This window comes from Mycolicibacterium sichuanense, from assembly GCF_033741125.1.
Taxonomy (GTDB): Bacteria; Actinomycetota; Actinomycetes; order Mycobacteriales; family Mycobacteriaceae; genus Mycobacterium.
In genome coordinates, this window is record NZ_JAWQPU010000001.1 from 287,437 (window position 1) to 515,835 (window position 228,399).

The 228,399-nt window shown below is 68.8% G+C and carries 230 protein-coding genes and 2 pseudogenes (2 of these 232 cut by a window edge); 156 read left to right on the forward strand and 76 right to left on the reverse strand.

The features are described from left to right. From SBI80_RS01355 to SBI80_RS01410, 12 genes are all read left to right on the forward strand, one after another. On the forward strand, positions 1–524 hold the 3' portion of the coding sequence (locus tag SBI80_RS01355) for a helix-turn-helix transcriptional regulator (protein ID WP_318972574.1). The gene continues 430 nt to the left of window position 1, outside the view; the window shows 524 of its 954 coding nt (coding positions 431–954); its start codon lies off the left edge, out of view; the stop codon is at positions 522–524. Positions 525–621: 97 nt separating this feature from the next. Continuing rightward, a complete protein-coding gene (locus SBI80_RS01360) occupies positions 622–4,752 on the forward strand; it encodes a glycoside hydrolase family 38 N-terminal domain-containing protein (protein WP_318972576.1) in 4,131 nt (1,376 codons plus the stop codon). Beyond that, positions 4,749–5,360 (forward strand): DUF7158 domain-containing protein, encoded by a 612-nt coding sequence (locus SBI80_RS01365; RefSeq protein WP_318972578.1) that lies wholly within the window; start codon positions 4,749–4,751, stop codon positions 5,358–5,360. Before SBI80_RS01360 ends, SBI80_RS01365 begins: the two co-directional genes overlap by 4 nt. Further along, entirely contained in the window at positions 5,360–6,268 is a 909-nt protein-coding gene (locus tag SBI80_RS01370) for an ROK family protein (protein WP_318972580.1), read from the forward strand. Before SBI80_RS01365 ends, SBI80_RS01370 begins: the two co-directional genes overlap by 1 nt. Before the next feature lie 247 nt (positions 6,269–6,515). Continuing rightward, entirely contained in the window at positions 6,516–7,055 is a 540-nt protein-coding gene (rplJ, locus tag SBI80_RS01375) for a 50S ribosomal protein L10 (protein WP_318972581.1), read from the forward strand. 47 nt (positions 7,056–7,102) lie between these two features. Then, a complete protein-coding gene (rplL, locus tag SBI80_RS01380) occupies positions 7,103–7,489 on the forward strand; it encodes a 50S ribosomal protein L7/L12 (protein WP_318972583.1) in 387 nt (128 codons plus the stop codon). Positions 7,490–7,681: 192 nt separating this feature from the next. Then, entirely contained in the window at positions 7,682–8,770 is a 1,089-nt protein-coding gene (locus tag SBI80_RS01385) for an ABC transporter ATP-binding protein (protein ID WP_318972585.1), read from the forward strand. Between the two features lie 77 nt (positions 8,771–8,847). Next, positions 8,848–9,516 carry a class I SAM-dependent methyltransferase gene (locus tag SBI80_RS01390; protein ID WP_318972587.1) on the forward strand — a complete coding sequence of 223 codons (669 nt, stop codon included), beginning with the start codon at positions 8,848–8,850 and terminating at the stop codon, positions 9,514–9,516. 67 nt (positions 9,517–9,583) lie between these two features. Then, entirely contained in the window at positions 9,584–11,734 is a 2,151-nt protein-coding gene (locus SBI80_RS01395) for a lipocalin family protein (protein WP_318972589.1), read from the forward strand. A gap of 366 nt (positions 11,735–12,100) precedes the next feature. Continuing rightward, complete coding sequence (rpoB, locus tag SBI80_RS01400; protein ID WP_318972591.1) at positions 12,101–15,622, forward strand: DNA-directed RNA polymerase subunit beta; 3,522 nt, start codon at positions 12,101–12,103, stop codon at positions 15,620–15,622. A 72-nt stretch (positions 15,623–15,694) separates the two neighbouring features. Beyond that, a complete protein-coding gene (locus SBI80_RS01405) occupies positions 15,695–19,645 on the forward strand; it encodes a DNA-directed RNA polymerase subunit beta' (protein WP_318972592.1) in 3,951 nt (1,316 codons plus the stop codon). 216 nt (positions 19,646–19,861) lie between these two features. Continuing rightward, positions 19,862–20,665: a type IV toxin-antitoxin system AbiEi family antitoxin gene (locus SBI80_RS01410; RefSeq protein WP_318973633.1), complete on the forward strand. Its 804-nt coding sequence runs from the start codon at positions 19,862–19,864 to the stop codon at positions 20,663–20,665. A gap of 83 nt (positions 20,666–20,748) precedes the next feature. Here SBI80_RS01410 and SBI80_RS01415 read toward each other — a convergent pair whose 3' ends face one another. After that, positions 20,749–21,591 carry a class II fructose-bisphosphate aldolase gene (locus SBI80_RS01415; protein ID WP_318972594.1) on the reverse strand — a complete coding sequence of 281 codons (843 nt, stop codon included), beginning with the start codon at positions 21,589–21,591 and terminating at the stop codon, positions 20,749–20,751. 84 nt (positions 21,592–21,675) lie between these two features. Between SBI80_RS01415 and SBI80_RS01420 the strand changes: the two genes are divergently transcribed. From SBI80_RS01420 to SBI80_RS01435, 4 genes are read left to right on the forward strand one after another with little or no spacing between them, the layout of a single operon-like run. After that, a complete protein-coding gene (locus tag SBI80_RS01420) occupies positions 21,676–22,929 on the forward strand; it encodes an FGGY family carbohydrate kinase (RefSeq protein WP_318972596.1) in 1,254 nt (417 codons plus the stop codon). After that, positions 22,926–23,708, forward strand: coding sequence for a DeoR/GlpR family DNA-binding transcription regulator (locus SBI80_RS01425; RefSeq protein ID WP_318972598.1), 783 nt, complete (start codon positions 22,926–22,928; stop codon positions 23,706–23,708). Before SBI80_RS01420 ends, SBI80_RS01425 begins: the two co-directional genes overlap by 4 nt. Continuing rightward, positions 23,705–24,649: a 1-phosphofructokinase family hexose kinase gene (locus tag SBI80_RS01430; RefSeq protein ID WP_318972600.1), complete on the forward strand. Its 945-nt coding sequence runs from the start codon at positions 23,705–23,707 to the stop codon at positions 24,647–24,649. The genes SBI80_RS01425 and SBI80_RS01430 overlap by 4 nt, the downstream gene beginning before the upstream one ends. Positions 24,650–24,678: 29 nt before the next feature. After that, positions 24,679–25,428 carry a deoxyribonuclease IV gene (locus SBI80_RS01435; RefSeq protein WP_318972602.1) on the forward strand — a complete coding sequence of 250 codons (750 nt, stop codon included), beginning with the start codon at positions 24,679–24,681 and terminating at the stop codon, positions 25,426–25,428. 22 nt (positions 25,429–25,450) lie between these two features. Here SBI80_RS01435 and SBI80_RS01440 read toward each other — a convergent pair whose 3' ends face one another. Continuing rightward, complete coding sequence (locus tag SBI80_RS01440) at positions 25,451–25,792, reverse strand: cupin domain-containing protein (protein ID WP_318972604.1); 342 nt, start codon at positions 25,790–25,792, stop codon at positions 25,451–25,453. A gap of 74 nt (positions 25,793–25,866) precedes the next feature. Here SBI80_RS01440 and SBI80_RS01445 point away from each other — a divergent pair, with 74 nt between their 5' ends. Genes SBI80_RS01445 through SBI80_RS01460 form a run of 4 tightly spaced genes read left to right on the forward strand, consistent with a single transcriptional unit; the run spans position 25,867 to position 30,003 of the window. After that, on the forward strand, positions 25,867–27,522 hold the full coding sequence (locus SBI80_RS01445; RefSeq protein ID WP_318972606.1) for an acyl-CoA dehydrogenase family protein: 1,656 nt from the start codon (positions 25,867–25,869) through the stop codon (positions 27,520–27,522). Further along, positions 27,519–28,457 (forward strand): crotonase/enoyl-CoA hydratase family protein, encoded by a 939-nt coding sequence (locus SBI80_RS01450; protein WP_318972608.1) that lies wholly within the window; start codon positions 27,519–27,521, stop codon positions 28,455–28,457. The genes SBI80_RS01445 and SBI80_RS01450 overlap by 4 nt, the downstream gene beginning before the upstream one ends. A 2-nt stretch (positions 28,458–28,459) precedes the next feature. After that, positions 28,460–29,194 (forward strand): PaaX family transcriptional regulator C-terminal domain-containing protein, encoded by a 735-nt coding sequence (locus tag SBI80_RS01455; protein WP_318972611.1) that lies wholly within the window; start codon positions 28,460–28,462, stop codon positions 29,192–29,194. Further along, positions 29,191–30,003 carry a crotonase/enoyl-CoA hydratase family protein gene (locus SBI80_RS01460; protein WP_318972614.1) on the forward strand — a complete coding sequence of 271 codons (813 nt, stop codon included), beginning with the start codon at positions 29,191–29,193 and terminating at the stop codon, positions 30,001–30,003. Before SBI80_RS01455 ends, SBI80_RS01460 begins: the two co-directional genes overlap by 4 nt. 3 nt (positions 30,004–30,006) lie before the next feature. On the opposite strand, the gene SBI80_RS01465 is transcribed toward SBI80_RS01460, so the two are convergent. After that, on the reverse strand, positions 30,007–30,405 hold the full coding sequence (locus SBI80_RS01465) for a DUF3060 domain-containing protein (RefSeq protein ID WP_318972616.1): 399 nt from the start codon (positions 30,403–30,405) through the stop codon (positions 30,007–30,009). Positions 30,406–30,407: 2 nt separating this feature from the next. After that, entirely contained in the window at positions 30,408–30,770 is a 363-nt protein-coding gene (locus SBI80_RS01470; RefSeq protein ID WP_413232649.1) for a DUF3060 domain-containing protein, read from the reverse strand. A gap of 215 nt (positions 30,771–30,985) precedes the next feature. On the opposite strand from SBI80_RS01470, the gene SBI80_RS01475 reads away from it, so the two are divergent. The 8 genes from SBI80_RS01475 (at position 30,986) to SBI80_RS01510 (ending at position 39,038) form a co-directional block, all read left to right on the forward strand. Next, positions 30,986–31,594 carry a TetR/AcrR family transcriptional regulator gene (locus tag SBI80_RS01475; RefSeq protein WP_318972620.1) on the forward strand — a complete coding sequence of 203 codons (609 nt, stop codon included), beginning with the start codon at positions 30,986–30,988 and terminating at the stop codon, positions 31,592–31,594. Positions 31,595–31,896: 302 nt separating this feature from the next. After that, the gene (gene rpsL, locus SBI80_RS01480; protein ID WP_163733607.1) at positions 31,897–32,271 is read left to right on the forward strand and encodes a 30S ribosomal protein S12; all 375 of its coding nucleotides are present in this window, start codon (positions 31,897–31,899) and stop codon (positions 32,269–32,271) included. Beyond that, positions 32,271–32,741, forward strand: coding sequence for a 30S ribosomal protein S7 (gene rpsG, locus SBI80_RS01485; protein ID WP_056557334.1), 471 nt, complete (start codon positions 32,271–32,273; stop codon positions 32,739–32,741). Before rpsL ends, rpsG begins: the two co-directional genes overlap by 1 nt. A 129-nt stretch (positions 32,742–32,870) precedes the next feature. Continuing rightward, positions 32,871–34,922, forward strand: coding sequence for an elongation factor G (gene fusA, locus SBI80_RS01490; protein ID WP_318973634.1), 2,052 nt, complete (start codon positions 32,871–32,873; stop codon positions 34,920–34,922). Positions 34,923–35,013: 91 nt separating this feature from the next. Beyond that, positions 35,014–36,204, forward strand: a complete 1,191-nt coding sequence (tuf, locus tag SBI80_RS01495; protein WP_318972631.1) for an elongation factor Tu — start codon at positions 35,014–35,016, stop codon at positions 36,202–36,204. Between the two features lie 209 nt (positions 36,205–36,413). After that, positions 36,414–37,178 carry a PP2C family protein-serine/threonine phosphatase gene (locus tag SBI80_RS01500; protein WP_318972633.1) on the forward strand — a complete coding sequence of 255 codons (765 nt, stop codon included), beginning with the start codon at positions 36,414–36,416 and terminating at the stop codon, positions 37,176–37,178. Between the two features lie 71 nt (positions 37,179–37,249). After that, positions 37,250–38,098: an SHOCT domain-containing protein gene (locus SBI80_RS01505; protein ID WP_318972635.1), complete on the forward strand. Its 849-nt coding sequence runs from the start codon at positions 37,250–37,252 to the stop codon at positions 38,096–38,098. Between the two features lie 94 nt (positions 38,099–38,192). After that, positions 38,193–39,038 carry a mycofactocin-coupled SDR family oxidoreductase gene (locus tag SBI80_RS01510; protein ID WP_318972637.1) on the forward strand — a complete coding sequence of 282 codons (846 nt, stop codon included), beginning with the start codon at positions 38,193–38,195 and terminating at the stop codon, positions 39,036–39,038. Here SBI80_RS01510 and SBI80_RS01515 read toward each other — a convergent pair. The 3 genes from SBI80_RS01515 to ddaH are packed head-to-tail and all read right to left on the reverse strand — an operon-like array spanning position 39,035 to position 41,344. Then, on the reverse strand, positions 39,035–39,235 hold the full coding sequence (locus tag SBI80_RS01515; RefSeq protein ID WP_413232650.1) for a universal stress protein: 201 nt from the start codon (positions 39,233–39,235) through the stop codon (positions 39,035–39,037). The two genes, SBI80_RS01510 and SBI80_RS01515, sit on opposite strands and share 4 nt — an antisense overlap. Then, entirely contained in the window at positions 39,222–40,478 is a 1,257-nt protein-coding gene (gene rocD, locus SBI80_RS01520) for an ornithine--oxo-acid transaminase (RefSeq protein ID WP_318973635.1), read from the reverse strand. The genes SBI80_RS01515 and rocD overlap by 14 nt, the downstream gene beginning before the upstream one ends. A gap of 17 nt (positions 40,479–40,495) precedes the next feature. Next, positions 40,496–41,344 (reverse strand): dimethylargininase, encoded by an 849-nt coding sequence (gene ddaH / locus SBI80_RS01525; RefSeq protein ID WP_318972639.1) that lies wholly within the window; start codon positions 41,342–41,344, stop codon positions 40,496–40,498. A 124-nt stretch (positions 41,345–41,468) separates the two neighbouring features. On the opposite strand from ddaH, the gene SBI80_RS01530 reads away from it, so the two are divergent. Both SBI80_RS01530 and SBI80_RS01535 read left to right on the forward strand, forming a co-directional pair. Further along, positions 41,469–41,915: an Rv2324 family transcriptional regulator gene (locus tag SBI80_RS01530; protein ID WP_318972641.1), complete on the forward strand. Its 447-nt coding sequence runs from the start codon at positions 41,469–41,471 to the stop codon at positions 41,913–41,915. Positions 41,916–41,960: 45 nt separating this feature from the next. Then, on the forward strand, positions 41,961–43,136 hold the full coding sequence (locus tag SBI80_RS01535) for an NAD(P)/FAD-dependent oxidoreductase (RefSeq protein ID WP_318972643.1): 1,176 nt from the start codon (positions 41,961–41,963) through the stop codon (positions 43,134–43,136). Between the two features lie 114 nt (positions 43,137–43,250). Here SBI80_RS01535 and mftR read toward each other — a convergent pair whose 3' ends face one another. Further along, the gene (gene mftR / locus SBI80_RS01540) at positions 43,251–43,856 is read right to left on the reverse strand and encodes a mycofactocin system transcriptional regulator MftR (RefSeq protein ID WP_318972644.1); all 606 of its coding nucleotides are present in this window, start codon (positions 43,854–43,856) and stop codon (positions 43,251–43,253) included. A gap of 91 nt (positions 43,857–43,947) precedes the next feature. Here mftR and mftA point away from each other — a divergent pair, with 91 nt between their 5' ends. The 7 genes from mftA to mftG all read left to right on the forward strand — a co-directional run bounded on the left by mftA (position 43,948) and on the right by mftG (position 50,468). Then, positions 43,948–44,043, forward strand: a complete 96-nt coding sequence (gene mftA, locus SBI80_RS01545; RefSeq protein WP_318972646.1) for a mycofactocin precursor MftA — start codon at positions 43,948–43,950, stop codon at positions 44,041–44,043. Next, positions 44,028–44,348 (forward strand): mycofactocin biosynthesis chaperone MftB, encoded by a 321-nt coding sequence (gene mftB / locus SBI80_RS01550; RefSeq protein WP_413232609.1) that lies wholly within the window; start codon positions 44,028–44,030, stop codon positions 44,346–44,348. Before mftA ends, mftB begins: the two co-directional genes overlap by 16 nt. Further along, positions 44,345–45,559: a mycofactocin radical SAM maturase gene (gene mftC / locus SBI80_RS01555; RefSeq protein ID WP_318972649.1), complete on the forward strand. Its 1,215-nt coding sequence runs from the start codon at positions 44,345–44,347 to the stop codon at positions 45,557–45,559. Before mftB ends, mftC begins: the two co-directional genes overlap by 4 nt. A 3-nt stretch (positions 45,560–45,562) precedes the next feature. Beyond that, complete coding sequence (mftD, locus tag SBI80_RS01560; RefSeq protein WP_318972651.1) at positions 45,563–46,765, forward strand: pre-mycofactocin synthase MftD; 1,203 nt, start codon at positions 45,563–45,565, stop codon at positions 46,763–46,765. A 126-nt stretch (positions 46,766–46,891) separates the two neighbouring features. Next, positions 46,892–47,623 carry a mycofactocin biosynthesis peptidyl-dipeptidase MftE gene (gene mftE, locus SBI80_RS01565; protein WP_318972653.1) on the forward strand — a complete coding sequence of 244 codons (732 nt, stop codon included), beginning with the start codon at positions 46,892–46,894 and terminating at the stop codon, positions 47,621–47,623. Continuing rightward, complete coding sequence (gene mftF / locus SBI80_RS01570; protein WP_318972655.1) at positions 47,620–49,032, forward strand: mycofactocin biosynthesis glycosyltransferase MftF; 1,413 nt, start codon at positions 47,620–47,622, stop codon at positions 49,030–49,032. Before mftE ends, mftF begins: the two co-directional genes overlap by 4 nt. Positions 49,033–49,040: 8 nt before the next feature. Next, a complete protein-coding gene (gene mftG / locus SBI80_RS01575) occupies positions 49,041–50,468 on the forward strand; it encodes a mycofactocin dehydrogenase MftG (RefSeq protein WP_318972657.1) in 1,428 nt (475 codons plus the stop codon). Here mftG and SBI80_RS01580 read toward each other — a convergent pair. Next, a complete protein-coding gene (locus SBI80_RS01580) occupies positions 50,443–51,108 on the reverse strand; it encodes an aspartate/glutamate racemase family protein (RefSeq protein WP_318972659.1) in 666 nt (221 codons plus the stop codon). The genes mftG and SBI80_RS01580 overlap by 26 nt on opposite strands. 20 nt (positions 51,109–51,128) lie before the next feature. Continuing rightward, positions 51,129–52,736: an MFS transporter gene (locus SBI80_RS01585; RefSeq protein ID WP_318972660.1), complete on the reverse strand. Its 1,608-nt coding sequence runs from the start codon at positions 52,734–52,736 to the stop codon at positions 51,129–51,131. A 96-nt stretch (positions 52,737–52,832) separates the two neighbouring features. Between SBI80_RS01585 and SBI80_RS01590 the strand changes: the two genes are divergently transcribed. Beyond that, positions 52,833–53,456: a TetR/AcrR family transcriptional regulator gene (locus SBI80_RS01590; protein ID WP_318972661.1), complete on the forward strand. Its 624-nt coding sequence runs from the start codon at positions 52,833–52,835 to the stop codon at positions 53,454–53,456. Here the strand turns inward: SBI80_RS01590 and SBI80_RS01595 are convergent. After that, positions 53,453–54,718 (reverse strand): cytochrome P450, encoded by a 1,266-nt coding sequence (locus SBI80_RS01595; RefSeq protein WP_318972662.1) that lies wholly within the window; start codon positions 54,716–54,718, stop codon positions 53,453–53,455. The genes SBI80_RS01590 and SBI80_RS01595 overlap by 4 nt on opposite strands. A gap of 276 nt (positions 54,719–54,994) precedes the next feature. Between SBI80_RS01595 and SBI80_RS01600 the strand changes: the two genes are divergently transcribed. Further along, on the forward strand, positions 54,995–56,530 hold the full coding sequence (locus SBI80_RS01600; RefSeq protein WP_318973636.1) for a carboxylesterase/lipase family protein: 1,536 nt from the start codon (positions 54,995–54,997) through the stop codon (positions 56,528–56,530). 12 nt (positions 56,531–56,542) lie between these two features. On the opposite strand, the gene SBI80_RS01605 is transcribed toward SBI80_RS01600, so the two are convergent. The 9 genes from SBI80_RS01605 to SBI80_RS01645 all read right to left on the reverse strand — a co-directional run bounded on the left by SBI80_RS01605 (position 56,543) and on the right by SBI80_RS01645 (position 65,668). After that, positions 56,543–56,737 carry a hypothetical protein gene (locus tag SBI80_RS01605; protein WP_318972663.1) on the reverse strand — a complete coding sequence of 65 codons (195 nt, stop codon included), beginning with the start codon at positions 56,735–56,737 and terminating at the stop codon, positions 56,543–56,545. Further along, complete coding sequence (locus SBI80_RS01610) at positions 56,734–58,947, reverse strand: hypothetical protein (RefSeq protein ID WP_318972664.1); 2,214 nt, start codon at positions 58,945–58,947, stop codon at positions 56,734–56,736. The genes SBI80_RS01605 and SBI80_RS01610 overlap by 4 nt, the downstream gene beginning before the upstream one ends. A 169-nt stretch (positions 58,948–59,116) precedes the next feature. Continuing rightward, positions 59,117–60,469, reverse strand: coding sequence for a xylan 1,4-beta-xylosidase (locus SBI80_RS01615; RefSeq protein WP_318972665.1), 1,353 nt, complete (start codon positions 60,467–60,469; stop codon positions 59,117–59,119). An 8-nt stretch (positions 60,470–60,477) separates the two neighbouring features. Then, entirely contained in the window at positions 60,478–61,284 is an 807-nt protein-coding gene (locus tag SBI80_RS01620) for a glycoside hydrolase family 16 protein (protein ID WP_318972667.1), read from the reverse strand. A 16-nt stretch (positions 61,285–61,300) separates the two neighbouring features. Next, positions 61,301–62,221, reverse strand: coding sequence for an SAM-dependent methyltransferase (locus tag SBI80_RS01625; protein WP_318972669.1), 921 nt, complete (start codon positions 62,219–62,221; stop codon positions 61,301–61,303). Next, the gene (locus SBI80_RS01630) at positions 62,221–62,430 is read right to left on the reverse strand and encodes a hypothetical protein (RefSeq protein ID WP_318972670.1); all 210 of its coding nucleotides are present in this window, start codon (positions 62,428–62,430) and stop codon (positions 62,221–62,223) included. The genes SBI80_RS01625 and SBI80_RS01630 overlap by 1 nt, the downstream gene beginning before the upstream one ends. Further along, positions 62,427–63,737 (reverse strand): lipopolysaccharide biosynthesis protein, encoded by a 1,311-nt coding sequence (locus SBI80_RS01635; RefSeq protein ID WP_318972671.1) that lies wholly within the window; start codon positions 63,735–63,737, stop codon positions 62,427–62,429. The genes SBI80_RS01630 and SBI80_RS01635 overlap by 4 nt, the downstream gene beginning before the upstream one ends. Further along, positions 63,734–64,867, reverse strand: coding sequence for a glycosyltransferase (locus SBI80_RS01640; protein WP_318972672.1), 1,134 nt, complete (start codon positions 64,865–64,867; stop codon positions 63,734–63,736). Before SBI80_RS01640 ends, SBI80_RS01635 begins: the two co-directional genes overlap by 4 nt. A gap of 327 nt (positions 64,868–65,194) precedes the next feature. Continuing rightward, complete coding sequence (locus tag SBI80_RS01645) at positions 65,195–65,668, reverse strand: hotdog fold domain-containing protein (protein WP_318972674.1); 474 nt, start codon at positions 65,666–65,668, stop codon at positions 65,195–65,197. A 368-nt stretch (positions 65,669–66,036) separates the two neighbouring features. On the opposite strand from SBI80_RS01645, the gene rpsJ reads away from it, so the two are divergent. The 25 genes from rpsJ to rplO all read left to right on the forward strand — a co-directional run bounded on the left by rpsJ (position 66,037) and on the right by rplO (position 83,146). Then, positions 66,037–66,342 (forward strand): 30S ribosomal protein S10, encoded by a 306-nt coding sequence (rpsJ, locus tag SBI80_RS01650; RefSeq protein WP_003925843.1) that lies wholly within the window; start codon positions 66,037–66,039, stop codon positions 66,340–66,342. Positions 66,343–66,368: 26 nt separating this feature from the next. Next, a complete protein-coding gene (rplC, locus tag SBI80_RS01655; RefSeq protein WP_318972681.1) occupies positions 66,369–67,022 on the forward strand; it encodes a 50S ribosomal protein L3 in 654 nt (217 codons plus the stop codon). Continuing rightward, the gene (rplD, locus tag SBI80_RS01660; RefSeq protein ID WP_318972683.1) at positions 67,022–67,678 is read left to right on the forward strand and encodes a 50S ribosomal protein L4; all 657 of its coding nucleotides are present in this window, start codon (positions 67,022–67,024) and stop codon (positions 67,676–67,678) included. Before rplC ends, rplD begins: the two co-directional genes overlap by 1 nt. Next, complete coding sequence (gene rplW / locus SBI80_RS01665) at positions 67,679–67,981, forward strand: 50S ribosomal protein L23 (RefSeq protein ID WP_318972684.1); 303 nt, start codon at positions 67,679–67,681, stop codon at positions 67,979–67,981. Between the two features lie 29 nt (positions 67,982–68,010). Beyond that, the gene (gene rplB / locus SBI80_RS01670; RefSeq protein WP_318972686.1) at positions 68,011–68,847 is read left to right on the forward strand and encodes a 50S ribosomal protein L2; all 837 of its coding nucleotides are present in this window, start codon (positions 68,011–68,013) and stop codon (positions 68,845–68,847) included. A 12-nt stretch (positions 68,848–68,859) separates the two neighbouring features. Then, positions 68,860–69,141 (forward strand): 30S ribosomal protein S19, encoded by a 282-nt coding sequence (gene rpsS, locus SBI80_RS01675; protein ID WP_057167020.1) that lies wholly within the window; start codon positions 68,860–68,862, stop codon positions 69,139–69,141. Beyond that, a complete protein-coding gene (rplV, locus tag SBI80_RS01680; protein WP_318972692.1) occupies positions 69,141–69,671 on the forward strand; it encodes a 50S ribosomal protein L22 in 531 nt (176 codons plus the stop codon). Before rpsS ends, rplV begins: the two co-directional genes overlap by 1 nt. Beyond that, positions 69,671–70,558, forward strand: coding sequence for a 30S ribosomal protein S3 (rpsC, locus tag SBI80_RS01685; protein WP_318972694.1), 888 nt, complete (start codon positions 69,671–69,673; stop codon positions 70,556–70,558). Before rplV ends, rpsC begins: the two co-directional genes overlap by 1 nt. A gap of 2 nt (positions 70,559–70,560) precedes the next feature. After that, positions 70,561–70,977, forward strand: coding sequence for a 50S ribosomal protein L16 (gene rplP / locus SBI80_RS01690; protein ID WP_318972696.1), 417 nt, complete (start codon positions 70,561–70,563; stop codon positions 70,975–70,977). Beyond that, positions 70,977–71,210: a 50S ribosomal protein L29 gene (gene rpmC, locus SBI80_RS01695; protein ID WP_140690890.1), complete on the forward strand. Its 234-nt coding sequence runs from the start codon at positions 70,977–70,979 to the stop codon at positions 71,208–71,210. Before rplP ends, rpmC begins: the two co-directional genes overlap by 1 nt. Next, complete coding sequence (gene rpsQ / locus SBI80_RS01700) at positions 71,210–71,518, forward strand: 30S ribosomal protein S17 (protein ID WP_318972699.1); 309 nt, start codon at positions 71,210–71,212, stop codon at positions 71,516–71,518. Before rpmC ends, rpsQ begins: the two co-directional genes overlap by 1 nt. Before the next feature lie 464 nt (positions 71,519–71,982). Continuing rightward, positions 71,983–73,242: a sensor domain-containing phosphodiesterase gene (locus SBI80_RS01705; RefSeq protein WP_318972700.1), complete on the forward strand. Its 1,260-nt coding sequence runs from the start codon at positions 71,983–71,985 to the stop codon at positions 73,240–73,242. Between the two features lie 91 nt (positions 73,243–73,333). Then, positions 73,334–75,115 carry a diguanylate cyclase domain-containing protein gene (locus tag SBI80_RS01710; RefSeq protein WP_318972701.1) on the forward strand — a complete coding sequence of 594 codons (1,782 nt, stop codon included), beginning with the start codon at positions 73,334–73,336 and terminating at the stop codon, positions 75,113–75,115. Positions 75,116–75,295: 180 nt separating this feature from the next. After that, positions 75,296–77,644 (forward strand): arylsulfatase, encoded by a 2,349-nt coding sequence (locus SBI80_RS01715; protein ID WP_318972702.1) that lies wholly within the window; start codon positions 75,296–75,298, stop codon positions 77,642–77,644. Positions 77,645–77,663: 19 nt separating this feature from the next. Then, a complete protein-coding gene (locus tag SBI80_RS01720) occupies positions 77,664–78,677 on the forward strand; it encodes a formylglycine-generating enzyme family protein (protein WP_318972704.1) in 1,014 nt (337 codons plus the stop codon). Between the two features lie 209 nt (positions 78,678–78,886). Then, a complete protein-coding gene (gene rplN, locus SBI80_RS01725) occupies positions 78,887–79,255 on the forward strand; it encodes a 50S ribosomal protein L14 (RefSeq protein WP_137148880.1) in 369 nt (122 codons plus the stop codon). Then, positions 79,256–79,573 (forward strand): 50S ribosomal protein L24, encoded by a 318-nt coding sequence (rplX, locus tag SBI80_RS01730; protein WP_318972705.1) that lies wholly within the window; start codon positions 79,256–79,258, stop codon positions 79,571–79,573. It begins immediately after the preceding gene. Positions 79,574–79,575: 2 nt separating this feature from the next. Then, positions 79,576–80,145, forward strand: a complete 570-nt coding sequence (rplE, locus tag SBI80_RS01735; protein WP_318972707.1) for a 50S ribosomal protein L5 — start codon at positions 79,576–79,578, stop codon at positions 80,143–80,145. A 4-nt stretch (positions 80,146–80,149) separates the two neighbouring features. After that, positions 80,150–80,335 (forward strand): type Z 30S ribosomal protein S14, encoded by a 186-nt coding sequence (locus SBI80_RS01740; protein WP_056557202.1) that lies wholly within the window; start codon positions 80,150–80,152, stop codon positions 80,333–80,335. Between the two features lie 91 nt (positions 80,336–80,426). Beyond that, on the forward strand, positions 80,427–80,825 hold the full coding sequence (gene rpsH / locus SBI80_RS01745; RefSeq protein ID WP_318972710.1) for a 30S ribosomal protein S8: 399 nt from the start codon (positions 80,427–80,429) through the stop codon (positions 80,823–80,825). A gap of 12 nt (positions 80,826–80,837) precedes the next feature. After that, positions 80,838–81,377, forward strand: a complete 540-nt coding sequence (rplF, locus tag SBI80_RS01750) for a 50S ribosomal protein L6 (protein WP_318972712.1) — start codon at positions 80,838–80,840, stop codon at positions 81,375–81,377. Positions 81,378–81,380: 3 nt separating this feature from the next. Then, positions 81,381–81,791, forward strand: a complete 411-nt coding sequence (gene rplR, locus SBI80_RS01755) for a 50S ribosomal protein L18 (protein ID WP_318972714.1) — start codon at positions 81,381–81,383, stop codon at positions 81,789–81,791. A 37-nt stretch (positions 81,792–81,828) separates the two neighbouring features. After that, positions 81,829–82,524, forward strand: coding sequence for a 30S ribosomal protein S5 (gene rpsE / locus SBI80_RS01760; protein ID WP_318972716.1), 696 nt, complete (start codon positions 81,829–81,831; stop codon positions 82,522–82,524). Between the two features lie 2 nt (positions 82,525–82,526). Beyond that, complete coding sequence (rpmD, locus tag SBI80_RS01765) at positions 82,527–82,706, forward strand: 50S ribosomal protein L30 (protein WP_318972717.1); 180 nt, start codon at positions 82,527–82,529, stop codon at positions 82,704–82,706. Next, positions 82,706–83,146, forward strand: a complete 441-nt coding sequence (rplO, locus tag SBI80_RS01770) for a 50S ribosomal protein L15 (RefSeq protein WP_318972718.1) — start codon at positions 82,706–82,708, stop codon at positions 83,144–83,146. The genes rpmD and rplO overlap by 1 nt, the downstream gene beginning before the upstream one ends. A gap of 56 nt (positions 83,147–83,202) precedes the next feature. Here the strand turns inward: rplO and SBI80_RS01775 are convergent, their stop codons facing one another. Both SBI80_RS01775 and SBI80_RS01780 read right to left on the reverse strand, forming a co-directional pair. Next, positions 83,203–83,643, reverse strand: coding sequence for a MarR family winged helix-turn-helix transcriptional regulator (locus tag SBI80_RS01775; RefSeq protein WP_318972719.1), 441 nt, complete (start codon positions 83,641–83,643; stop codon positions 83,203–83,205). Next, positions 83,640–84,356 carry an SDR family NAD(P)-dependent oxidoreductase gene (locus tag SBI80_RS01780; RefSeq protein ID WP_318972720.1) on the reverse strand — a complete coding sequence of 239 codons (717 nt, stop codon included), beginning with the start codon at positions 84,354–84,356 and terminating at the stop codon, positions 83,640–83,642. Before SBI80_RS01780 ends, SBI80_RS01775 begins: the two co-directional genes overlap by 4 nt. A 66-nt stretch (positions 84,357–84,422) precedes the next feature. On the opposite strand from SBI80_RS01780, the gene sppA reads away from it, so the two are divergent. Continuing rightward, the gene (gene sppA / locus SBI80_RS01785) at positions 84,423–86,222 is read left to right on the forward strand and encodes a signal peptide peptidase SppA (RefSeq protein WP_318972721.1); all 1,800 of its coding nucleotides are present in this window, start codon (positions 84,423–84,425) and stop codon (positions 86,220–86,222) included. Positions 86,223–86,228: 6 nt separating this feature from the next. Here the strand turns inward: sppA and SBI80_RS01790 are convergent, their stop codons facing one another. The 4 genes from SBI80_RS01790 to SBI80_RS01805 are packed head-to-tail and all read right to left on the reverse strand — an operon-like array spanning position 86,229 to position 89,933. Next, positions 86,229–87,131 (reverse strand): SAM-dependent methyltransferase, encoded by a 903-nt coding sequence (locus SBI80_RS01790; protein ID WP_318972722.1) that lies wholly within the window; start codon positions 87,129–87,131, stop codon positions 86,229–86,231. Between the two features lies 1 nt (position 87,132). Then, positions 87,133–88,056 carry a class I SAM-dependent methyltransferase gene (locus tag SBI80_RS01795; RefSeq protein ID WP_318972723.1) on the reverse strand — a complete coding sequence of 308 codons (924 nt, stop codon included), beginning with the start codon at positions 88,054–88,056 and terminating at the stop codon, positions 87,133–87,135. A gap of 9 nt (positions 88,057–88,065) precedes the next feature. Next, positions 88,066–88,983: a class I SAM-dependent methyltransferase gene (locus SBI80_RS01800; protein WP_318972724.1), complete on the reverse strand. Its 918-nt coding sequence runs from the start codon at positions 88,981–88,983 to the stop codon at positions 88,066–88,068. Next, positions 88,980–89,933: an SAM-dependent methyltransferase gene (locus SBI80_RS01805; protein WP_318972725.1), complete on the reverse strand. Its 954-nt coding sequence runs from the start codon at positions 89,931–89,933 to the stop codon at positions 88,980–88,982. The genes SBI80_RS01800 and SBI80_RS01805 overlap by 4 nt, the downstream gene beginning before the upstream one ends. 276 nt (positions 89,934–90,209) lie before the next feature. On the opposite strand from SBI80_RS01805, the gene secY reads away from it, so the two are divergent. From secY to SBI80_RS01835, 6 genes are all read left to right on the forward strand, one after another. Beyond that, positions 90,210–91,535: a preprotein translocase subunit SecY gene (secY, locus tag SBI80_RS01810; RefSeq protein ID WP_318972726.1), complete on the forward strand. Its 1,326-nt coding sequence runs from the start codon at positions 90,210–90,212 to the stop codon at positions 91,533–91,535. Positions 91,536–91,550: 15 nt separating this feature from the next. Then, complete coding sequence (locus SBI80_RS01815) at positions 91,551–92,096, forward strand: adenylate kinase (RefSeq protein ID WP_318972727.1); 546 nt, start codon at positions 91,551–91,553, stop codon at positions 92,094–92,096. Further along, positions 92,093–92,890: a type I methionyl aminopeptidase gene (map, locus tag SBI80_RS01820; protein WP_318972728.1), complete on the forward strand. Its 798-nt coding sequence runs from the start codon at positions 92,093–92,095 to the stop codon at positions 92,888–92,890. Before SBI80_RS01815 ends, map begins: the two co-directional genes overlap by 4 nt. 81 nt (positions 92,891–92,971) lie before the next feature. Next, a complete protein-coding gene (locus SBI80_RS01825; protein ID WP_318972729.1) occupies positions 92,972–93,487 on the forward strand; it encodes a sigma-70 family RNA polymerase sigma factor in 516 nt (171 codons plus the stop codon). Then, a complete protein-coding gene (locus SBI80_RS01830; protein WP_318972730.1) occupies positions 93,484–94,224 on the forward strand; it encodes an anti-sigma factor family protein in 741 nt (246 codons plus the stop codon). The genes SBI80_RS01825 and SBI80_RS01830 overlap by 4 nt, the downstream gene beginning before the upstream one ends. A gap of 50 nt (positions 94,225–94,274) precedes the next feature. Continuing rightward, on the forward strand, positions 94,275–94,781 hold the full coding sequence (locus tag SBI80_RS01835; protein ID WP_318972731.1) for a MarR family winged helix-turn-helix transcriptional regulator: 507 nt from the start codon (positions 94,275–94,277) through the stop codon (positions 94,779–94,781). On the opposite strand, the gene SBI80_RS01840 is transcribed toward SBI80_RS01835, so the two are convergent. From SBI80_RS01840 to SBI80_RS01850, 3 genes are all read right to left on the reverse strand, one after another. Continuing rightward, on the reverse strand, positions 94,778–95,569 hold the full coding sequence (locus SBI80_RS01840) for a CorA family divalent cation transporter (RefSeq protein ID WP_318972732.1): 792 nt from the start codon (positions 95,567–95,569) through the stop codon (positions 94,778–94,780). The genes SBI80_RS01835 and SBI80_RS01840 overlap by 4 nt on opposite strands. Before the next feature lie 243 nt (positions 95,570–95,812). Then, on the reverse strand, positions 95,813–97,036 hold the full coding sequence (locus SBI80_RS01845; RefSeq protein ID WP_318972733.1) for a GAF domain-containing sensor histidine kinase: 1,224 nt from the start codon (positions 97,034–97,036) through the stop codon (positions 95,813–95,815). Then, the gene (locus SBI80_RS01850; RefSeq protein WP_318972734.1) at positions 97,033–97,701 is read right to left on the reverse strand and encodes a response regulator; all 669 of its coding nucleotides are present in this window, start codon (positions 97,699–97,701) and stop codon (positions 97,033–97,035) included. The genes SBI80_RS01845 and SBI80_RS01850 overlap by 4 nt, the downstream gene beginning before the upstream one ends. A 104-nt stretch (positions 97,702–97,805) precedes the next feature. On the opposite strand from SBI80_RS01850, the gene SBI80_RS01855 reads away from it, so the two are divergent. After that, the gene (locus tag SBI80_RS01855; protein ID WP_318972735.1) at positions 97,806–98,585 is read left to right on the forward strand and encodes an HAD family hydrolase; all 780 of its coding nucleotides are present in this window, start codon (positions 97,806–97,808) and stop codon (positions 98,583–98,585) included. On the opposite strand, the gene mmsB is transcribed toward SBI80_RS01855, so the two are convergent. From mmsB to SBI80_RS01870, 3 genes are read right to left on the reverse strand one after another with little or no spacing between them, the layout of a single operon-like run. Then, entirely contained in the window at positions 98,571–99,446 is an 876-nt protein-coding gene (gene mmsB / locus SBI80_RS01860) for a 3-hydroxyisobutyrate dehydrogenase (RefSeq protein WP_318973637.1), read from the reverse strand. The two genes, SBI80_RS01855 and mmsB, sit on opposite strands and share 15 nt — an antisense overlap. Positions 99,447–99,470: 24 nt before the next feature. Next, the gene (locus SBI80_RS01865) at positions 99,471–100,691 is read right to left on the reverse strand and encodes an acyl-CoA dehydrogenase family protein (RefSeq protein ID WP_318972736.1); all 1,221 of its coding nucleotides are present in this window, start codon (positions 100,689–100,691) and stop codon (positions 99,471–99,473) included. Positions 100,692–100,703: 12 nt separating this feature from the next. Then, positions 100,704–102,224 (reverse strand): CoA-acylating methylmalonate-semialdehyde dehydrogenase, encoded by a 1,521-nt coding sequence (locus SBI80_RS01870; protein WP_318972737.1) that lies wholly within the window; start codon positions 102,222–102,224, stop codon positions 100,704–100,706. 228 nt (positions 102,225–102,452) lie between these two features. Here SBI80_RS01870 and SBI80_RS01875 point away from each other — a divergent pair, with 228 nt between their 5' ends. The 5 genes from SBI80_RS01875 to SBI80_RS01895 all read left to right on the forward strand — a co-directional run bounded on the left by SBI80_RS01875 (position 102,453) and on the right by SBI80_RS01895 (position 105,547). After that, positions 102,453–102,992: an RNA polymerase sigma factor gene (locus SBI80_RS01875; protein WP_413232610.1), complete on the forward strand. Its 540-nt coding sequence runs from the start codon at positions 102,453–102,455 to the stop codon at positions 102,990–102,992. Beyond that, positions 102,989–103,702, forward strand: a complete 714-nt coding sequence (locus SBI80_RS01880) for a QcrA and Rieske domain-containing protein (protein ID WP_318972738.1) — start codon at positions 102,989–102,991, stop codon at positions 103,700–103,702. Before SBI80_RS01875 ends, SBI80_RS01880 begins: the two co-directional genes overlap by 4 nt. A gap of 221 nt (positions 103,703–103,923) precedes the next feature. Next, positions 103,924–104,259 carry a cupredoxin domain-containing protein gene (locus SBI80_RS01885; RefSeq protein ID WP_318973639.1) on the forward strand — a complete coding sequence of 112 codons (336 nt, stop codon included), beginning with the start codon at positions 103,924–103,926 and terminating at the stop codon, positions 104,257–104,259. Continuing rightward, positions 104,256–105,185 (forward strand): metallophosphoesterase family protein, encoded by a 930-nt coding sequence (locus SBI80_RS01890; protein ID WP_318972739.1) that lies wholly within the window; start codon positions 104,256–104,258, stop codon positions 105,183–105,185. Before SBI80_RS01885 ends, SBI80_RS01890 begins: the two co-directional genes overlap by 4 nt. Then, the gene (locus SBI80_RS01895) at positions 105,182–105,547 is read left to right on the forward strand and encodes a hypothetical protein (RefSeq protein WP_318972740.1); all 366 of its coding nucleotides are present in this window, start codon (positions 105,182–105,184) and stop codon (positions 105,545–105,547) included. The genes SBI80_RS01890 and SBI80_RS01895 overlap by 4 nt, the downstream gene beginning before the upstream one ends. Here the strand turns inward: SBI80_RS01895 and rfbC are convergent. From rfbC to SBI80_RS01930, 7 genes are all read right to left on the reverse strand, one after another. Further along, the gene (gene rfbC, locus SBI80_RS01900) at positions 105,522–106,142 is read right to left on the reverse strand and encodes a dTDP-4-dehydrorhamnose 3,5-epimerase (RefSeq protein WP_318972741.1); all 621 of its coding nucleotides are present in this window, start codon (positions 106,140–106,142) and stop codon (positions 105,522–105,524) included. The two genes, SBI80_RS01895 and rfbC, sit on opposite strands and share 26 nt — an antisense overlap. Further along, positions 106,139–107,134 (reverse strand): dTDP-glucose 4,6-dehydratase, encoded by a 996-nt coding sequence (gene rfbB / locus SBI80_RS01905; RefSeq protein WP_318972742.1) that lies wholly within the window; start codon positions 107,132–107,134, stop codon positions 106,139–106,141. The genes rfbC and rfbB overlap by 4 nt, the downstream gene beginning before the upstream one ends. A 27-nt stretch (positions 107,135–107,161) precedes the next feature. Continuing rightward, a complete protein-coding gene (locus tag SBI80_RS01910) occupies positions 107,162–108,019 on the reverse strand; it encodes an LLM class F420-dependent oxidoreductase (RefSeq protein ID WP_318972743.1) in 858 nt (285 codons plus the stop codon). A 29-nt stretch (positions 108,020–108,048) separates the two neighbouring features. Continuing rightward, the gene (locus SBI80_RS01915; RefSeq protein WP_318972744.1) at positions 108,049–108,906 is read right to left on the reverse strand and encodes an LLM class F420-dependent oxidoreductase; all 858 of its coding nucleotides are present in this window, start codon (positions 108,904–108,906) and stop codon (positions 108,049–108,051) included. Positions 108,907–108,975: 69 nt separating this feature from the next. After that, positions 108,976–110,445 (reverse strand): ATP-binding protein, encoded by a 1,470-nt coding sequence (locus SBI80_RS01920; protein WP_318972745.1) that lies wholly within the window; start codon positions 110,443–110,445, stop codon positions 108,976–108,978. A 24-nt stretch (positions 110,446–110,469) separates the two neighbouring features. Next, positions 110,470–112,167 (reverse strand): FAD-dependent oxidoreductase, encoded by a 1,698-nt coding sequence (locus SBI80_RS01925; RefSeq protein WP_318972746.1) that lies wholly within the window; start codon positions 112,165–112,167, stop codon positions 110,470–110,472. 150 nt (positions 112,168–112,317) lie between these two features. Beyond that, entirely contained in the window at positions 112,318–112,458 is a 141-nt protein-coding gene (locus SBI80_RS01930; protein WP_413232611.1) for a hypothetical protein, read from the reverse strand. A 55-nt stretch (positions 112,459–112,513) separates the two neighbouring features. Between SBI80_RS01930 and acsA the strand changes: the two genes are divergently transcribed. The 13 genes from acsA to truA all read left to right on the forward strand — a co-directional run bounded on the left by acsA (position 112,514) and on the right by truA (position 122,636). Next, the gene (acsA, locus tag SBI80_RS01935) at positions 112,514–114,358 is read left to right on the forward strand and encodes an acetate--CoA ligase (protein ID WP_413232612.1); all 1,845 of its coding nucleotides are present in this window, start codon (positions 112,514–112,516) and stop codon (positions 114,356–114,358) included. Further along, positions 114,358–115,335, forward strand: a complete 978-nt coding sequence (gene pdhA, locus SBI80_RS01940) for a pyruvate dehydrogenase (acetyl-transferring) E1 component subunit alpha (RefSeq protein WP_318972748.1) — start codon at positions 114,358–114,360, stop codon at positions 115,333–115,335. Before acsA ends, pdhA begins: the two co-directional genes overlap by 1 nt. Next, positions 115,332–116,312 (forward strand): alpha-ketoacid dehydrogenase subunit beta, encoded by a 981-nt coding sequence (locus SBI80_RS01945; RefSeq protein ID WP_318972749.1) that lies wholly within the window; start codon positions 115,332–115,334, stop codon positions 116,310–116,312. The genes pdhA and SBI80_RS01945 overlap by 4 nt, the downstream gene beginning before the upstream one ends. Continuing rightward, positions 116,309–117,547 carry a dihydrolipoamide acetyltransferase family protein gene (locus SBI80_RS01950; RefSeq protein WP_318972750.1) on the forward strand — a complete coding sequence of 413 codons (1,239 nt, stop codon included), beginning with the start codon at positions 116,309–116,311 and terminating at the stop codon, positions 117,545–117,547. The genes SBI80_RS01945 and SBI80_RS01950 overlap by 4 nt, the downstream gene beginning before the upstream one ends. Before the next feature lie 7 nt (positions 117,548–117,554). After that, on the forward strand, positions 117,555–117,806 hold the full coding sequence (locus SBI80_RS01955; protein ID WP_318972751.1) for an acyl carrier protein: 252 nt from the start codon (positions 117,555–117,557) through the stop codon (positions 117,804–117,806). Positions 117,807–118,006: 200 nt separating this feature from the next. Beyond that, on the forward strand, positions 118,007–118,228 hold the full coding sequence (gene infA / locus SBI80_RS01960) for a translation initiation factor IF-1 (protein WP_003418601.1): 222 nt from the start codon (positions 118,007–118,009) through the stop codon (positions 118,226–118,228). 34 nt (positions 118,229–118,262) lie between these two features. Next, entirely contained in the window at positions 118,263–118,376 is a 114-nt protein-coding gene (gene rpmJ, locus SBI80_RS01965) for a 50S ribosomal protein L36 (protein ID WP_079925868.1), read from the forward strand. 150 nt (positions 118,377–118,526) lie between these two features. Then, positions 118,527–118,907, forward strand: coding sequence for a 30S ribosomal protein S13 (rpsM, locus tag SBI80_RS01970; RefSeq protein WP_318972752.1), 381 nt, complete (start codon positions 118,527–118,529; stop codon positions 118,905–118,907). A 6-nt stretch (positions 118,908–118,913) separates the two neighbouring features. Then, a complete protein-coding gene (gene rpsK, locus SBI80_RS01975) occupies positions 118,914–119,330 on the forward strand; it encodes a 30S ribosomal protein S11 (protein WP_318972753.1) in 417 nt (138 codons plus the stop codon). Between the two features lie 15 nt (positions 119,331–119,345). Beyond that, positions 119,346–119,951, forward strand: a complete 606-nt coding sequence (rpsD, locus tag SBI80_RS01980) for a 30S ribosomal protein S4 (RefSeq protein ID WP_318972754.1) — start codon at positions 119,346–119,348, stop codon at positions 119,949–119,951. A gap of 75 nt (positions 119,952–120,026) precedes the next feature. After that, positions 120,027–121,079, forward strand: coding sequence for a DNA-directed RNA polymerase subunit alpha (locus SBI80_RS01985; RefSeq protein ID WP_163733824.1), 1,053 nt, complete (start codon positions 120,027–120,029; stop codon positions 121,077–121,079). A 73-nt stretch (positions 121,080–121,152) separates the two neighbouring features. After that, the gene (gene rplQ, locus SBI80_RS01990; RefSeq protein WP_318972755.1) at positions 121,153–121,743 is read left to right on the forward strand and encodes a 50S ribosomal protein L17; all 591 of its coding nucleotides are present in this window, start codon (positions 121,153–121,155) and stop codon (positions 121,741–121,743) included. 17 nt (positions 121,744–121,760) lie between these two features. Next, positions 121,761–122,636 (forward strand): tRNA pseudouridine(38-40) synthase TruA, encoded by an 876-nt coding sequence (gene truA, locus SBI80_RS01995; RefSeq protein ID WP_318972756.1) that lies wholly within the window; start codon positions 121,761–121,763, stop codon positions 122,634–122,636. Here truA and SBI80_RS02000 read toward each other — a convergent pair. Genes SBI80_RS02000 through SBI80_RS02020 form a run of 5 tightly spaced genes read right to left on the reverse strand, consistent with a single transcriptional unit; the run spans position 122,633 to position 126,362 of the window. Next, positions 122,633–123,316, reverse strand: a complete 684-nt coding sequence (locus tag SBI80_RS02000) for a cutinase family protein (RefSeq protein ID WP_413232613.1) — start codon at positions 123,314–123,316, stop codon at positions 122,633–122,635. The two genes, truA and SBI80_RS02000, sit on opposite strands and share 4 nt — an antisense overlap. 22 nt (positions 123,317–123,338) lie before the next feature. Beyond that, positions 123,339–123,968 (reverse strand): cutinase family protein, encoded by a 630-nt coding sequence (locus SBI80_RS02005; protein ID WP_318972757.1) that lies wholly within the window; start codon positions 123,966–123,968, stop codon positions 123,339–123,341. Positions 123,969–123,999: 31 nt separating this feature from the next. Next, positions 124,000–124,665, reverse strand: a complete 666-nt coding sequence (locus tag SBI80_RS02010; protein WP_318972758.1) for a cutinase family protein — start codon at positions 124,663–124,665, stop codon at positions 124,000–124,002. Between the two features lie 24 nt (positions 124,666–124,689). After that, entirely contained in the window at positions 124,690–125,367 is a 678-nt protein-coding gene (locus tag SBI80_RS02015; RefSeq protein WP_318972759.1) for a cutinase family protein, read from the reverse strand. A 5-nt stretch (positions 125,368–125,372) separates the two neighbouring features. Beyond that, entirely contained in the window at positions 125,373–126,362 is a 990-nt protein-coding gene (locus tag SBI80_RS02020) for an EamA family transporter (RefSeq protein ID WP_318973641.1), read from the reverse strand. 126 nt (positions 126,363–126,488) lie between these two features. Between SBI80_RS02020 and SBI80_RS02025 the strand changes: the two genes are divergently transcribed. Next, positions 126,489–127,046: a CGNR zinc finger domain-containing protein gene (locus SBI80_RS02025; RefSeq protein WP_318972760.1), complete on the forward strand. Its 558-nt coding sequence runs from the start codon at positions 126,489–126,491 to the stop codon at positions 127,044–127,046. 51 nt (positions 127,047–127,097) lie between these two features. Further along, the gene (eccB, locus tag SBI80_RS02030; protein WP_318972761.1) at positions 127,098–128,474 is read left to right on the forward strand and encodes a type VII secretion protein EccB; all 1,377 of its coding nucleotides are present in this window, start codon (positions 127,098–127,100) and stop codon (positions 128,472–128,474) included. On the opposite strand, the gene mycP is transcribed toward eccB, so the two are convergent. Then, on the reverse strand, positions 128,439–129,788 hold the full coding sequence (gene mycP / locus SBI80_RS02035) for a type VII secretion-associated serine protease mycosin (RefSeq protein WP_318972762.1): 1,350 nt from the start codon (positions 129,786–129,788) through the stop codon (positions 128,439–128,441). The two genes, eccB and mycP, sit on opposite strands and share 36 nt — an antisense overlap. Then, entirely contained in the window at positions 129,785–131,161 is a 1,377-nt protein-coding gene (gene eccD, locus SBI80_RS02040) for a type VII secretion integral membrane protein EccD (protein WP_318972763.1), read from the reverse strand. The genes mycP and eccD overlap by 4 nt, the downstream gene beginning before the upstream one ends. On the opposite strand from eccD, the gene eccCa reads away from it, so the two are divergent. From eccCa to SBI80_RS02085, 9 genes are all read left to right on the forward strand, one after another. Next, positions 131,114–134,689: a type VII secretion protein EccCa gene (gene eccCa / locus SBI80_RS02045; RefSeq protein ID WP_413232614.1), complete on the forward strand. Its 3,576-nt coding sequence runs from the start codon at positions 131,114–131,116 to the stop codon at positions 134,687–134,689. The two genes, eccD and eccCa, sit on opposite strands and share 48 nt — an antisense overlap. Next, positions 134,686–135,813: a type VII secretion-associated protein gene (locus tag SBI80_RS02050; RefSeq protein ID WP_318972765.1), complete on the forward strand. Its 1,128-nt coding sequence runs from the start codon at positions 134,686–134,688 to the stop codon at positions 135,811–135,813. The genes eccCa and SBI80_RS02050 overlap by 4 nt, the downstream gene beginning before the upstream one ends. Positions 135,814–135,880: 67 nt before the next feature. Continuing rightward, positions 135,881–136,198 carry a WXG100 family type VII secretion target gene (locus SBI80_RS02055; protein ID WP_318972766.1) on the forward strand — a complete coding sequence of 106 codons (318 nt, stop codon included), beginning with the start codon at positions 135,881–135,883 and terminating at the stop codon, positions 136,196–136,198. Between the two features lie 64 nt (positions 136,199–136,262). Continuing rightward, positions 136,263–136,559 (forward strand): WXG100 family type VII secretion target, encoded by a 297-nt coding sequence (locus SBI80_RS02060; RefSeq protein WP_318972767.1) that lies wholly within the window; start codon positions 136,263–136,265, stop codon positions 136,557–136,559. Between the two features lie 314 nt (positions 136,560–136,873). Next, positions 136,874–137,317, forward strand: a complete 444-nt coding sequence (gene rplM / locus SBI80_RS02065) for a 50S ribosomal protein L13 (RefSeq protein WP_318972768.1) — start codon at positions 136,874–136,876, stop codon at positions 137,315–137,317. Positions 137,318–137,445: 128 nt separating this feature from the next. Next, a complete protein-coding gene (rpsI, locus tag SBI80_RS02070) occupies positions 137,446–137,838 on the forward strand; it encodes a 30S ribosomal protein S9 (protein WP_489685598.1) in 393 nt (130 codons plus the stop codon). Between the two features lie 90 nt (positions 137,839–137,928). After that, the gene (glmM, locus tag SBI80_RS02075) at positions 137,929–139,263 is read left to right on the forward strand and encodes a phosphoglucosamine mutase (RefSeq protein WP_318972769.1); all 1,335 of its coding nucleotides are present in this window, start codon (positions 137,929–137,931) and stop codon (positions 139,261–139,263) included. A 125-nt stretch (positions 139,264–139,388) separates the two neighbouring features. Further along, positions 139,389–139,694 carry a DUF7162 family protein gene (locus SBI80_RS02080; RefSeq protein ID WP_318972770.1) on the forward strand — a complete coding sequence of 102 codons (306 nt, stop codon included), beginning with the start codon at positions 139,389–139,391 and terminating at the stop codon, positions 139,692–139,694. 2 nt (positions 139,695–139,696) lie between these two features. Further along, complete coding sequence (locus SBI80_RS02085) at positions 139,697–141,142, forward strand: hypothetical protein (RefSeq protein WP_318972771.1); 1,446 nt, start codon at positions 139,697–139,699, stop codon at positions 141,140–141,142. A 3-nt stretch (positions 141,143–141,145) separates the two neighbouring features. Here the strand turns inward: SBI80_RS02085 and SBI80_RS02090 are convergent, their stop codons facing one another. After that, the gene (locus SBI80_RS02090) at positions 141,146–142,021 is read right to left on the reverse strand and encodes a LysR family transcriptional regulator (RefSeq protein ID WP_318972772.1); all 876 of its coding nucleotides are present in this window, start codon (positions 142,019–142,021) and stop codon (positions 141,146–141,148) included. A 70-nt stretch (positions 142,022–142,091) separates the two neighbouring features. On the opposite strand from SBI80_RS02090, the gene SBI80_RS02095 reads away from it, so the two are divergent. Then, a complete protein-coding gene (locus tag SBI80_RS02095; protein WP_318972773.1) occupies positions 142,092–142,808 on the forward strand; it encodes an SDR family oxidoreductase in 717 nt (238 codons plus the stop codon). Here the strand turns inward: SBI80_RS02095 and SBI80_RS02100 are convergent. Then, positions 142,805–143,845 (reverse strand): LLM class F420-dependent oxidoreductase, encoded by a 1,041-nt coding sequence (locus SBI80_RS02100; RefSeq protein WP_318972774.1) that lies wholly within the window; start codon positions 143,843–143,845, stop codon positions 142,805–142,807. The genes SBI80_RS02095 and SBI80_RS02100 overlap by 4 nt on opposite strands. A 128-nt stretch (positions 143,846–143,973) precedes the next feature. On the opposite strand from SBI80_RS02100, the gene SBI80_RS02105 reads away from it, so the two are divergent. Beyond that, entirely contained in the window at positions 143,974–145,161 is a 1,188-nt protein-coding gene (locus tag SBI80_RS02105) for an MFS transporter (RefSeq protein WP_318972775.1), read from the forward strand. Here the strand turns inward: SBI80_RS02105 and SBI80_RS02110 are convergent. Further along, on the reverse strand, positions 145,151–145,993 hold the full coding sequence (locus SBI80_RS02110; RefSeq protein WP_318972776.1) for a dienelactone hydrolase family protein: 843 nt from the start codon (positions 145,991–145,993) through the stop codon (positions 145,151–145,153). The two genes, SBI80_RS02105 and SBI80_RS02110, sit on opposite strands and share 11 nt — an antisense overlap. Before the next feature lie 56 nt (positions 145,994–146,049). On the opposite strand from SBI80_RS02110, the gene glmS reads away from it, so the two are divergent. Beyond that, the gene (gene glmS / locus SBI80_RS02115; RefSeq protein ID WP_318972777.1) at positions 146,050–147,915 is read left to right on the forward strand and encodes a glutamine--fructose-6-phosphate transaminase (isomerizing); all 1,866 of its coding nucleotides are present in this window, start codon (positions 146,050–146,052) and stop codon (positions 147,913–147,915) included. Positions 147,916–147,933: 18 nt separating this feature from the next. Next, positions 147,934–148,680: an SDR family NAD(P)-dependent oxidoreductase gene (locus SBI80_RS02120; RefSeq protein ID WP_318972778.1), complete on the forward strand. Its 747-nt coding sequence runs from the start codon at positions 147,934–147,936 to the stop codon at positions 148,678–148,680. Positions 148,681–148,682: 2 nt separating this feature from the next. On the opposite strand, the gene SBI80_RS02125 is transcribed toward SBI80_RS02120, so the two are convergent. Continuing rightward, positions 148,683–149,549 carry an alpha/beta fold hydrolase gene (locus tag SBI80_RS02125; RefSeq protein WP_318972779.1) on the reverse strand — a complete coding sequence of 289 codons (867 nt, stop codon included), beginning with the start codon at positions 149,547–149,549 and terminating at the stop codon, positions 148,683–148,685. Positions 149,550–149,632: 83 nt separating this feature from the next. Here SBI80_RS02125 and SBI80_RS02130 point away from each other — a divergent pair, with 83 nt between their 5' ends. Further along, positions 149,633–150,124: a CGNR zinc finger domain-containing protein gene (locus SBI80_RS02130; RefSeq protein WP_318972780.1), complete on the forward strand. Its 492-nt coding sequence runs from the start codon at positions 149,633–149,635 to the stop codon at positions 150,122–150,124. Between the two features lie 21 nt (positions 150,125–150,145). Then, a pseudogene (locus SBI80_RS02135) lies at positions 150,146–150,382 on the forward strand (SIP domain-containing protein); the annotation flags it as partial. 435 nt (positions 150,383–150,817) lie between these two features. On the opposite strand, the gene SBI80_RS02140 reads toward SBI80_RS02135, so the two are convergent. After that, a complete protein-coding gene (locus SBI80_RS02140; protein WP_318972781.1) occupies positions 150,818–151,384 on the reverse strand; it encodes a hypothetical protein in 567 nt (188 codons plus the stop codon). 64 nt (positions 151,385–151,448) lie between these two features. Between SBI80_RS02140 and SBI80_RS02145 the strand changes: the two genes are divergently transcribed. The 12 genes from SBI80_RS02145 (at position 151,449) to groL (ending at position 163,466) form a co-directional block, all read left to right on the forward strand. Beyond that, positions 151,449–152,714 (forward strand): Ig-like domain-containing protein, encoded by a 1,266-nt coding sequence (locus SBI80_RS02145; RefSeq protein ID WP_318972782.1) that lies wholly within the window; start codon positions 151,449–151,451, stop codon positions 152,712–152,714. A gap of 235 nt (positions 152,715–152,949) precedes the next feature. Continuing rightward, complete coding sequence (locus SBI80_RS02150; RefSeq protein ID WP_318972783.1) at positions 152,950–154,392, forward strand: NAD(P)H-hydrate dehydratase; 1,443 nt, start codon at positions 152,950–152,952, stop codon at positions 154,390–154,392. A gap of 12 nt (positions 154,393–154,404) precedes the next feature. Next, the gene (gene gad, locus SBI80_RS02155) at positions 154,405–155,799 is read left to right on the forward strand and encodes a glutamate decarboxylase (RefSeq protein ID WP_318972784.1); all 1,395 of its coding nucleotides are present in this window, start codon (positions 154,405–154,407) and stop codon (positions 155,797–155,799) included. 48 nt (positions 155,800–155,847) lie between these two features. Continuing rightward, a complete protein-coding gene (alr, locus tag SBI80_RS02160) occupies positions 155,848–157,017 on the forward strand; it encodes an alanine racemase (RefSeq protein ID WP_413232615.1) in 1,170 nt (389 codons plus the stop codon). A 38-nt stretch (positions 157,018–157,055) separates the two neighbouring features. Beyond that, positions 157,056–158,135, forward strand: a complete 1,080-nt coding sequence (locus SBI80_RS02165) for an alpha/beta fold hydrolase (RefSeq protein WP_318973644.1) — start codon at positions 157,056–157,058, stop codon at positions 158,133–158,135. Continuing rightward, entirely contained in the window at positions 158,128–158,619 is a 492-nt protein-coding gene (gene tsaE, locus SBI80_RS02170) for a tRNA (adenosine(37)-N6)-threonylcarbamoyltransferase complex ATPase subunit type 1 TsaE (RefSeq protein ID WP_318972785.1), read from the forward strand. Before SBI80_RS02165 ends, tsaE begins: the two co-directional genes overlap by 8 nt. Further along, positions 158,616–159,242 (forward strand): tRNA (adenosine(37)-N6)-threonylcarbamoyltransferase complex dimerization subunit type 1 TsaB, encoded by a 627-nt coding sequence (gene tsaB / locus SBI80_RS02175; RefSeq protein ID WP_318972786.1) that lies wholly within the window; start codon positions 158,616–158,618, stop codon positions 159,240–159,242. Before tsaE ends, tsaB begins: the two co-directional genes overlap by 4 nt. Then, positions 159,239–159,703 carry a ribosomal protein S18-alanine N-acetyltransferase gene (rimI, locus tag SBI80_RS02180; RefSeq protein WP_318972787.1) on the forward strand — a complete coding sequence of 155 codons (465 nt, stop codon included), beginning with the start codon at positions 159,239–159,241 and terminating at the stop codon, positions 159,701–159,703. Before tsaB ends, rimI begins: the two co-directional genes overlap by 4 nt. After that, the gene (tsaD, locus tag SBI80_RS02185) at positions 159,700–160,722 is read left to right on the forward strand and encodes a tRNA (adenosine(37)-N6)-threonylcarbamoyltransferase complex transferase subunit TsaD (RefSeq protein WP_318972788.1); all 1,023 of its coding nucleotides are present in this window, start codon (positions 159,700–159,702) and stop codon (positions 160,720–160,722) included. Before rimI ends, tsaD begins: the two co-directional genes overlap by 4 nt. Then, positions 160,719–161,183 (forward strand): nuclear transport factor 2 family protein, encoded by a 465-nt coding sequence (locus SBI80_RS02190; protein ID WP_318972789.1) that lies wholly within the window; start codon positions 160,719–160,721, stop codon positions 161,181–161,183. Before tsaD ends, SBI80_RS02190 begins: the two co-directional genes overlap by 4 nt. A 257-nt stretch (positions 161,184–161,440) precedes the next feature. Continuing rightward, on the forward strand, positions 161,441–161,743 hold the full coding sequence (gene groES / locus SBI80_RS02195) for a co-chaperone GroES (RefSeq protein WP_029116754.1): 303 nt from the start codon (positions 161,441–161,443) through the stop codon (positions 161,741–161,743). Between the two features lie 94 nt (positions 161,744–161,837). Next, the gene (gene groL, locus SBI80_RS02200) at positions 161,838–163,466 is read left to right on the forward strand and encodes a chaperonin GroEL (protein WP_318972790.1); all 1,629 of its coding nucleotides are present in this window, start codon (positions 161,838–161,840) and stop codon (positions 163,464–163,466) included. A gap of 59 nt (positions 163,467–163,525) precedes the next feature. Here the strand turns inward: groL and SBI80_RS02205 are convergent, their stop codons facing one another. Both SBI80_RS02205 and SBI80_RS02210 read right to left on the reverse strand, forming a co-directional pair. Next, positions 163,526–163,699, reverse strand: a complete 174-nt coding sequence (locus SBI80_RS02205; protein ID WP_318972791.1) for a hypothetical protein — start codon at positions 163,697–163,699, stop codon at positions 163,526–163,528. 171 nt (positions 163,700–163,870) lie between these two features. Beyond that, positions 163,871–164,047, reverse strand: a complete 177-nt coding sequence (locus SBI80_RS02210) for a hypothetical protein (protein WP_318972792.1) — start codon at positions 164,045–164,047, stop codon at positions 163,871–163,873. Between the two features lie 292 nt (positions 164,048–164,339). On the opposite strand from SBI80_RS02210, the gene SBI80_RS02215 reads away from it, so the two are divergent. Then, positions 164,340–165,791: a threonine/serine exporter family protein gene (locus tag SBI80_RS02215; protein WP_318972793.1), complete on the forward strand. Its 1,452-nt coding sequence runs from the start codon at positions 164,340–164,342 to the stop codon at positions 165,789–165,791. A 128-nt stretch (positions 165,792–165,919) separates the two neighbouring features. Here SBI80_RS02215 and SBI80_RS02220 read toward each other — a convergent pair whose 3' ends face one another. Further along, complete coding sequence (locus tag SBI80_RS02220; RefSeq protein WP_163734011.1) at positions 165,920–166,210, reverse strand: WhiB family transcriptional regulator; 291 nt, start codon at positions 166,208–166,210, stop codon at positions 165,920–165,922. 439 nt (positions 166,211–166,649) lie between these two features. Here SBI80_RS02220 and SBI80_RS02225 point away from each other — a divergent pair, with 439 nt between their 5' ends. The 3 genes from SBI80_RS02225 (at position 166,650) to SBI80_RS02235 (ending at position 169,255) form a co-directional block, all read left to right on the forward strand. Next, complete coding sequence (locus tag SBI80_RS02225; protein ID WP_318972794.1) at positions 166,650–167,429, forward strand: hypothetical protein; 780 nt, start codon at positions 166,650–166,652, stop codon at positions 167,427–167,429. Between the two features lie 88 nt (positions 167,430–167,517). After that, positions 167,518–168,096 (forward strand): sigma-70 family RNA polymerase sigma factor, encoded by a 579-nt coding sequence (locus SBI80_RS02230; protein WP_318972795.1) that lies wholly within the window; start codon positions 167,518–167,520, stop codon positions 168,094–168,096. Then, positions 168,089–169,255, forward strand: a complete 1,167-nt coding sequence (locus SBI80_RS02235; protein WP_318973645.1) for an anti-sigma-D factor RsdA — start codon at positions 168,089–168,091, stop codon at positions 169,253–169,255. Before SBI80_RS02230 ends, SBI80_RS02235 begins: the two co-directional genes overlap by 8 nt. Positions 169,256–169,391: 136 nt before the next feature. Here SBI80_RS02235 and SBI80_RS02240 read toward each other — a convergent pair whose 3' ends face one another. Next, complete coding sequence (locus SBI80_RS02240; protein WP_293236199.1) at positions 169,392–169,796, reverse strand: DUF5319 domain-containing protein; 405 nt, start codon at positions 169,794–169,796, stop codon at positions 169,392–169,394. A 177-nt stretch (positions 169,797–169,973) separates the two neighbouring features. Here SBI80_RS02240 and guaB point away from each other — a divergent pair, with 177 nt between their 5' ends. The 4 genes from guaB to guaA all read left to right on the forward strand — a co-directional run bounded on the left by guaB (position 169,974) and on the right by guaA (position 176,264). Then, positions 169,974–171,515: an IMP dehydrogenase gene (guaB, locus tag SBI80_RS02245; protein ID WP_318972796.1), complete on the forward strand. Its 1,542-nt coding sequence runs from the start codon at positions 169,974–169,976 to the stop codon at positions 171,513–171,515. A gap of 120 nt (positions 171,516–171,635) precedes the next feature. Then, a complete protein-coding gene (locus SBI80_RS02250; RefSeq protein WP_318972797.1) occupies positions 171,636–172,784 on the forward strand; it encodes a GuaB3 family IMP dehydrogenase-related protein in 1,149 nt (382 codons plus the stop codon). Positions 172,785–172,881: 97 nt separating this feature from the next. After that, entirely contained in the window at positions 172,882–174,615 is a 1,734-nt protein-coding gene (locus tag SBI80_RS02255) for a GMC oxidoreductase (protein ID WP_318972798.1), read from the forward strand. 56 nt (positions 174,616–174,671) lie between these two features. Beyond that, positions 174,672–176,264: a glutamine-hydrolyzing GMP synthase gene (gene guaA / locus SBI80_RS02260; protein ID WP_318972799.1), complete on the forward strand. Its 1,593-nt coding sequence runs from the start codon at positions 174,672–174,674 to the stop codon at positions 176,262–176,264. 55 nt (positions 176,265–176,319) lie between these two features. Here guaA and SBI80_RS02265 read toward each other — a convergent pair whose 3' ends face one another. The 9 genes from SBI80_RS02265 to SBI80_RS02305 form a co-directional block, all read right to left on the reverse strand. Beyond that, positions 176,320–177,255: a MerR family transcriptional regulator gene (locus tag SBI80_RS02265; RefSeq protein ID WP_318972800.1), complete on the reverse strand. Its 936-nt coding sequence runs from the start codon at positions 177,253–177,255 to the stop codon at positions 176,320–176,322. Between the two features lies 1 nt (position 177,256). Beyond that, positions 177,257–178,792, reverse strand: a complete 1,536-nt coding sequence (locus SBI80_RS02270; protein ID WP_318972801.1) for a flavin-containing monooxygenase — start codon at positions 178,790–178,792, stop codon at positions 177,257–177,259. Position 178,793: 1 nt separating this feature from the next. Next, a complete protein-coding gene (locus SBI80_RS02275; RefSeq protein WP_318972802.1) occupies positions 178,794–179,714 on the reverse strand; it encodes a ferritin-like domain-containing protein in 921 nt (306 codons plus the stop codon). A gap of 10 nt (positions 179,715–179,724) precedes the next feature. Then, the gene (locus SBI80_RS02280) at positions 179,725–180,570 is read right to left on the reverse strand and encodes an SDR family NAD(P)-dependent oxidoreductase (RefSeq protein WP_318972803.1); all 846 of its coding nucleotides are present in this window, start codon (positions 180,568–180,570) and stop codon (positions 179,725–179,727) included. Continuing rightward, on the reverse strand, positions 180,567–181,532 hold the full coding sequence (locus SBI80_RS02285; RefSeq protein WP_318973646.1) for an alpha/beta hydrolase: 966 nt from the start codon (positions 181,530–181,532) through the stop codon (positions 180,567–180,569). The genes SBI80_RS02280 and SBI80_RS02285 overlap by 4 nt, the downstream gene beginning before the upstream one ends. Positions 181,533–181,633: 101 nt before the next feature. Beyond that, complete coding sequence (locus SBI80_RS02290) at positions 181,634–182,353, reverse strand: hypothetical protein (RefSeq protein WP_318972804.1); 720 nt, start codon at positions 182,351–182,353, stop codon at positions 181,634–181,636. After that, positions 182,350–183,579 (reverse strand): zinc ribbon domain-containing protein, encoded by a 1,230-nt coding sequence (locus tag SBI80_RS02295; protein WP_318972805.1) that lies wholly within the window; start codon positions 183,577–183,579, stop codon positions 182,350–182,352. Before SBI80_RS02295 ends, SBI80_RS02290 begins: the two co-directional genes overlap by 4 nt. Beyond that, a complete protein-coding gene (locus tag SBI80_RS02300; RefSeq protein WP_318973647.1) occupies positions 183,576–185,135 on the reverse strand; it encodes a S53 family peptidase in 1,560 nt (519 codons plus the stop codon). The genes SBI80_RS02295 and SBI80_RS02300 overlap by 4 nt, the downstream gene beginning before the upstream one ends. Positions 185,136–185,262: 127 nt before the next feature. Next, the gene (locus SBI80_RS02305; RefSeq protein WP_318972806.1) at positions 185,263–185,529 is read right to left on the reverse strand and encodes a hypothetical protein; all 267 of its coding nucleotides are present in this window, start codon (positions 185,527–185,529) and stop codon (positions 185,263–185,265) included. Positions 185,530–185,852: 323 nt separating this feature from the next. On the opposite strand from SBI80_RS02305, the gene SBI80_RS02310 reads away from it, so the two are divergent. The 4 genes from SBI80_RS02310 to SBI80_RS02325 are packed head-to-tail and all read left to right on the forward strand — an operon-like array spanning position 185,853 to position 189,044. Then, positions 185,853–186,548, forward strand: coding sequence for a DnaE2-dependent mutagenesis accessory factor ImuA' (locus SBI80_RS02310; RefSeq protein ID WP_318972807.1), 696 nt, complete (start codon positions 185,853–185,855; stop codon positions 186,546–186,548). Positions 186,549–186,579: 31 nt separating this feature from the next. After that, positions 186,580–188,139 carry a DNA polymerase Y family protein gene (locus SBI80_RS02315; protein WP_318973648.1) on the forward strand — a complete coding sequence of 520 codons (1,560 nt, stop codon included), beginning with the start codon at positions 186,580–186,582 and terminating at the stop codon, positions 188,137–188,139. Between the two features lie 39 nt (positions 188,140–188,178). Further along, positions 188,179–188,625: a MarR family winged helix-turn-helix transcriptional regulator gene (locus SBI80_RS02320; RefSeq protein WP_318972808.1), complete on the forward strand. Its 447-nt coding sequence runs from the start codon at positions 188,179–188,181 to the stop codon at positions 188,623–188,625. Next, on the forward strand, positions 188,622–189,044 hold the full coding sequence (locus SBI80_RS02325) for an organic hydroperoxide resistance protein (RefSeq protein WP_318972809.1): 423 nt from the start codon (positions 188,622–188,624) through the stop codon (positions 189,042–189,044). The genes SBI80_RS02320 and SBI80_RS02325 overlap by 4 nt, the downstream gene beginning before the upstream one ends. Positions 189,045–189,050: 6 nt before the next feature. Here the strand turns inward: SBI80_RS02325 and SBI80_RS02330 are convergent, their stop codons facing one another. Then, positions 189,051–190,133, reverse strand: a complete 1,083-nt coding sequence (locus SBI80_RS02330) for a nucleoside hydrolase (protein WP_318972810.1) — start codon at positions 190,131–190,133, stop codon at positions 189,051–189,053. A gap of 23 nt (positions 190,134–190,156) precedes the next feature. Further along, on the reverse strand, positions 190,157–192,175 hold the full coding sequence (locus SBI80_RS02335; protein WP_318972811.1) for an SDR family oxidoreductase: 2,019 nt from the start codon (positions 192,173–192,175) through the stop codon (positions 190,157–190,159). A 119-nt stretch (positions 192,176–192,294) separates the two neighbouring features. On the opposite strand from SBI80_RS02335, the gene SBI80_RS02340 reads away from it, so the two are divergent. Continuing rightward, entirely contained in the window at positions 192,295–193,164 is an 870-nt protein-coding gene (locus tag SBI80_RS02340; protein WP_318972812.1) for a MaoC family dehydratase, read from the forward strand. A 3-nt stretch (positions 193,165–193,167) separates the two neighbouring features. Here SBI80_RS02340 and SBI80_RS02345 read toward each other — a convergent pair whose 3' ends face one another. Beyond that, positions 193,168–193,932 (reverse strand): SDR family NAD(P)-dependent oxidoreductase, encoded by a 765-nt coding sequence (locus SBI80_RS02345; RefSeq protein ID WP_318972813.1) that lies wholly within the window; start codon positions 193,930–193,932, stop codon positions 193,168–193,170. 10 nt (positions 193,933–193,942) lie between these two features. Here SBI80_RS02345 and SBI80_RS02350 point away from each other — a divergent pair, with 10 nt between their 5' ends. Then, a complete protein-coding gene (locus SBI80_RS02350) occupies positions 193,943–194,404 on the forward strand; it encodes a nuclear transport factor 2 family protein (protein WP_318972814.1) in 462 nt (153 codons plus the stop codon). Here SBI80_RS02350 and SBI80_RS02355 read toward each other — a convergent pair. Next, positions 194,401–195,084, reverse strand: coding sequence for a DUF899 domain-containing protein (locus SBI80_RS02355; RefSeq protein WP_318972815.1), 684 nt, complete (start codon positions 195,082–195,084; stop codon positions 194,401–194,403). The genes SBI80_RS02350 and SBI80_RS02355 overlap by 4 nt on opposite strands. A 107-nt stretch (positions 195,085–195,191) precedes the next feature. Between SBI80_RS02355 and SBI80_RS02360 the strand changes: the two genes are divergently transcribed. Both SBI80_RS02360 and SBI80_RS02365 read left to right on the forward strand, forming a co-directional pair. Beyond that, the gene (locus tag SBI80_RS02360; RefSeq protein WP_318972816.1) at positions 195,192–198,488 is read left to right on the forward strand and encodes an error-prone DNA polymerase; all 3,297 of its coding nucleotides are present in this window, start codon (positions 195,192–195,194) and stop codon (positions 198,486–198,488) included. 132 nt (positions 198,489–198,620) lie between these two features. Next, positions 198,621–198,836: a hypothetical protein gene (locus SBI80_RS02365; protein WP_318972817.1), complete on the forward strand. Its 216-nt coding sequence runs from the start codon at positions 198,621–198,623 to the stop codon at positions 198,834–198,836. Positions 198,837–198,921: 85 nt separating this feature from the next. On the opposite strand, the gene SBI80_RS02370 is transcribed toward SBI80_RS02365, so the two are convergent. Next, positions 198,922–199,335 (reverse strand): TIGR03667 family PPOX class F420-dependent oxidoreductase, encoded by a 414-nt coding sequence (locus SBI80_RS02370; RefSeq protein ID WP_318972818.1) that lies wholly within the window; start codon positions 199,333–199,335, stop codon positions 198,922–198,924. Positions 199,336–199,358: 23 nt separating this feature from the next. Here SBI80_RS02370 and SBI80_RS02375 point away from each other — a divergent pair, with 23 nt between their 5' ends. Continuing rightward, the gene (locus SBI80_RS02375; RefSeq protein ID WP_318972819.1) at positions 199,359–200,009 is read left to right on the forward strand and encodes a nitroreductase family protein; all 651 of its coding nucleotides are present in this window, start codon (positions 199,359–199,361) and stop codon (positions 200,007–200,009) included. Position 200,010: 1 nt separating this feature from the next. On the opposite strand, the gene SBI80_RS02380 is transcribed toward SBI80_RS02375, so the two are convergent. Further along, a complete protein-coding gene (locus SBI80_RS02380; protein ID WP_318972820.1) occupies positions 200,011–200,475 on the reverse strand; it encodes a tRNA (cytidine(34)-2'-O)-methyltransferase in 465 nt (154 codons plus the stop codon). A 254-nt stretch (positions 200,476–200,729) separates the two neighbouring features. Here SBI80_RS02380 and SBI80_RS02385 point away from each other — a divergent pair, with 254 nt between their 5' ends. The 5 genes from SBI80_RS02385 to SBI80_RS02405 are packed head-to-tail and all read left to right on the forward strand — an operon-like array spanning position 200,730 to position 205,476. Beyond that, positions 200,730–203,516 carry a HAMP domain-containing sensor histidine kinase gene (locus SBI80_RS02385; protein ID WP_318972821.1) on the forward strand — a complete coding sequence of 929 codons (2,787 nt, stop codon included), beginning with the start codon at positions 200,730–200,732 and terminating at the stop codon, positions 203,514–203,516. Positions 203,517–203,523: 7 nt separating this feature from the next. Further along, positions 203,524–203,931, forward strand: coding sequence for a roadblock/LC7 domain-containing protein (locus tag SBI80_RS02390; RefSeq protein ID WP_318972822.1), 408 nt, complete (start codon positions 203,524–203,526; stop codon positions 203,929–203,931). A gap of 6 nt (positions 203,932–203,937) precedes the next feature. Then, the gene (locus tag SBI80_RS02395; protein ID WP_318972823.1) at positions 203,938–204,327 is read left to right on the forward strand and encodes a DUF742 domain-containing protein; all 390 of its coding nucleotides are present in this window, start codon (positions 203,938–203,940) and stop codon (positions 204,325–204,327) included. Then, entirely contained in the window at positions 204,308–204,910 is a 603-nt protein-coding gene (locus tag SBI80_RS02400; RefSeq protein ID WP_318972824.1) for a GTP-binding protein, read from the forward strand. Before SBI80_RS02395 ends, SBI80_RS02400 begins: the two co-directional genes overlap by 20 nt. Before the next feature lie 2 nt (positions 204,911–204,912). Next, complete coding sequence (locus SBI80_RS02405; RefSeq protein ID WP_318972825.1) at positions 204,913–205,476, forward strand: pentapeptide repeat-containing protein; 564 nt, start codon at positions 204,913–204,915, stop codon at positions 205,474–205,476. A 36-nt stretch (positions 205,477–205,512) separates the two neighbouring features. Here SBI80_RS02405 and SBI80_RS02410 read toward each other — a convergent pair whose 3' ends face one another. Beyond that, a complete protein-coding gene (locus tag SBI80_RS02410; RefSeq protein ID WP_318972826.1) occupies positions 205,513–208,140 on the reverse strand; it encodes an FHA domain-containing protein in 2,628 nt (875 codons plus the stop codon). A 251-nt stretch (positions 208,141–208,391) separates the two neighbouring features. Between SBI80_RS02410 and SBI80_RS02415 the strand changes: the two genes are divergently transcribed. Together SBI80_RS02415 and SBI80_RS02420 are read left to right on the forward strand one after the other, a co-directional pair. Then, on the forward strand, positions 208,392–208,898 hold the full coding sequence (locus SBI80_RS02415) for a hypothetical protein (RefSeq protein ID WP_318972827.1): 507 nt from the start codon (positions 208,392–208,394) through the stop codon (positions 208,896–208,898). Between the two features lie 99 nt (positions 208,899–208,997). Then, positions 208,998–209,570, forward strand: coding sequence for a hypothetical protein (locus SBI80_RS02420; RefSeq protein ID WP_318972828.1), 573 nt, complete (start codon positions 208,998–209,000; stop codon positions 209,568–209,570). Here SBI80_RS02420 and SBI80_RS02425 read toward each other — a convergent pair. After that, positions 209,561–210,787, reverse strand: coding sequence for an NADH:flavin oxidoreductase (locus SBI80_RS02425; protein ID WP_318972829.1), 1,227 nt, complete (start codon positions 210,785–210,787; stop codon positions 209,561–209,563). The genes SBI80_RS02420 and SBI80_RS02425 overlap by 10 nt on opposite strands. Before the next feature lie 124 nt (positions 210,788–210,911). Between SBI80_RS02425 and SBI80_RS02430 the strand changes: the two genes are divergently transcribed. Both SBI80_RS02430 and SBI80_RS02435 read left to right on the forward strand, forming a co-directional pair. After that, the gene (locus SBI80_RS02430) at positions 210,912–211,766 is read left to right on the forward strand and encodes a bifunctional methylenetetrahydrofolate dehydrogenase/methenyltetrahydrofolate cyclohydrolase (RefSeq protein WP_318972830.1); all 855 of its coding nucleotides are present in this window, start codon (positions 210,912–210,914) and stop codon (positions 211,764–211,766) included. Then, positions 211,763–212,056, forward strand: a complete 294-nt coding sequence (locus SBI80_RS02435) for a DUF3017 domain-containing protein (protein WP_318972831.1) — start codon at positions 211,763–211,765, stop codon at positions 212,054–212,056. The genes SBI80_RS02430 and SBI80_RS02435 overlap by 4 nt, the downstream gene beginning before the upstream one ends. Here SBI80_RS02435 and SBI80_RS02440 read toward each other — a convergent pair. Further along, positions 212,053–213,504: an aromatic amino acid lyase gene (locus tag SBI80_RS02440; protein ID WP_318972832.1), complete on the reverse strand. Its 1,452-nt coding sequence runs from the start codon at positions 213,502–213,504 to the stop codon at positions 212,053–212,055. The genes SBI80_RS02435 and SBI80_RS02440 overlap by 4 nt on opposite strands. A 160-nt stretch (positions 213,505–213,664) precedes the next feature. On the opposite strand from SBI80_RS02440, the gene SBI80_RS02445 reads away from it, so the two are divergent. From SBI80_RS02445 to SBI80_RS02495, 11 genes and pseudogenes are all read left to right on the forward strand, one after another. Continuing rightward, positions 213,665–214,345 (forward strand): IclR family transcriptional regulator, encoded by a 681-nt coding sequence (locus SBI80_RS02445; RefSeq protein WP_318972833.1) that lies wholly within the window; start codon positions 213,665–213,667, stop codon positions 214,343–214,345. After that, a complete protein-coding gene (locus SBI80_RS02450) occupies positions 214,342–215,457 on the forward strand; it encodes an ABC transporter ATP-binding protein (RefSeq protein WP_318972834.1) in 1,116 nt (371 codons plus the stop codon). The genes SBI80_RS02445 and SBI80_RS02450 overlap by 4 nt, the downstream gene beginning before the upstream one ends. Next, positions 215,454–216,098: an ABC transporter permease gene (locus SBI80_RS02455; protein ID WP_318972835.1), complete on the forward strand. Its 645-nt coding sequence runs from the start codon at positions 215,454–215,456 to the stop codon at positions 216,096–216,098. Before SBI80_RS02450 ends, SBI80_RS02455 begins: the two co-directional genes overlap by 4 nt. A 2-nt stretch (positions 216,099–216,100) precedes the next feature. Next, the gene (locus tag SBI80_RS02460) at positions 216,101–216,820 is read left to right on the forward strand and encodes an ABC transporter permease (protein WP_413232652.1); all 720 of its coding nucleotides are present in this window, start codon (positions 216,101–216,103) and stop codon (positions 216,818–216,820) included. A gap of 35 nt (positions 216,821–216,855) precedes the next feature. Further along, on the forward strand, positions 216,856–217,779 hold the full coding sequence (locus tag SBI80_RS02465; RefSeq protein ID WP_318972837.1) for an ABC transporter substrate-binding protein: 924 nt from the start codon (positions 216,856–216,858) through the stop codon (positions 217,777–217,779). Between the two features lie 27 nt (positions 217,780–217,806). Continuing rightward, positions 217,807–219,492: pseudogene (gene hutU, locus SBI80_RS02470) on the forward strand (urocanate hydratase). Then, positions 219,489–220,727, forward strand: a complete 1,239-nt coding sequence (locus SBI80_RS02475) for an allantoate amidohydrolase (RefSeq protein ID WP_318972838.1) — start codon at positions 219,489–219,491, stop codon at positions 220,725–220,727. Before hutU ends, SBI80_RS02475 begins: the two are co-directional and overlap by 4 nt. Then, positions 220,724–222,076 (forward strand): formimidoylglutamate deiminase, encoded by a 1,353-nt coding sequence (locus SBI80_RS02480; RefSeq protein WP_318972839.1) that lies wholly within the window; start codon positions 220,724–220,726, stop codon positions 222,074–222,076. Before SBI80_RS02475 ends, SBI80_RS02480 begins: the two co-directional genes overlap by 4 nt. Then, positions 222,073–223,254, forward strand: coding sequence for an imidazolonepropionase (hutI, locus tag SBI80_RS02485; protein WP_318972840.1), 1,182 nt, complete (start codon positions 222,073–222,075; stop codon positions 223,252–223,254). The genes SBI80_RS02480 and hutI overlap by 4 nt, the downstream gene beginning before the upstream one ends. A gap of 57 nt (positions 223,255–223,311) precedes the next feature. After that, complete coding sequence (locus SBI80_RS02490) at positions 223,312–223,947, forward strand: TetR/AcrR family transcriptional regulator (RefSeq protein ID WP_318972841.1); 636 nt, start codon at positions 223,312–223,314, stop codon at positions 223,945–223,947. Continuing rightward, the gene (locus SBI80_RS02495; RefSeq protein WP_318972842.1) at positions 223,940–225,448 is read left to right on the forward strand and encodes an FAD-dependent monooxygenase; all 1,509 of its coding nucleotides are present in this window, start codon (positions 223,940–223,942) and stop codon (positions 225,446–225,448) included. The genes SBI80_RS02490 and SBI80_RS02495 overlap by 8 nt, the downstream gene beginning before the upstream one ends. A 20-nt stretch (positions 225,449–225,468) precedes the next feature. On the opposite strand, the gene SBI80_RS02500 is transcribed toward SBI80_RS02495, so the two are convergent. The 3 genes in view from SBI80_RS02500 to SBI80_RS02510 are tightly spaced (at most 17 nt apart) and all read right to left on the reverse strand, a layout consistent with a single transcriptional unit that may run on beyond the window. Beyond that, positions 225,469–226,206 carry a class I SAM-dependent methyltransferase gene (locus tag SBI80_RS02500; protein ID WP_318972843.1) on the reverse strand — a complete coding sequence of 246 codons (738 nt, stop codon included), beginning with the start codon at positions 226,204–226,206 and terminating at the stop codon, positions 225,469–225,471. Next, on the reverse strand, positions 226,203–227,324 hold the full coding sequence (gene metX / locus SBI80_RS02505; protein ID WP_318973649.1) for a homoserine O-acetyltransferase MetX: 1,122 nt from the start codon (positions 227,322–227,324) through the stop codon (positions 226,203–226,205). The genes SBI80_RS02500 and metX overlap by 4 nt, the downstream gene beginning before the upstream one ends. A 17-nt stretch (positions 227,325–227,341) precedes the next feature. Next, a protein-coding gene (locus SBI80_RS02510; protein WP_318972844.1) for a bifunctional o-acetylhomoserine/o-acetylserine sulfhydrylase crosses the window boundary here: on the reverse strand, positions 227,342–228,399 show its 3' portion. The gene runs 277 nt beyond the window's last position; 1,058 of the gene's 1,335 nt are visible here — the last part of the coding sequence; its start codon lies off the right edge, out of view; the stop codon is at positions 227,342–227,344.

The following is a 228,399-nucleotide window of genomic DNA, read 5'->3' on the forward strand; positions in this document are numbered from 1 at the left end:
TGATGACGCTGGCGCGGGCCAGCCGCGACCACGAACACGTCGGGGCCAGATACGTCGACCGTGCCGGCAACGTCACCGAGCGGCGGCTGGAGCCCTACCAGCTGGTGACGACGGGGCGGCGCTGGTATCTGTTCTGCTACGACCGCGACCGCGACGACTGGCGCAGTCTGCGGCTGGACCGGATGACCGACGTGACGGCTCGCGGCACCACCTTCACCCCGCGCCAGGCGCCGGACGCCGCCAGCTACGTGCGCCGCGCCATCACCGCCTCGCCGTACCGCTACGTGGCCCGCGTTCGCTACCAGGCATCGAAGGAGGTTGTGGCGCACTCGTTCTCCGATGCCTCCGCCGAGATCGAGGCCGATGGACCGCAGGCGTGCATCGTCACCGCGGGCGCCGACGAAGCCGAATGGATGGTGCCCTGGCTGGCACTGCCCGGGGTGGAGTTCGAAGTGCTCGAGCCGCCCGAGGTGATCGCCGCGGTCCGCGTAGTCGCCGAGCGCCTACGCCGCGCGGCCCGTTGAAACCGTCCGCCGAATGTGGAGTCGCGTCACGCGATTGCGCCGTCGGGCGTGGCGGAAGTACGCACTCGGCGCGAGGGTGAAGCCGTAGGGTGGCGGGATGCACGTCACCTCGGTGGAGTCGACGGAGTTGTTCACCGGCCCGGTCGACCAGCCACTGCAGGTGGTGCGGGTGTCCTACCGGTTCTGTTCGCATCCCACGCCGGTGCACGTCGAGGGACCGGGGTTGCACACGGTTGGCGAGGTCATCGCGGCGCCCCGCGGCCGCACCGTCGAGGTCGCCGTGCGGGTGGTCGACCCGGTGGTCGGCGAGCGACGCCGCGCCGAGCTGGTCGCCGGCCGCAGCGTGACCGAGTTCGAGTTCACCGTCGCCGAACCCGGCTGGACGATGCACATGGTGAGCCACTTCCACTACGACCCGGTCTGGTGGAACACCCAGGCGGCCTACACCAGCGTCTGGACCGAGGATCCGCCAGGCCGATGCCGGCAAACCAATGGCTTCGAACTGGTCAACGCCCACCTCGAAATGGCAAGACGTGAACCGGAATACAAGTTCGTCCTGGCCGAGGTCGACTACCTCAAGCCGTACTGGGACACCAACCCCGAGGACCGCGAGGATCTGCGCCGGCTGATCGCGCAGGGGCGCGTCGAGGTGATGGGTGGCACCTACAACGAGCCCAACACCAACCTCACCAGCCCGGAGACGGCGATCCGGAACTTCGTGCATGGCATGGGATTTCAACGCGACGTGATGGGTGCCGATCCCGCGACCGCGTGGCAGCTGGACGTGTTCGGACACGATCCGCAATTCCCGGGGATGGCCGCCGACGCGGGCCTGACGTCGAGCTCGTGGGCTCGGGGGCCATTTCACCAGTGGGGGCCGATGGCCGGGGACGGCGACCCCGAACGCATGCAGTTCGCCAGCGAGTTCGAGTGGATGGCCCCGTCGGGACGCGGACTGCTCACCCACTACATGCCCGCGCACTACGCAGCCGGCTGGTGGATGGACTCCTCGGCGTCACTGGAGGACGCCGAACACGCGACCTACGAACTGTTCTCGAAACTGCGCACGGTCGCGCTGACCCGCAACGTGCTGCTGCCCGTCGGAACCGATTACACGCCACCGAACAAGTGGGTGACCGAGATCCACCGCGACTGGAACGCCCGCTATACCTGGCCGCGGTTCGTCTGCGCGCTGCCCAGCGAGTTCTTCGCCGCCGTTCGCGCCGAACTCGACGAGCGGGGGACGGCGCCGTCACCGCAGACCCGCGACATGAACCCGATCTATACGGGCAAGGACGTCTCCTACATCGACACCAAGCAGGCCAACCGCGCGGCCGAGAACGCCGTGCTGGCGGCCGAGCGCTTCGCGGTGTTCGCCGGACTGCTCGCCGGTGCGACGTACCCGGAGGCCGCCCTGGCCAAGGCGTGGGTGCAACTGGCCTACGGCGCCCACCATGACGCCATCACCGGTTCGGAATCCGACCAGGTGTACCTGGACCTGGTCACCAGCTGGCGCGACGCCTGGCAGCTCGGACGCGAGGCGCGCGACACCGCATTGCGGCTGCTCTCGACAGCGGTCGACGCCTCGGCCGTGGTGTGGAACCCATTGGTGCACAGCCGAACCGACATCGTCACGATGCACTTCGCCGAACCGTTCCGCGGCGGCGTCGTCGACGCCGACGGCCAGCCCGTCCCGGTGCTCGCCGAGCACGATGGCCACTCGATCAGCTGGCTCGCTCGCGACGTCCCGTCCCTGGGCTGGCGGTCATACCGGTTCGTCGACGCCAAGGACGCCTCGGGTTGGCAACCGCTACCCGGGGACGGCATTGCCAACGAGTTCTACCGGCTGCGGGTCGACGGAGGCCGCGGGGGAGGCGTGTCCTCGTTGATCGTCGACGGCCGCGAGCTGATCACCGACGGGCGCGTCGGCAACGAGCTGGCCGTCTACGACGAGTACTCCGCGCATCCGAAGGCCGGCGAGGGGCCCTGGCATCTGCTGCCGAAGGGGCCGGTGACCACGTCGTCGAGCGCCAGGGCGACCTCGATGCAGCGGTACCGCAGTACGCTTGGCGAGCGCGTCGTCGTCACCGGTCGCATCCGAAATCTGTTGTCCTACACTCAAACCCTAACGCTCTGGTACGGCGTCGACCGACTCGACTGCCGCACTACCATCGACGAATTCACCGGTGCGGACCGGATGCTGCGGTTGCGCTGGCCCTGCGACGTTCCCGGCGCCATGCCCGTCAGCGAGGTGGGCGACGCGGTGATCGGACGGGGTTTCGGCCTGACCCACGACCGAGGTTCGGCCAAGGCCGTCGATACGGCCAAGTTCCCGTCCACCCTGGACAACCCGGCCTACGGCTGGTTCGGGCTGTCCTCGGCGGCGCGCGTGCGGTTCGGGAGAGGCCGCGGGGGCGTCCGGGCGATCTCGGTGGCCGAGGTGGTGTCCCCGGGTGGCGACACCGACCCGGTGGTGCGCGACCTGATGGTGGCGCTCGCGCGCGCTGGTGTCACCGCCACCTGCTCCCGTGCGGAATCCGCCCGGTACGGCGACCTCGTCGTCGACTCGAATCTGCCCGACGTGCGGATCGCCGTCGGCGGCCCCGACGTCAACACCTTCAGTGCCGCGGTGCTCGGTGCATCGACCAACGGCGCTGAGCGGACCTGGATTCCGGCCAGCCGGCCGCTCAAGGACGTCTGGGTGCCTGGTGCCGACCTGCGCGACGTGCACGCCCTCCCGGTGCTGGTGCTCGATGGCCCCTCACTGCAGGACGTGGTCATGGCGCTGGCCGAGGACCTCGCCGACGCCGAGATCGTCGTCGACCAGGAGTCGCCGGAGGATCTCGAGGAGTTCGACGCCCGCACCGTCGCGGTGTTCAACCGTGGCGTCCCAAGCTTCGCGGTCGACGGTGACGGGACCCTGCACACGTCGCTGATGCGATCCTGCACCGGTTGGCCATCCGGCACGTGGATCGACCCGCCGCGGCGGACCGCCCCCGACGGTTCGAACTTTCAGCTGCAGCACTGGACGCACGCCTTCGACTACGCGGTCGCGGTCGGCGGGGGAGACTGGCGCGATGCCGAAATGCCATCGCGCAGTGTGGAATTCAACCAGCCGCTGCAGGCGGTGCCCGCCGAACACGGTCCGACCGCCGGTGGTTTGCCCCCGTGGGGTTCGCTGCTCGAGGTGGAACCCGCCCGCGCCATCGCACTCGGTGCGCTCAAGAACCGGGGCAACCCGATCGCGCGGGGCAGCGGCGCCGTCGACGACGGCATCACGCTGCGTCTGGTCGAGACCCTCGGTCGCGCAACCGATGTCGTCATCCGCTCGGGGTTGCGCACCGTGACCGCACCCCAGCGACTCGATCTGCTCGAACGCCCCTTGCCCAACCGCGACGGTGGCCTGAGCCTGCACGGCTACGAGATCGCCACGTTCGGCGTCGAGCTCAACCTGCCGCGGGTGCTCGACGCCGAGGGCACCACCCTGGCACCGGACGCCGAACCCGCCCAACCGCTCTACGCCAGGTACTGGCTGCACAACCGCGGCCCCGCCCCGCTCGGCGGATTGCCCGCCGTCGCTCATCTGCACCCCCACCAGCTGGCCGTCGACCCCGCCGAACCCGTGCAACTGCAGCTCACCGCCGTCAGTGACGTCACCGACGTGGCGCTGCACGGCAAGGTGCGGTTGCTCTGCCCGCCGGGATGGTCGGTCGCGCTGGACGAGCTGCCCTTCGTGCTGCCGCCGGGGGACTTCCTCGAATCGGTGATCGACCTGACCATGCCCCCCGGCACCGCGCCGGGCCTGTACCCGCTGCGTGCCGAACTGGCCGTCACCGGGGCCGCGATCCCCGCGGCGTGGCGCCAGACGGTGGAGGACGTCTGCGTCATCTCGGTCGGCGCGACCGACGACCGGGTGCTGCGCCTGGTCGCCGACCCGGAGCCGGTACGGGTGGCGGCCGGTGGGCGCGCGACGATCGCGGTCACCGTCGCCACCGACGCGTGGGCCGACCTGGCCGTCGAAGCCCACCTGATCAGCCCGTGGGGGACGTGGGAGTGGTTGGGGCCCAACATCATCGGTGCCGAGATACCGGCGCGGGGAGCGGTCGAGCTGGTCTTCGACGTGACCCCGCCGGCCTGGGTCGAACCAGGCGCGTGGTGGGCACTGGTCCGCGTCGGCTGCGCCGGGGAGCTGGTGTACTCACCAGCGGTCGAGGTGGTGGTGTCGTGACGAACGTGGTGGCCACCGTAGGCAACACCGTGGTGTCGGTCGACGAGGTCGACGCGAGTGAGCAGCGGCTGCGCTCGACGCGGCTGGCCAGTGCCCTACCGCGCGCCGGCACCAGCGAGGGTCGGCAGCTGCGCCGCTGGCTCACCCAGGTCCTCGTCACGGCGCGGGTGGTGCACGCCGAGGCGACCACCCTCGGAGTGAGCGCGGAGAGTGCGCCGACCGAGGCCGAGCTGCTGCCCGACGTGGCCGCACGGCTGGAGATCGGCAGCGTCGCGGCCTCGACCCTGGAGGATGCGGTGGCGCGGGCGCTGTTCGTCCACGTCACGTCCGGCGTCACCGTCGACGAGCGGCAGATCGCCGACTATCACCTCCGCAATCCCCGGCGCTTCGCCCGTCGCGGTGCCGACGGCGCCGGTTGGCGCGAGCGACCCGTCGCACCCGTGCTCGACGACGTCCGCGACGCCATCGCCGAGCACCTCCTGGCGACGGCCCGGCGACGCGAATTCCGGCGCTGGCTCGACGCCCGTCGTGCCGAACTGGTGCACCTGGCGCCCGGCTACGAACACCCCGGCGATCCCCGCCAGCCCGACAACACCCATAAGCACTGATGGAAGCGACCCTGACCCTCGCGCTCGACGTCGGTGGCACCAAGATCGCCGCCGGCCTCGTCGACGTCGACGGCACCCTGCGCCATCACGCGCAACTGCCCACCCCCGAGTCGGACGCGGAGGCCATCTGGTCGGTCGCACAACACCTGCTCACCGAAGCGCTGGCCGTCGCCGAGGGGGAGGTGCGCGGCGTCGGCGTCGGCTCCGCGGGGCCCGTCGACCTTGGCGACGGCACGGTCAGCCCGATCAACGTCCCCGCCTGGGACCGCTTCCCGATCGTGGAGCGGGTGGCGACGGCCACCGGCCTGCCGGTGCGGCTGGGCGGTGACGGATTGTGCATGGCGATGGGCGAGCAGTGGTGCGGCGCCGGCCGCGGCGCCCAGTTCATGCTCGGCATGGTGGTCTCGACGGGCATCGGCGGCGGCCTGGTCCTCGACGGAGCGCCATACGACGGACGCACCGGCAACGCCGGCCACGTCGGGCACGTCGTCGTCGAACCCGACGGGGCGCTCTGCACCTGCGGGGGTCACGGCTGTGCCGAGACCGTCGCCTCGGGCCCGCACCTGGCGCGCTGGGCCCGCGAGAACGGCTGGGACGCACCACCGGAGGCCGACGCACGGGAACTCGCCGCCGCCGCGACCGCGGGCGATCCGCTGGCGCGGCGGGCCTTCCACCGCGGTGCCAAGGCCCTCGCGATGATGATCGCCTCGGTCGCCGCGGTGTGCGACCTGGACCTGGTGGTGATCGGCGGCGGCGTGGCCAAGTCCGGTGCCCTGCTGTTCGACCCGCTGAGACGGGAGCTGACGCACTACGCCGGCCTGGACTTCCTGCACGGCCTGCGGGTGCTGCCCGCCGAACTGGGCGGCGACGCCGGGCTGGTGGGCGCGGCCGCGCTGTTCAACGCTTAGGTGGCGCGGACGAGCGTTTTGGCTGATCGGGCACCGGTCGGCTACTCTTGTGCAGTTCCACCGAAGACCGTCGGTCACCGAGCAATCGGTTGAAGGTCCCGGATAGCCCGGGCGGCCCACGCAGGAGGACCAGGTATTCGTGTTCGTTCACGCCCCGGGCCGCTCTTGCGCCGGGGCGTTCGTCGTTTCTGGCCCCTCGCGACGCTCGTCGGTGACAACACCCGACATCATTCACGAGGAGGCATGCATGGCCAAGGCTGACAAGGCCACCGCGGTCGCCGACATCGCCGAACGGTTCAAGGAGGCGACGGCCACCGTCGTCACCGAGTACCGCGGACTATCGGTAGCCAACCTTGCCGATCTGCGCAAGTCGCTCGGCGAGTTCGCCAGCTACACGGTCGCCAAGAACACGCTGGTCAAGCGGGCAGCGTCCGAGGCCGGCGTCGAGGGTCTCGACGAGCTGTTCGCCGGACCCACGGCGATCGCATTCATCAACGGTGAGCCCGTCGACGCCGCCAAGGCGATCAAGACCTTTGCCAAGGATCACAAGGCACTGGTCATCAAGGGCGGCTACATGGACGGTCGCGCGCTGACCGTCTCCGAAGTCGAGCGCATCGCGGACCTGGAGTCGCGCGAGGTGCTGCTGGCCAAGCTGGCCGGCGCCATGAAGGGCAAGACGAGTCAGGCTGCTGCGCTGTTCGCAGCTCCCGCGTCTCAGATCGCCCGGCTGGCCGCAGCTCTGCAGGACAAGAAGGCGGCAGAGGGTTCCACCGAACCCGCCGCCTGACCAGAACCACCCCACCCACACGTAAGTAACAAGGAAGGACCAACACCATGGCCAAGCTCAGCACCGACGAATTGCTCGACGCCTTCAAGGAAATGACCCTGCTGGAGCTCTCGGAGTTCGTGAAGCAGTTCGAGGAGACCTTCGACGTCACCGCGGCCGCCCCGGTCGCCGTTGCCGCCGCGGGCGCCGCTCCGGCCGCCGCCGACGCTGCTGAAGAGCAGTCCGAGTTCGACGTCATCCTCGAGGGTGCCGGCGAGAAGAAGATCGGCGTCATCAAGGTCGTCCGCGAGATCGTCTCCGGCCTGGGCCTCAAGGAGGCCAAGGACCTCGTCGACAGCGCCCCCAAGCCGCTGCTCGAGAAGGTCAACAAGGAGGCCGCCGACGACGCCAAGGCCAAGCTCGAGGCCGCAGGCGCGACGGTCACCGTCAAGTAATTCGTCTGACAGACAGCGGGGTCCGGCCGGTTGCGGTCGGGCCCCGCTTCTTTCGTTGGGGATGCTGGCAAAGTCTGGACGGTCCAAACCGCGAGGTGCATGACGTGTTGCCAGAATTGCTCGTAGGCTACAGTGACTCAAGCCACAGGCGGGTGTCTGACGGCAAAGATCGGTTTGGCGGAAGGATCGCGCGTGGGTATCGGTATCCAGGTTGAGGGACTGACCAAGTCCTTCGGGCCCCAGCGAATCTGGGAGGACGTGACCTTCGATCTGCCCGCGGGTGAGGTCAGCGTGCTGCTGGGGCCGTCGGGTACTGGTAAGTCGGTGTTCTTGAAGTCGTTGATCGGTCTGCTGCGCCCCGAGCGCGGCAAGATCATCGTCGATGGCACCAACATCATCGAGTGCTCGGCCAAGGAGCTCTACGAGATCCGCACCCTGTTCGGGGTGATGTTCCAGGACGGCGCCCTGTTCGGCTCGATGTCGCTGTATGACAACACGGCGTTCCCCCTTCGTGAGCACACGAAGAAGAAGGAATCCGAGATCCGTCAGATCGTGATGGAGAAGCTGGACCTGGTCGGTCTGACCGGGGATGAGACGAAGTTCCCCGGGGAGATCTCCGGTGGTATGCGCAAGCGTGCCGGGCTGGCCCGCTCGCTGGTGCTGGACCCGCAGATCATCCTGTGCGACGAGCCGGACTCGGGTCTGGATCCGGTGCGTACGGCGTACCTGAGCCAGTTGCTGATCGACATCAACGCCCAGATCGACTGCACCATCCTGATCGTCACGCACAACATCAACATCGCCCGCACGGTGCCCGACAACATGGGCATGTTGTTCCGCAAGCACTTGGTGATGTTCGGTCCGCGTGAGGTGTTGTTGACCTCTGATGAGCCGGTGGTCAAGCAGTTCCTCAACGGTCGCCGGATCGGGCCGATCGGGATGTCGGAGGAGAAGGACGAGTCGACGATGGCCGAGGAGCAGGCCATGATCGATGCAGGGCACCACGATGGTGGGACCGAGGAGATCGAGGGGGTGCCGCCGCAGGTGAATGCGACTCCGGGGATGCCCGAGCGCAAGGCGGTCGCGCGTCGGCAGGCGCGGGTGCGCGAGATCATGCATACCTTGCCCCCGGCCGCGCAGGAGGCCATCCGCGCCGACCTCGACGGCACCAACCAGCATCCCGGTTACAACCCGGACAACGACGCCACCGCCCGGCACCGCAATTCGGTCGCCGCGGAGGAAGAAGCGCCCACCGCGTCCATCCCCGTCGCCAAGGAGTGACGCCCGCCGGTCCCGACCGGAGAGTCCGCGCGCTGCTGAATCGTCCTGCCTCCGAGGTGGACGGCTACCTCGACGTCATGGGTGCAGCGCAGGTTCCGCAGACCACCGGCCAACGGATGATGGGCTCCACGCTGCTGCCGCAGATCTACGAGCGAGTGTGGCGACCCGTCCTGTTCCGCGGATTCACCGCCCGCAACACCGCGCAGGAGGATCGCCGGAGGCTGCAGTTGCTCGACATCGCACCCGGTGACGTCGTCCTCGACGTCGCCTGCGGCCCCGGAAACACCACGCGCTCATTGCTCGGCGAACTGGGGCCCGACGGTTTGGCGGTCGGAGTGGACAGTTCGGCGACGATGCTGGCGCAGGCGGTCCGCGAGAGCACGCCTGGCAGCCCAGTCGGCTACGTCCGTGCCGACGCCGCCGATCTGCCCTTCGCCGATCGCACCTTCGACGCGGTGAGTTGCTACGGGGCGCTGTATCTCATGGACGATCCGTTCGGTGCGCTGCGCGAGATGACCCGCCTGCTCAAGCCAGGGGGACGCGTCGCCGTGCTGACGACGTGCGCCCGCGGACCCGCGCCGGTGCGTCGGCTCGGCGCCGCGATGTCCCGGAAGGCGCCGCTGCGGATCTTCGACGTCGACGAGATCACCGACGTCCTGCGCGACGCCGGGCTGGTGGACGTGACGCGCTACGTCTCGGCGGCCTCGCAGACGGTCGCCGGCCGACGGCCTTCCGACGAGAAGTGATGTCGCAATTCTGACGTTGGTGACAATTGGGTTCCGAACCGCCGGTCGTCGTGGTTAAGGTCCGTCGGTGGAGTCCAGAAGGGCACTGCGGTGGCTGTGGATCGCGGCCGCCGGAGCAGGAATCGCGCTCGGCGCCGGAAGCGGCGTCGCCGTCGCCGAGTCGGGTGCCTCCGACGCGGGGCCGGGACCGTCGGCGAGTGAATCGTCGCAGACTGCCCAGCCCGCCACCGGAGGCTCGGACGTCGCGAAATCCGCGAACGACGTTGGCAAGCACCAGGATTCGGACGGTGGCTCCGGGGACGCCGGTAAGCCGACGGGCACCGTGAGTGCCGCCACCGTGACTGTCCGCCATGACGACACGCAGACCGCGGCCTCCGTCGAACAACCGAAGGCCGCGGTCGACCAGACGAAGCCGCCGGTCGAACAGACGAAGCCGGCGGCGGAACAGACGACGGCGGCGGTCGAACAGACGAAGCCGGTGGCGTCCGCCAAGCAACCCGACGTCGCACCCGAACCGGTGGCCGCGAAGGAGGTCGAGACGCCGGTCGCGATCACGCCTGCGCCGTCGACGTCGCACGCCGAGGCGGCCCCAGCCAGCGAGGCGCAACCGCAGGGCGCAGCCGCCGTGCAATCGCAGCCCGAGCCCATCGCGGCCGCGGAGGTCTCCCAGGTCACCCCGGCCAGCACCCTGGCCGCGCCCGTCGCGCGCGCCCGGCCCACCCCCGGCCCGATCGCCACCGTGGTGATCAGCCTCCTGAACGTCTTCGGCCTGATGCCGACCCTTCCGCCGGACCCGGTGCACGTCGTCGGCGTCCCGGCCCAGTCCACCCCAGGCACGTCGTCGATCGCCGGCGTGACCGGTGTCGTGACGGGAAGTTCGAGCCTGGCGATCCCGGTCGCCGGCTCGACCTATACCGGGGCGGCCGACTGGTACTTCCCGACCCAGGCCGACGGCACCGTGCAAGCCCAGGGCGTGATGCTGCTGCAGCACGGGTTCCTCGGTTCCAACTTCTGGTACTCGGGTTTGGCCCAGGACTTGGCGCAGCGGACCAACAGCATCGTGGTGGTGCCGAACATCCCGTCGTTCGGCTTCTTCACCTGCAGCGGTTGCACTCTCAGCGCCGTACCCATGCAGCAGGGCGTGGCGGCGTTGTTCGTCGATCCGAGCCGGACGGCGCTCAACGCCAGCGCCGCGGCGGCGGGCTACCAGGGCGTGCTGCCGGAGAACGTCGTCCTGACCGGGCACTCGGCGGGCGGGGGACTGGCCGCGGCGGCGGGCGGCTTCTACGCCGACGCCGTGACACCGGCGACCAATGCCCTCAAGGGCGTCGTCATGTACGACGGCGTCTCCTCCAACGGCACCTTCGCGGGCGCCGTCGCGAGCCTGGATCGGCTGAACGTCCCGCTGTATCAGATCGCCGCGCCCCCGCAGGCGTGGAACGCCAACGGCCAGACCACCAACGACCTGGTGGCGCTGCATCCGAATCAGTTCGTCGGCGACGTGCTGGCCAACGGCTCGCACGTCGACTCCCTGATCGGCGGCAATCCGACCATCGACTTCTTCAGCCAGCTGTTCATCAAGCCCTCCCCGCCGGGCAACACCCAGGCCGTCTACACGCTGGCCAATGGCTGGATCAACGACATGTACGCCGGGCTCGGGCCGACGAACGGCGGGTACGGGACGTACGGCGCGCCCGACCAGTACGTCGTTCTTGGGCAGGCTGCGGCCGTCGTCCTCGGACCGCCGCCCGTCGTCGACCTCCAGCGCTACCTCGGCACCTGGTACGAGGTGGGCAGCGTGCGGCAGTTCTTCTCGATCGGGCTGGTCAACACCACGGCCGTCTACAGCCTCGATCCGGATGGTTCGATCCGGGTCGAGAACTCTGGCAACTACTTCTTCGACAACGGACCGCTGTCGACGATCGTCGGCACCGCGCTACCGGTCGATTCCACCAACGACAAGCTGAACGTGACGTTCTTCGGGCCACCGTCGGCAGCTCCGCCCGGCAATTACTGGATCGTCGACCTGGCCCCCGATTACAGCTGGGCCATCGTCAGCGACCCCAGCGGTCTCACGGGGTTCCTGCTGAGCCGCACCCGCACCGTCTCGAGCGGGCTTTCCCAGGAGCTGCTGAATCGGGCTTCGGTGAAGGGGGTCAAACGGTGGATCATCCCGACCCGCCAACCCGCGGCGGCTCGGGATGCCGTCTCGGTCTAGTTCCTACCGGCGAGTTTTCCTCTCCAAACCGCGTGTGAACTCTTGACGGAAACGCGAAACCGGGCAATTCTGTTGGTCAGCAATGTACGCACGGGTTGAAGGATCTAGCCGCCAGCCAGCGCCTGGGCTGCCTTACCATGCGGTTGTTGAGGAATGCGCCGTTCTGCGCTAGTGTTGGACGTTGCGCTGGCTGCATCCTGCCCACCCTCACCCGCCTCTTGACACCGTGGTCCTAGCCTGAGCTCTGCTCAGCGAGCTAGTCGTGTGCCATGACCGGGAAGCTCGGGCCTGAGAACGCCAGCCGAACCTAACGCAGATAACGCGGCAAAGGATCCGGTTCAGGCCGGTCTCCGATCGTCGCATCCGGTGCTGGAAGGATGCATCTTGGCAGTCTCTCGCCAGAGCAAGTCAGTAGAAAACCCCAACAACTCCGTTCCTGGAGCACCTAACAGAGTCTCGTTCGCCAAGCTTCGTGAGCCCCTCGAGGTTCCCGGCCTGCTCGACGTGCAGACCGATTCCTTCGAATGGCTGATCGGCTCCGACAGCTGGCGCGAGAAGGCACTCGAGCGCGGCGAGGTCAACCCCGTCGGCGGCCTCGAGGAGGTGCTCACTGAGTTGTCGCCGATCGAGGACTTCGCCGGCACGCTGTCGCTGAGCTTCTCCGATCCGCGCTTCGACGAGGTCAAGGCACCCGTCGACGACTGCAAGGAGAAGGATCAGACCTACGCGGCGCCGCTGTTCGTCACCGCGGAGTTCATCAACAACACCACCGGCGAGATCAAGAGCCAGACCGTCTTCATGGGTGACTTCCCCATGATGACCGAGAAGGGCACCTTCATCATCAACGGCACCGAGCGTGTCGTGGTGTCCCAGCTGGTCCGCTCGCCCGGCGTCTACTTCGACAAGAGCAAGGACAAGGCCACCGAGAACGACCTGACCAGCGTCAAGGTCATCCCCGGTCGCGGCGCCTGGCTCGAGTTCGACGTCGACAAGCGCGCCACCGTCGGCGTGCGCATCGACCGCAAGCGTCGCCAGCCCGTCACCGTGCTGCTGAAGGCGCTGGGCTGGACCAGCGAGCAGATCACCGAGCGCTTCGGCTTCTCCGAGATCATGATGTCCACCCTCGAGAAGGACAGCACCGCCGGTCCCGACGAGGCACTGCTCGACATCTACCGGAAGCTGCGCCCGGGCGAGCCGCCCACCAAGGAATCCGCGCAGACCCTGCTGGAGAACCTGTTCTTCAAGGAGAAGCGCTACGACCTGGCCCGCGTGGGCCGCTACAAGGTCAACAAGAAGCTGGGCCTCAACGCCGGCCAGCCGATCACCAGCTCGACGCTGACCGAAGAGGACATCGTCGCCACCATCGAGTACCTGGTGCGCCTGCACGAGGGCCAGACCACGATGACCGCTCCCGGCGGCGTCGAGGTACCGGTCGAGGTGGACGACATCGATCACTTCGGCAACCGTCGTCTGCGTACCGTCGGCGAGCTGATCCAGAATCAGATCCGCGTCGGCCTGTCGCGCATGGAGCGCGTCGTGCGTGAGCGCATGACCACCCAGGACGTCGAGGCGATCACGCCGCAGACCCTGATCAACATCCGTCCCGTCGTGGCGGCGATCAAGGAGTTCTTCGGAACGTCGCAGCTGTCGCAGTTCATGGACCAGAACAACCCGCTGTCGGGCCTGACCCACAAGCGCCGCCTGTCGGCGCTGGGCCCCGGTGGTCTGTCCCGTGAGCGCGCCGGCCTCGAGGTCCGCGACGTGCACTCCAGCCACTACGGCCGGATGTGCCCGATCGAGACCCCGGAAGGCCCGAACATCGGCCTGATCGGTTCGCTGTCGGTGTACGCGCGGGTCAACCCGTTCGGCTTCATCGAGACCCCGTACCGCAAGGTCGTCGACGGCGTCGTGACCGACGAGATCCACCACCTCACCGCCGACGAGGAGGACCGCCACGTGGTGGCGCAGGCCAACTCGCCGATCGACGACGAAGGCCGGTTCACCGAGTCGCGCGTCCTGGTCCGCCGTAAGGGCGGCGAGGTCGAGTACGTCTCGTCCACCGAGGTCGACTACATGGACGTCTCGCCGCGCCAGATGGTGTCGGTCGCGACGGCGATGATCCCGTTCCTCGAGCACGACGACGCCAACCGCGCCCTGATGGGTGCCAACATGCAGCGCCAGGCGGTTCCGCTGGTGCGCAGCGAGGCCCCGCTCGTCGGTACCGGCATGGAACTGCGTGCCGCGATCGACGCCGGCGACGTGGTCGTCGCCGGCAAGGCCGGCGTCATCGAAGAGGTGTCCGCCGACTACGTCACCGTGATGGCCGACGACGGCACCCGGCACACCTACCGGATGCGCAAGTTCGCCCGCTCCAACCACGGCACCTGCGCCAACCAGCGTCCGATCGTGGACGCCGGACAGCGTGTCGAGGCCGGACAGGTCATCGCCGACGGACCGTGCACCGAGAACGGTGAGATGGCGCTAGGCAAGAACCTGCTGGTCGCGATCATGCCGTGGGAGGGTCACAACTACGAGGACGCGATCATCCTGTCGCAGCGTCTGGTCGAAGAGGACGTGCTCACCTCGATTCACATCGAAGAGCACGAAATCGACGCCCGTGACACCAAGCTGGGCGCCGAGGAGATCACCCGGGACATCCCGAACGTCTCCGACGAGGTGCTGGCCGATCTCGACGAGCGCGGCATCGTCCGCATCGGTGCCGAGGTCCGCGACGGCGACATCCTGGTCGGCAAGGTCACGCCCAAGGGCGAGACCGAGCTGACCCCGGAGGAGCGCCTGCTGCGTGCCATCTTCGGTGAGAAGGCCCGCGAGGTTCGCGACACGTCGCTCAAGGTGCCCCACGGCGAGTCCGGCAAGGTCATCGGCGTGCGGATGTTCTCCCGCGAGGAGGACGACGAGCTGCCCGCCGGCGTCAATGAGCTGGTCCGCGTCTACGTGGCCCAGAAGCGCAAGATCTCCGACGGCGACAAGCTCGCCGGACGCCACGGCAACAAGGGCGTCATCGGCAAGATCCTGCCGATCGAGGACATGCCGTTCATGCCGGACGGCACGCCGGTCGACATCATCCTGAACACGCACGGTGTGCCGCGACGGATGAACATCGGTCAGATCCTCGAGACGCACCTGGGCTGGGTTGCCAAGGCCGGCTGGAACATTCAGGTGGCCGGCGGCGACGGCGGCGAGCTGCCGGACTGGGCGGAGAACCTGCCCGACGAGCTGCTCTCGGCACCGGCGGACAGCATCGTCTCCACGCCCGTCTTCGACGGTGCGCGCGAGAACGAGCTGCAGGGTCTGCTCGGCGCGACGCTGCCGAACCGGGACGGCGACGTGATGGTCGACGCCGACGGCAAGTCCGTGCTCTACGACGGACGCAGCGGCGAACCGTTCCCGTACCCGGTGACGGTCGGCTACATGTACATCCTGAAGCTGCACCACTTGGTGGACGACAAGATTCACGCTCGCTCCACCGGCCCGTACTCGATGATCACGCAGCAGCCGCTGGGTGGTAAGGCGCAGTTCGGTGGCCAGCGGTTCGGTGAGATGGAGTGCTGGGCCATGCAGGCCTACGGCGCGGCGTACACGCTGCAGGAGCTCTTGACCATCAAGTCCGACGACACCGTCGGCCGGGTCAAGGTCTACGAGGCGATCGTCAAGGGCGAGAACATCCCCGAGCCCGGTATCCCGGAGTCGTTCAAGGTGTTGCTCAAGGAGCTGCAGTCGCTGTGCCTCAACGTCGAGGTGCTCTCCAGTGAGGGCACCGCGATCGAGATGCGCGACAGCGACGACGAGGACCTGGAGCGCGCTGCCGCGAACCTGGGAATCAACCTGTCCCGCAACGAGTCTCCGTCGGTCGAGGATCTCGCTTAAGTGTCTTGGGGACCCCCGCGGTCCGCGCTGTGATTGATAGTCATCTAGTCCCGCAAGGGGAAAGGGAGTTACGTGCTCGACGTCAACTTCTTCGATGAACTCCGCATTGGCCTTGCCACTGCGGACGACATCCGCAACTGGTCCTACGGCGAAGTCAAGAAGCCGGAGACCATCAACTACCGCACGCTCAAGCCCGAGAAGGACGGCCTGTTCTGCGAGAAGATCTTCGGACCGACTCGCGACTGGGAGTGCTACTGCGGCAAGTACAAGCGCGTGCGCTTCAAGGGCATCGTCTGTGAGCGCTGCGGCGTCGAGGTGACTCGCGCCAAGGTGCGTCGTGAGCGGATGGGCCACATCGAACTGGCCGCGCCCGTCACGCACATCTGGTACTTCAAGGGTGTGCCGAGCCGTCTCGGCTACCTGCTGGACCTCGCCCCGAAGGATCTCGAGAAGATCATCTACTTCGCGGCGTACGTGATCACCTCGGTCGACACCGAGCAGCGTCACAACGACCTGTCGACGCTCGAGGCCGAGATGGTCGTCGAGAAGAAGGCGGTCGAGGACCAGCGCGACGTCGATCTGGCCGAGCGCTCGCAGAAGCTGGAAGCCGATCTCGCCGAGTTGGAGCGCGATGGCGCAAAGTCCGACGTGCGCCGCAAGGTGCGCGACGGCGGCGAGCGTGAGATGCGTCAGCTCCGCGACCGGGCCCAGCGCGAGCTGGACCGCCTCGACGAGGTCTGGACGACGTTCACCAAGCTGGCTCCCAAGCAGCTGATCGTCGATGAGCTGCTCTACCGCGAGCTCATCGACCGCTACGGCGAGTACTTCCAGGGCGCCATGGGTGCGGAGTCGATCAAGAAGCTCATCGAGAACTTCGACATCGACGCCGAGGCCGAGAGCCTGCGCGACACCATCAAGAACGGCAAGGGCCAGAAGAAGCTTCGCGCCCTCAAGCGTCTGAAGGTCGTCGCGGCATTCCAGATGAACCGCAACTCGCCCATGGGCATGGTGCTCGACGCCGTTCCGGTGATCCCGCCGGAGCTGCGCCCGATGGTCCAGCTCGACGGTGGCCGCTTCGCCACCTCCGACCTGAACGATCTGTACCGCCGCGTCATCAACCGCAACAACCGGTTGAAGCGACTGATCGACCTCGGTGCGCCCGAGATCATCGTCAACAACGAGAAGCGCATGCTCCAGGAGTCCGTTGACGCGCTGTTCGACAACGGTCGTCGTGGCCGCCCCGTCACCGGGCCGGGCAACCGTCCGCTGAAGTCGCTGAGCGATCTGCTCAAGGGCAAGCAGGGCCGGTTCCGTCAGAACCTGCTCGGCAAGCGCGTCGACTACTCGGGCCGTTCGGTCATCGTCGTCGGCCCGCAGCTCAAGCTGCACCAGTGCGGTCTGCCCAAGCTGATGGCACTCGAGCTGTTCAAGCCGTTCGTGATGAAGCGTCTGGTCGACCTGAACCACGCGCAGAACATCAAGAGCGCCAAGCGGATGGTGGAACGTCAGCGCCCCCAGGTGTGGGACGTCCTCGAAGAGGTCATCTCCGAGCACCCAGTGCTGCTGAACCGCGCACCAACGCTGCACCGCCTGGGCATCCAGGCCTTCGAGCCGCAGCTGGTGGAAGGCAAGGCAATTCAGCTGCACCCGCTGGTCTGTGAGGCCTTCAACGCCGACTTCGACGGTGACCAGATGGCAGTCCACCTGCCGCTGTCCGCCGAGGCGCAGGCCGAGGCCCGCATCCTGATGCTGTCGTCGAACAACATCCTGTCTCCCGCGTCGGGCCGCCCGCTGGCCATGCCGCGTCTGGACATGGTGACCGGTCTGTTCTTCCTGACCACCGAGATCGAGGGTGACAGGGGCGAATACACCCCTGCCTCCACCGATCAGCCGGAGTCCGGTGTCTTCAGCTCGCCCGCCGAGGCCATCATGGCCCTGGATCGGGAGACGCTGTCGGTGCGGGCCAAGATCAAGGTTCGGCTGACGCATCTGCGTCCGCCCGCCGACGTCGAGGCCGCACAGTTCCCGGACGGCTGGAAGATGGGCGACGCCTGGTTGGCGGAGACCACCCTGGGCCGCGTGCTCTTCAACGAGTTGCTGCCGCGGGGCTACCCGTTCGTCAACAAGCAGATGCACAAGAAGGTCCAGGCGTCGATCATCAACGATCTCGCCGAGCGCTACCCGATGATCGTGGTGGCGCAGACCGTCGACAAGCTCAAGGACGCCGGCTTCCACTGGGCCACCCGCTCGGGTGTCACGGTGTCCATGGCCGACGTGCTGGTGCCGCCGAACAAGGCTCAGATCCTCGACGGCTACGAGCAGCAGGCCGACGCCATCGAGCGCAAGTACCAGCGTGGTCTGCTCGAGAAGGTCGAGCGCACCGATGCCCTGGTCAAGATCTGGAAGGAAGCCACCGAAGAGGTCGGTAACGCGCTGCGGGATCACTACCCGTCGACGAACTCGATCATCACGCTGATCGACTCCGGCGCCACCGGTACCTTCAACCAGACGCGAACGCTGGCCGGCATGAAGGGCCTGGTGACGAACCCGAAGGGTGAGTTCATCCCGCGCCCGATCAAGTCGTCCTTCCGTGAGGGCCTGACCGTGTTGGAGTACTTCATCAACACGCACAGCGCCCGAAAGGGTCTGGCCGACACCGCACTTCGTACCGCTGACTCGGGTTACCTGACCCGTCGTCTGGTCGACGTGAGCCAGGACGTCATCGTGCGCGAGCACGATTGCCAGACCGAGCGCGGCATCATGACCACGATCGCGTCGGTCGAGGCCGACGGCACCCTGACCCGCGACGCGCACGTCGAGACCTCGACGTACGCGCGGACGCTGGCCGTGGACGCCGTCGACGCCAACGGCAACGTCGTCGTGGCGCGTGGGCATGACCTGGGCGACCCGGCGATCGACGCACTGCTCGCCGCGGGCATCACCGAGGTGAAGGTCCGCTCGGTGCTGACCTGCACCACGGGCACCGGCGTGTGCGCGACGTGCTACGGCCGTTCGATGGCCACCGGCAAGCTGGTCGACATCGGTGAGGCGGTCGGCATCGTCGCCGCGCAGTCCATCGGTGAGCCCGGCACGCAGCTGACGATGCGTACGTTCAAGCAGGAGGGCGGCGTCGGTGAGGACATCACCGGTGGTCTTCCTCGCGTGCAGGAGCTGTTCGAGGCCCGCGTGCCGCGTAACACCGCTCCGATCGCGGACGTCACGGGTCGGGTGAACATCGAGGTGGGCGAGAAGTTCTACAAGATGACGATCGTCCCGGATGACGGTGGCGAGGAAGTCGTCTACGACAAGCTCACCCGTCGTCAGCGCCTGAAGGTGTTCAAGCACGAGGACGGCTCGGAGCGTCTGCTCACCGACGGCGATCACGTCGTGGTCGGTCAGCAGCTGATGGAGGGCTCGGCCAACCCGCACGAGGTGCTGCGCGTCCAGGGTCCCCGCGAGGTGCAGATCCACCTCGTCAAGGAGGTCCAGGAGGTCTACCGCGCTCAGGGTGTGTCGATCCACGACAAGCACATCGAGGTCATCGTGCGGCAGATGCTGCGTCGCGTGACGATCATCGATTCGGGTTCGACGGAGTTCCTGCCCGGTTCGCTGACCGAGCGTGCGGAGTTCGAGGCCGAGAACCGTCGGGTCGTCGCCGAGGGTGGCGAGCCCGCGGCCGGTCGTCCGGTGCTGATGGGTATCACGAAGGCATCGCTGGCCACGGATTCGTGGCTGTCGGCGGCGTCGTTCCAGGAGACCACGCGAGTCCTGACCGATGCGGCGATCAACTGCCGCAGCGACAGGCTCAACGGTCTGAAGGAGAACGTGATCATCGGCAAGCTGATCCCGGCCGGTACGGGTATCAGCCGCTACCGCAACATCACGGTGCAGCCGACCGAGGAAGCTCGGGCCGCGGCGTACACGATCCCGTCCTACGAGGATCAGTACTACAGCCCGGACTTCGGTCAGGGCTCCGGTGCGGCCGTGCCGCTGGACGATTACGGATTCAGCGACTACCGCTAGTAATCACTTCTGCGCGAGCAGACGTAAATGGCCCCCAATCAGCGCGATTGGGGGCCATTTCCGTCTGTTCGGCAGTGCACAATCGTGGGTTGATCCACAGATCGTTGACGCCGTCTGGTGCGACGCGCGGGCCCGGCACAGCCTGTGGGTGTGTACATACAGGATCTGATCAACGCAGCGGGTGGATTGGCGACGGCGGCCCAGTTGCAGGCCGTGATGTCGCACAGAATGGTCAGGACGCACGTCCGTCTCGGGGACATCGTGCGGGTATGCCATGGCGTGTACGCCCTGTCACAGCCCGATGTGACGGGTCGGTTGGCGGCCCTCGACCTGATGACGGGGCAGCGGATGGTCGCTTGTATGGACACCGCCGCGAAGCTCCATGATTTCGACGTCGAAGCTGATCCGCGCGTACACGTGTTGGATCCCGCCATCCGGATGCGGCCCACGACCGACGTAGTGGTGCACCAGCGCGTGGGCGCTCCGCTAGTGCAGATCGGGGATCGCCTTGCCACCGCGCCAGCCTGGACGGCGGTGGAGGTGGCGCGGACGCTGCGTCGGCCGCGGGCGCTGGCGGTTCTCGATGCGTCCTTGCACGTGGGGGCCTGCACCGTCGACGATCTTCGCGACGCCGTGTGCGAGCAGAAGGGCCGACGGGGAATCGTCCGTGTGCGAGAACTCGTGGAGCACGCGGACGGTCGTGCCGAGTCGCCGATGGAGAGCGAGGCGCGCCTGGTATTCATCGACGGAGGGCTGCCGCCACCCGAGCTGCAGTATGAGATCGTCGACCGATGCGGTGACCTGTGGCGGGCCGACTTCGCCTGGCCCGAGGCAAGGCTCGTCGCCGAGTACGACAGCATGCAATGGCATGCGACGCCTGCCGCGCTCAAGCACGATCGGATCAAGATGGCCCGACTGCAGGAGTGCGGCTTCAGCGTGGTGCCGATCGTCGTCGACGATGTCCGTGGTCGACCATGGGCACTCGTGGAACGCCTCTCCAGTCACTTGGCTAACCCGTGACCGTGCCGAGCAGACACAAACGGCCCTGAAAAGGCACGTTCGAGGGCACTTTGCGACTGCTCGCGGGGTGGGGGTGGGCGGGGTCAGCCGCCGATGACGTCGAGCAGGTGCGCGACGGTGTCGGCGATCGCGGCGCGCGCCGCGCGCAACGCCCGGCGCGGGTCGGCGGCGTCCTCGTCGGCCAGGGCGGCGCGCACGGCACCGGTGTAGGCGACGTTCAGCGCGGTGCCGATGTTCACCTTGGCGATGCCCGCGCGCACCGCGGCCCGCAGCGCGTCGTCCGGGACTCCCGAGGAACCGTGCAGCACCAGCGGCACGGGCACCGCGTCGCGCAGCGCGGCGATGAGCTCGAGGTCGAGTTCGGCGGTCCTGGTGGTCATCGCGTGCGAGCTGCCGACGGCGACGGCCAGCGCGTCGACCTCCGTGGCATCGACGAATTCGGCCGCCTGCCGGGGATCGGTGCGCACGTCGGGAGAGTGCGCGCTCGACACCTGGCCATCCTTGCCGCCCACGTAGCCGAGCTCGGCCTCCACCGCGAGGCCCTTGGCGTGCAGGGCTGCCGTCGCCTCCGCGGTGACTGCGACGTTGCGCTCGTACGGCAGCGCGCCGCCGTCGACCATCACCGACGAGTATCCGGCGCCGGCGGCCAGCGCCCAGAGGTCGGCGGCCTCGACGTGGTCGAGGTGCAGCGCCATCGGGACCGCGGAAGCACCGGCCATGGCGACCAGGGCGGCCGTCACCGGGTGCAGTGCGCCGTGGAAAGCGACGGTGTTCTCGCTGACCTGCAGGATGACCGGTGCTCCGACCCGCTCGGCGCCAGCCGTGATGCCCTCGGCATGCTCGAGGGTCACCACGTTGAACGCGGCCACCCCGCGCGCACCGGCGGCAGCCGCCGAGACGAGTTCGGCCGTGGTGACCAGCGGCATGATGCTCCTGACGGGGTTGACGAAAATCCAACAGGACGCAACCATATCCAGGAAAACCCAATCAAGGCAATGGGCGGGAGCGCAATGGCGGCATTCGCCGGCCTCGACGTGGGCACCACGTCGAGCAAGGCCGTGGTGTACGGCGACGACGGTGTGGTGCTTGGCTCCGGCCGGGCCGCGACCACCTGGGACACCGGGCCGGCCGGAACCGAGATCGACGCGGAAGCGCTGTGCCGCAGCGCCTTCGACGCCCTCAGTGCCGCGGCCGCCGCGGCCGCGGTGCCGATCGACGCGGTCGGCATCACCAGCATGGGGGAGAGCGGCATCCTGGTCGACGACCGGCAGCGCCCGCTGACCCCCGTCATCGCCTGGCACGACGACCGCGACGACGACGAGGTCGCCGACCTTGCCGCCACCATCGGCGCCGAGGTGTTCGGCGGCATCGCGGGAAAGCCGCTGCGGGGCCAGTTCTCGCTGACCAAGCACCGCTGGCTGCGTCGGCACGTGCCCGTCAGCCGCAGGGCGACCACGCGCTTCGACGTCGGCGGCTGGGTCGTCCGCAGGCTGGGCGGTGACGCCGTCATCGAGCTGTCGCTCGCCGGCCGGACGGGCTGGCTCGACGTCGCCGCGGCGGATTGGTGGGACGAGGCGCTGGCGTGGTCGGGCGCCGACCGCGCGCTCATGCCTCCGCTCGTCGCAGCGGGCATCCCCGTCGGCGCGATCACCTCCGACGCCGTCGACCCCCACCTCCGCGGCGCGGTGCTGACGCTGGCCGGCCACGACCACCAGGCCTCGGCGCTCGGTGCGCGCGCGACCGGCCAAGGCTACGAACTGGATTCGTCGGGTACGGCCGAGGCCCTGGTGCGCACGATCGCACCGGCGCCGCAACGGTCGGCCGTCGCGCGCCTGGCTGCCGCGGGCATCACGACCGATCCGAGCATCGAACCGGGTCGCTGGAGCCTGCTCGGCGGCACCGAGGGCGGGTTGGCCCAGTTGCGTGCGCTGGAACGCCTCGGCGCCGACCTGGCCGAACTCGACGCCGCCGCGGAGCGCGAGCCGGACGCCGGCCCCGGCGCCGAGTGGCGAACGGTGGTGGCCACCGCGGCCGACGAGGCGCTGGCGCTGCATCGTGCAATGGACGAAGTCGTCGGGCCCGCGACCCGGGTGGTGGTCACCGGCGGCTGGCGCCACAGCGCAGAGGTGATGCGCGCCAAGGCCCTTCGGTTCGGACCCCTGGACGTCTCGTCGGTCGAGGAGGCCGGCGCCCTCGGAGCGGCCACCCTCGCGGCGCGGGCCTGCGGTGGGATCGGCGCCGGGGAACACTTGGGGGCTCCGTGACCGGGCATCTCAGGACGTGGTTCGCCGACGAGCGTCACGCCGAGGTGCTCCGGCTGCTGGCCGCCGAGCGCCGGGTCGAAAGTGCCCGTCTGGCAACACTGTTCGGCATCAGTGCCGAGAGCGTGCGCAAGGACCTCGCGCTGCTGGAGGGCCGGGGCCTGCTGCGCCGCGTGCACGGTGGTGCGGTGCCGCGGGAACCCAGCCGCGCCGAACCGAACGTCGCCGATCGCCCGGAACGCCTGGCCGAGAAGTCGGCCATCGCGCGCTGCGCCCTCCGGTTCGTCCCCGAGGGCGGGTCGCTGCTGCTGGACGCCGGCACCACCACCCTGCGATTGGCCGAGCTGCTGCCCGCCGACGGCGGTCTCGTCGTCTACACCAACTCTTGGCCGGTGGGTATCGCCCTGCACGACAGGGGGATCGAGGTGGTGATGCTCGGCGGCCGGATCCGTCCGGTCACGATGGCCGGCGTTGGGGCGCTCACCGCGCAGGCATTGGCCGCCGTCAACGTCGACGTCGCCTTCCTCGGCACCAACGGACTGTCGTTCCAACGCGGGCTCACCACGCCGGATGCCGACGAGGCCGCCGTCAAGAAGCAGATGCTGGCCGCCGCGCGCCAACGCGTCTTCCTGGTCGACTCCAGCAAGTTCGACCGCGCCAGCCTGGCGCGCCACGCCACCCTGGCCGACGTCGACGTGTTGATCACCGACGCCGACGCGACCGAGGAACATCGCGCCCTGCTACGGGCCGAGGGCATCAGCGTCGAGGTGGCCGACCGATGATCGTTACCGTCACGCCCAACCCCAGCTTGGACCGCACGCTGCACCTGCCGCGCCTGGCTCCAGGCGCGGTCAACCGGGCCATCGCGACCATGACCGAACCCAGTGGCAAGGGCGTCAACGTGGCCCTGGCATTGGCCGGTGCCGGAATCGAGGCCCGTGCCGTGCTACCCATCGGCGGCGCCACCGGTGACGAATTGCTGGGCAGGCTGGCGGATTTGGGGCTCCGCACGGTAGCGGTTCCCATCGGCGGGCAGATACGCAGCAACATCTCGCTCGTCGAGGCGGACGGCCGGAGCACCAAGGTCAACGAGCCGGGCCCGGAGCTGTCGGCTGCCGAAGTGGACGCCTTGTGCGCGGCGGCGCTCGATGCGGGTGAAGCCGGCGGCTGGACGCTCTGGGCGGGCAGCCTGCCTGCCGGCTTCGCGCCGGATCGCCTGGCCGCGGCAGTGGCCGACGCCCGGTCCGCGGGACACCGGGTCGCGGTCGACGCCTCTGGCGCCGCACTGCGCGCGGTGCTGAGCAATGCCGGGGTTTCGCTGCCGCAGCTGATCAAACCCAACGCCGACGAACTGGCGGAGGTGGTCGGGACGACGCTCGTCACGATCGGGGACGTGATCGCGGCGGCGGACGCGCTGCTGGCCCGCGGGGTCCGCACCGTGCTGGTGAGCCTCGGGGGCGACGGCGCCGTCCTGGTCGACGCCGAGCTCTCCGAACCGCTGCACGGAACGGCGCCGGCACAGCGCGTGGTCAACACCGTCGGCGCCGGTGACGCCTTCCTCGCCGGCTTCCTCGCCGCACCGGGCGGAGGCGCCGACGGGCTGGCTAGTGCCCTGCGATTCGGTGCGACGGCCGTCGAGCACCAGGGCACGCTGCTGGGGGTGCCCGACCCGAGCCGGCCCGTGCACGTCGGCCCCGCGCGGGCGGACGAGCGCTTGGGCTGACGTGTCGGGGCCGTCACTAGACTGGCGGCGTGCTCATCGGTTCTCACGTCCACGACGACGATCCCCTGACGGCCGCCGCGGCCGAGGGGGCCGAGGTGGTGCAGTTCTTCCTCGGCAACCCGCAGAGCTGGAAGAAGCCCAAGCCGCGGGAGGACGCCGAGGTCCTGCGGGCCTCGACCGTGCCGATCTACGTGCATGCGCCGTACCTGATCAACGTCGCCTCGGCGAACAACCGGGTCCGCATCCCGTCCCGCAAGATCCTGCAGGACACGTGCGACGCCGCGGCGGACGTCGGCGCGACGGCCGTCATCGTGCACGGCGGCCACGCGGACGACGACGACATGGAGGCCGGCTTCGACCGCTGGGCCAAGGCGCTGGACTACCTGAACAGCGACGTCCCGGTCTACCTGGAGAACACGGCGGGCGGGGACCACGCCATGGCGCGGCACTTCGACACCATCGCCCGGCTGTGGGATCGCATCGGCGACAAGGGCATTGGCTTCTGCCTGGACACCTGCCACGCTTGGGCCGCCGGGGAGGCGTTGATCGACGCCGTCGAGCGCATCACGTCGATCACCGGCGGCATCGACCTCGTGCACTGCAACGACTCACGCGACGCGGCGGGCTCGGGCGCGGACCGGCACGCCAACTTCGGCACCGGCCAGATCGACCCGCAACTGCTGGTCGCGGTCGTCAAGGCCGCTGGCGCGCCCGTCATCTGCGAGACCTCCGACGACGGCCGCAAGGACGACATCGCCTTCCTGCGCGAGAACCTCTGACCCCGATCCTCGGGTGTAGTTCCTAGACCTGGGTCAGATAGACCTTCCGCAGCGTCTCGGTCACCGTCCACACCGTCTCGGCGCCGGCCGCAAGGCGGACCACGTCACCGGGCCCGATCTGCATGGTCGGGGTGCCGGTGGCGAACTCCACCGTGGCCGCGCCCGACAACACGACGAACACCTCGTCGGTCTCGACGTCGTTCATCACCCCGGGCGTCATCTCCCACACGCCGACCTCCAGGCCGCCGAACTCGGCCAGCGCGGTGGCTGCCGTGGTCGGGTCGTTGCGCACGGACTGTTCGGCGGGGACCGGCTGATGATCGAGATCGATCGTCGCGGCCTTGACGACGGAATTCGGCTTCATGCCTCGAGTATCGCGCGCCCGACACCCTGTTACGACTCTTGTGCGGTTGTCGGAGAAATGTAACAGTGGAGGGCATGGCCGATCGTTCTCTGCTTCCCGCCTCCGTCGACACGCACGTCGTCACCAATCAGGTCCCCCCGCTGGAGGACTACAACCCCGCGACCTCGCCGGTGCTCGCCGAAGCCCTGATTCGCGAGGGCGGCGAATGGGGAGTCGAGGAGGTCTTCGAACTCGGCGCGCTGTCCGGAAGCGCGCGAGCTCAGCGCTGGGGTGAGCTGGCCGACCGCAACCAGCCCGTGCTGCATACCCACGACCGCTACGGTCACCGCGTCGACGAGGTCGAATACGACCCCGCCTACCACGAACTGATGCGCACGGCGATCGCCCACGGGGTGCATGCCGCGCCGTGGGCCGACGACCGTCCCGGCGCCCACGTGGTGCGCGCCGCCAAGGAATCGGTGTGGACGCCGGAGCCCGGGCACGTCTGCCCGATCTCGATGACCTACGCCGTCGTGCCCGCGCTGCGGCACGCTCCGGAGCTGTCGGCCGTCTACGAGCCGCTCTTGACCAGCCGCAGCTACGACCCCGAGTTGAAGGTCCCGGCCACCAAGGCCGGCATCACCGCCGGGATGTCGATGACCGAGAAGCAGGGCGGCTCCGACGTCCGTGCCGGGACCACCGAGGCGGTGCCCAACGGCGACGGCACGTACAGCCTCACCGGACACAAGTGGTTCACGTCGGCGCCAATGTCGGACGTGTTCCTGGTGCTGGCCCAGGCGCCCAACGGGCTGAGCTGTTTCTTCCTGCCGCGGGTACTGCCCGACGGCACTCGCAACCGGATGTTCCTGCAGCGGCTCAAGGACAAGCTCGGCAACCACGCCAACGCCTCGAGCGAGGTCGAGTACCACGGGGCCACGGCGTGGCTGGTCGGCGAGGAGGGCCGCGGGGTCCCCACGATCATCGAGATGGTCAACCTCACCCGGTTGGACTGCACGCTGGGCAGCGCGACCAGCATGCGCACCGGTCTGACGCGGGCCATCCACCATGCACAGCACCGAAAGGCGTTCGGCGCGTACCTGATCGACCAGCCGCTGATGCGCAACGTGCTGGCCGACCTCGCCGTGGAGGCCGAGGCCGCGACGATGCTGGCGATGCGGATGGCCGGGGCCACCGATGCCGCGGTCCGCGGTGACGAACGGGAGACGCTGCTGCGACGCATCGGTCTGGCCGCCGGCAAGTACTGGGTGTGCAAGCGTGCGACGCCGCACGCGGCCGAGGCGATGGAGTGCCTTGGCGGCAACGGCTACGTCGAGGAATCGGGCATGCCCCGGCTGTACCGGGAAGCTCCGCTGATGGGCATCTGGGAGGGCTCGGGCAACGTCAGTGCCCTGGACACATTGCGCGCCATGGCGACTCGGCCGGAATGCATCGACGTGCTGTTCGACGAACTGTCCAGGACGTCCGGACACGACCCGCGCTTGGATGCGCACGTGAGCACCCTGCGCGGCGAGCTCGGCGACGTGGAGACGATTCAGTACCGCGCTCGCAAGGTCGCCGAGGACATTTCGCTGGCCCTACAGGGGTCGCTGCTGGTGCGGTTCGGCCACCCCGCGGTGGCGGAGGCCTTCCTGGCCAGCCGGCTTGGCGGTCAGTGGGGCGGCGCGTTCGGCACGCTGCCGACGGGTCTGGATCTGGGGCCGATCATCGAGCGTGCGCTGGTCAAGGGATGACCCACGCGATCAGGACGGTGGACTTCGAGAACTTGAAGACCATGACCTACGAGGTGACCGACCGCGTCGCCCGAATCACGTTCAACCGCCCCGAGAAGGGCAACGCGATCGTCGCCGACACCCCGCTCGAACTGTCCGCGTTGGTGGAGCGGGCCGACCTCGACCCGAACGTCCACGTCATCCTGGTGTCCGGCCGCGGTGCGGGTTTCTGCGCGGGCTTCGACCTGTCGGCCTACGCCGACCGCACCTCCTCGGCGGGCGGCACCGGGTCGTACAAGGACACCGTGCTGGACGGCAAGACCCAGGCGATCAACCATCGGCCCGATCAGCCGTGGGACCCGATGATCGACTACCAGATGATGAGCCGGTTCGTTCGCGGGTTCGCCAGCCTGATGCACGCCGACAAGCCAACGGTGGTCAAGATCCACGGGTACTGCGTGGCCGGTGGCACCGACATCGCCCTGCACGCCGACCAGGTGATCGCGGCGTCGGACGCCAAGATCGGCTACCCGCCGATGCGGGTGTGGGGAGTGCCCGCCGCTGGGCTGTGGGCGCACCGCCTCGGCGATCAGCGCGCCAAACGCCTGCTGTTCACCGGTGATTGCATCAGCGGCGCGCAAGCCGCCGAGTGGGGACTGGCCGTCGAGGCACCCGAACCCGGGGACCTCGACGAGCGCACCGAACGCCTCGTCGCCCGCATCGCGGCGATGCCGGTGAACCAGTTGATCATGGCGAAGCTGGCGCTCAACACCGCGCTCTACCAGCAGGGCATCGCCACCAGCCGGATGGTCAGCACCGTCTTCGACGGCGTCGCCAGGCACACCCCGGAGGGGCACGCCTTCGTCGCCCAGGCGACCGCGCACGGGTTCCGCGAGGCAGTACGCGGGCGGGACGAGCCGTTCGGTGACGCGGGCCGCGCGACGTCCGGAGTGTGACCGTGGCCAGGTCGCTGACCCGGTTGACTGCGCGGTCGGTGGTTTTGAGCGTGCTGCTCGGTGCCCATCCTGCGTGGGCATCGGCGGCCGAATTGATCAGGCTGACCGCCGATTTCGGCATCCGGGAACCCACGCTGCGAGTGGCTCTGACGCGGATGGTCGGCGCCGGTGACCTGGTGCGCTCCGCGGACGGCTACCGGCTGTCGGATCGCCTGCTCGCACGGCAACGCCGCCAGGACGACGCGCTGGACCCCAAACTGCGACGGTGGAACGGGACGTGGACCACGCTGGTGATCACCAGCGTCGGCATCGACGCCCGCACTCGAGCACACCTTCGAACGGCTTTGCACGCCAAGCGGTTCGCCGAGCTGCGCGAAGGAGTGTGGATGCGGCCCGCGAACCTGGACCTGGAGTTGACCGACGAGCTGCGCACGCGGTTGCGCGTGTTGCGCGCCCGCGACGACGACTCGGCGGGGCTGGTGAGGACGCTGTGGGATCTGCCCGAGTGGGCGCACACCGGCCGGCAATTGCTCGACGAGATGTCCGGTGCGGCCGACGTGCCGGCTCGGTTCGCCGCCGCCGCGGGCATGGTCCGGCACCTGCTCGCCGACCCGGTCCTGCCGCCGGAGCTGTTGCCAGCGGACTGGCCGGGCAGCGCACTGCGGCTGGCCTACCACGACTTCGCCGCCGAACTGGCGGCGCGACGCGAGGACACCGACGTGATGGAGACGAGATGACCGACCCGCAGGGCAGCAGCGCAGTGACCGGGGGAGCGGACCAGTACCCCGGTGGCGTGAGGGTGGAACGCAACGGGTCCGTGACGACGGTGATCATGGATCGGCCGCAGGCGCGCAACGCCGTCAACGGCCCTGCCGCCGCCGGCCTGTTCGCCGCGTTCGAGGAGTTCGACCGGGATGACTCCGCGGCGGTTGCGGTGCTCTGGGGTGACAACGGAACCTTCTGTGCCGGTGCCGATCTCAAGGCGTTGGGAACCCCCGACGCCAACCCCGTGCACCGCACCGGGCCGGGACCGATGGGCCCGTCGCGCATGCAGCTCTCCAAGCCCGTCATCGCCGCTGTCAGCGGCTACGCCGTCGCGGGCGGCCTGGAGCTGGCGCTGTGGTGCGATCTGCGCGTGGTCGAGGAGGACGCCGTCCTCGGGGTCTTCTGTCGCCGGTGGGGTGTGCCCCTGATCGACGGCGGGACGGTGCGGTTGCCGCGGCTCATCGGCCACAGCCGCGCCATGGACCTCATCCTGACCGGTCGCAGCGTCGACGCCGCCGAGGCGTTCGCGATCGGGCTGGCGAACCGCGTGGTGGCCCACGGGCAGGCCCGTGCCGCGGCCGAGGTGCTGGCCGCCGAGTTGGCCGCGCTGCCGCAGCAATGCCTGCGCGCCGATCGCGCCTCGGCGATCAATCAGTGGGGCATGTCGGAGCCCGACGCCATGGCCGTCGAATTCGGCAGCATGTCGCGGGTGGCGGCCGAATCACTGGCCGGGGCACGGCGTTTCGCCGACGGAGCGGGACGCCACGGGGCCAGCGCGTGAGGGTCAGCCCTTGCGGATCGCGTTGCCGGACCCGGTGTCGTTCACCTTGGGGTCACCCGCCGAGTAGGTGACGGTGTTGTTGAGCCCGACGACGCTGAGGCCGCCGTCGATCTCCTCGAAGGTGAGCTTGTTGTCGGCCCCGCCGATGTTGACGTTCGCGCACTTGCCCTTGATGGTCAGGGTGTTGTTGGAGCCGCCCACGGTCAGCGACTTCCCGTCGGCGCAGTCGATGGTGGCGGTCGTCCCGACCGATCCGTAGTTGATGGTGTTGGCGATCTCGACCTGCACCCCGGACGTGCCCGCCGTCATGGACGGCGACTCGGAGCCGGCACCGCAACCGGTGAGGCCGAGCGCGGCGGCGATGGCGAGCGGGACGAGGAGCCTGGGGAAGTCCGCGAACATGCCTAGGCTGGCACCCGATCGATGCGGTTGGTCATCCCCAGCTCACGGCCGCGGTCCAGCACCGCCGGCTCGCCATTGTGATAGAGCACGGTCTGGTCGAAGCCGTAGACGGTGATGTCGTTGACGACGTCGTCCACGACGACGATGTTCGACGACCCCTGCACCGAGACGCCCCAGCAGGTGCCGACCGCGGTGATGTTGTTGCCGGTGCCGACCACGATGAGGGCCGAGTCGTTGCAGTCCAGCGTCTGGTTGATGCCCTGACCGGTGATGTGGGTGTCACCGTTCTTCGCCTGTGCGGCCGGAACTCCCACGAACAGCGAGCCCGAAACGACGATGGCCCCCGCGATCAGCGAGGCCCCCAGCGTCTTGCAGCCCACGGTGTCTCCTTCACGTCGCATCCGCACGTCGTTGGGCAGACTCTACGTTGCCCGGACGTCCCCGGGGCGGCACTTCGCCGGATCGCCGGGGAGCTTGCCCAGCTCAGGCGTGACGCAGTGACCTGCCCGGCCCACCCGTCGCGGGTTAGAGTCATTCGCTGTCCTCCTTTCCGGACACCCAGGACCCGAAGGAATCACCCATGCCAGCTCGGTCGGATGCGCAGTCGGCGGGCCGACCGCGCAGCCCGGCCAAGGCGAGCAGGCTCAGCCGCGACGGGATCGTGAACGCCGCGTTGACCTTTCTGGATCGCGAGGGGTGGGACGCGCTGACCATCAACGCGTTGGCCAATCAGCTGGGCACCAAGGGCCCGTCGCTCTACAACCACGTCGACAGCCTTGAGGACCTGCGCCGCACCGTGCGCATGCGCGTGGTCGGCGACATCATCGGCATGCTGAACAACGTCGGGCAGGGCCGCACCCGCGACGACGCGGTGGTGGCCATGGCCAGCGCCTACCGCAGCTACGCCCACCACCACCCCGGCCGCTACTCGGCCTTCACCAGGATGCCGCTCGGCGGAGACGACCCGGAGTACACCGAAGCCACCCGGGCGGCCGCCGAGCCGGTGATCTCCGTGCTGGCGTCCTACGGGCTGGAGGGGGAGAGTGGGTTCTTCGCGGCGTTGGAGTTCTGGTCGGCGCTGCACGGGTTCGTCCTGCTGGAGATGACGGGCGTGATGGATGCCGTCGACACCGATGCGGTGTTCACCGACATGGTGTTGCGGTTGGCGGCCGGCATGGAGAGGCGCTGATCGCAACGACGAGTGCCCAGCTCAGGGGCGGCTCTGGCGCGCTTTGACCCGAGCCCCCGCGGACAGGTATTGTGGTCGATCGTGCCTGGCCGATAGGGCGCTTGGGGTTGTGATACCGCCAAGCAAGCCTGCACGCCGGGCCAATTCGCATGTCCACGACGCATCGACGAGATTCGGTGTGCGGGAGCGTGCGACACACCCGGCCGCGGGGTGACGCGGCAGGGCGTAACTGCAGTACACAGACTTGAGAACGACCGAAGTAACGCAGAGTAGTAACCAGAAGCATCACAGAAAGCCGGTACATGCCAACCATCAACCAGCTGGTCCGCAAGGGTCGCCGGGACAAGATCGCCAAGGTCAAGACCGCGGCCCTCAAGGGCAGCCCACAGCGCCGCGGCGTCTGCACCCGCGTCTACACGACCACCCCGAAGAAGCCGAACTCGGCACTTCGGAAGGTCGCGCGCGTGCGTCTGACCAGCGCGGTCGAGGTCACCGCCTACATCCCGGGTGAAGGCCACAACCTGCAGGAGCACTCCATGGTGCTGGTGCGCGGTGGTCGTGTGAAGGACCTCCCCGGTGTGCGTTACAAGATCATCCGCGGCTCGCTGGACACCCAGGGCGTCAAGAGCCGCAAGCAGGCCCGGAGCCGCTACGGCGCCAAGAAGGAGAAGAGCTAATGCCGCGCAAGGGCCCCGCACCCAAGCGGCCGCTGGTCAATGACCCGGTCTACGGTTCGCAGCTGGTCACCCAGCTGGTCAACAAAGTTCTGCTGGACGGGAAGAAATCCCTCGCAGAACGCATTGTCTATGGTGCGCTGGAGCAGGCCCGTGACAAGACCGGCACCGATCCGGTGGTCACCTTGAAGCGCGCCCTCGACAACGTGAAGCCCGCGCTCGAGGTCCGCAGCCGGCGCGTCGGCGGTGCCACCTACCAGGTGCCCGTCGAGGTCCGCCCGGAGCGCTCCACCACCCTCGCCCTGCGTTGGCTGGTGAGCTTCTCCAAGCAGCGTCGCGAGAAGACGATGGTCGAACGTCTGGCCAACGAACTGCTCGACGCGAGCAATGGCCTGGGTGCCGCCGTCAAGCGACGGGAAGACACCCACAAGATGGCCGAGGCGAACCGGGCCTTCGCACACTACCGCTGGTGATTTAGCACCTGTCGGCAGTGCTGCCGACAGGACGCATCAGAACACCTAACTAGCAAGCGAAAGAGTGGGAACTTAGCCGTGGCACAGGACGTGCTCACCGACCTCACGAAGGTCCGCAACATCGGCATCATGGCGCACATCGACGCCGGTAAGACGACGACGACCGAGCGCATCCTCTACTACACCGGTATCAGCTACAAGATCGGTGAAGTTCACGATGGCGCCGCCACGATGGACTGGATGGAGCAGGAGCAGGAGCGGGGTATCACCATTACCTCGGCCGCTACCACCTGCTTCTGGGACGGCAACCAGATCAACATCATCGACACCCCCGGACACGTCGACTTCACCGTCGAGGTGGAGCGGTCCCTGCGCGTGCTCGACGGCGCCGTTGCCGTCTTCGACGGCAAGGAAGGCGTCGAGCCGCAGTCCGAGCAGGTCTGGCGCCAGGCCGACAAGTACGACGTCCCGCGCATCTGCTTCGTCAACAAGATGGACAAGATCGGCGCCGACTTCTACTTCACCGTGCGCACGATCGAGGAGCGCCTCGGCGCCCGTGCGCTGCCCATCCAGTTGCCCATCGGTTCCGAGGGTGGCTTCGAGGGCGTCGTCGACCTGGTCGAGATGAAGGCCAAGGTCTGGAGCGGCGAGACCAAGCTCGGTGAGAAGTACGACGTCGTCGACATTCCCGCGGACCTGCAGGAGCTCGCCGACGAGTACCGCACCAAGCTGCTGGAGACCGTCGCCGAGTCGGACGAGGCGCTGCTGGAGAAGTACTTCGGCGGCGAGGAGCTCACGGTCGAGGAGATCAAGGGCGCCATCCGCAAGATGACGGTCAACTCCGAGATCTACCCGGTGCTGTGCGGCAGCGCGTTCAAGAACAAGGGCGTTCAGCCCATGCTCGACGCGGTCATCGACTACCTGCCGTCGCCCCTGGACGTGGAGTCGGTCAGTGGCCACGTCCCCGGCAAGGAGGACGAGATCCTCGTCCGCAGGCCTTCGACCGACGAGCCGTTCTCGGCGTTGGCGTTCAAGGTCGCCACGCACCCGTTCTTCGGCAAGCTGACCTACGTGCGCGTCTACTCGGGCACCGTGGAATCCGGCAGCCAGGTCATCAATGCGACCAAGGGCAAGAAGGAGCGGCTCGGCAAGCTGTTCCAGATGCACTCCAACAAGGAGAATCCGGTCGAGCGCGCGTCGGCGGGCCACATCTACGCCGTGATCGGTCTGAAGGACACCACCACCGGTGACACCCTGTCGGATCCGAATCAGCAGGTCGTGCTGGAGTCGATGACCTTCCCCGATCCCGTGATCGAGGTCGCCATCGAGCCCAAGACGAAGAGCGACCAGGAAAAGCTCTCGATCGCCATCCAGAAGCTCGCCGAAGAAGACCCGACGTTCAAGGTCCACCAGGATGCCGAGACCGGCCAGACCGTCATCGGCGGCATGGGCGAGCTCCACCTCGACATCCTCGTCGACCGCATGCGTCGCGAGTTCAAGGTCGAGGCCAACGTCGGCAAGCCGCAGGTCGCCTACAAGGAGACCATCAAGCGGGCCGTCGAGAAGGTCGAGTTCACGCACAAGAAGCAGACCGGTGGATCGGGTCAGTTCGCGAAGGTCCTCGTCAGCATCGAGCCGTTCGTCGGCGAAGATGGTGCGACCTACGAGTTCGAGAACAAGGTCACCGGTGGACGCATCCCCAGGGAGTACATCCCCTCGGTGGATGCTGGAGCCCAGGACGCCATGCAGTACGGCGTGCTCGCCGGCTATCCGCTGGTGAACCTGAAGCTGATCCTGCTCGACGGCGCCTACCACGACGTCGACTCGTCGGAGATGGCGTTCAAGATCGCTGGTTCTCAGGTGCTGAAGAAGGCTGCCGCGCAAGCACAGCCGGTCATCCTGGAGCCGGTCATGGCCGTCGAGGTCACCACTCCCGAGGATTACATGGGTGAGGTGATCGGCGACCTGAACTCCCGCCGTGGTCAGATTCAGGCCATGGAGGAGCGCAGCGGTGCGCGCGTCGTCAGGGCGCAGGTGCCACTGTCGGAGATGTTCGGCTACGTCGGCGACCTCCGGTCGAAGACTCAGGGCCGGGCGAACTACTCCATGGTGTTCGATTCCTACGCCGAAGTTCCGGCGAACGTGTCGAAGGAAATCATCGCAAAGGCAACGGGCCAGTAACGGTCTGTAGGCTGAGCAGTCGGCCAGCACAACTGAAAACCATCAATACCCTGCCTCATAGAGCAGCATCGAAGTCCAGGAGGACACACAAGTGGCGAAGGCGAAGTTCGAGCGGACGAAGCCGCACGTCAACATCGGGACCATCGGTCACGTTGACCACGGCAAGACCACGCTGACTGCAGCAATCACCAAGGTTCTGCACGACAAGTACCCCGATCTGAACGAATCGCGTGCATTCGACCAGATCGACAACGCTCCCGAAGAGCGTGAGCGCGGCATCACGATCAACATCTCGCACGTCGAGTACCAGACGGAGAAGCGCCACTACGCGCACGTCGACGCACCCGGCCACGCGGACTACATCAAGAACATGATCACCGGTGCGGCGCAGATGGACGGCGCGATCTTGGTCGTGGCCGCCACCGACGGCCCCATGCCGCAGACGAAGGAGCACGTGCTGCTCGCTCGTCAGGTCGGTGTGCCCTACATCCTGGTCGCGCTGAACAAGGCCGACATGGTCGACGACGAGGAACTCCTCGAGCTCGTCGAGATGGAGGTCCGCGAACTGCTGGCCGCCCAGGAGTTCGACGAGGAAGCCCCCGTCGTCAAGGTCTCCGCTCTCAAGGCGCTCGAGGGTGACCCGCAGTGGGTCAAGTCCGTCGAGGACCTCATGGAGGCCGTCGACGAGTCGATCCCGGACCCGGTCCGCGAAACCGACAAGCCCTTCCTCATGCCCGTCGAGGACGTGTTCACGATCACCGGTCGTGGCACCGTCGTGACCGGTCGTGTGGAGCGCGGCGTGATCAATGTGAACGAGGAAGTCGAGATCGTCGGCATCAAGCCGACCGTCACGAAGACCACCGTCACGGGCGTCGAGATGTTCCGCAAGCTGCTGGACCAGGGCCAGGCGGGCGACAACGTCGGCCTCCTGATCCGTGGCGTCAAGCGTGAAGAGGTGGAGCGCGGCCAGGTCGTCGTGAAGCCCGGCACCACCACGCCGCACACCGAGTTCGAGGGCTCCGTCTACATCCTGAGCAAGGAAGAGGGCGGCCGTCACAAGCCGTTCCTCTCGAACTACCGTCCGCAGTTCTACTTCCGCACGACGGACGTGACCGGCGTCGTGACGCTGCCCGAGGGCACCGACATCGTGATGCCCGGTGACAACGTCGACATCTCGGTCAAGCTGATCCAGCCCGTCGCCATGGACGAGGGTCTGCGGTTCGCGATCCGCGAAGGCGGCAAGACCGTCGGCGCCGGCCGTGTCACCAAGATCATCAAGTAGGAATTGATCTGACCTAGCTAGTCACGAAGCGGCGCTCACCCGAAAGGGTGGGCGTCGCTTTCGTTTTCGAAGTGCTCATCGCGAGTACCGGCCGGGACGTCGGCGGCGACGCGGCACGACCCCGACGGCAATCCGAACGTCGGCTGTCCACGGCCGTCTACGATGAGCGTGCTGAGCAGCGCGATCGGAGAGGGTGGTGCGGTTTGTCCGTGATCAACGTGCGAGCGTTCACCGACGTCGGGTTGGTGCGCAAGCGCAACGAGGACGCCATCCTCGTCGCCGGGTGGCTCAGCCAGACGCGCGAGGGCTCGCTCGTCTCAATGGATTTCGCGCCGACCATCCCCTTCGTGTGCGCCGTCGCCGACGGCATGGGCGGTCACGTCGGAGGTGACCTGGCGAGCCGGGTGGCACTGACGTACATCGCCGAGCGCTCGCTCGACTGGCGCACCGACGAGGACATCGCGGCGACCCTGATCGAGACCAACGACCAGGTGCGCGCCATCGGGGTCGACGCCGACCTGCAGGGGCTCGGCACGACGATCGGCGGCATCTGCATGATCGAGGACGCGATCGTCGTGTTCAACGTCGGTGACAGCCCGGTCTTCTCGATCACCGACGGCGTCCTGACCCAGATCTCGATCGATGATTCGGTATTCGACGCCAACGGCAGACCGACGAACATCATCACTCAGTCGCTGGGGCAGTCGGTTCCGGTACAGCCGCACCTGACCGCGCTCCCGCTGGAGGCCGGCACCTACCTCATGTGCTCGGACGGCGTCAGCGGGGTGATGACCCCCGAAGAGCTCGCGGAGGCGATCCGGCAGCCCGACCTCGACGAGCTGGCTGCCGAGATCATCTCGACCACCCGAACCAATGGTGCCCACGACAACTTCTCGTTCATCCTCGTCGAAATCCCCGAGCCATCGTCGCTGGACACCGCGACCTTCGCGCAGCGAGCCACGGAAGCGCGCTGAACCCGACTCCGACATCGGCCAGTGGGGCTAGTCTGACGTGCGAAGCGGCCCGCCTGACGAGGAGCGTGACGATGTTGGGGCGATACGTGAAGGCACAGCTGATGGTTTTGCTGTGTGGTGGCCTGGTTGGACCCATCTTCCTCGGCGTGTACTTCGCCATCGGCGAGCCGGGCATCCTGAAGTGGATGTTCTGGACCGGTCTGCTCGTCACCGCGGCCGACGTCCTCGTCGCGATAGCGCTGGCGAACTTCGGCGCCAAGTCCGACGCCAAGACCAAGATGCTCGAAGCCAACGGCGTGCTGGCCCTGGCCCAGGTCACCAGCATCGGTGAGACCGGGACGCGGATCAACGACCAACCGCTGGTGACCATCGGGCTGCACATCGAGGGGCCGGGCATTCGGCCGTTCGACGTCCAGGACCGGGTGATCGCCTCGGTGACGCGGCTGCCGTTGATCACCGGCCGCAAGCTGGCCGTGCTCGTCGACCCCGCGACCAACGACTACCAGATCGATTGGAACCGAAGCGCATTGGTGGGTGGGATGGTGCCCGCCCAGTTCACGCTCGCCGAGGATGGCAACCGGACCTACGACCTGTCTGGTCAGGCGGGGCCGTTGATGGAGATCATGCAGATCCTCAAGGCCAACGGCGTGCCGATGAACGGGACCATCGACATCCGGTCCAACCCCGTGGTGCGCCAGCAGGTGATGAACGTGGTGCGCCGCGCCGCCGCGCAGCAGGTTCCTCCCGCGGCGCACATGTCGGCCGCGCCGGCCGATCCGGTGGCGGCCTACGTGCCACCGCCGGCGTCCGAGCCGTCCACCGCGCAGCGCCTGCAGGAGCTGGAGACCCTGCGAGCCATGGGCACGATCACCGACGCCGAGTACGCCACCAAGCGGCAGCAGATCATCTCCGAGCTCTGACGCCAGCTTTCTAGAACACGTTCCAGTTCGGCTGCTAGCCTTGGCGCGGGCACAGCACGAACGCTGGCGCACGAGGTCGGCGAAAGGACGGTCGATGGCCGGAACGCTCGAGGGTCGGGTGGCATTCGTCACGGGTGCCGCGCGAGGGCAGGGCAGGGCACACGCGGTGCGGCTGGCCGCGGAGGGCGCCGACGTCGTTGCGATCGACGTCTGCGCACCGGTGTCCGACACGATCACCTATCCGGCGCCGACCCCCGACGACCTGGCCGAGACGGCGCGGCTGGTGGAGGGCACCGGCCGCAAGGTGCTCGCCCGCGAGGTCGACGTCCGCGATCTCGCCGCCCTGCAGCAGGTCGTCGCCGACGCCGTCGAACAGTTCGGCCGGCTCGACGTGGTGGTGGCCAACGCCGGCGTGCTCAGCTGGGGCCGCATGTTCGAGATGTCAGAAGAGCAGTGGGACAGCGTCATCGACGTCAACCTCAACGGGACGTGGCGGACGCTTCGCGCCACCGTGCCGGCGATGATCGAGGCCGGCAACGGCGGGTCGGTCATCGTCGTGAGCTCGTCGGCCGGGCTCAAGGCCACCCCGGGCAACAGCCACTACGCGGCCTCCAAGCATGGCCTCGTCGGCATCACGAACTCCCTGGCGCTGGAGGCGGGCGAGTTCGGCATCCGGGTGAACTCCATCCACCCGTACTCGGTCGATACGCCGATGGTCGAGCCGGAGGCGATGATGGAGATCTTCGCCAAGTACCCCAGCTACATTCACAGCTTCTCGCCGATGCCGTTCCAGCCGGTCAACCACGACGGCAAGAAGGGGTTGAAGGAGTTCATGACGCCCGACGAGGTGTCCGACGTCGTGGTCTGGCTCGCCGGCGATGGGTCGGCGACCATCTCTGGCTCCCAGATCGCCGTCGACCGCGGCACCATGAAGTACTAGTTCGGCAGTATCAGAACCAGAACGGGGCTGTGCCGCACGATCTTCGCGCCCTCGGACCCGAGGAACACCCGCGCGATCGCACCCTGCGGTGAGATGCCCAGTGCGAGCAGTTCGCCGTCGAGCCACTCGGCGTATTGGGCGTGCTCGGCGGCGGTGCCGTCAACTCTGCTCCCGTGCGGATCGTCAGATCGTTGCAGGGCGTGTTCGTGCCTCGGCCAGGACGGCGGCGAACTGGTCGACGGCCCAGTCGATCTCCTCCTCCTCGATCACCAGCGGCGGGGCCAGCCGCAAGGTCGAACCGTGGGTGTCCTTGACGAGAACACCGCGTGCGGCCAACCGCAAGCTGATCTGCTTTCCGGTGCCGACGCGCGGGTCGATGTCGACACCCGCCCACAACCCCCTGCCGCGGACGGCGAGCACGCCGTCACCGATCAAGGAGTTCAGGCGGGCGTGCAGCCGCTCGCCGAGTTCGGTTGAGCGCGACTGAAATTCGCCACGCTGCAGCATCGCCACGACCGTGGAGCCGATCGCGGCGGCAAGCGGGTTGCCGCCGAAGGTCGAGCCGTGCTCACCGGGATGCAGGACGCCGAGCACGTCGCGGTCGGCCACCACCGCCGACAGCGGGACGACGCCGCCGCCGAGCGCCTTGCCCAGCAGATAGAGGTCGGGGACGACGCCCCAGTGGTCGCAGGCGAACGTGCGCCCGGTGCGGGCCAGGCCGGCCTGGATCTCGTCGGCGATCATCAGCACGTTGCGCTCGGTGCACAGCGCCCTGACCCGCGGCAGGTACTGCTCGGGCGGGACGACGATGCCGGCCTCACCCTGGATCGGTTCGAGCAGGACGGCGACGGTGTTCTCGTCGATCGCGGCGGCCAGCGCCTCGGCCCGCGGATCGTCGGGACCGAACGGCACCGTGCGGAAGCCCGGCGTGTAAGGGCCGAAGCCGCGGCGGGCGGTCTCGTCGTCGGAGAAGCTGATGATCGTGGTGGTACGGCCATGGAAGTTGTTGCGCGCCACGATGATGTTGGATTGGTCGACCGGCACACCCTTGACGTCGGTGCCCCATTTGCGTGCGATCTTGATGCCACTCTCGACGGCCTCGGCGCCGCTGTTCATCGGCAGCACCATGTCCTTGCCGCATAGCTTGGCCAGTGCGGCGCAGAACGGGCCGAGTCGATCGGAGTGGAAGGCCCGGCTGACGAGCGTGACGGCGTCGAGCTGGGCGTGTGCGGTGGCGGTGATCTCGGGGTTGCGGTGCCCGAAGTTGACCGCCGAGTACGCGGCGAGGCAGTCGAGATAGCGGCGCCCCTCGACGTCGGTGATCCACGCTCCCTCGGCACTCGCCGCGACGACGGGCAGCGGCGAGTAGTTGTGCGCGACGTACCGTTCGTCGATGGCGATGGCGATCGCGGCATCCGTCAGAGCCCTCTGGTCGGTCATGGTGGAATCCAGGATGGTCACGAGTACACCTCCAGCGTGCAGCATTTGACGGATCCGCCGCCCTTGAACAACTCGGACAGGTCGATCCCGACGGGCTCGAATCCGATGGCGGCGACCTGCTCGGCCAACGTCGTGGCGGCGGCGGGCAGTAGCACGTGCCGACCATCGGACACGACGTTGCAGCCCAGCACGTAGGCGTCGGCCGAGCTCACCTCGACGGCGTCGGGGTATAGCCGCTGCAGCTGGGCACGCGACTCGTCGCTGAACGCCGGCGGGTAGTAGGCGACGGTGGTGTCGTCGAGCACCGCCAGGGCGGTGTCGAGGTGGTAGAACCGCGGGTCGATCAGTTCCAGGCTGGTGACGGGCCGCCCCGTGAGCTGGGCGATCTCGTCGTGGGCGCGGCGGTCGGTGCGAAACCCGTGGCCCGCCAGGATCATCGAGCCGACCACCAGCAGATCGCCCTGGCCCTCGTTGACGTGGTGGGTGAACCGCGGCTCGAACCCGCGGTCGCTCATCCACTCGGCGTACGCGGCGGCCTCGCCGGCTCGCTGCGGGAACGCGAATCGGGCGACGACGGCCGTGCCGTCGACGACGAGGCCACCGTTGGCGGCGTAGACCATGTCCGGCAGACCCGCGACGGGGTCGACCAGCTCGACGGTGTGCCCCAGGTCGCGATAGGTCGACAGCAGCGTCTCCCATTGGCGGACGGCCAGTTCGGTGTCGACGGGCGTGGAGGTGTCCATCCACGGGTTGATGGCATAGGAGACGGTGAAGAACGTCGGTGCGGTCATGGCGTATCGGCGCAGGCGCGGAGTGCGGACCGACGGAGCGCGCAGTGCGGTGTTGGCGACCTCTGAAATCGTCATGGGAGAAACGATATGGGTGCCATCTGGCGCAATCAATCGCCGCCTGTTGCGTGTCGGGATATGTTTCGTTGTGCCATACGTACCATTGCGGCGATTCATTGCGCAGCGACGAGAGGGAAGCCAGATGGACCGGCTCGACCAGACCGACGAACTCATTCTCGGCGAGTTGGCCAACCACGCGCGGGCTACCTACGCCGAGATCGGGCAGCGGGTGAACCTGTCCGCGCCGGCGGTGAAGCGACGCGTGGACCGCATGCTCGACGACGGTGTCATCCGCGGTTTCACCACGGTGGTCGACCGCAACGCCCTCGGGTGGAACACCGAGGCCTACGTGCAGGTCTTCTGCCACGGCACGATTGCCCCGGCCGAGCTGCGGGAGGCCTGGGTCGGCATCCCCGAGGTGGTCAGCGCGGCCACCGTCACCGGCACCGCCGACGCCATCCTGCACGTGCTCGCGCGGGACATGCGCCATCTCGAGGAGGCCCTCGAGCGCATCCGGGCCAGCGCCGACATCGAACGCAGCGAGAGCATCGTGGTGCTGTCGAACATCATCGAGCGGGCCCGCGCCTGACGGGTGGCACACGCCACGTGCTGCGCGTCGTGTAGAACAGCCCACGTGACTACTAGTCGGGGCATCGTCATCGTCGGTGGTGGACTGGCCGCAGCGCGGACGGCCGAGCAGCTGCGCCGCGCCGAGTACGCCGGCCCGCTCGTGATCGTCAGCGAAGAGGCCCACCTGCCCTACGACCGGCCGCCGCTGTCGAAGGAGGTGCTGCGCGCCGAGACCGACGACGTCGTCCTCAAGCCCGCCGAGTTCTACGCCGAGAAGGACATCACCGTGCGCCTCGGCTCGGCGGCGACGAGCCTGGACGCCGAGGCGCAGACCGTGACGCTGGCCAATGGTGACGTGATCGGATACGACGAGCTGGTGATCGCGACGGGCTTGGTGCCCAAGCGAATCCCGTCGTTCCCCGACCTCGAGGGCGTCCGCGTGCTGCGGACCTTCGACGAGAGCCTGGCGCTGCGCGCGCATGCCGGAGCGGCCAAGCGGGCCGTCGTGATCGGCGCGGGCTTCATCGGCTGCGAGGTCGCCGCGAGCCTGCGCACGCTGGGCGTGGACGTCGTCCTCGTCGAGCCGCAGCCGACGCCACTGGCCTCGGTGCTGGGGGAGGAGATCGGCGCACTGGTGGCCCGCCTGCATCGCGACGAGGGTGTCGACGTGCGATGCGGCACTGGTGTCAGCGCCATCGAGGGCAGCGGCCACGTCGAGAAGGTCCTGCTGACCGACGGCACCGAGCTGGCGGCCGACATCGTCGTCGTGGGCATCGGGTCCCGGCCGTCCACCGACTGGCTGCAGGGCAGCGGCGTGGAGGTCGACGATGGCGTGGTCTGTGACGCCGCAGGCCGCACCAGCGCGCCGCGCGTGTGGGCGATCGGTGACGTGGCCTCCTGGCGCGACGCGTCGGGACATCAAGTGCGGGTAGAGCATTGGAGCAACGTCGCCGAGCAGGCTCGCGTGATCGTGCCGGCGATGCTCGGTACCGAACCGTCTGCCAACGTGGTGGTGCCCTACTTCTGGAGTGACCAGTACGACGTCAAGATCCAGTGCTTGGGTGAGCCGGAGGCCGACGACACCGTACACCTCGTCGAGGACGACGGACGCAAGTTCCTGGCCTACTACGAGCGCGACGGCGTGGTCGTCGGCGTCGTCGGCGGCGGCATGCCCGGCAAGGTCATGAAGACCCGCAGCAAGATCGCAGCAGGCGCCCCGATCGCCGACGTCCTCGGCTAGCTCGCGGTCCAGCGGTTCGTCAGTGCTGGCCGAGATGGAAGCGCACCTCCTGGTCGCGGATGCACGACGCCGTCGTCGCCGCCGGGGCCCGAACTCCGACGCCCGATCCGCAATTCATCTCTCGTCGAGTGCCGCGATGCCGGCGCTCACGGTGTCGAAGGCCTCCCCGAGCGCGGTCTGCAGGGACACCGATTCGTCGGCCAGCCAGTTCTCGTAAGCCGACAGCGCGACGCCCAACATCGTCCACGCCGTGGTCTGGGGGATCAGGTCGGCGGGTTCGAGCCCCAGCCGGTTGGCGACGAAGTTCGCGACGACGGCACGCCATCCCGCGTACATGGTCATCGAATGTGCCTGCAGGGCTGCGGTCTCGAGGATGACGCGCATGCGCTGACGGTGATGCGCCGTCTCGGCCTCGTCGAAACTGTTGAACGCCAACAGCGCCGAGCGCAGCGCCACGCTGATCGGGGCACCGATCGGTTCGGCCAGGAGCAGGTCGCGCATGAGGTCGAGGTGGGCGTCGAAGTCACCCCACGGGATGGCGTTCTTGGATGGGTAGTAGCGAAACAGCGTGCGCCGGGCGATGCCCGCGGCGCGCGCCACGTCGTCGACGCTGACGTCGTCGAAGCCGCGTTCGGCGAAGAGGTCGAGCGCCACGCTGGTGATGTGGTCCTGGGTGGTCGACCGCCGTCTACCTACCCGATAGGCGGGTTCTCGGTTCATCGATCGTCACCCCCTTCCGTTACGGCACTCGATGCCATATTCTTGCGACCTGCATCACACTCGCGCAAGACCCGACCCGAAAGGCGAATCCATGGAGCCGACCCAGCAGGCCGAGGCCGAAACCCAGCTCGTCACCGAGAGCCTCGTCGAAGAGGTCTCGATCGACGGCATGTGCGGGGTCTACTGATCGTGGCCGCGGCACCCGCCTCGGACGTCCGTACGTTCGACCCCGACGCCCGCTGGCGGGTGCACCACCAGGTCGCCGTGCGGCCCGAGCCGTTCGGCGCGCTGCTGTATCACTTTGGTACGCGCAAACTCTCGTTCCTGAAGAACACGAAGATCGTCGAGGTGGTCAAGTCGCTCGACGCCCACCCCGACGCCAGGTCCGCCCTGCGCGCGGCTGGTATCGACGACGCCTCGGCGGCGCCCTATCTGCACGCGCTCGGCGTGCTGGTCTCATCCAACATGCTGGTCCGCGAGGAGCCCAAATGACCGCAGTACAGCAGCCCGTTCCCCGGCTGGTCGAGCAGTTCGAGCACGGTCTGGACGCACCCATCTGCCTGACCTGGGAGCTGACCTACGCCTGCAACCTGGCCTGCGTGCACTGCCTGTCCTCGTCGGGCAGGCGCGATCCCCGTGAGCTGACCACCGAGCAGTGCAAGGCCATCATCGACGAGCTGCAGCGCATGCAGGTCTTCTACGTCAACATCGGCGGTGGCGAGCCGACCGTGCGATCGGACTTCTGGGAGCTGGTGGACTACGCCACCGCACACCAGGTCGGGGTGAAGTTCTCGACCAACGGCGTCCGGATCACCGAGGCCGTGGCGGCCAAGCTGGCCGCCAGCGACTACGTCGACGTGCAGATCTCGCTGGATGGCGCCACGGCCGAGGTCAACGACGCGGTGCGCGGTCCCGGATCCTTCGCGATGGCGGTCAAGGCGCTGGAGAACCTCAAGGACGCGGGCTTTCGGGACGCCAAGATCTCCGTCGTGGTGACCCGCCACAACGTCGACCAGCTCGACGAATTCAAGGCGCTGGCAGACCATTACGGTGCGACGCTGCGGATCACCCGGTTGCGCCCGTCGGGCCGTGGCGCCGACGTGTGGGACGAGCTGCACCCGACGCCGGCCCAGCAGGTCCGGCTGTACGACTGGCTGGTGGCCCGCGGTGAGGGCGTGCTGACCGGAGACTCGTTCTTCCACCTGTCCGGGCTCGGCGCGCCGGGGGCGCTGGCCGGACTCAACCTGTGCGGAGCCGGCCGGGTGGTGTGCCTGATCGACCCGGTCGGCGACGTCTACGCCTGCCCGTTCGCCATCCATGATCGCTTCTTGGCGGGGAACATCCTCTCCGACAGTGGATTTCAGAACGTCTGGCAGAACTCGAAGCTGTTCCGCGAGCTCCGTGAGCCCCAGTCGGCTGGTGCGTGCGCCAGTTGCGATCACTACGACGGTTGCCGCGGCGGCTGCATGGCGGCCAAGTTCTTCACCGGGTTGCCGATGGACGGCCCCGACCCGGAATGCGTCCAGGGCTACGGCGAACCCGCGCTTGCCCGCGAACGCGAGAAGCCCAAGTCCAGCGTCGACCACTCCCGCAACGGAGGGCGCGATCTTCCCCGTCGCTCCGCTGGTTCCAACCAGGGTCCCATCCCGCTGAAGTTGCTCACCCGTCCACCCCAGAAGTTCTGCAACGAAAGTCCCGTATAGATCATGGCTCGCGACATCTGGTTCGAAACGGTCGCCATCGCTCAGCAACGCGCCAAGAAGCGCTTGCCGAAGTCCGTCTACAGCGCGCTCATCGCCGCCAGTGAACGCGGCATCACGGTGACCGACAACGTCGACGCGTTCGGGGAACTCGGCTTCGCGCCGCACGTCATCGGCGCGCTCGACAAGCGCGATCTCGCCACCACCGTTATGGGGCAGGAGATCTCGCTGCCGGTGATCATCTCGCCGACCGGTGTTCAGGCGGTGCATCCCGACGGGGAGGTCGCCGTCGCTCGGGCCGCCGCGGCTCGCGGCACCGCGATGGGGCTCTCGTCGTTCGCGAGCAAGCCCATCGAGGACGTCATCGCCGCCAACCCCAAGCTCTTCTTCCAGGTCTACTGGCTGGGCGGGCGCGACGACATCGCCGCGCGGGTGGAGCGGGCCCGCGCCGCGGGTGCGGTCGGCATCATCGTCACCACCGACTGGACGTTCAGTCACGGCCGGGACTGGGGCAGCCCGAAGATCCCCGAGGAGATGGATCTCAAGACCATCGTCAAGATGATGCCCGAGGGTCTGACCCGGCCCCGCTGGTTGCTGCAATGGGGCAGGACGTTGCGCCCGCCGAACCTGCGCGTCCCGAACCAGGGTGCCGTCGGCGAGGACGGGCCGCCGTTCTTCCACGCCTACGGGCAGTGGATGGGCACGCCGCCGCCGACGTGGGAGGACATCGCCTGGCTCGCCGAGCTGTGGGGCGGGCCGCTGATGCTCAAGGGCATCATGCGGGTCGACGATGCCAAACGCGCGGTGGATGCTGGTGTTTCGGCGATCTCGGTGTCCAATCACGGTGGCAACAATCTCGACGGCACGCCGGCCTCGATCCGGGCGTTGCCCGTCATCGCCGAAGCCGTCGGCGACCAGGTCGAGGTGCTGCTCGACGGCGGTATCCGCCGCGGCAGCGACGTGGTCAAGGCGCTGGCGCTCGGCGCCCGCGCGGTGATGATCGGCCGCGCCTACCTGTGGGGCCTGGCCGCGGAGGGTCAGCCCGGTGTCGAGAACGTCCTGGACATCATGCGCGGCGGCATCGACTCGGCGCTCATGGGCATGGGCAAGGCCTCGGTGCACGACCTGGTGGCCGACGACATCCTGGTGCCCGACGGTTTCACCAGGGCCCTCGGCCTGCCCTCGTTGGGTAGCGCGGACGCGACCTAGCCGGTCGCCCGGTGGTCCCGGTGGGGCGGGCGGTGCTGGCGTGGCGGGCGTGATGCCACGATCGCCCGGAGATGAGACGTGGCCGAATCAGCCGCTGCGCAAACGCGAACAATCGGCGCACACCAGGTGAATTCGGCCTACGATCGGCGGGTGGTCTTCCCCAGCGAGCTTGGGAACTCAACGGCGAGACAGCTCCGCGATGTGTCCCCAGCGTTGATCATCCCGTTAGGTTCCACCGAGCAGCATGGGCCGCACCTGCCGGTGGACACCGACACCCGGATCGCGTCCGCGGTCGCCAGGGGGATTGCTGGGCGAATCCCTGGTAACTGGATGCTCGCGCCGGCCATCGCCTACGGCGCCAGCGGGGAGCACGGGGGATTCCCCGGGACGGTCTCGATCGGCACCGAGGTGCTGCAGCTTCTGCTGGTCGAGTACGGCCGGTCGGCATGTGACTGGGCTTGCAGGTTGGTCTTCGTCAACGGTCACGGAGGCAACGTCGCCGCGGTTGCCAGCGCCGTCGCGCTGCTGCGCAGTGAGGGCCGGGACGTCGCGTGGTGCGCCTGCAGTGTGGCGGGTGCCGATGCCCACGCCGGACACACCGAAACGTCTGTATTGCTACATATTTCGCCGGATGCGGTGGACACGGATCGCTGGGTCGTCGGCGACCAGACGCCGTTGCGCGAGCTGATGCCCCGGTTGCGTGAGGGTGGGGTCGCGGCGGTCAGCCCGGTCGGCGTGCTCGGCAACCCCACCACCGCCTCCGCCACCGACGGGTCGCGTATCTTTGCTGAGATGGTCGACGACTGCGCCCGCCGCGTGATGGCGTGGACCCCTGGCGCCGGGGGGTTGCTGCAGTGACGGGACCGCGATTGCCCGATGGCTTCGCCGTCCAGGTGGACAGAAGAGTCAGGGTGCTGGGAGAGGGGGCGGCGCTGCTCGGAGGCTCACCGACCCGTCTGCTTCGCCTGGCCCCAGCCGCCCAGACCATGCTCAACAGCGGGCGCCTCGAGGTGCACGACGCCCAGAGCGCCCAGTTGGCGCGGACGCTGCTCGACGCGACCGTCGCCCACCCGCGGCCGGCCAGTGGTCCATCGCACCGCGACGTCACCGTGGTGATACCCGTGCGGAACAACGCGATTGGCCTGGACCGTCTGGTCCGGTCGTTGCGCGGCATGCAGGTGGTGGTGGTCGACGACGGTTCGACGCAACCGGTCGAGATCGGTGACTTCGCCGGCATGCACTGTGACATCCGGGTGCTGCGTCACGAGACCAGCAAGGGGCCCGCCGCCGCGCGCAACACGGGGCTGGCGGCATGCGAGACCGACTTCGTCGCCTTCCTCGACTCCGACGTGGTGCCCCGCCGCGGTTGGCTGGAGGCGCTGCTCGGGCACTTCTGCGACCCCGCCGTCGCGCTGGTGGCGCCGCGCATCGTCGGACTGCACGAACCGCACAATCTGGTGGCGCGCTACGAAGCGGTGCGCTCGTCGCTGGATCTCGGCCTGCGCGAGGCTCCCGTCGTGCCCTACGGCACCGTGTCCTACGTACCCAGCGCCGCCATCATCTGCCGCCGGTCGACGCTGAACGAACTCGGCGGCTTCGACGAGTCCTTGGTCTCCGGGGAGGACGTCGACCTGTGCTGGCGCCTCATCGAGGCCGAAGCCCGGCTGCGGTACGAGCCGATCGCGCTGGTGGGTCACGATCACCGGACACAGTTGGGGGACTGGTTCGCTCGCAAGGCCTTCTATGGTTCGTCGGCTGCACCGCTGGCCGTCCGGCACCCCGGCAAGACCGCGCCCCTGGTGCTCTCCGGCTGGACCCTGATGGTGTGGCTGCTGCTGGCGATGGGTTCCGGCGTCGGCTACCTCGCCTCCACGATCGTCGCAGCCATCACCGGCCGCAAGATCGCCAAGGTGCTAGGCACGGTGGATACCGGGCCCAAGCAGGTGGCAGCCGTCGCGGCGCAGGGGCTCTGGTCGGCCGCGCTGCAGCTGGCCTCGGCGATCTGCCGGCACTACTGGCCGGTGGCGCTGGTCGCTGCCGTCTGTTTTCGGCGGTGCCGGCAGGTGGTCCTGGTGGCTGCCGTCGTCGACGGGGTGGTCGACTGGGTCACCCGCAACGGCAACGTCGACGACGACGCCAAGCGGGTGGGGCTGTTCGCGTACGTCGTACTCAAGCGGCTCGACGACATCGCCTATGGGCTCGGCTTGTGGTCAGGCGTGGTGCGGGAACGCCACCTCGGTGCGTTGAAGCCGCAGATCCGAACCTGAAGACCGCCTTGGGTTCTGACGTCCTGATCGTCGGCGCTGGCAGCGCCGGCTGTGTCCTGGCCGAGAGACTCACCCGCGACGCGGCGTGTCGCGTGACGATCGTCGATGCGGGACCGGGTGTCGCCGACCCGGCCGTCGGCGCGCAGATCGGCAACGGGTTACTGCTACCGATCGGAGCGGCGAGCTCGGTGGTCCGGCGCTATCGGACGACGCTCACCGAACGTCCCCGACGCAGCGCGTCGATCATGCGAGGCGAGGTGGTTGGGGGATCGGGAGCGGTCAACGGTGGCTACTTCTGTCGTGGGTTGCCCACCGACTTCGACGCCTGGGGCCTGCCCGGTTGGACGTGGGACGACGTGCTGCCACACTTCCGCGACATCGAGACCGATCTCGACTTCGGTGGCCCGCTGCACGGTGACGTCGGGCCGATGAGGATTCGCCGCGTCACCGAATTCGACGAGGGGGCAGCAGCTTTCATCGATGCCGCGACCGGCCGAGGATACGGCTGGGTCGACGACCTGAACGGCGAGGCGGCCGGCCGGCCCGGCGTCGGGCCCGTTCCGCTGAACATCGACGGGACGCGGCGGGTTGGCCCGGGTCAGGCATTCCTGGGGCGCGCCGCGGACCGACCGAACCTCACCGTGGTGGAACGGACCCGGGTGCGTCGCATCCATGTCGCCAACGGTTCGGCGGTCGGCGTCGACGTCGTCGGTCCCGGCGGCCCCGCGCGATTGACGGCGGACCGCATCGTGCTCTCGGCGGGTGCCATCGGCTCGGCCCATCTGCTCATGCTGTCCGGGATCGGCCCGGCCGGGCAGCTATCCGCGGTGGGGGTGGCCGTGGTGGCGGACTTGCCGGTGGGCACCCGCAGCATCGACCACCCCGAGTTGGTCCTGCCCGTCGACTGGCCGGCGGGCCAGGGCAGGCCGCCGTTGGAGGCCCTGCTCACCACCGACCGTATGTTGGAGATTCGTTGTTATACAACGGGATTCAATGCCATGGTGGGGGCGCCCTTCGACCCGTCCGACCGGCCGCACCTGGGCGTGACGCTGATGCGGCCGCACTCACGTGGCCGGGTCGCCCTCGCCTCGGCCGACCCTGCAGTGCCGCCGGTGATCGAACATCGCTACGACAGTGTGCCCCGCGACGTCGAGGCGCTGACCGAGGGCGCCGAGCTGGCCCACGACCTGGCCGGGTCCGGCTATCACGCCAGGGAGTCGTACTGGTCGACGTCCCAACATCTGTGCAGCACGGTGCCGATGGGACCCGAGGGCGACGCGCCGCTGGACGAGAGATGCCGGGTGCGTGGCGTCGACCGGCTATGGGTCGTCGACGGGTCGATCCTGCCCGACATCACCAGCCGTGGACCGCACGCCACGATCGTGATGATCGGCCATCGCGCCGCCGAGTTCATCGCTCGGGACGCCGCATCCTGACGAGCGCCTCGGCGAGCAGGGTCGCGGCGACGACGCCGTCGACGACCGGTACTCCGAGGCGTCGTTCGAGTGCACCGGCGAACGGGGCCATGGCAGCACAACCAAGGACGATCGCGCGGCTGCCGTCCTGGGCCAGCGCCTTCTCGCAGAGGTCGCCGATGGGTTCGATGGTGTTCGGGTCGGAGTCGATGCGCAGCACGGGGATGTCGGAGGCGTACACGCCGAGACACTGGCTCGGCGTATAGGTCTTCGCCAGCGACCACGCCGTCGGCACCGTGGCCGACATCGACGTCACGACCGAGAAGCTGCCGGCCGCCAGCGCCGCGGCGTGCATCGCCGCCTGCGCGATCCCCAGCACCGGCACAGCGACGGCGGCCCGCACCCGTTCCAGACCGGGATCCCCGAAGCAGGCGATGACGTACGCGTCGGGCGGCTCGGCGGCGGCCGACTCTCGCTGGATCTCACCGAGAAGCCCTGGTATGCAACGTTCTTCGTCCAGATCGCTCTCGATGCTGGCGGGTCCGTCGACGGGGTTCACGGCGACGATCTCGGTGTCGGGCGCGGCCACCGCCCGGGCACTCGCCCCGATCGCGGCGGTCATCGACGCGGTGGTGTTCGGGTTGACGATCAGTAGGCGCACCTAGTCAGGGTAGGCCCGGGTCAGCGATGATGCCGACCCGTGGCAGCCGGTCGCCGGCCCATGCGCAGGCGCCGAACCGCGCGCCATTGGGCGCCGTCGCGCCCAGGGGCCCAGACGGCGACGAAGAGGGCGGCGATCACGATGACGGCGGCCAGTGCCGTCACCGAGGTGGTCATCGCGTGCAGGAAGGCGTCTTGGGCGACCTCGACCAGGCGTTGCCCCCGGGGGCCGAGCCGTTCGGCGACCGACAGCGCCTCGGCCAGCGACCCGAGCGCCCGGTCACGAACCGGGGCAGGGAAGTCGGCGAGCGCCGGTGTCAGCGCGGTGGCGTAGGTGGACGCGAGCATCGAACCCGCGACCGCGATGCCGAGCGCAGCGCCGAGTTCCCTGGTGGTGTCGTTGACTGCCGAGGCCACGCCCTGCTTCTCATCGGGCACCGCCGTCATGATCGCCGAAGTGGTTGGCGCGGTGCACAATCCGATTCCGGTGCTGAGGATGAGCAGCGGCCAGGCCAGATCGAGATACGGCGAACCGACATGCAGCGCGCGCAGGCTCACCAGCCCAACGGCGATGAGGAGCAACCCGAGGGTCACCGTCGTCCGCAGACCGAGCCGCGGCAGATACCACTTGGTGGCCACGCTCAGGGCCAGGACGGGAACGATCAACGGGGCCAACGCGACTGCGGTGGCCAGCGGGCTGTACCCCATCACCAGCTGGATGTACTGCATGACCACGAAGAAGAACCCGAAGTTGGCGAAGAACAGGACGGTGACCCCAATCGCGCCCGTCGCGAAGTCCGGCCTGGCGAACAGCCGCACGTCCAACAGCGGCGCGCGGCGGTGCAGCTGGCTGACCGTGAACGCGGCGCCCAGGGCGACGCCCGCGGCCATCGCGCCGCAGACGACCGGGTGGCTCCACCCACGCGCGGGCGCCTCGAGGACCCCGAAGACGAAGAGCGCCACCGCGGTTCCGATGAGCATTGCGCCCACCCAATCCAGCGGCGCCGCGGTGGCGTCACGCGAGGACGACACGGTGCACGCCAGGACGAACAGGCCGGCGCCCGCCGCGGTGAATGCCCAGAAGATGGACTGCCACGACCAGAAGTGCAGCAGGATGCCCGTGGCGAGGAACCCGACGACGGCACCGGACCCGGCGACGCCCGCCCACGCGCCGACGGCCTTGTTGCGGTCGGCCCTTGGATACGCGGCGGTCAGCAGCGACAGGGTGGCGGGCATGACGAACGCCGCCCCAGCCCCGGCCACCGCCCTGGCGACGATTAGGGGGACCGGGTCGTGCAGCAGGATCGGTGCGGCCGACGCCAGCGTGAACACCGCCAGCCCGACGAGCAGCGCTCCGCGCCGTCCGTACCGGTCGCCGAAGGCGCCAGCAGGCAGCAGCAGGCAGGCCAGCGCCAGGGTGTAGCCGTCGATGATCCAGGTCAATTGGGATTGGGTGGCCGAGGTCTGCACGGCGATGTCGGGCAGTGCCGTGTTCAGCGCCACCATCGACGAGATGACCAGCGACACTGCCAGGCACGCGACCGTCAGCAACCACCGGCGCGCGCCGGTCGACATGTCCGCGAGGCCATGGTCGATATCCTGGTCGGGCGGAACGAGGGTGTCGGCCATCGGGGACGCTCCTTCGAGAGAGTATTTTCGAGACTAACAGTCTCGGTGCGAGACCGGTGGTCCGATAGACCCATGACCCGGAGAGGGAGTGACACGATGACGGCCGGGCGCAGTGATCCGCGGCCCGCACGTTCGCGGGCGCGACTCCTCGATGCGGCGACGGCGCTGCTGCGCTCGGGTGGCCCGGGTGCCGTCACCATCGACGCCGTCACCCGCAGCGCCAACGTGGCCCGCGCCACGCTGTATCGGCACTTCTCCAGCGCCAACGACCTCGTCGCCGCCAGCTTCGCCAGTCTCATCCCGCCACCGCCGATGCCGCCGGAGGACGGGTCGCTGCGCGATCGGCTGGTCGCGATCGTGGTGGCGTGGGCCGAGTCGATCGCCGAGGCGCCGACCACCCTGACCGCCATGGCGTGGCTGTCGCTGGGGCCGGACATCGGACACCTGCCGGACGTGTCGCGCGACGACACCGGCAGCCCGGAGATGCGCTCGCTGCGGGAGCACATCGCACGGCAGTACTCGGCGCCGTTCGACGTGATCTTCGACGGCCCGCAGGCCGCGGCCGAACTCGAACCCGTCGACCGGGCGCTGGCCCTGGCCCTGCTGATCGGCCCGCTAGCCTTCGGGCGGCTCAGCACGCTCTCCGAGTTCGACTACGAGGCGACGGCGATCGCCGCCGTCGACGGCTTCCTCACCACGTTCGCCAAGCGCACCGGTTAGCGCATCGCGTACCGGATCGGGAGGTGCTTGAGGCCGCCGACGAAGGTGGTCGCCGAAAGCTCTGGCGTGCCGGCTAATTCGACCGACTCCAAGCGCGGCACCAGTTCGGTGAAGAGACTGTTCATCTCCATCCTGGCCAACGCCGCACCCAGGCAGAAGTGCACCCCGTAGCCGAACGAGACGTGCTTGTTGGGATCGCGGCCGACGTCGAACCGGAACGGATCGGTGAACACCTCCTCGTCGCGGTTGCCGGATACGTAGGCCAGATACACCGATTCACCCTCGGCGATGTCGACGCCGCGCACCGTCGTGTCCCTGGCCGCCGTGCGCATGAATTCCTTGACCGGCGTCGACCATCGGATCATTTCCTCGACCGCGGTCGGCATCAACCCCGGATCGTCGCGCAACCGCTGCAGCTCACCCGGATTGTCGATGAGCGCCCGCATGCCACCGGAGATCGCGTCCTTGGTGGTGTCGTGGCCGGCGCTGGCCACGATGACGTAGTACGAGGCCGTGTCGACGTCCGACAGCGGCTCACCGTCGATGGTGCCGTTGGCGATCGCCGAGGCGAGGTCGTCGGTCGGATGTTCGCGCCGCGATGCGGTCAGCGTGGAGAAGTACGCGAAGAAGTCGAGCAGCACCGCGAGCTGGTCCTCCAGGGAGCCCCCGTCGCGCTTGTATTCGTCGTCGTCGCCACCGAACATCTCCTGGGTCAGCATGTGCATGCGGCCGAAGTCCGATTCGGGTAGCCCCAGCAGAGACATGATCACGTACAGCGGGAAGTCGACGGCGATGTCGGTGACGAAGTCGCACTCGGGGCCGATGTCGGCCATCTTGTCGACGTAGCGCTTGGCCAGCTCGTCGACGCGGACCTTCAGGTCGCGCATGGCCTTGGGCCGGAACCAATCGGCGCCGATGGTGCGGACCTTGCGGTGGTGCGGATCGTCCATGTGGATCAACGTCCGCAGGCCCATCCCCGCCGCGAGCTGTTCCTTGGCGAGGTCGTCGGCCGCGGCGGTGGCAAGCAGCGGTCGGGGCTCGCTCAGGAAGAGCTCGTTGTCGCGTTCGATGGCCATGATGTCGGCGTGCTTGGTGATCGCCCAGAACGGCCGGTACGGCCGATCGTCCACCCAGGCAACGGGATTGTTGGCACGCAACTCCGCGAGCGCGGCGTGCAGCCGGTCGTCGTCGGCGTAGGCGGTGGGATCGGCCAGGACCTTGGCTGCCGGGTCCATCACGCGGGCATCGGGCTGACTGCTCATCGAGACTCCTGGAGACGAGGGCTACTTGACGGGTGTCAAGCGGCAGTTTATGGCGGCCACCGTGACGGCAGGACCGGTTTGCCGGGATCGGAGGCAATCGAGCGGACGGATTTCGTCGGCCCAAATTCGCCATGACCGCAGCGCGAACGCTGCGCGCTCGGCATTTGGGTGATGCCAGGATTGCCCCGTCCGTATCCATCAGTAGGCTCGGCGGGCGTGCGACCCAACAACCGATCCAGCAGAGGCCTGCGGTGGCTGGCCGCCGCCGTGGTGACGATGCTTTTGGTGGCCGGCTGCGCCAACGGCGGGGGAGAGGTCGCACCCGCGCCCCAGCCGCCAGCCGACCCGTTCGTCGCGCAGACCGCGGCGGGCGCCGTCCGGGGTACCGTCGCCCCCGACCATCGATTGTTCGCCGGAATTCCGTATGCCGCACCGCCCGTCGGGCCGCTGCGCTGGCAACCGCCGGCCCCGGTGCAGCCGTGGCAAGGGGTGCGGGACGCGACGCGCACCGGTCCCCGCTGCATGCAGGACACCAGTGACCTGGAGATGGGTCGCCACACCTCCGAGGACTGCCTGACGCTCAACGTGTGGACGCCGCCGCCGTCGGGCGAGAAGCGCGCCGTGCTGGTGTGGATCCACGGCGGCGCATTCATCAACGGCAGCGGTGGTCTCTACGATTCGCGGTGGTTGGCCACCCGCGGTGACGTCGTGGTCGTCACCCTCAACTACCGGCTGGGCGCCCTTGGCTTCCTGGCGCACCCGTCCCTCGGTCCGGTGAACACGACCGGTAACTACGGCCTGGCCGACCAGCAGGCGGCGCTGCGGTGGGTGCACGACAACATCGCGAACTTCGGCGGCGATCCGAACGCCGTGACCATCGCGGGCGAGTCCGCAGGCGGCATGTCGGTGTGCGACCACCTCGTGGCACCCGGGTCCGAGGGCTTGTTCCGGGCGGCGATCATCCAGAGCGGCCCCTGTCAGGCGCAGGTGGCGCTCCCGGACGCCGTGCGCTCCAGCCTCGACTACGCCAGGGACGCCGGTTGCGTCGACCCCGCCACGGCCGCGGCGTGCCTGCGCGCCCTGCCGGCGGACCAGCTCCGAAAGCCGGTCTGGTACTACCGCATCGGCGACGACGCCCTCAGCGGGCCGGTGACGGGGACGTCGGTGCTGCCGGTGGATCCGATGGTCGCAATCGCCGATGGCCACGCCGCCAAGGTGCCCGTCATGATCGGAAGCAACGGGGACGAGTTCACGCTGTTCGTGGCCTTGCAGTACCTGCGCCTGCACGAGCCGTACACCCAAGCGCAGTATCCGCGGCTGCTCTCCCAGACGTTCGGCCGCGACGCCGAGGCCGTTGCGGCGCGCTACCCGCTGCAGCATTTCCGCGGCAGCGTGCCGCTGGCCTACTCGGCCGCGGTCACCGACGGGGTGTTCTCCTGCGTCGCGGACCGGATCGCCGACGGGCTGACCAAGAACGCGCCGGTGTACGCCTACGAATTCAATGATCGCGACGCGCCGGCCCCGGACCCGTTGCGCACCTTGCCGTTCCCCGTCGGAGCGAGTCACTCGCTGGAACTGCGCTACCTGTTCGACATCGGCGGTGCGCCCGCGCTCAAACCCCCGCAACGCGTGTTGTCCGACCAGATGATCGACGCGTGGAGCCAGTTCGTTCGCGACGGGAATCCCGGCGAGCGCTGGCCGGCGTTCGGCGAGGACGGCAAGCGCCTCTCGCTACGACCCGACGGCAGCAGGGTGCAGACCAACTTCGACGAGATGCATCAGTGCCACTTCTGGGCCGGGGTCAAGGGCTGACCCGCGCCGCCGTCAGGACAGGACCGAGAGCACCGTGTCCAACGACATTGCGATCGCGCCCAGCGCCGTGCCGAGTACGCCGATGGTGAGGATGACCGCGGCACGCCCCCGACCGGGCACGCCGTGCGCAGGCACCGGGCGTTCCCGCTCGTGGCTCGCCAGCACGTAGAGGACGCCGCAGGCGATGAACAGGCCGACGGCGATCACTGGTGGAACTCGAGGTCGAGCTTGGGGGCGTTCGCGCGCTTCAACACCCGCACGTCGTGACCGTCGTAGATCATGTCGAACCCTCCGCGGGACGTCATTTCGTCGATGGCATCGTCGAAAGTGCTTGGCGGCACGCTAAATCGGTATTCCCGGTACTTCTCGTCCTGCCGGGTGTCGACCACGTAGTCGGTACCGAGCCGGGTCGTGCAATCCGCCAGGACGGCGCCGGACTGGAAGCACTCCGGCCCCATCTCCAACTGCAGGGGAATTCCGTACAGCGAGCCCTGCCCATAGTTGGTGAGCCGAGCGGTGTCGGTCTGCGCGTCGAGTTGATCGGCGATCGCGAGCTCTTCGGTCGTGGTGCGCTCGAACGAGGTGTTGAGGCCACGATCGGCCGTCACCCACACGGCCAGGGCGAAGAACGCGCCCGCCGCCACGGCACCCCACGTCCAGGCCTGGCGAACCGTCCGCGCGGGCCGTCCGATCAAGGTCGACAGCAGGCTGGCCGCTAGTGGCGCCAGCACGGGCGAGGCGTAGATGAAGCAGCGGATGATCACTTCGCCGCCGTAGCTCTGCACGGCGACCAGGCCGAAGGGGGCGACCGCCAGCGCACCGAACAGCAACCAACCCCGCCGCCGTGGCAGCCTGAGCCACCCGATGAATGCGGTCGCGAACAGGAACAGCGCGGCCGCGATCCGCAGATACTGCATCCGGCTGTACACCGGGTCGCCCGAGATGCGTTTCGTGACGGTCGAGGTCAGGTTGTTGCCGACGCCACCGACGTCGGAGACGATCGCGCCGAGATGCCCTTGCCAGAAGTCGTGCGCACCGTAGGTGAACCAGGCGACGAATATCGCGAGGGCGACGACCCACAGCAGCTTGTACCGCGTCAGGCCGAAGGCGGAGAACAGGAATAGCGCCACGATGGTCACCACCGGGGTCAACTGGTGCGACACCACCATGGCCGCGACCAGCAGCACCAGCACCAGCTCGATCGCCAGCGTCCAACCGGCGTCGGTGTCGGGCGCCCGGCCCGGCATCCGCCGCCAGGCCGCTCGGACCCGCTCGACGACGTTACCGCCGATGGCGGGAACGACAGCGGCGCGCATCTGCCAGGCGAGTACCGCGAGGATCGTCATGTACAACTGCGCGGCGATGGCCTGGGGCGCGAAGTAGTCCTGCTGATACCAGTTGAAGAGGGTGTAGACGGTGGCACCCATCCACGCCACCCGGGGACGTCCGGTGATCGCCAGGCCGATGGCGTAGACGGGGAAGATCGCCAGTGCCCCGAACACGAAGGACGCGGCCAGCATCATCGGTCCACAGTCATCCAGGCCGCCGACCGTCACCAGCTGTGCAACGGCGGAGAAGAACCCCGCCCAGCTGGTCCGAGCGTCCACCGGTGGCGGCAGGGCGCCCGTGGCGACGATGACGTTGGTCAGGGTGCGGTGCACGTACGCCGTGACGAACGGGGCAGTGCGATCCGACAGCGCGACCGGCAGCACGAGGTAGCCGATCAGCGTCACGTTGGTCAGCGCGAGCATCGCCGGCTGAATCCGACGGCGGCGGTATTCGATCGCGAGGACGGCGGCGAGGATTGCCAGCCCCGCGAAGTAGTCGAGACCGAGGGCCTGGATCAGGCCCAGACGTCCGGCGGCTCCTGGATCGAGCCGGTGAACCGCGACGGCGAACAAGACCAGCGCACCCGCGATCAGCGCCAGACTCGACCGCGTCAGCTCGACGGACGCGACCCGGGCCTTGGCGACCTCCAGAATCGTTGCCGGTCGATGGTCGGCCGCCTCGGAGCGCCACCGGCGCAGCAGTAGCACGGCCGCGCCGGCGGACACCCCCAGCAGTGCGAATTGCTGGAGGTGGGGTTGATCGACGCGGAGTCCGAAGTCGAGCTGCGACAGCAGAACGTTGGCGGCGATCGACACGGCCACCGTGACACTGGCGAAGATGCCGTTGGACGGCAATTTCAGCAATGCTGCCAGTGGTAGCCCAGGAAGGGTCAGTGCCACTGCGCAGACGATCGTCATCCGCACGACGGAGGGAACGTAGTCGGCGCACCCGATGAGGGATAGCAACGTGATGACGGCAGAGATGGCGATCAGGACGGCGGCCGCGAGTGCTACCAGAGGGGCGGGGTCTTCGGTCCCCTTCGCGTGCCGAAAATGGCCCTCGACTGCGTCGACATGGCTGAGTGTCATCGGGTCACCCGGCTCTCCCGGCGGCGCTTCACGGGCGTCAGCGTACCCATTTGCCCCACCGAATGGCTACTCGAAGGCATCGGAGCGCGCCCGTGATCCCTGGGCTCCGCGGTGCCGTGGAGCTGGTGTCGTGCGTGCCGATTCGACGCGCTGCTGCAGACATGGCAAATCATGTTGCCTCGATCGAGGCGGCCCATGCCGGGAAGGGTCGACCGGTACCCGGCAGGGGGACGTCGGCACCGGTCGGATTGACGACGACGGCACCGTCGGGGTCCCTGAACGCCAGCAGCGGTGTCGTATCCGACCTGCCGATCTCGAGGTGGCCGGCCGCCAACTTCGGCACCAGCCAGTCCCACGCCGACGTCAACGGAGTCGGACGCCCGCCGTCCGGGTCCTCGGCGGTCGAGGTCCACAGCGCGGAGTACGCCAGGCTCGAACCCTCCGGTCCCCACAGCAGGGCGACGGCCGCGCCCGACCCGGCGAACTCGGCGATCGCCGACAACGTCGCCGCAGCACTGGCGGGGCTGTCGGCGCCGCCCCTGGCGCCGGCCGGTACGTCGGGATAGAACTCCGCCCACCACACCGGAAGGGTCGTGCGCTGCCTTACCCAGGTGGTCACCGCGGCGTACTTACTCGTGCCGGCGTCGACGGTGGCGGGAGGTTGGCCCGAGCCGATTCCGCCGATGCTCGTCGGACCGTCGACCACGACGAAGTCCGCACCGACCGCGTGGCGCAGCCAGTAGTCGATGACGTCGAGCACGCGCTGATCCGCCGCCCCCCAGGCGCCCATCAGACCGGTCGAGGCGAAGTGGCTCCCCGGCACGACACTGGTGACCGGTGCATAGGGACCACCGACCAGGACGTCGGGCCGCACGGCCTTCACCGCCCGGTACACGGCGTTGTAGAGGTCGGTGTAGCCCTCGTAGTCCCACCGATTGAGCTCGGGGTGGAAGAAGCCCTTGAGCTCGTTCCAGACCATCACCGCCCGGATCTGCGGGTAGCGGGCGACCGCCGCGGCGGTCAGTGCGGCGAACCGGTCGAAGTACGCGGGATCGGGCGCGGTCTCCAGGCGGGACCAGTCGGTGGCACCTGCGCTACCGCCCTTCATCCAGTCGGGCGCACAGCAGGCGGTGAGCACCGTCGAGCCGCCCGTATCGCGGATGAGCGTCATCCGGGCGTCCAGCGATGCCCAGTCGTACACCCCGGGTGACGGTTCCGGGTTGAGCGCCCCGAAGCCCATCAGATGCTGGTTCTGCCAGGAGTGGCCGGCGTCGACGAGCACCGATCGAGCGCGATCCGTCGCGGCGGGCGCAGACCCGGAGTTGAGGCTCTCCTGTGTGTGCGTGATGCCCAGTTCGAGCTGACCCTCCTGGGGCTGCCACGTCCAGCCCGAGTCGAGGTCCACGCGGGGAAGTCCTGCGTCGTCCCGGTTGATCACGACCCACCCGGCCACCAACAGCAGCGTGACGACGATGGCGACCCGGGTGGCGGATCGCCCCGTGCGAACGGCGTTGGGAGACAAGGGCGTCGTCAGCGGTAGGCGCCGGCGGACGGCGCCGGCCCAGGTACGGTCGGCGCTCCGGAGGACGGCAGCGGATAGAAGCGCAGATAGTCGACCTGCAGGTTCGACGGGGCCAGCCCCGAGGGATGGTAGGCGTCCAGCTGGATGTTCGTCGTCCAGTCGACGCCGGTGATGGCGGCGGGGTTGGTGTCGGTCATCGCGACGGCACCGTCGACGAACCAGGAGACGTGGTCCGGGGCGACCTCGATCGCATAGGTGTGCCAGTCGGCCAGATCCACCGGAACCGAGGCGTAGTCCTGCTTGTTCGGCGGGTAGTGGACGAACACGTAGGCACGGCCGCTGCCCGCATCGGACTCGGCGAAGTCGAGATCGCCCGCGCCGCCCGCATAGGGGACGCCGGCGGGAATGAGCGCGACCACGGGATGGTAGGCGCTGCCCACGCCCTGCTCGTCCACCCGCATGCGCACCTCCCACCGGCCGAAGGCGGGATAGACGCGGTGGCTCATCATTCCGCCGGAGGTGCCGTCGGCCAGCCCGGCGATCTGCAGGTGACCGTCGTCGACGGTGTTCTGCGAGGGCCTGCGCAGCCCGTTGCCGTCATGGCCCGCCGATGCATACGACTCCCAGAACGCCGGCGACGGGGCGCTACCGCCGTCGAACTCGTCGCTCAGTGCTGCGTCCGGTGCACCCCACCCGAAAGCGGTTGCGGCGGAGGCATCTTCGGCCAGGGCGACGCGATCGGGGCCGACGGCGATGAGGCCGGCGGCCACCATCAGGGCACAGCAGAGCCGCACCGACCTCTGGCTAACCGACATGGCGACGTGACTCCGTTCAGCTACCCGGGTTGCGGTGAACGGTCAGCAGCTGCATGCATTCGAGGTCCTCGGTCGCCAGGTCGCGGTAGGCCGGCGCGAGTTTGAGGGGTGCCAACCGTTCGGACACCGTGTCGGCCACCCGCAGCTCGAATCCGGCGTCGGCGAACAACCGGATCCACTCCGGGCGCTGGATGCGGTTGAAGTACTGCACGTCGCTCTCGAACCAACGGCGCCAGGTCTCGTCGGCGTAGCGGTAGTAGTTCTTGGGCGAGGTACCGACGTCGAAGTAGTGGAAGTGGTCGACCAGGTCGATCTGGTGCACCGAGGCGCCACCCGGCACCAGGCAGCGGCGCATGGCGCTCAGGTAGTCGGGAAGCTGCTCACCCTGGACGTGTTCGAGGACGTCGGCGCTGACGGCGAGGGCGTAGTGGTTGCGGCGAACGCCCTCGAGCGCGCCGGTCGGATCCACGACGTAGTCGAAGTTCAGCGTCTCGTAGAGCTCCTCGAAGGTGCGGACCTGCATTGCCTGGCGCGCGATCTTCTTGGCCTGGGCGCGGCGTTCGGCGGGAAGGTGGGCGAAGGCCGCGTCGATGCGGTCGTGGAGTTGGCCCAGCCACGAGGTGTAGGCCCCGAGGAGCCGGTTGTCCCACACGTCGTAGAGCGTGACCTCGACGTCGAAGAACAACCGCAGCACGGTGGCCTCCCAGTGCACCCAACCGGTACCGAGCTCAAGGACCCGGTCACCGGGCGCCAGGAGCTCGAGGCGATCGCAATAGTCGACCAGGCGCGCCGCGCGATCGAGGTAGGGCTGATTGATGCCACCCGACACCCGCATCTTCTCCAGCACGACGTTGCCCAGCCGCCGGTAGGCGGACTTGGTGGTGTCGTTGAGCGAAAAAGCCTTCGCCGCAGTGCTGATGGCTACGTACTTGAGCATCAGATGAGCCTTCGATCTTCGTTCTGGACTGGGGTGGGCATCTCGCCGTGGCGATTCACTCTCGCAGACTCTACCTGTTCGAATCGATCTTTGGCGAGCGTGTAGGTGTCGACCGCGCGGACGGTGAGCTGGCCGCCGTCGTCGGAAAGTGACGAGGTGATGGAGATATGGCAAATGAACGGTTGGTTGCCAACGACGACGGCGATCACAACGGGGCCGCCGCGACCACCTGGGTGTTCTTGGCACGTCTGAGCCAGAGGACGACCGGGACCAGCAGCACGGCCGCCGAGAGCGACTCGGCGGCGAGGTACGCCCACCCCACGCCGTCGACTCCCACGATCCTGGTGGCGATCAGCGTGCCGAACACGATCACCGAGGCCGAGACGCAACGGACCGCGACCATGAGCTTCAGCTTGCGTTGCACCCGAGCGAAACCCTCGTAGATGGCACCCACCGACGACAGGGGGATGAAGGCCGCGGCAAGGAACAGCAGGTTCTGTCCCTCCGCGCGATAGGTCGGCCCGACCAACCCGAGCACGAAGGGGCCGACGAAGACCAGGCCGGCGCTGCCGACGACGGTGACGGCAGCCATCGTCTGCACCATCCGGACCGACAGCGACGCGACCTTGTCCGGGTTGGCCGCGACCTCGGCCACGTAGGGGCCGATGACGAGATGCACCGCGAAGTAGAGCGCGTTCACCACGGCGAAGGTGACCGCGAAGTACGCGTTCGCCTCGGCGCCGAATCGGTCGAGCACGATGAGCGGGACCACCAGCGGGCCGATCACCCAGAGCGCGGTGATGCCGAACGACGAACCGAAGTACGACCACAGCTGGTTCGTCGACGGCAGATCCGGGGTGTCCTGGAATTGTGGGCTGGTGCGGTAGCGGCGCCGCATCGCGACCAGCAGGACGGCGGCCGCCGCCGCGGCGGTGGCGCCCCACGCCACCACGATCGCCACGCCGTTCTCGGTCCAGGCGAGCACTAAGAGCACGGCCAGTTTGGCGACCGCGTGAAAGGAGTTCTTGCCGGCCGACCACCGGGCCACCCCGAGTCCCACGCTCGTCTTGTCCTGGAGGGTGAAGATGGCCAGCACCACCACCAGTAGGGGATAACACGCCATCGCCCAACCGGATTCGAACAGCTGCTCCCGCGGGCCAAAGATCGCCAGGGCGGTTCCCGACAGGAGCGCGGTGGCGACGACCACCAGGAAGCCACGCTTGATCATCGATGCCGCCCGAGAGCCGGCGACCGGCAGGAACCGCTCGTAGAGGGTGTCGATGCTCAGGATCGACAGCGTCGACAGCATCACCGCGGAGTTGATCATGGCCGCGCCCATGCCCACTTCGCGCGGAGGGTAGAGCCGCCCGGCCGCACCCCAGAACACGATGCCAAGGACCCCCGTCAGCAGGCTCGACAGGATCAGCGACATGGTGTTGACGCTCATGTTGCGATCGGCCGACGGGGCAGCGACGGCGATGTTGCGCGGTTCGGTCGGTGATCCGCTGAGGCTCACTGCCGATCGTTCTCCCGTCGCCCCCCGACGAGCGACGGACCGTCGACGACCAGGCCGGCCTCCTCCGGATCCCGCGTGAACCCCACGATGACCGCCTCCATCGCCTTGCGCTGGCGGCGTGACGCGCGACGGCTGCTCAGCTTGAACAGCAACAACCGCCGGGCGAGCGCCTGGTAGGCGTTGACCCGGCCGAGGGCCCGATCGATGCGGGACAGGCCCCAGCGCGGATCCTCGCCGAGCCCCCTGGCGAGTTCGGCGTGCTGAGCGAGTTGCGAACGCATCGACGTCAGGTCCGAGAGGGAGCCGCTGTGCACGCGGAAGGACGCGAGCGTGCGCCCGATGCCGTAGAAGTTGCCCCGGTCGAGCAGCCGGGCCCACAGGTCGACGTCCGTCGTGTACGTCGTATCGCGCCGGAATCCGCCACAGCGGTCGAAGTCCGCGCGGCGGAACATGACCGAGGCCGGTGCCCCGATCGGATTGCGTCCGCTGCGCACGATGTGCCGGATGACGCGGTGCGCCGGATGTGGCCCCACGATTCCGCGGACGCCCCTGGCCGGCACCAGTAGCCGTCCGTCGTTGTCGATGAAGTCGGTCCGCGCGGCGACCACGGCCACGTCGGGCCTGCGCGCGAACACCTCGACCTGGGTGGCGATGCAATCCGGGTCGATGATGTCGTCGGCGGAGAGCACCTTGACGAAGCGTCCACGGCTACGCCGTACGGCGAGGTTGTGGTTGTCGGCGGCGCTGACCGTCACGGGATTGCGGAACACCCGCACTCGCTCGTCGCCGATCGACTCGAGGATGGCGGCGGTCTCATCGGTGCTGTTGTTGTCGATGACGACGACTTCCATGTCCGGGTAGTCCTGAGCCAGGACGCTGTCGAGCGTGGTCCTCAGGTGCGCGGCGGCCTGATAGGCGGGGATGCAGATCGAGACGGTCGGACGATTCCGCGGCGTCACGGCGAGGTCGGCACCGCCGGTTGCCGAGCTGGTGTCCAGCATCTCCTCCACGTAGGAGACCGTCGGCGGCACCAGGTGCGATGGGCGGCCAGCACCGGTCGTCGCCCATGGCCCGTTGCCGGTGGCCGCGATCGTCTGGTTGGTGGCCTGAGCGGCCCGTTGTCCCCCCATTGGTTTCCCTTCGGCCGCGTTCGACGTCTGAGTACTGCAGCGATGGCAAACTAACAGATATTCGCCAAATCTGCACTGCGGCGTCGATCGGAGCTGGCGTCGGCCGCTGAGTACGGGCCGGCCGCCGGTCACGGCTGATGCTGCGGTAATTCGCCCCGACCTGTAATGATGCTCTGGAGGAGGCGGACGGCGGCACCGTCCGAGGGCCTCACGGGCGGGTGCGTGGCGCGAGCTGCGCTTCCTTGCGCGTGGTTCTTTGCTGAACCAGCGGAGGTGATGTCAATGGCGGAACGACGAGACCTCGAGATGCGCCCGGCGGCCTCGTGCTCAGGCCGGGGTCACCCAGGTCGTGATGTCGGCGTGCACGACCTCGCGTCCCCGCCGATCGGCGACGCTGACGGGCACGACGAGTTCGGTGCCCTGCGTGATCGTGGTGAAGTCGGGGACCTCGATGCGAGCCGTCGCGCGCAGCGAGGTGGTGGCCTTCTCCAGGTAGCGAACCGTCATGCCCTTGGGGATCCACCGGTGGGAGGTCGGGACGCTGGCTTCCATCAGCATCCCCATGGCCATCTCGGCGGCATTGCAGGACGCGATGGCGTGCACCGTCGAGAGGTGATTGTGGACGAAGAACCACTTGGGCACGGTCACCTCGGCCAGGCCTGGTTCCATCCGCACCACGCGCGGTAGAACGGAGGCGAAGTACGGCACCCGGATCATGGCAGCGGCCGAGAAGAGCCAACCGCCACCCGGGCGACCGGCGAGTCGCTTCCACAGTCGATACGTCCTGGTTGAAGTCGTCACGGCGGGTCACCCTACGGTGGACCCGGAGCCCTTTCCGTGGCCTCGACGAGGGATTTGGAGCAGGCCGGGATCTAGGGCATACTGTTCGGGTTGCCTTGAGCCGGGATGATGCTTGATCGAAAGCATGCCTGGCCTTGGCATACGACCAGCGCCCTAACCGGCGCGTCCGGTCCCAACCTCGAGTGCGGTGGAATTTCGGCGCAGGAGAGTGTGCGTAAGGGCGACACACCCGAGCGCGGGGGTCGGTGGACCACAGACAGGTAAACAGCGGCGGCAAAGCCAGCGGGACGCACTGCGTCACGCACCGGCATCAGGCCCAAGCGGACATGGCCCAAGCACGGGCCCGTTAGTAGTGAGGTAGGAGAAGCGTGGCGGGACAGAAGATCCGCATCAGGCTCAAGGCCTACGACCACGAGGCAATCGATGCCTCGGCGCGCAAGATCGTCGAGACGGTCACCCGTACGGGCGCGAGCGTCGTTGGTCCGGTGCCGCTGCCGACGGAGAAGAACATCTATTGCGTCATCCGGTCCCCGCACAAGTACAAGGACTCGCGGGAACACTTCGAGATGCGCACCCACAAGCGCCTGATCGACATCCTCGACCCGACGCCGAAGACCGTTGACGCCTTGATGCGCATCGATCTGCCGGCGAGCGTCGACGTCAACATTCAATAGTCATCGCAGTAGGAGATTCCAGAACAATGGCACGCAAAGGCATTCTGGGCACCAAGCTGGGCATGACGCAGGTGTTCGACGAGAACAACAAGGTCGTCCCAGTCACGGTCGTCAAGGCCGGCCCCAACGTGGTGACCCGTATCCGCACCACCGAGCGCGACGGCTACAGCGCCGTGCAGCTCGCCTATGGCGAGATCAGCCCGCGCAAGGTGAACAAGCCGGTCACCGGCCAGTACGCCGCCGCCGGGGTCAACCCCCGCAGGCACCTGGCCGAGCTCCGGCTCGAAGACGAGGCAGCCGCCGCCGATTACGAGGTCGGCCAGGAGCTGACCGCAGACATCTTCGCCGACGGCAGCTACGTCGACGTGACAGGCACCAGCAAGGGCAAGGGCTTCGCCGGCACCATGAAGCGTCACGGCTTCAAGGGCCAGGGCGCCGCCCACGGCGCGCAGGCCGTGCACCGTCGGCCCGGCTCGATCGGTGGCTGCGCCACCCCGGGTCGCGTCTTCAAGGGCACGCGCATGTCCGGCCGGATGGGCAGCGACAAGATCACGACGCAGAACCTGAAGGTGCACAAGGTCGACGCAGAGAACGGCGTGCTGTTGATCAAGGGCGCCATTCCTGGCCGCAACGGCGGGCTCGTCGTAGTCCGCACTGCGATCAAACGAGGTGAGAAGTAATGGCTGACAAGACCATTGACGTCCGCACGCCGGACGGCAAGACCGACGGCACCGTCGCCTTGCCTGCCGCGCTGTTCGACGTCGAGCCCAACATCGCGCTGATGCACCAGGTGGTCGTCGCGCAGCTGGCTGCCAAGCGTCAGGGCACGCACTCGACCAAGACCCGCGCCGAGGTCTCCGGTGGCGGCAAGAAGCCGTACCGCCAGAAGGGCACCGGCCGCGCCCGTCAGGGTTCGACCCGCGCCCCGCAGTTCACCGGTGGTGGCGTCGTGCACGGCCCGAAGCCGCGTGACTACAGCCAGCGGACCCCCAAGAAGATGATCGCGGCCGCTCTGCGCAGCGCTCTCTCGGACCGGGCCCGCAACGACCGCATCGTCGCGGTCACCGAGCTGATCAGTGGGCAGACGCCGTCGACGAAGACCGTCAAGACGTTCCTCGAGTCGCTGACCGACCGCCCCAAGGTGCTCGTCGTCATCGGCCGCAGCGACGAGGTCGGCGCGCTCAGCGTGCGCAACCTGCCGGGTGTTCGGGTGATCTCGCCGGATCAGCTCAACACCTACGACGTTCTCGACGCCGACGACCTGGTGTTCAGCGTGGAAGCGCTGAACGCCTACATCGAGGCGAACAGTGCGAACAAGGAAGAGGTAACGGCGTAGATGGCTACCGTCACTGATCCCCGCGACATCATCCTGGCGCCGGTGATCTCCGAGAAGTCCTACGGGCTGATCGAGGAGAACACCTACACGTTCGTGGTGCACCCGGATTCGAACAAGACGCAGATCAAGATTGCGATCGAGAAGATCTTCAGCGTCAAGGTCGATTCGGTGAACACGCTCAACCGCAACGGCAAGCGCAAGCGCACCCGTAGCGGTTACGGACAGCGCAAGAGCACCAAGCGCGCCATCGTGACCCTGGCCGCGGGCAGCAAGCCCATCGACCTCTTCGGAGCACCGGCCTGACCGGCCGGGAGTTAAGGGATTAACTGATAATGGCAATTCGCAAGTACAAGCCGACGACCCCGGGTCGTCGCGGTTCGAGCGTCTCGGACTTCGCCGAGATCACGCGCTCGACTCCGGAGAAGTCGCTGATCCGCCCGTTGCACGGGACCGGTGGACGTAACGCCCACGGCCGCATCACCACTCGTCACAAGGGTGGCGGCCACAAGCGTGCCTACCGCGTCATCGACTTCCGTCGCCATGACAAGGACGGCGTCAACGCCAAGGTCGCGGAGATCGAGTACGACCCCAACCGCACCGCGAACATCGCGCTGCTGCACTACGTCGACGGCGAGAAGCGCTACATCATCGCGCCGCAGGGACTCAAGCAGGGCGACGTCATCGAGCAGGGGCCGAACGCCGACATCAAGCCCGGCAACAACCTTCCGCTGCGCAACATCCCGGCCGGTACCGTGATCCACGCCGTGGAGCTGCGACCGGGCGGTGGCGCCAAGATGGGCCGTTCCGCCGGTGTCAGCATTCAGCTGCTCGGCAAGGAAGGCACCTACGCCACGCTGCGCATGCCCAGTGGTGAGATCCGCCGCGTCGACGTGCGCTGCCGCGCCACCGTCGGCGAGGTCGGCAACGCCGAGCAGGCGAACATCAACTGGGGCAAGGCCGGTCGTATGCGGTGGAAGGGCAAGCGCCCCACCGTCCGTGGTGTCGTGATGAACCCGGTCGACCACCCGCACGGCGGTGGTGAAGGCAAGACCTCCGGTGGCCGTCACCCGGTCAGCCCGTGGGGCAAGCCCGAGGGCCGCACCCGCAAGAACAAGCCGAGCGACAAGCTCATCGTCCGACGCCGTCGCACCGGCAAGAACAAGCGCTAGGAGTATCCAGCGATGCCACGCAGCCTGAAGAAGGGCCCGTTCGTCGACGACCATCTCTTGAAGAAGGTCGACGTTCAGAACGAGAAGAACACCAAGCAGGTCATCAAGACCTGGTCCCGTCGGTCGACCATCATCCCCGACTTCATCGGACACACCTTCGCCGTCCACGACGGTCGCAAGCACGTGCCGGTGTTCGTCTCGGAGGCCATGGTTGGTCACAAGCTGGGCGAGTTCGCCCCGACCCGCACGTTCAAGGGTCACATCAAGGACGACCGGAAAGCGAAGCGGCGGTAATGACGACGACAACTCAGTCGACTGAGTATCCCAGCGCCGTAGCCAAGGCGCGCTTCGTGCGCGTCTCGGCCTCCAAGGCGCGCCGTGTGATCGACCTGGTGCGCGGCAAGTCCGTCACCGAGGCGCTCGACATCCTCCGCTGGGCGCCCCAGGGTGCCAGCGAGCCCGTCGCCAAGGTCATCGCCAGCGCTGCCGCCAACGCGCAGAACAACGACGGCCTGGACCCGACGACCCTGGTGGTCGCCGCGGTGTACGCCGACGAGGGCCCGACCGCCAAGCGCATCCGTCCGCGCGCCCAGGGGCGTGCGTACCGGATTCGCAAGCGCACCAGCCACATCACGGTGATCGTCGAGAGCCGTCCGCCGAAGGACAAGGGCGCCTCGTCCTCATCGGCACGGGCGCGTCGCGCGCAGGGCAGCAAGGCGGCGGCCTCGAGTCCCGCCAAGAAGGCACCTGCCAAGAAGGCAGCACCGGCGAAGGCTTCGGCCCCGGCCGCAGAGACCTCTGATTCGAAGGGAGGCTCGGAGTAGTGGGCCAGAAGATCAATCCCCACGGCTTCCGCCTCGGCATCACGACCGACTGGAAGTCCCGCTGGTACGCCGACAAGCAGTACGCGGACTACGTCAAGGAAGACGTGGCGATCCGTCGCCGGCTCTTCGCGCCGTTCGTGATCCCCGGTGAGCGCAACGTCGAGCTCGAGCGCGCCGGTGTCGCCAAGGTGGAGATCGAGCGCACCCGTGACCGGGTTCGCGTCGACATCCACACCGCGCGCCCCGGCATCGTCATCGGCCGTCGCGGCGCGGCAGCGGACAGCATCCGCGGCACGCTGGAGAAGCTCACCGGCAAGCAGGTTCAGCTCAACATCCTCGAGGTGAAGAGCCCCGAGTCGGTGGCCCAGCTGGTCGCCCAGGGTGTCGCCGAGCAGCTGAGCAACCGCGTCGCATTCCGTCGTGCCATGCGCAAGGCGATCCAGTCCGCGATGCGCCAGCCCAACGTCAAGGGCATCCGGGTGCAGTGCTCGGGCCGCCTCGGCGGCGCCGAGATGAGCCGCTCGGAGTTCTACCGCGAAGGCCGGGTGCCGCTGCACACGCTGCGTGCCGACATCGACTACGGCCTGTACGAAGCCAAGACCACCTTCGGCCGCATCGGCGTGAAGGTCTGGATCTACAAGGGCGACGTCGTCGGTGGCAAGCGCGAGCTCGCCGCTCCGGCCCCCGCCGGTGCCGAGCGTCCGCGCCGTGATCGTCCGACCGGCACCCGTCCGCGCCGCAGTGGCGCCTCGGGTACCACGGCGACGAGCACCGAGGCCGGACGTGCCGCCAGCGAGGAATCGCCCGTTGCAGACACGTCCGGTGCTTCCGAAACCGTCGCGGCTCCGGAAGCAGCCGTGAGCGCCACCCAGGATTCAGGGAGCTAACCATGTTGATTCCTCGTAAGGTCAAGCACCGCAAGCAGCACCACCCCCGCCAGCGCGGCATCGCCAGCGGTGGTACGTCGGTGAGCTTCGGTGACTACGGCATCCAGGCCCTGGAGCACGCCTACATCACCAACCGGCAGATCGAGTCCGCTCGTATCGCCATCAACCGGCACATCAAGCGTGGCGGCAAGGTGTGGATCAACATCTTCCCCGACCGCCCGCTGACCAAGAAGCCCGCCGAGACCCGCATGGGTTCGGGTAAGGGTTCGCCCGAATGGTGGGTGGCCAACGTCAAGCCCGGCCGCGTGCTCTTCGAGATCAGCTACCCCGATGAGAAGACCGCGAAGGAAGCGCTGACGCGCGCTATCCACAAGCTGCCCATCAAGGCACGCATCGTTACCCGAGAGGAGCAGTTCTGATGGCAGTGGGAGTTTCGCCTGGCGAACTGCGCGAGTTGACCGACGACGAGCTCGCCGCCCGCGTGCGCGAGTCCAAGGAAGAGCTGTTCAACCTGCGCTTCCAGATGGCGACCGGACAGCTGGCCAACAACCGTCGGCTCCGCGTCGTGCGGCAGGAGATCGCACGCGTGTACACCGTGCTTCGTGAACGTGAGTTGGGTCTGGCCTCCGGACCCGTTGGTGAGGATTCGTAATGGCAGACAACAGCACTGAGACCAAGGGGCCGAAGTACACCCCTCGGACCGAGAAGCCGCGCGGCCGTCGCAAGACGCGCATCGGCTACGTCGTGAGCGACAAGATGGAGAAGACCATCGTCGTCGAGCTCGAAGAGCGCACCAAGCACCCGCTCTACGGCAAGATCATCCGCACCACGACCAAGGTCAAGGCACACGACGAGAACGGTGCCGCCGGCATCGGCGATCGCGTGTCCCTGATGGAGACGCGTCCTCTCTCCGCCACCAAGCGCTGGCGCCTCGTCGAGATCCTCGAGCGGGCCAAGTAGCAGTCCCGCAAGACATTTCGCGAGAAGCCCCCGCAGGCCATTGGCCTGCGGGGGCTTCTTCGTTCTCGCGTGTCACGCACGTCCGCGCGGACTTCGAACGAGCCGACCCACGGTGTCGTCGTTGCTATTCGTGCACCGTAGTGTGCGGTGTTGCCGAATGCCGTGCGTTGCCGTTTACCGACCGCAATATTTGGCAAACATTCATGTGTGCCTAGGTGCTGCGTCGGCGTGGCCAAAGTCCAAAACGGGCCTTTTGTAGGCAACGCAGAGCAAATACGGGGCTTTTGCACGAAAATTGCTATGATGCCGTCAAGCGCGACTTCGCGGAATTAACTGTCATGAGCGCGCGGATCAGCACCACGGGTCGGGGGACGATTCCGGCCTCGTGGGGCGACGGTGAGCAGGCAAATCGGCACTTCGCCCGGAACACCACGGTGTCCGGCGGTCCAGGAAGGCGGTCGCAGGTGAGCGGCAGCGGGGTGCAGTGGGATGTGGACGAGGCATTCGAGGGCTCCGGCGACCTCGATGACGCCGTCAACGGGTTGGGCGTATCACCGGTGTTCCAGCCGATCGTGGAATTGCCCACCGGCACCACGATCGGATTCGAGGCGCTGGCGCGCTGGCCTTCGCAACCGCATCTCGGGCCGCAGTCGGTGTTCGCCTACGCCGAGCGAACCGACCGGGTGACCGAGCTGGACCGACTCTGCATCGACCGTGCCGTCGACGTGGCGCTCCGCGGCGGTCTTGCCGAGGGCGCCCTGCTCGGGGTCAATTCCGAGCCGGCCAGCGACTACACGTGCCGAGCGGACAGCGAGATCCTCCAGCGCGGCCACGACCGTTTCGCGTTGCTCTTCGAGCTCACCGAGCGCAACCTGCTCGGGCACCTGCCGGCCCTGCTCAGGAAGGTGGCGGCGCTGCGGGCCGACGGCATCGCCATCGCGCTCGACGACGTGGGCGCCAACCCCGAGTCGCTGGCTCTCCTCGACATCGTGGAGCCCGAGGTGATCAAGCTCGCCAATCGGCTCATCCAGGAGACCCCGAGCGTGGACACCGCGCGGATCGGCGCCGCGCTCACGGCCCACCGTGAGCGGAAGGGAACGCTGATCGTCGCCGAGGGCATCGAAACCGACGAGCATCTGGAGCGCGCGCTGACGTGGGGCGCCTGCCTGGGGCAGGGTTTCCTCTTCGGCAAGCCCGGACCACTGCCGGCGGACGGGTACACCGCCCCGTGGTCGGCGCCCAAGGTGTCCGGCGTCTCCGCCGCCCGGTTCCCGACCCCATTCGACGTGGTGGCCACGCACCCGTTCGTCGGGCAGGCGGACACCGACACCCTGACCGCGATCTCGCGGCACCTCGAGGAGCAAGCCTGCACCGCCCCCGACACGCCGATGGTCCTGGTGGCCGTGCAGGGCGCCGGCGACCCGGGGCCGTCCACCCAGCGCCGGTACTCGGACCTGGCAAGGGCCTGTCCGCTGGTGGCCGTGTTCGGAGATCGTCTCGCCGCTGGGCAGGCTCCCGACGTGCGGACGGTGCCGCTCGACGCGGTGGATCCGCTGCGCCGCCAGTGGGTGGTCGTGACCCTCGGCCCGCACACCGCAGCGGCCTTGATCGCGCGCGAGCGCGGTGACGGACCCGCCTCGGATCGGCGCTTCGACTTCGTCCTCACCCACGATCGCGACCTCGTCGCCGCGGCGGCCACCACCCTCTTGGGCCGGGTGCCGTGATGACCGCGCCCCTGCTCAGTACGTGCCGCTCGGGCGATGGCGGCATCCGCATCCACCGACATCATGGCTACGACCTGGCTTCGTGAAACCCATGGCCGAAGTCGACACCAGTGCTCACTACGACGGACCGTTCCGTCATGTCGAGCGGTCCAATGGCGATACCGGAGAGGATTCGTTCCGGCGGTTGGTCGACCGCAGCCCCGACGGCATCGTCGTTCACCGGGACGGCCGGATCGTCTACGTCAACGCCACGGCCGTGCGATGGGTCGGGGCTCAATACGCCGATCAGGTTCGCGGACAACTGTTCTCGGAGTTCTTGCATCCCGATTCGCTGCCGCAGGTGTTGGAGCGCTTGACGTCCCTGCGGCAGGACGGTGACGTGACCCGACCGTCGGAGGGCCTCGTGGTGCGGTTGGACGGCACCACGCTCACCGTCGAGGCCGTGACGACGCTGACTACCTGGGGTGGCGTCCCGGCCTATCACGTGACGATGCGCGACCTCACCCATCTGCGCACCGCCGAACGGGCTCTGCGCGAACAGGCCGCCCTGGTCGATCGGGTCGGGGTGGCGATCATCGGCACGACGACCACCGGACTGGTCACAAAGTGGAACAAGGTCGCCGAGACCATGTACCGGCGTCCGGCCGCGAACGCGCTGGCGCTGCCCATCGGCGTCGTCGTCGGGGCAGACCTCGACCCGGTCGCGGTGGTCGAGCAGGGGGGCGTCACGATCGCCACCCACCACACCGCCGACGGTCAGCCGTTGATGGTCCGGGTGTCCGCCACCGCCCTCGATTCGGGATACGCACTGGTGTGCACCGACGAGACCAAGGCTCATGGCTCCGAACGGCTCCTGCGCATGATCGTCGAGTCCCTCGACGAGGGGATCCTGGTGATCGACGGGGCGGGCGGCGTCGTCTCCGCCAACCCCGCGGCCGAGAAGATCATCGGTCTATCGGAACAGGATCTGGCCGACGGAGAGGGTCGTACCATCCACGCCCTCCCCATGTACGACGTGGATCGTCGCCGCATCCCGCTCGCCGACCATCCCGTCGCGCACACCCTTCGGACGGGAAAGCCGTTCCAGGGCTACGTCCTTGGCATCGACCGCGCGGACGGCCGCCGGATCTGGCTGCGCACCAGCGGCCGGCGCCTCGACACCGACCACCGCTATGCGCCGGCGACCATGGTCTCGTTCTCCGACATCACCGCCGAACGGGTCGCCCGCGAGCGGCTCACCTATCGGGCCACCCACGACGCCCTGACGGGCCTGCCCAACCGGCTGGTGATCGTCAACCAGATCTCGGATTCGCTGCGCGAACGTGGTGAGCTGCGACTGGGGGCCGTGCTGTTCATCGACCTCGACAACCTCAAGGCCATCAACGACTCGCTCGGCCACGACTCCGGTGACGAACTGCTGCAGAGCGTGGGGCACTGCCTGCGCACCTCGGTCGGGCCCAACGACGTGGTCGGGCGCCTCGGTGGCGACGAGTTCGTCACCCTCGTCAAGGGCGACGTGGGGCCGGTGGACCTCGACGAGTTCGTGTCGCGTCTGGAACACAGCCTGTCCGAGCCCATGACGCTGGGTGCCGCCACGGTGCGCACGCAGGCCAGCATTGGGGTCACCGTCGTGGCGCCAGACGATCCGCGCAGCCCCGTCGAGATCCTCCGAGACGCCGACGCCGCGATGTACGAGACCAAGGCCAAACGCCGCCAGCTCACCCACCGGATCGCGGTCGCGATGCCCGATCCCGTACTCCACGACCCGCTGCCCGGGCAGGAAGAGTGGCCACGGTTCGGTGAGACATCCTCCGATGATCGGGACGACGTGAGTGCCGACGGTGGGGTGCTGCGGTATCCGCGGCGATTCTGACGGCCGCACAGCATGTTTGGTGAAGCCCAGCAGTGGTGGCCCCGGTCGGCACATCCGTGCGCGACACCACTGTGACGTCATCGTCAATTCATGATCGACCCACCCCGCGCGGGTGTACTCTCGCCGCCGTCGCCATGGATCGATGACGACACCTGGAGCTAGCCCAAGTGACGGGGAACGATGCGCGAATTCAACGGCAAGATCGAACTCGACGTGCGCGACTCCGAGGCGGACTGGGGGCCCTATGCGGCGCCGACCGCGCCGCCGGACGCGCCGAACGTGCTGTATCTAGTTTGGGATGACACCGGTATCGCGACCTGGGACTGCTTCGGTGGGCTCGTCGAGATGCCGGCGATGAGCCGCATCGCCGAGCGCGGAGTGCGTCTCTCGCAGTTCCACACCACGGCGCTGTGCTCGCCCACCAGGGCATCGCTGTTGACCGGACGCAATGCCACCACCGTCGGGATGGCCACCATCGAGGAGTTCACCGATGGCTTCCCGAACTGCAACGGTCGCATCCCCGATGACACGGCGCTGCTGTCGGAGGTGCTCGTCGAACACGGGTACAACACGTACTGCGTCGGCAAGTGGCATCTGACTCCGCTGGAGGAGTCCAATCTCGCATCCACCAAACGGCATTGGCCACTCAGTCGTGGTTTCGAACGCTTCTACGGATTCATGGGCGGCGAGACCGACCAGTGGTATCCGGAACTGGTGTACGACAACCACCCCGTCGCACCCCCGGCCACCCCCGAGGAGGGGTATCACCTCTCGAAGGACCTGGCCGACAAGACCATCGAGTTCATCAGGGACTCGAAGGTCATCGCACCCGACAAGCCCTGGTTCAGCTACCTGTGTCCCGGCGCCGGTCACGCTCCGCACCACGTCTTCAAGGAATGGGCCGACAAGTACGCGGGCACGTTCGACATGGGCTACGAGGCCTACCGCGAGATCGTGCTCGAGAACCAGAAGAAGCTCGGCATCGTGCCGCCCGACACCGAATTGTCGCCGGTGAACCCGTATCTCGACGTGACGGGGCCGAACGGCGAGCCGTGGCCGGCCCAGGACACCGTGCGCCCGTGGGACACGCTTGGCGACGAGGAGAAGCGCCTGTTCAGCCGGATGGCCGAGGTGTTCGCCGGGTTCCTGTCCTACACCGACGCGCAGATCGGTCGGGTGCTCGACTACCTCGAGGAGTCCGGGCAGCTCGAGAACACGATCATCGTCGTCATCTCCGACAACGGGGCCAGTGGCGAGGGCGGCCCGAACGGATCGGTGAACGAGAACAAGTTCTTCAACGGTTACATCGACACCGTCGAGGAGAGCATGCGGTTCTTCGACTCGCTCGGCGGGCCCGACACCTACAACCACTACCCGATCGGGTGGGCGATGGCGTTCAACACGCCCTACAAGCTGTTCAAGCGCTACGCCTCCCACGAGGGTGGCATCGCTGACACCGCAATCATCAGCTGGCCCAAGGGAATCGACGCCCACGGCGAGGTCCGCGACCACTACGTCAACGTTTGCGACGTCACCCCGACCATCTACGAACTGCTCGGCATCACCCCGCCCGACCAGGTGGCCGGCATCGCGCAGAAACCGCTCGACGGCGTGAGTTTCAAGGCCGCGCTGGAGGATTCGTCAGCCGAGACCGGCAAGGAGACCCAGTTCTACACGATGCTCGGCACCCGAGGCATCTGGCACCGGGGCTGGTTCGCCAACACCGTGCACGCCGCGAGCCCGGCCGGCTGGTCGCACTTCGACGACGACCGCTGGGAGCTGTTCCACATCGAATCCGACCGCAGCCAGTGCCACGACTTGGCCACCGAGAAGCCCGAGAAGCTCGAGGAGCTCAAGGCCCTCTGGTTCGCCGAGGCCGCCAAGTACAACGGCCTGCCGCTGGGGGACCTGAACATCTTCGAGACGCTGGGCCGGTTCCGGCCCTATCTGTCGGTGGACCGACAGAACTTCACCTACTACCCCGACACGGCGGAGGTAGGCGTCGGCGCGGCGGTCGAGCTGCGCGGCCAGTCGTTCTCGGTGGTCGCCGAGGTCACCGTCGACGATTCCAGTGCGCAGGGCGTGCTGTTCAAACACGGCGCCGGGCACGGTGGCCACGTCCTGTTCATCCAGGGCGGGCGTCTGCACTACGTGTACAACTTCATGGGCGAAGAGGAGCAGGAGGTGGTCGCACCCGATCCGATTCCCCTGGGAGCGCACCTCTTCGGCGTGCGGTACGACCGTAAGGGCACCGTCGAGGGCAGTCACACCCCGCTGGGCGACGTCACGCTGTACGTCGACGGTGCCGAGGTCGCGAAGCGTGCCGACGTGCGGGCGCATCCGGGCAGTTTCGGGCTGGCCGGCGGGGGAGTGGCCGTCGGCCGCAACGGTGGCCAGGCGGTGTCGAAACGGTTCACGCCACCGTTCGCATTCACCGGGGGCACCATCGCGAAGGTCGTGGTCGACATCTCCGGAACGCCGTACCTGGACACCGAACGAGAGCTGGCGCGGGCGTTCGCCAAGGACTGACCGGCCTACGCTGGTCACCATGCTGACGGAGCTGATCGAGCTGCCGGGCGGAGAATTTCGGATGGGGTCGACGGCCTTCTACCCGGAGGAGGCGCCCGTCCATAGCGCGACGGTGTCCGCCTTCGCCATCGAGCGCCATCCCGTCACGAACGCCCAGTACGCCCGCTTCGTCGACGACACCGGCTACCTCACCGTGGCGGAACGTCCGCTGGATCCCGCGCTCTATCCGGGGGTGGCCGAGGCCGACCTGGTTCCCGGGGCGCTGGTGTTCCGTCCAACCGCCGGCCCGGTCGACCTGCGGGACTGGCGGCAATGGTGGGACTGGGCGCCCGGGGCCTGCTGGCGGCGGCCGTTCGGGCCCGGCAGCGGCGTCGAGGACCGGCTCGATCACCCCGTCGTGCAGGTGTCCTACGTCGACGCCGCGGCCTACGCGCAGTGGGCAGGGCGGCGCCTGCCGACGGAGGCCGAATGGGAGTACGCCGCCCGGGGTGGAACCTCGACGACGTACGCGTGGGGCGACGAGATGCACCCCAACGGCGAACTGATGGCCAACACCTGGCAGGGCCGTTTCCCGTACCGCAACGACGGGGCGAGGGGTTGGGTGGGGACGTCGCCGGTCGGCACCTTTCCGCCGAATGGCTTCGGCCTGCTCGACGTGATCGGCAACGTGTGGGAGTGGACCACGACGAGGTACTCGGCCCATCACCGGCGGGCAGGAGCGCAGCGACCCGGGGATGAGGTCGGGCGGGCAGGAGCGCAGCGACCCGGGGATGAGGTCGGGCGGGCAGGAGCGCAGCGACCCGGGGATGAGGTCGGGCGGGCAGGAGCGCAGCGACCGGGGGATCGGGTCGGGCGGGACGCGACGGGCTGTTGCCCGCCGGCGCGGGAACCCGACCCCGCGGTGAATCAGACGCTCAAGGGCGGCTCGCACCTGTGCGCGCCGGAGTACTGCCATCGCTTCCGGCCGGCGGCGCGCTCGTCGCAGTCGCAGGACAGCGCCACCACCCACATCGGGTTTCGCTGCGTGATCTGAGCGCCCAACGAGCGCCGACTCCGCCCGACGGGTGGCGCTGACGAGCAGCGATTTGGTGCATTGCCCGCGCGCACCTACTATGTAGGGGTTGCCTTGGGCAGACCTCGGCTGACCGTCTCGGCCAGCCCTGCGTGCCCTTCGGTTAACGAAGACCGCGTACGACGAGTAGATCAGTGCTGCTCGCCGTACACCCAATTCGAGGAGATCGAGTGATTCAGCAGGAATCGCGGCTGAAGGTCGCCGACAACACGGGCGCCAAGGAAATCTTGTGCATCCGCGTGCTCGGCGGCTCTGGTCGGCGATACGCCGGCATCGGCGATGTCATCGTGGCGACCGTCAAGGACGCGATCCCCGGTGGCAACGTCAAGCGTGGCGACGTCGTCAAGGCCGTCATCGTCCGGACCGTCAAGGAACGTCGCCGCGCCGATGGCAGCTACATCAAGTTCGACGAGAACGCCGCCGTCATCATCAAGCCCGACAACGACCCGCGCGGAACCCGCATCTTTGGGCCGGTCGGACGCGAGCTGCGCGAGAAGCGCTTCATGAAGATCGTTTCGCTGGCCCCGGAGGTGCTGTAAATGAAGGTGCACAAGGGTGACACCGTGCTGGTGATCTCGGGCAAGGACAAGGGCGCCAAGGGCAAGGTGCTGCAGGCCTACCCGACGCGCGAGAAGGTCCTCGTCGAGGGCGTCAACCGCATCAAGAAGCACACCGCCGTCTCGCGCAACGAGCGCGGTGCGTCCTCGGGCGGCATCGTCACGCAGGAGGCGCCCATTCACGTCTCGAACGTGATGGTCGTCGACTCCGACGGCAACCCCACCCGCATCGGCTACCGATTCGACGAAGAGACCGGCAAGAAGGTCCGCGTGTCGAAGCGCAACGGCAAGGACATCTAGAGATGACGACCGCAGAAGACACCAAGACGCTCCCTCGTCTCAAGCAGCGCTACCGCGACGAGATCAAGGGCTCGCTGCAGGAGCAGTTCAGCTACGACAACGTCATGCAGATCCCCGGCGTGGTCAAGGTCATCGTCAACATGGGTGTCGGCGACGCTGCCCGTGACGCCAAGCTGATCAACGGCGCCGTCAACGATCTCGCGCTGATCACCGGCCAGAAGCCGGAGATCCGCAAGGCCCGCAAGTCGATCGCTCAGTTCAAGCTTCGCGAGGGCATGCCGATCGGCGCCCGCGTGACGCTGCGCGGCGACCGCATGTGGGAGTTCCTGGACCGCCTGGTCTCGATCAGCCTCCCTCGTATCCGCGACTTCCGCGGCCTGTCGCCCAAGCAGTTCGACGGCAGCGGCAACTACACCTTCGGGTTGACCGAGCAGTCGGTGTTCCACGAGATCGACGTGGACAGCATCGACCGCCCGCGCGGCATGGACATCACCGTCGTCACGTCGGCGACCAATGACGACGAAGGCCGGGCGCTGTTGCGTGCGCTGGGCTTCCCGTTCAAGGAGAACTGAGCACATGGCAAAGAAGGCGCTGGTCAACAAGGCCAACAAGAAGCCGAAGTTCAAGGTCCGCGGATACACGCGCTGCAACAAGTGCGGCCGTCCGCACGCCGTGTTCCGCAAGTTCGGCCTGTGCCGAATCTGCCTGCGGGAGATGGCACACGCGGGCGAGCTGCCCGGTGTCCAGAAGTCCAGCTGGTAAGCCCCATTCACATTCACATCAACAGACCACTTATTGAAAGTGCGCGGCAGGCCCCCAGGGGAACCGCCGCGAGGAAGGTGAGCCGGTTGTCATGACGATGACTGACCCGATAGCAGACTTCTTGACGCGTCTGCGCAACGCCAATTCGGCGTACCACGACGAGGTGACCCTGCCGCACTCGAAGATCAAGGTGAACATCGCCGAGATCCTCAAGTCCGAGGGCTACATCACCGACTTCCACACCGAGGATGCTCGGGTTGGCAAGGCGTTGGTCGTGCAACTCAAGTACGGACCCAGTCGCGAACGCAGCATCGCGGGCTTGAAGCGAGTCTCCAAGCCCGGTCTGCGCGTGTACGCGAAGTCAACCAACCTGCCCCGCGTTCTCGGTGGCCTCGGCGTGGCGATCATCTCCACGTCCTCGGGCCTGCTCACCGATCGCCAGGCAGCTCGACAAGGCGTGGGCGGCGAAGTCCTCGCCTACGTCTGGTAGGGGGAGTAGACAATGTCGCGCATTGGTAAGCAACCGGTCCTGGTTCCCGCCGGGGTCGACGTTTCGATCGACGGGCAGAACGTGTCCGTCAAGGGGCCCAAGGGCACCCTGGCCCTCGCCGTTGCCGAGCCGATCACGGTCGACCGCAACGACGACGGCGCCATCGTGGTCGCTCGTCCGGACGACGAGCGGCGCAGCCGTTCGCTGCACGGGCTGTCCCGCACGCTGGTGGCCAACCTGATCACGGGTGTCACCGAGGGCTACACCACGAAGATGGAGATCTTCGGCGTCGGCTACCGCGTCGCGCTCAAGGGTCAGACCCTCGAGTTCGCACTCGGCTTCAGCCACCCCGTCGTGATCGAGGCGCCCGAGGGCATCACGTTCGCGGTGGAGTCGCCCACGAAGTTCTCGGTCTCCGGCATCGACAAGCAGAAGGTCGGCCAGATTTCGGCGAACATCCGCCGCCTGCGACGCCCGGACCCGTACAAGGGCAAGGGCGTTCGCTACGAAGGCGAGCAGATCCGCCGCAAGGTCGGAAAGACGGGTAAGTAAGACATGGCCAACACCAAGACCGAGGCAACCGCCAAGCGGAAGCCCCTGGGACAGAACGTCTCCGAGACGCGTCGCATCTCGCGGCTGCGTCGCCACGCCCGCCTTCGCAAGAAGGTGGCCGGCACGCCAGAGCGTCCGCGCCTGATGGTCAACCGTTCCTCGCGGCACATTCACGTGCAGCTGGTGGACGACCAGACCGGCACCACGCTGGCCGCCGCGTCCTCCATCGAGGCCGACGTGCGTGCCGTCGAGGGTGACAAGAAGGCCCACAGCGTCCGCGTCGGACAGCTGATCGCCGAGCGCGCCAAGGCGGCCGGCATCGACGCCGTGGTCTTCGACCGCGGCGGCTACACCTACGGTGGCCGCATCGCCGCGCTGGCCGACGCCGCCCGCGAGAGCGGACTGAAATTCTGATGAAGACTCACATGGTGAAGAACGGAAGGACTGCCTGATGGCCGATCAGCCAACAGCAGGAACCGGAACCGGCGCGGGATCGACTGGCGCCACCGGTAGCCGGCCCCCGCGCGGAGGCGGTGACCGCGACGGACGTGGTCGTCGTGACGACCGCGGCGGCCGTGGCGGCCGTGACGGCGGAGAGAAGAGCAACTTCCTCGAGCGCGTCGTGGCCATCAACCGCGTGTCCAAGGTGGTCAAGGGTGGTCGGCGCTTCAGCTTCACCGCCTTGGTCATCGTCGGCGACGGCAACGGCATGGTCGGCGTCGGCTACGGCAAGGCCAAGGAAGTTCCTGCCGCAATCGCCAAGGGCGTCGAGGAGGCTCGCAAGAGCTTCTTCCGCGTGCCCCTGATCGGCGGCACGATCGTCCACCCCGTCCAGGGTGAGGCGGCGGCCGGTGTGGTCATGTTGCGCCCCGCCAGCGCGGGTACCGGCGTCATCGCCGGTGGCGCGTGCCGCGCGGTGCTGGAGTGCGCCGGCGTGCACGACATCCTGGCCAAGTCGCTGGGAAGCGACAACGCGATCAACGTGGTGCACGCGACCGTCGCCGCGCTGAAGATGATTCAGCGCCCAGAGGAAGTCGCGGCACGTCGCGGACTTCCGATCGAAGACGTCGCCCCGCCGAGCATGCTCAAGGCGAGGCGCGAGAGCGAAGCGCTGGCCGCTGCGGCCGCGCGTGAGGGATCGGCATAGTCATGGCTGAAGTAAAGATCACCCAGGTGCGCAGCACCGTCGGGGCGCGCTGGAAGCAGCGGGAGAGCCTGCGGAGCCTCGGGCTGCGCAAGATCCGTCAGAGCGTGGTCCGCGAGGACAACGCCCAGACGCGTGGTCTGCTCGCCGTGGTCAACCACCTCGTGACCGTTGAGGAGGCGTAATGACCATCAAGTTGCACGACCTGAAGCCGGCCCCCGGGTCGAAGACCGCCAAGACCCGCGTTGGTCGTGGTGAGGGGTCCAAGGGCAAGACCGCAGGCCGCGGCACCAAGGGCACCAAGGCCCGCAAGAACGTCCCCGTGACGTTCGAGGGTGGCCAGATGCCGATCCACATGCGGCTGCCGAAGCTCAAGGGCTTCAAGAACCGCTTCCGTACCGAGTACGAGGTCGTCAACGTCGCCGACATCGACCGGCTGTTCCCCAAGGGCGGCACGGTTGGCGTCGACGAGCTGGTGGCTGCCGGTGCGGTCCGCAAGAACACCCTGGTCAAGGTGCTCGGCGACGGGAAGATCTCCGTCAAGGCCGACGTCACCGCCCACAAGTTCAGCGGTAGCGCTCGCGAGAAGATCACCGCCGCGGGTGGTTCCGCGACCGAGCTGTAGACGACTAGTACGCAGAAGGGCCCCCGCCTCGGCGGGGGCCCTTCCTGCATTGGTGGCTAGCTCAGGTTCGCGGTTGGCGGTTCGGGCGCCTCGGCCGCGACCAGCCGGCGCATGATCGCGGTGAGGTGGTCGAGCTCCTCGGTGGACAGGTCGGCCATCGCGTCAGGTGGCCGGTACAGGATCTCGTCGGCGGTGGCGAGCGCGCCCTGCCCGGCATCGGTGAGGGTGACGAGCTTGCGGCGTCTGTCGTCGGGGTGGGGCCGGCGTTCGACGAGGCCGTGAGACTCCAGTTTGTCGACGATCAGCGTGACGTAGGGCGCGTCGAGGCCGTTTCGCTCGGCGAGCTGACTCAGCGTCGCCGGCCCGTCGCGGAGCTGGACCAGGATGCGTCCGCGGCCGCCGCCCAGCCGGAAGCCGAGCGCGTCGGCGAGTTCGGCCCGCCGATTGGTCGATTCCACGAACCGGTACATCAGCGTCCAGGCGTCGGCTGACGTCACCACGGCACCGTCCGGCCCAGGTAGTCGACGTAGTGCAGGCCGGGCCTTCCGGCGATCGCGTCGAGGGTCTGCACCACGTTGGGAATGCTGTCGTCGATGCCCAGCCGGGCGTCCGGCCCGCCCATCTCGGTGCGCACCCATCCGGGTGCCATCAAGACCAGCGTGCGGTGGTCGTCGCGGTGCCGGGCCGCGTAGCTGCGCATGAAGGTGTTCAGCGCGGCCTTGCTTCCGCGGTACACCTCGTGGCCGCCGTTCTCGTTGTTGGCGACGCTGCCCTGGCCCGACGACATCACGGCGATCGTGCCCGCCGGGGTGACGAGATCCTGCAGGGCCTCGACGACGCGCAGGGGACCGAGTGCGTTCGTGACCATCACCTTCGTGAACTCCTCGGTGCAGGTCTCGGCGACCGTGCCGTCGGGCTGATTGGTCACGCCGGCGTTGACGAACAGCAGGTCGAACGTGCGGCCAGCCAGGCGGGTGCCGAGCGCGGCGATCTGCGCTGGCTCGGTGACGTCGACGGTGTCGATCTCGATGCGGCCGGGGTGAGCGTCGGCGAGGTCGTGCAGCGGGGTGCGGGCCTGGCCGCGGACGGTGGCCACGACGTGCCGCCCCTGCCCGGCCCACCGTTGCGCCAGCGCGAGACCGAGGCCGCGAGACGCACCGATCAGCAGGATGCGGTCGACGACGAGGCCGTCGGAATTAGTTATAGACATGCCAATCATTGTTGTCTGTATAAGTAATACGTCAAGTGCGGTGGCCGCGTCGGTACGCTCGAGACCATGTTCAGCTTCCTCGCCGACGTCCCCGGTACCGACGAACTGCGCGCGATCGTCCGCAAGGTCGACACCGCCCGGCATCACGGCGTGCCCAGCGGGTGCGTACTCGAACTCGACCTGCAGACGATGCCGCTGGAGTCGGGTGGCTTCGATCCGCTGGCCATGATCAACGGCAACGGCAAGCCGCTGCTGCTGCGCGAAACCGTCGCCGCCATCCGGCGGGCGGCCAAGGACGATCGGGTGGCCGGGTTGGTCGCCCGGGTGCAGCTGCCGGCGGCGGCCGCCGGTCCGGTACAGGAGCTGCGCGAGGCGATCGAGGCGTTCAGCGCCGTCAAACCGTCCCTGGCGTGGGCGGAGACCTACCCGGGCACGATGTCTTACTACCTCGCATCGGCGTTCCGCGAAGTCTGGATGCAACCGTCGGGCACCGTCGGCCTGGTCGGCTTCGCCACCAATGCCATGTTCCTGCGGGACGCCCTGGAGAAGGCCGGCATCCAGGCGCAGTTCGTCGCGCGCGGTGAATACAAGTCGGCCGCCAACCTGTTCACGCAGAGCGACTACACCGAGGCGCACCGCGAGGCCGACGGGCGGCTCATCGAGAGCCTGCAGGAGCAGGTGCTCGCCGCCGTCGCGGCATCCCGGCACCTCGATCCCGCGGCCGTGAACGCGCTTGCCGACCGGGCGCCGCTGCTGCGCGAGGACGCCGTCACCGGACGGCTCGTCGACCGCATCGGCTTCCGCGACGAGGCCTACCTGCGCATCGCGGACCTCGCGGCCGAACCCGGCGGCGCCTGGTCGGCCGGCGGTGACGACGCCTCACCCGACGACCCGGACGCGCCGCCTCGGCTGTACCTGTCGCGCTATGCGCGTTCGGGGGCCTCGGGTCCGGTGCCTGCCCTGCCCGGGCGCAAGTCCAAGCCGACCATCGCCGTGGTGACGCTGGCCGGGCCCATCGTCAGCGGCCGGGGTGGCCGGACGCTGTCGCCGCTGGGCACCTCCAGCGCGGGAGGTGACACGATCGCCGCGGCACTGCGGCAGGCGGGAGCCGACGACGACGTCTCCGCAGTGGTCCTTCGCGTCGACAGTCCCGGTGGTTCGGTGACCGGATCGGAGACCATCTGGCGGGAGGTCGTGCGGCTGCGCCAGGCCGGCAAGCCGGTCGTCGCGTCGATGGGCGCCGTCGCCGCGTCCGGTGGCTACTACGTGTCGATGGCCGCAGACGCGATCGTCGCAAACGCGGGCACGCTCACCGGATCCATCGGCGTGGTGACCGGCAAGCTGGTCGCCAGGGAGCTCAAGGACCGCCTCGGCATCGGCTCGGATTCGGTGCGCACCAACGCCAATGCCGATGCGTGGTCGGTGAATGCGCCGTTCACCGACGAGCAGCACGCCCACGTCGAGGCGGAGGCAGACCTGTTCTACACCGACTTCGTGCAGCGGGTCGCCGACGGCCGGGGGATGTCCGTCGAGGACGTGGACGCCGTCGCGCGCGGCCGGGTCTGGACGGGCGCCGACGCGCTGGCCCGCGGCCTCGTCGACGAGCTCGGCGGTCTGCGCACCGCGATCGACCGGGCCAAGGTGCTGGCCGGCCTGACCCCGGACGCCGAGGTCAAGCTCGTCAGCCTGCCGGGGTCGTCGCTGCTGGACGTGCTGCGGCCCAAGCCCTCCTCGCAGCCGGCGGCGGCGTCGCTGCCGGATGCGTTGGGCGCGTTGGTCGGCCGCTCGGCCGCGGTGCTGCTGACGCAGGCCGAACGATCGCTGTCCGGGGCCAACGCGCTGTGGCTTGGCGAGGTCCGGTTCTGACCTGGCTCAGCCCTCGTACACCGCGCTGACGTAGCTGAGATCGGCGAACATGCCCGCCACCTCGTCGTCGGTGAACTCGAAACCGTTGACGGCGTAGGCTTCTCGCATCGACAGCACCGTGACGTTCCAGCCTCGGGCGGTCAGGTAGTCGACGACGTCGTTGCGCTCACCCTGGTACACCAGGTCGGCCATCTCGATGTCGGAGCCCAGCTGCTTGAGTCGCTCGGACAGTTTCTTGGAGCGCTCGTCGGTGAGCGCGGACAGGTCGGCGACGTGCTCGGTGGCCAGCCGGCTGCCGGGGGTGGACAGCTCGGTGATGGCGTCGAAGAGCTTGTCCTGTGCGTCGGGCGGCAGGTAGATCAGCAGTCCCTCGGCGCTCCAAGACGTCGGCTGGCTGGGGTCGAAACCGCGCTCCCGCAATGCCTTCGGCCAATCCTCCCGCAGGTCGACGGCGACCGGGCGGTGGGTGGCGGTGGGTGTGGCGCCGAGGCCGGCCAGGGTGGTCGTCTTGAACTCGATCACCTCGGGTTGGTCGACCTCGTAGACCACCGTGCCGTCCGGCCACGGCAGCCGGTAGCCGCGGGCGTCGAGGCCGGCGGCGAGGATGACGGCCTGGCGCACCCCGGCTGCCGCACCATCGAGGAACATCTGGTCGAAGAAGCGGGTGCGGATCGCCATGCCCTCCGCGGCGCGCCTCGGCGTGAACGCCGGGTCGACCTGTGTCAGGTCCAGCTCACCGTCGAGCATGCGGTTGAACAGCTCCACGCCGACCGCGCGCACCAGCGGCTCGGCGTACGCGTCGTCGATCATCTTCTCGCGGTGCCCGAGCGCGCGTTGGGCGGCAACCATCGTCGCTGTCGCCCCGACGCTGGAGGCCAGGTCCCAGGTGTCGCCTTCGGTTCTCGCCATGTCACTCCTTCACTTCGAGGGTCGAGGTTAGATATCCGGAATCGCCGCCGAACGACGTCAGCACGTCGTCCGGCAGCTCGAAACCGTTGGTGGCGTAAGCCTCGGAGGCCTTGACGATCTCGTTGTGCCAACCGCGAGCGGCCAGGTAGTCGGCCGCGCTGTTGCGCTCACCGGTGTAGAACAGCTCCGCCAAGTTCAGGCCCGAACCGAAGTGCTTCGTGCGTTCGGTGAGCTTCTCGGCCCAGTCGTCGGGCAGCGCCCGCATGTCCATGTGCTCGGTGGCGATCCGGCTACCTGGCGCCGAGAGCGCGGTGACGTGGTCGAACAACCGGTCCTGTGCCTCCGGGGGTAGATAGACCAGCAGCCCCTCGGCGCTCCACGCCGTCGGCGCGGAAGGATCGAAGCCGGCCTCCCTCAGCACCGCCGGCCAATCGTCGCGCAGGTCGACCGCCAGCGCGCGCCGCTCGGCGGTGGGTTGTGCGCCGAGGTCGGCGAGCGTGCGCGTCTTGAACGCGATCACCTCGGGCTGGTCGATCTCGTAGACGACGGTGCCGGCGGTCCACGGCAACCGGTAGGCCCTGGTGTCGAGACCCGACGCCAGGATGACGGCCTGGTGGATTCCGGAATTGCTTGCCGCGGTGAAGAAGTCGTCGAAGTACCGGGTTCGCACCGCGATCTGCTCGTTCATTGCCTGCCGGTTGAGCATGGGATCTTCCTCGACGGCGGTGAGCTCCCCGTCGACGAGCTTGACGAAGACGTCCATCCCGACGGCGCGCACCAGGGGCTCGGCCCACGGGTCGTCGAGCAGCGGGCTGGGGCCCTGCGAGGCCGTGGCGCGTGAAGCGGCGACGGCGGTGGCCGTCGCGCCGACGCTGGACGCCAGGTCCCAGCTGTCGCCGTCGTACCGGGAATCGGTGGTAGACATGACTGCTCCTTAGGCGAGGGTGGCGAGGACGGACAACGAATTGCGAAGGCGCGCAAGCGCTTCGGCGGTGGGGAACTCGCGGCCGTAGTCGGCGAAGACGTCGGGCCTGGGTCGTGCCGAGACCTCCCAACCGCGGGCGCGCAGGTAGTCGGTGACCGGACTGCGCTCACCGTCGTAGACCAGGTCGGGAAGGCTGACGTCGAAACCCTGGTCCCGCCATGCCGCGCTGACCGCCGCCGCGCCGCCGCCGACGAGGGCACCGCCGTCGGGGTGGTACTCGGTGGCGATCCGGCTGCCCGGGCTGCTGAGTTCGGTGATGTCGTCGAACAGCTTGTCCTGCGCCTCGGGTGGCAGGTACACGAGCAGTCCCTCGGCGCTCCAGGCGGTTGGCTTGGTGGCGTCGAATCCGTGGCGCCGCAGTTCGGCCGGCCAGTCGTCGCGCAGGTCGACGGCGACGGTGCGGTGCTCGGCAGTTGGGAGCGCCCCGAGCGCGGTCATGGCCGCCGTCTTGGCCTGGATCACCCGTGGCTGGTCGATCTCGAAGACGACCGTGCCGTCAGGCCACGGCAGCCGGTAGGCCCGTGAGTCCAGCCCGGAGGCGAGGATGACGGCCTGACGAACCCCGGCGGCGGCGGCCTGGGTGAAGAAGTCGTCGAAGAAGCGTGTGCGGACGGCCATCACGTCGGTGATCGCGCGGGCCGCCCCGCCATCGTCGGAGTCGGTGGTCGAGATCTCCCCGTCGACGAGCTTGACGAAGAAGTCGATGCCCACCGCGCGCACCAGGGGAGCGGCGTAGGGATCGTCGATCAGTGCGTTGGGCTCCCGGGAGGCCAGTGCGCGCGCGGCGGCGACCATCGTCGCGGTCGCGCCGACGCTGGAGGCGAGGTCCCAGCTGTCACCGTCGCGGCAGGTCGCCGAGCCGCTCATCGGTGTTCGCCCAGCGTCGCGCTGACATAGGTGGTGTCGGCGAAGCCGCCCGCATCGTCGTCGGCCAGCGGCGGTAGCTGGTGGGCGGCGAACAACTCGTTCAGGGGGTGAGCCTCGGGATGCCAGCCGTGCTGGGCGAGGTAGGCCGAGACCTCGTGGCGCTCGCCGAAGTACAGCAGCTGGGTCGGATCCAGGTCCAGGCCGTGCTCGCGCCACTGACCGGCGGCGTCCCGCATGCGTTCACGCAGCTGGTCGTCGTCGTGGGGAGAGCGCTTCGGCATGCTCTCGCTGGCGAAGCGGCTGCCCGGCGCGCTCAGCTCGGTGATGGCGTCCAGCAACCGGTCCTGCGCCTCGGGAGGAAGGTAGGGCAGCAGTCCCTCGGCGCTCCACGCGGTAGGCCGGCCCGGGTCGAAGCCGGCCTGGCGCAGTGCGGCGGGCCAGTCCTCGCGCAGGTCGACGGCGACGGCGCGGCGGTACGCGGTGGGGGTGGCTCCCAGCTCGGCCAGCGTCCGGCTCTTGAACTCGATCACCTCGGGCTGGTCGATCTCGTAGACGGTGCTGCCGGCCGGCCACGGCAGCCGGTAGGCGCGGGAGTCCAGCCCCGAGGCCAGGATGACGGCCTGCGTGATGCCGGCCCTGGCCGCGTCGAGGAAGAAGTCGTCGAAGAACACGGTGCGGACGGCCATGTTGTCGGCCAGCCGCGCGAGCCCCGCCGCCATCGGACCCATCGCGTCGAGATCGTCGGAGGAGAGCTCGCCCGAGGCGAGGCGGGTGAGGAGGTCGACGCCGACCGCGCGAACCAGCGGTTCGGCGTACGGGTCGGACATCAGCGGCTTGGTGGCCCGTCCGGCGATCGCCCGTCCCGCGGCGACGATCGTGGCCGTCACCCCCACGCTCGAGGCGAGATCCCAGGTGTCGCCATCGGTTCTTCCAGAATGGGCACGCGTCATCAGGCCCTCCGACCTTTTACTTAGCTGATGTAACGAGCTGTCCGCGACTGTACGCTTCCAACCTGGAACACCGGGCTGAGCTCGCGACGTCCAGCGGATGAGGGTCGGACCGGCGGCAACTGTTAGTCTCGTAGACTGTTCCAACGCACGATTGCGCTGGCCGCAGGCATGCCTGCGCGGCGGCACCCGAATCGCGCGGGACTTACCCACAACGAGCTGGTCGGACCAGCCCCATCGGCACGCCGCGACTTCGAGTCCGGCTGCGCAGGAGGAAGAGTGCTTTCGGCTTTCATCTCGTCATTGCGGACGGCCGACCTCCGAAGGAAGATTCTCTTCACCCTCGGCATCGTCATCCTCTACCGGGTGGGCGCCACGTTGCCGTCTCCCGGGGTCAACTACCCCAACGTGCAGCAGTGCATCCAGCAGGTCCAGGGCGGTAGCTCCGCCCAGATCTACTCCCTGATCAACCTCTTCTCCGGCGGCGCGCTGCTGCAGCTGTCGGTGTTCGCCGTCGGCGTGATGCCCTACATCACCGCCAGCATCATCGTGCAGCTGCTGACGGTGGTCATCCCGCGCTTCGAACAGTTGCGCAAGGAAGGGCAGTCGGGCCAGGCCAAGATGACGCAGTACACGCGTTATCTCGCGGTGGCGCTGGCGCTGCTGCAGGGCACCTCGATCGTCGCGCTGGCCGCCAATGGCGGGTTGCTGCAGGGCTGCACCCTCGACATCATCTCGAACTCGTCGATCTTCACCCTGATCGTCATCGTGCTGGTGCTCACCGCCGGCGCGTCGCTGGTGATGTGGATGGGCGAGCTCGTCACCGAGCGCGGCATCGGCAACGGCATGTCGCTGCTCATCTTCGCCGGCATCGCCGCCCGCATCCCGTCCGAGGGCAAGATGATCCTCGACAGCCGCGGTGGCATCACGTTCGCGCTGGTCTGCGTCGCGGCCCTGGCGATCATCGTCGGCGTCGTCTTCGTCGAGCAGGGTCAGCGCCGCATCCCGGTGCAGTACGCCAAGCGCATGGTGGGCCGGCGCATGTATGGCGGCACGTCGACCTATCTGCCACTCAAGGTCAACCAGGCCGGCGTCATCCCGGTCATCTTCGCGTCGTCGCTGATCTACATCCCGCACCTGATCACCCAGCTGATCCAGGGCGGCAGGGGCACCCCGGGCAACGGCTGGTGGGACAAGTTCGTCGCGAACTACCTGTCCAACCCCGCCAGCCCGGTCTACATCGGCATCTACTTCGGCCTGATCGTCTTCTTCACGTACTTCTACGTGTCGATCACGTTCAATCCCGACGAGCGTGCCGACGAGATGAAGAAGTTCGGCGGTTTCATTCCGGGCATCCGTCCCGGCAAGCCGACAGCCGACTACCTGCGATACGTTCTGAGTCGCATCACCCTTCCCGGCTCGATCTACCTCGGTGTGATCGCGGTGCTGCCCAACCTCTTCCTGGAGATCGGCAACACCGGCACCGTGCAGAATCTGCCCTTCGGCGGCACCGCGGTGCTGATCATGATCGGCGTCGGCCTGGACACGGTGAAACAGATCGAAAGCCAGCTCATGCAGCGCAACTACGAGGGCTTTTTGAAGTGAGAGAGGGTTCTTAAGTTGAGAATCGTTTTGCTTGGTCCCCCTGGCGCGGGCAAGGGCACCCAGGCCGAGAAGCTGGCCGAGAAGCTCGGCATCCCGCACGTCTCGACTGGCGATCTGTTCCGACACAACATCAGCAACGAGACCGAGCTCGGCCTGGAGGCCAAGACGTACCTCGATGCCGGTGACCTGGTCCCCGCCTCGCTGACGAACGCGCTGGTCGAAGACCGGATCGACGATCCCGACGCGGCCGACGGCTTCATCCTCGACGGTTACCCCCGCTCGGTGGAGCAAGCCGAGGCGCTGCGCGAGATGCTGGCCAAGCGCAACCATCAGTTGGACGCCGTCGTCGAGTTCCGCGTCTCCGAGGACGAGCTGCTGACCCGGCTGAAGAGCCGTGGCCGTGCCGACGACACCGAGGACGTCATCCTCAACCGCATGAAGGTCTATCGCGACGAGACCGCACCGCTGCTGGACTACTACGCCGACGAGCTCAAGACGGTCGACGCCGTCGGATCGCTGGACGAGGTGTTCTCCCGCGCGCTGCGTGCCCTCGGCAAGTGATCGGATTGCCCGGCCTGCGCGGCCGCCGGGTGGTGGCCCAGCGCACTGCCGGTGAGCTCGACGCCATGGCCGCGGCCGGGGCGTTGGTGGCGGCGGCGCTGCGAGCCGTCCGGCAGGCCGCGCAACCGGGGGTCTCGACGCTGGAGCTCGACGAGATCGCCGAATCGGTGATCCGCGACGGCGGTGGCATCCCGTCGTTCCTCGGCTACCACGGGTTCCCCGCCAGCATTTGCTCGTCGGTCAACGATCGGATCGTCCACGGCATTCCGTCGGCGGACGAGAAGCTGGCCGCCGGTGACCTCGTCTCCATCGACTGCGGCGCCATCCTCGACGACTGGCACGGCGACTCTGCCGTCAGCTTCGGCGTCGGACCGCTCATCGCCGCCGACGAGGCCCTGTCGGAGGCCACCCGCGCGGCCATGGAGGCCGGTATCGCGGCCATGGTGCCCGGCAACCGGCTTACCGACGTCTCGCACGCGATCGAGGTCGAGACGCACGCCGCCGAGGCCCGCGACGACCGCAAGTACGGGATCGTCTCGGGTTACGGCGGTCACGGCATCGGCAGAAGCATGCACATGGACCCGTTCCTGCCCAACGAGGGATCACCCGGCCGGGGACCGCACCTGGTAGCGGGCTCGGTGCTGGCCATCGAACCGATGTTGACGCTGGGCACCACCAAGAGCATCGTCCTGGAGGACGAGTGGACCGTCGTCACCGCCGACGGCACGCGCGCCGCGCACTGGGAGCACACCGTCGCGGCCACCGACGACGGCCCGCGCATTCTGACGCTCTAAATCCTCTCGCTGGCCAGGCACTTCGGGTAAGTGTGGATGAACCACACCGCCCCCTGCGTCGTGTCACTGGCGGAGGTACAGATGGATGATCCGGAGGCCGCGATGATGCGGGTGCTCTATGACGAGCATGCCGCGGCACTGTGGCGCTACGCCCTACGACTGACCGGCGATCAGGCGCGCGCCGAGGACGTCGTCCAGGAGACCCTGTTGCGGGCCTGGCGACATCCCGAGGTGACCGACGACGCCGAACGCTCGGCTCGGGCGTGGTTGTTCACCGTCGCGCGGAACCTCATCATCGACGAGCGGCGCAGCGCGCGGTATCGCAACGAATCGGGCACCGCCGACGTCGAGGCGCTCGGCGACCACGCCGGCCCGGACGAGGTCGACAACGCGCTGGACAAGCTACTGCTGGGCACCGCGATGAGCCAGCTGTCGGAGGATCACCGCGCGGTGATCCAGCGGGCGTACTACCGGGGGTGGAGCGTCGCGCAGACCGCGGCCGACCTGCAGATCGCCGAGGGAACGGTCAAGTCGCGCCTGCACTATGCGATGCGGGCGCTGCGGTTGTCGCTACAGGAGATGGGGGTGACGCGATGACCCTCTCGGGTGGACATCACGGACTGGAATCGGTCGACGGCGACCGCTACGCGACGTGGGACGCGGCCTATGTCCTCGGTTCGCTGTCGAGTGCCGAACGCCGGGAATACGAGGCGCACCTCGAGACGTGCGAACGGTGCCGCGCTGCGGTCGCCGAACTCAGCGGCATGCCCGCACTGCTCGGCCTACTCAGCGCCGAGGAGGTGTGCGGCATGGGCGGCCAGCAACCCGAGCCCCCACCGCTGCGACCCGAGGTGCTCGAGACCGTACTGGACCGGGTGCGGTGGCGCCGGCGCCGGTCGCGGTGGCTGACGTCGGCCGCAGTCGGGTTGGCGGCTGCGCTGATCGCCGTCGGTTTGGTCGTGGTCATCCGCCCGGAACTGATGGGGCTGCGCAGCGGCGACACCGGCCAGCCCGTCGCACAGATGGAGATGGACAAGCGCGCGCCGACGACGGTCAGCGCGACCGTGGGGCTGAGCAGCTTCGCGTGGGGCACGCGCATCGACATGGCGTGCACGTACGGTCAGTGGTCGAGTCGTCCCGACACGGCGCCGGCGAATCTGGGCATGGTGGTCGTCGGCCGGGACGGGAGCCGCACCCAGGTGGCGACGTGGCTCGGGCTGCCGGGCGCCACGGCGCTGCCAAGCGGCAACACCCCGATGCCGAAGGACCAGATCGCCGCCATCCAGCTGGTATCGGCCGATACCGGACAGGTGCTGCTGGAACGGACGATCTGACCGCCCGGGCGTCGCGGGCCGGATGTACGGCGGGTGCGGTAAGAAGAGGCGTGTCCTCCCCGCCTCCGCCGCGCGACCCGATCGCACTGGCGCGCGCCAACTGGGTGCGCTCGGGCTGGGGCGAGGACGTCGCCGACGGGATGGTGGCGGTCACGTCGGTGATGCGGGCCCACCAGATCCTGCTCGCCAGGGTCGAAACGGCGTTGCGCCCGTACGGTCTCAGCTTCTCCCGGTACGAGCTGCTGCGGTTGCTGGCGTTCAGCAAGAGCGGTGCGCTGCCGATCACCAAGGCATCTGACCGGCTGCAGGTCCACGTCACCAGCGTGACCCACGCGATCCGGCGGCTGGAGAGCGACGGCTTGGTACGACGCGTCCCGCATCCCACCGACGGACGCACCACGCTCGTCGCGCTGACCGACCAGGGGCGCTCCACCGTGGAGGACGCGACCCGCACGCTGAATGCCGAGGTGTTCGGCGACCTCGGGATCACCACCGCAGAGTCGTCGGCCCTGGCCGCCGCGATCGAGACGCTGCGCCGCCGGGCCGGCGACTTCTAGCGCGACGACCACCCCGACGGGACGGGAGCACCACCGGTCAGAGCCACCCCTTGCGGCGAAACGTGCGATACATCAGGCCGGTGATCAGGGCCATTGCCCTTGCGCATGGATCGTCGCAGTTCGAGGGAGATCCGGTCGTCGTGCTCCTCGGCGAACAGGCGAAGCCCGTGGGTCAACGGCTCGATCGATCTGCGCAACCTCAACGCCACGCGTTTGAGCAGGTAGATCTGCTCGATGTCGCCGCTGCTGGATCGTGCGAACACCTGCTCCTCGATTGCGTCGGCCTCCGTCCGCATCAGACCGGCGAGTTCCAGGTAATCGCGCACGACGAGATCGGTAATCGCCAGCAACACGTCGGGGGGCTCCGGTACGGGCCCGTCCCTGGCCCGTGAGCGGACGGCGTCGGCGGCGTGGTGCCGACCCCGGCCGCACGTGACGATGAAGTCGACTCCGAGGAATATGGCGAGCTGACCATCGGCTGGATCCGGCTCACCGTCGACGTGGGTCATGGTCCTCAGAAACACCATCAGGTGGTCGTCGTACCACTCGACCTTGGGCCGGGGCCGGCCCCGTAGGACGTGTTCGACTGCGAGCGGATGCAGATCGAAAGTCTGTGCTGCCAAGCGAATCTGGCCGTCATCGGGGCCGTCGAGGTGAAGCCACACGAAGCCCCTGCCAAGGTCACGGATCCGGTCGAGCGCTGCTGCCCAGGCCAGCTCGTCGGAGCAGGGGAGGTCGGCCGGGCGGGGACCGATGTGTTCGCCATCGTGCGCCTCGAGCACCGTCACGCCAAGTGCCGCGTCCGTGCGACGGGCGTGGGTGGCCGGCGGAGACGGACGCGCGGCTCGTCGCCGCCGGGGCTTCGTCAGCCTCGAGAAGTCCTGATGTTCAAGCCGTCTGGGCGTTGGCATTGCGGCAAGTATCGGTCCAGGTTCAGCCGATGTCAGCTCTCGCCAGCCGATTGACAGCTAGTGCGAAGGCGTCTCGCGCCTGGGCGGGCTGGGGCGGATGCCGCGGCCGCGACCGGGGGGTTAGTCGCCGGATGACGAGGGCAGCGGGATCGTCGCCGTCACCGCCGTTCCCGCACCGGGCCGCGACCGGATGTTGAGCCGGCCGCCGACGATCTCGGCGCGCTCGGCCATCGAGAGCAACCCGTAGCCACCCATCTCGTCGCCTCCGAGCGGGTGCTCGAAGGTGTCGAAACCCAAACCGTTGTCCACGATCTCGAGCCGCGCGGTGTCCTCGGCGACCGAGAACGTAAGGCTGGCGTTGGTGGCGCGGGCGTGCTTGACGACATTCTGCAGGCATTCTTGCGCGATCCGGTAGAGCGCGATCTCCACGTGGTCGGGCAGTCGCGCCTCGGCCAGGTCGACGTCGATGTCGACCTGGGGAATCGACCTGGCCAGGCTGGCGAGTCCACCCGCGAGCCCGAGATCGTCGAGCACCGGCGGACGTAACCCGCCGATCGCGGCACGCGCCTCCTGCAGGGTCAGGTCCACCAACTCGCGGGCCATGCCCAGCTGTTCGGAGACGGTCGCCGCGTCCTCACCGACGGCCCTGGTGGCCGCGTCCAACCGGTAGGACAGCGTCACCAGCCGCTGGGAGATCCCGTCGTGGATGTCTCCGGCCAGTCGCCGTCGCTCGATCTCCTGCGCTTCGATGACCTGCTCGACGAAGTTCTCGTGGGCACGCTCGCGGGCCACCAGCTGTCGGTGCATCCTGGCCTGATGCATCGCGCCGGCGATGAGCCTGCCGATGACCAACAGCAATTCGACGTCGCGGTCGGTGAACTCGCGACGCTCGACGGTGTGCACGTTCAGCACGCCGACCAGACCGCCGGGGTCGGTCTCCATCGGCACCGAGACCATCGAGGTGAAGTCCGAACCGCGCAGTGACTCGAACGGCTTGTAGCGCGGGTCGTTCTCCTTGTCGTGCACGATCACCACCGGTTGCCGGACCCGGGCCACCCAGCCCGACACACCCTGACCGAGCGGCAACCTGATCTTGCCGACCTGGCTGTCGAACGGCGGCGTCGCACCCGTCAGCGTCAACGACTGCTCGGCGTCGTCGAGCACGTGGACGAAGCAGACGTCGGTTCCCGTGGCGGCGGTGATCATTCGGGCTGCGGCCTCGGCAAGGGGCTCGACGCCCGGTCCCCGCGACGCGGCCTGGATCAGCTCACGCAACAGGGCGAGTTCGCGGTCGGCGTCGACGAGGTCGCGCACCGCGTTGGGCGTGGGGGAGGCCGGTCTCACTGGTAGATGCCCTCCCGCAGCGCAGTGGCCACCGCGCCGGTGCGGTCACCGACGCCCAGCTTGCGGTAGATGGAGCGCAGATGCGTCTTGACGGTCTCGTCGCCGATGACGAGCTTGTTGGCGATGCCGCGATTGGACAGACCGTTGACGACGTAGGACAGGATCTCGCTCTCGCGCTGCGTAAGCCCTTGGCGCGCACCCGGCCAGAACTCGTCGCGCTGCAACCGGGCCGCGGTGTCGACGGCCCTGGCGGCCATCCCCGGGTCGATTGCCGTCTTGCCGGCGTGCGCGAACTCCAGCTGACGGACCAACTCGTCGCTGCCGATGCTCTTGAGCAGATATCCCGCCGCACCTACGCGCAGCGCCTGGAAGAGGTATTGCTCGTCGTCGTAGACCGACAGCATGACCACCTTCCGAGCCGGATCGCGCTTGCGCAGCGCGGCGCACAGATCGAGACCGCTGGAGCCCTGCATGCGCACGTCGCACAGCACGATGTCGGGGTCGAGGTCGGCGACGACGCCCATTGCCCGCTCGGCGCCAACGGCCTGCCCGACGACCGTGACCCGCTCCCCGAACGTCGTCAGCATCGCCTTGAGGCCCTCGATGACCATCTCGTGGTCATCCACCAGCACGAGCCGGACCGGAGGGTTGATGGCGGGCGACATGGCCCGAGCTTAGAACCGGCGGACGCGCCGATCACCCAACTTGACCTGTTCTATCCCCCGCATGGGGGAGGCGCCGATGATGTGACCTGGGCCACTCTAAGGGCATGGCGTCCACTCCGGAGAAGGCATGGCGGGCAGGTCGGTTCTGGTGGGATTCGGCCCACCCCGACGAAGCCGGCACTCACTCGCTGCGGGCGATGATCTTCGACCTCGATGCCCTCACCGACGTCGAGTGCGATGGGCACCGGCTCGCGTTCAACGCCGCCTTCACCGCCCACCGGCTGCCCCTGCAGTGGAGTGCGGCGCGATACCGCAAGATGCTGGCACTGCCTGATGAGCGGCAGCGGGTGGCGGCCGAACTGCGGGCGCGGGGCATCTGTACCGAATGCGACGTACTGGCCAGGGTCCTGGTCGAGCAACTCTGCTCGACCAAGGCGACGATGCTCGACCAGATGATCCTGGCGGCCGACCTGGATCCCCGTCGCGGCGCCGTCGAGCTGATCACCGAGGGCTTCACCGCCGGGGTGGCCGTCGGGGTCGTCGGCGACGGGCGGCGGCGCTGGGTCGAGCCCCTGGTGCGGCAGCTGGTCGGTGAGGGTCTGGTGCAGACGATCGTGACGGCCGACGACGTGGGCGCGCCGATGCCCACCGCGGACGCCTACCGGTTGGCCCTGGCCGACCTGGGCGTGACGGCGCAGGATGTCCTGCTGTTCACCGGCTCGGCGGCCGGTCTGCGCAACGCGCACGCCGTCGGGCTGGCCGGCGTGCTCGTCGATCCCGCCACGGCCGGCGTGCGCGCGGACTACGACGGGCTTCGGGTCGCCGACTGCCTGCGGCTGCGGGGCCGGCTGAGAGCCGGTGGCAATCGGCTAGTTGCCGCGTAGCAGCTCGATGACCGCGCTGAAGTCCTGGTTGGCGTGTTCGGTGGCGAATTCCGCGTAGATCTGTGCGGCGTGAGTGCCCAGCGGCGCCGACGAACCGGTGGACTCCACCGCCGCCATCGCCAGGCCGAGATCCTTGTTCATCAGGGCCGTGGCGAATCCCGGTTTGAAGTCGTCGTTCGCAGGAGATGTCGGGACCGGTCCTGGCACTGGGCAATTCGTGTGCACTGCCCAGCAGTTGCCGGTGGCGCCGGTGATCACGTCGAACAGGGACTGCGCCGAGAGTCCCAACTTCTCGGCAAGCACGAAGGCCTCGCCGACGGCGATCTGCTGAACCGCCAGCACCATGTTGTTGCACAGCTTGGCGCTCTGGCCGTTGCCGGATCCGCCGCAGTGAATGATCTTGCCCGCCATCGGTTCCAGCACCGGCTTGGCCCGCTCGACGGCAGCGTCGTCACCGCCGACCATGAAGGCCAGCGTGCCCGCGGCCGCGCCCTTGACACCACCGGACACGGGGGCGTCGACCTGCGAGTGACCGTGCTCGGCCGCCTTGGCATTGACGGTCCGCGCGTCGTCGACCGAGATGGTCGAGGTGTCGATGAACAGGGTGTCCGCCTTGGCCGCGGGCAGCACCTCGGCGTAGCACGCCTTGACGATCGCCCCGCTGGGCAGTGAGGTGATCACCACGTCGGCATGGGCCACGGCGTCGGCCGCATTGTCGAACACCTTGGCGCCGTTGGACTCTGCTGCCAATCTGAGCTCGGGAACCAGATCGAAGCCGTGCACGGGGTGACCCGCCTTGACCAGGTTGGTCGCCATGGGGCCACCCATGTTGCCCAGTCCCAAGAATGCGATCGTTGCCATCGACATGTGAAGTGCCTCTCGGTGTCATGCGGACGCGCGGCCGCTGGCGGAATCTGCCGTGTTGCGGGTTGCGCCCGCCGAAGCAGTCTTGCGGGCTGCGCCCGCGCAACCCCGCCCGATCACCACGCGCATGATCTCATTGGTTCCCTCCAGGATGCGGTGCACCCGCAGATCTCGAACGATCTTCTCCAGCCCGTACTCCCGCAGATAGCCGTACCCGCCATGCAGTTGCAGGGCCTGGTCGGCGACCTCGAAGCACGCGTCGGTGACGTAGCGCTTGGCCATCGCGCACAGGGACACCTTGTCGGGGTGGTTCTCGTCCAGCGCGGATGCCGCCCGCCACAACAGGTTTCGCGACGTCTCCAACGCGGTCGCCATGTCGGCGAGCGTGAAGCGGATGGTGGGCTCGTCCAGCAGGGTGATGCCGAAGGCCTCGCGATCGGCGAGGTAGCCGACCGCCTTGTCGTAGGCCGCCTGCGCACCGCCGAGTGAACACGCGGCGATGTTGATGCGGCCGCCGTTGAGGCCGTTCATCGCGATGGCGAAACCGCTGCCCTCGCCTTCCGCTCCGCCGAGCATGGCGTCGGCAGGCACCCGGGCCCCCTCGAACACCACCTGAGCCGTGGGCTGCGCATTCCACCCCATCTTGTGCTCGTCGGCGCCGAAACCGACCCCCGGGGTGTCCGCAGGCACGACGAACGCCGAGATGCCACGGGGACCGTCCCCGCCGGTGCGGGCCATGACGACGTACACGTCGGAGGCTCCGGCACCGGAGATGAACTGCTTCACCCCGTCGAGGACGTAGTGGTCACCATCCCTAACGGCCCTGGTGCGCAACGCGCTGGCGTCCGATCCCGCACCCGGTTCAGTGAGGCAGTAGCTGGCGATCAGTTCCATCGTGGCCAGCCGGGGCACCAGGTTCTTGCGCTGCTCGGGCGTGCCGTAGGCGTCGACCATCCAGGTGCACATGTTGTGAATCGACATGAACGCCGCAATCGTCGGGTCCGCCGTCGCGAGCTGCTCGAAGATCCGGACGCCGTCGAGACGCCGCAACCCGCTGCCGCCGACGTCCTCGGCGCAATAGACCGCGGCCATGCCCATCTCGGCGGCCTCGCGCATCGCATGGACCGGAAAGTGCTTGCGCTCGTCCCAGTCGAGGGCTTGCGGCGCAAGACGTTTGGCGGCGAACTCGGCTGCAGCCTCTGCGATCACGCGCTCGTCGGAGTCCATTCCGAAGTAGTCCACGGGTGGCCCGCGCTACTTCATGGTGGGGATGGAGAACTCGGCGCCATCCTTGATGCCGGACGGCCAGCGCTGGGTGACCGTCTTGACCTTGGTGTAGAAGATGATCGAGGCCGGGCCGTGCTGGTTGAGATCGCCGAAGCCGGACCGCTTCCAGCCGCCAAAGGTGTGGTAGGCCACCGGAACCGGGATCGGCACGTTGACACCCACCATGCCGACCTGGACGCGCGAGACGAAGTCGCGAGCGGTGTCGCCGTCGCGGGTGAAGATCGCCACGCCGTTGCCGTATTCGTGCTCCGACGGCAGGGCCAGCGCCTCCTCGTAGGTGTCGGCCCTGACGATGCACAGCACCGGCCCGAAGATCTCGTCGGTGTAGATCGACATGTCGGTGGTGACGTGATCGAACAGGGTGGGGCCGATGAAGAAGCCGCCCTCGAGGCTGGCGTCGCCGAACGTCAGATCGTCGGCGCCGCGCTCGCGGCCGTCGACGACGATCTCGGCACCGGCCTCGACACCCTGGGTGATGTAGTCCTTGACCCGGGCCAGGGCGGCCGAGGTGACCAGCGGCCCGTAGTCGGCCTTGGGATCGAGGCTGTGGCCGACGCGCAGTTGGTTGACGCGCTCGACGAGCCTGGCGCGCAACCGATTTGCCGTTTCCTCGCCAACCGGCACCGCGACGCTGACGGCCATGCACCGTTCGCCTGCGCTGCCGTAGCCGGCTCCGATGAGAGCGTCGACCGCCTGGTCGAGATCGGCGTCCGGCATCACGATCATGTGGTTCTTGGCGCCACCGAAGCACTGCGCGCGCTTGCCATTGGTCGCGGCCGTCGCGTAGATGTACTGCGCGATGTCGGAGCTGCCGACGAAGCCGATCGCCTGGATGTCGGGGTGGTTCAGGATGGCGTCGACGGCCTCCTTGTCACCGTGCACCACCTGGAAGACGCCCTTGGGCAGCCCGGCCTCCTCGAACAGCTCGGCAAGCCGGACCGGGACGGACGGATCGCGCTCGCTGGGCTTGAGGATGAATGCGTTGCCGCACGCCAGCGCCGGGCCTGCCTTCCACAGCGGGATCATGGCGGGAAAGTTGAACGGGGTGATGCCCGCGACGACGCCGAGCGGCTGCCGCAGCGAGTAGACGTCGATGCCGCCGCCGGCCCCCTCGGTGTACTCGCCCTTGAGCAGATGTGGGATGCCGATCGCGAACTCGATCACTTCGACGCCGCGCTGAATGTCGCCGAGGGCGTCGGCGACGGTCTTGCCATGCTCGAGTGAGAGCACTTCGGCGAGCTCGTTGGCGTTGGCGTTGACCAGTGCGACGAACTTCATCATGACCCGGGCGCGCCGCTGCGGGTTCCACGCCGCCCATTCCCTCTGTGCCTCGACGGCGACCGCGACGGCGGCGTCGACGTCGGCGGCAGACCCCAGCGGCACCTGCGCCCGAACCTCGCCGGTGCTGGGGTTGAGCACGTCGGCGAAACGCTCGGAGGTGCCCGCTGTCGGCTGGCCGTTGATGTAGTGCGAGATCCGTGCGGTCATGGGAGATGTCCTTCGGCGAGTATCAGAATTACTAGGACATCCTAGTAACGACGCTCACGCGTTGGCAAGGGCGGGTCCGACGGATCGCGGCGCTGTGAACGTGCTGGCAGTCGATGCCGTTGCGCCGACCCCTCGCAGCGCCGGGTGCCAGGCTCGAGCTCGAGTCGGGTTGTAACCCGTGCCCCTATCCCTTGTCGTACGGCCAACTCGGACGAAGACAGGCGACACGTGACGGCACGACGCGATCCCGCGCACCGAGGCCCGCTTCGGCTGGTGCCCGACGGTCGTTATCCGAACTGGGAGGCGGTCTACGAGGACAATGCCACCTGGGTGTACCGGACCATCTACGCCAGGGTCGGAAATCGGGCCGACGCCGAGGACCTCACTGCCGAGGTGTTCCTGGCCGCGCTGCGGCCGCTGCGCCTGTCCGCCACGGTCGCCGAGGTCCGCGCCTATCTGCGCAACACGTCGCGGACGGTGCTCGCGGCCCACTGGCGGCAGACCATGGGACGCGAGATCACCGAGATCGACGACGTCGCCGCGCCTCCGGAGAGCGAGGAGGCGATCAGCACGGCGCCCGCGCGCGTGGCGGCGGTTCTGGACACGCTGCCCGACAACTACCGCCGCATCCTGGAGCTGCGTTTCCTGCACGGCCGGTCGATCAAGGAGTCCGCTGCGGAGATGGGTGTCAGCGTGGGCAACGCCAAGGTGCTGCAGCACCGCGCCCTCAGGCTGGCAGCCCAGGTGAACGAGAGGAGCGGGCCGTGAACGCGCGAGGATCCGGGAGATCCGTGCACGACTACGTCGACGACCTGCTGCGCGGCCGCCGGCCAAGGGGCTTCCGCCCCGACGACTTCGAGGCTGCGCAGATGCGCACCGCGATCGACCTGAACGCCACCCGCGAGGGCGCCGACGAACCCCGGCCGGCCTTCCTCGACGAGCTGCACCAACGGCTCGCCGCACAGATGAACGACGAGCCGCCCTCGACTCCTGCGCCGAAGTGGTCGTCCGCCAACCGCCGACAGGTCATCATCGGCACGTCGGCGGCGGCCACCGCCGCGGTGGCCGCGGTGTCGGTGGACCGACTGCTCGGCGCGGGGGGCGCCGCACCGGCCGACGAGGCGCAGGAACTGCTGCCCACCGAGGGTTCGTGGCAGCGGGTGGCGGCCAGCGCCGAGGTGCCCGAAGGCGTCATGCATCCCTTCGACCTCGGTTCGGTGGTCGGCTTCGTCCACCGGGTGGGTGGTCGGGCCGAGGGCCTCTCGGGCATCTGCACCCATCAGGGCTGCAAGCTGTGGTTCGACGCGCCCGAGGACCGGCTGCGTTGCCCGTGCCATTCGACGTCGTTCGCCGTCGACGGACGCGTGCTCACCCACCAATTGCCGATCGCGCCGAAACCTCTTCCCACGCTCCAGGTTCGGGAGATCGACGGGACCATCGAGGTGTTCGCGCCAACCAGTGGAACCCAGCAGGCCTGAGCCTGTAACCCGCCTCCCTATCCCTTGACGAGGGACCCGCGCCCGCGGGCTCGTCGATCGATCAGGAGGTACCCGCCGTGTCACGACGAACTCAGCGCATCCTGGTGGCGCTGGCCAGCGCCACCGTGGCGGCACTGCTGCTGGCCGCCTGCGTTGCGGCCAATGACCAAGCAGTGCAACCCGTTCCCACCTTCAGCACCGACGTCTCCGGCACGCCGGGAATGGCCGCGGCGGGCGGCACGACGGTGATGAGCGCGATGCCGATGACGCCCGTGCCGCTCAGCGGGCTCCCCGTCGCCCCAGCCGGGCCAAACGCGGTGAGCATCAACGGTTTCGCCTTCGTGCCAAGCACTCTCACCGTCAAATCGGGAACCACGGTCACGTGGACCAACGGGGACGAGGATCCGCACACCGTGGTCGCCGGGGACGGGTCGTTCCGATCCCAGGTGCTCGGCTCGGGCGGTACCTACTCCTTCACCTTTCCGGCTCCAGGCTCGTTCGACTACGTATGTTCGATCCATCCGTTCATGCACGGCACCGTGGTGGTGACGCCATGACCGAGGGCCGCGGTCCCGAGGGAATTACTCGGCGCCAAATGATCAGGCACAGTGCCTGGTTCGGGGCGGCCGTGGGGCTGGCCGTCGTCGGCGGTGAGGTGATCTCGCACGTCGCCGGTGCGTCGACCACCGACGTGGCCAGGCCGACGCTGCGCTTCGCCCAGGTCAGCGACAGTCACATCGGCTTCAGCGGCACGGCGAACCCGGACGTGACGGCCTCGTTCGCCCGCGCGGTCGATCAGATCAACGGGCTGGGGTACACGCCGGACTTCGTCATTCACACCGGTGACCTGACCCACCTGGCCACCCCCGGCCAGTTCGACCAGGTGAAGCAGATGTTGACCGGTCTGCACACGCCGCACGTCTTCACCGTGCCGGGTGAACACGACTCGGTGGACGACGCGGGCCAGAAATATCGCGCGGCCTTCGGCGCGGGCACCCGAGGTGACGGCTGGTATAGCTTCGACGTGGCGGGCGTGCACGTCATCGCCCTGGTCAACACGCTGAACATGACCAAGCTCGGCCACCTCGGCACCGAACAGCTCGAGTTCATCGAGAAGGACGTCGCACCGTTGTCGAGCGACACCCCGATCATCGTGTTCAGCCACATTCCGCTGTTCGCGATGTTTCCCGCCTGGGGCTGGGCCACCGACGACTCCGTTCAGGCGCTGTCGTACCTGCGCCGGTTCGCCTCGGTGACGTGTCTGAACGGCCATGTGCACCAGCTGTTCTCGAAGACCGAGGGCAACGTCACGTTCTTCAGCGGTACCACCACCGCGTACCCGCTACCGCATCCCGGTGAGGGGCCGGCGCCCAAGCCGCTGACGCTGCCCGCGGGCCGGCTCCACGACGCCCTCGGAATCCGAGAGGTCTCCTACGCCAAGGGACAGCGGGCGCTGGCGCTCAAGGACAGGACACTGTCGTGATCACCCGGGTCCTCATCGCCGCCGGCCTCGTGGTGGGCGGTGGCAGTCACGCCATCCTCTACGTGCACGGCTACGACCAGATTCCCACCGTCGGAACGGCGTTCCTCGTGCAGGCGAGCGTCTCGTTCGCGGTGGCGGCCCTCATCGTGCTTGGCGGCCCCGACTGGCTGGTCTGGGCGGCCGGTGTGCTCGCCGCCGGGACGCTCGGCGCATTCGTCCTGTCCCGGACCATCGGCGTCGGCGGCTTCGTGGAGAGGGGTTGGCAACCGGCACCCCATGCCGCGGTCAGCGTGGCCGCCGAGCTGCTCACCGTCTCACTCTGCGGGGCTTGGTATCTCAGCCGGCGCCGGGCGACTGCTTGAGGCCTGCGACGAATGCGTTGGCGTCCTCCCACGTCGGCAGCAGGCCGGCGGCCCTAACCTCGTCGAGCGTCGCCGCGGCGGCGTCCCGCTCGGACAGGTTGGGCGCGGCGCCGTCGACCAGTGGCCACTCGACGCCGATGGCAGGGTCCGTGGCGCGGATGGTGTGCTCGCGCTCGGGGGCATAACCCGCCGAACACAGGTAGGCGACCGTCGAATCGTCCTGCAGCGCCAGGAAGCCGTGGGCGAGACCCTCGGACAGATAGATCGTCCGGTGGTCGCGATCGTCGAGCAGGACCGAATCCCAGTGGCCAAACGTCGGTGATCCCACCCGCACGTCGACCACGACGTCGAACACCGCGCCGCGCAGACAGGTCACGTACTTGGCCTGGCTCGGCGGAAGCTGAGCGAAGTGCAGCCCCCGCAGTACGCCGGCTGCCGACACCGAGACGTTGGCCTGTCGAAGGTCGAAGCGGTGGCCGGTCATCGCTTCGAACTCGCGGTCGGTGAACCACTCGAAGAACCGTCCCCGCGGGTCGGGGCGCACCGTCGGGGTGATCTCCCAGGCGCCGGGTACCGCGAGTTCGCGAAAGCTCACTGGTTGCGCTCCTCGTACTTGGCTTCGGAGGCTTCCTTCATTGGGCGCCACCAGGACTCGTTGTCGCGGTACCAGTCGATGGTGGCGGAGAGGCCCGACTCGAAGTCGTCGTGCCTCGGCGTCCAGCCCAGTTCGTCGCGCAGCGCCGACGGGTCGATCGCGTAGCGCAGATCGTGGCCCGCCCGGTCGGTGACGTGGTCGAAGTCGTCCTCGTCGCGGCCCATCAGCCGCAGCAGGGTGCGCATCACCGTCAGGTTGTCGCGCTCACCGTCGGCCCCGATCAGATACGTGCGACCCAGTTCCCCGTCGGCCAGGATGCGCCACACCGCGTCGTTGTGATCGCTCACGTGGATCCAGTCGCGCACGTTGGCGCCGGCGCCGTAGAGCTTGGGACGCCGGCCGGTCAGCACGTTGGTGATCTGGCGGGGAATGAACTTCTCCACGTGCTGATACGGGCCGTAGTTGTTGGAGCAGTTCGAGATCGTCGCGCGCACACCGTAGGAGCGCACCCACGACCGCACCATCATGTCCGAGGCGGCCTTGGTAGACGAGTACGGACTCGACGGGTTGTAGGGCGTCGACTCGGTGAACCGAACCGATTCGCCGAGCGGCAGATCGCCGTAGACCTCGTCGGTCGATACGTGGTGCAACCGCACCCCGTGCCGGCGCACGGCCTCCAGCAGCGTGAAGGTGCCGACGACGTTGGTGCGCACGAACGCCTCGGGGTCGGCCAGCGAGTTGTCGACGTGGGTCTCGGCCGCGAAGTGCGCCACCGCATCGGATTCGGCGACCAGCTCGTCGACCAGTGCGGCGTCGCTGACGTCGCCATGCACCAGGCGCACCTCGTCGGCGACGGGCGCCAAAGACTCCCGCCGGCCGGCGTAGGTGAGCGCGTCGAGGACCGTCACCTGGACCTCTGGGTGCTCGCGCACCGCACCGTGAACGAAATTGGCGCCGATGAAGCCGGCTCCCCCCGTGACCAGCAAACGCATGGTCGATGACCCTAGTGCGTCGGCGGGTTACCCGTCGACCGAAAGTCCCAGCGGACCGGCCAATTCGGTCAGCGTGGGGATCAACGCGTCCTCGCCGCCGAGCACCTGAATGCAGACGTGGTCGGCGCCGGCGTCGAGGTGTTCGCGCAGCCGCGCCGCGATGTCGTCGGGCGTGCCGTGTGCCACCACTGCGTCGACGAGCTTGTCACTGCCCGGCTTCTGCACGTCGGAGTCAGTGAAACCCAACCGCTTGAAGTTGTTCACGTAGTTGCTGAGATCGAGGTAGAACTCGACGGTCTGGCGACCGATCGCGCGGGCCTGCTCGGCGTCTCTGGCCAGCACCACCTTGTGCTCGGGTGCCAGGAACACCGTGTTGCCGATCAGCTCGTGCGCCTGCGCCGTGTGCTCCGGGGTGGTCAGGTACGGATGTGCGCCGGCACTGCGCTTGGCCGAGAGCTCGAGCACCTTGGGACCCAGTGCCGCGATGACCCGGCGGCTGGTGGGCACGTTGGCTGCGTCGAGCGCGTCGAGATATTCGACCAGGACGTCGTAGGGCTTGCGGTACTCCTCGGTGTGCTCGGGGTGACCGATGCCGACGCCGAGCAGGAACCGGCCGGGATGGGCCTTCTCGATGCGGTGATAGGACGCGGCGACCTCCGCGGCGGGCGCGGTCCACACGTTGACGATCCCGGTCGCCAGTTGGATGTGGTCGGTCGCCTCGAGGATGGGTTCGGCGAAGGCCAGGTCGCCGGCGGGGGAGCCGCCCACCCAGAGGGCGCCGTATCCCAGCTTCTCGATCTCGACGGCCTGCTCGGGTGTCACCGCCCCCAACGTCCAGACGCCGAAGCGCCCCAGGTTGGGCTTGAGTTCGGATACGTCAGTCACGGATCGGATGTCCCTTCGGTGGAGGTCGCTCACTGCAGGCCCAGCGGCCCCGCCAGTTCGGCGAGTGCGGGCACCAGCTTGTCACTACCCGCTAGCACCTGAACGGGAACGTGATCTGCGCCGGCGGCCAGGTGCTCCTGCAACCGCGCGGCGATGGCGTCGACCGTGCCGTATGCCACGACGGCGTCGACCAGGGCGTCACTGCCGGGCTTGGCGACGTCGGCGTCGGTGAAGCCGAGGCGCTTCCAGTTGTTGGTGTAGTTGGCCAGGTTGAGATAGATCTCGAGCGCCTTGCGGCCGACGGCGCGGGCCTGTTCGGCATCGGTGGTCAGCACCACCTTGTGTTCGGGGGCCAGGAATGCGTCGGGCCCGATGAGCTCACGCGCTCCGGCGGTGTGCTCCGGGGTGGTCAGATACGGGTGCGCTCCGGCGCTGCGCCGGGCCGACAGCTTGAGCACCTGCGGACCGAGGGCCGCCACGACACGGCGCTCCTTCGGGACACCGTGCTCGTCGAGGGCCGTCAGGTACTCGGTCAGCGCGTCGTAGGGCTTCTTGTACTCCTGCTGCGCCTCGGGGTGACCGACGCCGATGCCCAGCAGGAAGCGGCCGGGGTAGGCCTTCTCGATGCGGTGGAACGACTCCGCGACGGGACCCGGCGCCGCGGTCCAGATGTTGACGATGCCCGTGGCCAGCTGCAGTGTCTCGGTGGCGGCGAGGATGGGCTCGACCCAGTCGAGTTCGGCCGGCGGGGAGCCACCCGCCCAGATGGCCCCGTAACCGAGCGCCTCGATCTCGCGAAGCTGATCGGCGGGGAGCTGCCGCCATTGGTCGTAGTGGCCGAATACGCCGAAGGTGCCGAGGTTGGGCTTGCCGGTGGTCTGCGTCATAGTCGGGTCAACCCGACCCGTCGCGGTCGCTATTCCGCGACGATCCGGTTGATCCGAACCATTGCCCGGCTAGCCCTGCGCGTCGGCGGGGGCTTCCTCCGGTTTGGGCGCAACCAGCGGCAGCACGATGATGAAGCGGGTGTCACCCGGCGTCGACTCGACCCGGATGTTGCCGTGGTGCTTCTGCGCGATGATGCGCCACGCCAGGTCCAGACCGAGCCCGGTGCCCTCGCCGAAGGCCTTGGTGGTGAAGAACGGCGTGAAGATGCGGTCGACGATGTCCTGCGGGATGCCGGGGCCGTCGTCGCCGATGACCACCTTGATGGCATCCTCGCCGACGGCGCTGGTCGAGATGCTCAACGTGCCCTCCCCGCCCATCGCCTGGATCGCGTTGTCGATGACGTTGGTCCAGACCTGGTTGAGATCGCCTGGGTAGCACTGGATCTCGGGTAGGGACATGTCCCAGTCCTTGACCAGCTTGACCGGCTTGTCCTTGCCGATCTTCTCGCCGAACATCATCAGCGTGCTGCGCAACAGGTCGTGCACGTTGGCGCTCTGGTACGGCGCGCGGTCCATCTGGGAGTACTGCTTGGCCCCGGCCAGCAGGGCCGAGATCCGGCTGCTGGCCTCGGCGATCTGATTCATCATCAGCTCGGTGTCGATCGTGTACCGCAGCCAGCCGATCGCGCCCTGCAGCGACGCCGTGGCGTCGACCGCGTCGACCGAGGCCGAGATCCGCTCTAGCCAGTCGGTGTCCAGACCCGCCTCCACGAACGTGGGCGCGTAGTCCCACGCGCCAACGATGCCGTGGTCCTCGAGCCAGTCGCCGATGGCGTCCTCGCGGTCGGAGGCCTCCAGCGCACTGAGCTCGAGCGCCTTGGACTTGGCCACCTGTTCGGCGACCTCCTCCTGGATCGTGACCAACACGCGCAGGCCCTCGGGACTGAACTTGCCGTCGGCCAGCATGGCGAGCTTGTGTCGCATGCCGCCTACCTTCTCCCGCAGGTCCGACACGGCGCGTGCCGCCGCCGCGGCCGGGTTGTTCAGCTGGTGGGTCAGGCCCGCCGAGAGCTGACCGAGCGCGAGCAGCTTCTCGCGCTGGTCGATGATCTGGCGCTGCCGCAGACCGCCGACCTTGAGCCCCTCGAGCAGATGTACCGCCATCGGCAGCTCGGTCTTGACGAAGTTGCCGAACGCCTCGGCGTCCAGCACGAAGAACTTCGAGGGCTTGGTGACGCGCACCGACGACTCGTAGACCTGGGGCACCCCGTCGACGTAGGCGCTCCACGCGCCGCAGTACACGCCCCGCTGCGAGGTGCGGTTGGTGTCGATGTCCGCCCCGCCCGAGCGCTTCGACATCACCAGCTCACCCTCGATGAGCACGTAGAAGCAGGTCGCTGCCTCGCCCTCGATGCAGATCGGCCCCGGCTCGAAGCGGGCCAGGTGCCCATGTGCGCACAGCGACTCGAGCTGGCGGTCGGTCAACTTCTCGAACAGGAACAGCGTTCGTAGCTCGTCGGGTAGACACGTCTCACCCATGGGAGTCCCTTCCTCGGCCGTTGGTCAGGCCTCTGCTAGGTAGCGGTGCACCAGCATCACGGCCATCGAACCTTCGCCAACGGCAGCCGCCACCCGCTTCGCGGATTCGGAGCGCACGTCTCCTGCAACGAACACACCGGGCACACTTGTTTCCAAATGATGCGGTGGGCGTTCCCTATTCCAGCCCACCACGTCCTTGAGGTCCGGGCCGGCGAGGACGAACCCGCGGTCGTCGAGGGCGAGGACGCCGTCGAGCCAATCGGTCCGCGGCTTGGCACCGATGAAGCAGCACATCCGGCCACACGCCACGGTCGTCTTCTCACCGGACTGCTTGTCCAGCAGCACCAGACCCGACAGGTGATCGTCCTCACCGATCGTGTCGACCACCTCGGTGCAGGTCCGGACGTGGATCTTGTCGTTGTTCTCGATCTGCTCGATCAGATAGTGCGACATCGACGCCTCGAGCGAGGGCCCCCGCACCAACAGGGTCACGGAGTTGGCGGTCTTCGACATGAACATCGCGGCCTGCCCCGCGGAGTTGGCACCGCCGACGATGTACACGTCCTCACCGCGGCACTCCTCGGCGTCGGACACGGACGCGCCGTAGTAGACACCGCGACCGACGTAGTTGCACCCGTCGGGGTCCGCGGGATCGTTCCAGCACCCGACGACCTTCAACTCCTGGTATTCGACGCCGGTCGCGAGGATCACCGAGCGGGCGCCGATGGTGCTGCCATCCTCGAACTCGATGACCGGCGCGACGTCCCCGACGTGCAGCTTGACGACGTCGCGCGTGGTGATCACCTCGGCACCGAACCGCTCGGCCTGCCTGCGCGCCGAGTTGGTGAGCTCGGCTCCCGAGACACCGATGGGGAAGCCGAGGTAGTTCTCGATGCGGGAGCTGCGGCCGGCCTGGCCGCCGGTGGTGGTGCGCTCGATGAGGACGGTCTCCAGACCCTCCGAGGCCCCGTAGACCGCGGACGCCAGACCCGCGGGGCCGCCGCCGATGACGGCGAGGTCGTACATCTGCAACGACGGTTCGGTCGACAGGCCGAGCAGTTCGGCCAGCTGGCCGTCGGTGGGCTCGACGATCGCCTCGCCCTTCTCGGAGATCACCACCGGCAATTGCTGGCCGTCGAGCCCCGCCGCCTCCAGCAGCTGCCTGCCCTTGGGCTCGTCGGCCATCAACGCCCGGAAGGGGAACTGGTTGCGCGCCAAGAACTGCCGCACCTCCCAGGAGCGCTGGTTCCAACGGTGGCCGACCACCTTCGTATACGGCATGGCGCGGTCGCCGACGGCCCGCCACTCCTCGAGGAGCCCGTCGATGACGGGGTAGAGCTTCTCCTCGGGTGGATCCCACGGCTTGAGCAGGTAGTGGTCGAGATCGACGACGTTGATGGCGTCGATCGCGGCGTGGGTGTCCGCGTAGGCGGTCAGCAACACTCGCCGGGCCAGTGGAAACAGGTCCATGGCCTTTTCGAGGAATTCGATGCCGCTCATCTGCGGCATCCGGTAGTCGGCGAGCAGCACGGCGACGGTCTCGCCGCGCAGCTTCAGTTCCTTGAGGGCAGCCAGCGCGTCGTGCCCGCTCTCCGCGCGCACGACGCGATACCGCTCGCCGTAGTGGCGGCGCAGATCGCGGGCGACGGCGCGCGACACTGCGGGATCGTCGTCCACGGTCAGGATCACGGGTTTACGTGGCTCGGGCGCAGTTCCAGTCATCGATGTCTAGTATGCGCCGACCGTCCAGTCGATATCCGGTCTGCCGGTAGCCATGGTCGGATGCCGCGCGGCGCGCGGTGCGGTCACCGACTCGGCAGCACTCATTGTTCACCGGCGATTCAGGTCGAGGACCACCAGATCGCGTCTGCATCAAGAGGGTCGGGCCACTGCGATACCGGGGTGGCCGGCCAACCAGCCGATGACGTCGATCGGCCGAGACGCGAGCAAGTCGGTGTCGAACACGTTGGCGTGGTCGAGTTCGTCCTCGTTCGGCAGCAGTTGGAAGCGCATCCTTCGGCCGTGTGGTGACTTTCGTCTCTAGCGCCACCCCGGCGCCAGGAAAACGATGAGGCGACCGCCAGCCCCGAAAGGACTGACCGTGGCATCCACAGCACGCGCCGACGGAGTCGCGAATCCGGTCATCCGCAAGACCGCCGAGGACTGGCGTGTCACCCCGAACCTCACCGACTACGACGGGACGCGGGCCAGGTTCGACTGGGCGAAGGTTCCGAACGTCTGCGCCGGCATGGGAGCCCAGGGGTGCAACATCGCCTACGCGGCGGTCGACAGGCATGCCGACGGCGCCGCGGCCGCGCGCACCGCGCTGCGTTTCGTGCCCGCGTCCGGACCGGATGGCGGGCTGACACACCGGGACGTGAGCTACGCCGAGTTGGGCCGGCTCGCGAAGCGGTTCACCAACGTGCTCCGGACTGCGGGCATCGGGAAGGGGGACCGGGTGTTCACCCTGTTGGGCCGTCGCCCGGAGTTGTACGTCACCATCCTCGGGGCCCTGCGCAACGGGACGGTGGTCTCGCCGCTGTTCTCCGCGTTCGGGCCCGAACCGATCGCGACCCGGCTCGACATCGGCGCGGCGGACGTCCTGGTCACCACTAGGGCGCTCTACGACCGGAAGGTCGCCAAGATCCGGGACCGGCTGACCTCGCTGCGGCAGGTGTTCATCGTCGATGACGAAACCGGCGACCCCGAACCCGCAACGCAGAGGTTCTGGGCACTGATGGACGCGGCTCGTGACGACGCCCCGATCGAACCCACCACGGCCGACGATCCGGCGCTGCTGCACTTCACCAGCGGTACCACCGGTACCCCGAAGGGGGCGCTGCACGTGCACGGGGCAGTGACCATGCACTACGTCACCGGACTGTACGCCCTGGATCTGCATGACGACGACATCTATTGGTGCACAGCCGATCCCGGATGGGTCACCGGAATGTCCTATGGGGTCATCTCGCCGCTTCTACACGGGGTGACGTCGATCGTCGACGAAGCGGAGTTCGACGCCGAACGCTGGTACCAGATCTTGCAAGACGAGCGCGTCACCGTGTGGTACACCGCGCCGACGGCCATTCGCATGCTCATCAAGGCGGGACCCGAGGTCGCCGAGAAGTTCCACTTCCCGAGCCTGCGATTCATCGCCAGCGTGGGTGAGCCGCTCAATGCCGAGGCGGTGTGGTGGGGAAAACGCGTGCTGGGCTTGCCGATTCACGACAACTGGTGGCAGACCGAGACCGGCGGCATCATGGTCGCCAACACACCGGCCTTCGACATCAAGCCGGGCTCGATGGGTCGGCCGCTGCCGGGCGTCGACGCGGCCGTGGTGCGGCGGGGAGACGACGGCACGGTGTCGGTGATCGAGGAACCCGACGTCGAAGGAGAGCTGGCGCTCAAACCCGGTTGGCCGTCGATGTTCCGGGAGTATCTGCACCAGGAGGAGCGCTATCGCAACAGCTTCGCCGGGGGTTTCTACCTGAGCGGCGATCTGGTTCAACGCGACGCCGACGGCTACTTCTGGTTCGTCGGCCGCGCCGACGACGTCATCAAGTCAGCCGGGCACCTGATCGGTCCGTTCGAAGTCGAGAACGCACTCACCGATCACCCCGCGGTGGCGGAGGCGGCGGTCATCGGCATGCCCGATCCCACCGTCGGCGAGGTCGTCAAGGCCTTCGTCACGCTCAAGGACGGCTTCACGCCGAGCGAGGAACTGCGGCTGGCGCTGCTCGGTCATGCCCGGAAACGGTTGGGCGCTGCGGTGGCTCCCAAGGAGATCGAGTTCGCCGATTCGTTGCCGCACACCCGCAGCGGAAAGATCATGCGGCGCTTGTTGAAGGCCCGCGAACTGGGTCTGCCCGAAGGCGACACGTCCACGATCGAGACCAGGGAGGTGACGCTGTGATGGACCGTGACCTCGCGTCCGCGCTGTTGTCGGACATGGTGCGGGTGCGCCTGATGGAGGAGAAGTGCGCCGAGCTCTACGGGGCGGGCAAGATCCGCGGATTCCTGCATCTCTACGTCGGTGAGGAGGGGGTCGCCGCCGGGTCGCTGCGGGTGCTCGAAGCCAAGGACGCGGTCGTTGCCACCTATCGTGATCACGCGCATGCCCTGCTGCGGGGCGTCCCGATGACCAAGATCATGGCCGAGATGTTTGGCAAGCAGGAGGGTTGTTCGCGCGGGCGCGGCGGTTCGATGCACCTGTTCGACGCGCGCACCCGTTTCTACGGCGGGAACGCGATCGTCGGCGGCGGCCTCCCGCTGGCGGTGGGCTTGGCGCTGGCCGACCGGTATCTGGACGATCCCCGGGTGACCGCCTGCTACTTCGGCGAGGGCGCCGTGGCCGAGGGCGCCTTTCACGAGTCGATGAACCTTGCCGAGCTCTGGCAGCTACCGGTCTTGTTCTGTTGTGAGAACAACTATTACGCGATGGGGACGGCGATCGCGGTCGAGCAGTCGCAGACCGACATGACCGCGAAGGCGGCGTCGTACCGGATACCGTCGCTGGCCGTCGACGGCATGGACGTACTCGCCTGCCATACCGCCGCCGAGGAGGGCGCTTACCACGTCCGCAACGGCGGTGGCCCGTTCTTCCTCGAGTTCCGCACGTACCGCTTCCGGCCACATTCGATGTTCGATCCGGAGTTGTATCGCGAACGGGCCGAGGTTGACCGTTGGCGCGAACGGGACCCGATCCGCACCTTCACCGAGCGGTGCACGGCCGCAGGCGCGCTCACCGATGACGACGTCGCCGCGATCCGCCGCGCCGCCGACGAGGAACTCGCCGACGCGGTCGCCTATGCCGAGGCCGGTACCTGGGAGCCCGTGGAGGATCTCACCCGCGATTTGATGACGCCCGAGGCGGCGGGGGCGGTCCGATGAGCAAGACGGCGTACCGCACCGCGGTGCACGACTCGATTCGCGACGCCATGCTCGCCGACCCGCGGGTGGTGCTGATGGGTGAGGACGTAGGCGCCTACGGCGGCACGTACGCGGTGTCCAAGGGCCTCTTGGACGAGTTCGGGCCGCAGCGGGTGCGTGACACCCCGCTGTCCGAATTGGGCTTCGTGGGGATAGGAATCGGCGCCGCGCTCGGCGGATTGCGTCCCATCGTCGAGGTGATGACGGTCAATTTCAGCCTGCTGGCGCTGGATCAGATCGTCAACACCGCAGCGGCGCTGAGGCACATGTCCGGTGGGCAGTTCTCGGTGCCACTCGTGGTGCGCATGGCGACCGGGGCGGGGCGGCAGTTGGCTGCTCAGCACTCGCACAGCCTCGAGGGTTGGTACGCGCACATCCCCGGCATCAAGGTGCTTGCGCCCGCCACGGTGGAGGACGCCTACGGGATGCTCGCCACCGCGATGATCGACCCGGACCCGGTGATCGTCTTCGAACACGTCCAGCTCTACAACACCACCGCCGACGTCGAATCACCTAGAGCACAGGATATTTCGCGCGCGGCAATCCGGCGCGGCGGAGCCGACGTCACGGTGATCACCTACGGTGGCAGCCTGGTGAAGGCCCTCGACGCGGCCGAGGAGCTGGCGCTGGCAGGCATCGACTGCGAGGTCGTCGACCTGCGGACGCTACGTCCACTGGACACCGAGACCTTCGTTGCGTCGGTCCGCAAGACCCACCGTGCGGTCGTGGTCGACGAGGGTTGGCGCACGGGCAGCCTGGCGGCCGAGATCAGCGCCCAGATCGTCGAGAACGCGTTCTTCGACCTCGACGCCCCCGTCGCCAGGGTGTGTAGCGCCGAGGTGCCGATACCGTATGCCAAGCACCTGGAGGTGGCGGCGCTGCCGCAGCAGGACAAGATCGTCGCGGCCGTGAAGGCCTTGTTCGGGGAGCGCCCGTGATCGACTTCACGATGCCGGCGCTCGGTTCGGACATGGACGAGGGAACGCTCGACGAGTGGCTCGTCAAACCTGGTGATCCCGTGACGCGAGGCCAGGTCGTCGCCGTGGTCGAAACCACGAAGGCCGCGGTGGAAGTGGAGTGCTGGCACGACGGCACGATTCGTGACCTGCTCGTGCCGGTCGGTCGAACCGTGCACGTGGGAACGCCGTTGGCGAGGCTGCTCGCGCCCGGTGAGGCAGATGACGGTTCTGCCGTCGTCGAGCCGGCCGACCGGGTGGAGGAGCCACCGATGCCGGCGGAGCTGCCCGAGCGGGAGCCCGCCCCGGCGGCGGTTGCCCCGTCGCAGACCCACCGCCGCCAGTGGATTTCGCCGGCGGCCCGGCGCCTGGCGGCGTCACTGGGAGTCGACGTCGACGCCATCACCGGCACCGGGCCCCAGGGGGCGGTGATCACCAGCGACGTAGAACACGCTGCGGCGTCGCCGGCCAACTCGATCGTCGACGAGCCGAAGACTCGTGCGCCGAAGCTCGAGAAGCCGAAGAGTGCGCACACGGCCGCGGACCGGGCGGCCGAGATGCGCAGGTCGATCGCGGCTGCGATGAGTCGGTCCAAGCGGGAAATCCCGCACTACTACCTGGCTGACGAGATCATGGTCGAGTCGGCCATCACGTGGCTGGCCGATCGCAACGCGCAGCGATCGATCACCGAGCGGGTGTTGTTCGCTGCGCTGCAGCTGAAGGCAGTCGCCCTCGCCGCGCAACGCTTCAGCGAATTCAACGGGTTCTGGCGCGATGACGAATTCCGACCGGCCGACGGTGTGCACGTCGGTGTCGCGATCTCGTTGCGCGGCGGTGGCCTCGTCGCGCCGGCGATACACCGGGTGCCGGAGAAGACCCTTACCCAGTTGATGGGTGATCTGACCGATCTCGTGGCGCGAGCCCGGGCGGGTTCGCTGCGCAGCTCGGAGATGTCGGATCCGTCCATTACGGTCACCAACCTGGGCGATCAGGGCGTCGACGCAGTCTTCGGCGTCATCTACCCGCCGCAGGTGGCGCTGGTGGGGTTCGGCAAGCCCGCTCCGCGGGTGCGTGCCGTCGACGGGGGCATCAGGATCGCCACCACCATGCAGGCGACCCTGGCAGCCGATCACCGGGCCAGTGACGGACACCGTGGCGCGCTGTTCCTGGCTGCCGTCGCCGAACTGCTCCAACAGCCGGAACTCCTGGAGAGGTGACAGTGCCATGAAGACCCAACAAGGCATCCGCGACGAGGTCATGTCGGTGTTGACGGCGATCGCGCCCGAGGTGGAGCCCGACGAGCTGCGAGACGATGCCTTGCTGCGTGACCAGGTGGATCTGGACTCGATGGACTGGCTGAGGTTCCTGGTCGGCATCCACGAGCGGCTGGAGGTCGACATCCCGGAAGCCGACTACCGTAAGCTGTGCACGCTGGCCGACGTGGTCCGATACGTGCAGGAGCATGCCGCGTCCTGACGGCGAGGTGGATGCCGGCCGCGGGCGCCGGACGAGCGGTTTCGGCGATTTTGGGCAGCGCCGATGAGCGGGTAGTATCGATCAACGGTGCGGCATCCGCGCCGGCTCTTGCGTGCCCTGTCCTGGAATTCAACCAATCCGGCCCACGTTTGGTAGTCGGAGGCGGTGCTTGCGGCGCCAGATAGGGAATAACGGAGGACATGGCTAAAAAAGACGGTGCCATCGAAGTCGAGGGCCGCGTGGTCGAGCCCCTGCCCAATGCGATGTTTCGCATCGAGCTGGAGAACGGTCACAAGGTGCTCGCGCACATCAGCGGCAAGATGCGGCAGCACTACATCCGTATCCTGCCCGAGGACCGGGTCGTGGTGGAACTCTCGCCGTACGACCTGTCCCGGGGCCGCATCGTTTACCGCTACAAGTAACTGGACCGAGAACAGACAGAAGGATCGAATCGCCGTGAAGGTGAACCCGAGCGTCAAGCCCATCTGCGACAAGTGCAGGGTGATCCGTCGGCACCGGCGGGTCATGGTGATCTGCTCCGACCCGCGCCACAAGCAGCGTCAGGGCTAGTTCGCCACAGCAGTACCAGCACAACTGAATGATGAAATCCCAGTACCACTGCGCGAATACGTCGCGTAGCCACGTCCGGCACGGAGGCCGGACCCCGACCGGGGAACGGACTGGGACGAGACCTCCGCAACGAAAAGGAATCACTGCCTGATGGCACGTCTACTGGGCGTCGATCTCCCGCGCGACAAGCGCATGGAGATCGCGCTGACCTACATCTACGGCATCGGCCGTACCCGCTCCCAGCAAATCCTGTCGGCCACCGGCATCGATTACGATCTGCGCACCAAGGACCTGACCGATGATCAGGTCTCGCAGCTGCGCGACTACATCGAGAGCAACTCCGACATCAAGGTCGAGGGCGACCTGCGCCGCGAGGTGCAGGCCGACATCCGACGCAAGATCGAGATCGGCTGCTACCAGGGCCTGCGGCACCGCCGCGGATTGCCGGTGCGCGGCCAGCGGACCAAGACCAATGCGCGTACCCGCAAGGGGCCCAAGCGCACCATCGCCGGCAAGAAGAAGGCCAGGTAATCCCGGATGGCACAGGCTAAGAAGGGCGGCACCGCCGCCAAGAAGGGTCAGAAGACCCGTCGTAGGGAAAAGAAGAACGTCCCGCACGGCGCTGCTCACATCAAGAGCACGTTCAACAACACGATCGTCTCGATCACCGATCAGCAGGGCAACGTCATCGCCTGGGCGTCCTCGGGTCACGTCGGCTTCAAGGGTTCGCGCAAGTCGACCCCGTTCGCCGCGCAGCTGGCTGCCGAGAACGCCGCCCGCAAGGCGCAGGAGCACGGCGTCAAGAAGGTCGACGTCTTCGTGAAGGGCCCGGGTTCGGGCCGCGAGACGGCGATCCGTTCCCTGCAGGCCGCCGGCCTCGAGGTCGGCGCGATTTCCGACGTCACCCCGCAGCCGCACAATGGTTGCCGTCCGCCCAAGCGGCGCCGGGTCTAGAGGAGATAGAGAGACATGGCTCGTTACACCGGACCCGTCACCCGCAAGTCGCGCCGCCTCGGCGTCGACCTGGTCGGCGGAGATCAGTCCTTCGAGAAGCGCCCCTACCCGCCCGGCCAGCACGGCCGTGCGCGGATCAAGGAGAGCGAATACCGCACGCAGCTGCAGGAGAAGCAGAAGGCTCGCTTCACCTACGGCGTCATGGAGAAGCAGTTCCGTCGTTACTACGAAGAGGCCAACCGCCACGCTGGTAAGACCGGCGAGAACCTGCTGCAGATCCTGGAGAGCCGGCTCGACAACGTCATCTACCGCGCCGGGCTCGCCCGTACCCGCCGGATGGCTCGTCAGCTGGTCAGCCACGGTCACTTCACCGTCAACGGCGTGAAGGTCGACATCCCCAGCTACCGCGTTTCGCAGTACGACATCATCGACATTCGCGAGAAGTCGCTGAACACGCTGCCCTTCGAGCTCGCTCGTCAGACCGCGGGCGATCGCCCGATCCCGGGCTGGCTGCAGGTCGTCGGCGAACGTCAGCGCATTCTCGTCCACCAGCTGCCCGAGCGCGCCCAGATCCAGGTGCCGCTCACCGAGCAGCTGATCGTCGAGTTCTACTCGAAGTAATGCGTGCGGCGGCCAGCCGGCCGCTGCCACCAAGCGGCATCAAATAGCGGATGTCGAGAAGGAGATAGAAGAAGAATGCTGATCTCTCAGCGCCCCACCCTGTCCGAAGAGAGCCTCGCCGAGAACCGGTCCAAGTTCGTCATCGAGCCCTTGGAGCCCGGATTCGGTTACACCCTGGGCAACTCGCTTCGGCGCACGCTGCTGTCGTCCATTCCGGGCGCAGCGGTGACCAGCATCCGCATCGACGGCGTGCTGCACGAGTTCACCACCGTTCCCGGGGTGAAGGAAGACGTCACCGACATCATCCTGAACCTCAAGAGCCTGGTCGTGTCCTCCGAGGAGGACGAGCCGGTCACCATGTACCTGCGCAAGCAGGGCCCGGGTGCCGTCACCGCCGGTGACATCGTTCCGCCCGCGGGCGTCACGGTGCAGAACCCCGACATGCACATCGCCACCCTGAACGACAAGGGCAAGCTCGAGGTCGAGCTCGTGGTGGAGCGTGGCCGTGGCTACGTCCCCGCCGTGCAGAACAAGGCCTCCGGCGCCGAGATCGGCCGCATTCCGGTCGACTCCATCTACAGCCCCGTGCTGAAGGTGACCTACAAGGTGGAGGCCACCCGTGTCGAGCAGCGCACCGACTTCGACAAGCTGATCCTCGACGTCGAGACCAAGAATTCGATCACCCCGCGTGACGCCCTGGCCTCGGCAGGCAAGACGCTGGTCGAATTGTTCGGTCTGGCACGGGAACTCAACGTCGAAGCCGAGGGCATCGAGATCGGCCCGTCGCCGGCCGAGGCGGATCACATTGCCTCGTTCGCGCTGCCGATCGACGACCTGGAGCTCACCGTCCGGTCCTACAACTGCCTCAAGCGCGAGGGCGTGCACACCGTCGGCGAGCTCGTCTCGCGCACCGAGTCGGACCTGCTGGACATCCGTAACTTCGGTCAGAAGTCCATCGACGAGGTCAAGATCAAGCTGCACCAGCTGGGTCTCTCGCTGAAGGACAGCCCGGCCACGTTCGACCCGTCGGAGGTCGCCGGCTACGACGTGGCCACCGGCACCTGGAACAGCGACGCCAGCTACGACCTGGACGCCGACCAGGACTACGCCGAAACCGAACAGCTCTAACCCACACATCTCGAAAGAGAACCGTCCCGGTCCTACCTGATACGGGGGCCGGCCCCATTTAGGAGAAGTCGCAATGCCCAAGCCCACCAAGGGACCTCGCCTCGGCGGGTCGTCCAGCCACCAGAAGGCGCTCCTGGCCAACCTGGCCACGTCGCTGTTCGAGCACGGCCGGATCAAGACGACCGAGCCCAAGGCGCGGGCGCTGCGGCCCTACGCGGAGAAGCTCATCACCCATGCCAAGAAGGGCACGCTGCACAACCGGCGTGAGGTGATGAAGAAGATCCGCGACAAGGACGTCGTGCACACGCTGTTCGCCGAGATCGGCCCGCACTTCGCCGATCGCAACGGTGGCTACACCCGCATCATCAAGGTGGAGGCGCGCAAGGGCGACAACGCCCCGATGGCCGTCATCGAGCTGGTTCGGGAGAAGACCGTGACCTCGGAGGCCGATCGCGCGCGTCGTGTCGGTGCGTCGAAGGCGGCTCCCGTGGCCGCCGCGGCGGCCCCGCAGGCTGCCGTCGAGCCGGAGGCCGCAGTTGGCCCGGATGCCGATGAGGCCGTCGAGGACGTCAAGGTCGAGGACGCCGGCATCGCCGACGCGCAGGACGCCGAGGCCGCCGACGAGGCCGCGACCGAGGACGAGGCGGACGAAGCCAAGTCCTAGTGGACGATCCATCGACCATGCCCGTCACCGACACCGGTGGCGGGCATGTTCGTCTTCGGCTAGACGTCGCCTACGACGGCACCGACTTCGCGGGCTGGGCCACCCAGGCCGGACAGCGGACGGTTGCCGGCACCATCGACGACGCCCTGTCCACGGTGTTCCGCGTCCCCGTGGTGACAAGGGCGGCGGGGCGGACCGATACCGGGGTGCACGCCACCGGCCAGGTTGCCCACGTCGACATACCCGCCGAGGCGATCCCGCAGGCCTACCCTCGCACCCCCCGCGAGGGACCGGAGTTCCAGCCGCTGGTGCGGCGTCTGGGCCGGCTGCTGCCCGAGGACGTCCGGGTGCTCGACGTCGCCAGGGCGCCAGGGGGTTTCGACGCCCGCTTCTCGGCGTTGCGCAGGCACTACGAATACCGGTTGTCGACGGCGCCGTTCGGCGTGGTGCCGCGGGAGTCTCGGTTCGTCACTCCGTGGCCTCGCCCGCTGGACGTGGCTGCGATGCAGGCGGGAGCACGGGAGTTGTCCGGTCTCAACGACTTCGCGGCGTTCTGTCGTCCGCGGGTGGGGGCGACGACGATCCGCGACCTGCAGCGCCTCGACGTGATGCGCAACGGCGACGAGATCACCGCCTACGTCACCGCCGACGCGTTCTGCTGGTCGATGGTCCGGTCACTGGTCGGTGCGTTGCTCGCCGTGGGGGAGGGCCGTCGCGAGCCGTCGTGGTGCGCGGGATTGTTGGCCGCGACGCGGCGCTCCAGTGACTTCGCCACCGCCCCGGCTCGGGGCCTGACCCTCGTCGGCGTGGACTACCCGCCGGACGACGAACTGGCGGCGCGGATCGTGGTGACGCGCGATGTACGGTCGCCCGACGAGGTGCGCCGCGACTAGACCCGGCCCGCCACGAAGTCGACGGCCTGGCTGACCATGCCCGCCTTGATGTAGGCGGGGGCCAGGTGATCGGGCCAGTAGGCCTGCCAGTTGTCCGGCTCGGTCGGGTTGCAGATGGGGTCGTCTCCGTGGCACAGCTCGATGGTCCGCTCGTTGTAGACCGGGTTGAAGTTGGTGATCGGGCCAACCCACTGGCTGCCGTTTCCGAACAGCGCCACTGCCGCGATGTGCTGTTCGGCGTCCGGCGGGAGGGGATTGTCGAAGCCGAAGAACGCGAACGGCACGGCGAGGGCTACGTCGGTGACCGCAGCGCCCAGGGAATATCCGCCGAGCACGATGCGGGTATCGGGGCAGCTCGCCATGGTGCTCTGCACGCGCGCGCTCATGTCGTTGGCGCCGACGTCGATCTGGTTGTCGGCCGGGTAGCGCACGGCGTAGAGGTTGACGTTCTTGCCCGTCTTCTGCCGTAGCCCGCTGACGAACGCGTTGCCGATCTGACCGGCGCCCGGCGGCTCCAGGCGCCCGCGCGCGAAGATCACCTCGATCGCGGGGCACGCGGCGGAAGCGGTCGGCAGCCGCAACGGCGCGACGGCGGCCGGGGCCACCAGCAGCACACCGGCGATGAGCGTGGCGACGACCGCGGCGGTGACGATCCTGCGAAGACGCTGGGTGGTGGTCACCGAACGGATGCTAGTCGAACGCTCAGATCTTGGTCATCGCGAATTCGATGGCGGCGTTGACGCCACCCCCCGCGATGTAGGCGAGCTGTAGGTGCGACAGGGCAAGGGGGCCGCCGGAACAGATCGGATCGCCGGGGTTGCACATGTCGATCGTCTTGCCGGCGAAGGCCGGACCCGGCGCGACGGGGACGTCGAGCAGGCGGCTGGCGTTGCCGAACAGCACGACGGCGGCGACGTGGTCGGCCACCCCCGGCGGCAGCGGATCGTTGAGGACGCGGTTGGTCACACCCGCGCCGAGGGAGTAGCCACCGACGATGATCTTGGTGTTCGGGCACCGGTCGGACAGTGAATCCAGTTGGCTGGTCAGGTCGTCGACGCCGGGGCCGATGTCCTGGTGCGCCTGATAGTTGACCGCCGACGCCGCGATGTCCCGGCCGGTTCGCTCACGCAGGCCCGAGACGAACGCGTCCCCCACCTGTCCAAGGCCGGGAGGCTCGTCGGTACCGCGAGCGAAGAGCACCTCGACGTCCGGGCACGGTGCGGCGGCGGCAACGGGAACGCCTGCGGCGCAAGCCATCACGGCCGTGACGCCGGTGGCCGCGAGGGCGGCCGACGTCAGCCGGCGGACCGTGCGAGTTCTAGTGGTGGTCACGCTGGTGATATCCGATGGCTCGTCGGGTTCGTTACAGCAGGCCGGCGATGAAGTTCGCCGCGTCGTTGGTCGGGCCGCCGGCGTAGGCGCTGTGCGCGGGCACGCTCTGACCGTCGGTCTGGCATACCGGATCGCCACCGTTGCAGAGGTCGATCGCGCGGGGTCCCCACACCGGGCTGGTGGTCAGCGGCAGGCCGAGCTTTGCCGATGGGTTGCCGAACACCGCGATGCCCGCGACGAAGTCGGGGGTGTTGGGCGGGAGCGGGTTGGTGAATCCGACCGCAGGGATCGGCACCGCGGCGATGACGTCCATGACGGCCGCGCCCTGCGAATACCCGCCGAGCACCAGCCGGGTGTTGGGGCAGGCGCCCATCATGTACTGGATGTGGGCGCTGGCATCGTTGGCTCCGTTGGCGGCGGCCAGGAAGTCGTAGGTCGCCGGGTAGTCCACCGCGTAGGAGCCAACCGAGCGTCCACCCACCTTGGAGCGCAGCGAGTCGACGAAGGCGCCTCCGACGCGTCCCAGCCCGGCGGCTTCGGTGGTGCCCCTGGCGAAGACCACCTGGATGTCGGGGCAGTCGTCGGCCGATGCGAGCCCTAGACCTGCCGTCGGCACGATCGAGACGACCGGGGCGACGACGGCCAGACAGGCCGTTGCAATGGCAAGGAACGCGCGTTTGACCAGATCGAGAGCCACGCTGAATCCTAACGCGTAAACGGGCTAAACAAGTCCGGCGACGAAGCCGGCGGCCTGGGGGATGAACTCCGAGGTCTCGTAGTGGGTGTGCGCGAACGGGTTGCGACCGCGCGAGCAGATGGGGTCGCCGTCGGCGCACAGGTCGATGGCGCGGCCCGCGAAGGTCGAGTTGGTGATCGGGATGGAGAACTTGGTCGACGGGTTGCCGAACACGGCGACGGCGGCGACGTGCGGATCGAGGCCGGCCGGCAGCGGCGGCGCCGAACCGATCTCGCCGATCTTGTTGCCCAGCGGCGGGATGCCGGCAAGCATGTCGACCACGGCGGCGCCTTGCGAGTAACCACCGAGCACGATGCGGGTGTTCGGGCACTGGGCGGCGAGCGAACTGATGTAACCGGTCGCGTCGTTGGCGCCGTCGGCGGCGGTCAGGAAGTCGTAGGTGGCGGGGTAGTCGACGCCGTAGGAGCCGATGGTCTTGCCGCCGATCAGCGGGGTCAGCGAATCGACGAGCGCCTGCCCGACGCGACCGATGCCAGGGGGCTCACTGGTTCCACGCGCGAACACCACCTGCACGTCGTTGCAGGCCTCGGCGGAGGCGGCGGGAGCCACCGCCACGGGGGCGACGGCGCAGCCGACGGCCGCCACGGTCGCGGCCAGTCGAGTGGGCGTCCTGAGCTTGATCACTAGCCCATCTTCACACATTGCTGTTAGCTGCGGCGAACGTCCGACTCGGTGGTGACGCCGTCGGCGGGCATGTCGGGCCACGACGCCTCGGCGACCTTCTCCGTGCGGTCGCCCTGACGAGCCAGCACTAGCCCGGCCAACACCACGACGGCGCCGATGCCCTGGATCGTCGTCAGTGCCTCGCCGAGCAGCGCCCATGCGGCCAGCACCGCGAACATCACCTCGGCCAGCCCGACGAGTGACGCGAAGCGCGGGCGCAGGCGGGCGATGCCCATGATGCCGAGCAGATAGGCGATGGCGGTGGGAATTAGGGCGAGTGCGATGACGGGGACCAACCAGGACGTGGTGATGCCCGCGACGACTGTGTCGTTGGTGGTGAACGCCAGCGGGAGCAGCCCGGTTGTGCCAAGGAGTGCGACGCCGATGGCGCCGACGATCAGCCCGCCTGCCGCCAGCGTGATCGAGTTCAGGCCGCCGTCGTCGACCCCGTTGGTGCTGACCTCGTCGGACATCATGAAGTAGCAAGCCGCGCAGACCGCCGCGGCGAGGCCCCAGCAGACGCCGACGGCGTTGACCCTGGCCCCGGACAGGCCGTCGCCCTCGAAGATGCCGAGCACCAGCATGATTCCCGCGACGGCGAGTGCGACACCGACCATGGTGAGGTTGCTGGGTCGGCGCCGCGTGGTGGCCCACAACCAGCCGACGACGAGGATGGGCGAGGTGTACTCCAGCAGCAGCGCGACGGCCACCGACAGATGCGACACGGCGTTGTAGTAGCAGAGCTGGGCGCCCGCGATGGGCACGATGCCGTAGGCCAGCACGGTCCGGCGATGCCGAACGGCCTCACGCAGCCAGCCGGGCCTGCGCCACGTGGCGTAGGCCGCCATGGCGACGGCACCGCCCAGCAGCCGGGCGGTGACCGCGGCGGTGGGGCTCCAGCCGGCCTCCATCAAGGCCTTGGCCAGCGGACCCGACAACCCGAAGGCGAAAGCCGAACCGATGGCGAACAGCATGCCGAGCCGGAACTGGTCGCTGGTGGGTCGGACCTCGGTCGTCGCCGTCACGTGGCACCTCCCGGCATGTAATGAGTAAAATCAATGACGCACATGACGCTACGGCCCAGGAGAATCAGCAGTCAAATGATATTCAGTCATGACACTGAGCTCACACTCCGCGCGGCCTGTGTGCTGATCAACACCGATCGCGTGGACGGCGAGCAGCTCGGTGACATGGTGGCGCTCGACGGGTATCTCGACGGCTTTGGGTGGACCGGGCGGCGCGACCGGGACGACGCCGAGATCGAGTCGGTACACCGGTTGCGCACCCGGCTCGGCAAGATCTGGACCCACGCCGACGACGAGGAGCGCGTCGTCGGCCAGGTGAACGCCCTCCTGAGCGACACCCGAGCCGCGCCGTGGCTCACCCGCCATGCCGAGATGCCGGAGTGGCACCTGCACCTGGCGTCGATCCACGATCCGCTCTGGCAGCGGATGGGCGCGGAGATGGCGATGTCACTGGCCGACCTCATCCGGGCTGGTGAACTGCGCCGGCTCAAGACGTGCGCGGCGCCCGACTGCGACGCGGTCCTCGTCGACCTGTCGCGCAACAGATCGCGCATGTTCTGCGACACGGGCAACTGTGGCAACCGTCAACACGTCGCGGCCTACCGGGAGCGCCAGGCCCGCGACGGGTCCTAGCCCCGACATTGGTGCGGGCAGCCGTCGTGTGGCGCAACTAGGCTCGACCTGGTGACGACGCGACTTCAGTTGAGCGCGCAGCGTTTTCGGGCGCGTCGAATGATGCACGCGCTGGTGCGCGGGGACGTCGCGATGCATGACGACCCGTTGCGCGCGCAGTCGGTGGCGATCGCGATCGGCGCCGCGGTCGCGGCGATCGGCCTCGTCGCGGGTGCCGTCGTCACCCTGGTGGCGCCGCAGGGCGTGCCCGAGTCCGCGCCCATCGTGATCTCGCGGGAATCCGGCGCCCTGTACGTCCGCGTCGGCGACACCCTGCATCCGGTGCTCAACCTCGCCTCGGCGCGTCTGGTCGCGCGCACCGCGGCGAATCCGGTACCGGCCGGCGACCGTGCCATCCAGGAATCCAGACGTGGCCCGTCGATGGGCATTCCGGGCGCTCCCGCCAGCCTGGGAAGCCCCGCACCCGGGGCGTCGTGGACGGTGTGCGACGACGAGCGGACCGTCGTGGCCGTCGACGGCTCGCCCCTCGAAGACGGGCTGGCGCTGCGCCCGGTGCTGGTGACGCCGCGCGGGGAGAGCGCCGCGGTCACCTACCTCCTCTACGACGGCCGACGAGCTGCAGTGGATCTGCGAAACCGTGCGGTGGTACGTGCGCTTCGCCTGAACGACGTTCTGCCCGTCCCGGTTTCGCGGGCACTACTCGATCTCGTCCCGGAGGTTCCGGCCATCGCGGCGCCTCCCATCCCGGGGGCCGGCGAGCCGGGCCCCGCCTCGCTCGGCGGTGCGACCGTTGGGTCGGTGGTGGTGGTTCGCCGTGCCTCGGACGCCGACTACTACGTCGTCCTGCGCGACGGTGTGCAGCTGATCGGCGACGTGGCGGCCGACCTGATCCGGTTCACCTACGACCGTCACGCGCGGCCCGTCGTGGCGGTGGCCCCGGCCGTGATCGCCGCCGCGCCGATCGCCGGACCCCTGCCGGTGGGCACGTTCCCCCGCCAGGCCGGGACGCCCGTCGGGCTAGCGGACCGTCTCCCCGTCTGCGCGCAGTGGCGCCACCGCGACGCGGCAGCGCCGACCAACGTCGTCGTCCGGGCCGGACGCTCGCCGTTCGACGGGCCGACGGACCTGGTTCAGGCCGACGGGAATGGACCCAACGTCGATGCCGTGGTGATGGCCGGCGGGACCAGCGCCTACGTCCGGTCCGCGAGCATCGTCGGGGACGAGGCCGGTGCCGGGGGACCGCGCTTCCTCGTCACCGACGCCGGCGTGGTGTTCGGCGTGCACGACGACGACTCGGCGACCGCCCTCGGCCTGAGCCGGCCACCGCAGCCGGCGCCGTGGCCGATCCTCGCCCACCTGCCTCGTGGACCCGAACTGAGCATCGCCGCCGCCTCAGTCGTTCGCGACGGGCTTTCCCCGCCGTCGTGACCGGCGCGTCGACGCCGCGATCACCAACGTCACCAGGGCGACGCACCCCGCCGCGCCGATCAACGACGCCCGACGGGACGCCGCGCCGGGGTGCGCTGGCGGCGGTCGACCGCCGACGACGGCCGGGCTCGGCACCGGTGACGGCCGTGCCCCGGTGCTGCTGACCGCCGCGAGCGCGTCGACGACGCCGTGACCTTGCCACGGATCCCATCCCGCGGCGGGATGGTGCGCGGTGTCCTCGATCGTGCGCATCACCTGTCGCGCCGTGAGCTCGGGGGAAGCGGCCCGCACCAGGGCGGCGATTCCCGTCACGATGGGCGCTGCGTAGCTGGTACCCGAAAGCGGTTTGCGCCCAGTCGAATCGTGGACGCTGTCGACGAGCCCTTCACCGCGCGGGCTCAGCGACACGACGGCTTCACCGGGTGCGGCCACGTCCACCCACGGCCCGGCGAGGGTGAACGCCGACGGCGCGCCCGCGCGGTCGACGGACCCGACCGTCAGCACGTAGTCGTCGTACCAGGCCGGGCTGGTGACGACGTCGACCGCATCCCAGTTCGGCCGCCCGGGATCGGCGGGATCGGGCGCCGGGTTCTGCCGGGGACACTGCCCGGCTCCGCCGACGTTGCCTGCCGCGGCGACCACCACGACGTTCTTGACGTCGACGGCATAGGCGAGCGCGGCGCCGAGGGCACGGTCGTCGAAACCCTGCTCCGCGGGCACGCAGGCGACCGACGAGATGTTGATGACGGTGGCGCCGGCGTCGGCGGCGGTGCGCACGGCGGCGGCCAACGTGTCGACGTCACCCACGCCGGCGCCACCCGATCCCTCGATTACCCGAAACAGGTTGCTCGACTGGCGGATTGCCAGGATTCCGGCATCCGGGGCGATGCCGCCGAAACCCTCGGGGCCGGAGGCAGCGCCGATGATCCCGGCGACGATGGTGCCGTGACCGTCGCAATCCTGGGTGCCGTCACCGGAGGAAACGAAGTCACCGCCAGGCAGTAGGTGGGGCAGCAATCGGTGCCGGGCGACGCCGGTGTCGATCACCGCGACGGTCTGGCCCGCCCCCTTGGTCAAGCGCCACAACGCTTCCTGCTCGGCGAGGTCCAGCGGTGTCCTCGAGGTCTGCGCCGCGGGCACGTCCTCGACGCAGGCGTGCGTCTGCTCGGTCGGTGTTCGCGGGGCGGGCGGGCCAGCCGGTGGCAGCAGTCCGCCGTCCACCGGTGCGGGTGTCACCGCCGACGCGAGCGGCGCAACCCACGTGGCGACGGTGGCGACGATGACGGTGACCACGCGCAGCACCGGCCCGGTCACCGGCCTGCCAGCTGGCTCAGGAACGCGTAACCACCCGCCACCCAGCATGCCGCGGGGACCACCGCTGCCAGTGCGACGTACTCCACCCGGTCGAGCCATCGGGCCACCGCCGCACCTGTGACGGGAACCCTGCCCAGGGTGAGCCCCACCAGGATCAGACCCCCGGCCACCGGACCTGCGTACCCCGGTCTCGTCTGGCATAGGACGGCCAGGCCCGCGGCGAGGCACGTCGATCCCGTTGCAAGCAGCGCTAGTTGGCGTACGGCGTCGGCCTGGCTGCGGGCGCGCAGGACCAACGCCGTCCCGACCGCGGCGGCGAACGCGGTGGCGGCGACCGGGTCGGCGGTGCGGGCCGCGTTGGCCATGACGACGGTGCCCACCGCCGCACCCGCGGCACACCCCGCGACGAGCCCGGTCAGGATTGCGTGACCGGCGGCGGCCCGCTCGTCGACGTCGAACCGTGGCTCGGTGGCCAGGTCCGCCGCCCACACCGCCGTCCGTGGGGCCAGGGTCAGCAACCCGACGGCCGTGGCAGCCAGCACCGCACCGGCCGTCGACGTCGGCATGGCCACCAACGTCGCGGCCGCCGTCGGCAGCGAGAGCCCCGCCGCGGCGGTCATCACCGCCGACGGGTGCCCACCCAGTCTGATCAGCAGCAGCGACGAGCATCCGGCGGCGGTTGCCGCGAGGAACACGTTGGGCGCGGCCGGGCCGGACGGGACCGCTAGAAAACCCGCTGCCCCGGCCAGCAGCACCGCCGCCAGGCCTGGCGCCCCAGCACGTATCACCGTCACCGCCGTGGCCAATGCACCGACGGCGGCGATGATGGCACCGGTCGTGGCGTGCGACGAACCCGCGGTCCCGATCAGGAATGCCGATGCCAAGGCGGCGGTGGACACGCACGCCGCAGGCATCAGGCGCTCGCCGACGTCGAGGTGCGACGACGTCGCGGCGGCCACCCGACGGCAGGGATCGACCCACGCCGCGCCGAAGCGCGGCGCCGGATCCCGGTGCAGGATGAGCAGCTCACCGTCGTGAACGCCGTTGTCGGTCAGCGATAGTGACTCCTCGAGGGGTTGACCGGCCGGGCGTTCGAGGCGCCACCGGCGCGGTGTCTCCGATGCGACGTCTCGATGATCGACCAACTCGAGAATCGCGGGCAGCAGTTCGATCACCGGTGCACCCGATGGCAGGGCGAGGTCGATCGCCACCGGATCACCTTCGCGGTCGGTCCGTATGCAGACACGTGAGACGGACAGCGGATCACCCCCATGCTCGAGCCGTGCACTCACGGTAGCGGCACGGGTGACCACCGATCGTCGGCAATGTTCGTCGAAATTGGGTGGAACGAAACCGGCTTCGCGCACGTCCATCAATTCGTGGAGGTACTCGGGGGTGATGGCGGTGAGATCGTCGTGCGACGTCCACCGCAGGTGCCGAAGGAGCCGCCGACGAACCTGGTCGCCCGGCTGCTGCCGGTGGGGACGCTGGTCGCCATGGGGGCGATGACGGTGCTGTACTTCAGCTCCGGGGCGGCGATGCCACGCAGCCCGATGTTCTTGTTCCTGCCCGTCATGATGTTGGTGTCGGTGCTCGGCTCGGTGGCCCATCAGTCCAGGGGAGCGCGCCGTGGTGGCGAACTCGACCAGGACCGACGTGGATATCTGCGCTACCTCGACGATCTCGACCGCACGCTGGTGAAAGTCGCCGAGGCGCAACATCTGTCGTTGCACCGGCGGCATCCGGATCCGGCGTCGTCGTGGTTGCTGGCCGGTTCACGGCGGAGGTGGGAGCGCCGGCCTTCGGACGCCGACTTCTGTCATGTGCGCGTAGGGGTCGGGACGGTCGGGTTGGCCGTTCCGCTCGTCGTGCCCGATCTGGGGCCTCCCGAGGAACGGGATCCGGTGACCGGGGCCGCCGTCGAGCGGGTGGTGGCGCATCGGTCGACGGTCTCGGACGCGCCCGTCACCGTCGATCTGCGGGCTCACCCCTGCCTCGCCGTCGACGGCCCGATGGAGGCGGCGCGGTCGCTGGTGCGGTCGATGGCGTGCCAGCTGGCGGTGACACACGGTCCCGACGTGGTCGGCATCACCGCCGAGGGACGGTTCGCGGATACGCATTGGGACTGGCTGAAGTGGCTTCCGCACCATCGGGTCTCGCACGATCGCGATGGCCCCCGACATCGCCTGGTGATCGTCGACGGCGAGGCGGGCGGGCGGACTCCGGCCGACGGCGAGACCGTCGTGATCGTCGGCGGACACCCGGCGCCCGAATGCGTACGGCTGGACGTCGCCGGCCAGGACACGGCCGAGCGGCCCGACGCGCTGACCGCAGTACAGGCGGTGGTCTGCGCCAGGGCGCTGGCCCGGTTCCGGCCGTCCGGCACGGGCACGTCCGGATGGGCCGAGCTCGTCGGCATCGGCGATCCGGCGCGCCTGGACCCGGAACGGGTCTGGCAGCCACGGACGCACCGGCACCGACTGCGGGTGGCCATCGGCGTGGACGATCTCGGCGCTCCGGTGGAACTGGATCTCAAGGAGGCCGCGCGCGGCGGGATGGGACCGCACGGGCTCTGCGTCGGTGCCACGGGTTCGGGGAAGTCGGAATTCCTGCGGACGCTGGCACTGGGGCTGGTCGCCACCCACGCGCCGGACGAGCTCAACCTGGTATTGGTCGACTTCAAGGGTGGCGCAACATTTCTCGGCTTCGAGCGGTTGCGGCACGTGGCCGCCATCGTGACGAATCTGTCCGAGGAGGCGCACCTGGTCGCGCGCATGCACGATGCGCTTGCCGGTGAGATGACCCGGCGCCAACGGTTGCTCCGCACGTCGGGTGGCTTCGCCAACGCTCGTGACTACGCCGTCGCCCGCGCAGGTGGCGCCCCCCTCGCCGCACTGCCCGCGCTGTTCGTCGTCGTCGACGAGTTCTCCGAATTGCTCAGCCAGCACCCCGACTTCGCCGAGCTGTTCGTCGCGATCGGCCGCGTCGGCCGCTCGTTGGGCATGCATCTGCTGCTGGCCAGTCAACGTCTCGACGAGGGTCGGTTGCGCGGGCTGGAGACGCACCTGTCCTATCGCGTGTGTCTGAAGACGTTCTCCGCGAGCGAGTCCCGCGCCGTCCTGGGCACCTCCGATGCCTACGACCTTCCCGCCACGCCGGGGGCGGCGCTGTTGAAGTCCGCCAGCGGTGAGCTGATCCGCTTCCGCGCGGCCTACGTGTCCGGGCCGTCCGCCGCATCCGCCGGGGTGCCGGTGCCGTCGCGGTTCACCGCCGCGGGCCCACGCGACGAGGCCGTCGCGACGGGCCCGACGCTGCTGGAGACGGTGGCCGACACCCTCGCCGACCGGGGCGCGCTGGCGCACCAGGTGTGGCTGCCACCGCTGGACGGTTCGCCGACCCTCGGGGCGCTGCTGACCAGGGTACCGACACCGTTCGAGGTGCCGATCGGACTGGTGGACAACCCTTTCGGGCAGCGTCGTGACGTCCTGACCGTCGACGTGCGCGGTGCCGGCGGGCACGTCGCCATCGTCGGTGGCCCTCGGTCGGGGAAGTCGACGGCGCTGCGGACCCTGGTGCTTGGGCTCGCCGCCGGCCACGATCCCGACGCGGTGCACGTCTACGGCCTGGATCTGGGTGGCGGGTCGCTTGCGGCGCTCGCGTCGCTTCCCCACGTCGGGGCGATGGCGGGCCGGTCCGAGCGAGACCTGGCGTGGCGGATCGTGTCCCACGTCCATGGGGTGGTCCGAGAGCGGGAGGCCCAGACCCACTCTGGCCGATCTCCCTGGCGCAGTCACACCTTCCTGGTCGTCGACGGGTGGTCGGTGCTGCGTCGGGAGTTCGACGGAATGGAGGAGACCGTCACTGCGATCGCCGCCCAGGGGCTGTCAGTGGGCGTGCACGTGGTCGTCGCCGCGGCCCGGTGGGCCGACCTGCGCCCGGCACTGAAGGACCAGCTCAACACGAGGATCGAGCTGCGGCTCGGAGATCCGGCCGACTCCGAGATGGACAGGAAGCGGGCGCGGCTGCTCGCCGGTCGTCCCGCCGGACACGGAATCACCTCGGAGGGACTGGAATTCGTGATAGCCACCCCGCAGGTCGACGGAGTGGACGCCAGTGCGATGGCGCGCCGCCACCAGGGCCTGGCGGCGCCGGCGGTGCGTCTGCTGCCGTCGGCGGTGCCGCACGCCGACGTGGTCGACGGCTGCCCAGAGGGCGTCACGGTCGGGTTGGGGGAGACCGACCTGGCGCCCGTCTCGGTCGACTTCACCGCCCACCCGCACTTGCTGATCCTCGGCGACACCGAATGTGGCAAGACCGCCGCGCTGCGCACGGTGTGCCACGAGATCGTGCGTACGCAGCCGCCCGAGGGGGCCCGCATCGTGGTCGTGGACTTTCGCCGGACATTGCTCGGCGTCGTCGAGTCCGAGCATCTCCTGGGCTATGCGATGTCACCGGCCGCGGCCGAGTCCCAGCTGGCCGGCGCGGTGAATCTGCTCGGGTCGCGGATGCCCGGTGACGGGGTCACCCAGCGGCAGTTGCGGGACAGGTCGTGGTGGTCGGGTCCCGAGGTCTACGTCGTCGTCGACGACTACGACCTGGTGGCGACGGCATCCGGCAATCCGGTGCTGCCGCTGCTCGACCTGCTGCCGCATGCCCGCGATCTTGGACTGCACCTAGTGGTCGCCCGTCGCTCGGGTGGTGCGGCGCGGGCCATGTTCGACCCGGTCCTGACACGCCTGCGCGAACTCGGCTGCATGGGCCTGATGATGAGCGCCAGCCCGGACGAAGGCGTGCTGCTGGGAACGAGGCGACCGGGCCCGCTTCCGGCGGGACGCGGGACCTTGATCCGGCGGGGGCATCGCGACGAGCTGGTCCAGGTGTCGTGGACGGATCCACCGTGAGCGTCGTCGTGGTGGGCCCCACGGTGATCAACGGACCCCGCCCCGTCGACGCCGATCTGGCCGCGGCGGCGCTGGAGTGCCTCGACGACCCCCTTGCGCTCATCGACGACACCGCCATGCCGGCCGACGAGGTCTGGCGCGACGTGGTGGGCCGCGCAGTCGGTGGGGCGTGTGCACGGATCGTTCTGATCCACCCGTCGTGGTGGGCGCCGCCGCGGGTCGAGCGCGTGCTGGCCGCGGCGAGACACTGGGCACCCGAGGTCATCGCGCGTCGTCGCTCGGAGCTGTCGATCACCGGAACGGCGACGGTGGAGGTGGCTCCGGAACTGGTCCTCGTGGTCGCCGGCGGGCGACGCCAGGCGATTGCCAGGGCTGGCCCAACGCGCGACGTCGTCACCGCGGTCGTGGCCGGTCTGACCGGGCTCCTGCGCGTCACGGTCGACGTTCCGACGGGAGCCGGACCGCTCGGCGCCGAGATCGCCCAGGAGCTGCGGCGACGAGGGGTCGGGGTGACAGTTGGCGACGACGCCACGCTGCTGCGCGCGGCCCGCCCGGCACCGGCGACCCCGCGGACGACGCCATCATGGCGCGTTCCACCCCGTGCCGCGGCGGTGGCGGTCGCGGTGGCATCGGTGACGGCCCTGACCGCGCTGGCCTTCGGTACGGGGGACGAGGGCCCGGCGATCGGCGAGGTGACGTGGCTCGTCGACGGACGGGTCGCGGTCGAGGTTCCGGCCCGCTGGACGGTCGAGCGGATCACCGGGGGACCGGGATCGGCTCGGGTGCAGATCATCTCCCCGGAAGATCGGCTGACGGCCGTCCACGTCACGCAGTCCCGGGTGCCCATGGCGCAGACGCTGGAGGCAGCCGCCGAGTCGTTGCGGGGCGCGCTGGCTGGTGAACCGGAGGGGGTCTTCGTCGACTTCGCCGCGGCGGGGGAGCGCGCCGAGCGCGCGGCGATCACCTATCGGGAGGTGCGTGTCGACCGGCACGTCGAATGGACGGTGGTGCTCGACGGTGGGGTGCGGATCGCGATCGGCTGTCAGGGTGCGGCACCGGACAGCGAACCCGCGCAAGTGTGCGACCGGGCGGTCCGGTCGGCTCATGCGGTGGCGCCAAATTGATTCGGCGACAAAGGAACCGATGGGCCGTTCGGTGCGTCCAACCATTCATACCGATCACGACGAAGGGATGCCGATGACCAGTGGAGCCTTGAACACCGACCTGGGTCTGATGTCGACCGTGGCGGGCAAGATCGACACCCGCAACGACGAGACCGCCGCCATGCTGCGGGCCTTCATCGGCCAGATGACCAGCGTTCCGCCCTCGGTGTGGGGCGGGGCCGCAGCGCTGCGGTTCCGCGAGGTCGTCGACCGGTGGAACACCGAGTCGCTGGCGTTGCACCAGTCCCTGCAACGCATCGCCGAGACCATCCGCACCAACGAACGCACGCTGCGCGAGGCGGCCGACGTGCATTCGCACCGCATCGCCGCGGTCGACGCCCGATAGCCCTCCCGAACCACGACACCAACCCCGACCACCAACCCCGACCACCAGCCAAGATGGAGCAACGATGGATCCGGTTCTGTCCTATGACTTCAACGCCATCGAATACACCGTCCGACAGGAGATTCACCAGACCTCCGCGCGCTTCAACGCGGCCCTGGACGAGCTGCGGGCACAGATAGCGCCGCTGCAAGCGGTGTGGACCCGCGCGGCCGCCGAGGCGTACCGCGTCGAACAGGCCAGGTGGGACCGGTCCGCGGCAGCCCTGAACGAGATCCTCGTCGCGCTGGGCAACGCGGTCCGCGACGGCGCCGAGGAGGTCGCCGACACCGACCGTCGGGCGGCCGGCGCCTGGGGGTTCTGACCCGCCGCCACCAGACCCTGTGCGGTCCCGACCGGGAGGAGAGCCCGGGAGGGACCGCACAGTCGGCTGCGGCAAGGCTCTGGACTGCACCGATCGGATCTTGGGTCGGCGGGCCGACCCCGCGGGCTCGGGGCGGATGCGGCGTTTTGACCTGCACCGACGGTCGCCGGTAGGCTGCTCGGTTGGCGCGCGGTGAGTCCAGTGGACTCTGCGGGTCCTCGGGTCTACGTCGGTCGCCGAGGACTCCAGCTGCAAGCGCCGGACCGACCCCCTGGCAACCCCGGGGACAACCCGAGAGAAGAGAAGGTAGCGCTGTGCCTACGTACACGCCGAAGGCGGGTGACACCACGCGCACGTGGTACGTCATCGACGCCACCGACGTGGTCCTCGGCCGGCTCGCCGTTGCAGCAGCAACCCTGCTGCGCGGCAAGCACAAGCCGACGTTCACGCCCAATGTCGACGGTGGCGACTTCGTCATCGTCATCAACGCCGACAAGGTCGCCATCGGTGGCGACAAGCTGGCCAACAAGTTCGCCTACCGCCACTCGGGTTACCCGGGCGGCCTTCGCCGTCGCACCATCGGCGAAATGATGGAGAAGCACCCCGAGCGGGTCGTGGAGAACGCGATCGTCGGCATGCTCCCCCACAACAAGCTGAGCCGGCAGGTCCAGAAGAAGCTGAAGGTGTACGCGGGTCCCGATCATCCGCATGTCGCCCAGCAGCCGGTTCCATTCGAGATCAAGCAGGTGGCCCAGTGACCGAGACGACTGACGTGACCGACGTGACCGAGGTCGACGACGTGGTCGAGGAGCCCGAGGGCGTCGCGACCGAGGTCGACGACGTCGAGGTCGCCGCCGACGACGCGCCCGCGCCGCGGGAGCCGCTCCTGATCGACCGTCCCATCCAGACCGTCGGCCGCCGCAAGGAGGCCGTGGTGCGAGTGCGCCTGGTGCCTGGCACCGGCAAGTTCAACCTGGACGGCCGCTCGCTGGAGGAGTACTTCCCGAACAAGGTGCACCAGCAGCTCATCAAGGCGCCGCTGGTACTCGTCGACCGGGCCGACAGCGTGGACATCTTCGCCCACCTCGACGGTGGCGGCCCGTCCGGGCAGGCGGGCGCGCTGCGTCTGGCCATCGCCCGTGCGCTCATCATCGTGCAGCCCGAGGACCGGCCGCCGCTGAAGAAGGCCGGCTTCCTCACGCGTGACCCGCGTGCCATCGAGCGCAAGAAGTACGGTCTGAAGAAGGCCCGCAAGGCGCCTCAGTACAGCAAGCGCTGATCCTCAGTTCTGTTTGGCCGCGAGCAGTGCACGGCCGGTTACGTCCTCGGACCCCGGTCGTGCGCTGCTCGAGGTGTATCTAGGAGGGGCATGGCCCGACTGTTCGGCACCGACGGAGTCCGCGGCGTCGCCAATCGAGATCTGACCGCCGAGCTGGCGCTGGCACTCGGCTCGGCCGCGGCCCGCCGGCTCGGAAGCTCCGGCGGTCGACGCCGGGTCGCCGTCGTGGGCCGCGATCCGCGGGCCAGCGGCGAGATGCTGGAGGCCGCGGTGATCGCGGGCATCACCAGCGAGGGCGTCGACGCCCTGCGCGTCGGGGTGCTGCCCACCCCCGCGGTCGCCTACCTGACCGGTGCCTACGACGCCGAGTTCGGGGTGATGATCTCGGCATCGCACAATCCCATGCCGGACAACGGCATCAAGATCTTTGGTCGCGGCGGGCACAAGCTCGACGACGCCGCCGAGGATCGCATCGAGGAGCTCCTCGGTGCGGGTCCGGGCAGTCGTCCCATCGGCGCCGGGATCGGCCGGGTGGTGGATGCCGGTGACGCCCTCGAACGCTATCTCGCTCACGTCGCCACCGCTGCCCCTGAGCCCCTGGACGGGCTGACCGTCGTGGTGGACTGCGCGCACGGCGCCGCGTCGACGGCCGCCCCGCTGGCCTATCGAGCCGCCGGTGCGACGGTGATCGCGATCAACGCAGAACCCAACGGGCTCAACATCAATGACGGCTGTGGCTCGACACACATGGACGTGCTGCAGTCTGCCGTGCTGGCCCACCACGCCGACTTGGGTCTGGCCCACGACGGGGACGCCGACCGCTGTCTGGCCGTCGATGCCCTCGGTGAGGTCGTCGACGGAGACGCCATCATGGTCATCCTCGCCCTGGCCATGCGTGACGCCGGACAGCTGGCGTCGAACACCCTGGTCGCCACCGTGATGAGCAACCTCGGTCTGCACATCGCCATGCGCGCCGAGGGCATCGAGGTCCGCACCACTGCCGTCGGTGACCGGTACGTGCTCGAGGAACTGCGCGCGGGCGAATACTCCCTCGGCGGTGAGCAATCCGGGCACATCGTCATGCCATCGCTCGGTACCACCGGTGACGGCATCGCCACCGGACTGCGGTTGATGTCGAGGATGGCGCAGACCCGCTCGAGCCTGGCGACGCTCGCGGCCCCGATGCAGACCCTGCCGCAGGTGCTGATCAACGTCGCGGTGGCCGACAAGGCCACCGTCGCCGAGGCTCCCTCGGTGCAGTCCGCGGTCGCCGAAGCCGAGGCCGAACTCGGTGACACCGGTCGAATCCTGTTGCGCCCGTCGGGAACCGAGCAGGTCGTTCGGGTGATGGTGGAGGCCGCCGACGAGGACACCGCGCGCCAGCTGGCGGCCCGCGTCGCGGATTCGGTGAGCGAACACCGCTGAGCCGACCGCTGGCGTGGGTTACGTCAGCTGGCAGAAGGCCGTTCGATGCACCCTCGGCCGGGTCGAGGTGTCCTGAACCTCGAATGGGTGGAACCGGGCGGGCGTGCGCTGCGTCGTAACCCGATATGGGAGAAAACGAATCCGCCCGGGTGGACGCCACGGCACTCCTCGCGGTCGCCAGACGGTACGACGACGTCGCCGACCTCGTCGAGGACGTCCTGCGAACGCAGCTGCGGCGGTTGAGCTTCGACGGTGCGATCGCGGGCGCCGACCACGCCGCCGACGGCGATGCGCTGCGCAGGGCCGTCGAGGACGTCGTCGGCCGATTGCCGATCTGGGCGAGGGCGCTGCGGGAGATCGCCACCGCCCTGACGGTCTCAGCCCATCGCTACGCCGTCGTCGACGCCCGCGTCGCGCTGCGGCTGGGGTGACGATGGCCGAGCGGTTCGACGTCGCGGCGCGGCTCGCCGAGGGCCGCCCAGCGGTGGACGACGTCACCGAATGCGTGGCGGCATGTCACCGTCTGGGCTACCAGCACCCCGATCTGACCCTGGCGCCCAACCAGGTTCGCGATTGGTACGGCGGTGAGGAGGGGCTCGACCTGCACGCCTTGGACACCGACCACACTGCGCTGTCCGCGGCCGCGGTGACGGTGCAGGACGCCGCCCGCCGACAGGCCGAGCTCACGTCGGCGCTCGCGGCCGCGTGGTCCGGTGGGGGAGGAGAAGCCGCCCGCGAATTCGCCTGGCGCAGCGGTCAGGCCGCGACTTCGGTAGGCGATGCCCTGCACGCCACCGCCGATGCCGTCGCTACGCTGCGCGACGCGCTGTGGCGGGCGGTGGATGCGAAGGTGGCGGCGACCGAGGCCCTCGCCGCCGGGCTGGCGCCGCAGCGCGCCGAGTGGTTGGCTGCTGCCAGCACCGTGACCACCGGCGCCGGGGACCTCGCCGCGGCCAGTGAGCTGGTCGATCAGCGCGTGACGCCGTACGTGGATGGTGCCGTCGGCTCGGAGTGGGTCGCCGCGATGCGGTCCGCAGGAGCCGCGATCGACGCCGCCTACGCGGCGTTGATCGGCACCGTCACCGCTACCGCGCCCGCCGTGTTCGAGATGCCCGGGGAGTTCGGGACCGGGTCGGGCGTGACCCACCGCGACATCGACGTCGACGCGCCGCGGTCGACGGCGCAGGCCGTGCCCGCGGCGGCCGTCCAATCGGCCACGCCGACAAGCGCATCGGCGGGCCCGGCGTCGGTCGCATCGTGGCCCGCGCCCGCGCCGACACCCGCGCCCGCGCCGGCACCCCCGCCCACGCCGACGGCGCCGGCGGCGCAGCCCACCGATCTGGGCGCCCCGCCGACGGCGGCCCCGCCAACGTCGTCGCTGCCCGGGCTCGGCGATCTGGCGGGTGCGACGTCGCCGCTGGGATCGGGGCTCTCCGGCTTCGGTCAGCAGCTCGCCGACCTGATCGGCGGTCTGGTGGGCGGCGGGCACGGTGGCGCGCCCGACGCCGCGAACGTCGACGACCTCGATGCCACGGATGATCCTCCCGATGACGGCGACACGGACGAGCTCGACGGCGCGCAGGACGGGGAGGATCCGAAGGACGGGGAGGATCCGGACGACCAGGACGATCCAGCCGAGGACGACCCCGACGAGGCGAAGGCCGCGGAGGAGACGACCACCGAGCCCGCCGTGGGTCTCACCGAGCCGCCTCAGCCCGACACCCCGGAACCACAGCCGCTTCCCACGCCGCCACCGGAACCGGTCCCGCCCGCACCGCCCGCGGCGGAGGCCGCCGCGCAGGACCCGGGGCCGACCCCGTGCGAGATCGCGGCCGACGAACTGCCGCAGGTGGGCCCCACTCCAGGAACGCCGGGCTGACGATCAGATGGTCTGCTCCCGGCAGGCCAGCGCCACCGTGACGAAGGCGTCACGGAGAGGGTCGACGACCGCCGCGTTCCAGATCAGGGTGACGCGGCCGGGTGCGATGTCGACGACGGGCACGACGCTCACGTCTGGGCGCCGGTAGAACGCCGTCGCCGACCGCGGCACGATCGCGAAGCCCTCGCGCGCGGCGACGCGCTCGAGCTTCTCCTCCATGGTGGCGGCCGTCAGGTGGCTGGCGCGGCGCTGGTGCGGCGACGCCACGGCGAACCACTCGGGCACGGAGGTCGGATCCTGCAGTAGGCGATCGGTGGCGAGCTCGGCCAGCTGCACCGCGGTCCGCGCGGCGAGCGGATGGTCGACGGGCAGCAGGGCGTCACGCGGCTCCTCCAGGAGCAGCGCGGTGCCAAGGCCGCGATGGTCCAGCGGCCCTCGCGCGTAGACCACGTCGAGGCGGCGGTTGAGCACCGATTCGATCTGCTCGGTCCAGCCGATCGGCACCACCTCGGCGCGGTGCGGTGGCTGGTCGACCTCGAAGGCGCCCACGGCCGCGGTCGCCAGGAGCCCCGGCATGACCCCGACCCGAATGACCCGGGACGGGGCGGCGGCGCGAGAGACGCGGTCGCGCAACGCATTCGACTCCGCCAGTAGGAAACGAGCATCCTCGAGCAGTTGGCTGCCCGCCCCGGTCAGGCTGGCCCCCCTGGTGTCGCGGTTCAACAGGCGGACGCCGAGCTCGTCCTCGAGCGAGCGGATCTGGCGCGACAGCACGGGTTGGGCGATGTGCAGGCGCTGGGCGGCCCGCCCGAAGTTGAGTTCCTCGGCGACGGCCACGAAGTACCGCAACTTGCGCATGTCGAGGTCGGCACTCGTCATACCCCGAGGGTATCGCCACCGGACGAAATGGGTCTTGGACACCGGGTGCCGTCGGGCGGACGGTGGAGTCATGAGTCTTCAGAACACCCGCGTCCTCGTCATCGGCGGCACCTCCGGCATCGGTCTCGGTGTGGCCCGTGCAGTCGCCGAGCGTGGCGCCACCCCCATCGTGGCGTCGCGTCGCCAGACCAGCGTCGACCGCGCGCTGGCCCAACTGCCCGCGGGAGCCGTCGGGGCGACGGTCGATCCGACCGACCCAGGTGCACTGGAACGCCTCGCCGAGGACGCTGGCGAAGTCGATCATCTGGTGTACACCGCGGGCGAGTCGCTGGAGCTGGCTCCGTTGGCGGAGCTGACGCCCGAGGTGGTGAACCGCTTCCTGCAGACCCGGTTCATCGGCGCGGTGAGTACGGTGCGGGTGTTCGGTCCGCGCCTGCGGACGGGCGGATCGGTGACGCTCACCAGCGGCACCGCGGCATGGACTCCGGGTTTCGGGGTGCTGCCCGTGAGCCTGTGCGGTGCGATGAACGCCCTCACCACCGCGCTGGCCGTCGAACTCGCACCCATCCGCGTCAACGCGGTGGCGCCGGGTCTGGTCCGCACCCCGATGTGGGACGAGCTGCCCGACGCCGAACGCGCCCAGATGTACGAGCAAGAGGCGCAACGAGTTCCGCTCAGACGGGTCGGCGAGGTCGATGACGTGGCGCTCGCCTACGTCTACTGCATGGAGCAGTCGTTCGGCACCGGCACGGTCCTCACCGTCGAGGGCGGGGTCCTGCTCGTCTAGTGTGCGAGCGCGACCAGTTCCTCGCAGAACCTCACTGCTTCGCGGTCCTCGGTCGCCAGGGGATGCACCAGCATGGTGGTGACACCGGCCTCGGCGTAGGCGGCCAGGCGCTCCTTGACGAAGCCGGCGGGTCCCACCAGTGACACGTTGCGCACCAGCTCGTCGGGTACCGCGGCGATGGCCTCCTCCTTCTTGCCCGCCAGGTAGAGATCCTGGATGTGGTCGGCCACCTCGCCGTAACCGTACCGAGTCGCCAGATCGTGGTAGAAGTTCTTTCCGCGAGCACCCATCCCGCCGATGTACAGGGCCAGTTGAGGTTTCGCCCACGCCAACCGGTCCTCGACGTCCTCGCCGATGGCCAGACTGGCCGAGACCATCACGTCGAGCGGGCCCAGTTCGGGGTCCCGCTTGGCCGTTCCCGCACGCAGCGACTCGCCCCACACGTCGTCGGCCTTCTCCGGATAGTAGAACACCGGCTGCCACCCCTCGGCGATCTCGGCCGTGAGCGCCACGTTCTGCGGGCCGAGTGCGGCGATGGTGATCGGAATGCGCTCGCGCACTGGATGATTGATGAGCTTGAGCGGCTTGCCCAGGCCGGTGCCGCGTCCCTCGGCCAGCGGCACCTGGTAGTACTTTCCGTCGAACTGCACCCGTTCGCGCCGCCACACCTGGCGGCAGATCTCCACCACCTCGCGGGTGCGGCCCAGGGGCGCGTCGAACGGGACGCCGTGAAAGCCCTCGATCACCTGCGGGCCGGACGTGCCGATGCCCAGCCGGAACCTGCCGTCGGAGACGTAGTCGACGCCCGCGGCCGTCATCGCCAGTAGTGACGGGGTGCGCGTGTAGATCGGGACGACGCCGGAGCCGAGCTCGATCGTCGAGGTCTTCGCGGCGAGGTAGCCGAGCTGGCTGATCGCGTCGTAGGAGTACGCCTCGGCGACCAGGGCGAGGTCGACACCGCACTTCTCGAGTTCGACGACCTGGTCCGCCGCCTCTCGGAAGCCGCTGGCATAGCTGAGGAAGATTCCGGTGCGCACCCGCTGAGTTATATCACCATCAACCAGTTGGTTGGGAAACGGGTGCGCGAGCGGCGCGTCGGGCGGAGCGACGATGATGGCACCGTGAAGCGGAGTGCGCCTGCGGCCGAGCGGGTATCGGCGACGAGGTGAGCTCCCTGAAGTGGTCCCGTGCCGCCGTCTTCCTGGTCTTCGCGATCTTCGGAATGTGCATCTCGACGTGGGCGGTCCACATCCCGTCGGCTCAGCAGCGCACCGGTGTCTCGGCGGGGACGCTCGGCACGCTGTTGCTCCTGCACGGCGCGGGTGCGCTCGTCGGCATGCAGGCCTGCGGCCCGTTGATTGCCCGCTGCGGTGGCGCGCGCATCGCCTTCGGGGGAGCGGTGGCGATGGCGTCGACCCTCGCGCTACCGCTGAACGCGCCGACGGCCGTCTTGCTGGCCGGCTCCCTGCTGACGTTCGGAATCGCGACGGGCATCACCGATGTGGCGATGAATGCGCGGGCCGTCACCGTCGAGCAGGAGGCGGGACGGCCGATCATGTCGGCCTTCCACGCCGTCTTCTCGGTCGGCAGCGTGGTCGGCTCGCTGGCGGGGGCGGTGACCCTGTCGGCGGGCTGGAGCATGCCCTCGACGACGGCGCTGGTGTGTGTGGCGTGCCTGATGCTGGCGGTGCCGGTCGCCCCCAATCTGCTTGCCGCAAAGACTAATTCGAGCAAGTCGCGCGCCACCGTTGCCAGCGGCTCGACGGAGGCGACCGCGCCGCCGCGGCGACGGCGTCTGGTCTTGCTGGGTGCGCTGGCCTTCCTGCTGCTGTTCGCCGAGGGCTGCGCAATGGACTGGAGCAGCCTGCACGCCCAGCAGCACCTCGGGGTGTCGGCGGCACACGGAGCCCTGGCCTTCGCCGCCTTCGTCACCGCGATGACCGTCGGGCGCTTCACCGCCGACCGGGTCACCGCGGCGAAGGGGCCTGCGTGGGTGGTCGGGTTTGGGGGGTTGACGGCGGTATGCGGGCTGGCCGTCGTGATCGCCTCACCGACGCTGCCGCTGACCGTCGTGGGGTGGGCCATCGTCGGAATCGGGCTCTCCGGTGGGTTGCCGCAGGTGTTCTCGGCGGCGGGCAACCTGACCGGCGCGGCGGGTCCCGACCTCTCCCGCGTCATCGGGTGCGGTTACGCCGCGCTGCTCGCCGGGCCCGCGATCATCGGCTGGGCCTCCGAGCTCATCTCGCTCAACCTGGCGTTGCTGCTGCCGCTGGTTGCTCTAGCGGTGGCCGCGCTGGGTGCACGTGCCGTGGGCCAGCCCGCGCGGCCGAAGGCGACGGTGCCTACCGCTTGAGCAGTGCGACGACCTTGTCCTCGCGGGCGACGTTCAGCGCCCTGGGATCGGCCGGCGTCGTCTTGGGCAGCTCGGCTTCGGGGTCGGCGAAGTCCTGGTAGGTCTTGTCGCCAGCCAGGACGTGCAGCAGATAGCCGGTGAGCAGCGCGCGGACGTTCTTCTGGGTGCGCTTGTCCGCGCCGGGCAGGCCCAGCACCCGAGTCAGCCGGAAGCCCTCCAGCAGACCGCCGGGCTCGGCCTTGGCGACCGTGCGCAGGGCCGCGCCCCGCCACGCGGCGGCCAGCTCGACCGCATCGGACCGGATCGACAGCGGGTCGTCCGGCGCGGCGAGGATCAGGCCGGGGATGCGCAGGCCGGCGGCGGGCTGCGGGGCAGGCGGCTTGGTGACGGCGGGGAACAGTGCGACGGCGGTCTTGACCTTGGCGCCCATGCCCGCGGCGGCGAACACCGCCGCCGAACCGCCGAATCCGTGGCCGACGACGGCGAGCTTGGTGGGGTGCACGCTGATCTTGCCCGGCCCGAGCCGCACGCCGGAGACGATGTCAAGCGTGGTGCCCAGGTCGACGGCCAGGTTGAGCACCGACGGGGCGAGGCCGGTCTCGGTGTTCGGCGCGGCGGCGACGATGCCCCAGGACGCCAGGTGCTCCAGCGTCGCGTCGTAGCGGTCGGCGCCGGCCAGCCAGTCGTGGCCGAACGCCACGCCGGGCAGGTTCATGCCCGATTCCGGGGTGTACACCACACCGGGCAGACCGGCGAAGGCCAGGTCACCGCGCAGGACGCGGTGCGGTCCCCGGCGGGTCAGCTCGGCGAAGAGCTTCTTCGTCTTGGCCACCCGATGACCGTAGCTCACAGGCCCCGCGGCCGGCGTCTGCACTACCCTGGTTGGTCATGTGCGGAATCGTCGGCTACGTCGGGAAGCGTCCTGCGCGCGAGATCGTGGTCGACGCCCTGCGCCGGATGGAATATCGCGGTTACGACTCCTCTGGTGTCGCCTTGCTCGACGGCAGCGGCGGCATGGCGGTGCGCCGTCGTGCGGGACGGCTGGCCAACCTGGAGGCGGCGCTCGCCGAGTCCGACGCGGCGGGGCTGACGGGCACCACCGGCATGGGCCACACCCGCTGGGCCACCCACGGCAGGCCCACCGACCGCAACGCCCACCCGCACCGCGACGCCGCCGGCAAGATCGCCGTCGTCCACAACGGCATCATCGAGAACTTCGCGGCCCTGCGGGCCGAACTCGAGGCCACCGGTGTCGAGTTCGCCAGTGACACCGACACCGAGGTCGCCGTGCATCTGGTGTCGTGGCAGTACCACCACGGACCCACCGCGGGTGACTTCGTCGGCTCGGTGATGGCCGTTTTGCCGCGTCTGGAGGGCCACTTCACGCTGGTGTTCGCCAGCGCCGACGACCCGGGCACCATCGTCGCCGCCAGGCGTTCCACGCCCCTGGTGGTCGGGGTGGGCGAAGGTGAGATGTTCCTGGGTTCGGACGTCGCGGCCTTCATCGAACACACCCGCGAGGCCGTCGAGCTTGGTCAGGACCAGGCTGTCGTGATCACCGCCGACGGTTACCGCGTGACGGACTTCCACGGGAATGCGGACGTCCCTACTCGTCCCTTTCACATCGACTGGGACCTGTCGGCCGCCGAGAAGGGCGGCTACGAGTACTTCATGCTCAAGGAGATCGCCGAGCAGCCCGCCGCGGTAGCCGACACCCTGCTCGGACACTTCGCCGACGGGCGCATCGTGCTCGACGAGCAGCGGTTGAGCGATCAGGAACTGCGCGAGATCGACAAGGTCTTCATCGTCGCGTGCGGCACGGCCTACCACTCCGGGATGCTGGCCAAGTACGCGATCGAGCACTGGACCCGGCTGCCGGTCGAGGTCGAGCTGGCCAGCGAGTTCCGCTACCGCGACCCCGTGCTGGACCGCAGCACGCTGGTGATCGCCATCTCGCAGTCCGGCGAGACCGCCGACACGCTGGAGGCCGTCCGCCACGCCAAGGAGCAGAAGGCCAAGGTACTGGCCATCTGTAACACCAACGGTTCACAGATTCCGCGCGAATGCGACGCGGTGCTCTACACGCGGGCGGGGCCGGAGATCGGCGTCGCCTCGACCAAGACCTTCCTTGCGCAGATCGCGGCCAACTACCTCGTCGGGCTGGCGCTGGCGCAGGCGCGCGGCACCAAGTACCCCGACGAGGTCAAGCGCGAGTTCGACGAGCTCGAGGCGATGCCCGACCTGATCGCCCGGGTGCTGACGTGCATGGAGCCGGTCACCGAACTGGCGCACCGGTTCGCGTCGTCGTCGACGGTGTTGTTCCTGGGCCGCCACGTCGGTTACCCGGTGGCGCTGGAGGGTGCGCTCAAGCTCAAGGAACTGGCCTACATGCACGCCGAGGGCTTCGCGGCCGGTGAACTCAAGCACGGGCCGATCGCGTTGATCGAGGACGACGTGCCCGTCATCGTGGTCATGCCGTCGCCGAAGAACGCGTCGATGCTGCACTCCAAGCTGCTGAGCAACATCCGCGAGATCCAGGCGCGCGGTGCGATCACCATCGTCATCGCCGAGGAGGGCGACGACACGGTGCGGCCGTATGCCGACCATCTCATCGAGATGCCGGCGGTCTCGACGCTGTTCCAGCCGCTGCTGTCGACCATTCCGCTGCAGGTATTCGCCGCGGGGGTCGCGCAGGCGCGCGGATACGACGTCGACAAGCCCCGCAACCTGGCCAAGTCCGTCACCGTCGAGTAGCGATCACCCGCCCACACCATGACCAGCAGTGCGCGCACCGCCATCGTCACCGGAGCCTATGGCGGCATCGGCAGGGCGATCACCGAAGTCCTCCTCGAAGAGGGGTTCGCCGTGACGATGGTCGGCCGCGACCCCGGCAAGCTGCAGAGCACGGCCGACCAGCTGGCGCCTGGGAGCGATGCCGAATTGCGTTGGCTCGCTGGTTCACTGGCCGACGAGGGATTCCTCGACGAGGTGGCCGCATCGCACGACGAATCCTTCGGTTCGCTGGACCTACTGGTGAACAATGCGGGGGTGGCGGGCGCCAGGGCGGTCGGCGAGCTCACCGCGGAGTTCGTCGACGCTCAGTTCGCCGTCAACACCCGAGCCGTCATCCTGCTGACCAACAGGTGTCTTCCGTTGCTGCGCAGGGCAGTTGGACAGCGCGGTTCGGCGCAGGTGGTGAACACTGCCTCCAACGCCGGCAAGCGCGGGGAGGCGATGCTCGCGGCCTACTCGGCGTCCAAGGCTGCGGTGGTCGGGTTCACCGAGGCCCTGCACGACGAGCTCGCAGGCGAGGGCATCAAGGCCACCGCGATCTGCCCGGGCCTGACCGACACCCCGATGGCCGACGAGTACCGCGAGGGTGGTGCCGTGGAGATGATCACCCCTCGCGACGTCGCCGAGACCGTGCGGTTGACCACCCGGTTGTCGCGGGCCTGCATCATCCCCGAGATCGTGCTGCTGCGCCCGACGGAATGGGTGGCGGCCTCCGAGCTGCGCTGACCTCAGGCGAGGTGCTCGGCGAGGAACGGCCGCATCAGTGCCACGACCGCGTCGAGTCGGCTCTCGAGCAGGAAGTGCCCGCCGTCGAGCAGGTCGACCTCGGCGTGGGGAAGGTCGCGCGTGAACGCCAATGCGCCTGCCGGGCCGAAGATCTGGTCGTTGCGACCCCAGACCGCCAACAGGGGTACCTGCGAGGTGCGGAAGTACTCGTGCACGCGGGGGTAGAGCTCGACGTTGGTGACGTAGTCGGCGAACAGCTGCAGCTGCACGGCGATCGCCTCCTCGCCGTCGGCCACCGCGGCGTGGGCGTTGACCCAGGCATCGGGGTCCACGACACTCGGATCCGAGACACCGTGGGTGTATTGCCATTTCAGGCCCTCGGCGCTGATGAGGCCGCGCAGTACGTTCGCGTTGGCCTCGCTGCGATCGCGGCCGTAGGCGAACAGCGGTTCCATTGCGTCGCCGACGAAGCCCTCGACGTAGGCGTTGCCGTTCTGCGTGACGATCGCGGCGATGCGCTCGGGGTTCCGCAGAGCCAGCCGCCAGCCGACCGGCGCCCCGTAGTCCTGGACGTACAGCGCGTAACGCGTGAGCCCGAGATGGTCGAGCAGTGCCTCGACGTGATCGGCGAGCGTGTCGAAGGTGTAGTCGAAGTCCGCCACCGGTGGCCGTTCAGAGTGACCGAACCCCGGATAGTCGGGAGCGATGACGTGGTGGCGGTCGGCCAGGGCGGGAATCAAGTTGCGGTACATGTGCGAGCTGGCCGGGGTGCCGTGCAGCAGGACGATGGCCGGCGCGTCCGATGGCCCGGCCTGCCGGTAGAACATCCGACGGCCGGCGATCTCGGCGAAGCGGTGGTGCGTGGTCATGCCTAACTCCTAAAGACGATTTTGATGGTTAGGTCACCCAAGCATCGTGGCGTCTAACCTGTCAAGTGATCTATGGTGGTTAGATGCGAACGCACTTCACCGACGTGCTGCTCGACCTGCTCAACACCACCCCGGTGGTCGACGGTGCCGACACCGATCTGTTGGCCGACGACGACGGAGCGCGGCGGTGGCTGCGGGCCCACGATCACTCCGGCGCCGACCTCGACGCCGTGCGCGCCGTGCGTGACGACCTGCAGGCCGTGGTCCGCGGCCAGGCCGGCGCCGACGTGCTCGATCGCCATCTCGCCGGGGTTCGGAAGGTCCCCAGGATCAGCGGCGACGGGCTGCAGTGGTCACTGGAGGCGGCGGGCCTGTCCGCACGCGTCGTCCTGGCGTGGGGGGAACTGCAGAACGAGCGACCGGGCCGGTTGCGGCCCTGTGCCAACGGCGAGTGCCACCTGTTCCTGTTGGACCGCAGCCGTGGGGGTACCGGCCGGTGGTGCTCGATGAGCGAATGTGGCAACCGGATGAAGGCGCGGCGCCACTACGGCCGCACGGCGGGCCGGGCGACGTAGCCGGGTGCCGCTCCGCCATCCCTGGCTCGCCAGCTCGTGCACGTCGAGCGCAGCGGCCCCTCGGCGGCCGACTCGGCCGTGCTCGCCGACGCACTGCGGGCCCTGCAGTTGCCCGATCACCCCGGGACGGCCTACCTGGCAGGGGAGGCACGCACCGTCCAGACGCTTCGCAAGATCCTCGTCGACGAGCGCGGCTGGGATCGGCGCCAGATGATCACCAAGCCCTTCTGGACCCCCGGCCGCACCGGCATGAGGTAGTTCCGACGCCTGGCCGCGGGGGTGTCGTCCACCCCTACGGGCGGTCTCATGGGCCAAATCGCCTCGCCCGCAACCGATCCGATGATCGAGGTCGCGGGCGTTCGCCTGTGGCCGATGGTGCCGGCGTGGGGAAGGTCGCTTCCGGCAGCCCGGGCCAAATGCGGCGGCGCGCCAACGGCACGAAGGCGCGCCGCCGCCATGGACGGACGGGACCGCGGTTGAGTGGTCCGTCTTTCGAAGATGGCCAAACCCATGTATAACTCTTTGCGGGTTAGCATTTAACGGGGGAGTAAATATGTCGACTTCGCGTGCGCGCCGCGCCGCCAAGCACCGCAGCCGTCGAGCAGAGAACTTCGGGGTACGCCGCTGGTTGCAGATCGGCGTGGTCTCGACGGGTATGGGCGCAGCCTTGTTCGGCTTCTCGTCGATGGGACCTCAGATCGGGACCGCCTCGGCCGATGACACCTCGTCGTCGAGTTCGGCGTCGTCCTCCGACTCGGGCGCGTCCAAGGACGTGGGGTCAAAGGACACTGCATCGTCCAAGGACGCCGGGTCGAAGGTCGGCGACGTCAAGACCACGCGGCCGACGTCGACCGTGGCCGGGGCACGCGAGAGTCCGACGTCCAGCACCGGGTCCTCGACGGATGACGACGCGAAACCCAGCTCGCACTCCGCGACCAGCACCACCGATCGTGACGACCGGGCCTCGACTGCTACGAAGGACACGACTACCGGTGACGACCACCCGACGCGGGCCGGGCAAGTCGAGGAAACCGGGAAGACCGCGACGGCCCCGGAGTCCAACAGCACTGGGCACGAGGGCAGCGTCGAGACGGCCGGCAGCGCGGAGACGAGCGGCAGCGCCGAGACCACCGCTGCCGCCGAGACGACCGGTACCGCCCCGAACACCGGCACCGCCGAGAAGTCCAGCAGCGCTTCGGCTCCCGCGGCAGTGAGCTCGGCGGCCTTGGTCACCACCTCCGCCGCCACGAAACCCGCCACGCAACCTGCCACTCAACCCGCCATCGCGCAGAGCGCCCAAGCCGTCGAGCCCGACCCGTGGGCGATGCAGACCACCAGTGGTGCACCGAACTCGTGGCAGCAGCTGACGTCGACCCAGATCGCGTTGATCACGGCCAACCTGCAGGCCTTGATCAACGCGATGCCCGTACCACCCGAGCTGCGGGATGCCCTGAACGGGACGTTGCTGACGGTCCGTCGCACCCTGTTCAATCTGGCTCCGACCGTCTCGGGGCCCGTCGTCGTCACCAGCGCCGACTCCGGCCCCATCGCCGGTCGGGTGGACGCCGTGGATCCCGAGGGCGACCAGATCGTCTACCGCCTGGTGCAGGGGCCGAGGTTCGGTTCGGTCGCCGTCGCCGCGGATGGCAGCTACACCTACACGCCCGGCACGGACTTCAACGGCGTGGACTCCTTCGTGATAGCCGCGGCCGACGACGGCCTGCACGTGAATCTCGTCGATTGGCTGAGGCAGCCCGGCACGGCCGCAATGCTGGTGAACCAGAACGCCATCACGTTCTCGTTCACCTACACCACGGGCAGCGAGAACTGGGATGACCCGGCTCGCCGCGCGGCGTTGATGCAGGCTGCGAAGAAGCTTGCCCGCTATGTCATGGTCCTTCAGCCGGTCAGACTCGACTACGACGTCGCCTCGACCGACGATCCGGAGTCGGGGAACCTTGCCAGCGCCGGCAGTCCCTTGATCAGCACCGACCCGGGGTTCTGGCCGACAGTCGTGCAGAACAAGCTGATCACCGGTCAGGACGCCAACGGGAACGAGGCCGACGGCAGGATCTCGTTGAACTGGGGCAAGCAGTGGGGCCTTGGTGACATCGTCGGCGACGACGAAGTCGACTTCGAGTCCACCGCCATGCATGAACTCGTGCACTCCTTCGGATGGACTGCCTACCTCGGACCGGCGGGCACCAACGACGATCGCACCGCCTGGCCCATCTACACCAGCTTCCTGAGAACCGTTGATGGGGACAGCCCGGTCGGCGACGACTACACGTGGAACGACGCGTTCGACCCTGCCCTGACCGGCGGAGTGTTCTTCGGCGGAGCCAACGCGATGGCCGCCTACGGCGGGCATCTGGTGCCGCTCTACTCGCCCGCGGAGTGGGAGCAGGGCAGCTCGGTCAGTCACCTCGACGACGGGACGTTCACCGGCGCCAACGAACAGATGATGAACTCGGCCACCGATGACGGCCCGGGCGTGCGCGTCCTCAGCCCCATCGAACTCGGTGTGCTCCGCGACCTCGGATACATCACCGTCAACGTCGTCGGACGGTCTGCGGGCGTCCGGCTCTGAACGGTGCTCGAGCCGGGCTCGCCCGTGGACGCCTTCGGTTACCGGCATGGGCGGCAACGCATCCGGACTACCGCCAGGCGCTACGACGAGGTGATGTCCGCACCGGGATGCGCCTCGGGACCGCTGCCGTTCGGAGGCCGAGCGCGGCGTTCGGTACCCGCAGCCCGCGGTGTCGACGGAGCGGCATCACCCGGAATGAACCGGGTCGAGGGCCGCAGCACGTAACGTGGGCCGGGTGCGGCACTACTACAGCGCGGACGCCATCCGTCACGCAGAGGCACCGCTGTTGGCCAGCCTCCCCGACGGCGCCCTGATGCGCCGGGCCGCGTTCGGTCTGTCGGGCGCCATCGCCACCGAGCTGCGGGCAAGGACGGGCGGGGTGGCCGGGCGCCGCGTGTGCGCGGTGATCGGCTCGGGGGACAATGGAGGCGATGCCCTGTGGGCCGCGACGTTCCTGCGTCGCCGCGGGGTGACGGCCGCGGCGATCGTGCTCAACCCGCAGCGGGTGCATCGCCAAGGCCTGGCCGCCTTCACCCGCGCCGGCGGTCGTGTAGTCCAAAGCCTGCCGCCGGCAACCGATCTGGTGATCGACGGGGTCGTCGGCATCTCGGCGACCGGCGCGCTACGGCCCGACGCCGCTGCGGTGTTCGCCGCCGTCGAGGCCGCGGGCGTGCCGGTGGTCGCCGTCGACGTTCCCAGCGGGGTCGACGTCCAGACCGGTGCGGCCGACGGCCTCCACGTGCACGCGGCGGTGACCGTCACGTTCGGCGGCCTCAAACCGGTACACGCGTTGGGGGAGTGCGGACGGGTGGAACTGGTCGACATCGGGCTCGACCTGCCCGACGCCGATCTGGTCGGCATCGAGGCATCCGACGTCGCCGACCGCTGGCCGGCCCCGGGCCCACGCGACGACAAGTACACCCAGGGGGTCACCGGGGTGATGGCCGGATCTGCGAAGTATCCGGGTGCGGCCATCCTGTGCACCGGGGCCGCCGTCGCGGCCACGTCGGGCATGGTGCGCTACGCGGGAACCGCTGCGGCCGAGGTGGTTTCGCATTGGCCCGAGGTCATCGCCACGTCCTCGGCCGAGGACGCCGGGCGCGTCCAGGCGTGGGTGGTCGGCCCGGGGGTCGGCACCGACGAGGCCGGCGCGGGCGCTCTGCGGTTCGCGCTCGGCACCGACCTGCCCGTCCTCGTGGACGCCGACGCGCTGACGATCCTCGCTGCGAACCCCGAGCTGGTCGTCGACCGCCAGGCGCCCACCGTACTGACGCCCCACGCCGGTGAATTCGCCCGACTGGCGGGTCATCCGCCGGGGGAGGACCGGGTGGCCGCCGCCCGCCAGCTGGCAGATCGGTTCGGGGCCACCGTGCTGTTGAAGGGCAACGTCACCGTCGTCGCCGAACCCGGCGCGGCGACGGACGACCGGCCGGCCAGGGCCTACCTCAATCCCGCGGGCCAGTCCTGGGCGGCCACGGCCGGGTCGGGCGACGTGCTCTCCGGCGTCATCGGCGCGCTGCTGGCGGCCGGGCTGGCGCCCGGGATGGCCGCGGCGATGGCAGCCTTCGTCCACGCCAGGGCTGCCGGCCTGTCGGCCGCCGATCCAGGACCGCGGCCGGCCCCCACGTCGGCCTCGCGGATCCTGGCCCACCTCCGTTCGTCGATCGCCAATCTCTAGAAGGGACAGTTGATGTCATCGAGGCACACGCCGGCTCCGTCGATCGCACCCGCCTACACCGGCAGGCTCTCCACGGCGCCGGTGCCGACGCTGCGGATGCCCGATGAGCCGATGGACCCGCAGGCCGCCTACCGCTTCATCCACGACGAGCTGATGCTCGACGGCAGCTCGCGTCTGAACCTCGCCACGTTCGTCACGACGTGGATGGATCCCGAGGCCGAGAAGCTGATGGCCGAGACGTTCGACAAGAACATGATCGACAAGGACGAGTACCCGGCGACCGCCGCCATCGAGCAGCGGTGCGTGTGCATGGTCGCCGACCTGTTCCACGCCGAGAACCTGCGCGACGACGACCCCAACAGCGCGATCGGCGTCTCCACCGTCGGGTCGAGCGAGGCCGTCATGCTGGCCGGGCTGGCGATGAGCTGGCGCTGGCGGGCCAAGGTGGGCGACGGCAAGAACGGCTGGCGGACCCGCAGGCCGAACCTGGTGATGGGGTCCAACGTCCAGGTGGTGTGGGAGAAGTTCTGCCGCTACTTCGACGTGGAGCCGATCTACCTGCCGATGGCGGAGGGGCGCTACGTCATCACCCCCGAGCAGGTCATCGAGGCCGTCAACGAGGACACCATCGGCGTGGTGGCGATCCTCGGCACCACCTACACCGGCGAGCTGGAACCGATCGCCGAGATCTGCGCCGCGCTCGACGGCCTGGCTGCGGAGAAGGGTGGCCCCGACGTCCCCGTGCACGTCGACGCGGCCAGCGGCGGGTTCGTGGTGCCGTTCCTGCACCCCGAGGTGACGTGGGACTTCCGCCTGCCCCGGGTGGTCTCGATCAACGTCAGCGGCCACAAGTACGGTCTCACCTACCCGGGCATCGGTTTCGTGGTCTGGCGCAACAAGGAGCACCTTCCCGAAGAGCTGGTCTTCCGGGTCAACTACCTCGGTGGCGACATGCCCACCTTCACGCTGAACTTCTCCAAGGGCGGCAACCAGGTAATCGGGCAGTACTACAACTTCCTGCGCCTGGGCCGGGCCGGCTACGGCCAGGTGATGACCTGCCTGTCCCAGACCGCGCGGTGGCTGGGCGACCAGCTCCGCGACAGCGAGCACTTCGAGGTGATCTCCGACGGCTCGGCCATCCCGGTGATCAGCTTCCGGCTCAAGGGCGACCGCGGTTACACCGAGTTCGACGTCTCGCACGCCCTGCGGTCCTTCGGCTGGCAGGTGCCCGCCTACACGATGCCCGACGGCGCCACCGACGTGACGGTGCTGCGCGTGGTGGTGCGCGAGGGCTTCTCCACCGACCTCGCCCGGGCGCTCAAGGACGACACCCTGACCGTGCTGAAGACCCTCGACGAGCTCAAGCCCAACGGTCACTTCGACGAGCTGCAACCCTTCGCGCACTAGCCCCGGCGCACCGATCGGCCGCGTTCTGGGACAATCGACGACGGTGACATGACCATGAACACGACCCAGCTGCCGACATCGACCGCCGCCGCGAAGGCGGTGGTGGATCTTGGCGCCATCGCCCACAACGTCCGGTTGCTCCGTGAACATGCCGGATCGGCCGCGGTGATGGCCGTCGTCAAGGCCGACGGTTACGGCCACGGTGCGGTCGAGGTCGGCCGGGCCGCGATCGCGGCGGGCGCAGCTGAGCTAGGGGTCGCCACCATCGGCGAGGCACTGGCGCTGCGCCGCGGCGGGATCACCGCTCCGGTGCTGTGCTGGCTGCACGCGCCGGGCACCGACTTCGGCCCAGCGCTGCAGGGCGACGTGCAACTCGGGGTGTCCTCGACGCGACAGCTCCGCGAGGTGCTCGAGGCCGTCGAACGCACCGGCCGGATGGCCTCCGTCACGGTGAAGGTCGACACCGGCCTGAGCCGCAACGGGGTCGCACCCGCTGACTTCGGGGATCTGTTGACGGTCCTTCGGCGTGCGGTCGCCGACGGTGCGGTCCGGCCGAAGGGGCTGATGTCGCACCTCGCCTGCGGGGACGATCCGTCGAGCCCCGTCAACGATCAACAGGCGCAACGCTTCTCGGCCATGCGCGCGCAGGCTCGCGAGCATGGCGTCGAGTTCGAGATCGCCCACCTGAGCAACTCCCCGGCGGCCATGACGCGGCCCGATCTGGCGTTCGACATGGTTCGCCCCGGGATAGCGGTGTACGGGCAGACCCCCATCCCGAGCCGCGGGCACATGGGGTTGCGTCCGGCGATGAGGCTGACGGCGCCGGTGGCCGCGGTGCGTTCGCTCAAGGCCGGCGACGCAGTGTCCTACGGGCACACCTGGGTGGCCGAGTCCGACACCACCGTCGCGCTGATCCCACTCGGATACGCCGACGGCATCTTCCGCGGCCTTGGCGGACGCATCGGCGTGCTGATCAACGGGAAGCGGCGGCCCAGCGTCGGACGCATCTGCATGGACCAGTTCGTCGTCGACCTCGGGTCCGGCCCCGTCGACGTGCGCGAAGGCGACGAGGCCGTGCTCTTCGGGCCCGGTGACGACGGTGAACTCACCGCCGTGGATTGGGCCAATCTGCTCGGCACCATCAACTACGAAATCGTCACCAGTCCACGCGGCAGGGTGTCGCGGCTGTACGTCGACTCCACGGGCGGAACTCCTTGAGCGACGACGAGACGGGCTCCTGGCAGCGCCGCAGGCGCATGGGGCGGTGGCTGGCCGGCGCTGCGGGGCTCTCGGCGGTCGGGGGCCTCGCCGGCACCACGGTGGCGCGGTCCCTGACCCGACGCATCACCGACGAGGACCCGTACGTCGGTGAGGACTTCGAACTCCTCGACGCCGATCGCGGGTGCGTCGTGATGACCTCCGACGGCATTCCGCTGGCCGTGCGGGAGGTGGGCCCCAAGGATGCGCCGTTGACGGTCGTGTTCTCGCACGGCTTCTGTCTTCGCATGGGCGCCTTCCACTTTCAACGGGTCAAGCTCACCGAGCAGTGGGGCACTCAGGTCCGGATGGTGTTCTACGACCAGCGGGGCCACGGCCAGTCCGGGGACGCGCCGCCCGACTCGTTCACGGTCCCGCAGCTGGGTCGCGACCTCGAGACGGTGCTCTCGGTGATGGCGCCGCGGGGACCGGTCGTGCTCGTCGGGCACTCCATGGGCGGCATGACAGTGTTGGCCCACGCCCGCCAGTTCCCCGAGCGCTACCCCACCCGCGTCGTCGGTGCCGCACTGATTTCGTCTGCCGCCGAGGGGGTTTCGCGATCACCCCTGGGGGAGGTGCTGAAGAACCCGGTGCTGGAGGCCGCCCGCTTCGCCGTCCGGTACGCGCCCAAGACCGTGCACCGGACCCGGGGTGCGGCCAGCTCGGTGCTCGGGCCCGTGCTGCGGGCCGCGTCCTACGGCGACGAGAAGGTCAGCCGCTCCGTGGTGTCGTTCTCGGAGAAGATGATGCACGACACGCCCATCTCGACACTCGTCGGCTTCCTGCATGCGCTGGAGGTGCACGACGAGACCGAGGGTCTGACCACGCTGGCCAAGATCCCGACGCTGATCGTCTGCGGTGATCACGATCTGCTGACTCCGATGGAGTACTCCGAGGAGATGGCCGCCGCTCTGCCCAAGTCGGAGCTCGTCATCGTCGGCGGCGCAGGGCATCTCGTCCAACTCGAACAGCCCGACATCGTCGACGCCGCGCTGGTGCGCCTGGTCGAACGGGCGACGCCGTCCAAGCTCGTCGCGATGACGCGGCGGCTGCGCGAGAGGGCCCGCAACCATGGCTGAGGTACTTGAGGGCACCGCCGAACTGCCGACCGCCGAGGACACCATGGCCCTCGGTGCGCGGCTCGGTGCCGACCTGCGGGCCGGCGACGTCGTCGTGCTCGCGGGACCGTTGGGGGCCGGAAAGACGGTGCTGGCCAAGGGAATCGCCCGTGCGATGGACGTCGCCGGGTCCGTCACCTCGCCGACCTTCGTGCTGGCCCGCGTGCACCCGGCCCGGCGGCAAGGTGCGCCCGCCATGGTGCACGTCGACGTCTACCGCCTGCTGGACCACGCCGGCGCCGACCTGCTCGCCGAACTCGACTCGCTGGACCTCGACACCGATCTCGACGACGCCGTCGTGGTGGTCGAGTGGGGCGAGGGGCTCGTCGAGCGACTGTCCGAGCGCCACCTCGACATCCGGTTGGAACGCGACAGCCTCACCGACGTCCGCATCGCGACGTGGCAGTGGAGTCTCGCACCGAATGACGACGAGGCCGAACGGTGAAGGTCCTCGCCATCGACACCGCCACCCCCGCCGTCACCGCGGGGGTGCTCGAGCACACCGACGCCGGCGTCGAGGTCCTCGGTGAACGGGTCACCGTGGATCCCCGGGCCCATGCCGAACAACTCACGCCGAACGTGTTGGGCGCGTTGGCCGATGCTGGACTCGCGATGGCCGATCTGGACGCCGTCGTCGTCGGCTGCGGCCCCGGCCCGTTCACCGGCTTGCGGGTCGGCATGGCCACCGCGGCTGCCTACGGGCATGCCCTGAACCTGCCCGTGCACGGCGTGTGCAGCCTCGACGGGATCGGCGTCGACACCAGCGGCGCGGCCCTGGTGGTGACCGACGCACGTCGCCGCGAGGTCTACTGGGCGCGCTATCGCGACGGCGTGCGCGTCGACGGCCCCGCCGTCGGGGCACCCGCGGACGTCCCCGTCGAGGACTCGGCCGTCGCCGGATCACCGGTCCACGCCGCGCTGTTCGACCTGCCGCGGCTGGCGCTGGAGTTCCCGACGGCGTCCGGGCTGGTGCGTGCCGTCGACTGGAGCCTCCCGCCGGAACCGTTGATCCCGCTGTATCTGCGTCGTCCAGACGCCAAGCCCGCCGCCGGCCGGGGACCAACGTGACCGTCGACTACGGACCGCTGACGGTCGGTGACGCCGACCGGTGTGCCGAGTTGGAGAGCGAACTGTTCCCCGGCGACGACCCGTGGCCGGCAGTGGCGTTCGTCCGCGAGCTGGAGTCCGCACACAACCACTACGTCGCCGCCCGGGTGGACGGTGAGCTGATCGGCTACGCCGGCGTGAGCCGGCTGGGCCGTAAGCCGCCGTACGAGTACGAGGTTCACACCATCGGCGTCGACAAGCGCTGCCAGGGTCGAGGCATCGGCCGCGGCCTGCTTGACCGGTTGCTCGAGATCGCCGACGGTGGCGCGGTGTTCCTCGAGGTGCGCACCGACAACGCGCCGGCGATCGGGTTGTACGAGAGCGTCGGCTTCACGGTGATCGGACTGCGCAAGCGGTACTACCGGGTCAGCGGCGCGGACGCCTACACCATGCGGCGACCGGAGACGGGGGAGCGGCCGTGATCATCCTGGCCATCGAGAGTTCCTGCGACGAAACGGGTGTCGGTATCTGCCGGCTGGACGACGACGGCACCGTCACGTTGCTGGCCGACGAGGTCGCCTCCAGCGTCGACGAACACGCCCGGTTCGGCGGCGTGGTGCCCGAGATCGCGTCCCGCGCGCATCTGGAGGCGCTCGGGCCCACCATGCGCCGTGCCCTGGACGCGGCGGGCGTCGCCAAACCCGACGTCGTGGCGGCCACCATCGGGCCCGGGCTCGCCGGCGCCCTGCTGGTGGGAGTCGCTGCGGCCAAGGCGTATTCGGCCGCCTGGGAGGTGCCGTTCTACGCCGTCAACCACCTCGGCGGGCATCTGGCCGCCGACGTCTACGACCACGGCTTGCTGCCCGAGAGCGTGGGGTTGCTGGTGTCGGGAGGGCACACCAACCTGCTGCACGTGCGATCGCTTGGCGAGCCGATCGAGGAGCTCGGCAGCACCGTGGACGACGCGGCGGGGGAGGCCTACGACAAGATCGCCCGGCTGCTCGGTCTGGGCTATCCGGGTGGCCGGGTGCTCGACGAGCTGGCCCGCACCGGTGACCGCGAGGCGATCGCATTTCCCCGCGGCATGACGGGCTCGCGCGACGCCCCGTACGCGTTCAGCTTCTCGGGGCTCAAGACGGCGGTGGCCCGGTACGTGGAGTCCCATCCGGACGCCGCCACCGCGGACGTCGCGGCGGGCTTCCAGGAGGCGGTCGCCGACGTGCTGACCCGCAAGGCGGTTCGCGCCGCCACCGACCTCGGCGTCTCGACGCTGCTGATCGCTGGTGGGGTGGCCGCGAACTCCCGGCTGCGCGAGCTGGCCGAAGAGCGTTGCGCGGCAGCCGGTTTGACGCTTCGCGTGCCGCGGCCGCGGCTCTGCACGGACAATGGCGCGATGATCGCCTCCTTCGCCGCACACCTCATCGCGGCGGGTGCGCCGCCGTCGCCGTTGGCGGTGGCCACCGATCCCGGCCTGCCGGTCGTGCGGGGCCAGGTCGCGTGAACCTCCACGACGTCGCCGACAAGCTGGCCGTCACCGAGCTGCTCTACCGCTACGCCGAGCTGATCGACGACGGCGACTTCGACGGCGTCGGTGCACTGCTCGCACGCGCCGCGTTCGGTGGTCCCGGTTCCGGATCGCTGAGCGGAGCGGAGGCGATCGCCAGCATCTTCGCGAGCACCACGCGCCGGTTCCCCGACCACGGCAACACCCCGCGGACCCGTCACCTGGTGCTCAACCCCCTCGTCGAGCTTGGCCGGCAGGGCACGGCGACGTCGCGGTCGACCTTCTGCGTCGTGCAGAACACCGAGTCGGTGGCCCTGCAGCCGATCGTCGCCGGCCGGTACTACGACACCTTCGGCCGGGACGACGACGGCTGGTACTTCACCGAGCGCCGGGTGGAGGTCGAGATGGTGGGCGACGTCTCCGATCACCTGACGGTGGATCCGCTGACCTACGGCTGAGGTTGCGGCGCGCCAGCTACCCGGCGGGCAGCGTCGTGCAGGGGGTCATGATCAACTCCGTTCGACATCGGCACCGGCCCACCCTTGAGCGCTAGCACTCGCGTGTATAGAGTGCTAGGTGGCAGGCGGCCAACCCCCGCTCCGGCACCCGCGACGACGGCGCGACGGCACGGACGCATGCCGAAACACCTGGTAATGAACTCGCAGGTCCGGGGATCAACTCCGGGCCGCACCCGAACTAAGTGGAGGGCTCCATCGTGGCGAGCGTGAACATCAAGCCACTCGAGGACAAGATCCTCGTTCAGGCCAATGAGGCCGAGACAACGACCGCTTCCGGCCTGGTCATCCCCGACACCGCCAAGGAGAAGCCGCAGGAAGGCACCGTCGTCGCAGTTGGCCCCGGCCGCTGGGACGAAGATGGCGAGAAGCGCATCCCCCTGGACGTCGCCGAGGGCGACACCGTGATCTACAGCAAGTACGGCGGCACCGAGATCAAGTACAACAACGAGGAGTACCTGATCCTGTCAGCGCGCGACGTGCTGGCAGTCGTCTCCAAGTAGGCATCAGTGTTCCGCCCCGGAAATCCCCCCATCGACGGGTGATTTCCGGGGCGGCATGCGTTGGGCCTCAACTACGTGGACAGAAAGAACATTCATGAGCAAGCAGATTGAGTTCAACGAGACTGCGCGCCGGGCCATGGAAGCCGGCGTCGACAAGCTCGCCGACGCGGTCCGCGTGACGCTGGGACCCCGCGGCAGGCACGTCGTGCTCGCCAAGGCGTTCGGCGGCCCGGTCGTGACCAACGATGGTGTCACCATCGCCCGCGAGATCGACCTCGAGGATCCGTTCGAGAACCTGGGCGCGCAGCTGGTGAAGTCCGTGGCGACCAAGACCAACGACGTCGCCGGCGACGGCACCACCACCGCCACCGTGCTGGCTCAAGCGCTTATCAAGGCCGGCCTGCGCAACGTGGCGGCGGGCGCCAACCCCATCGCGCTCGGTCTCGGCATCGCCAAGGCCGCCGACGCGGTGTCCGAAGCACTGCTGGCCGCGGCGACGCCGATCAGCGACAAGAACGGCATCGCGCAGGTCGCCACCGTGTCCTCGCGTGACGAGGTCATCGGCGAGCTGGTCGGCGAGGCCATGACCAAGGTCGGTCACGACGGCGTGGTCACGGTCGAGGAGTCCTCGACCCTGAACACCGAGCTCGAGGTCACCGAGGGCGTCGGCTTCGACAAGGGATTCACCTCGGCGTACTTCATCACCGACTTCGATTCGCAGGAAGCCGTCCTCGAAGACGCCCTGGTGCTGCTGAATCGCGAGAAGATCAGCTCGTTGCCAGACCTGCTGCCGCTGCTGGAGAAGGTCGCCGAGTCGGGCAAGCCGCTGCTGATCATCGCCGAGGACGTCGAGGGTGAGGCCCTGTCGACCTTGGTGGTCAACGCGATCCGCAAGACGCTCAAGGCCGTGGCCGTCAAGGCGCCGTTCTTCGGTGACCGCCGCAAGGCGTTCCTCGACGACCTGGCCGTCGTGACGGGTGGGCAGGTCGTCAACCCCGACGTCGGGCTGCTGCTCCGTGAGGTCGGCCTCGACGTGCTGGGCACCGCCCGCCGCGTCGTCGTCACCAAGGACAACACGGTCATCGTCGACGGTGGCGGCACGCAGGACGCCATCGAAGCCCGTAAGTCTCAGCTGCGGGCCGAGATCGAGTCCTCCGATTCGGACTGGGATCGCGAGAAGCTCGAGGAGCGCCTGGCCAAGCTGTCGGGCGGCGTCGCCGTCATCAAGGTCGGCGCGGCCACCGAGACCGATCTGAAGAAGCGCAAGGAAGCCGTCGAGGACGCGGTCCACGCGGCCAAGGCCGCCGTCGAGGAGGGCATCGTCACCGGTGGTGGCAGCGCCCTCGTTCAGGCCGGCTCGGTCCTGCCGGCGCTGCGCGAGTCACTCAAGGGTGACGAGGCGCTCGGGGTCGACGTGTTCGCCTCGGCGCTCTCGTCGCCGCTGTACTGGATCGCCACCAACGCCGGGCTGGACGGCTCGGTCGTGGTGAACAAGGTGTCGGAGCTGCCCGCGGGGCAGGGCTTCAACGCCGCGACGCTGACCTACGGTGACCTGCTGGCCGACGGTGTCGTCGACCCGGTGAAGGTGACCCGGTCGGCGGTGGTGAACGCGGCATCGGTGGCTCGGATGATCCTCACGACCGAGACCGCGATCGTCGACAAGCCGGTCCAGGAGGACGACCATGGCCACGGTGGCCATGGTCACCATGGTCACTCGCACTAGTCGTTCCAAACGAAGCACCCCCGGCCAGTTGGGCCGGGGGTGCCTTCGTCTGCGGGGACTCAGAACGGCTGGTCCACGAATCCGTTCGTGGTGTTCGCCTCGTCATGGTTGTCGACGCTGTAGTGCGGCAGGACCGGGTTGGTGCCGATGGCGGCTTGAGCTGGTCCGGCAAATCCGAGCACCGCTGCGGTCAGACCACTGGCGACCAGGGTGGCGAATCCTATCTTCTTCATGTCCATCATCTTCTTCTGCATCAATAGTCGCTTCGAGCTGTTCGAACCGAACCGGTTGGTACAACGACCAGCTCAGAAGACTGATTCCCCGCAGCGCGCCCGCCGTCCAGAGCGCGAGACACCCCCGGTCGCAGGACCGGGGGTGTCTCGCGGCGGTGCTGCTGAACCGAGTCAGGCCGCCATCGGTAGCTGGAACAGCGGCGCGGTGAGCGCGTAGTACACCACGCCGCACGGCGGGCACGAGACGTCGTAGCGAAGGCCACCGCCCTCGGCGACGTCGAGTTGATAGGCGAGGTCGGCGTCGCACTGCGGACACCGCGTCGCACCTTCTTCGAGTGCTGGAATCATCACCGAACCCTTCGTCGACCGTCCATCCGTTGAATCTCGGATAACCCCGAAGCTAGCTAGTCAAACTAATAGTTTGCTTAGAAGTTCGCGCCGGTCGCCAGGTGTTGCCCAATCGTGATCAGAGCGCAGCTGGTCGGGGGCGCCGGGGCGCATCCAGGTGTGCTGAGCCTCACGGACGAGACCGTTGTCATCACGAATGTGCCATGAGTAAACTGAGTTTTGCTCCTGACGTCGGCTCTCGTCGACCGCATTCATTCGCCGGGAGCATCGACTTTCACACCGGGAGGACACCGTGGCGGAATTGACCCGCGATCGCGCGGGCCAGCCGTGGCGGCGTCACCGCGAGATCTTGAATCGCATCGTCCGGGAGACCGATCCGCCGACCGGCGCTCTGCCGCGGCTGACGCCCGCGACGAGCTCCGAGCTCGACGCGGCCTACCAGGAACGCGTCGGCGAGGTGCTGGATCTGGCCGGCACCATCGGTGCGATCATGATGGCCTCGGGCATGCCCGCGACGGCCACGATGGACCAGGTCACCGCGATCACCGCGGCGTACGGCATCGGTCGTTGCGAGGTCGACGTCATCAACACGACCATCCACGTGGCCGCCTACCGCGGGCCCACGATGCCGGCTGCCAGCACCCTGCACATCGTGCAGTCGCGGTCGATGGACTTCAGCAGGTTGGCGGCCGTCGACCGGCTGGTCGGACGCATCCGCGCCAAGCAGATCTCGCCCTCGGATGCCCGTGAGGAGCTCGATGCCATCGTCACCGCGCCGCATCCGTACCGGCGTTGGGTCGCCACGCTCGCCTGGGGTGCGCTTGCCTTCGCGACGGCAGGCACCCTCGGCGCCAGCCTGCTGGCCTGCCTCGTCGGGGCGCTGAGTGCGATGACGATCGACCGCGTCAACCGGCGGCTGAACCGGCACGGGCTACCATTCTTCTTCCAATATGCGGTGGGCGGCGCGATCGCGACGGCGCCGCCGCTGGTCCTCTACTGGCTCAGCCCGAAGCTGGGGTTCCAGTTCGAACCAACGGTGGCGATCGCCGCGGGTCTGGTCGTGCTGCTGGCCGGTCTCTCGCTGGTGGGGTCCGTCGGCGACGTCATCACGGGTGCTCCCGTCACCGCTGCGGCCCGGTTCTTCGAGCTGGTCATGATGACGGCCGCGACGATCGCCGGCGTGGCGCTGGTGCTGCACCTCGCCAGCCGGTTCGGCGCACCGTTCGTGGCGCTGAGCGCCAATCCGCCGCCGGCGCTGACCGAGATGCCCGCCCGCGTCGCGTTCGGTGCGGCCAGCGCTGCGGCCTATGCCCTGGCGTGCTACGCCGAGCGCTCTGCTGCGGTGGCAGCGGCCTTTGGTGGCGCCGCGGGCACCATCGCCTTCCTGCTGACGCAGGGCCTCGGTCTTGGTGCGGTGGTGGCGTCGTTCGCGGCGGCAGTACCGATCGGCTTGGTCGGCCGCTTGATGGAGGGTCGCAACCTGGCGCCGCCGCTGGTGGTCTCGATCGCCGGCATCGTGCCGCTGCTGCCGGGGTTGACGCTGCTACACGGCATCTACGCGATCCTGAACGACCAGCACGCCGTCGGATTCGCCTCGGTGCTGGGTGCCATGGCCATCGGTAGCGCGCTGGCCGCCGGCGTCACGCTGGGTGAGTGGAGCTCGATCAAGGTGCGGCGGCGGCGACAGGCAGAGCGCCGGCGCAGCCGCGGCCACCGGACTGCGCAGACGGTGCCCGCCGAATAGGTCCGCGCGGAATGGATCCAAGAAAGAACCGGCGGTGTTGCCGTTGGCACGAGAAGAGGCCCATCCCGCGGCGAAGGTGGGCCTCTTCCGCGCGGTCGGCTGGTCGAGGGGTCGACGGGCCCCTCGGGTCATGCCGTGCGGCGAATACCACGCTTGAGCAGTAGTTCGCGCTCGGATTCGCTGAGGCCGCCCCAGATGCCGTAGGGCTCGCCGACGGCGAGGGCGTGCGACCTGCACTGAGCGACCACCGGGCAGCGCCGGCACATCTCCTTGGCACGCATTTCGCGCTGGGCGCGGGCACGGCCGCGCTCGCCGTCGGGATGGAAGAACATCGAGGAATCGACGCCCCGGCAAAGTCCAGACATCTGCCAATCCCAGATGTCTGCGTTGGGCCCGGGCAACTGCTGCGGTTGTGGCATTGGGAAAACCCCTCTCTACGCCCATCTTTCGCGAACGATCGAAAGCGTGAGTCGTGAAACCGATCCGAGCTCGTGTCGCCGATGACTACTCGTGCACACAAACTAGAAGGGCTCGTGAACATGGGTCAATAGCCCGAGCGTGTGCTCAACCACATAAGGGCAGGCCGAGAATTTACATCACGTTCATCGTCGGGACTCGCGCGCAATGAGAAAGGTGATCACGAAGAGTCAACCAATTGATCTCGATCCGTGTTTGCGCTGTTCGCGCCTGAACGAGTCGCCCTTGCGCGAATCGCGGATCGGATCCCTGTTGACATGGTCGTAATGAAGCGACAATGAACTGTTAACCGAAGTTGCGTCACCCACAGTTCGGAACCCGTGGACACCATTCAGGTTCCTCCGATTCGGCACTTCCCGCATCTTGGTAGCGTCCCGGCGGATGAATGCGTTCGACGAGGTCGCGTTCGGAGGTGACCCCGGGCGGTGGCCCCTGCCGACGGCGACGACACCTGCCGAGCACTGGCTGCGGGCCGTTGCCGCGGGCGGTCAGGGCCGCTACGGCAGCGCCCTTGCCGACCTGGTCGCGCTGGTCCGTCGCAACCCCGAAGGCCCGCTGGCATCGCTCGCCCTGAGCACCCGCGCATCGTTTCTGCGCCAGCTGGGCGGCCACGAGGAGGCCAGGGCGTGGGACGGCCGCGCGTCGGCGTGCGCCGGTCTCGACGCCGGGGCGGCGGCCGACGCGCTGATCGGCCTCGGCGCCGATGCCCTCGGGGTGAGCCGGTTCGCGTTGTCGGATCGGCTGCTGCAGCGGGCCGCCGATCTCGTCTGCGCGACGACCGCGCCCCGGCTGCCCATCCGACTGGCCTGGGTGCGCGCGGAGTTGGCGATGTTCACCGGCGACGGCCCGGCCGCCGTCGCGTACGCCGAGCGCGCGGTGGAGCTGGCCGACGGCTGGACGTCGGTGCGGCACGTAGTGAAATCCCAGGTCGTGACGGCCGCAGCGCTGTGCAGCGCCGGCCGGATCGAGGGGGCCCGGCGCGTCGCCGATGCTGCGCTGACGGTCGCCGAGCAGACCGGTTTGATACCGCTGAGCTGGGCGTTGACCTGTCTGCTCGCCGACATCGGCAGCGCTGCCCATTCGCCGGAGCAGATCGGGGCCGCTCGCGACCGGTTCGCCGATACCGTTCGCCAGCGGGGCGGGTCCTGGACGGCGCGGTGATTCTGGAAGTCACTTCCGAATCACTAGTCTTTAGCTGACACGTCCGCGGGGATATGCCCCATCAGTAACGCTGGAGATATCGCCCACGATGACAATTTCGGGAGACAGTCTCGATGGTGTCGTGGCCAAGGCGGTCAGTGGCGATCGAGATGCACTCCGGACAGTGCTGGAGACCATCCGGCCGATCGTCTACCGGTACTGCCGGGCGAGGATCGGATCAGCGGAGCGAAGTGGTCTCTCAGCAGACGACGTTGCTCAGGAGGTGTGCTTGGCCGCCATCACGGCGCTGCCGCGCTACAAGGATCAGGGACGACCGTTCCTGGCCTTCGTCTACGGCATCGCTGCGCACAAGGTTGCTGACGCACATCGCGCTCAGGGGCGTAACCGCGCCGACGCAACCGACACGCTGCCCGACCGGCCCTCCACCGAGGCGGGTCCCGAGCAGATGGCGATCGACTCCGAATCCGCCGAGCGGATGAACCGGCTGCTGGCCACCCTGCCGGAGAAGCAGCGCGAGATCCTGGTGCTGCGCGTGGTCGTCGGCATGAGCGCCGAGGAGACCGCCGAGGCGGTCGGCAGCACCGCCGGCGCCGTACGCGTCGCCCAGCACCGTGCCCTGGCGCGGCTCAAGGGTGAGCTGAGCGGATTGGGGCGTGGCGATGCCTGACGGCCGCTGGGCCGCCGGCGGCGGCGACCCCTCACTCAACGAAATTGCCCGCGCCGACCGTTTCATCGAAGCGCTCGCTGCCAAGCAGCCGGTGTACTCCACCGACCGCGAGGAAGCCGAACTGGCGTTCCTGCTGTCGGGGTGGCGCGACGACGTGCGCGACGCGCCGGTCACCGTGCCCGTCAGCCCCAGCGATGCCGTCCAGGCGCTGCAGGCCGGGCTGTCGAAGAACCGCGGGCCCCGCCGGTTGTTCACGATCGTCGGATCGGTGGCCGCCGCGATGCTCTGCATCGGCGGTTTCGGGACCGCCGTGTACGGCGCTGGTCCCGGTGACTCCCTCTACGGCATGCGGACCGCGATCTTCGGCCAGCAGGAGGCCACCCGCGACGATCGGGTGTCCCTGGCATCGGCGCAGCTCGCGCAGGTGCAGCAGCTGATCGACAACGGTCAGTGGCAGGAGGCCCAGGACAAGCTGGTGGCCGTCAGCACGACGGTTCAGGACGTCGGGCAGGTCGAGCAGAAGCAACAGCTCGTGGAGCAGTGGAATGCGCTGACCTACAAGGTCGTCGAGCAGAATCCCGCGGCGACGCTGCCGCCGGGGGAGCCGCTGCCGGCCCTTCCATCGTCCCCGCTGACCTGGCTGCCGGTCCCGGTGGTCGACGGAACGACCACGTCCACGACGTCGGCCACGTCGGGGACCTCGGACCCGTCGTCGTCGGTGACGACCTCGCCGTCGGACTCGACTGCGCCGTCGGACACGTCGTCCACGGCGCCTTCGGACGGGGCGACGCCTACGTCCTCGGCCCCTTCGTCGTCGGCCCCGTCGTCGAGCCCTTCGTCGAGCAGCGCCGCGACGACCTCGGCTCCGAGTAGCACGACCACGACGACGGCACCAACGACCACCACGACCACCAACACGACCACCACGACGCCGGCCACCACGACGACAACCACCTCGACGACGGTGCCGACGCGCGAGCCAGCGGCCGCCCCGCCGTCGACGTCCGCCGTCGCGCCGGCGCCCAAGGCCACGACACCGGCCGCCGCACCGTCTAGCGCGGCCGAGGTGCCCAGTGCTCCCGCGGCGACGACCCCGGTCGAGCGGTCGGCCGTCGCACCGACCACCACGACGACGCTGGTGCCGGTTCCTGGGAGCTGAACGCACGGGCAGACCACGATGACCCGGCTCTGCGGTGAGCACGCGCCGTGGCGCGCTGGTCTGACGGTGGCCAACGCGAAGTCAGCGTCGGCGGCTCACCGGGTCGATCGGGGTGTGACGAGGTCGCGGTACGCCGTCAGCGATATCCGTCGGACTCCGTAGTGGCTTCGTTGAGCGAGGCATCGGCGTATCCGCGGCAGTAGTCCCACGTCACGTAGGCGTCGGGCTCGGGATCGTAGGCCGGTTCGTGCGGCCGGACGGTGCCATCGACGAGCAGCTGCAGCAGGTTCGCCCGCAACATGTCCCAGTCGTGATAGTGGTCCTGCTGGCATTCGTCGCAGCAGACCACCAGACCGCGAATTCCCTTGTGCGCCAACAGTGCTTCGTAGACCGCGAGATCGGCCAGGTCGGCCTCGACGGCGATGCGCTCCTGGGGGTCCAGGGGCTGGCCGGGTTCGAGTGCGTCGAGCGCCGCCGTAGGATCGCTCGGATCGTCGGCGAACGGATCGGGCGGCAAACCCGGTGGCAGGTGATCACGCACGGTTCCACACTACGCAGGACGGCGGGTGTCGCGCCAGCGGTCCGCGCCGTCGACGACGGCCTTTGTTGGCACGTGGGCGTGTTCCATCCACGTTGCCAATGGCGCGTGCGGGCCAAGTGGTGGGCCGGGCCCCGATAGGATGGACCCTTAGTTCTGCGCCATCTGGAGGCCTCACCCATGTCGATCGCTGAAAGCAGCCTTCCCATCGCCGTTCCGGTGCCCACCGGAGGGGACGATCCGACCAAGATCGCGATGCTCGGGCTCACCTTCGACGACGTCCTGTTGCTGCCCGCGGCCTCGGACGTGGTGCCCGCCAACGCCAACACGTCCAGCCAGCTGACCAAGCGCATCCGGTTGCGGGTGCCGCTCGTCAGCTCGGCGATGGACACGGTCACGGAGTCCCGGATGGCCATCGCGATGGCGCGGGCAGGCGGGATGGGCGTGCTGCATCGCAACCTGCCGGTCGCCGAGCAGGCCAGCCAGGTCGAGACGGTCAAGCGCTCCGAGGCCGGCATGGTCACCGACCCCGTCACGTGCTCTCCCGACAACACCCTCGCCGAGGTGGACGCCATGTGCGCCCGCTTCCGCATCTCGGGCCTGCCAGTGGTGGACGCCAACGGATCGCTCGTCGGCATCATCACCAACCGCGACATGCGCTTCGAGGTCGACACCAGCAAGCCGGTCTCCGAGGTGATGACCAAGGCGCCGCTGATCACCGCCCAGGCGGGGGTGACGGCCGACGCTGCGCTCGGCCTGCTGCGCCGCCACAAGATCGAGAAGCTCCCCATCGTCGACGGCAACGGCAAGCTGACCGGTCTGATCACCGTCAAGGACTTCGTCAAGACCGAGCAGTTCCCGCTGGCCACCAAGGACAGTGATGGCCGGCTCCTGGTCGGGGCCGCGGTCGGTGTCGGTGGCGACGCGCGGGAGCGGGCCATGACGCTCGTCGACGCGGGTGTCGACGTCGTCATCGTGGACACCGCGCATGCGCACAACCGTGGCGTCCTGGACATGGTGCACTGGCTCAAGACCGTCGCGGGGAACCGCGTCGAGGTGGTGGGCGGCAACGTCGCCACCAGGGCCGCGGCCGCCGCACTGGTCGAGGCCGGTGCAGACGCCGTCAAGGTCGGCGTCGGCCCCGGATCCATCTGCACCACGCGCGTCGTCGCCGGAGTGGGAGCGCCCCAGATCACGGCGATCCTCGAAGCGGTCGCCGCCTGCGCACCGCACGGCGTCCCGGTGATCGCCGACGGCGGCCTGCAGTACTCGGGCGACATCGCCAAGGCGCTCGCCGCGGGCGCATCGACGGCCATGCTCGGATCCCTGCTCGCCGGCACTGCCGAGGCACCGGGTGACCTCATCTTCGTCAACGGCAAGCAGTTCAAGAGCTATCGCGGCATGGGTTCGCTCGGCGCGATGCAGGGGCGTGGCGAGAAGAAGAGCTACTCCAAGGACCGCTACTTCCAGGACGACGTGCTCAGCGAGGACAAGCTGGTCCCCGAGGGCATCGAGGGCCGGGTGCCGTTCCGCGGGCCGCTGTCGACCGTCATCCATCAGCTGACGGGTGGGTTGCGGGCCGCGATGGGCTACACCGGTTCGGCGACCATCGAGCACCTGCAGCAGGCGCAGTTCGTCCAGATCACCGCGGCGGGTCTGAAGGAGAGTCATCCGCACGACATCACGATGACGACCGAAGCCCCCAACTACTACGCCCGCTAGGAAGGCCCTTCCCCATGAGTTCCCACCGGATGGCCCTCGCGCGCCGAAATCCGCTTCTCGAATGCGGTTTCACGCTACTTTCCCGCAGTACGTCGACCTCGCGGACGGGGGAGGGGCGCCATGCGTGACATGGTCGAAATCGGCATGGGCAGAACCGCCCGTCGCACCTACGAACTGCACGACATCAACATCGTGCCGTCGCGGCGGACGCGGTCCAGCCAGGACGTGTCCACGGCGTGGCAGCTCGACGCCTACCGCTTCGAGATCCCGGTCATGTCGCATCCGACCGACGCGCTGGTGTCGGTCGAGTTCGCCATCGAGCTGGGCCAGCTGGGCGGGCTTGGCGTGCTCAACGGCGAGGGCCTGATCGGCAGGCACGCCGACGTGGAGGCGAAGGTCGCCCAGGTGATCGAAGCCGCCGCCAAGGAACCCGATCCGTCGGCCGCGATCCGGCTGCTGCAGCAGTTCCACGCCGCCCCGCTGGATCCCGAGCTGCTGGGCGCCGCCGTCTCGCGCATCCGCGACGCCGGGGTCACCACCGCAGTGCGGGTCAGCCCGCAAAATGCGCAGGCGCTCACCCCGGCGCTGGTCGCCGCCGGGATCGACCTGCTGGTCATCCAGGGCACCATCATCTCCGCCGAGCGCGTCGCTCAGGACCGCGACGGTTCCGGGGAGCCGCTGAACCTGAAGACCTTCATCTCCGAGCTCGACGTCCCCGTCGTCGCCGGCGGCGTGCTCGACCACCGCACCGCTCTGCATCTGATGCGTACCGGGGCGGCCGGCGTGATCGTCGGGTACGGCTCCACTGCCGGCGTGACGACCAGCGACGAGGTCCTCGGCATCAGCGTGCCGATGGCTACCGCGATCGCCGACGCCGCAGCGGCCCGTCGCGAGTACCTCGACGAGACGGGCGGCCGGTACGTCCACGTGCTGGCCGATGGCGACATCCACACCTCGGGCGAACTGGCCAAGGCGATCGCGTGCGGTGCCGACGCCGTGGTCCTGGGAACGCCGCTGGCCAGCGCGGAGGAGGCACTCGGCGGCGGCTGGTTCTGGCCGTCGGCCGCGGCGCATCCCTCGCTGCCGCGCGGTGCCCTGCTGCAGGTGGCGCTCGGTGAGCGGCCGTCGCTGGACCAGGTGCTCAACGGACCGTCCGACGATCCGTTCGGTTCGCTGAACATCGTCGGTGGCCTGCGGCGCTCGATGGCCAAGGCGGGCTACTGCGACCTCAAGGAATTCCAGAAGGTCGGGCTAACTGTCGGTTCGTGACATCTTCGCCGAAGACGTGCTGGTAGAAGAGTTGACGCTTTACAAGTTAGGGTCGCCTGTCTAGCTCGTTACCGGTCGGTAAGTTCATAATGGCGAGATGGATCCTGACTACGACGTCCTGATCATCGGTTCCGGTTTCGGCGGCAGCGTCAGTGCCCTGCGCCTCACCGAGAAGGGCTACCGCGTCGGCGTGCTCGAGGCGGGCCGGCGTTTCGAGGACGAGGACATGGCCAAGACGTCATGGGACCTGCGCAAGTTCCTCTGGATGCCCAAGCTGGGGATGTACGGCATCCAGCGCATCCACCTACTGCGCAACTGCATGATCCTGGCCGGCGCCGGGGTCGGCGGCGGTTCGCTGAACTACGCCAACACGCTTTACGTGCCGCCGGAGCCGTTCTTCGCCGACAAGCAGTGGGCGCACATCACCGACTGGCGCGCCGAGCTGATGCCGCACTACGACCAGGCCACCCGCATGCTCGGTGTGGTCACCAACCCCACGTTCACCGATGCCGACCGCATCCTCAAGGAGGTCGCCGACGACATGGGCGTCGGTGACACCTTCGTGCCGACGCCGGTCGGGGTGTTCTTCGGCGAGGACGGCAAGAAGGAACCCGGCAAGACGGTCCCCGACCCGTACTTCGGCGGCGCGGGACCGGCCAGGACGGGGTGCATCGAATGCGGGTCCTGCATGACCGGTTGCCGCTACGGCGCCAAGAACACCCTGCTGAAGAACTACCTGGGGCTTGCCGAATCCGCTGGCGCCGACGTGATTCCCATGACGACGGTGACCAGCGTGGAACCCCAGCCCGACGGCAGCTGGACGGTGCACACCGCCCGGACGGGACGCTGGTTGCGCAAGAAGAAGAAGACCTACACGGCGTCCAACGTCATCGTCGCCGCCGGCACCTGGGGCAGTCAGCAGCTGCTGTTCAAGATGCGTGACACCGGCAGGTTGCCGAAGCTCTCGGATCGGCTGGGCGTGCTGACGCGGACCAACTCGGAGTCCATCGTCGGCGCGGGCCGGCTGCGGGTACGCGACGACCTCGACCTGACCCACGGCGTGGCGATCACGTCGTCCATCCACCCGACCGAGGACACGCACATCGAGCCGTGCCGCTACGGCAAGGGTTCCAATGCGATGGGGCTGCTGCAGACCCTGATGACCGATGGGCTGCTGCCGGACGGCACCGGCGTGCCGCGCTGGAAGCAGCTGATCCAGACGGCACGGTCCGACCCGAAGGGCACGCTGCGGCTGCTGAACCCGCGAAAGTGGAGCGAGCGCACCATGATCGCGCTGGTGATGCAGCACCTCGACAACTCGATCACCACCTACACCAAGCGCAGCAAGCTCGGCTTCCGTCGCGTGGTCAGCAAGCAGGGCCACGGCGAGCCGAACCCGACGTGGATCCCGGCGGGCAACGAGGTCACCCGGCGGATCGCCAAGAAGATCGACGGAGTTGCAGGTGGCACCTGGGGTGAGCTGTTCAACATCCCGCTGACCGCACACTTCCTCGGCGGCGCGGTGATCGGCGACACCCGGGAGCACGGCGTGATCGACCCGTACCACCGGGTGTTCGACTATCCGACGATGTACGTGGTGGACGGTTCGGCCATCTCGGCGAACATGGGTGTCAACCCGTCGCTGAGCATCACCGCGCAGGCCGAGCGGGCGGCGTCGCTGTGGCCCAACAAGGGCGAGGTAGACCAGCGTCCCGCGCAGGGTCAGCCCTATCAGCGGCTGGCGCCGATCCCGCCGGTGCACCCGGTGGTGCCCGCCTCCGCGCCCGCGGCCCTGCGGCTGCCCATCGAACCGGTGCGCTCGACGGGATAGCGCCGACCCGCGGTGCCGTGGACGTTGACGCGGCCCCGCGCCACTAGACTGGGCCAGTGGAAACGGCATCTCCCCGGCCCGTATTGGTGGTCGACTTCGGCGCGCAGTACGCGCAGCTGATCGCGCGACGCGTCCGTGAGGCGCGGGTCTACTCCGAGGTCATCCCGCACACCGCGACCGTCGACGAGATCAAGGCCAAGGACCCGGCGGCCATCGTGCTGTCCGGCGGCCCGGCCAGCGTCTACGCCGACGGTGCGCCGCAACTGGATCCGGCCGTCTTCGACCTCGACGTGCCCGTCTTCGGCATCTGCTACGGGTTCCAGGCGATGGCCCAGGCGCTCGGCGGAACGGTGGCCCACACGGGCACCAGTGAGTACGGCCGCACCGACCTCAAGGTGAGCGGGGGCGAGCTGCACTCCGACCTACCCGCCAGCCAGCCGGTGTGGATGAGCCACGGCGACGCGGTCACCGCTGCGCCGGAGGGCTTCGACGTGGTCGCGACCAGCGCCGGTGCACCGGTGGCTGCCTTCGAGAACCGCGCCCGTCGGCTCGCCGGCGTCCAGTACCACCCCGAGGTGCTGCACAGCCCGCACGGCCAGCAGGTGCTGTCCCGCTTCCTGCACGAGTTCGCCGGCATCGGCGCCTCCTGGACGGCCGCCAACATCGCCGACGCCCTGGTCGAGCAGGTCCGCGCCCAGATCGGAGACGGCCGGGCCATCTGCGGGCTGTCCGGCGGGGTCGACTCGGCCGTCGCCGCCGCCCTGGTGCAGCGCGCCATCGGAGACCGGCTGACCTGCGTGTTCGTCGACCACGGACTGTTGCGGGCGGGTGAGCGCGGCCAGGTGCAGCGCGACTTCGTCGCAGCCACCGGGGCCAACCTGGTCACGGTCGACGCCGAGGAGCGCTTCCTCGAGGCGCTGTCGGGGGTCACCAACCCCGAGGGCAAGCGCAAGATCATCGGGCGGGAGTTCATCCGGGCGTTCGAGGGCGCCGTGCGGCGAATCGTCGACGACGGCGGGGCTGCCGACGAGCGCTCGCGCGAGGAGCCGAGCGTCCAGGTCGACTTCCTGGTTCAGGGCACGCTGTATCCCGACGTCGTCGAGTCCGGTGGGGGAACCGGGGCGGCCAACATCAAGAGCCATCACAACGTCGGCGGGTTGCCGGCGGACCTGAAGTTCAAGCTGGTCGAGCCGCTGCGGCTGCTCTTCAAGGACGAGGTTCGCGCCGTCGGCCGCGAGCTCGGGTTGCCCGAGGAAATCGTTGCGCGCCAACCCTTCCCGGGGCCGGGACTTGCCATCCGCATCGTCGGGGAGGTGACCGCCGACCGGTTGGACACCCTGCGCCGCGCCGACGCCATCGCCCGCGAGGAACTCTCCACCGCCGGTCTGGACAAGCAGATCTGGCAGTGCCCCGTCGTGCTGCTCGCCGACGTCCGGTCGGTCGGCGTCCAGGGTGACGGCCGCACCTACGGTCACCCGATCGTGCTGCGGCCGGTCTCCAGTGAGGACGCGATGACCGCGGACTGGACCCGCGTGCCGTATGAGGTGCTCGAGCGGATCTCGACCAGGATCACCAATGAGGTGCCCGAGGTGAACCGCGTCGTCCTCGACGTCACTAGCAAGCCGCCGGGCACCATCGAGTGGGAGTGATCCCCTCCCCGCGAGCAGACGCCAATGGCCCTGGATCCCGCCAATCGAGGGCCGTCTACGTCTGCTCGGCGGTCGGTGTGTCGGCTTCGGTCGAGTCGGCCGACTTCTCGATGAGCTCGCCGAGGATCTGAGTCACGACGGACTCGATGGTGCTCTCGATCGAGAACGCCAACGTCGCCGACACCGCGGCCAGCGCCTGGGTGCGGAACCGCACCAGCATCGTGATCAGTTCGGCCACTTCGGTGTCGGGGGGCAGCGCCGCGCCGGGGTTGATGCGGGTCATCACGTGCTCGACGCCGGCACGCACCAGGATGCCGCTGATCTCGTCGATGAGCGGGGCCGTCTGCTCGTGGATGTCGATGAGCGTGTCGGTACTGACGCCGTACTGCCTGATCTCGTTGAAGGCCTCGATCAGCTTGGGCCGCACCACCGTTGCCTCGTCGCCGTCGACGGTGATGACGCCGAGGCCAACCATGCGGTCGAAGCCCGTGTCGTCGTCGATGAGTCGCCTGGCGTCGGCCACGGACATGCGGTCGGGTTTCTCCGACGCCCAGCTGCCGGCGATCGCCGACTCCAGCCCCAACATGTCGCCGAGGTTCTTGCCCTCCTCCCAGGCGCTGAGCATCTCGTGCACGTGGGCAATGTTGTAGCCGCGGTCCAGCATCGAGGTGATCAGCCGCAGCCGGGTGAGGTGCGTGTCGTTGAACAGTGCGATGCGCCCGACCCGCAGCGGCGGATGCAGCAGGCCGCGGTCCCGGTAGACCCGGATGTTGCGGGTCGTGGTGCCGGCCAGACGCGCCAGCTCCTCGATGCGGTACTCACCAGAGGCCGCAATGCCGTGCGGCTGCACGGCGGCGTCGAACAGCTGCGACACCGCGTTCTCGATGACGTCGCGCGAACCCCGCCGGATCTGACGGGGTGCGCGTCTCAGCCCGGCGAGGATCGTCGATATGGCGCCGGCTTGTTGCCGTGGCGGCTTGGCCGGCGGCATGTCAGGCCGACGAACGGGTGCCCACGATGGCAGGCGCGTGGCCGGCGACTCCATCTGGAGCGCTCCCCGCGGCCGCGGCCTCGTAGTCACCGAACTGGAAGTCACGCATCTGTCGAAGATACTGCGTTGCGAAGCCCGGGTACATGGACGCGTTGAATCCGTCCGCCGTGAGGTACCAGCTGCTGCAACCGCTCATCCACGTCGTCTTGGTCAAGCGCTGCTGCAACCGCTCGTTGTGACGCCGCTGGACGTCGGCCCGCACGTCGAGATAGCGCAGGTCCTCGCGCAGGATCGTGGTGATGCCGGCGACGGCGTAGTCGATCTGGCCCTCAACGAACACCAGCAGCGAGTTGTGCCCGGGGCCCGAGTTCGGACCGGTCATGAAGAACAGGTTGGGATAGCCGCTGGCGTTGATGCTCTTGTAGGCCTGCGCGCCGCCGGCCCACTCGTCGGCCAGCGACCGGCCCCCGAGCCCGGTCACCGGATACGGCGGACCGGTCAGGTGCACGTCGTACCCGGTGGCGAACACGATGCAATCCAGATGGTGTTCGATGCCGTCACTGGTGCGGATGCCGACGGGGCTCATCGTCGCGATGGGCCAGTCGATGAGCTTGCAGTTCTCGCGCTGCAGGGCCGGGTAGTAGTCATTGGACACCAGCATGCGCTTGCACCCGGGAGTGAAGTCCGGCGTCAGCTGACGGCGTAGCCACGGGTCCTTGACCTGCCGCTTGAGATGGGCCTTGCCGATGCGGGCCACCACCGAGTTCAGCGGGGACTTCCACACCAGCGCCGTCGCGCTGGCCTCGTGGCCCCAGAACAAGGCCTCGCGGGCAAGGCGTTGCGCCGCAGGCAACCTGGTGAACAGCTGCTGTGCGCGGCCAGGGGTGGCGACGTCGAAGCGGGGGATCACCCAGCCCGGGGTGCGCTGGAAGACCTTGACGAACCCGGCCTGCTCGACCAGTTTCGGGACGATCTGCACGGCGCTGGCACCGGTGCCGATGACGGCGACCCGCTTGCCGGTGAAGTCGTAGTCGTGATCCCAGCGGGCGCTGTGGATCTTGTGCCCCTCGTAGGTGTCGAGGCCCCGGACGTCGGGCCACGTGTGGTCGGGCAGCGGCCCGGAGGCGAGTACGACGGTGCGGGCGCGGTAGGTCGTGCCACCGGTCGTCGAGACGTCCCATACGCCCGCGGCCTCGTCGAACGACAGCCCGTCGACCTCGACGCCGAAGTGGATCCGGCGCCGCAGGTCGAAGCGGTCCACCATGTCCTCGATGTGCCGGCGGATCTCGTCGGCCGGTGAGTACGCGCGCGACCACGTGGGGTTGGCGACGAACGAGAACGAGTACAGCAGCGACGGAATGTCGCATGCCGCACCGGGATAGGTGTTGTCGCGCCACGTTCCGCCGACGCGTTGGTCACGTTCGACGATGACGAGGTCCTCGACCCCGGCCTGGGTCAGCTTGATGGCCGCGCCGATACCGGTGAAGCCGGTGCCGACGATGAGGGTGTCGTAGACGCGAGGATCGGTTTCGGTCACGTCAGGCTGCCGGCTCGTGGGTGAGTTCCTTGAACCAGGACGGGATGGGCTTGAGCAGCCGCCTCGGGTAGCGGTCCGACGCCCACACCATCGGGTTGGCGATCCAGTGGTACGGGTTGTCGGGCTTGACCACCATGCGGGCGTGCAGCTTGAGCATCTGATACGTCGGTACGCGCCAGGTGTATTCGGCGCGGCCGCCGAGTTCCTTGAACCGCATCATGGCCTTGTACAGGCGCTCGGGTTCAAGGCCCATGTCGACGATGTTGTTGCGCATCCGATTGAGCAGCGGAACGTACATGATCATGCCGATGATCAGCCCCGGGCTGGCCAGGCCGCCGACGAAGTCGACGGCCAGCTTGCGGGCCTTGGCGTGCCCGATCATGTTGAGCACCTCGAAGTCGACGGCGATGTGCCGGGACTCGTCGTTGTTGATCTTCTCGAACACCTGGTGGCAGACCGGATCGTCGACCTCGTCGAGCAGGAACTTCAGCAGCGCGCCGTCCAGCGCCACCTCGAGCATCGGGATGACGGTGCCGAGCACCGACAGCGACATCTCGTCGGAGTAGCGGTCCAGCCATTCGATGGCCAGCCGAATGTTGACGTTCGGCTCGGGCATCTCCCCGCCGTCGAGCATGCCCCAGCGCTTCATCAGGGCGAGTTCGGCGTTGGCGTGGCGCTGTTCCTCGGCGTGGAAGTAGCGGTAGATCTCGGCAAGGGTCGGCGTCGGTGCCTTCTTGGCCAGGGCGGCGAAGCCGCGGGCGCCGACGTTCTCGATCCAGCACAGGTCGGCCATGAATGCCTTGAGCTTGGGCCGGAACTCGTCGCTGATGGTCTCGGCTCCCGGTGCGTCCCAGTCGATGTCGGCCAAGGCCCACTGCCGGTCCTTGATCTTGGCGAGCATTGCGTCCATGTCGATTGCCATGTCGAGCCTCCTAGTTGGTGACGCGGTTGGTCAGTCCCGCGGCGCGGGTGTAGACCGTCGGGGTGAAACGCTTGATGCCCCAGCCGATCCGGGCATCGGGCTGCGGCATGCAGTACAGGCCGCCACGGTCGTTGGTGTCCAGGCAGGTCTTGGCGACGCGCTCGGGGGAGAAGCCGGTCCAGCGCATCAGGCGGTCGGCCAGCTGAGAGGAGCGGGCCGAGATGGCGCCGGACTTCTCGCCGGAGACGAGGATGTTGGTCTTGACGAAGGTGGGGCAGAGCACCGTGACGTCGATGCCGGTGCCGGACAGTTCGGCGGCCAGCGTCTCCGACAGCGACAGCACACCGGCCTTGCTGACGTTGTAGGCGGCCATTCCCGGCGCAGCGCCGAACGCGGCGGCGGACGCGACGTTGATGATGCCGGCCCGCACCCCGGCGTCGCGCAGGATCGGTGTGAAGACATGGCAGCCGTGAATCGGGCCCCAGAGGTTGATGCCGAGGACCCACGTCCAGTCCTCGATGGCGATCTCACCGATCGGGGCACCGCCGGCGCCGACACCGGCGTTGTTGATCACCAGGGTCGGTGCGCCGCCGAGCCACGACTGGGCTTGGGCGGCAAGCCCTTCGACGTCCTCGAGCCGGGACACGTCGCAGTGGACGGACGTGGCGTGGCCGCCTGCGGCGACGATGGCCGCTGCCGTGGCACGTGACGACCCCTCGTCGACGTCACTGCACACGATCCGTCCGCCGCGGCGACCGAGCTCGGTCGCGAAGGCCGCGCCGATGCCGCTGCCCGCACCGGTGACGACGGCGGCCGCGCCGTGGCTGTGCTTGGGTGAGGATCCGAAGAGGTTCATCCGACCCGCCGAATTCCGTCGTCCTGCAACGCCCCGGTGAGGAACGCCGACACCCGCCGCATCGCGGGGGCGGCCTCCGGCGTCAGGCGGGGCAGCGCTTGGAAGACATGCACCTGGTCGGGCCAGACCTCGAGGTCCACCGACCCGCCGGCGGCGGCGATGTCGGCCGCGAGCTTGCGGGCGTCGGCGACCAGCATCTCCCCGCCACCGGCCTGGATCAGCGTCGGCGGCATCCGTCGTCCGCCTGCGACGTCGAGGGTCAGCCGCGGGTGGGCGAGATCGGCTCCCGTGCAATACAACTCGACGAGTCGGCGGGCGTCGGAAGCTCGGATGGCCGGGTCGCGGCGCAGTGCCTCGCGGGCGCGGGCCAATCCGAAGGTCAGGTCGATCAGCGGGGAGAACAGGGCCACCGCGGCGGGGTGGGCCACGTCCGGTTGTAGCAAGAGGTCCACGGCGAGGTGGCCGCCCGCGGAGTCGCCGGCGACGACGACGCGCCCTGGGGCGAACCCCTTCTCGGTGCACAGCCACTCCCACCCGGCACGCACGTCCACCGCCGCGGCGGGAAAGCGGTGGCGCGGCGCCAGCCGGTAGTCGACGCAGAAGACCGGCAGCCCGGTCAGCCGCGAGAGCCAGGCGGTCAGCCTGCGGTGGGTACGTGGGGAGCAGAGGGCGAATCCGCTGCCGTGCAGGAAGTACACGCAGGCATCCCCGGTCGAGCTCACCCCGGCTCCGCGCACCCACTCACCGACGACGCGTCCGCCGCCGCGCAGCCGGACGTCGACCTTCTCCACCTCGGTGCCGGCCAGGGAGGGGCCGAAGGAGTCCATGATCCGCGACACGATGCGGCGCGAGGCCCACAGTCCCCAGGCGCGTTCGGGCGGTAGGACCGCACTGAGTTGTCGCAGCGTCACTCCGCTCACCGCGGCGGCACCGCGCGATCGCAGGGAGCCCCGGGCTGGCATGGTGTCGGTCGTCACAACGCGAGTACAGCAGCGATTGGTGACATTTGTCAATGTCACCATTTGAACGTGTGAGGTTCACGCCACATCAGAGGAGTGGACGGTCAGTGCAGCGGGTCGCCGCGCCAGGCGAAGCTGTTGACGTATTTGCCCATGTCGAGGGCCAATTGGAGGTTGGCCGCCGACGGCTTGCCGGAACCGAAGTCCGGGCCGAAGGGGTGATAGGGCCCGACGGCACCCGCGACCAGCGCGAGGTCGTTCTTCACCGCCACCAGGACCACCAACCGCATCCGCGAATAGCTGGCGTTGGAGCCCTGCGGCCAGCAGTCGGCCACCATGCCGTATCCCGGCTGATAGCCGACCATCGCGTTGGGGATCTCGTAGGCCATCTTGGTGTCCGGAAAGGTCGACTTGACCAGCTCGTTGGCGATTTGGCGGGGCGGGCGACCCCTGGCGGGCTGGCTGAACAGGCGCATCGTCCCGCCGTCACCGGCCAGCAGATCGGCGGTGATGCCGGTGTCACTGGGGGTGACCTTGTAGGCCGATCCCTCGGCGGGATAGGCCACGGTGAAGGATCCGTCGGCCGCGGTGAACCGTGGGTTGACGGTCACCGGATCGCCCATCGGCGGCCGGCCGCAATCGGGCGGGCAGACGTAGCGCGCCGACGGCTTCTCCAGCGCGCCGGACATCGCCACCAGGCCGGCGGCAACCAATCCGATGGCGGCCACCCAGACGACGAGCAGGCGTCGATGCGAGGTCTTGGGAATGGCGGGCACGGTGTAGGTGCCCGCATGCGTCGAGTAGCCCTGGACGACCGTGGTCACGACGGCTCGCTCCCCGGCGGCGGGTCGACGTCGGTGCGTACGGGTCGGGTGTCGCGGCGGGTCTGGCGGGACTTGCGCGAGGACGCCCTGGTGGCGGCCCCGCATGCGACGCAGAAGGCCATGTCCGGTACGACGTGACCGCAGTGCGGGCACAGCAGCGGCTCGTCGGAGAGGATCTCGTCGTGGGCCTCGTGCAGTAGGGCCAGGTGCAGGCCGACGCGCAACGCGAGCAGGGCGGCCGCGGCGACCACCAGGTGCAGGGTCAACTGCAGGAGCTGGGGCATCCGGGCGATGTCCACCAGGCCGAGCAGGCCGTACATGGTCATCACGGCCAGGGCGAAGACCGTCAGCGCGATGCGTACGTAGTTGCGGTGCTGGTGCTTCTTGTTCTCCGGCCGGGTGAACCAGAGCGCCGTGCCGATCAGCCCGCCCACCGCGGCAGCGGTCAGGGGTACGGCGATGCCGCGGATGCCCGCCTCGACGAACAGCCCGCTCATCGGTCTGCCCCTGGCTACCATGCCGCCGCTGAACTGGGGGGCCAGTCGCGTCATCTGCGCGGCGGCGGTGAACATCAGCGCGCCGAGTGCCCCAATGGCGAAGCCGTCCAACGACTCCCGCTCCCCGGGCCGCACCATGCGCACCAGGACCGCAGGGGTCAGCATCAGTAGCAGGCCGCCGATGGGCACGCCGAGACCGTCGCGAAGCACCCGCGATCCGGCGATGCCGACGCCCAACCCAACGTCGTAGGCCTGCGCGATCATCGCCCCCGTCAGCAACACCCACCCGACGCCGAGCCCGATGCCAAGCCCCGCCGTCGTGACCAGGGTGCCGGTCGGGACGTCGTCGTAGACGTCGGACTCCTGCAGGTAGATGAGGAACAGCAGCGGAAGGCCAAGGGCGGCAACGGTGATGAGAGCGGCGGGCAGCCGGAACAGGGTGGCGGCGATCAACGCGGCCAACAGCACGCCCAGCCCCACCATGAACGGCACGCGGGAGCTCGGCGCGAGGTGGGGGAACAGCGAGCTGACGATGTTGGGCCGCAGCAGGTGTTCCCCTGGCGACGCGCTGTAGGCCCGTACGCGCAGCCAGTCCGGCCCCTTGGCGGCGTGGTCCTTCAACGGCAGGCCGCACAGGCCGCAGTACTCACCCTCGGGGACCGCGGTCCGGCACACCCGGCACTCGGTCATGCCCGGGGTGGGTTCTTCGGTGTCGGGTTCGGTGGTCATTGCGCAATCCTCTGGAACAGGAGGAGGTTTCTGGCGAGGTTGTCCACGTCGGGTGTGCCGAGTCCGCTGACCAGGTCGTAACCGGGGCCCGCGATGTCGACGGCGTTTCCGCCGAGGGTGACGTCGCGGAATGCGGGGCGCGGCGCGCCCTGGGCCATCTGGTACAGCAGGGGATTGATGTCGCCGATCTCGCTGCCGCCGTTGGCCTTCAGATACTGCGTCATCACCGCGGCCAGGCCGGCCCAGATGGGCGCCGACTGCGAGGTGCCGCCGCCGACCACCTCCGCTCCGTCGAGCACGATCCTCACCCCGGTGAAGGGGTCGGCGACCGCGGAGATGTCCGGGGTCAGCCGCATGCCCGTGTTGCGGTTGGGGGCAATCTGACCGGCCGCGACGCGCTGCCACGACGGGAGTCCGAACAGCGCCGACACTCCGCCGCCGGTGCCCTGCGACAGCGGAACGTCGAACCAGGCCTGCTCGGCCAGCCACCCACCGCGTGCATCGGTGGACAGCGTGGTCCCGCCGACGCTGGTCATCTCGGGAAGGGAGGCAACGGAATCCAGCCCGACGTCGGCCGGTCCCGGTGGGGAGTCCCAGTCGTCGCCACCCTTGCACTCCAGCCCGGCGAGGTCACCGCTGGCGCTGAAGGCCGTGGTCCCGTTCTCCTGGGCGGCCGCAAGTGCAGAGCGCACCGGGGCCAGGTCCGCCGGGGTCAGCAGCTTGTCGCAACCCCAGCCGATCGACAGACTCCAGATGGCGCCCGGGAACTCGCGATCGGTGTCCTCCATCATCTGGCCGATCTTCTGGAAGGCGCCCTCCCCCTCGACGGTCGGGCGGGCGTTGACGACCACCTTCTTGGCGTCCGGGGCGATCGCGTGGACGACCTCCAGATCCATCGTCGTCTCGCCCGACGGCTTGGTCAGCGGGCCGCCGACGACGGTGGGGGTGAACGTGGGCAGCCCGCTCATCCTGGCGAAGGCGTCCAGGTCCGACTGGGCGAAGCCGTTGAACGCGAACACGACGACCGTGGTGCCCTTGCCCGTGAACCCGTCGCGGACCATGGGCGTGGCGTTGTAGGTGTTCAGCAGCGCATCGGGGGTCAGTCCCCGGTTGGGTACGTCCAGTGGCAGGATGTCGGGCCGTGACTCGTAATGCGGTGTGTAACTGAGGATTCGGCCCAGCTGAGCGACCTCGCCGCGGAGCTGCCCAGGTACCTGGGGCTGTTGCGGGGAGGCGTAGAACTCCTGGCCGCGCTGGCCGCGGTAGTCGTGCACCTCGACGCCGAACGCATCGGCCACCTCCTCGGGGGAGCCCTCGACGACGGCCCAGCCGTCATTCGTGCGCCACCGCACGGAGAGGTCGTGCTGGCCCGCCCAGCCGATCAGCGCGTCGGGCCGCTGTCGATGGGTGAGCATCGCCGTGAGCTGGACGTGGTCACCGCGAGCCGGACCGAGGTCCGTCGATGCGGCTAGCAGCGACGCGAAGGGGCCGTCGATGGCGGCGGGGTATCCGGCGCCCGGGGTGATGCGCAGATCCGATGCGAGTGCGAGCACCACGACGAGGATGACGGGCAGCAGCCACGGCCAGGAACTGGTGCGCCTGGCTCGGGGCGCGGTCACGGTGCGTGACGGCATGTCGGTGTGGTGCGGCGACCCCGTGATGGATCCTCGAGACCGCGTGCCGTCAGTTGTCGCCAGGGATGGCCGTCGGCGCGGGCGGGGCCTTCACCGGAGGCGTGAACAGGTTGCCGCCCGTGGGGTTGATCGACTTCTCGGTGGGCGTCACCGAGGGCGCGGGCGACGACGACGGCGCGGTGGTGGTCGTGGTGGTCGACGTTTCCGGAGCCTTCTCCGAGCTGCCGCCGCACGCCGCGGTCAGGCCGACCATCGCGACGATGGCGCTGCCTCCCGCGTAGGCCGCGATGCGGCGAGTCAGACGCTGTGACCTCATGATGCTCGTCCTTTACCAATCCCCGAGTTGCCAACGCATGCCTTCGGTGAATCGCCAGTGCGACCGCACGGCCTGGAGAACGGGACGCGTGCACCAGTCCCTTTCCGAAGCGGGTGCCGGTGACCGCACTGTAGCTCACGGGTTGAACGGGCGCACAGGCATTTCACTGGCGGCGTAGCGCTGCCGACGGCCCGCTCGGCGGCTCGATCCGCTTGACGGTGTCGGGGGGTGAGTGTTTACTCGTTTCATCGAACATACTTTCGAACACGGGATGGGTCGGATGGTGCGGAAGATGCTCTCGTGGCAGCGGTGATGGGTGTGACATGAGTGTGACCGTAGGTGCTCGAAATCGCGCTGAACAGGTAGAACACCTCAGGCGCAAGATCGCCGAGGTATCCGGACGGACGACGGGTTCGGTCGGGTCCGCCCGGCGCGGAATCCTGCCGTCGGCGGCCGCGCTGCCGGCCTCGGAGAATTTGCTGCCGATCCCGGATTCGCTGGCCGACCTCCTGCCGGATTCGTTGCCGAGGGGCTCGGTTGCCGTGCTGTCGGGAGCGCGATCGCTACCCCTGAGATTGGTGGCGGCGGTGACGGCGGCGGGTGGGCACGCGGCGATCGTGGGTCAGCCGGACGTGGGTCTGCTGGCGGCCGTCGAGATGGGTGCCGACCTGAGCCGGCTCGCGGTGATTCCCGATCCCGGCACCGATCCGGTCGAGGTCGCCGCGGTGTTGATGGACGGGCTCGATCTCGTGGTGCTGGGCCTCGGGGGGCGGACGGTGGCACCGACGAGGGCACGGGCCGTGACGGCCAGGGCCAGGCAGAAGGGCTGCACCCTGGTGGTCACCGACGGTGACTGGCACGGCGCGTCGGCCCGGCTGGAGTCCAGGGTCTGTGGATACGAGGTGACGGGCGCGGGTCCGGGTGCGCCGACGCCGGGATGCGGGCGGATCAGCCGGGTGCGGGTGGCGACCAGGGCGTCGGGTCGGGCCGGTGGACGTGCGCGCGTAGTGGGCGGATGACGTGCCCGGCAGGGTGTTGGCCATCTGGTGCATGGACTGGCCGGCGGTGGCGGCGGCCGCCGGGGCCGGGCTGCCCGCGACCGATCCCATCGTGGTCACGCTGGCCAATCGGGTCGTCGCGTGCTCGGCGTCGGCGCGCTCGGCGGGGGTGCGGAGGGGACTGCGTCGCAGGGAGGCTCAGGCGCGGTGCCCGCACGTCCACGTCGCCACCGCCGATCCCGGCCGCGATGCCAGGCACTTCGAGGGCGTGACGGCTGCGGTGGACGAGGTCGTCCCGCGGGCGGAGGTGCTGCGGCCGGGGTTGCTGGTGCTGCCGGTGCGGGGGGCTGCCCGCTATTTCGGATCCGAGCAGGCCGCCTCGGAGCGGCTCGTCGATGCGGTCGCCGCGGCAGGTGCGGAGTGTCAGGTCGGCATCGCCGACCAGTTGCCCACCGCGGTGTTCGCCGCACGCGCCGGTTGCATCGTCGATCCCGGGGGAGACGCCGCCTTCCTGGCTCCGCTGTCCATCCGGCAACTCGCCACCGAACCCAGCCTGGCCGCACCCGGCCGGGACGACCTGGCCGACCTGTTGTGGCGCATGGGAATTCGCAGCATCGGTCAATTCGCGACGCTGCCGCGCTCCGACGTGGCCTCCCGGTTCGGCGCCGACGCGATCACCGCCCACCGGTTCGCCCGCGGCGAACCGACCCGCGGACCGTCGGGCCGGGAGTCGCCACCGGATCTCGACGCCGTGATGGACTGCGATCCCCCGGTGGATCGGGTCGACGCCGCAGCCTTCGCCGGTCGGTCACTGGCCGGTGAGTTGCACCGCAGCCTGGAGGCGGCGGGCGTGGGCTGCACGCGGTTGGCGATCCATGCGGTCACCGCCAATGGCGAAGAGATGCAACGGGTCTGGCGGTGTGCCGAACCACTGACCGAGGACGCCACGGCCGACAGGGTGCGTTGGCAGCTCGACGGATGGTTGAACCGGCGCAACCCAGAGGACCGGCCCACCGCGGCGATCACCACGCTGCGGTTGCATCCGGTGGAGGTGGTGTCGGCCGCGGCGTTGCAGCTGCCGCTGTGGGGTTCCTCCGGTGACGACGACAGGTTGCGCGCCAGGCGGGCGCTGGTCCGGGTGCAGGGGCTGCTCGGCCCGGAGTCGGTGCAGGTGCCGGTGCTCAGCGGCGGTCGCGGTCCCGCCGAGCGCATCACCTTCACGCCGCTGGGGGACGAAGCCGTGCCGCGGGCCGACCCCGGCAAGCCCTGGCCGGGCCGGTTGCCCGAACCGTCACCGTCGGTGCTGCTCGACGATCCCGTCGAACTGCTCGACGCCGAGGGCAACGTGGTGCGGGTGACCGGCCGGGGACTGCTCTCCGCGGACCCGGTACGGCTGGCCGGGGACGGCCGGGCGGGACGTTTGAGCTGGTGGGCCGGACCGTGGACGGTCGACGAAAGGTGGTGGGAATCGGGAACTTCGGGCAGGTCCGGTCGTACGGCACGGGTGCAGGTGCTGATCGAGCGGCCGGGTGGCCGACCGGACGGGGGCGAGCGGGCGATGCTGCTGTGCTACCGGCAGCGGCAATGGTTCCTCGAGGGGGTCTACGAATAGTCAATTGTGCACAATTGAATTGTGAGCTATAGTCTTGGCATGGCCAAGATGCGCCTCGACCAACACCTCTGCTTCGCCCTGTATTCGGCATCGCGAGCGATGACCGCGGCCTACCGCCCGATCCTGGCCGAGATGAACCTCACCTACCCCCAGTACCTGGTACTGCTGGCGCTCTGGGAGGACGAACGCCTCACCGTCGGCCGGCTTGGTGAGCGTCTGGCCCTGGACTCCGGGACGCTCTCCCCGCTGCTGAAGAGGCTGGAGGCCAACGGCCTGGTCCGGCGCGAACGGTCGCACGTCGACGAGCGCCTCGTCGACGTCACGCTGACCGACGCCGGACGTCAGCTCCAGAGCCGTGCCCAGTGCATCCCGGAGCGGCTGTTCCCAGCCGCTGGCATGACCGAACATGACGCCGCCGAATTGCGGGACGCAGTACGGCAACTCACCGATGCGCTCAACGCATCACTAGGAAGGGAGATCGCATGAAGACGCTCTACACCGCCGAGGCACTGACTACCGGTGACGGCCGCGACGGGCATGCCCGCAGCGCCGACGGTCGGCTGGACCTCGAGCTCGCCATACCGAAGGAGATGGGTGGCAGCGGCGACGGCACCAATCCCGAGCAGCTGTTCGCCATCGGTTATGCCGCGTGCTTCCACTCCGCGCTGCGGATGGTCGGCCGCCAGGAGAAGGCCGACGTCTCGGATTCGGCGGTTGGCTCCCGGGTGTCGATCGGCCAGCTCGACAATGGCGGGTTCGGCCTCGCGGTCGAGTTGGAGATCACCCTGCCCAACGTCGACCACGCCACCGCCCAGGCGCTGGTCGACAAGGCCCACCAGGTCTGCCCCTACTCCAACGCCACCAGGGGCAACATCGACGTCACGCTGGTGGTGACCGACGACTGAGTGGGCTCAGCCGAGCGTGGCGGCGAACGGCCCCACCCGTGCGATGAACCGATCGAAGAACGCTTCCGGGTCCACCTCGACGCCGATGTGCGCGTTGGGAATTCGGCCCCAGTGGCCACGCCAATCGGCAACGGTCATCCCGCGGGTCAGGGTGCCCGTCAGCTCGACGTCGACGGTCGCCTGCTGGTAGCGCACCAGATCCGGGTCGAGTGCCACGGCGGCCGCCAGCGGATCGTGCAGGTGGGCCAGGTACCCCTCGCCCTGGTCGTAGTGGAACTCGAAGTAGAAGCGCATCGCGTCCTCGAGCACCCGGATCAGGGGATTCGACGCCGCCGACCGCGACCCGCGGTCGTCGAGCACGCTCATCGGGCTCGTCGGGGACCCGGCCGCGGCCGCCAGCCGGCTGAGGATCGCCGGCGTCATTGCAGCGTGCTCGGTCAGGTTGAGGCCCAACACGATTGGTAGGTGCGTCGGGGTGTCGAGGCCCCAGGCCGCGCTCCACACGGTGAACACCTCGGAGCCGGCCTCGGGATCGACGCTGACGTTCCACTCGGCCACGGGCGTGGTGTTGCCCCGGTAGTCGAACGCACCACCCATGACGACCAGCCGTCGCAACAGTCTCGGCAGGCTCGGCTCGATGCGCATGGCCAGTGCCAGGTTCGTCAGTGGACCGGTGACCAGACCGATCAATTCACCCGGGTATGCGCGCGCTGCCCGGACCCACGCCGTCGCCGCATCGTAGTCGGTCAATCGACCGCTCCCGGTGGGCAATTGGGCATATCCGAGGCCCTCGGGTCCGTGCGTGTCCTCGGCCGTGCGCAGCGGCATCGCCAGCGGTCGCTCGGCACCCTTGGACACCGGGATGCCGGTCGCCCCACACAGCGCCAGCAGACCGAGGTTGTTGGCGCACACCTGGTCGACGGGAACGTTGCCCGCGGTGGACGCGATGCCGACGACGTCGGCGTCGGCGCTGCCGAGCAGATACGCCAGTGCCATCGCGTCGTCGACACCGGTGTCGACGTCGGCGAAGACGGGTTGCCCCGTCGGCCCACTGTGCTTCTCGACCGACCGTGTCACGGGCTCACTCACGAGCTCAGGGTAGGGCCGGCCACCTACCAGTGCACACCCGGGACCAGCCGTACCGCCCGCTTCAGCGGCCGGGGTGCCCGCAAGCGCGCTGCCACCGCGCGGGCCGGCCGCCGAGGCCGGCGCCGGGGCGAGCGTTCGGCGCCCACCTCCGCCGCCGGCGCCGATACGCCCCGCGCTGCCGCCGAATCCGGGTAGCCGAGGTACAGCTGGTGCAGCAAGCGCCGCGACAACTTCGGCGTGAAGTACGTGCCGACGTCGGCCAGCGTGCCCATCGGGGTGTCGATCCGGGTGGGTTTGTCCACCAGTGCGCGCACCACCATGGCGGCGGCGTGGTCGGCGGTGATCGGGGGCACCGGGTTCAGCCGGCGCGACGGGGCGATCATCGGCGTCGCCACCAGGGGCATGTGGATGCTGGTGAACGTGACGTGATCGGACAGGGTCTCGGTGCCGACCACCTCGGCGAAGGCGTCCAGCGCCGCCTTGCTCGGCACGTAGGCGCTGTACTTCGGGCTGGCGGCCTGCACGCCCGCACTGGAGACGTTGACGACGTGGCCGAACCGGCGCTCCCGCCAGTGCGGCAGCAGGGCGAGCACCATGCGTACCGCGCCGAAGTAGTTGACGGCCATGACGCGTTCGTAGTCGTGCAACCGGTCGGTGGACGCCGAGACCGACCTGCGGATGGAACGACCGGCGTTGTTCACCAGGTAGTCGACGTGGCCGAACTGGCCGAGGATGTCCTTGACGGTGTGATCCACCGACGCCGAATCGGTCACGTCGCACGTGAATGCGTAGGCGTTGCCGCCGAATTCGCGGATCTCGGCGATCAGGTCGTCGAGCGCCGCGCCGTTGCGGGCCAGTGCGAAGACCGTCGCACCCCGTTCGGCGACGGCGATCGCCGAGGCCCGGCCGATGCCGCTGGAGGCGCCGGTGATGACGACGTGCCTGCCGACCAGCGGGCCCGCCGGGTCGTTCCGGCGCGCCCGGTCGGGATCGAGGTGCTCGGCCCAGTACTTCCACAGCCGGGGTGCGTACGACGCGAACTCCGGGACGCGTATCCCGGTTCCCTGCAATGCTTCTCGGGTGTTGTCCGTGATGAAGGTGGGTGCGAGGTCCACGACGTCGAGCACCTCGGCGGGCACGCCGAGCTGTGTCGCGGCCATGTCGCGAAGGATCTTGGCGCGGCCGGTGACGTTGAGGAACGGCGTGGCGACCGACCCGGGCAGGGTGCCGCGCAGTGCGGGCAGGCCGGCGGTCCTGGCCACCCCGCGATAGAGCTGCTCGAGCCCGATCGTCTCCGGTGAGGTGAGGTGGAAGGTCTGACCGTCCCGGCCGGGGACGTGCATCAGCGCGACGAGGGCGTCGACGACGTAGTCCACCGGCACGACGTTGGTGCGTCCGGTGTCGGGCAGCATCATCGGCGTGAACCGCGGCAGCGCGGCGAGCTTGGCCAGCAGCCCGAAGAAGTAGTAGGGGCCGTCGACCTTGTCCATCTCGCCGGTTCGGGAGTCACCGACCACCGCGGCGGGGCGGTAGATCCTCTTGCGCAGACCGGGCGCGGCCCGCACCAGCATCTCGGCCTCGAACTTGGTCTGGTGGTACGGCGTGGGCAGCTCCTGGGCGACGTCGAAGTCCTCCTCGGTGAACTCGCCAGGATGGGTGCCGGCCACGGCGATCGACGACACGTGGTGCAGCGTGGCGTCCAGCGTGGTGGCCAGCTCGATCACCGCCCCGGTGCCCTCGACGTTGGCGCCGCGCTGGGTCTCGTCGTCGGCGGTGAAGTCGTAGACCGCACCGCAGTGCACCACGTGGTCGACGTCGCCCAGCTCGGCGATCGCGTCGGGGGACAGCCCGAGACCCGGCGCGGTGAGATCCCCGACCAGGGGCTTGGCACGCTCTCCCCACCGTTGGGCGAGGCGCTCGAAGCGCGACAGCGACTCGCGGCGCACCAACACCAACACCTCGGGATCGTCGTCCCGGTCGACGAGAGCGGACACGACGCGGCGACCAATGAACCCGGTACCGCCGGTAACGACATAGCGCATGCGAGTCATCGTGGCCCTTCTCCCGGCGAAGGTCAACGACGTGTGACCCGATCGGACTGGGCGTGCCAGTCCCGCGCTATCGTCCGAACCGAGACGCCACCGCCTTCAAGGGAGAATGCATGCCGATCAACCCCGATGCCATCGGTGCAACGACCGCGCCGCAGCCGTTCGAATGGACCGAGCGCGACACGCTGCTGTACGCACTCGGCGTCGGCGCCGGCACCAAGGATCTGGCCTTCACCACCGAGAACAGCCACGACATCCCGCAGCAGGTGTTCCCGACCTACGCCGTGATCGCCTGCCCCGCGTGGGGTGCGGTCGGCGAGGTCGGCAGCTTCAACTTCGCCATGCTGCTCCACGGTTCGCAGGAGATCCGCCTGCACCGGCCGCTTCCGCCGTCGGGCAAGCTGCTCGTCCACTCCGAGGTCGTCGACATCCAGGACAAGGGCGAGGGCAAGAACGCCATCTTGGTGTTCAAGGGCGTCGGCACCGATCCCGAGACCGGCGAGCTGGTGGCCGAGACGGTGTCCACCGCGGTGATCCGCGGCGAGGGTGGGTTCGGCGGGCAGCCCGGCGAGCGGCCCGTCAAACCGGAGATCCCCGACCGCGAACCCGACGCCAAGGTCGCGCTGCCCACCACCGAGGACCAACCGCTGATCTACCGGCTGTCCGGTGACCGCAATCCGCTGCACAGCGACCCGTGGTTCGCCAAGAACCTCGCCGGCTTCCCGAAGCCGATCCTGCACGGGCTGTGCACCTACGGCGTGGCGGGCCGGGTACTGGTAGCCGAGCTCGGCGGCAACGACGCCAGCAAGATCAAGGCCATCGGCGCGCGGTTCACCTCACCGGTGTTCCCCGGTGAGACGCTGACGACGTCGGTGTGGCGCACCGAGCCGGGGCACGCGGTGTTCCGGACCGAGGCCGCCGAGGCCGACGGGTCGAACCTGCGCGTCGTGCTGGAGGACGGCACGGTCGAATACGCCGACTGACCGCTACCAGGTCTGCTCGGCCGCGCGCACCAGGATCTCGTTGACCGCGACGCGCCGGTCGCGGGTCACCATGAACGTGACGGCCTCGGCGATGTCCTGCGGCTCCAGCTTCACCATGCCCGGGCTACGCCGTTCGATGGCCTCGCGGTCGGCCTCGGGCAGGGCGTCGGTGATCTCGGTGCGCACGGTGCCTGGTTCGACGAGGCCGACGCGCACCCGCTGCCCGAGCACTTCCTGGCGCAGCGCCTCGGAGAACGCGCCGACGCCGAACTTCGTCAGCGCGTAGACCGCGGTCCCCGGCCGGGCGATGCGGCCCGCGGTGGAACTGACGTTCACCACGTCGGCCACACCGCGCGGCGAGTCGGCGGCCGCGGCGATCAGGTGCGGCAGGCCGGCGCGAGTCACGTACAGCAGCCCCTGGACGTTGACCGAGAGCATCGTGTCCCAGTCCCCGGGGTCGGCCTCGGCGACCGGCCCGATCCGCATCAGACCCGCGTTGTTCACCACGGTGTCCAGCCGGCCCAGCTCGGCGACGACGGCGTCCACGGCCGCGGCGGCCTGCTGCCGATCCGAGACGTCGGCCTCGACGGCGATCGCCCGGCCGCCGGCCGACCCGATCCGGGCGCGCAGGTCCTCGAGCCGGTCGCGCCGTCGCGCCAGCAGTGCGACCGTGGCACCCTCGGCGGCCAGCGCTAGCGCAGTGGCCTCGCCGATGCCGCTGCTCGCACCCGTCACCAAGGCCACCGTGCCGTCCAGACGTAGAGTCATGATGACCATCATGACCGAGTCCAAACCGCCCTTCCCTCCCTACGACCTCCAGAGCGCGCTCATCAAGGTGCAAGCCGCCGAGGATGCCTGGAACACCCGCGATCCGCACCGGGTGAGCCTGGCCTACACCGAAGATTCCCAGTGGCGCAATCGCGACCTGTTCCTGACCGGACGGGCCGAGATCGTGGAGTTCCTGACGGCCAAGTGGGAGCGCGAGCTCGACTACGTGCTGCGCAAGAGCCTGTGGAGTTTCGGCGGTGACCGGATCGCGGTGCGCTTCCAGTACGAGTGGCACGATGCCGGCGGGCAGTGGTACCGCAGCTACGGCAACGAACTCTGGGAGTTCGACGAGCTCGGCTTGATGTGCCGGCGCGAGGCCAGCATCAACGACGTCGCGATCGACGAGGCCGACCGTAGATACTTCGGTCCGCGGCCGGAAGCCGAACGGGGACGCGACATTCCGTTGCGCTAACCGGTGCCGTACAACCTCGCGACGGCAGGTGAGTCCAGCCACTTGGAGTAGGTCGGCGCCTGCGGCCAGCCCGGCGGGGAGTCCTGCCACTGCTCCTGGCGGCCCCAGGGCAGCAGGTCGATCAGCGCGAACGTGTGGCTGAGCTGTTCGGTGCCGCGACCGTCGGTGTGCCAGGTGCGGTAGACCGTATCGCCGTCCCGCAGGAAGACGTTCACCGCGAAACCCGTTCCCGGTGCCGCCCCCACGTCGGCACCGAAGGTGCTCTCCGACGAAGAGAACCATTCCATCTGGTTACCGACCTTCGCCTTGTACGCCAGCGCCTGGTCGATCGGGCCGTTGGTGACGATGACGAAGCGGGCGTCGTAGTTGGACAGGAAGTCCAGCCGGGTGAACTGCGACGTGAAGCCCGTGCACCCGCCGCACTGCCACTCCTGGTCGTCGAACCACATGTGGTTGTAGACGATGAGCTGGCGGCGGCCGTCGAAGACCTCGGCCAGCGAGACCGGTCCGTCGGCACCGATCAGCGTGTACTCAGCCATCTCGACCATCGGGAGGCGCCGGCGCTGCGCGGCGATCGCGTCCAGCTCGCGGGTGGCGGCCTTCTCCCTGGCGCGCAGCTCGTCGAGGGCGCTGCGCCAGGTGTCCTTATCGACGACGGGGGGCAGGGCGGTGGGGGTCATGCGCGTCTCCTCGTGGTGGTCTCGTCTCTGGTGGTGTCGACCGATGCCGACCGGAGAACTCATCGCCGGCCGTGGCAATCGAACGTTTGTTCGATTACGGTGCAGGGATGGGTTGGAACGACGGGCCGTCGAGCTGGGGCGAGATGGAGCGCATCCTCACCAGCAAGCCGCGTCGCGCCGGTTCGCGGCTGCCCGAGCCGACCGGTGACGGTGGCGACAGTCCGGCGTGGTCGCGCAAGCGCGGCGCCTACGAGCCGGTGAGCCGGCCGCCGACACCGGCATCGTCGGTGCCGTATGCCGAATTGCACGCCCACTCGGCGTACAGCTTCCTCGACGGTGCCAGCACGCCCGAGGAACTCGTCGAGGAGGCGGCCCGGCTGAACCTGCGGGCCATCGCGCTGACCGACCACGACGGGTTGTACGGCGTGGTGCGATTCGCCGAGGCGGCCAGGGAGCTCGACGTGCAGACGGTGTTCGGCGCCGAACTCTCGCTGGGCAACGTCGCGCGCACCGAGGTGCCCGACCCGCCGGGGCCGCAACTGCTGGTCCTGGCTCGCGGGCCCGAGGGGTACCGACGGCTGTCGCGCGAGCTGGCCAAGGCGCATCTGGCAGGCGGGGAGAAGGGCAAGCCGCGCTACGACTACGACGCGCTGACCGAGGCGGCGGGTGGGCACTGGCACGTGCTCACCGGATGTCGCAAGGGCCATGTGCGCCAAGCACTCTCGACGGGCGGCCCCGAGGCGGCCGAGGCGGCGCTCGCCGATCTGGTGGAGCGGTTCGGGCGCGGGCGGGTGAGCGTCGAGCTCACCAGTCACGGGCACCCGCACGACGACGAGGTCAACGCCGCGTTGGCCCAGCTGGCACCCCGCTTCGGAGTCGGCGTCGTCGCCACCACCGCCGCGCACTTCGCCGAGCCGTCCCGTGGCCGGCTGGCCATGGCCATGGGGGCCATCCGGGCGCGCAATTCGATGGACGATGCCGCCGGTTGGCTTGCCCCGCTTGGTGGTTCGCACCTGCGGTCGGGGGAGGAGATGGCCCGTCTGTTCGCCCACCATCCCGGGGCGGTGGCGGCCGCGGCGGAGCTCGGCGAACAGTGCGCCTTCGGCCTGGCGCTCATCGCCCCCAAGCTGCCGCCGTTCGACGTTCCTCCCGGGCACACCGAGGACAGCTGGCTGCGGCACCTCACCATGACCGGCGCCCGCGACAGATACGGCCCACCCGAACGCGCCCCGCAGGCCTACGCCCAGATCGAGCACGAGCTGAAGGTCATCAGCCAGCTGAACTTCCCCGGTTACTTCCTGGTGGTCCACGACATCACCCGGTTCTGCCGGGAGAACCGCATCCTGGCCCAGGGCCGGGGATCGGCGGCCAACTCCGCGGTCTGCTACGCCCTCGGCGTCACCCATGTCGACCCGATCGCCAACGAGCTGCTGTTCGAACGTTTCCTGTCACCGGCCCGCGACGGGCCGCCCGACATCGACGTCGACATCGAATCGGACCTGCGCGAGCAGGCGATCCAGTACGTCTACCAGCGCTACGGCCGGGACTACGCCGCGCAGGTGGCCAACGTCATCACCTACCGCGGTCGCAGCGCGGTGCGTGACATGGCGCGCGCGCTCGGCTTCTCACAGGGCCAGCAGGATGCCTGGAGCAAGCAGATCAGCCGATGGAACGGGCTGGCCGACTCGCCCGACGTCGAGGAGATCCCCGACTCGGTGATCGACCTCGCGCTGCAGATCAAGGACCTGCCGCGGCACATGGGCATCCACTCCGGCGGCATGGTGATCTGCGACCGACCCATCGCCGACGTGTGTCCGGTGGAATGGGCGCGCATGGAGAACCGCAGCGTGTTGCAGTGGGACAAGGATGATTGCGCGGCAATCGGTTTGGTGAAGTTCGACATGCTGGGGCTCGGCATGCTCTCGGCGCTGCACTACGCCATCGACCTGATCGCCGAGCACAAGGGCATCGAGGTCGATCTGGCCAAGCTCGACCTGAGTGAAGCGGGTGTGTACGAGATGCTGCAGCGCGCCGACTCCATCGGGGTGTTCCAGGTGGAGTCCCGCGCGCAGATGGCCACCCTGCCGCGGTTGAAGCCGCGGGTGTTCTACGACCTGGTGGTCGAGGTCGCGCTGATCAGGCCCGGGCCCATCCAGGGCGGTTCGGTGCACCCGTACATCAAGCGCCGCAACGGAGAGGAAGACGTCACATACGACCACCCGTCGATGGAACAGGCATTGCGAAAGACGTTGGGCGTCCCGCTGTTCCAGGAGCAACTGATGCAGCTGGCCGTCGATTGCGCGGGGTTCTCCGCCGCCGAGGCCGATCAGCTGCGCCGGGCCATGGGGTCCAAGCGGTCGACGCAGAAGATGCAGCGGCTGCGCGGCCGGTTCTACGACGGCATGCGAGAGCGTCACGGCATCACCGGGGAGGTCGCCGACCGCATCTACGAGAAGCTGGAGGCGTTCGCCAACTTCGGTTTCCCGGAGAGTCATTCGCTGAGTTTCGCGTCACTGGTGTTCTACTCGTCGTGGTTCAAGCTGCACCACCCCGCCGTGTTCTGCGCAGCCCTGCTGCGGGCCCAGCCGATGGGTTTCTACTCCCCGCAGTCGCTGGTCGCCGACGCCCGTCGGCACGGGGTGCTGGTACACGGGCCCGACGTGAACGCCAGCCTGGCGCACGCGACGCTGGAGGATGCCGGCAACACGGTCAGGCTGGGGCTCGGCAGCGTTCGCCACATTGGCGACGAGCTGGCCGAACGGATCGTCGACGAGCGAAAGGTCAACGGCGCGTTCACTTCTCTGGTGGATTTGGCGGGCCGGGTGCAACTCTCGGTGCCTCAGACCGAGGCGCTGGCCACGGCGGGGGCGCTCAACGGCTTCGGCATCGAGCGGCGGGAGGCACTGTGGTCGGCGGGCGCCGCGGCATCCGAGCGTCCCGACCGGTTGCCCGGCGTCGGGTCTAGTACGCACGTGCCGTCGCTGCCCGGTATGACCGCCCTCGAGTTGGCGGCTGCCGACGTCTGGGCCACCGGCATCTCTCCGGACAGCCATCCCATCCAGTTCCTGCGTGATCGACTCGACGAGCTGGGGGTGGTGCCCGCCGATCGGCTGCTGTCGGTACCCGACGGCACGCGCGTCCTGGTGGCGGGCGCGGTGACCCATCGGCAGCGGCCGGCGACGGCTCAGGGTGTGACGTTCATGAACCTCGAGGACGAGACGGGCATGGTCAACGTGATGTGCTCGAAGGGGGTGTGGGCGCGGCACCGCAAGCTGGCGCAGACCGCTTCGGCGCTGGTGATCCGGGGCATCGTGCAGAACGCCACGGGCGCCGTCACCGTGGCTGCCGACCGGATGAGTCCCATCGACCTGCGGGTGAAGTCCACCTCGCGGGACTTCCAGTAGCGCGAGCGTTCCCCCGATCGGGGGACACGGGTTTCCACCCCGTCATCCACCACCTGCCCGACAGACCCGGCCCCGAAACCGCGGGATAGTCATGTCAACGCCGAAACACCCACTCGATCAAAGGAGTTCGACATGAACATCATCACCCGCACCCTGGCCGCCACCGCCATCGCCGGTGCCGCCGCCCTCGGCCTGGCCGGCGCCGCCAGCGCCGCCACCAACACCAGCCCCCAGGGCCCGGGCAACAGCTTCAGCCCCGGCACCTACGCCACCCCGGCTCCGACCGTCGGCCCCGGCTGGTACGGCAACCACGGCCCCGCCTACATCGCCCACCTGACCGGAAGGTAACCCGTAGGTCAGCGTCCACGAACCCACCAGGCCCTCCCCAACCAATCCCCGGGGGAGGGCCTGGTGTTCGTCAATCTCGTGTTCGTCAACCTTCGGTCGGTGTGGTCCACACCTTGTCGATGGTGATGCGCAGGCGAGTGCCGAAGTTGCCCATCGTGTCCGTCAGCCCGAACCTGTCGGAGAGCTCGCCGTACTTGGCCCAGTACGGTCCGTCCTGGCGGCAGTCCACGCCCTCGGCGTCGATCGACGCCGCACCGCCCACCACGATGATGCCGCCGCCGTTGCCGTCGGAGTCCAGGTTGACGCTCACGCGGGGCTGACGCCGGACGTGGGCGACCTTGGCGGCAGTCGGTGCGGAGTAGATGAACAGGGCCGAGCCGTCGAAGTAGAACCAGACCAGTTTCGGGACGGGTTGGCCGGATTTGGCGACCGTGGTGAGCCAGCCGTACTGGGCCGCGGTCAGTCGATCGATCACTTCAGGTGTCAGATCAGCGCTCATGTTTACGACGGTAGTCTCCGGTCATGACGTCTCAGCCGCTGAATCTCACCGTCGACGAACTCCTGACGACCACCCGTTCGGTGCGCAAGCGCCTCGACCTGGAGAAGCCGGTGCCGCGCGAGGTCGTCATGGAATGTCTCGAGCTGGCGCTGCAGGCGCCCACCGGATCGAACTCCCAGGGCTGGCAGTTCGTCTTCGTCGACGACCCAGAGAAGAAGAAGGCCATCGCCGACATCTACCGCGTCGCGGCCACGCCGTACCTGGACCAACCCAAGCCGACCTACGGCGACAGCCGCGACGAGCGCACGCCGAAGGTCGTCGACTCGGCCAAGTACCTCAACGACCACCTGCACGAGGTGCCGGTCATGTTGATCCCATGCCTGGAGGGCCGGCCCGACGGTGCCCCGGCGGGGGCGAGCGCCGGATTCTGGGGCTCGCTGCTGCCGGCCGCGTGGAGCTTCATGCTCGCGCTGCGCTCGCGTGGTCTGGGGTCGGCATGGACGACGCTGCATCTGATGGGTGACGGGGAGAAGCAGGCCGCCGAGGTCCTCGGCATCCCGTTCGAGAAGTACGCCCAGGGCGGGCTGTTCCCCATTGCCTACACCAAGGGCACCGATTTCAAGCCGGCCAAGCGGCTGCCCGCCGAGCAGCTCAGCCACTGGAACACCTGGTAGCTCACACCGCGCCGGTGAAACCCTGCTGGCGCCAGGCCTCGTAGACCGCGACTGCCGCGGCGTTCGACAGGTTCAGCGAGCGCCGGCCCGCGAGCATCGGGATCCGCACCCGCTGGGTCACGTGCGGGTCGGCCAGCGTCTGCTCATCCAGCCCGGTGGGTTCCGGCCCGAACAGCAGGACGTCGCCGGGGACGAAGTCGACGTCGCCGAAATGCGCGTCGGCATGGGCGGTGAACGCGAACACCCGCGCCGGCATCACCGCCTGCCAGGCCGACGCCAGGTCCGCGTGCACCGTGACCGACGCCAGATCGTGGTAGTCCAACCCCGCTCTGCGCAGCTTCGGCTCCGACAAGTCGAAGCCGAGCGGTTCGACGAGGTGCAATTCGCAACCGGTTGCTGCGACCATCCTGATCGCATTTCCGGTATTCGGCGCGATGCGGGGAGAGTTGAACATGACCCGAAACATTCGACGATGATCTCAGTAGTGCAACGACATTTGCTCTCATAGCACACGGACGCGCAACGGGACGGTCACGAACTCTGTCTGTTCAGTAAGAACTGTAGAAACGCCCGCACATCGCTGTCATACTCGTCGAATTGCCGGGTGGACTGGATCTTCCGGGGCCTGCCCGTACCTGGGCGAAGAGCAGCAGGAAGCCTTATGAACCACGCGCCATCGATGAAATGCCAACGAGCGACCGGTAGTTCGGCCGGGTCGCGATGACTGCATTCGCCGACCAATCGCGCGACGTTGCACCTCAGGAATTCGCGACGAATCCGCCGCGGCAGACCAAGCGGCCGTCGCGGTGGTCGCTGCGCAACTGGCCGGTTCGCTGGAAGGTCTTCGCGATCGTCTTGCTGCCGTTGCTCTTGGCGGGGGCATTCGGCGGATTGCGGGTCTACACCGGCTGGTCCCAGGCCGACGACCTTCGGCTGGCCGCCGACCGGGCCGAGATGGTGCCGTCGATCGAGAAGTACATGGCCGCCCTCGAGGGCGCGCTGCTGGCCAACTCCACCGGTGGCGATGCGCAGGCCTCGCTGAGTGCATTCGACACCAGCAAGGAGAACCTGGCGCGCAGGCTGGCCGAGACCGACGTCGTGCCCGACGTCCGCACCGGCGTCACCCGCCTGCTCGACGGGGGCCAGTCGCTGCTGGATCAGGTCACCGCCAACGGCATCGACCTGCGCGGCCGCATCACCGGGTACGCGCCGATCCTGCTGACCGCCGAGGACGCCGTCAACGGCTCGGTCCGCGTCGACGACGAGAAGATCCGCACCGAGACCCAGGGGCTGAGCCGGGCGATCGGCGCCCGGGGCCAGATGATGATGCAGCAGCTGCTGGTCAACCTCGGGGGCGACCTACCCGAGCCCGAACTGCGCACGTCGATGATCACGCTCGCCGGCACCGAACCCTCGACCCTGTTCGGCATGGCGCAGGTGCTCGGCGTCGGCTCGCCGGATGCGCAGAAGCTGCAGGACGAGATGGTCAAGCGGATGGCGATGATGTCCGACCCCGCCGTCGTCCTGGTCGCCAACCCGGAGCTGAGCGCGTCACTGCGGACGACCAACGACATCGCCACCAAGATCATCGACTCCACGACTCCGGCGGTCACCTCGGCCCTCGCTGACCGGGCCAACACCAAACGGCAAGAGGCGATTCGCGACTCGGCGATCGTCGCCGCCGCGCTCCTGCTCGCCGTCGTCGTCGTCCTCGTCGTGGCGCGCTCCCTGGTTCGTCCGCTGCGGCGACTGCGCGACAGCGCGTTGAAGGTGGCCCACGAGGATCTGGCCCGAGAACTCGAGCGGGTGCGCACCGGGGGCGCGCCAAGCGCAGTTCAGCCGCTGCCCGTCGACACCACCGAGGAGGTCGGGCAAGTCGCCCACGCCGTCGACGAACTGCACGAGCAGGCGGTGTTCCTGGCCGCCGAGCAAGCTCGATTGCAGCTGCAGGTGGGTGACATGTTCGAGACGCTGTCGCGGCGCAGCCGGTCGCTGGTCGACCAGCAGCTGAGCCTCATCGACCGGCTCGAGCGCAACGAGGAGGATCCCGAACGGCTGGAGAACCTGTTCAAGCTCGACCACCTGGCCGCCCGGATGCGGCGCAACGGGGCCAACCTGCTCGTGCTCGCCGGGTCGCGGGTGCCGCGCGATCAGGCCGACCCAGTCCCGATCGCCACGCTGGTCAACGCGGCCGCCTCCGAGGTCGAGGACTACACCAGGGTGGTCACCGCGACCGTTCCGGAGAGCGAGGTCCTCGGGGTGGTCGCGGGTGATCTGGTCCACATCCTCGCCGAACTGCTCGACAACGCGCTGCGCTACTCACCGCCGGTCTCCGAGGTGCGGGTGTCGGCGGTGCACACCGGCAACGGGGGACTGGTCATCGAGGTCAGCGACCACGGCCTCGGCATGACCGACGCCGACCTGCGCGTCTCGAACGCGCGCCTACAGTCCGGCGGCGAGGTCAACCCCTACACCGCCCGCCACATGGGCCTGTTCGTGGTCGGCCGGCTCGCTGCCCACCACGGGCTGGCCGTGCGACTGCGCAACACCGTTGCCGCCGAACCCAATTCGGGTACCACCGCGGGAGTGTTCATCCCCGCCGAACTGCTGCTGCACGGCCCAGGGGCGCCCCACGCCGGTGCCGACGACTACGGCGTTCCGACCTACGCCGGCCCCGACGAGTACGCCGAGAATGCCCCGCCCGTGCTGTCGCTCGTCGAGGATCACGACGACTACTCCGATGCCGGCGTGGGTCAGAGCGCCCCCGACTACCGCAGCGGTCACGCCGACGTCCCCGTTTCGCTGCTGCCCCAGCGCAACCCGGGCGCCAGCGGCATCTCCGACATTCCGTCGGCACCGATCGAGGTTCGGAGCGACCAGCAGCGCCCAGCCGCCCGCGAGTGGCCGGCGGAGCACTGGTCGGCCGAGCCGGCGCGGTCCACGGAGGAACCGCAGCGCTGGCAGCTGCCCGTCGAGTCCTCCGAGCGGCCCGTCCCGACGGACACGTCGTCGTACTTCGCGGCCAAGGCGCAGGCCGCCCGCCACGAATCGGCCGCCGACGCGCAGCGCCCCGAGGCGGCGCCGGCCACCGACGACGCCATCTACCAGTCGATGTTGTCGGAGTGGCTGATCGACGATCCCTTCAAGCTGGCCAACAGCGTCGACCTGGATTGGCAGACGGTCTGGGACCAGGGCTGGTCCGCCGCGGCCGCCGCCGAGGAGGCGCCCGTCGCCGAGCACACCGACGAGGGCCTGCCGCTGCGGCAGCCCGGTGCCCGGCTGGTGCCCGGCGCAGCCGCGTCCGGGGAGAACGGGCATCATGGGCGCAACGGTGGCGCCCACCGCGGGGTGGACGCCGACGACGTGATCGGCGACGCCGACGAGGCGCTCGACACCGGACCGATCGTGATCCCAAGGGATCCCGAAGCCGTCCGCAACAGCATCGTCAGCCACTTCGGCGGCGTCCACGCAGGCCGTGCGCACGCCCGCTCGACAGACGAGGACTGACCCGAGAATGACCCGCCCCACCCAGCGTGACTCCCTCGACTGGCTGGTCTCCAGGTTCGCCGGCGAGGTCGCGGGTGTCTCGCACGCCATCTTGGTGTCCGCCGACGGGCTGCTGATGGCGGCCAGCCAGCACATGCCGACCGAGCGGGCCGACCAGCTCGCGGCCGTGGCGTCGGGACTGGCCAGCCTGTCGACCGGGGCGGCCCAGCTCTTCGACGGCGGGTACGTGCTGCAGTCGGTCGTGGAGATGGAGAACGGCTACCTGTTGCTCATGCGGGTCGGTGACGGATCGAACCTCGCCACGCTGGCGACGCGGTCGTGTGACATCGGGCAGATCGGCTACGAGATGGCGATTCTGGTGGAACGCGTCGGCACCGTCATCCAGTCGGGCCGCCGCACGGCGCAGCGCTCGTGAGCCGCCATGGACCATCCGCCGCGTGACGTCTGGGAGCCCCGCGAGCCCCTCGACGAGGCCAGCCTGGTCCGTCCCTACACACTGACCGCGGGCCGCACGGCCTCGAGCGTCCACCTCCCGCTGGAGGCACCCATCCGGACGCTGCGCCACCCATCCGCCCACGACTGGCCCGGCGGCGACGTCCGTGCCAGGATCCTCGGGCTGGGGGCCGACGGACCGTCGGTGGCCGAGATCGCCGCCCGGCTGGAGCTACCGCTCGGTGTCGCGCGTGTACTGATCGGCGATCTCGTGGAGCAGGGTTATCTTCGAGTGGACGCCACCCTTGGCGCGTCGGTGAGCACCGACGAACGACGAGAACTCATCGGAAGGACGCTGCGTGGCCTACGGGCACTCTGACGGGCGCTCGAGCGCTACGACTGAAGGGCGCTCCAGCGCCACGAAGATCGTCATCTCCGGGGGTTTCGGCGCCGGCAAGACGACCTTCGTCGGCGCGGTCTCGGAGATCATGCCGCTGCGCACCGAGGCCATCGTCACCAACGCCTCGCGGGGAGTCGACGGCCTCGACGCCACGCCCAACAAGAACACCACCACGGTCGCGATGGACTTCGGTCGGATCACCCTTGCCGACGACCTGGTTCTGTACCTATTCGGTACGCCCGGTCAGCGACGGTTCTGGTTCATGTGGGACGACCTGGTGCGCGGGGCGATCGGCGCCATCATCCTCGTCGACGTCCGCCGACTGCAGGACAGCTTCGCCGCCGTCGACTTCTTCGAGGCCCGCCGGCTCCCGTTCCTCATCGCGGTCAACGAGTTCGACGGCGGCCCGACGTACCCGGCCGACGCGGTGCGCAAGGCGCTGGCACTGCGCGATCAGGTCCCGGTGGTGACCGTCGATGCCCGCGACCGGCAGTCCGCGCGGGCGGCGTTGATCGCCATCACCGAGTACGCGCTGATGAACCTCAGCTCGCTGCCCGGTTGACGGTGAGCGGCTTCGACCAGGAGTGGGTAGACCGTGAGTTCACCGGTCACGACTTCCGCGATGACGACCTGAGCCGGTTGCGCACCGAGCGCGTCGTCTTCACCGACTGCGACTTCAGCGGCGTCAACCTGACCGAGTCAGAGCACCAGGGCTCGGCGTTCCGCAACTGCACGTTCCGGCGGACGTCCCTGATGCACGGCGTGTTCCGCCACTGCACGCTGCTGGGCTCGGTGTTCACCGAATGCCGGCTGCGGCCGCTCACGATGGTCGAGGTCGACCTCACCCTGGCCGTGCTCGGCGGCTGCGACCTGCGGGGCATCGACCTTTCCGACTGTCGGCTGCGTGAAGTGAGCCTGGTCGAGGCGGACCTGCGCAAGGCGGTGTTGCGCAGGACCGACCTGCGCGGCGCGCGAACGCAGAACGTTCGCCTCGACGAGGCCGATCTGCGCGGAGCGCTCGTCGACCCGACGTTCTGGACCACGGCGAAGGTCCGCGGCGCGAAGATCGACATTGGCCAGGCGCTCGCCTACGCCGCCGCGCAGGGGTTGGACGTCCACGGCGAGTAGGAGAGCGTCTGTTCGCGGGGAGAAGGAGGGCGGGGGTCAGCCGCCCTTGAGCCGGATCTTGAACCGGACGAAGCTGAGGTAGCCGACGCAGATTGCCGCCTGAAAGCCCATGTTGGTCCACCAGGTGGCCGCGGCGTGCTTCCAGTGCGAGTCCTGCGGTGTCAGCGGACCCGGCACCAGTCGCAACAGGTCGATCGTCGACGCCGTGGAGGCGAAACCCCACCGCGCCGGGGTCACCCACGACATCTGGTCGAGCACGATGCGGCCGGTCACCGGGATCATGCCGCCCTGGAACACCAGCTGGCTCATGATCGCGATCACCAGCAGCGGCATGATCTGCTCGCTCGTCTTGGCCAGGGCCGAGAGGGCCAGACCGACCATGGCGGCTCCGACACAACAGGCCGCGACGTCGACGTACAGTTCGAGGGAGCGGTTGGGGATCACCACGCCGCTGCTGACCGCGCCTGGACCCCAGCCCTTACCGATGACGTTGATGGCGACCACGACCGCGGACTGCAGCAGCGCGAAACCGGCGAAGACGACGACCTTCGCGAGGATGTAGGCCGTGGTGGACAAGCCGACGGCCTGCTCGCGCAGGAAGATCGCCCGCTCTCCGATGAGCGCCCGGATCGTCAGCGCGGTACCCATGAAGATGGCGCCAACGTTGAGCAGCACCAGGATCTGGCCCGGTTCGTTGGGCGCCGCGCCGCCCTCCAGCGCGGTCTTCGGGACGCCGAAGCCAACGTCGCCCGGCACCGACAGCGACAGCGCCCCCATGATGAACGGCAGGAACGCCAGGAACAGGAAGTAGCCGCGATCGGAGACGATCAGCCGCATCTGGCGACGAGCGATCGTGGAGAACTGCTTGGGCACGCTAGTGCGCGTCGGCGATCCGAGGTCCTGGGGCGCCTGGGTGGCAGGTGGTGGGGGCGGCGGGCCGTGGCGCTCGAGGTAGCGGCGCTTGGCGCTCTCGGGATCGCCCGCGACCGTGCTGAAGATGTCGGCCCAGTTGGTGGTGCCGAGCTCGGGTCCGATCATGTTCGGCGGCCCGCAGAACGCGGTCTTGCCGCCGGGTGCCAGCAGCAGCACCTGATCGCAGACGTCCAGGTAGGTCAGCGAGTGCGTCACCACGAGCACCACGCGACCCGCGTCGGCGAGCTGGCGCAGCATCGTCATCACCTGGCGGTCCAGTGCCGGGTCCAGGCCCGAGGTGGGTTCGTCCAGGATGAGCAGCGATGGCCCGGTCAGCAGCTCCAGGGCCACCGACGCCCGCTTGCGCTGACCACCCGAGAGCTTGTCGACCCGGGTGTCGAGGTGCTTGGTCATCTCGAGCTCTTCGAGCACCTCGTTGACGACCTGTTCGCGGTCGGCCCGGTTGGTGTCGGGGGGCAGCCGGAGCTCGGCGGCGTACATCAACGCCTGTCGGACGGTGAGCTCACCGTGCACCACGTCGTCCTGGGGCACCATCCCGATTCGGGAGCGGAGCGAGGCGTATTCGGCGTGGACGTCGTGACCCTCGAAGGCCACCTGGCCCGTCGTCGGGTGGGTGTAGCCCGCCACCAGTCGCGCGAACGTCGACTTGCCAGCGCCGGACGGCCCGATGACGGCGGTCAGGGTGCCGGGTCGCGCGGTCAGCGAGATGTTGTCCAGCAGCGTCTTGTTGCCCTCGATGGTCCAGGTGACGCCGTAAACGTCCAGGCCACCGGTCCGGGTGGCGACGTCGGTCTCGTTGCGGCGGGCCAGGGTGCCGCCGGTGAAGACGAGGTCGATGTTGCCGATCGTGACCACGTCGCCGTCGTGCAATGTCGTGGTCTCGACGCGCTGACCGTTGACGAACGTGCCGTTGATGCTGCGGTTGTCGACGATCTGCGTGCCACCGGGGCCTGGCACCAGCGTGGCGTGGTGCCGTGACGCCAGGACGTCGGGAACGACGATGTCGTTGTCGGTGGCGCGACCGATCTTGATGCCACCGGCGGGGACGTCCGGCCGGCCCGGGCGCAGGATCTTGAGCATGCTGGTCGCGAGGTTGCCGTCGCTGGACCGGGGCGCTGCCGTCGGCCCCATCTGGGTGGCGGTCGGATCCAGGCTGGCGCTGGACAGCGGCTGGGCGGCGGGCTGCGGTGCGCTGACCGGCCGGTAGCTCTGCGGGCCGCTGGTTGGCGCAGGGCCCGACGGATACATCGGCTGCGGCCGCGACGTCGGCTGGTGCGGTGGGGGCGGATAAGCCGGCTGTGACCTGGACGGCGGCGGCTGGGTGCGCGGGTAGCCCGTCGACGGAGGAGTGCTGGGCCAGGACGTGCTCTGGCGGGCGATCGGCACCTGTGCGGTCTGCGGCGGCGTACCCGCCGAACCCTGGTGCCGGCCCACCTCGAAGGTGAGGCGGGGGCCGTCCGGGTTGCCGATGTTGACGGCCATGCCATCGGTGATGTCGGCCATGGGCACGCGCTGACCGTTGACGAAGAGGCCGTTGAGGCTGCCGTTGTCGATGGCGATCCAGCGGCCCTGGTCGAACCGCAGCAGGAGGTGCGCCCGGGAGATCAGCGGGTGGGCGACACGGACGTCGGCACGCAGGTCACGCCCTACGACGACGTCGTTGCCTGGGGAGAAGGTGCGGGGTGAGCCGTCGTAGCGCACGGTGAGTGCGGGAGGGGCAGGTCGCGTCATCGAGACCAACTCTATCGGTATCGACCCCGCGAGCGAGGGAGGCGCTGGACGCACCGGGCACGGGTCGGGGCGCCGTTCGGGGCCGGCGGGGGTGCACTTCGTTGCGGGGCAAATCGTGGAGGGGTTCGACCCGCCGCGCGCCGGACGTCTTCGCGCGTGCGGTCGCCGCGCCAGGTCTCGGACCGTTAACGGTTTGCTACGCAATCGGCCACGCTCTGGTGGTTGCGCGATCTGCATGGTCTTCTTGGTGAATGACTGCGACGCGTACCGTTCTCGGGCGGTCTCGGACCATGGGTTGCGCGATGGTGGCCGGACTGTTCGTGGCCGCGGCGGGCTGGTCCGGCGCGGCTACCGGTCTTGGTTTGCCCACGGCCTGGGCGAAGCCTCCGACGGTGCCGACGGACGGCCGGGGATACGTCGATTCGCCGGCGCGGTGCGGGCCCAACCAGACTGCCGTCGTGGTGGGACGGACCACGCTGTCGCTGGTCGCGATCTGCACCGACGGTCGGGGGAATTACGAATACCGTGGCATGCGGCTGAGCGACGAGGCCGTTCTGGTGCTGCCGGCCACGTCGCTGACCAACGGCTGCTTCGGCGCGCGCAGCGACGCCGTCTCGTACACGGTGTCCGAGCACAAACTGCTGCTGATGACCGGTATGCGGGTGCTGCGCGACGAGACGATGGTCGAATTTCGCGACTACCGCATCTCGCCACTGGCGCCCGTCGCACAGGAGGCGGCCAACCAACGGATCCGCTGAACCGGCGACGCGCGTTCTCCGTGCCGCCCCAACACCCCGCTGCGATGCGACGATGTCCGGGAGTCGGAAGAGTCGCACGCCGAACGAGGGGTTGGTTTCGTGAATTGGTCGCACCTGCGGGCGGGTCTGTCTGCGGCAGGGCTCGCCACGTTCGTCGCCGCGGGCGTCGTGGTCGCCACGATGCCGGCCGCGTCGGCCGAACCGCCCGCCAGTGACGAGCGCGGGTTCGTGGACTCCACGGCCCGGTGCGCCCCGCCGAGCAAGGCCGTCGCCTTCGGCTACACGGCGAGCTCGCGGGTGGCGATCTGCAAGGACGACTCATCGGGCCAGTTCCAGTACCGGGGTGTGCGGGTCAGCGACGGCGCGCGACTGATCCTGGTTGCCACGTCGAGCGATCGCGGTTACGTCGCCGAGAACGACGGCATCACCTACACGGTGACCTCGAGCGCGCTGATCGTCAGCTCCGGCGGTGAGCAGATTCGCAAGGAGCCGATGATCGACTTCCACGGCTCGGCGCCGGGATCTTCGTCCTCGGGAACCTCCGGAGCCTCGGGAACGTCCGGATCGTCGACGACGAGCACCGCGCCCACCCAGCCGAGCGCGGTGCCGGTCACCCCGACGCCGACGACGCCGCTACCGCCGCCGCTGCCCGCCGAGGTGGGTCACGGCTGACGGCCGGCCGAACCCACGGTGAGCGGCGCGCCCGTCAGCACGCAGTGGGTCTGGCTGTAGATCGTCGCCATGCACTTGTTGCAGTGCGTGCACAGCGAACCCACCGGATGGGCGGGGTCGGAGTCCCTGATTCGGTTGACCAGATCGGGTTCGGCCAGCACGGCGCGGCCCATGGCCACGAAGTCGAAGCCCTCCGCCATCGCGAGGTCCATCGTCGCGCGACTGGTGATGCCGCCCAACAGGATCAGCGGCATGCTGAGCTCGGCCCGGAACTGCTTGGCCTGCTCCAGCAGGTAGGCCTCGCGGTAGGGGTACTCGCGGAGGAACTTCTTGCCGGTCAGGCGTAGACCCCAGCTCAGCGGCGGCTTGAAGGCCGCGGCGAACTCCTTGATGGGGGCGTCGCCGCGGAACAGGTACAGCGGGTTGAGCAGTGAGCTGCCCGCCGTGAGCTCCAGGGCGTCCAGTCCGCCGTCCTCCTCGAGCCACCTCGCCGTCTGCAGCGACTCGTCCAGCGAGATGCCGCCGCGGACGCCGTCGGACATGTTGAGCTTGGCCGTCACCGCGATCCGGTCGCCCACCTCCGCCCGGACGGCCCGCACCAGCCCGCGGGCCACCTTGGCGCGGTTGCGGAGCGACCCGCCGAACTCGTCGGTGCGACGGTTGATCAGCGGGCTGAGGAACGAGCTGGCCAGATAGTTGTGTCCGAGGTGGATCTCGACGGCGTCGAAGCCGGACTCGATGGCCAGGCGTGCGGCGTTGGCGTGGGCGGCGGTGATGTCCTCGATGTCGCGACGGGTGGCCTTCCTCGCGAACCGCATGGACAACGGGTTGAAGAAGCGCACCGGTGCGAAGGCCGGCGCCGCGTTGGTGCGGGCGTTCGCGACGGGACCGGCGTGACCGATCTGGGCGCTGATCGCGGCGCCCTCGGCGTGGATCGCGTCGGTCAGGCGACGCAGGCCCGGGACCGCCTCGGGGCGCATCCAGAGCTGCCAGCCATCCGTACGGCCACCGGGGGTCACCGCACAGTAGGCGACGGTCGTCATGCCGATGCCGCCCGCGGCCGGTAGCCGGTGATAGTTGATCAGATCGTCGGTGACCAGGGCATCGGGCGTCGACGCCTCGAACGTCGCCGCCTTGATGATGCGGTTGCGCAGCGTCACCGGCCCGAGCTTGGCCTCGCCAAACACATCGGTGAACACTCTTGGGCTGGTGTTCATTGCCGCAGCTGACCACGGTCGGGGGCGAGGTGTCAACGGTGGGGTCACGAGCTCGGGTGCCAGAATGGTGGACCAGGTGAGCGCAAGACGCTCCAGGTGAGCGAAGCGACGGGAGTACGACTGCGTGGGTGCGATGACGTTGGACGGCAAGGCGACGCGCGACGAGATCTTCGTCGACCTCAAGCAGCGGGTGGCGGCGTTGACGGCCGCGGGCCGCACGCCCGGTCTCGGCACCGTCCTGGTCGGTGACGACCCGGGGTCGCAGGCCTATGTCAGGGGCAAGCACGCCGACTGCGCGAAGGTGGGCATCGACTCGATCCGCCGTGACCTGCCGGCCGACATCAGCCAGGCCGCGCTGAACGAGACCATCGACGAGCTGAACGCCAACCCCGAGTGCACCGGTTACATCGTGCAGCTACCGCTGCCCAAGCACCTAGACGAGAACGCGGCGCTCGAACGCATCGACCCGGCCAAGGACGCCGATGGCCTGCACCCGACGAACCTCGGCAAGCTGGTGCTCAACGAGCCCGCGCCGCTGCCGTGCACGCCGCGGGGCATCGTGCACCTGCTGCGGCGGTTCGAGGTGGAGATCGCCGGCGCCCGGGTCGCCATCATCGGGCGAGGGGTCACGGTCGGCCGGCCGCTCGGGTTGCTGCTGACCCGGCGCTCGGAGAATGCCACGGTCACGTTGTGCCACACCGCAACTCGCCATCTGCCCGAGCTCACGCGCGAGGCCGACATCATCATCGCCGCGGTCGGCGTGCCGCACATGGTGACTCCCGACATGGTCAAGCCAGGGGCCGCGGTCGTCGACGTCGGCGTCAGCCGTGACGAGGCAGGCAAGCTGGTCGGTGACGTGCATCCCGGGGTGTGGGACGTCGCCGGTCACGTGTCACCCAATCCCGGCGGGGTCGGTCCACTGACGCGGGCCTTCCTGCTCACCAACGTAGTCGAACTCGACGAGGCGAAAGTGCGGTGACACCAAGCCAATTCGCGCACAAGGTGTTCGCGAAGCAGTGGCCCATCCTGACCGTCGGGTTGTTCCTGCTGGCGGCCTTCGCCCTGGTGGTGGGTGGCTACTGGCGTCGCGGCGCGCTGGTGCTGGCAATCGGCGTCGGTGTGGCGGCGGCCATGCGATTGACGCTGGCCGACGATCGCGCCGGCCTGCTGGTGGTCCGGTCGCGCACCATCGACGTGGCCACCACCGCGACGGTCAGTGCGGCGCTCGTCTACATCGCGCTGACGATCGACCCGCTGGGCACCAGCTAGCGCGGGGGCGCCGCGATGAGGCGCCCGAGTTCGTCGAGAACGGTTTCCGCAGTGGCGAGGTCGCCTCGAAGATCACGGTCCTCCTCGTCGCCCGGAAGGTCGGCGGCAAGCGCGAGGGCGCGTCCGAGCACTCCGCCGAACCGATCCACGATTCCCCGCTGTCGCAGCAGCCGTACCGCACCGACCAGTTCGCAGCACAGCAGGACGCGATAAGCGGCGACCGACCGCTCCAGTTGAAGGATGCCCTGGGATGCGAACGTGGCGTCCTCCTCGGCGCCGCGCGAGAGCACCAGCGTCCCGACCGACGCCGGCTGTGCGGCGTTGCGAATCTCGGCGATCGCGCCCGCCGCGACGTACTCGACCATCATCAGGCCCGAGGAACCCGCCGCGTCGGCCGCGAGGAACGCGTTGCCGCCGTTGGTGTCCGGATCGTTGAGCATCCTGATGCGGGAGTGAGTGATCGGCGCGGTGAGGGCCAGCGCGAGGGTGGCGCCGTCGAGTTCGAGCGACAGCGACGCCTGGTAGAACGCGCCGTGGTGCACCACCTGGTCACCGTCGGCGTCGAACAGCGGGTTCTCCTGCGCGGCGTTCAGCGTCCGCTCCAGTTGCCTGACCAGCGAATGCAGCGACGCGACGACGCTGCCGTGGGCCACCGGATACACCCGCAGGCCGTACGGGTCCTGAATCCTTGCCGGCGGTCCGGTGGGAGCGGCGCCGTCGGCGTAGAGTGACCGCAGCCTGGTCGCGACGGACTCCACCTGAGTGGCGGCCGCCGCCTGAGCGGCGACGGATGAGAACGCCGAGGGATTCCCTTGCAATGCAAGGAAGCTCAGCATGTAGATGACGCTGGACGCGCGCTCGAGCCGGAGCAGCTCGTCAACTGCGAGACTGCCGCGTCCGACCGTGAGCGCGCTGCTGCTCATGAACGGCAGCGCGCTGTCGGCACCCCACTTCGCCATCGGCGCCAGCGGTGCCGAGGCGGGCCGCTCGCCGATCAGGGTCAGTGCGGTGCCGGCCAGCGCGGCGAGATCACCGGTGCCGATCGAGGCGTACTGCAGAACCTCGGGTAGCGCGTCGTCGTTGAGCATCCTGGCCAGGCCGTCGAGGATCGCCGGGTCGAGTCCCGCGCCGGGGACGCACAACTGGATGAGACGGACGGCCAGCATCGACCGTACGGTGCGGTCGGTCAGCGGATCGCCCGCGTCGACCGCGTGACTGCGCAGCAAACGCATCCCGTAGTCCGGGTCGTCGGAGCGAATGGCCGCGAGCCGGTTCGCGCCGACGCCGGTAGTGCGCCCGTAGGTGGGGTGTCGCGCGCTGAGTCCGGCGGCCTCGTCGTGCAGCCGGGCGACGGCCTCGACGACCCCCGCGGGTAGCGAGACCCGCTCGCGCCGGTCGGCGATCGCCACGACGTCGCCGATCCCCATGACCCCGCTCACCTCGATCACGAAGATCCTTTCGTTTTGCACCACGAAACGCGTGCCGCGACCTATCATCGCCGAAGGCTGCGTGTTCCACCAGATGAAATTGAGATTTTACTCAGTAGCAATATCCGAGCGGCCAGGCGAAACACGGCAGACGTAGCCTTCGCCCCGAGAGGAGGTCGTGGTGGCCGATCAAGCAACGCGGACGGTCGAGCGAGCGCTCGCCCTGCTCGCGAGCGTCTGCGATCGCGGCGGGGCGAATCTCGCCGATACCGCGAGGGACTGCGAGCTGGCCCCGAGCACGGCGCTTCGCTTGCTGCGCACGCTGGAGGCCACGGGCTTCGTGCGCAAGGACGATACCGGGACGTACCGGCCGGGAAGCCGGATCATTCAGCTCGGGGCGCAGGCCCTCAGCGACGAGTCGCTGGTCGACCTCGCCGGGCCCGCCATGGACGAACTCGCCACCGAGACCGGCGAGTCGGTGTACCTCAGCGTCGTCGGGCACGCCGCCACCGCCGTCTACATCAACATCGTCGAGGGCACGCACTCGGTGCGGCATGCCAGCTGGGTCGGCAGGACCGTGCCACTGGACACCTCGGCCGCGGGCCACGCCCTGCGGGGCAAGGTGACCGAGGATGGCTACGTCGTCGTCGAGCGCGGCGTGGAGACCGACGTCACCGCGATCGCCTGCCCGGTGTACTCGCAGAGCCGGATCGTCGCCGCGATGAGCCTCGTCATTCCGAGCTACCGGCTGAACGCAGATCAGACGACGCAGTACGGGCGGCTGCTGATCGCGGCCGCAGCGGACGTGTCCGCCCGTCTGAGCAGCCCCACCGAAGCGAACCCTCCAGAAGGATCACGATGATCACATTCAACGACGTGTCCAAGGTGTACCCCGACGGGACCGTGGCGGTCGACGGCCTCGACGTCACGGCACCCAACGGCAAGATCACCGTCCTCGTCGGGCCGTCGGGCTGCGGCAAGACGACCTCCATGCGGATGATCAACCGCCTGATCGAACCGAGCTCGGGGACGATCGAACTCGACGGCGTCGATACCCAGACCCTGGACCGGGTGGCCTTGCGGCGGAGAATCGGATACGTCATTCAGAACGCGGGTCTGTTCCCGCACCGCACGGTCGTCGACAACGTTGCCGCCCTGCCCCGTTTGCTCGGCGGTGGAAGGAAGCAAACCCGTTCGGCGGCAATGGAACTACTCGAACGCGTGGGACTGGATGCAAGATTCGCCCAACGATATCCATGGCAGCTGTCCGGCGGCCAGCAACAACGCGTGGGGGTGGCCCGGGCCTTGGCCACCGATCCACCCTTCCTTCTCATGGACGAACCCTTCAGCGCCGTCGACCCGATCGTCCGAAATCAGTTGCAGGACGAATTCCTTCGCCTTCAGGCCGACATCTCCAAGACCATCGTGATGGTCACCCACGACATCGACGAAGCCCTCAAACTCGGCGACCAGGTCGTGGTGCTGCGCGAAGGCGGGACACTGGCCCAGGCCGCCACGCCAGCCGATCTGCTCGCAGCACCCAAGGACGCCTTCGTCGCCGACTTCGTCGGATCCGCTCGCGGGTACCGGGCGCTGGGCTTCCACACCTGTGACGACTTGCTCGCCCTCGTCGACGAGCCGACCATCCAGGTGGGACAGGGTATCTCGACGATCGGGGTGCCCAACGACAGGTGGGTCCTGGTGGTCGACGCGGCCAACGCGCCGATCGGCTGGGTCGACACCGCCAACCTGCGGGGCGACCGCGTCACCGACGGCGACGTCAACCTCAGCGCCACCTCGGCCCGCAGGAGTGACCCCCTTCGCGATCTGCTCAACTCGGCGCTGTCGAGTCCCAGCGGCCGGTGCGTCGTCACCGACGAGGCGGGCGCGCTGCTCGGCACGGCCACCGACCACGACGTGATCGACGCGATCAAGCGGGCCAAGGACGCTCGCAGCGAAGGGGCTTCGGCATGAACTGGATATCGTCCAACCTCGGTCGCATCGTCGACCTCACGATCAGCCACGCGTGGTTGACCCTGGTGCCGACCGTGATCGGTCTGCTGCTCGCTCTGCCCCTAGGGTGGTGGGCGCACCGGTCCGGGCGCGGGTACGCGGCCATCGTCGGTACGGCGGGTCTGCTGTACACCATTCCCTCGCTGGCGCTGTTCATCATCCTGCCGACGATCCTCGGTACCAAGATTCTCGATCCGGTCAACATCGTCGTCGCACTGACGCTGTACACCCTGGCGCTGCTGGTGCGCGTGGTCGCCGACGGACTCGGTTCGGTGCCCCACGACACGGTGGCCGCCGCCGAGGCGATGGGCTACCGCAGCTGGCAGCGGCTGCTGTTGGTGGAACTGCCCGTCGCGGTACCCGTCATCGCGGCTGGGTTGCGGGTGGCCGTGGTGTCCAACGTCAGCATCGTGACGATGGCTGCGCTGCTTGGCATTCCGCAGCTCGGCTCACTGTTCACCCAGGGGTTCCAACTCCGGCTCTACACGCCGCTGATCACCGGGGTCGTCCTCTGCGTCGTACTGGCCGTGGTGTTCGACGGCATCATCATCTGGGTCAATGAACGCGCCACCCCGTGGCGGCAACGGACGGTGACCTCGTGAACATCTTCGGCTGGCTCACCGACCCCGCGAACTGGACCGGGTCGGACGGCATCCCGATGCAGATCGGCCATCACCTGCTGTACTCCGGGGTCGCCCTGGCGGTGGCCCTGGCGATCGCGGTGCCACTCGGCATCGTGATCGGCTACACCGGCCGCGGCGAGGCGCTGGTCGCCGGATCGGCGAACGCGTTGCGGGCGTTGCCGTCCCTTGGGCTGCTCGTCCTGCTGTTCCTGATCATCTCACCGGTCGTCACCGGTCAACTCGTCTACGTCCTGCCGACCATCGTGGTGCTCGTCCTGCTCGCGGTGCCGCCGATTCTCACCGGCACCTACGCCGGCATCCAGAACGCCGACGCCGACGCGGTGGGCGCCGCCCGTGGGATGGGGTACACCAAGCGACAGATCCTGGTCAGGGTCCAGCTGCCGTGTGCCCTTCCGCTGCTGCTCTCCGGTATCAGGGGTGCCACCCTGCAGATCGTCTCGACGGCCACCATCGCGGCCTACCTCGGTCTGCAGGGACTCGGCCGGTTCATCCTCGACGGCCGTGCGCAGGCCAACTTCAGTGAAATGGCAGGCGGCGCAATCCTCGTCGCCGCACTCGCACTGCTGCTGGAGTTCGGGTTCGCCTGGCTCGGCAGACTCGTCGTGTCACCAGGGCTTCGTCGCTCCGCGAAGAAGTCGTCGAGAGTCCGCACTGATCCCGCCATTCAGGCCGCCGCCTAGGTGCCACCCGGCACCGCCTACCAAGGAGAATCATCATGAAGAGACGCGCCATCCTCTCGGCGTTCGCCCTCACGTCCGTACTCGCCCTCAGCGCGTGTGGCGGCGGGGGATCGAATCCCCTGTCCGGCGACGGAAATGACAAGGGGTCCGCCGGATCCGAGGTGATCATCGGCTCCGCGGACTTCACCGAGAGCCAGCTCATCGCCAGCATCTACTCCCAGGCCCTGCAGGCGAAGGGCGTCAAGGTCAAGGAGCAGTTCAACATTGGCAGCCGCGAGGTCTACATCGCCGCGCTCAAGGACGGCTCGATCGATCTGGTGCCCGAGTACTCCGGTGCGCTGCTGAGCTACCTGGACCCGAAGTCGACAGCGGCGACCACGGAAGCGGTGACCACCGAGCTGACCGGCAAGATGCCCCAGGGACTGTCGCTGCTGACGGCCTCGCCCGCCGAGGACAAGGACGTCGTGGCCGTCACCAAGGCGACCGCCGACAAGTACCAGCTGAAGACGGTGTCGGACCTGGCCCCGCATGCGGGCGAACTCGTCCTGGGCGGTCCACCGGAGTGGAAGACGCGCCAGCAGGGCGTCGTCGGCCTGCGCGACGTGTACGGCCTCAACTTCAAGGACTTCGTCACCCTCGACGCGGGCGGCACTCTGACCATGACGGCACTGACGAACGGTCAGATCCAGGCCGGGGACCTGTTCAGCACCGACCCCGGTCTGAAGACCAACGACCTCGTCGCACTCGCGGACGACAAGTCGCTGTTCGCCGCGGAGAACGTCGTCCCGGTGATCAAGGCGGCCAAGGAGAACGAGACCATCACCAAGACGCTCAACGCCGTGTCGGCGAAGCTCACCACCGATGACCTCATCTCGATGAACGCCGAGGCCGCCACGGGAGCCAACCTCGCCGACATCGCGAAGAAGTGGCTTGCGGGCGCGGGCATCAACGGTTCCTAGGCAATTACGACAAAGGACGTCTCTGACATGAGCACCACCTCTGGGCCCGCCTCCGTCGCCGGTCCCCGTCCCGTCCGTGCCCCGCGCGGAACCGACATCTCCTGCAAGGGCTGGCAACAGGAGGCCGTCCTGCGCATGTTGTGCAACAACCTCGACCCCGAGGTCGCCGAGCACCCCGACGATCTGGTCGTCTACGGCGGGACCGGGCGCGCCGCCCGCAGCTGGCCGGCGTTCGACGCGCTGGTTCGCACCCTTCGCGGTCTCGAGGACGACGAGACCATGCTGGTTCAGTCCGGCAAACCGGTCGGGGTGTTCCGCACCAACGTCTGGGCGCCGCGCGTCCTGATCGCCAACTCCAATCTGGTCGGCGACTGGGCGAATTGGGAGCAGTTCCGCGCGCTGGAGGCGGCAGGTCTGACGATGTACGGCCAGATGACGGCCGGGTCGTGGATCTACATCGGCACCCAGGGCATCCTGCAGGGTACCTACGAGACGTTCGGCGCGATCGCCAAGAAGAAGTTCGGCGGCAGCTTGGCGGGCACCATCACCCTCACCGGTGGTGTCGGTGGCATGGGTGGTGCCCAGCCGCTGGCCATCACGATGAACGAAGGCGTCGCCATCTGCGTCGACGTCGACGAGACCCGCATCGACCGGCGCATCTCCAAGCGCTATCTCGACGTCAAGGCCACCGATCTCGACGATGCGCTCGCCCGTGCCATCGAGGCCCGGGATGCCAAGCGGGCGTTGTCGATCGGCGTCGTCGGCAATGCCGCCGAGATCTTCCCCGCGCTGTTGGAACGCGAGGCTCCGATCGACATCGTCACCGACCAGACCTCCGCGCACGACCCGTTGTCCTACCTGCCGATCGGGATCGACCTCGAGGACATGAAGAAGATGGCCGAGAAGGATCCGGTCTACTTCACCGAGCGGGCGCAGGAGTCGATGGCCAAGCAGGTGGCCGCCATGGTCGGGTTCCTTGACCGGGGCGCCGAGGTCTTCGACTACGGCAACTCGATTCGCGACGAGGCCCGAAAGGCCGGTTACGACCGGGCCTTCGACTTCCCCGGTTTCGTCCCCGCCTACATCCGCCCCCAGTTCGAGGAGGGGCTGGGCCCGTTCCGCTGGGCCGCGCTGTCGGGTGACCCCGCCGACATCGCCGCCACCGACCGGGCGATCCTCGAACTGTTCCCCGACAACGCCCACCTGCGACGGTGGATCACGATGGCCGGTGAACGCGTCGAGTTCGAAGGGCTGCCCGCCCGCATCTGCTGGCTCGGCTACGGCGAACGGCACCGTGCGGGACTGAAGTTCAACGAGATGGTCGCCTCCGGCGAGGTGTCCGCCCCCATCGTCATCGGCCGCGATCACCTGGACTCCGGGTCGGTCGCCTCGCCCTACCGCGAGACCGAGTAAATGCTCGATGGGTCCGACGCGATCGCGGACTGGCCGTTGCTGAACGCCCTGCTCAACACCGCATCCGGTGCCACCTGGGTGTCGATCCACCACGGTGGCGGCGTGGGCATGGGCCGCTCGATCCATGCCGGTCAGGTATCGGTCGCCGACGGCACCGAGCTCGCCGCCCAGAAGCTCGAGCGCGTGCTCACCAACGATCCCGGCATGGGCGTCATCCGGCACACCGACGCCGGGTACGAGCACGCCGCCGCCGTCGCCGCCGAGCGCGGTGTGCGAATCCCGATGCAGGAGAACCAGTGACGGCTACCGTCGGGTCGCGGTTCGACGCGCTGTGGACCCCGATCCTCGACGTCGGGCAGGACACCGGTACGCGCGGCTACCGACGGTATGCCTGGTCGGACGCCGACTTGACGCTGCGCGAGTGGTTTCGCGGCTGTGCCGCCGCACGCGGCATGGACGTCGAGGAGGACCGCAACGGCAACCTGTGGGCATGGTGGCTGCCGCCGGGGTGGACCGGAGAACCGAAGGACGCCTTCGTCACCGGGTCGCATCTGGACTCGGTACCCGACGGCGGCGCATTCGACGGACCGCTGGGCGTCGTGTCGGCGTTCGCGGCCATCGACGTCGTGCGCGACCGCGGTGTGGTTCCCACCATTCCCGTTGCGGTGGCCGCCTTCTCGGATGAGGAGGGCGCCCGCTTCGGGGTGGCCTGCGTGGGTTCCCAGCTGGCCACCGGCGCGCTGAGCGCCGAGCGGGCCCGCGGTTTGCGGGACAACGACGGCGTCACCCTCGCCGAGGCGATGATGGGTGCGGGTCGCGACCCGCAGCACCTCGGTCCCGACGAGAATCTGCTCAGGCGCATCGGTGTCTACGTCGAATTGCACGTCGAACAGGGCCGCGCGCTCGATCTGGTCGACCGGCCGATCGCCGTCGCGTCGGCGATCTGGCCCCACGGCCGCTGGGAGTTCGTCTTCGCCGGCGCGGCCAACCACGCGGGCACCACCAGGCTGGTCGACCGCCGCGATCCGATGCTGGCCTTCGCGTCGTCGGTGCACGCCGCGCGTTCGGCTGCCGCCCGGCACGAGGCCGTCGCCACCTTCGGCAAGGTCCTCGTCTCGCCCAACGGTGCCAACGCGATTCCCTCGCGCGTGCGCGCGTGGCTCGACGCGCGGGCCGCCGACGAACCGACGCTGACCGCACTGGTGGAGCAGATCAGCTCCGAGGCCGGGGAGTTCGCCACCGCCGACGGTATCGACCTGTCCGTCACCGTCGAATCCGTCACGCCCATCGTCGAATTCCCCGAAGGCCCGCGGGCGCGCCTGCAGCGGGCGCTGGCGCGTCTCGGCGACGTCCCCGTGCTGCCCACCCAGGCAGGCCACGACGCTGGCATCCTGTCTGCCAGGGTACCAACGGCAATGTTGTTCGTGCGCAACCCGACCGGCGTCTCGCACTCGCCGGAGGAACATGCCGAGCCCGGTGACTGTCACATCGGTGCCGAAGCGCTCGCGGACGTCCTGATCGAGTGGGCGAGGTGAGCAGCTGGTGGTGTGAGCACGCGTGGTTGGGCGGTGCTGCCGTCGCCGAGCGGGTGCTGATCACGGAGGCCGACGGCCGCATCGTCGCGATCGAGACCGGTGTCGCCGCGCCCCCGCCGTCGCGCCGGCTGCCGGGGCTGGTGGTGCCCGGACTGGCGAACGCGCACTCCCATGCCTTCCACCGGGCGCTGCGCTCGCGCACCCAGCGCGACCGCGGCTCGTTCTGGACCTGGCGGGACCTGATGTACCGCGCGGCGGAGCGGCTCGACCCCGACCGGTACCGCCGGCTCGCCGCGGCGGTGTACGCCGAAATGGTCTGTGCGGGCATCACGTCCGTTGGCGAGTTCCACTATCTTCACCACGGCGCCGAAGGGGTGCGCTATGCCGATCCCAACGAGATGGGCCACGCCTTGATCGCCGCGGCGGCCGAGGCCGGGATCCGGCTCACGCTGCTGGACACCTGCTACCTGAGCGCCGGGGTCGACGGCGCGCCTCTGGCCCCCGGCCCGCAGCAGCGGTTCGGCGACGGCAGCGGGGATGCCTGGGCCGAGCGGGTGGAGGCCCTGCACGCCGCGGCGACCAGCGATCGTGTCATCGTCGGCGCCGCGCTGCATTCCGTGCGCGGTGTGCCGCTGGAGCACATGCCGGCGGTCGTCGGGTGGGCCGGCGCTAACGACGCACCCCTGCACGTGCACTCCTCGGAGCAGACGGCCGAGGTCGACCAGTGCCTCGCGGTGCACGGCGCCACTCCGACGGCCCTGCTGCGCGACGCCGGGGTCCTCGGCCCCCGCACCACCGCCGTGCACGCCACCCACCTGACCGAAGCGGACCTGGCCGATCTCGACCGGACGGCGACCGGCGTGTGCTTCTGTCCCACCACCGAACGGGATCTGGGCGACGGCATCGGCCCGGCCGCGGTGCTGTTGGCCGGCCGCGGGCTCTTCAGTCTGGGATCGGACTCCCACGCGGTCATCGACCTGTTCGAGGAGGCGCGGGCCACCGAGCTCGACGAGCGCCTGGCCCGCCGCGAGCGCGGTGTCCTGACCGCCGATCGCCTCCTGACCGCCGCCACGTGGGACGGTCAGCATGCGCTGGGCTGGACCGACGCCGGCGCGCTGAGTGTCGGTGCGCGGGCGGACTTCGTGGCCGTCGACCTGGAATCGGTGCGCACGGCCGGCGGTGGCGCGACGATCGAGAACGTCGTCTTCGCCGCCACCGCTGCAGACGTCACCGACGTCGTGGTCGATGGCCGGGCCGTCGTGACCGGGCGCAGGCACGGCCGCATCGACGACGTCAGTGGTGAGCTGGCGCTGACGATCTCGGAGCTGATGGGGGAGGACGACCAGTGACCACCACGCTGTACGACGGCATCGGCCAACTCGTCACCAACGATCCCGGCCAGGGGGACGGCAGCCCGCTTGGCATCATCGCCGACGGCGCGATCCTCGTCGAGGGCGACCGCCTCGCATGGGTCGGCGAGGCGCGCCACGCCCCGGAGGCCGATGCACGCACCGACCTCGGTGGTGCGAGCGTGATCCCCGGCTTCGTCGACAGCCACGCCCACCTGGTGTTCGCCGGTGAACGCTCGGCGGAATTCGCCGCGCGGATGAGCGGCCAGCCGTATGCCGCTGGCGGCATCGCCACCACCGTGGCCGCCACCAGGGCTGCCGACGACGCGACCCTGACCAACGGTCTGACTCGACTGGCCGCCGAGCTCGTCCGCGGCGGCATCACGACGTTCGAGACCAAGAGCGGCTACGGCCTGACCGTCGCCGACGAGGCCCGGGCGCTGCGACTGGCCGGTGGGTTCACCGCCGAGACGACGTTCCTCGGCGCGCACGTGGTGCCCGGAGAGTACCGCGACGACCGGGACGCCTACGTCGATCTGGTAGTCGGGCCGATGCTGGCGGCCTGCGCCCCGCTGGCGCGCTGGATCGACGTGTTCTGCGACAGAGGCGCCTTCGACGTCGACGAGGCCAAGACCATCCTGCTGGCCGGCAGGGCAGCGGGCTTGGTGCCGCGCCTGCACGCCGGACAGCTGGAAGAGGGTGCAGGCATCCAGCTCGCGGTCGAGCTGCAGGCGGCTTCGGTGGACCATTGCACCTACGCCTCGGACGCCGACGTCGAAGCGCTCGCCGCCGCGGCCGACACGACGGTGGCGACCCTGCTGCCCGGTGCCGAATTCTCCACGCGCGCAAGGTGGCCGGACGCCAGGAGATTCCTCGACGCGGGTGCGACGGTGGCGCTGGCCACCGATTGCAACCCCGGTTCGTCGTATACCTCGAGCATGGCCTTCTGCATCGCCGTCGCGGTGCGCGACATGTACTTCACGCCGGCGCAGGCGCTGTGGGCGGCGACGGCGGGGGGTGCGGCGGCACTGCGTCACGACGACGTCGGGGTGCTCGCACCCGGTAAGCGCGCCGACTTCGTCGCGCTCGACGCCCCGTCCTACGTACACCTGGCGTACCGGCCGGGCGTGCCGCTGGTCCACCGCGTCGTCGCCGGAGGCGTCGCACTCCTCGGCTAAAGTTTGCCCAGTGGGCAATCTTGCCCACTGGGCAACATTGCGCGTACGGTGGTGCCCGTGACGACGGAACCCTCCCTCGGATTACGCGAACGCAAGAAGGCCGACACCCGGCGGGCGCTCAGCGACGCCGCCCTGCGCCTGGCGCTGGAGCACGGCATCGACCAGGTGACGCGGGAGGCGATCGCCGACTTGGCGGGTGTCTCGGTGCGCACCTTCAACAACTACTTCACCGGCAAGTACGAGGCGATGGCCTACCGCCAGAACGAACGTCTGCGGCGCAGCCTCGACGCCATGCGCGCACGGCCGGCGGACGAGCCGCTGTGGACGTCACTCGCCGAGGCGATGCTCGAGCCGCTTGAGCTGGAATTCGGCGGGAGCGGCGGCGCACCGTCCAGAAGCGAGCTGGCCGAGATACGGAAGCTGTTGATGAACCCGGCGATTCGCAACGCGGTCTCGAAGGATTTGTTCGACGAGTGGATCGACCTGATCGCCGAACGGAGTGGCACCGACGCGACCCGAGACATGTACCCCCGGCTGGTCGCCGCGGTGATGCGAGCGGTGGGGGACACGGCCATGGAGGCCTACGCCACGGCAGATCCGCCGGTGGCCATCACCACCCTCTACCGCGAGGCCCTGGCCGCCGTCGCGGCGGGGCTACCCGAACCTTCACCCGAGAAGGAGCACCATGTCTGATCACGACGTCGTCATCGCCGGGGCGGGACCGAACGGTCTGATGCTGGCCTGCGAGCTCGCGCTCGCGGGGGTGCCCTGCGTGGTGCTGGACGCACAGTCCGTCCCCGGCGAGGAGCCCAAGGCCAACGGTGTGGTGGGGCAGGTGGTGCGGATGCTCGACATGCGCGGGCTCCATCAGACCTTCGGCGGTCCCGACGGTCCGCCAGAGCCCTCGAGCGCTTGGATCTTCGCCGGCATGACGGTGGACTTCGACGGCGTCGAGGACAATCCCATGCACGCCTTGATGATTGCGCAACCACGGCTGGTGCGCCTGCTGGAGAAGCGGGCCCGCGATCTGGGCGTCGACCTCAGGTGGGGCCACGCCCTGAGCTCTCTGACGCCGGGCGCCGACGGCGTCACCCTCGCCGTCGACGCGCCGGACGGCCCCTACCGGTTGGACACCACCTTCCTCGTCGGCGCCGACGGTGGCCGCAGTCTGGTCCGCAAGACCATCGGCGTTGGCTTTCCCGGCGCCACCTCCAACACGGTGACCCGGCTCGCCGACGTCCACCTGCCCGACGAACTGCGCGGCGCGGACGGCGGATACGAGATCCCCGGCTTCGGTCCGCTTCGGCACCGGCACAACCGGCTCGACACGGGCGGGTACGTATTCTTCCAGATCCCTTCGGGCAGAACACTGTTCGCTACCACTGAGGTCGGCAGGCTGGAGCCCGACGCGCCTCCGATGAGCCTAGCGGATCTGCGCGCCAGTGCGCGTCGGGTGTTCGGTGTCGACGTGCCGCTCGAGCCCCCGCGGGGCCCCGGTCCGCACGCGATGCGCCGGATGGACGGCATCAACACCCGGCTGGCCGAGACCTACCGGGTGGGCAACGTGTTGCTGCTCGGCGACGCCGCGCACGTGCACTCGCCGATGGGCGGGCCCGGGCTGAACCTCGGCCTGCAGGACACGGTGAACCTCGGCTGGAAGCTGGCCGCTCGGATCAAGGGCTGGGCACCCGACGGGCTGCTGGACACCTACGAGTCGGAACGCCGACCGGTGGGCGAGCGGGTGATGATGCAGTCGTTGGCCCAGCAGGCGCTGATGACGCCTGGCCCGGAGGTCACTGCGCTGCGGACACTCTTCGGCGAGCTGCTGGATCAGTCGCAGGTACGCGGGCACATGGCTCGGCTGCTCGCCGGCTCGGACGTCCGCTACGACGTCGGCGACTCGCATCCGCTGTCGGGCCTGCTGGCGCCCGAACTGGTGCTCGACGACGGCCGTCGCGTCGCCGAGTTGCTGCACGACGCCCGCCCGGTCCTGATCGACGGGTCCGGCGGCGCGTTCGCGGCCATCGGCACCGGCTGGGCCGACCGCGTGGAGATCGTCACGGCCAGCCCGCTGGACTCACCGGTGACCGGCCTGCTGGTGCGGCCCGACGGATACGTAGCCTGGGCCTCGGAATCTGCCGAGGGACCGGGACTGGCTGCGGCACTGGAGCGTTGGTTCGGTCCGCCATCCTGACCGTGCAGGCGGCGGCAAGCTCACGCCAGCGTCGCCCGCACTCCAACCGTGACGTAGGGCAGTGCCAGGCCCGTCGAGTTCGCCAGCGCCGGGTGCGTCGCCAACAGCTCGCGAACCTGGTCCAGCGTCTTGGTGCGGACCTCGGTAGGGGACGTGATGCAGTAGCTGCGCGAGGCCACCAGATCGATGAGTGCTTGCGGCGTAAGGTAACTCGTCCATTCGACCTGATGGCGTTCCACGTCGGTGAACGGTGCAGGCAGCGTCACGGCTCGCCGGCTCGCCGGATCGTCCTCCTTGCCGATGATGCGGCCCAGATCCTTGACCCAGCCCGACCGCTCGTCGCGAACGTTCCAAACCAGCCCGATGCGCCCGCCGGGACGCAACACCCTGGCGACCTCGCTGACCGCCCGCTCGGGGTCGAACCAATGCCAGGCCTGGGCCACCAGCACGGAGTCGACGCTGGCGTCGGGCAGCGGAATCTCCTCGGCGCTGCCGAGCAGTGCCGGGGTGTCGGGAAGCGACCTGCGGAGCACCTCGAGCATCTCGGGAATGGGATCGACGGCGACGACGTCGAGGCCGCGTTCGACGAGCCGCACGGTCAGCTTGCCCGTGCCTGCACCGAGGTCGAGCACGTCGCGAGCCCCGGGGGGCAACAGCCAGTCGATGGCCTCCGGCGGATAGGACGGCCGGCCGCGCTCATAGGCAGCGGCCTCCTCGCCGAAGGACAGCGAGCGTTCTCGGGACTGCTCAGTGGTCACGTGGATGCGAACTCCAGTGTCTGCCTGATCAATTCGTACACCGCATCGGTCTCGACGAGGAAGCCGTCGTGGCCGAAGTCCGAGTCCACGACGTTGCACCCGCGGCACGTCGGCAGCAGGTCGGCCAACTCCTGCTGAAGCCGCAGCGGGTACAGCCGGTCGGAGGTGATGCCACCGACGATCACCGGCGCCGTGACCCGGCGCAGCGCGGCCGCCAAGCCGCCCCGGCCGCGGCCCACGTCGTGGCTGCTCAGCGCGTCGGTCAACGCGACGTAGGTGCCGGCGTCGAAGCGTCGGGCCAGCTTGCCGCCCTGGTGCTCCAGGTAGCTCTGCACGGCGTAGCGGCCACCCGCGGTCGGATCCTCGGCGCCCTGCGCGTCGTTGCCGAACCGGTCGTCGAGTTCCTTCTCGCCACGGTAGGTCAGGTGCGCGAAGCGCCGCGCGATCTCCATGCCGGTCTCCGGGGAGCGGCCCGTTCCGTAGTAGTCGCCGTTCTGCCAATGCGGGTCGGCCTTGATGGCGGCCACTTGCGTGCACTGGGTGCCGATCTGATCGGCGGTGGCCCTTGCGCCCACGGCGAGAACCAGTGCGGCACGGACGGTTTCGGGATGTCCGACGATCCACTCCAGGGCACGGGCACCGCCCATCGACCCGCCGACGACGGCGGCGACCTCGGTGATGCCCAGCGCCGAGAGTGCAGCCAGATCGGCGTTCACCTGGTCGCGCACGGTGATCGCCGGGAAGCGCGACCCCCACGGCTTGCCATCTGGTGCAAGCGAACTGGGGCCGGTGGAGCCGCGGCACCCGCCCAGCACGTTGGTGGCAATCGCACACCATCGATCGGTGTCGATCGGGGCACCCGGTCCGGCGACGCCGTCCCACCAGCCCGGTGTCGGATGAGCGGGGCCCGCAGGACCGGTGACGTGGGAGTCGCCGGTCAGGGCGTGCAGCACCACGACGGCGTTGTCGCGCTCGGCGGACAGTGCACCCCACCGCTGAAAGGCGATGTGCACCTGGTCGAGGACCGCGCCGGATTCCAGCGTCAGCGAGCCGATGTCCACGACGCCCACGTCGCCTTCGGCGGGCAGTGTCACCGGTGCGGCACCCGGTGCTTCGATGGTCGTCACCTCCGGCCTCACACCGAGACCGTGGCCCGGCGCGCCGCGGCGTGGGCGCTGGCCGCGGCGAAGCCGCGCTCGAGGTCGGCGAGGATGTCGTCGATGCCCTCGATGCCCACCGCGAGGCGCACCAGCCCGGGCGTCACGCCGGTGGCGAGTTGCTCCTCGGGCGAGAGCTGCGCGTGCGTGGTGGAGGCCGGGTGGATCACCAGCGAGCGCACGTCGCCGATGTTGGCGACGTGGCTGTGCAGCACTAGCGCGTTGACGAACGCCTTGCCGGCTTCGACTCCGCCGGCCAGCTCGAACGCAAGGACGGCACCGGTTCCCTTGGGCGCCAGCCGCTTTCCGATCTCGTACCAGGGCGAGCTGGGCAGTCCGGCGTAGTTGACGGACAGGACGCCGTCATGCTCGCTGAGGAACTCGGCGACGCGCTGCGCGTTCTGGACGTGCCGCTCGACCCGCAGGCTCAGCGTCTCGAGGCCCTGGGCGACGAGGAAGGCGTTGAACGGCGCACCCGCCGATCCCAGATCGCGCAGCAGCTGCACGCGCGCCTTGAGGGCGTAGGCGGGCGGTCCCAGCTCGGCGAACACCACGCCGTGATAGCTCGGGTCGGGCGTCGTGAACCCGGGATGGCGGCCCTGCGTCCAGTCGAAAGTGCCGCCGTCGACGATGACGCCGGCGATCGCGGTGCCGTGCCCGCCCAGGTACTTCGTCGCCGAATGGACGACGATGTCCGCGCCGTGGGTGATGGGCTGGATCAGGTACGGGGTGGCGATGGTGTTGTCGACGATCAGCGGGACGCCGTTGTCATGGGCGACCGAGGACACCCCGGGGATGTCGAGGATGTCGATCTTCGGGTTGGAGATGGTCTCGCCGAAGAACGCCTTGGTGTTGGGTCGAACGGCCGCGCGCCAGGAATCCAGGTCGTCGGGATCGTCGACGAACGTGGTCTCGATGCCGAGCTTGGGCAACGTGTAGTGGAACAGGTTGTACGTACCGCCGTAGAGCCGCGGACTGGCCACGATGTGGTCACCGGCACCGGCGAGGTTGAGGATCGCGAAGGTCTCCGCTGCCT

Bases quoted from the DNA above. Each gene is read 5' to 3' on its own strand.
- rpmC (WP_140690890.1), top strand. From the start codon at position 70,977: ATGGCAGTGGGAGTTTCGCCTGGCGAACTGCGCGAGTTGACCGACGAC.
- alr (WP_413232615.1), top strand. From the start codon at position 155,848: ATGACCATGAACACGACCCAGCTGCCGACATCGACCGCCGCCGCGAAG.
- SBI80_RS02025 (WP_318972760.1), top strand. From the start codon at position 126,489: ATGATATTCAGTCATGACACTGAGCTCACACTCCGCGCGGCCTGTGTG.
- rpsQ (WP_318972699.1), top strand. From the start codon at position 71,210: ATGGCAGACAACAGCACTGAGACCAAGGGGCCGAAGTACACCCCTCGG.
- SBI80_RS01600 (WP_318973636.1), top strand. From the start codon at position 54,995: ATGCTTTTGGTGGCCGGCTGCGCCAACGGCGGGGGAGAGGTCGCACCC.
- mftD (WP_318972651.1), top strand. From the start codon at position 45,563: ATGGCTCGCGACATCTGGTTCGAAACGGTCGCCATCGCTCAGCAACGC.
- SBI80_RS01800 (WP_318972724.1), bottom strand. From the start codon at position 88,983: ATGAGCGGCTCGGCGACCTGCCGCGACGGTGACAGCTGGGACCTCGCC.
- rplX (WP_318972705.1), top strand. From the start codon at position 79,256: ATGAAGGTGCACAAGGGTGACACCGTGCTGGTGATCTCGGGCAAGGAC.
- SBI80_RS01430 (WP_318972600.1), top strand. From the start codon at position 23,705: ATGATCGTTACCGTCACGCCCAACCCCAGCTTGGACCGCACGCTGCAC.
- SBI80_RS02320 (WP_318972808.1), top strand. From the start codon at position 188,179: ATGGCCAAGATGCGCCTCGACCAACACCTCTGCTTCGCCCTGTATTCG.
- SBI80_RS01915 (WP_318972744.1), bottom strand. From the start codon at position 108,906: ATGACGCAGACCACCGGCAAGCCCAACCTCGGCACCTTCGGCGTATTC.
- SBI80_RS01465 (WP_318972616.1), bottom strand. From the start codon at position 30,405: ATGTTCGCGGACTTCCCCAGGCTCCTCGTCCCGCTCGCCATCGCCGCC.
- rpsS (WP_057167020.1), top strand. From the start codon at position 68,860: ATGCCACGCAGCCTGAAGAAGGGCCCGTTCGTCGACGACCATCTCTTG.
- SBI80_RS01920 (WP_318972745.1), bottom strand. From the start codon at position 110,445: ATGGGTGAGACGTGTCTACCCGACGAGCTACGAACGCTGTTCCTGTTC.
- SBI80_RS02280 (WP_318972803.1), bottom strand. From the start codon at position 180,570: ATGAACCTCTTCGGATCCTCACCCAAGCACAGCCACGGCGCGGCCGCC.
- SBI80_RS02395 (WP_318972823.1), top strand. From the start codon at position 203,938: ATGGACCATCCGCCGCGTGACGTCTGGGAGCCCCGCGAGCCCCTCGAC.
- SBI80_RS02235 (WP_318973645.1), top strand. From the start codon at position 168,089: ATGCCTGACGGCCGCTGGGCCGCCGGCGGCGGCGACCCCTCACTCAAC.
- SBI80_RS01885 (WP_318973639.1), top strand. From the start codon at position 103,924: ATGGCCGCGGCGGGCGGCACGACGGTGATGAGCGCGATGCCGATGACG.
- SBI80_RS01955 (WP_318972751.1), top strand. From the start codon at position 117,555: ATGAAGACCCAACAAGGCATCCGCGACGAGGTCATGTCGGTGTTGACG.
- SBI80_RS02015 (WP_318972759.1), bottom strand. From the start codon at position 125,367: ATGTGTGAAGATGGGCTAGTGATCAAGCTCAGGACGCCCACTCGACTG.
- SBI80_RS01795 (WP_318972723.1), bottom strand. From the start codon at position 88,056: ATGTCTACCACCGATTCCCGGTACGACGGCGACAGCTGGGACCTGGCG.
- SBI80_RS02295 (WP_318972805.1), bottom strand. From the start codon at position 183,579: ATGACCACCGAACCCGACACCGAAGAACCCACCCCGGGCATGACCGAG.
- SBI80_RS02390 (WP_318972822.1), top strand. From the start codon at position 203,524: ATGACCCGCCCCACCCAGCGTGACTCCCTCGACTGGCTGGTCTCCAGG.
- SBI80_RS02345 (WP_318972813.1), bottom strand. From the start codon at position 193,932: ATGACTCTACGTCTGGACGGCACGGTGGCCTTGGTGACGGGTGCGAGC.
- rpsH (WP_318972710.1), top strand. From the start codon at position 80,427: ATGACGATGACTGACCCGATAGCAGACTTCTTGACGCGTCTGCGCAAC.
- SBI80_RS02425 (WP_318972829.1), bottom strand. From the start codon at position 210,787: ATGAACACCAGCCCAAGAGTGTTCACCGATGTGTTTGGCGAGGCCAAG.
- SBI80_RS01450 (WP_318972608.1), top strand. From the start codon at position 27,519: ATGACCCACGCGATCAGGACGGTGGACTTCGAGAACTTGAAGACCATG.
- SBI80_RS02120 (WP_318972778.1), top strand. From the start codon at position 147,934: ATGACCAGCAGTGCGCGCACCGCCATCGTCACCGGAGCCTATGGCGGC.
- SBI80_RS02020 (WP_318973641.1), bottom strand. From the start codon at position 126,362: ATGCTGTTCGCCATCGGTTCGGCTTTCGCCTTCGGGTTGTCGGGTCCG.
- rplC (WP_318972681.1), top strand. From the start codon at position 66,369: ATGGCACGCAAAGGCATTCTGGGCACCAAGCTGGGCATGACGCAGGTG.
- SBI80_RS01610 (WP_318972664.1), bottom strand. From the start codon at position 58,947: ATGACACTCAGCCATGTCGACGCAGTCGAGGGCCATTTTCGGCACGCG.
- SBI80_RS02450 (WP_318972834.1), top strand. From the start codon at position 214,342: ATGATCACATTCAACGACGTGTCCAAGGTGTACCCCGACGGGACCGTG.
- SBI80_RS02355 (WP_318972815.1), bottom strand. From the start codon at position 195,084: ATGACCCCCACCGCCCTGCCCCCCGTCGTCGATAAGGACACCTGGCGC.
- SBI80_RS02365 (WP_318972817.1), top strand. From the start codon at position 198,621: ATGAACATCATCACCCGCACCCTGGCCGCCACCGCCATCGCCGGTGCC.
- SBI80_RS01415 (WP_318972594.1), bottom strand. From the start codon at position 21,591: ATGCCGCTGGTCACCACGGCCGAACTCGTCTCGGCGGCTGCCGCCGGT.
- glmS (WP_318972777.1), top strand. From the start codon at position 146,050: ATGTGCGGAATCGTCGGCTACGTCGGGAAGCGTCCTGCGCGCGAGATC.
- rplJ (WP_318972581.1), top strand. From the start codon at position 6,516: ATGGCCAAGGCTGACAAGGCCACCGCGGTCGCCGACATCGCCGAACGG.
- SBI80_RS01930 (WP_413232611.1), bottom strand. From the start codon at position 112,458: ATGCGCTTCCAACTGCTGCCGAACGAGGACGAACTCGACCACGCCAAC.
- SBI80_RS02340 (WP_318972812.1), top strand. From the start codon at position 192,295: ATGCCGATCAACCCCGATGCCATCGGTGCAACGACCGCGCCGCAGCCG.
- SBI80_RS02385 (WP_318972821.1), top strand. From the start codon at position 200,730: ATGACTGCATTCGCCGACCAATCGCGCGACGTTGCACCTCAGGAATTC.
- eccCa (WP_413232614.1), top strand. From the start codon at position 131,114: ATGTTCGTCGAAATTGGGTGGAACGAAACCGGCTTCGCGCACGTCCAT.
- SBI80_RS02350 (WP_318972814.1), top strand. From the start codon at position 193,943: ATGACCGAGTCCAAACCGCCCTTCCCTCCCTACGACCTCCAGAGCGCG.
- SBI80_RS01445 (WP_318972606.1), top strand. From the start codon at position 25,867: ATGGCCGATCGTTCTCTGCTTCCCGCCTCCGTCGACACGCACGTCGTC.
- SBI80_RS02415 (WP_318972827.1), top strand. From the start codon at position 208,392: ATGACTGCGACGCGTACCGTTCTCGGGCGGTCTCGGACCATGGGTTGC.
- rocD (WP_318973635.1), bottom strand. From the start codon at position 40,478: ATGACCGACCAGAGGGCTCTGACGGATGCCGCGATCGCCATCGCCATC.
- SBI80_RS01590 (WP_318972661.1), top strand. From the start codon at position 52,833: ATGACGGCCGGGCGCAGTGATCCGCGGCCCGCACGTTCGCGGGCGCGA.
- mftC (WP_318972649.1), top strand. From the start codon at position 44,345: ATGACCGCAGTACAGCAGCCCGTTCCCCGGCTGGTCGAGCAGTTCGAG.
- SBI80_RS01510 (WP_318972637.1), top strand. From the start codon at position 38,193: ATGGCCGGAACGCTCGAGGGTCGGGTGGCATTCGTCACGGGTGCCGCG.
- SBI80_RS01440 (WP_318972604.1), bottom strand. From the start codon at position 25,792: ATGAAGCCGAATTCCGTCGTCAAGGCCGCGACGATCGATCTCGATCAT.
- rpsL (WP_163733607.1), top strand. From the start codon at position 31,897: ATGCCAACCATCAACCAGCTGGTCCGCAAGGGTCGCCGGGACAAGATC.
- SBI80_RS01420 (WP_318972596.1), top strand. From the start codon at position 21,676: ATGGCGGCATTCGCCGGCCTCGACGTGGGCACCACGTCGAGCAAGGCC.
- gad (WP_318972784.1), top strand. From the start codon at position 154,405: ATGTCATCGAGGCACACGCCGGCTCCGTCGATCGCACCCGCCTACACC.
- SBI80_RS02055 (WP_318972766.1), top strand. From the start codon at position 135,881: ATGCCGATGACCAGTGGAGCCTTGAACACCGACCTGGGTCTGATGTCG.
- SBI80_RS02265 (WP_318972800.1), bottom strand. From the start codon at position 177,255: ATGCCGCCGGCCAAGCCGCCACGGCAACAAGCCGGCGCCATATCGACG.
- SBI80_RS02125 (WP_318972779.1), bottom strand. From the start codon at position 149,549: ATGACCACGCACCACCGCTTCGCCGAGATCGCCGGCCGTCGGATGTTC.
- SBI80_RS02410 (WP_318972826.1), bottom strand. From the start codon at position 208,140: ATGACGCGACCTGCCCCTCCCGCACTCACCGTGCGCTACGACGGCTCA.
- SBI80_RS01945 (WP_318972749.1), top strand. From the start codon at position 115,332: ATGAGCAAGACGGCGTACCGCACCGCGGTGCACGACTCGATTCGCGAC.
- SBI80_RS02465 (WP_318972837.1), top strand. From the start codon at position 216,856: ATGAAGAGACGCGCCATCCTCTCGGCGTTCGCCCTCACGTCCGTACTC.
- SBI80_RS02370 (WP_318972818.1), bottom strand. From the start codon at position 199,335: ATGAGCGCTGATCTGACACCTGAAGTGATCGATCGACTGACCGCGGCC.
- SBI80_RS02380 (WP_318972820.1), bottom strand. From the start codon at position 200,475: ATGTTTCGGGTCATGTTCAACTCTCCCCGCATCGCGCCGAATACCGGA.
- SBI80_RS02080 (WP_318972770.1), top strand. From the start codon at position 139,389: ATGGGAGAAAACGAATCCGCCCGGGTGGACGCCACGGCACTCCTCGCG.
- SBI80_RS02325 (WP_318972809.1), top strand. From the start codon at position 188,622: ATGAAGACGCTCTACACCGCCGAGGCACTGACTACCGGTGACGGCCGC.
- SBI80_RS02165 (WP_318973644.1), top strand. From the start codon at position 157,056: ATGGGGCGGTGGCTGGCCGGCGCTGCGGGGCTCTCGGCGGTCGGGGGC.
- truA (WP_318972756.1), top strand. From the start codon at position 121,761: ATGCCCGTCACCGACACCGGTGGCGGGCATGTTCGTCTTCGGCTAGAC.
- rplW (WP_318972684.1), top strand. From the start codon at position 67,679: ATGGCTACCGTCACTGATCCCCGCGACATCATCCTGGCGCCGGTGATC.
- SBI80_RS01360 (WP_318972576.1), top strand. From the start codon at position 622: ATGCACGTCACCTCGGTGGAGTCGACGGAGTTGTTCACCGGCCCGGTC.
- rplV (WP_318972692.1), top strand. From the start codon at position 69,141: ATGACGACGACAACTCAGTCGACTGAGTATCCCAGCGCCGTAGCCAAG.
- SBI80_RS01390 (WP_318972587.1), top strand. From the start codon at position 8,848: ATGGGTGCAGCGCAGGTTCCGCAGACCACCGGCCAACGGATGATGGGC.
- SBI80_RS02085 (WP_318972771.1), top strand. From the start codon at position 139,697: ATGGCCGAGCGGTTCGACGTCGCGGCGCGGCTCGCCGAGGGCCGCCCA.
- SBI80_RS01370 (WP_318972580.1), top strand. From the start codon at position 5,360: ATGGAAGCGACCCTGACCCTCGCGCTCGACGTCGGTGGCACCAAGATC.
- rpsK (WP_318972753.1), top strand. From the start codon at position 118,914: ATGGCACAGGCTAAGAAGGGCGGCACCGCCGCCAAGAAGGGTCAGAAG.
- rplP (WP_318972696.1), top strand. From the start codon at position 70,561: ATGTTGATTCCTCGTAAGGTCAAGCACCGCAAGCAGCACCACCCCCGC.
- SBI80_RS01780 (WP_318972720.1), bottom strand. From the start codon at position 84,356: ATGTCTATAACTAATTCCGACGGCCTCGTCGTCGACCGCATCCTGCTG.
- SBI80_RS02455 (WP_318972835.1), top strand. From the start codon at position 215,454: ATGAACTGGATATCGTCCAACCTCGGTCGCATCGTCGACCTCACGATC.
- glmM (WP_318972769.1), top strand. From the start codon at position 137,929: ATGGCCCGACTGTTCGGCACCGACGGAGTCCGCGGCGTCGCCAATCGA.
- rplO (WP_318972718.1), top strand. From the start codon at position 82,706: ATGACCATCAAGTTGCACGACCTGAAGCCGGCCCCCGGGTCGAAGACC.
- SBI80_RS02335 (WP_318972811.1), bottom strand. From the start codon at position 192,175: ATGCGCTATGTCGTTACCGGCGGTACCGGGTTCATTGGTCGCCGCGTC.
- rfbB (WP_318972742.1), bottom strand. From the start codon at position 107,134: ATGCGTTTGCTGGTCACGGGGGGAGCCGGCTTCATCGGCGCCAATTTC.
- SBI80_RS01530 (WP_318972641.1), top strand. From the start codon at position 41,469: ATGGACCGGCTCGACCAGACCGACGAACTCATTCTCGGCGAGTTGGCC.
- SBI80_RS02210 (WP_318972792.1), bottom strand. From the start codon at position 164,047: ATGATTCCAGCACTCGAAGAAGGTGCGACGCGGTGTCCGCAGTGCGAC.
- SBI80_RS02495 (WP_318972842.1), top strand. From the start codon at position 223,940: ATGTCTGATCACGACGTCGTCATCGCCGGGGCGGGACCGAACGGTCTG.
- rplF (WP_318972712.1), top strand. From the start codon at position 80,838: ATGTCGCGCATTGGTAAGCAACCGGTCCTGGTTCCCGCCGGGGTCGAC.
- rpsM (WP_318972752.1), top strand. From the start codon at position 118,527: ATGGCACGTCTACTGGGCGTCGATCTCCCGCGCGACAAGCGCATGGAG.
- mftA (WP_318972646.1), top strand. From the start codon at position 43,948: ATGGAGCCGACCCAGCAGGCCGAGGCCGAAACCCAGCTCGTCACCGAG.
- SBI80_RS01870 (WP_318972737.1), bottom strand. From the start codon at position 102,224: ATGACCGCACGGATCTCGCACTACATCAACGGCCAGCCGACAGCGGGC.
- SBI80_RS01585 (WP_318972660.1), bottom strand. From the start codon at position 52,736: ATGGCCGACACCCTCGTTCCGCCCGACCAGGATATCGACCATGGCCTC.
- SBI80_RS02275 (WP_318972802.1), bottom strand. From the start codon at position 179,714: ATGGCAATCGACATGGACGCAATGCTCGCCAAGATCAAGGACCGGCAG.
- guaB (WP_318972796.1), top strand. From the start codon at position 169,974: ATGTCGATCGCTGAAAGCAGCCTTCCCATCGCCGTTCCGGTGCCCACC.
- SBI80_RS01890 (WP_318972739.1), top strand. From the start codon at position 104,256: ATGACCGAGGGCCGCGGTCCCGAGGGAATTACTCGGCGCCAAATGATC.
- SBI80_RS01595 (WP_318972662.1), bottom strand. From the start codon at position 54,718: ATGAGCAGTCAGCCCGATGCCCGCGTGATGGACCCGGCAGCCAAGGTC.
- rpsD (WP_318972754.1), top strand. From the start codon at position 119,346: ATGGCTCGTTACACCGGACCCGTCACCCGCAAGTCGCGCCGCCTCGGC.
- eccD (WP_318972763.1), bottom strand. From the start codon at position 131,161: ATGGACGTGCGCGAAGCCGGTTTCGTTCCACCCAATTTCGACGAACAT.
- SBI80_RS02230 (WP_318972795.1), top strand. From the start codon at position 167,518: ATGACAATTTCGGGAGACAGTCTCGATGGTGTCGTGGCCAAGGCGGTC.
- rplB (WP_318972686.1), top strand. From the start codon at position 68,011: ATGGCAATTCGCAAGTACAAGCCGACGACCCCGGGTCGTCGCGGTTCG.
- SBI80_RS01720 (WP_318972704.1), top strand. From the start codon at position 77,664: ATGCTGACGGAGCTGATCGAGCTGCCGGGCGGAGAATTTCGGATGGGG.
- rpsG (WP_056557334.1), top strand. From the start codon at position 32,271: ATGCCGCGCAAGGGCCCCGCACCCAAGCGGCCGCTGGTCAATGACCCG.
- tsaE (WP_318972785.1), top strand. From the start codon at position 158,128: ATGGCTGAGGTACTTGAGGGCACCGCCGAACTGCCGACCGCCGAGGAC.
- SBI80_RS01850 (WP_318972734.1), bottom strand. From the start codon at position 97,701: ATGTCGCCCGCCATCAACCCTCCGGTCCGGCTCGTGCTGGTGGATGAC.
- SBI80_RS01790 (WP_318972722.1), bottom strand. From the start codon at position 87,131: ATGGCGAGAACCGAAGGCGACACCTGGGACCTGGCCTCCAGCGTCGGG.
- rplE (WP_318972707.1), top strand. From the start codon at position 79,576: ATGACGACCGCAGAAGACACCAAGACGCTCCCTCGTCTCAAGCAGCGC.
- pdhA (WP_318972748.1), top strand. From the start codon at position 114,358: ATGGACCGTGACCTCGCGTCCGCGCTGTTGTCGGACATGGTGCGGGTG.
- SBI80_RS02145 (WP_318972782.1), top strand. From the start codon at position 151,449: ATGCAGACCACCAGTGGTGCACCGAACTCGTGGCAGCAGCTGACGTCG.
- rpmD (WP_318972717.1), top strand. From the start codon at position 82,527: ATGGCTGAAGTAAAGATCACCCAGGTGCGCAGCACCGTCGGGGCGCGC.
- groL (WP_318972790.1), top strand. From the start codon at position 161,838: ATGAGCAAGCAGATTGAGTTCAACGAGACTGCGCGCCGGGCCATGGAA.
- SBI80_RS02095 (WP_318972773.1), top strand. From the start codon at position 142,092: ATGAGTCTTCAGAACACCCGCGTCCTCGTCATCGGCGGCACCTCCGGC.
- rplQ (WP_318972755.1), top strand. From the start codon at position 121,153: ATGCCCAAGCCCACCAAGGGACCTCGCCTCGGCGGGTCGTCCAGCCAC.
- SBI80_RS01740 (WP_056557202.1), top strand. From the start codon at position 80,150: ATGGCAAAGAAGGCGCTGGTCAACAAGGCCAACAAGAAGCCGAAGTTC.
- SBI80_RS02090 (WP_318972772.1), bottom strand. From the start codon at position 142,021: ATGACGAGTGCCGACCTCGACATGCGCAAGTTGCGGTACTTCGTGGCC.
- rplR (WP_318972714.1), top strand. From the start codon at position 81,381: ATGGCCAACACCAAGACCGAGGCAACCGCCAAGCGGAAGCCCCTGGGA.
- SBI80_RS02305 (WP_318972806.1), bottom strand. From the start codon at position 185,529: ATGAGGTCACAGCGTCTGACTCGCCGCATCGCGGCCTACGCGGGAGGC.
- SBI80_RS02315 (WP_318973648.1), top strand. From the start codon at position 186,580: ATGGACTGGCCGGCGGTGGCGGCGGCCGCCGGGGCCGGGCTGCCCGCG.
- SBI80_RS02205 (WP_318972791.1), bottom strand. From the start codon at position 163,699: ATGAAGAAGATAGGATTCGCCACCCTGGTCGCCAGTGGTCTGACCGCA.
- sppA (WP_318972721.1), top strand. From the start codon at position 84,423: ATGTTCAGCTTCCTCGCCGACGTCCCCGGTACCGACGAACTGCGCGCG.
- rpsE (WP_318972716.1), top strand. From the start codon at position 81,829: ATGGCCGATCAGCCAACAGCAGGAACCGGAACCGGCGCGGGATCGACT.
- SBI80_RS01475 (WP_318972620.1), top strand. From the start codon at position 30,986: ATGCCAGCTCGGTCGGATGCGCAGTCGGCGGGCCGACCGCGCAGCCCG.
- rplL (WP_318972583.1), top strand. From the start codon at position 7,103: ATGGCCAAGCTCAGCACCGACGAATTGCTCGACGCCTTCAAGGAAATG.
- SBI80_RS01855 (WP_318972735.1), top strand. From the start codon at position 97,806: ATGGCGTCCACTCCGGAGAAGGCATGGCGGGCAGGTCGGTTCTGGTGG.
- SBI80_RS02360 (WP_318972816.1), top strand. From the start codon at position 195,192: ATGGGTTGGAACGACGGGCCGTCGAGCTGGGGCGAGATGGAGCGCATC.
- SBI80_RS01985 (WP_163733824.1), top strand. From the start codon at position 120,027: ATGCTGATCTCTCAGCGCCCCACCCTGTCCGAAGAGAGCCTCGCCGAG.
- SBI80_RS01925 (WP_318972746.1), bottom strand. From the start codon at position 112,167: ATGACTGGAACTGCGCCCGAGCCACGTAAACCCGTGATCCTGACCGTG.
- acsA (WP_413232612.1), top strand. From the start codon at position 112,514: ATGAGGCGACCGCCAGCCCCGAAAGGACTGACCGTGGCATCCACAGCA.
- SBI80_RS02130 (WP_318972780.1), top strand. From the start codon at position 149,633: ATGCGAACGCACTTCACCGACGTGCTGCTCGACCTGCTCAACACCACC.
- SBI80_RS02250 (WP_318972797.1), top strand. From the start codon at position 171,636: ATGCGTGACATGGTCGAAATCGGCATGGGCAGAACCGCCCGTCGCACC.
- SBI80_RS02255 (WP_318972798.1), top strand. From the start codon at position 172,882: ATGGATCCTGACTACGACGTCCTGATCATCGGTTCCGGTTTCGGCGGC.
- SBI80_RS02225 (WP_318972794.1), top strand. From the start codon at position 166,650: ATGAATGCGTTCGACGAGGTCGCGTTCGGAGGTGACCCCGGGCGGTGG.
- SBI80_RS01620 (WP_318972667.1), bottom strand. From the start codon at position 61,284: ATGTCGGTTAGCCAGAGGTCGGTGCGGCTCTGCTGTGCCCTGATGGTG.
- mftR (WP_318972644.1), bottom strand. From the start codon at position 43,856: ATGAACCGAGAACCCGCCTATCGGGTAGGTAGACGGCGGTCGACCACC.
- SBI80_RS02220 (WP_163734011.1), bottom strand. From the start codon at position 166,210: ATGCCACAACCGCAGCAGTTGCCCGGGCCCAACGCAGACATCTGGGAT.
- SBI80_RS01640 (WP_318972672.1), bottom strand. From the start codon at position 64,867: ATGGGGGGACAACGGGCCGCTCAGGCCACCAACCAGACGATCGCGGCC.
- fusA (WP_318973634.1), top strand. From the start codon at position 32,871: ATGGCGCACATCGACGCCGGTAAGACGACGACGACCGAGCGCATCCTC.
- SBI80_RS02375 (WP_318972819.1), top strand. From the start codon at position 199,359: ATGACGTCTCAGCCGCTGAATCTCACCGTCGACGAACTCCTGACGACC.
- SBI80_RS02310 (WP_318972807.1), top strand. From the start codon at position 185,853: ATGAGTGTGACCGTAGGTGCTCGAAATCGCGCTGAACAGGTAGAACAC.
- SBI80_RS01625 (WP_318972669.1), bottom strand. From the start codon at position 62,221: ATGCTCAAGTACGTAGCCATCAGCACTGCGGCGAAGGCTTTTTCGCTC.
- SBI80_RS02060 (WP_318972767.1), top strand. From the start codon at position 136,263: ATGGATCCGGTTCTGTCCTATGACTTCAACGCCATCGAATACACCGTC.
- SBI80_RS01410 (WP_318973633.1), top strand. From the start codon at position 19,862: ATGTCGCACAGAATGGTCAGGACGCACGTCCGTCTCGGGGACATCGTG.
- SBI80_RS01830 (WP_318972730.1), top strand. From the start codon at position 93,484: ATGACCCTCTCGGGTGGACATCACGGACTGGAATCGGTCGACGGCGAC.
- SBI80_RS01805 (WP_318972725.1), bottom strand. From the start codon at position 89,933: ATGACGCGTGCCCATTCTGGAAGAACCGATGGCGACACCTGGGATCTC.
- mmsB (WP_318973637.1), bottom strand. From the start codon at position 99,446: ATGGCAACGATCGCATTCTTGGGACTGGGCAACATGGGTGGCCCCATG.
- SBI80_RS02285 (WP_318973646.1), bottom strand. From the start codon at position 181,532: ATGCCAGCCCGGGGCTCCCTGCGATCGCGCGGTGCCGCCGCGGTGAGC.
- infA (WP_003418601.1), top strand. From the start codon at position 118,007: ATGGCTAAAAAAGACGGTGCCATCGAAGTCGAGGGCCGCGTGGTCGAG.
- SBI80_RS01505 (WP_318972635.1), top strand. From the start codon at position 37,250: ATGTTGGGGCGATACGTGAAGGCACAGCTGATGGTTTTGCTGTGTGGT.
- ddaH (WP_318972639.1), bottom strand. From the start codon at position 41,344: ATGACGATTTCAGAGGTCGCCAACACCGCACTGCGCGCTCCGTCGGTC.
- SBI80_RS01460 (WP_318972614.1), top strand. From the start codon at position 29,191: ATGACCGACCCGCAGGGCAGCAGCGCAGTGACCGGGGGAGCGGACCAG.
- rplD (WP_318972683.1), top strand. From the start codon at position 67,022: ATGGCTGACAAGACCATTGACGTCCGCACGCCGGACGGCAAGACCGAC.
- SBI80_RS01825 (WP_318972729.1), top strand. From the start codon at position 92,972: ATGGATGATCCGGAGGCCGCGATGATGCGGGTGCTCTATGACGAGCAT.
- SBI80_RS01710 (WP_318972701.1), top strand. From the start codon at position 73,334: ATGGCCGAAGTCGACACCAGTGCTCACTACGACGGACCGTTCCGTCAT.
- SBI80_RS01715 (WP_318972702.1), top strand. From the start codon at position 75,296: ATGCGCGAATTCAACGGCAAGATCGAACTCGACGTGCGCGACTCCGAG.